The 192,780-nt window shown below is 70.2% G+C and carries 162 protein-coding genes, 2 tRNA genes, 1 other RNA gene and 1 riboswitch; of the genes, 102 read left to right on the forward strand and 63 right to left on the reverse strand.

Annotated elements, in window-relative coordinates; all coding sequences use genetic code 11:
• Window positions 1-81 precede the first annotated feature (81 nt).
• From SSP29_RS43780 to SSP29_RS43800, 5 genes are read right to left on the reverse strand one after another with little or no spacing between them, the layout of a single operon-like run.
• Window positions 82-1,392 (reverse strand): DUF58 domain-containing protein, encoded by a 1,311-nt coding sequence (locus SSP29_RS43780; RefSeq protein WP_089106555.1) that lies wholly within the window; start codon window positions 1,390-1,392, stop codon window positions 82-84.
• Window positions 1,392-2,381 carry an AAA family ATPase gene (locus tag SSP29_RS43785; protein WP_089106556.1) on the reverse strand — a complete coding sequence of 330 codons (990 nt, stop codon included), beginning with the start codon at window positions 2,379-2,381 and terminating at the stop codon, window positions 1,392-1,394. The genes SSP29_RS43780 and SSP29_RS43785 overlap by 1 nt, the downstream gene beginning before the upstream one ends.
• Complete coding sequence (locus SSP29_RS43790) at window positions 2,381-3,580, reverse strand: DUF4350 domain-containing protein (RefSeq protein WP_089106557.1); 1,200 nt, start codon at window positions 3,578-3,580, stop codon at window positions 2,381-2,383. Before SSP29_RS43790 ends, SSP29_RS43785 begins: the two co-directional genes overlap by 1 nt.
• On the reverse strand, window positions 3,577-4,332 hold the full coding sequence (locus SSP29_RS43795) for a DUF4129 domain-containing protein (RefSeq protein ID WP_089106558.1): 756 nt from the start codon (window positions 4,330-4,332) through the stop codon (window positions 3,577-3,579). Before SSP29_RS43795 ends, SSP29_RS43790 begins: the two co-directional genes overlap by 4 nt.
• A 31-nt stretch (window positions 4,333-4,363) precedes the next feature.
• Entirely contained in the window at window positions 4,364-5,752 is a 1,389-nt protein-coding gene (locus SSP29_RS43800; RefSeq protein WP_089106559.1) for a proline-rich domain-containing protein, read from the reverse strand.
• 140 nt (window positions 5,753-5,892) lie between these two features.
• On the opposite strand from SSP29_RS43800, the gene mtnA reads away from it, so the two are divergent.
• The 7 genes from mtnA (at window position 5,893) to SSP29_RS43835 (ending at window position 14,719) form a co-directional block, all read left to right on the forward strand.
• Window positions 5,893-7,035 carry an S-methyl-5-thioribose-1-phosphate isomerase gene (mtnA, locus tag SSP29_RS43805; protein ID WP_089106560.1) on the forward strand — a complete coding sequence of 381 codons (1,143 nt, stop codon included), beginning with the start codon at window positions 5,893-5,895 and terminating at the stop codon, window positions 7,033-7,035.
• A 4-nt stretch (window positions 7,036-7,039) separates the two neighbouring features.
• Entirely contained in the window at window positions 7,040-7,729 is a 690-nt protein-coding gene (gene mtrA, locus SSP29_RS43810; protein WP_150136091.1) for a two-component system response regulator MtrA, read from the forward strand.
• A gap of 1 nt (window position 7,730) precedes the next feature.
• The gene (gene mtrB / locus SSP29_RS43815; protein WP_089106561.1) at window positions 7,731-9,773 is read left to right on the forward strand and encodes an MtrAB system histidine kinase MtrB; all 2,043 of its coding nucleotides are present in this window, start codon (window positions 7,731-7,733) and stop codon (window positions 9,771-9,773) included.
• The gene (locus SSP29_RS43820) at window positions 9,763-11,601 is read left to right on the forward strand and encodes an LpqB family beta-propeller domain-containing protein (RefSeq protein WP_089106562.1); all 1,839 of its coding nucleotides are present in this window, start codon (window positions 9,763-9,765) and stop codon (window positions 11,599-11,601) included. The genes mtrB and SSP29_RS43820 overlap by 11 nt, the downstream gene beginning before the upstream one ends.
• A gap of 257 nt (window positions 11,602-11,858) precedes the next feature.
• Window positions 11,859-12,755, forward strand: coding sequence for a ComF family protein (locus tag SSP29_RS43825; RefSeq protein ID WP_089106563.1), 897 nt, complete (start codon window positions 11,859-11,861; stop codon window positions 12,753-12,755).
• A 314-nt stretch (window positions 12,756-13,069) separates the two neighbouring features.
• On the forward strand, window positions 13,070-13,762 hold the full coding sequence (gene hpf / locus SSP29_RS43830) for a ribosome hibernation-promoting factor, HPF/YfiA family (protein ID WP_438363843.1): 693 nt from the start codon (window positions 13,070-13,072) through the stop codon (window positions 13,760-13,762).
• Window positions 13,763-13,969: 207 nt separating this feature from the next.
• Complete coding sequence (locus SSP29_RS43835) at window positions 13,970-14,719, forward strand: response regulator (protein WP_089106565.1); 750 nt, start codon at window positions 13,970-13,972, stop codon at window positions 14,717-14,719.
• A gap of 21 nt (window positions 14,720-14,740) precedes the next feature.
• On the opposite strand, the gene SSP29_RS43840 is transcribed toward SSP29_RS43835, so the two are convergent.
• Entirely contained in the window at window positions 14,741-15,931 is a 1,191-nt protein-coding gene (locus tag SSP29_RS43840) for a winged helix-turn-helix domain-containing protein (RefSeq protein WP_089106566.1), read from the reverse strand.
• Between the two features lie 49 nt (window positions 15,932-15,980).
• Entirely contained in the window at window positions 15,981-16,556 is a 576-nt protein-coding gene (locus tag SSP29_RS43845; protein ID WP_089106567.1) for a GNAT family N-acetyltransferase, read from the reverse strand.
• A gap of 360 nt (window positions 16,557-16,916) precedes the next feature.
• On the opposite strand from SSP29_RS43845, the gene secA reads away from it, so the two are divergent.
• Window positions 16,917-19,760, forward strand: a complete 2,844-nt coding sequence (gene secA, locus SSP29_RS43850) for a preprotein translocase subunit SecA (protein ID WP_089106568.1) — start codon at window positions 16,917-16,919, stop codon at window positions 19,758-19,760.
• Between the two features lie 150 nt (window positions 19,761-19,910).
• On the opposite strand, the gene SSP29_RS43855 is transcribed toward secA, so the two are convergent.
• Window positions 19,911-20,372, reverse strand: a complete 462-nt coding sequence (locus tag SSP29_RS43855) for an Rv3235 family protein (protein ID WP_089106569.1) — start codon at window positions 20,370-20,372, stop codon at window positions 19,911-19,913.
• Between the two features lie 336 nt (window positions 20,373-20,708).
• On the opposite strand from SSP29_RS43855, the gene SSP29_RS43860 reads away from it, so the two are divergent.
• From SSP29_RS43860 to SSP29_RS43875, 4 genes are all read left to right on the forward strand, one after another.
• Window positions 20,709-21,224, forward strand: a complete 516-nt coding sequence (locus SSP29_RS43860; RefSeq protein WP_089106570.1) for a DUF6912 family protein — start codon at window positions 20,709-20,711, stop codon at window positions 21,222-21,224.
• 90 nt (window positions 21,225-21,314) lie between these two features.
• The gene (locus SSP29_RS43865) at window positions 21,315-21,980 is read left to right on the forward strand and encodes an HAD family hydrolase (RefSeq protein WP_089106693.1); all 666 of its coding nucleotides are present in this window, start codon (window positions 21,315-21,317) and stop codon (window positions 21,978-21,980) included.
• Between the two features lie 718 nt (window positions 21,981-22,698).
• Entirely contained in the window at window positions 22,699-27,639 is a 4,941-nt protein-coding gene (locus tag SSP29_RS43870; protein ID WP_089106571.1) for an NAD-glutamate dehydrogenase, read from the forward strand.
• 184 nt (window positions 27,640-27,823) lie between these two features.
• The gene (locus SSP29_RS43875; protein WP_245883530.1) at window positions 27,824-28,267 is read left to right on the forward strand and encodes a GtrA family protein; all 444 of its coding nucleotides are present in this window, start codon (window positions 27,824-27,826) and stop codon (window positions 28,265-28,267) included.
• 51 nt (window positions 28,268-28,318) lie between these two features.
• Here the strand turns inward: SSP29_RS43875 and SSP29_RS43880 are convergent, their stop codons facing one another.
• Together SSP29_RS43880 and SSP29_RS43885 are read right to left on the reverse strand one after the other, a co-directional pair.
• The gene (locus tag SSP29_RS43880; protein WP_089106694.1) at window positions 28,319-29,182 is read right to left on the reverse strand and encodes an ABC transporter ATP-binding protein; all 864 of its coding nucleotides are present in this window, start codon (window positions 29,180-29,182) and stop codon (window positions 28,319-28,321) included.
• A gap of 22 nt (window positions 29,183-29,204) precedes the next feature.
• Window positions 29,205-30,122 carry an ABC transporter permease gene (locus SSP29_RS43885; RefSeq protein WP_089106573.1) on the reverse strand — a complete coding sequence of 306 codons (918 nt, stop codon included), beginning with the start codon at window positions 30,120-30,122 and terminating at the stop codon, window positions 29,205-29,207.
• 370 nt (window positions 30,123-30,492) lie between these two features.
• Here SSP29_RS43885 and SSP29_RS57600 point away from each other — a divergent pair, with 370 nt between their 5' ends.
• From SSP29_RS57600 to SSP29_RS43900, 3 genes are all read left to right on the forward strand, one after another.
• Window positions 30,493-31,119 carry a TetR/AcrR family transcriptional regulator gene (locus tag SSP29_RS57600; protein ID WP_089106574.1) on the forward strand — a complete coding sequence of 209 codons (627 nt, stop codon included), beginning with the start codon at window positions 30,493-30,495 and terminating at the stop codon, window positions 31,117-31,119.
• 80 nt (window positions 31,120-31,199) lie between these two features.
• Window positions 31,200-31,577: a DoxX family protein gene (locus tag SSP29_RS43895; RefSeq protein ID WP_089106575.1), complete on the forward strand. Its 378-nt coding sequence runs from the start codon at window positions 31,200-31,202 to the stop codon at window positions 31,575-31,577.
• A gap of 31 nt (window positions 31,578-31,608) precedes the next feature.
• On the forward strand, window positions 31,609-32,538 hold the full coding sequence (locus SSP29_RS43900; protein WP_089106576.1) for an RNA polymerase sigma-70 factor: 930 nt from the start codon (window positions 31,609-31,611) through the stop codon (window positions 32,536-32,538).
• Window positions 32,539-32,573: 35 nt separating this feature from the next.
• On the opposite strand, the gene galE is transcribed toward SSP29_RS43900, so the two are convergent.
• Entirely contained in the window at window positions 32,574-33,554 is a 981-nt protein-coding gene (gene galE, locus SSP29_RS43905; protein WP_089106577.1) for a UDP-glucose 4-epimerase GalE, read from the reverse strand.
• Window positions 33,555-33,593: 39 nt separating this feature from the next.
• Entirely contained in the window at window positions 33,594-34,811 is a 1,218-nt protein-coding gene (locus tag SSP29_RS43910; RefSeq protein ID WP_245883531.1) for a glycosyltransferase 87 family protein, read from the reverse strand.
• A gap of 364 nt (window positions 34,812-35,175) precedes the next feature.
• On the opposite strand from SSP29_RS43910, the gene SSP29_RS43915 reads away from it, so the two are divergent.
• A complete protein-coding gene (locus tag SSP29_RS43915) occupies window positions 35,176-36,705 on the forward strand; it encodes a glycosyltransferase family 39 protein (protein ID WP_089106579.1) in 1,530 nt (509 codons plus the stop codon).
• A 75-nt stretch (window positions 36,706-36,780) separates the two neighbouring features.
• On the opposite strand, the gene SSP29_RS43920 is transcribed toward SSP29_RS43915, so the two are convergent.
• Window positions 36,781-37,269, reverse strand: coding sequence for a MarR family winged helix-turn-helix transcriptional regulator (locus tag SSP29_RS43920; RefSeq protein WP_089106580.1), 489 nt, complete (start codon window positions 37,267-37,269; stop codon window positions 36,781-36,783).
• Between the two features lie 136 nt (window positions 37,270-37,405).
• Here SSP29_RS43920 and SSP29_RS43925 point away from each other — a divergent pair, with 136 nt between their 5' ends.
• Window positions 37,406-37,822 (forward strand): organic hydroperoxide resistance protein, encoded by a 417-nt coding sequence (locus tag SSP29_RS43925; RefSeq protein WP_089106581.1) that lies wholly within the window; start codon window positions 37,406-37,408, stop codon window positions 37,820-37,822.
• Here SSP29_RS43925 and SSP29_RS43930 read toward each other — a convergent pair.
• The 9 genes from SSP29_RS43930 to SSP29_RS43970 all read right to left on the reverse strand — a co-directional run bounded on the left by SSP29_RS43930 (window position 37,812) and on the right by SSP29_RS43970 (window position 55,211).
• Window positions 37,812-39,323, reverse strand: a complete 1,512-nt coding sequence (locus tag SSP29_RS43930) for a hypothetical protein (protein WP_089106582.1) — start codon at window positions 39,321-39,323, stop codon at window positions 37,812-37,814. The genes SSP29_RS43925 and SSP29_RS43930 overlap by 11 nt on opposite strands.
• Before the next feature lie 72 nt (window positions 39,324-39,395).
• The gene (locus tag SSP29_RS43935) at window positions 39,396-40,673 is read right to left on the reverse strand and encodes a hypothetical protein (RefSeq protein ID WP_089106583.1); all 1,278 of its coding nucleotides are present in this window, start codon (window positions 40,671-40,673) and stop codon (window positions 39,396-39,398) included.
• Window positions 40,670-42,931 (reverse strand): bifunctional glycosyltransferase/CDP-glycerol:glycerophosphate glycerophosphotransferase, encoded by a 2,262-nt coding sequence (locus SSP29_RS43940; protein ID WP_089106584.1) that lies wholly within the window; start codon window positions 42,929-42,931, stop codon window positions 40,670-40,672. Before SSP29_RS43940 ends, SSP29_RS43935 begins: the two co-directional genes overlap by 4 nt.
• A 2-nt stretch (window positions 42,932-42,933) precedes the next feature.
• Window positions 42,934-45,126 (reverse strand): bifunctional glycosyltransferase family 2 protein/CDP-glycerol:glycerophosphate glycerophosphotransferase, encoded by a 2,193-nt coding sequence (locus SSP29_RS43945; RefSeq protein ID WP_089106585.1) that lies wholly within the window; start codon window positions 45,124-45,126, stop codon window positions 42,934-42,936.
• Window positions 45,127-45,250: 124 nt separating this feature from the next.
• Window positions 45,251-47,521, reverse strand: coding sequence for a bifunctional glycosyltransferase/CDP-glycerol:glycerophosphate glycerophosphotransferase (locus SSP29_RS43950; RefSeq protein ID WP_089106586.1), 2,271 nt, complete (start codon window positions 47,519-47,521; stop codon window positions 45,251-45,253).
• A 175-nt stretch (window positions 47,522-47,696) separates the two neighbouring features.
• Window positions 47,697-48,536: a carbohydrate ABC transporter permease gene (locus SSP29_RS43955; RefSeq protein ID WP_150136100.1), complete on the reverse strand. Its 840-nt coding sequence runs from the start codon at window positions 48,534-48,536 to the stop codon at window positions 47,697-47,699.
• Window positions 48,533-49,864: a carbohydrate ABC transporter permease gene (locus tag SSP29_RS43960; RefSeq protein WP_089106588.1), complete on the reverse strand. Its 1,332-nt coding sequence runs from the start codon at window positions 49,862-49,864 to the stop codon at window positions 48,533-48,535. Before SSP29_RS43960 ends, SSP29_RS43955 begins: the two co-directional genes overlap by 4 nt.
• A 7-nt stretch (window positions 49,865-49,871) precedes the next feature.
• A complete protein-coding gene (locus SSP29_RS43965) occupies window positions 49,872-51,248 on the reverse strand; it encodes an ABC transporter substrate-binding protein (RefSeq protein ID WP_089106589.1) in 1,377 nt (458 codons plus the stop codon).
• A gap of 204 nt (window positions 51,249-51,452) precedes the next feature.
• Window positions 51,453-55,211 carry an FHA domain-containing protein gene (locus SSP29_RS43970; protein WP_089106590.1) on the reverse strand — a complete coding sequence of 1,253 codons (3,759 nt, stop codon included), beginning with the start codon at window positions 55,209-55,211 and terminating at the stop codon, window positions 51,453-51,455.
• Window positions 55,212-55,631: 420 nt separating this feature from the next.
• On the opposite strand from SSP29_RS43970, the gene SSP29_RS43975 reads away from it, so the two are divergent.
• The 4 genes from SSP29_RS43975 to SSP29_RS43990 all read left to right on the forward strand — a co-directional run bounded on the left by SSP29_RS43975 (window position 55,632) and on the right by SSP29_RS43990 (window position 61,258).
• The gene (locus SSP29_RS43975) at window positions 55,632-57,395 is read left to right on the forward strand and encodes a serine/threonine-protein kinase (protein ID WP_089106591.1); all 1,764 of its coding nucleotides are present in this window, start codon (window positions 55,632-55,634) and stop codon (window positions 57,393-57,395) included.
• A gap of 111 nt (window positions 57,396-57,506) precedes the next feature.
• A complete protein-coding gene (locus SSP29_RS43980) occupies window positions 57,507-58,739 on the forward strand; it encodes a serine/threonine-protein kinase (protein ID WP_089106592.1) in 1,233 nt (410 codons plus the stop codon).
• Between the two features lie 490 nt (window positions 58,740-59,229).
• The gene (prfB, locus tag SSP29_RS43985; RefSeq protein ID WP_089106593.1) at window positions 59,230-60,336 is read left to right on the forward strand and encodes a peptide chain release factor 2; all 1,107 of its coding nucleotides are present in this window, start codon (window positions 59,230-59,232) and stop codon (window positions 60,334-60,336) included.
• Between the two features lie 301 nt (window positions 60,337-60,637).
• On the forward strand, window positions 60,638-61,258 hold the full coding sequence (locus tag SSP29_RS43990; protein ID WP_089106594.1) for a hypothetical protein: 621 nt from the start codon (window positions 60,638-60,640) through the stop codon (window positions 61,256-61,258).
• Between the two features lie 134 nt (window positions 61,259-61,392).
• On the opposite strand, the gene SSP29_RS57605 is transcribed toward SSP29_RS43990, so the two are convergent.
• Window positions 61,393-61,587 carry a hypothetical protein gene (locus SSP29_RS57605; protein ID WP_089106595.1) on the reverse strand — a complete coding sequence of 65 codons (195 nt, stop codon included), beginning with the start codon at window positions 61,585-61,587 and terminating at the stop codon, window positions 61,393-61,395.
• 257 nt (window positions 61,588-61,844) lie between these two features.
• Here SSP29_RS57605 and ftsE point away from each other — a divergent pair, with 257 nt between their 5' ends.
• From ftsE to SSP29_RS44030, 7 genes are all read left to right on the forward strand, one after another.
• Complete coding sequence (gene ftsE / locus SSP29_RS57610; RefSeq protein ID WP_059203505.1) at window positions 61,845-62,534, forward strand: cell division ATP-binding protein FtsE; 690 nt, start codon at window positions 61,845-61,847, stop codon at window positions 62,532-62,534.
• 35 nt (window positions 62,535-62,569) lie between these two features.
• The gene (ftsX, locus tag SSP29_RS44005; protein ID WP_089106596.1) at window positions 62,570-63,487 is read left to right on the forward strand and encodes a permease-like cell division protein FtsX; all 918 of its coding nucleotides are present in this window, start codon (window positions 62,570-62,572) and stop codon (window positions 63,485-63,487) included.
• Window positions 63,488-63,555: 68 nt separating this feature from the next.
• Entirely contained in the window at window positions 63,556-64,725 is a 1,170-nt protein-coding gene (locus tag SSP29_RS44010; protein ID WP_150136104.1) for a S41 family peptidase, read from the forward strand.
• Between the two features lie 69 nt (window positions 64,726-64,794).
• On the forward strand, window positions 64,795-65,337 hold the full coding sequence (gene smpB, locus SSP29_RS44015; protein WP_089106598.1) for an SsrA-binding protein SmpB: 543 nt from the start codon (window positions 64,795-64,797) through the stop codon (window positions 65,335-65,337).
• A 360-nt stretch (window positions 65,338-65,697) separates the two neighbouring features.
• Window positions 65,698-66,097, forward strand: a transfer-messenger RNA (tmRNA) gene (gene ssrA / locus SSP29_RS44020).
• 334 nt (window positions 66,098-66,431) lie between these two features.
• On the forward strand, window positions 66,432-70,880 hold the full coding sequence (locus SSP29_RS44025) for a ricin-type beta-trefoil lectin domain protein (protein WP_089106599.1): 4,449 nt from the start codon (window positions 66,432-66,434) through the stop codon (window positions 70,878-70,880).
• Window positions 70,877-71,620 (forward strand): immunity protein CdiI family protein, encoded by a 744-nt coding sequence (locus SSP29_RS44030; protein ID WP_089106600.1) that lies wholly within the window; start codon window positions 70,877-70,879, stop codon window positions 71,618-71,620. The genes SSP29_RS44025 and SSP29_RS44030 overlap by 4 nt, the downstream gene beginning before the upstream one ends.
• A 116-nt stretch (window positions 71,621-71,736) precedes the next feature.
• Here SSP29_RS44030 and SSP29_RS44035 read toward each other — a convergent pair whose 3' ends face one another.
• Entirely contained in the window at window positions 71,737-73,095 is a 1,359-nt protein-coding gene (locus SSP29_RS44035; protein ID WP_150136106.1) for an MFS transporter, read from the reverse strand.
• Between the two features lie 97 nt (window positions 73,096-73,192).
• Window positions 73,193-74,401, reverse strand: a complete 1,209-nt coding sequence (locus SSP29_RS44040) for a hypothetical protein (RefSeq protein WP_089106602.1) — start codon at window positions 74,399-74,401, stop codon at window positions 73,193-73,195.
• 266 nt (window positions 74,402-74,667) lie between these two features.
• Between SSP29_RS44040 and SSP29_RS44045 the strand changes: the two genes are divergently transcribed.
• The 4 genes from SSP29_RS44045 (at window position 74,668) to SSP29_RS44060 (ending at window position 80,222) form a co-directional block, all read left to right on the forward strand.
• Window positions 74,668-75,642 (forward strand): LysR family transcriptional regulator, encoded by a 975-nt coding sequence (locus SSP29_RS44045; RefSeq protein WP_089106603.1) that lies wholly within the window; start codon window positions 74,668-74,670, stop codon window positions 75,640-75,642.
• Between the two features lie 226 nt (window positions 75,643-75,868).
• A complete protein-coding gene (locus SSP29_RS52675) occupies window positions 75,869-76,861 on the forward strand; it encodes a hypothetical protein (RefSeq protein WP_089106604.1) in 993 nt (330 codons plus the stop codon).
• Complete coding sequence (locus tag SSP29_RS44055; protein WP_089106605.1) at window positions 76,861-79,023, forward strand: bifunctional polysaccharide deacetylase/glycosyltransferase family 2 protein; 2,163 nt, start codon at window positions 76,861-76,863, stop codon at window positions 79,021-79,023. Before SSP29_RS52675 ends, SSP29_RS44055 begins: the two co-directional genes overlap by 1 nt.
• Window positions 79,020-80,222: an acyltransferase family protein gene (locus SSP29_RS44060; RefSeq protein WP_089106606.1), complete on the forward strand. Its 1,203-nt coding sequence runs from the start codon at window positions 79,020-79,022 to the stop codon at window positions 80,220-80,222. Before SSP29_RS44055 ends, SSP29_RS44060 begins: the two co-directional genes overlap by 4 nt.
• Window positions 80,223-80,282: 60 nt before the next feature.
• Here SSP29_RS44060 and SSP29_RS60585 read toward each other — a convergent pair whose 3' ends face one another.
• From SSP29_RS60585 to SSP29_RS61045, 4 genes are all read right to left on the reverse strand, one after another.
• Window positions 80,283-81,095 carry a hypothetical protein gene (locus SSP29_RS60585; protein ID WP_150136107.1) on the reverse strand — a complete coding sequence of 271 codons (813 nt, stop codon included), beginning with the start codon at window positions 81,093-81,095 and terminating at the stop codon, window positions 80,283-80,285.
• Window positions 81,092-81,664, reverse strand: coding sequence for a HEAT repeat domain-containing protein (locus SSP29_RS44070; protein WP_145969027.1), 573 nt, complete (start codon window positions 81,662-81,664; stop codon window positions 81,092-81,094). Before SSP29_RS44070 ends, SSP29_RS60585 begins: the two co-directional genes overlap by 4 nt.
• A gap of 65 nt (window positions 81,665-81,729) precedes the next feature.
• Window positions 81,730-82,272 carry a barstar family protein gene (locus SSP29_RS44075; RefSeq protein WP_089106608.1) on the reverse strand — a complete coding sequence of 181 codons (543 nt, stop codon included), beginning with the start codon at window positions 82,270-82,272 and terminating at the stop codon, window positions 81,730-81,732.
• A 7-nt stretch (window positions 82,273-82,279) separates the two neighbouring features.
• Window positions 82,280-86,839 carry an RHS repeat-associated core domain-containing protein gene (locus SSP29_RS61045; RefSeq protein WP_089106609.1) on the reverse strand — a complete coding sequence of 1,520 codons (4,560 nt, stop codon included), beginning with the start codon at window positions 86,837-86,839 and terminating at the stop codon, window positions 82,280-82,282.
• Window positions 86,840-87,272: 433 nt separating this feature from the next.
• On the opposite strand from SSP29_RS61045, the gene SSP29_RS44085 reads away from it, so the two are divergent.
• Genes SSP29_RS44085 through SSP29_RS44110 form a run of 6 tightly spaced genes read left to right on the forward strand, consistent with a single transcriptional unit; the run spans window position 87,273 to window position 91,979 of the window.
• Window positions 87,273-87,938, forward strand: a complete 666-nt coding sequence (locus SSP29_RS44085) for a hypothetical protein (protein WP_150136108.1) — start codon at window positions 87,273-87,275, stop codon at window positions 87,936-87,938.
• Window positions 87,926-88,963 carry a hypothetical protein gene (locus SSP29_RS44090; RefSeq protein ID WP_438363844.1) on the forward strand — a complete coding sequence of 346 codons (1,038 nt, stop codon included), beginning with the start codon at window positions 87,926-87,928 and terminating at the stop codon, window positions 88,961-88,963. The genes SSP29_RS44085 and SSP29_RS44090 overlap by 13 nt, the downstream gene beginning before the upstream one ends.
• A gap of 40 nt (window positions 88,964-89,003) precedes the next feature.
• Entirely contained in the window at window positions 89,004-89,327 is a 324-nt protein-coding gene (locus SSP29_RS44095; RefSeq protein WP_089106610.1) for a hypothetical protein, read from the forward strand.
• The gene (locus SSP29_RS44100; RefSeq protein ID WP_089106611.1) at window positions 89,327-90,760 is read left to right on the forward strand and encodes a putative T7SS-secreted protein; all 1,434 of its coding nucleotides are present in this window, start codon (window positions 89,327-89,329) and stop codon (window positions 90,758-90,760) included. Before SSP29_RS44095 ends, SSP29_RS44100 begins: the two co-directional genes overlap by 1 nt.
• A 19-nt stretch (window positions 90,761-90,779) precedes the next feature.
• Window positions 90,780-91,382, forward strand: coding sequence for a hypothetical protein (locus SSP29_RS44105; RefSeq protein ID WP_145969028.1), 603 nt, complete (start codon window positions 90,780-90,782; stop codon window positions 91,380-91,382).
• A 3-nt stretch (window positions 91,383-91,385) separates the two neighbouring features.
• The gene (locus SSP29_RS44110) at window positions 91,386-91,979 is read left to right on the forward strand and encodes a hypothetical protein (protein WP_089106613.1); all 594 of its coding nucleotides are present in this window, start codon (window positions 91,386-91,388) and stop codon (window positions 91,977-91,979) included.
• 85 nt (window positions 91,980-92,064) lie between these two features.
• Here the strand turns inward: SSP29_RS44110 and SSP29_RS44115 are convergent, their stop codons facing one another.
• Genes SSP29_RS44115 through SSP29_RS44125 form a run of 3 tightly spaced genes read right to left on the reverse strand, consistent with a single transcriptional unit; the run spans window position 92,065 to window position 93,749 of the window.
• A complete protein-coding gene (locus SSP29_RS44115) occupies window positions 92,065-92,700 on the reverse strand; it encodes a hypothetical protein (RefSeq protein ID WP_089106614.1) in 636 nt (211 codons plus the stop codon).
• 4 nt (window positions 92,701-92,704) lie between these two features.
• The gene (locus tag SSP29_RS44120) at window positions 92,705-92,890 is read right to left on the reverse strand and encodes a DUF397 domain-containing protein (protein ID WP_089106615.1); all 186 of its coding nucleotides are present in this window, start codon (window positions 92,888-92,890) and stop codon (window positions 92,705-92,707) included.
• A gap of 7 nt (window positions 92,891-92,897) precedes the next feature.
• Window positions 92,898-93,749, reverse strand: a complete 852-nt coding sequence (locus tag SSP29_RS44125; RefSeq protein WP_089106616.1) for a helix-turn-helix domain-containing protein — start codon at window positions 93,747-93,749, stop codon at window positions 92,898-92,900.
• Between the two features lie 230 nt (window positions 93,750-93,979).
• Between SSP29_RS44125 and SSP29_RS44130 the strand changes: the two genes are divergently transcribed.
• The 3 genes from SSP29_RS44130 (at window position 93,980) to SSP29_RS44140 (ending at window position 95,150) form a co-directional block, all read left to right on the forward strand.
• Entirely contained in the window at window positions 93,980-94,459 is a 480-nt protein-coding gene (locus SSP29_RS44130; RefSeq protein WP_089106617.1) for an ATP-binding protein, read from the forward strand.
• A gap of 86 nt (window positions 94,460-94,545) precedes the next feature.
• Window positions 94,546-94,902: a hypothetical protein gene (locus tag SSP29_RS44135; protein WP_089106618.1), complete on the forward strand. Its 357-nt coding sequence runs from the start codon at window positions 94,546-94,548 to the stop codon at window positions 94,900-94,902.
• Window positions 94,899-95,150, forward strand: a complete 252-nt coding sequence (locus SSP29_RS44140; RefSeq protein WP_089106619.1) for a hypothetical protein — start codon at window positions 94,899-94,901, stop codon at window positions 95,148-95,150. The genes SSP29_RS44135 and SSP29_RS44140 overlap by 4 nt, the downstream gene beginning before the upstream one ends.
• Window positions 95,151-95,181: 31 nt before the next feature.
• Here SSP29_RS44140 and SSP29_RS44145 read toward each other — a convergent pair whose 3' ends face one another.
• The 3 genes from SSP29_RS44145 to SSP29_RS44155 all read right to left on the reverse strand — a co-directional run bounded on the left by SSP29_RS44145 (window position 95,182) and on the right by SSP29_RS44155 (window position 98,905).
• Window positions 95,182-96,345 (reverse strand): uroporphyrinogen-III synthase, encoded by a 1,164-nt coding sequence (locus tag SSP29_RS44145; RefSeq protein WP_089106620.1) that lies wholly within the window; start codon window positions 96,343-96,345, stop codon window positions 95,182-95,184.
• An 88-nt stretch (window positions 96,346-96,433) separates the two neighbouring features.
• On the reverse strand, window positions 96,434-97,801 hold the full coding sequence (locus SSP29_RS44150; protein ID WP_089106621.1) for a nitrate/nitrite transporter: 1,368 nt from the start codon (window positions 97,799-97,801) through the stop codon (window positions 96,434-96,436).
• Between the two features lie 159 nt (window positions 97,802-97,960).
• A complete protein-coding gene (locus tag SSP29_RS44155; RefSeq protein ID WP_089106622.1) occupies window positions 97,961-98,905 on the reverse strand; it encodes a hypothetical protein in 945 nt (314 codons plus the stop codon).
• 281 nt (window positions 98,906-99,186) lie between these two features.
• Here SSP29_RS44155 and SSP29_RS44160 point away from each other — a divergent pair, with 281 nt between their 5' ends.
• Both SSP29_RS44160 and SSP29_RS44165 read left to right on the forward strand, forming a co-directional pair.
• Window positions 99,187-99,423, forward strand: coding sequence for a hypothetical protein (locus SSP29_RS44160; RefSeq protein WP_150136111.1), 237 nt, complete (start codon window positions 99,187-99,189; stop codon window positions 99,421-99,423).
• Between the two features lie 230 nt (window positions 99,424-99,653).
• Entirely contained in the window at window positions 99,654-100,136 is a 483-nt protein-coding gene (locus SSP29_RS44165; protein WP_089106623.1) for a helix-turn-helix domain-containing protein, read from the forward strand.
• On the opposite strand, the gene SSP29_RS57620 is transcribed toward SSP29_RS44165, so the two are convergent.
• Window positions 100,118-100,648 (reverse strand): peptidoglycan-binding domain-containing protein, encoded by a 531-nt coding sequence (locus tag SSP29_RS57620; protein WP_089106624.1) that lies wholly within the window; start codon window positions 100,646-100,648, stop codon window positions 100,118-100,120. The two genes, SSP29_RS44165 and SSP29_RS57620, sit on opposite strands and share 19 nt — an antisense overlap.
• Before the next feature lie 295 nt (window positions 100,649-100,943).
• On the opposite strand from SSP29_RS57620, the gene SSP29_RS57625 reads away from it, so the two are divergent.
• The 6 genes from SSP29_RS57625 to SSP29_RS44200 all read left to right on the forward strand — a co-directional run bounded on the left by SSP29_RS57625 (window position 100,944) and on the right by SSP29_RS44200 (window position 107,940).
• Window positions 100,944-101,540 carry a CGNR zinc finger domain-containing protein gene (locus tag SSP29_RS57625; protein ID WP_089106625.1) on the forward strand — a complete coding sequence of 199 codons (597 nt, stop codon included), beginning with the start codon at window positions 100,944-100,946 and terminating at the stop codon, window positions 101,538-101,540.
• A gap of 394 nt (window positions 101,541-101,934) precedes the next feature.
• Window positions 101,935-102,456, forward strand: coding sequence for a sigma-70 family RNA polymerase sigma factor (locus SSP29_RS44180; protein WP_010039908.1), 522 nt, complete (start codon window positions 101,935-101,937; stop codon window positions 102,454-102,456).
• On the forward strand, window positions 102,456-103,280 hold the full coding sequence (locus SSP29_RS44185; RefSeq protein ID WP_150136115.1) for an anti-sigma factor family protein: 825 nt from the start codon (window positions 102,456-102,458) through the stop codon (window positions 103,278-103,280). The genes SSP29_RS44180 and SSP29_RS44185 overlap by 1 nt, the downstream gene beginning before the upstream one ends.
• Window positions 103,281-103,340: 60 nt before the next feature.
• Entirely contained in the window at window positions 103,341-105,656 is a 2,316-nt protein-coding gene (locus tag SSP29_RS44190) for a HelD family protein (protein WP_089106627.1), read from the forward strand.
• Between the two features lie 339 nt (window positions 105,657-105,995).
• Entirely contained in the window at window positions 105,996-107,399 is a 1,404-nt protein-coding gene (locus tag SSP29_RS44195) for an NAD-dependent malic enzyme (RefSeq protein ID WP_089106628.1), read from the forward strand.
• A gap of 259 nt (window positions 107,400-107,658) precedes the next feature.
• Entirely contained in the window at window positions 107,659-107,940 is a 282-nt protein-coding gene (locus SSP29_RS44200; protein WP_089106629.1) for an HU family DNA-binding protein, read from the forward strand.
• A gap of 341 nt (window positions 107,941-108,281) precedes the next feature.
• Here the strand turns inward: SSP29_RS44200 and murA are convergent, their stop codons facing one another.
• Window positions 108,282-109,622, reverse strand: a complete 1,341-nt coding sequence (gene murA / locus SSP29_RS44205; protein WP_089106630.1) for a UDP-N-acetylglucosamine 1-carboxyvinyltransferase — start codon at window positions 109,620-109,622, stop codon at window positions 108,282-108,284.
• Between the two features lie 307 nt (window positions 109,623-109,929).
• Between murA and SSP29_RS44210 the strand changes: the two genes are divergently transcribed.
• The 10 genes from SSP29_RS44210 to SSP29_RS44255 all read left to right on the forward strand — a co-directional run bounded on the left by SSP29_RS44210 (window position 109,930) and on the right by SSP29_RS44255 (window position 122,439).
• Window positions 109,930-110,502: a YqgE/AlgH family protein gene (locus tag SSP29_RS44210; RefSeq protein WP_089106631.1), complete on the forward strand. Its 573-nt coding sequence runs from the start codon at window positions 109,930-109,932 to the stop codon at window positions 110,500-110,502.
• A gap of 52 nt (window positions 110,503-110,554) precedes the next feature.
• Window positions 110,555-110,827, forward strand: coding sequence for a DUF3039 domain-containing protein (locus SSP29_RS44215; RefSeq protein ID WP_150136117.1), 273 nt, complete (start codon window positions 110,555-110,557; stop codon window positions 110,825-110,827).
• Window positions 110,828-111,060: 233 nt separating this feature from the next.
• The gene (locus SSP29_RS44220; RefSeq protein WP_089106633.1) at window positions 111,061-112,353 is read left to right on the forward strand and encodes an extracellular solute-binding protein; all 1,293 of its coding nucleotides are present in this window, start codon (window positions 111,061-111,063) and stop codon (window positions 112,351-112,353) included.
• Window positions 112,350-113,309, forward strand: coding sequence for a carbohydrate ABC transporter permease (locus SSP29_RS44225; protein WP_089106634.1), 960 nt, complete (start codon window positions 112,350-112,352; stop codon window positions 113,307-113,309). The genes SSP29_RS44220 and SSP29_RS44225 overlap by 4 nt, the downstream gene beginning before the upstream one ends.
• Before the next feature lie 5 nt (window positions 113,310-113,314).
• Window positions 113,315-114,160, forward strand: coding sequence for a carbohydrate ABC transporter permease (locus SSP29_RS44230; protein ID WP_089106698.1), 846 nt, complete (start codon window positions 113,315-113,317; stop codon window positions 114,158-114,160).
• Between the two features lie 13 nt (window positions 114,161-114,173).
• On the forward strand, window positions 114,174-115,796 hold the full coding sequence (locus tag SSP29_RS44235) for a beta-N-acetylhexosaminidase (RefSeq protein WP_089106699.1): 1,623 nt from the start codon (window positions 114,174-114,176) through the stop codon (window positions 115,794-115,796).
• A 287-nt stretch (window positions 115,797-116,083) separates the two neighbouring features.
• Window positions 116,084-116,977 carry an FAD binding domain-containing protein gene (locus SSP29_RS44240; protein ID WP_089106635.1) on the forward strand — a complete coding sequence of 298 codons (894 nt, stop codon included), beginning with the start codon at window positions 116,084-116,086 and terminating at the stop codon, window positions 116,975-116,977.
• Window positions 116,974-118,644, forward strand: a complete 1,671-nt coding sequence (locus SSP29_RS44245; protein WP_089106636.1) for a 2Fe-2S iron-sulfur cluster-binding protein — start codon at window positions 116,974-116,976, stop codon at window positions 118,642-118,644. The genes SSP29_RS44240 and SSP29_RS44245 overlap by 4 nt, the downstream gene beginning before the upstream one ends.
• Window positions 118,641-120,953: a xanthine dehydrogenase family protein molybdopterin-binding subunit gene (locus SSP29_RS44250; protein ID WP_089106637.1), complete on the forward strand. Its 2,313-nt coding sequence runs from the start codon at window positions 118,641-118,643 to the stop codon at window positions 120,951-120,953. Before SSP29_RS44245 ends, SSP29_RS44250 begins: the two co-directional genes overlap by 4 nt.
• A gap of 316 nt (window positions 120,954-121,269) precedes the next feature.
• Window positions 121,270-122,439, forward strand: a complete 1,170-nt coding sequence (locus tag SSP29_RS44255) for an SUKH-4 family immunity protein (protein WP_174856056.1) — start codon at window positions 121,270-121,272, stop codon at window positions 122,437-122,439.
• A gap of 31 nt (window positions 122,440-122,470) precedes the next feature.
• Here SSP29_RS44255 and SSP29_RS44260 read toward each other — a convergent pair whose 3' ends face one another.
• From SSP29_RS44260 to SSP29_RS44270, 3 genes are read right to left on the reverse strand one after another with little or no spacing between them, the layout of a single operon-like run.
• Window positions 122,471-123,148 (reverse strand): response regulator, encoded by a 678-nt coding sequence (locus SSP29_RS44260; protein ID WP_089106638.1) that lies wholly within the window; start codon window positions 123,146-123,148, stop codon window positions 122,471-122,473.
• The gene (locus tag SSP29_RS44265; protein WP_089106639.1) at window positions 123,145-124,344 is read right to left on the reverse strand and encodes a sensor histidine kinase; all 1,200 of its coding nucleotides are present in this window, start codon (window positions 124,342-124,344) and stop codon (window positions 123,145-123,147) included. Before SSP29_RS44265 ends, SSP29_RS44260 begins: the two co-directional genes overlap by 4 nt.
• Window positions 124,341-125,180, reverse strand: a complete 840-nt coding sequence (locus SSP29_RS44270; protein WP_089106640.1) for a CPBP family intramembrane glutamic endopeptidase — start codon at window positions 125,178-125,180, stop codon at window positions 124,341-124,343. Before SSP29_RS44270 ends, SSP29_RS44265 begins: the two co-directional genes overlap by 4 nt.
• A 238-nt stretch (window positions 125,181-125,418) precedes the next feature.
• Between SSP29_RS44270 and SSP29_RS52065 the strand changes: the two genes are divergently transcribed.
• The 6 genes from SSP29_RS52065 (at window position 125,419) to SSP29_RS44285 (ending at window position 131,649) form a co-directional block, all read left to right on the forward strand.
• On the forward strand, window positions 125,419-126,063 hold the full coding sequence (locus SSP29_RS52065; RefSeq protein ID WP_167450151.1) for a DUF3566 domain-containing protein: 645 nt from the start codon (window positions 125,419-125,421) through the stop codon (window positions 126,061-126,063).
• Between the two features lie 555 nt (window positions 126,064-126,618).
• The gene (locus SSP29_RS44280; RefSeq protein WP_089106642.1) at window positions 126,619-127,224 is read left to right on the forward strand and encodes a recombinase family protein; all 606 of its coding nucleotides are present in this window, start codon (window positions 126,619-126,621) and stop codon (window positions 127,222-127,224) included.
• Between the two features lie 1,170 nt (window positions 127,225-128,394).
• Complete coding sequence (locus tag SSP29_RS52680) at window positions 128,395-128,841, forward strand: hypothetical protein (protein ID WP_145969029.1); 447 nt, start codon at window positions 128,395-128,397, stop codon at window positions 128,839-128,841.
• A complete protein-coding gene (locus SSP29_RS52685; protein WP_145969030.1) occupies window positions 128,838-129,089 on the forward strand; it encodes a hypothetical protein in 252 nt (83 codons plus the stop codon). The genes SSP29_RS52680 and SSP29_RS52685 overlap by 4 nt, the downstream gene beginning before the upstream one ends.
• An 801-nt stretch (window positions 129,090-129,890) precedes the next feature.
• Window positions 129,891-131,156 (forward strand): helix-turn-helix domain-containing protein, encoded by a 1,266-nt coding sequence (locus tag SSP29_RS52690; protein WP_145969031.1) that lies wholly within the window; start codon window positions 129,891-129,893, stop codon window positions 131,154-131,156.
• A 139-nt stretch (window positions 131,157-131,295) separates the two neighbouring features.
• On the forward strand, window positions 131,296-131,649 hold the full coding sequence (locus SSP29_RS44285; protein ID WP_089106643.1) for a hypothetical protein: 354 nt from the start codon (window positions 131,296-131,298) through the stop codon (window positions 131,647-131,649).
• A 528-nt stretch (window positions 131,650-132,177) separates the two neighbouring features.
• On the opposite strand, the gene SSP29_RS44290 is transcribed toward SSP29_RS44285, so the two are convergent.
• Window positions 132,178-133,338, reverse strand: a complete 1,161-nt coding sequence (locus SSP29_RS44290; RefSeq protein ID WP_089106644.1) for a helix-turn-helix domain-containing protein — start codon at window positions 133,336-133,338, stop codon at window positions 132,178-132,180.
• A 145-nt stretch (window positions 133,339-133,483) separates the two neighbouring features.
• On the opposite strand from SSP29_RS44290, the gene SSP29_RS44295 reads away from it, so the two are divergent.
• Entirely contained in the window at window positions 133,484-133,867 is a 384-nt protein-coding gene (locus SSP29_RS44295) for a DUF6415 family natural product biosynthesis protein (protein ID WP_089106645.1), read from the forward strand.
• Window positions 133,868-134,234: 367 nt separating this feature from the next.
• Window positions 134,235-134,447, forward strand: a complete 213-nt coding sequence (locus SSP29_RS52695; RefSeq protein ID WP_145969032.1) for a hypothetical protein — start codon at window positions 134,235-134,237, stop codon at window positions 134,445-134,447.
• Window positions 134,448-134,509: 62 nt separating this feature from the next.
• Here the strand turns inward: SSP29_RS52695 and SSP29_RS44305 are convergent, their stop codons facing one another.
• Together SSP29_RS44305 and SSP29_RS44310 are read right to left on the reverse strand one after the other, a co-directional pair.
• A complete protein-coding gene (locus SSP29_RS44305) occupies window positions 134,510-135,475 on the reverse strand; it encodes a tyrosine-type recombinase/integrase (RefSeq protein ID WP_150136122.1) in 966 nt (321 codons plus the stop codon).
• A gap of 281 nt (window positions 135,476-135,756) precedes the next feature.
• Window positions 135,757-135,831 (reverse strand) — tRNA-Cys (locus tag SSP29_RS44310).
• A 197-nt stretch (window positions 135,832-136,028) separates the two neighbouring features.
• Between SSP29_RS44310 and SSP29_RS44315 the strand changes: the two genes are divergently transcribed.
• From SSP29_RS44315 to SSP29_RS44330, 4 genes are all read left to right on the forward strand, one after another.
• The gene (locus SSP29_RS44315; RefSeq protein WP_089106702.1) at window positions 136,029-137,459 is read left to right on the forward strand and encodes an MFS transporter; all 1,431 of its coding nucleotides are present in this window, start codon (window positions 136,029-136,031) and stop codon (window positions 137,457-137,459) included.
• A 203-nt stretch (window positions 137,460-137,662) separates the two neighbouring features.
• The gene (locus SSP29_RS44320; protein WP_089106647.1) at window positions 137,663-139,456 is read left to right on the forward strand and encodes a DEAD/DEAH box helicase; all 1,794 of its coding nucleotides are present in this window, start codon (window positions 137,663-137,665) and stop codon (window positions 139,454-139,456) included.
• A gap of 392 nt (window positions 139,457-139,848) precedes the next feature.
• Window positions 139,849-140,490 (forward strand): IclR family transcriptional regulator, encoded by a 642-nt coding sequence (locus SSP29_RS44325; protein ID WP_089106648.1) that lies wholly within the window; start codon window positions 139,849-139,851, stop codon window positions 140,488-140,490.
• 49 nt (window positions 140,491-140,539) lie between these two features.
• Window positions 140,540-141,328, forward strand: coding sequence for a S16 family serine protease (locus SSP29_RS44330; protein WP_089106649.1), 789 nt, complete (start codon window positions 140,540-140,542; stop codon window positions 141,326-141,328).
• 113 nt (window positions 141,329-141,441) lie between these two features.
• Here SSP29_RS44330 and SSP29_RS58915 read toward each other — a convergent pair whose 3' ends face one another.
• From SSP29_RS58915 to SSP29_RS44340, 3 genes are all read right to left on the reverse strand, one after another.
• Window positions 141,442-141,618 (reverse strand): hypothetical protein, encoded by a 177-nt coding sequence (locus tag SSP29_RS58915; RefSeq protein ID WP_167450152.1) that lies wholly within the window; start codon window positions 141,616-141,618, stop codon window positions 141,442-141,444.
• 10 nt (window positions 141,619-141,628) lie between these two features.
• Window positions 141,629-142,213 (reverse strand): ArsR/SmtB family transcription factor, encoded by a 585-nt coding sequence (locus SSP29_RS44335; protein WP_089106650.1) that lies wholly within the window; start codon window positions 142,211-142,213, stop codon window positions 141,629-141,631.
• 77 nt (window positions 142,214-142,290) lie between these two features.
• Entirely contained in the window at window positions 142,291-142,773 is a 483-nt protein-coding gene (locus tag SSP29_RS44340; RefSeq protein WP_089106651.1) for an Lrp/AsnC family transcriptional regulator, read from the reverse strand.
• Between the two features lie 121 nt (window positions 142,774-142,894).
• Between SSP29_RS44340 and hppD the strand changes: the two genes are divergently transcribed.
• Window positions 142,895-144,043, forward strand: a complete 1,149-nt coding sequence (gene hppD / locus SSP29_RS44345; RefSeq protein ID WP_089106652.1) for a 4-hydroxyphenylpyruvate dioxygenase — start codon at window positions 142,895-142,897, stop codon at window positions 144,041-144,043.
• Window positions 144,044-144,055: 12 nt separating this feature from the next.
• Here hppD and SSP29_RS44350 read toward each other — a convergent pair whose 3' ends face one another.
• Window positions 144,056-145,552 carry a tetratricopeptide repeat protein gene (locus tag SSP29_RS44350; RefSeq protein ID WP_089106653.1) on the reverse strand — a complete coding sequence of 499 codons (1,497 nt, stop codon included), beginning with the start codon at window positions 145,550-145,552 and terminating at the stop codon, window positions 144,056-144,058.
• Between the two features lie 92 nt (window positions 145,553-145,644).
• On the opposite strand from SSP29_RS44350, the gene SSP29_RS44355 reads away from it, so the two are divergent.
• Entirely contained in the window at window positions 145,645-147,051 is a 1,407-nt protein-coding gene (locus SSP29_RS44355) for an FAD-binding oxidoreductase (RefSeq protein ID WP_089106654.1), read from the forward strand.
• Between the two features lie 29 nt (window positions 147,052-147,080).
• Here the strand turns inward: SSP29_RS44355 and SSP29_RS44360 are convergent, their stop codons facing one another.
• Complete coding sequence (locus tag SSP29_RS44360; protein ID WP_089106655.1) at window positions 147,081-147,494, reverse strand: SsgA family sporulation/cell division regulator; 414 nt, start codon at window positions 147,492-147,494, stop codon at window positions 147,081-147,083.
• Between the two features lie 241 nt (window positions 147,495-147,735).
• Here SSP29_RS44360 and SSP29_RS44365 point away from each other — a divergent pair, with 241 nt between their 5' ends.
• Window positions 147,736-149,112 (forward strand): RDD family protein, encoded by a 1,377-nt coding sequence (locus SSP29_RS44365; RefSeq protein ID WP_089106703.1) that lies wholly within the window; start codon window positions 147,736-147,738, stop codon window positions 149,110-149,112.
• A 68-nt stretch (window positions 149,113-149,180) separates the two neighbouring features.
• The gene (locus SSP29_RS44370; RefSeq protein ID WP_089106656.1) at window positions 149,181-149,906 is read left to right on the forward strand and encodes an RDD family protein; all 726 of its coding nucleotides are present in this window, start codon (window positions 149,181-149,183) and stop codon (window positions 149,904-149,906) included.
• An 81-nt stretch (window positions 149,907-149,987) separates the two neighbouring features.
• On the opposite strand, the gene SSP29_RS44375 is transcribed toward SSP29_RS44370, so the two are convergent.
• A complete protein-coding gene (locus tag SSP29_RS44375) occupies window positions 149,988-150,281 on the reverse strand; it encodes a hypothetical protein (protein WP_089106657.1) in 294 nt (97 codons plus the stop codon).
• Between the two features lie 423 nt (window positions 150,282-150,704).
• Here SSP29_RS44375 and SSP29_RS44380 point away from each other — a divergent pair, with 423 nt between their 5' ends.
• Both SSP29_RS44380 and SSP29_RS44385 read left to right on the forward strand, forming a co-directional pair.
• Window positions 150,705-153,056: an immune inhibitor A domain-containing protein gene (locus tag SSP29_RS44380; protein WP_089106658.1), complete on the forward strand. Its 2,352-nt coding sequence runs from the start codon at window positions 150,705-150,707 to the stop codon at window positions 153,054-153,056.
• 121 nt (window positions 153,057-153,177) lie between these two features.
• Complete coding sequence (locus tag SSP29_RS44385; protein ID WP_089106659.1) at window positions 153,178-153,507, forward strand: hypothetical protein; 330 nt, start codon at window positions 153,178-153,180, stop codon at window positions 153,505-153,507.
• Window positions 153,508-153,959: 452 nt separating this feature from the next.
• Here SSP29_RS44385 and SSP29_RS44390 read toward each other — a convergent pair whose 3' ends face one another.
• Complete coding sequence (locus SSP29_RS44390; protein WP_089106660.1) at window positions 153,960-154,544, reverse strand: nicotinamidase; 585 nt, start codon at window positions 154,542-154,544, stop codon at window positions 153,960-153,962.
• Between the two features lie 148 nt (window positions 154,545-154,692).
• Window positions 154,693-156,039 (reverse strand): nicotinate phosphoribosyltransferase, encoded by a 1,347-nt coding sequence (locus tag SSP29_RS44395; RefSeq protein WP_089106661.1) that lies wholly within the window; start codon window positions 156,037-156,039, stop codon window positions 154,693-154,695.
• Window positions 156,040-156,178: 139 nt separating this feature from the next.
• On the opposite strand from SSP29_RS44395, the gene clpS reads away from it, so the two are divergent.
• The 9 genes from clpS (at window position 156,179) to SSP29_RS44435 (ending at window position 164,564) form a co-directional block, all read left to right on the forward strand.
• Window positions 156,179-156,496 carry an ATP-dependent Clp protease adapter ClpS gene (gene clpS, locus SSP29_RS44400; protein ID WP_089106662.1) on the forward strand — a complete coding sequence of 106 codons (318 nt, stop codon included), beginning with the start codon at window positions 156,179-156,181 and terminating at the stop codon, window positions 156,494-156,496.
• 65 nt (window positions 156,497-156,561) lie between these two features.
• A complete protein-coding gene (locus SSP29_RS44405) occupies window positions 156,562-157,167 on the forward strand; it encodes a DUF2017 domain-containing protein (RefSeq protein WP_089106663.1) in 606 nt (201 codons plus the stop codon).
• Between the two features lie 495 nt (window positions 157,168-157,662).
• Window positions 157,663-159,111, forward strand: a complete 1,449-nt coding sequence (locus tag SSP29_RS44410) for an amino acid permease (RefSeq protein ID WP_089106664.1) — start codon at window positions 157,663-157,665, stop codon at window positions 159,109-159,111.
• Window positions 159,112-159,246: 135 nt separating this feature from the next.
• A complete protein-coding gene (locus SSP29_RS44415; protein WP_089106665.1) occupies window positions 159,247-159,669 on the forward strand; it encodes a M67 family metallopeptidase in 423 nt (140 codons plus the stop codon).
• A 522-nt stretch (window positions 159,670-160,191) separates the two neighbouring features.
• On the forward strand, window positions 160,192-160,287 hold the full coding sequence (locus SSP29_RS61435) for a putative leader peptide (RefSeq protein WP_350784557.1): 96 nt from the start codon (window positions 160,192-160,194) through the stop codon (window positions 160,285-160,287).
• Window positions 160,288-160,374: 87 nt separating this feature from the next.
• Window positions 160,375-160,653 (forward strand): MoaD/ThiS family protein, encoded by a 279-nt coding sequence (locus SSP29_RS44420; RefSeq protein WP_089106666.1) that lies wholly within the window; start codon window positions 160,375-160,377, stop codon window positions 160,651-160,653.
• Between the two features lie 7 nt (window positions 160,654-160,660).
• Complete coding sequence (locus tag SSP29_RS44425) at window positions 160,661-161,611, forward strand: PLP-dependent cysteine synthase family protein (protein WP_089106667.1); 951 nt, start codon at window positions 160,661-160,663, stop codon at window positions 161,609-161,611.
• Between the two features lie 245 nt (window positions 161,612-161,856).
• Entirely contained in the window at window positions 161,857-163,935 is a 2,079-nt protein-coding gene (locus SSP29_RS44430; protein WP_089106668.1) for a putative Ig domain-containing protein, read from the forward strand.
• A 122-nt stretch (window positions 163,936-164,057) separates the two neighbouring features.
• Window positions 164,058-164,564, forward strand: coding sequence for a hypothetical protein (locus SSP29_RS44435; RefSeq protein WP_089106669.1), 507 nt, complete (start codon window positions 164,058-164,060; stop codon window positions 164,562-164,564).
• A 3-nt stretch (window positions 164,565-164,567) separates the two neighbouring features.
• On the opposite strand, the gene SSP29_RS44440 is transcribed toward SSP29_RS44435, so the two are convergent.
• Entirely contained in the window at window positions 164,568-165,026 is a 459-nt protein-coding gene (locus SSP29_RS44440) for a type II toxin-antitoxin system PemK/MazF family toxin (RefSeq protein ID WP_089106670.1), read from the reverse strand.
• 237 nt (window positions 165,027-165,263) lie between these two features.
• Between SSP29_RS44440 and SSP29_RS44445 the strand changes: the two genes are divergently transcribed.
• Entirely contained in the window at window positions 165,264-166,016 is a 753-nt protein-coding gene (locus SSP29_RS44445) for an MBL fold metallo-hydrolase (RefSeq protein ID WP_089106671.1), read from the forward strand.
• Between the two features lie 82 nt (window positions 166,017-166,098).
• Here SSP29_RS44445 and SSP29_RS44450 read toward each other — a convergent pair whose 3' ends face one another.
• Both SSP29_RS44450 and SSP29_RS44455 read right to left on the reverse strand, forming a co-directional pair.
• A complete protein-coding gene (locus SSP29_RS44450) occupies window positions 166,099-167,403 on the reverse strand; it encodes a PTS transporter subunit EIIC (RefSeq protein ID WP_089106672.1) in 1,305 nt (434 codons plus the stop codon).
• Window positions 167,404-167,535: 132 nt separating this feature from the next.
• Window positions 167,536-168,834 carry a PTS transporter subunit EIIC gene (locus SSP29_RS44455; protein ID WP_089106673.1) on the reverse strand — a complete coding sequence of 433 codons (1,299 nt, stop codon included), beginning with the start codon at window positions 168,832-168,834 and terminating at the stop codon, window positions 167,536-167,538.
• Between the two features lie 199 nt (window positions 168,835-169,033).
• On the opposite strand from SSP29_RS44455, the gene SSP29_RS44460 reads away from it, so the two are divergent.
• The 4 genes from SSP29_RS44460 (at window position 169,034) to rdgB (ending at window position 171,268) form a co-directional block, all read left to right on the forward strand.
• Entirely contained in the window at window positions 169,034-169,267 is a 234-nt protein-coding gene (locus SSP29_RS44460) for a PTS sugar transporter subunit IIB (RefSeq protein WP_089106674.1), read from the forward strand.
• A gap of 77 nt (window positions 169,268-169,344) precedes the next feature.
• Entirely contained in the window at window positions 169,345-170,082 is a 738-nt protein-coding gene (rph, locus tag SSP29_RS44465; protein ID WP_089106675.1) for a ribonuclease PH, read from the forward strand.
• Window positions 170,083-170,210: 128 nt separating this feature from the next.
• On the forward strand, window positions 170,211-170,618 hold the full coding sequence (locus SSP29_RS44470) for a hypothetical protein (protein WP_089106676.1): 408 nt from the start codon (window positions 170,211-170,213) through the stop codon (window positions 170,616-170,618).
• Between the two features lie 47 nt (window positions 170,619-170,665).
• On the forward strand, window positions 170,666-171,268 hold the full coding sequence (rdgB, locus tag SSP29_RS44475; protein ID WP_089106677.1) for an RdgB/HAM1 family non-canonical purine NTP pyrophosphatase: 603 nt from the start codon (window positions 170,666-170,668) through the stop codon (window positions 171,266-171,268).
• Window positions 171,269-171,312: 44 nt separating this feature from the next.
• Here rdgB and SSP29_RS44480 read toward each other — a convergent pair.
• The 3 genes from SSP29_RS44480 to bcp all read right to left on the reverse strand — a co-directional run bounded on the left by SSP29_RS44480 (window position 171,313) and on the right by bcp (window position 173,082).
• A tRNA-Leu gene (locus tag SSP29_RS44480) sits at window positions 171,313-171,397 on the reverse strand.
• Between the two features lie 32 nt (window positions 171,398-171,429).
• Complete coding sequence (locus SSP29_RS58920) at window positions 171,430-172,323, reverse strand: HNH endonuclease (RefSeq protein ID WP_150136129.1); 894 nt, start codon at window positions 172,321-172,323, stop codon at window positions 171,430-171,432.
• Window positions 172,324-172,614: 291 nt separating this feature from the next.
• Window positions 172,615-173,082, reverse strand: a complete 468-nt coding sequence (gene bcp / locus SSP29_RS44490; RefSeq protein WP_089106678.1) for a thioredoxin-dependent thiol peroxidase — start codon at window positions 173,080-173,082, stop codon at window positions 172,615-172,617.
• 96 nt (window positions 173,083-173,178) lie between these two features.
• Between bcp and SSP29_RS44495 the strand changes: the two genes are divergently transcribed.
• From SSP29_RS44495 to SSP29_RS44505, 3 genes are all read left to right on the forward strand, one after another.
• The gene (locus SSP29_RS44495; RefSeq protein ID WP_089106679.1) at window positions 173,179-173,511 is read left to right on the forward strand and encodes a DUF3618 domain-containing protein; all 333 of its coding nucleotides are present in this window, start codon (window positions 173,179-173,181) and stop codon (window positions 173,509-173,511) included.
• Window positions 173,512-173,535: 24 nt separating this feature from the next.
• Window positions 173,536-173,892: a GroES family chaperonin gene (locus SSP29_RS44500; RefSeq protein ID WP_046730549.1), complete on the forward strand. Its 357-nt coding sequence runs from the start codon at window positions 173,536-173,538 to the stop codon at window positions 173,890-173,892.
• Window positions 173,893-173,950: 58 nt separating this feature from the next.
• Window positions 173,951-174,019, forward strand: a riboswitch (guanidine-III (ykkC-III) riboswitch).
• Window positions 174,020-174,065: 46 nt separating this feature from the next.
• Window positions 174,066-174,416: a DMT family transporter gene (locus tag SSP29_RS44505; RefSeq protein ID WP_089106680.1), complete on the forward strand. Its 351-nt coding sequence runs from the start codon at window positions 174,066-174,068 to the stop codon at window positions 174,414-174,416.
• On the opposite strand, the gene SSP29_RS44510 is transcribed toward SSP29_RS44505, so the two are convergent.
• A complete protein-coding gene (locus SSP29_RS44510; protein WP_438363845.1) occupies window positions 174,410-177,256 on the reverse strand; it encodes a transglycosylase domain-containing protein in 2,847 nt (948 codons plus the stop codon). The genes SSP29_RS44505 and SSP29_RS44510 overlap by 7 nt on opposite strands.
• Window positions 177,257-177,477: 221 nt before the next feature.
• On the opposite strand from SSP29_RS44510, the gene SSP29_RS44515 reads away from it, so the two are divergent.
• The 6 genes from SSP29_RS44515 (at window position 177,478) to SSP29_RS44540 (ending at window position 184,321) form a co-directional block, all read left to right on the forward strand.
• On the forward strand, window positions 177,478-178,263 hold the full coding sequence (locus SSP29_RS44515) for an ABC transporter permease (RefSeq protein WP_089106706.1): 786 nt from the start codon (window positions 177,478-177,480) through the stop codon (window positions 178,261-178,263).
• Between the two features lie 43 nt (window positions 178,264-178,306).
• On the forward strand, window positions 178,307-179,071 hold the full coding sequence (locus SSP29_RS44520) for an ABC transporter permease (protein ID WP_174856059.1): 765 nt from the start codon (window positions 178,307-178,309) through the stop codon (window positions 179,069-179,071).
• Window positions 179,029-180,063, forward strand: coding sequence for an ABC transporter ATP-binding protein (locus SSP29_RS44525; RefSeq protein WP_089106682.1), 1,035 nt, complete (start codon window positions 179,029-179,031; stop codon window positions 180,061-180,063). The genes SSP29_RS44520 and SSP29_RS44525 overlap by 43 nt, the downstream gene beginning before the upstream one ends.
• Before the next feature lie 33 nt (window positions 180,064-180,096).
• Complete coding sequence (locus SSP29_RS44530) at window positions 180,097-180,870, forward strand: DUF1707 SHOCT-like domain-containing protein (RefSeq protein WP_089106683.1); 774 nt, start codon at window positions 180,097-180,099, stop codon at window positions 180,868-180,870.
• A 595-nt stretch (window positions 180,871-181,465) separates the two neighbouring features.
• Window positions 181,466-182,782 carry a DUF445 domain-containing protein gene (locus SSP29_RS44535; protein ID WP_089106684.1) on the forward strand — a complete coding sequence of 439 codons (1,317 nt, stop codon included), beginning with the start codon at window positions 181,466-181,468 and terminating at the stop codon, window positions 182,780-182,782.
• A gap of 60 nt (window positions 182,783-182,842) precedes the next feature.
• Complete coding sequence (locus SSP29_RS44540; protein ID WP_089106685.1) at window positions 182,843-184,321, forward strand: MFS transporter; 1,479 nt, start codon at window positions 182,843-182,845, stop codon at window positions 184,319-184,321.
• A gap of 171 nt (window positions 184,322-184,492) precedes the next feature.
• On the opposite strand, the gene SSP29_RS44550 is transcribed toward SSP29_RS44540, so the two are convergent.
• The 4 genes from SSP29_RS44550 to SSP29_RS44565 all read right to left on the reverse strand — a co-directional run bounded on the left by SSP29_RS44550 (window position 184,493) and on the right by SSP29_RS44565 (window position 189,227).
• Window positions 184,493-185,386: an MBL fold metallo-hydrolase gene (locus tag SSP29_RS44550; protein ID WP_089106686.1), complete on the reverse strand. Its 894-nt coding sequence runs from the start codon at window positions 185,384-185,386 to the stop codon at window positions 184,493-184,495.
• Between the two features lie 131 nt (window positions 185,387-185,517).
• On the reverse strand, window positions 185,518-187,023 hold the full coding sequence (locus SSP29_RS44555; RefSeq protein WP_174856057.1) for an alginate lyase family protein: 1,506 nt from the start codon (window positions 187,021-187,023) through the stop codon (window positions 185,518-185,520).
• Window positions 187,024-187,081: 58 nt separating this feature from the next.
• Complete coding sequence (locus SSP29_RS44560) at window positions 187,082-187,540, reverse strand: DUF2269 family protein (protein WP_089106688.1); 459 nt, start codon at window positions 187,538-187,540, stop codon at window positions 187,082-187,084.
• A gap of 166 nt (window positions 187,541-187,706) precedes the next feature.
• Window positions 187,707-189,227: a hypothetical protein gene (locus tag SSP29_RS44565; protein WP_089106689.1), complete on the reverse strand. Its 1,521-nt coding sequence runs from the start codon at window positions 189,225-189,227 to the stop codon at window positions 187,707-187,709.
• Window positions 189,228-189,564: 337 nt separating this feature from the next.
• On the opposite strand from SSP29_RS44565, the gene SSP29_RS44570 reads away from it, so the two are divergent.
• On the forward strand, window positions 189,565-190,521 hold the full coding sequence (locus tag SSP29_RS44570) for a GlxA family transcriptional regulator (protein WP_089106690.1): 957 nt from the start codon (window positions 189,565-189,567) through the stop codon (window positions 190,519-190,521).
• Window positions 190,522-190,535: 14 nt separating this feature from the next.
• Here the strand turns inward: SSP29_RS44570 and SSP29_RS44575 are convergent, their stop codons facing one another.
• Window positions 190,536-190,838 (reverse strand): hypothetical protein, encoded by a 303-nt coding sequence (locus SSP29_RS44575; protein ID WP_089106691.1) that lies wholly within the window; start codon window positions 190,836-190,838, stop codon window positions 190,536-190,538.
• Between the two features lie 494 nt (window positions 190,839-191,332).
• On the opposite strand from SSP29_RS44575, the gene SSP29_RS44580 reads away from it, so the two are divergent.
• The gene (locus SSP29_RS44580) at window positions 191,333-192,772 is read left to right on the forward strand and encodes a serine/threonine-protein kinase (RefSeq protein WP_089106692.1); all 1,440 of its coding nucleotides are present in this window, start codon (window positions 191,333-191,335) and stop codon (window positions 192,770-192,772) included.
• The last annotated feature ends 8 nt before the right edge of the window (window positions 192,773-192,780 follow it).

The following is a 192,780-nucleotide window of genomic DNA, read 5'->3' on the forward strand; positions in this document are numbered from 1 at the left end:
AAATATTAAGAAAAAGCCCCACACCTCACGGTGTGGGGCTTTTTCGCGTTTAAGGACCGGCCCCCGCCCGTCCTCCGAGAATCAGAGCCGGCCCGCCGCTTTCAAAGCCAGATACGCATCCGCCAATGCAGGAGCGAGATCATCAGGCGTCGCGTCCACGACAGTCACGCCGTGCCGGCGGAGTTGCTCCGCGGTCCGATGCCGTTCGCTCTGGGCCTGTGCGGCCGCCGCCGCCTCGTACACCGCGTCGGCGTTTCCACGAGCCGTCGCCATGCGGGCGACATGCGGGTCGGCCACTGAAGCAAGCAGAACCGTGTGGCGTTGAGTCAGTTGGGAGAGCACGGGAAGCAAGCCCTGCTCGACCGGGGCCGTGTCGAGTGTCGTGAGCAGGACGATCAGGGAACGGCGTGGAGCCGTACGCAGCGCGGTGGCGGTGAGCCCGCGGGCGTCTGTTTCGACGAGCTCGGGCTCCAGGGTGGCCATCGCGTTGACCAGGGACGGGAGGACGTCACCTGCGGCGCGGCCCTGGACGAGAGCGCGGACCCGGCGGTCGTAGGCGAGGAGATCCACCCGGTCGCCCGCGCGGGACGCGAGGGCCGCGAGGAGGAGCGCCGCGTCCATGGAGGCGTCCAGGCGAGGGGCGTCGCCGACTCGGCCGGCGGAAGTGCGGCCGGTGTCGAGGACGAGGAGGATGTGCCGGTCGCGTTCGGGACGCCAGGTGCGTACCGCGACCGCCGACTGCCGTGCCGTGGCACGCCAGTCGATGGAGCGGGTGTCGTCGCCGGGGACGTACTCGCGCAGACTGTCGAATTCCGTGCCCTCGCCTCGTGTCAGGACGCTGGTACGGCCGTCGAGTTCACGCAATCGGGCGAGTTTCGACGGCAGGTGCTTCCGGCTGGTGAAGGGGGGCAGAACCCGTACAGTCCAGGGCACTTTGTGGCCGCCCTGGCGGGAGAACAGGCCGAGGGGGCCGTAGGAGCGGATTGTGACGCGGTCCGCCTGGCGGTCGCCGCGGCGGGTGGGGCGCAGGCGGGTCGTGACGCGTCGGCGTTCGCCAGGTGGGACGTCAAGACGGTGTCGTGAGGACTCGACCTCCGTGCCCGGCTGCCAGCTGCTGGGCGGCCAGCCGTCCCTGAGGCGAGCGCGGAGCGGGCGCCGGGACGGGTTGGTCACCGTGAGAGTGACGTCGGCGGTCTCGCCCAGGCGGGCGGACGTGTCGCCGGAGCGGGTCAGCGCGAGGCGTCGTACCGGGGCCGCCAGGGCGAAGTCGCAGGCGCAGGCCAGCACCAGTGGGCCGTCGACGGCGAGGACGCCCGTCCAGCTCGGTCCCCAGATGCCGATGGGGATCGATCCGATTGCCGCGATGAGGGCGGCGCGTCCGGTGAGGGGCATCAGCGGGGAACCGGGACGTGGGCGAGGATCGCGTTGATGACGGAGTCGGCGGTCACGCCCTCCATCTCGGCCTCGGGGCGGAGCTGGACGCGATGGCGGAGAGTGGGCAGGGCGAGGGCCTTGACGTCGTCGGGGATGACGTAGTCGCGGCCGGTCAGCCAGGCCCAGGCACGCGAGGTGGCCAGGAGGGCGGTGGCGCCGCGCGGGGAGACGCCGAGGGTGAGGGACGGGGACTCGCGGGTGGCCCGGCAGATGTCGACGACGTAGGCGGTGATCTCGGGGGAGACGGTCGTCTTGGCGACCGCCGCTCGCGCGGCTTCGAGGTCGGCGGGGCTTGCGACGGGGCGTACGCCGGCGGCGCGCAGGTCGCGCGGGTTGAAGCCCTCGGCGTGCCGGGTGAGGACGGCGATCTCGTCCTGGCGGGAGGGGAGAGGGATCGTCAGTTTGAGGAGGAAGCGGTCGAGTTGGGCTTCGGGGAGGGGGTAGGTGCCCTCGTACTCGACGGGGTTCTGTGTTGCCGCGACCAGGAACGGATCGGGGAGAAGACGCGGGGTGCCGTCGACGGTGACCTGGCGTTCCTCCATGGCTTCGAGGAGGGACGACTGGGTCTTGGGCGGGGTGCGGTTGATCTCGTCCGCGAGAAGGAGGTTGGTGAAGACCGGGCCGGGCTGGAAGGAGAACTCGGCGGTGCGGGTGTCGTAGACGAGGGACCCCGTGACGTCGCTCGGCATGAGGTCGGGGGTGAACTGGACGCGCTTGGTGTCCAGTTCGAGTGCGGATGCGAGGGCGCGGACGAGCAACGTTTTGGCGACTCCGGGGACTCCTTCAAGGAGAACGTGTCCGCGGCAGAGGAGAGCGACGACGAGGCCGGTCACGGCGGGGTCCTGGCCGACCACGGCTTTGGCGATCTCCGCGCGCAGGGCTTCCAGGGAGGCCCGGGCGTCGGCCTGGTTCCCGGTGTTCCCGGCGTTGTCAGTGGTCGGGTCCATCATGGACGGCGTACCTCTCTTTCGAGGGCGTCGAGCTGGTCGGTGAGGGCGATGAGTGCCGCGTCGTCGCCGGGCGGCGGTCCGAAGAGCAGGGCCTGCAGGGCCTGTCCGTCGCCATGGAGGTGTGCGGACAGGGCGGGGAGCAGGGTCTCGGGCGCGTGTGCCTGGGAGACGGGGACGCCTACGAGGGGGGCGAGGCGGGTGCGAGCGGTGGAGCGAAGAGCGGCGGCCGCGCGGTCGCGGGCGTTCGCCTTGCGGTAGAGGCGGGCGCGGCCTTCGACGGTTTCGGAGGCGCGGATCGCCACGGGGAGTTTCTCGGGCACGAGGGGGCCGAGCCGGCGCGCCCGCCAGAAGGCGGCGAGGGCTGCGGCGATGAAGAGCTGCAGTGTGCCCCAGAGCCAGCCCGACGGAAGCAGGTCGAACAGGGATTTCTGGTCGCCGGTACCGGTGGCCGTGGCGTCGGAGAGCGAGGGGAGGTACCAGACCAGATGGGGGCGGGAGCCGAGGAGTTGGAGGGCGAGCGAGGCGTTGCCCTGCTTGTCGAGGCGGTCGTTGAGCAGGATGTCGGGCGCGCCGAGGACGACGGTGTCTCCGTTTCCGGAGGCCGCGGGGATGCGGAGCAGCGTGGCCAGGCGCTGGCTGGGGTAGCAGGTGTCGGCGTCGAGATGGGTGGTGGTGTAGCGGATGCCACCGGTGTCGGCGCTGCCCGCCCGCCGGGCCGCGGCCAGGGTGCAGTGAGGGTCGAGTGTGGACCTGATGCTGGTGGCGGGGTCGGCGGTGACGCCGGGGGCGAGCCGTTCGACGGACGAACTGCCGGCGGCGACCAGGACGGTGCGGCCGCCCGACCTGGCCGTCGACGCCCGCAGCTGGGACTGCTGATGCGGGGTCAGCAGGTCCGGGACGGCGACGAGAAGGGTGGCGTCGCGGCCGGCCGCGGCGCGTGCCTCGGCGAGGGTGGTGACCAGGCGGGTGTCCACGCCTCGGTCGGCGAGGAGTTCGGCGACGGCGCGGCTGCCGTAGGGGTCGGCGGAGCGCGGGTCCAGGTCGCCGTGCCTGCTGTCGGAGCGGATGACGGCGATGGCGACGGCCCCTGCGAGGACGAGCACCACGGCGAGGACGATGCCCCGGGTGCGGGTCCACACCTGGCGGGTGGTGGGCGCGGTGGAGGTGGTCGGGAGGGCGGCCACGCCGGTGGTCATTCGGCGGCTCCCTGGCGGGTGTTGTGGTCCGTGCTGTGGGCGCTGCTGGCGAGGACCGGCTTGGTGCGTTCGAGGTCGTGGTCGAGGCCGGCGATGCGCTCGTACGACGCCTGGGTCGCCCTGCGGCCGCCGTACGTCACGTCGTCGAACTCCCGGGCGGCGGCGCGCAGCCGGTCGGTGTGGGCGGGCAGGGCGCGGCCGGCCTCGTCTGCGGCCTCGTCGGCGGTGCGGCCGGGGCGGACGTCGAGCAGGGCGCGTTCCTCCAGGGCGCGGACGACGGCGCGCATGCGTTCCTGGAGGGCCTGGTTCCAGTGGCCCTGGGCGGCGTGTGCCTCGGCGGCTGCGCGGTGTTCGGCGGCGCTGCGGAGGCGGTCGTCGAACAGGGCGGCGGTGGAGGCGGGTTGGCGGCGGGGGGTGCCCAGGCGCCACCACAGGGCACCCAGGACGGCGATGACGGCCAGGACCACGACGACCAGGCCCAGTGCGCCTCCGGGCGTCGCGGACGCGGCGGCGGCGAGCAGGCGGTCCACCCAGTCCAGGACGGCGTTCAGGGCGCGCTGGAACAGCCCGGGGTCGTTCTCGTGGTACATCCGCTTGGACAGTTCACGCCGTGCCGCTTCCCGCGCGGGGTCGCGTGGGATGGTCACGGGCGGTTGGTCGCCCGAGCCGGTCAGCGTCAGCAGGGCGGTGTCCCGGGCCCGCAGCAGGCCTCGTACGGCCTCGTCGGCGGCGCGTGGCAGTGCTGCGGGCACCGCTGTGATTCCCCCCGTCGGACTCACCGCATCAGCTCCCCGGGACGGTGCCGGGGGTGCCGGCGCCGTAGTTCTCGACACCGGCGGCGCGGGCCAGTTCGAGATCGAGGGCCTCGCGGCGGATGCGCTGGTCGATGTAGAGGAGCACGGTGACGCCCGCGTTGATCGGGAAGGTGAGCATGGAGCCGATCACCGAGCCGATCCCGGTGATGATGAGGAACGTCCAGCCGTAGTCGGCGTTGGTGTTCTCGAGGAAGCCGGTCAGGCCGTGGCCGCTGGAGTAGGCCCCGAGCAGGGTGAAGGGGACCACGGCGAGCGACGAGACGATGTTGGCGATGATCGAGGCGAGGAACTGGATGCCGAAGACCCGCCACCAGGAGCCGCGGACGAGCTTGGTGGAGCGGCCCAGCGACTTGGTGATGCTCTGCTTCTCCAGCATCAGGGCGGGCGAGGCCAGGGAGAAGCGGACCATCAGCCACACGGTGACGATGGCACCGGCGAGGATGCCGAGGACGAGCAGGGCGGCGATGGCGCCCCCGGGGCCGCCGGCGATCGCGACGACGATGCCGGGCAGTGCGCCGACGAGCAGGATGCCGACCGCGATGAGCCCGGTCAGGATGATGAGGCCGAACAGCTTGAGGACCTGCGGGCGGGCGTCGCGCCAGGCCTCGCCGATGGTGACGGACTTGCCGAGCACGGCGCGGCTGGTGACGGTCGTCAGCAGGGCTGTCGCGATGATGGTGCCGACCAGGGTGATCAGCAGGACGGCGCCCGAGCTGAGCGCGACCTCGCCCGCGGCGCGGCTGATCTCGGTGAGGGAGGCGCTCGGGTCGTTGAGGGCGTCGGTGGTCTCGGTGTCGTTCAGGACGAGGCCCTGGAGGAGGATCACCGCGACCTCGGTGACGACGGCGACCGTCAGCGAGATGCCGAGGACCGTGCGCCAGTAGGTGCGCATGGTGGAGACGGCGCCGTCGAGGATCTCGCCGACGCCGAGCGGGCGGAGCGGGATCACGCCGGGTTTGGCGGCGGGCGGGGGGCCGCCCCAGCCGCCGCCCCAGGCTCCGTATCCGCCGGGCGGGCCGTATCCGCCGGGGCCTCCGTAGCCGCCACCAGGCCCGCCGGGGCCCCCGTAGCCTCCGTAACCGCCGCCGGGGGGCCGGCCGCCCCAGCCGGGGCCGGGGGGTGGGGGCGGCGGTGCCTGGCCTGGTGCCGGGGCGCCGGTGGGCGTGGACCACTGGCCGGGCGGCGGCTGCTCCCTGGACCACTGCGAGCCGGGGCCTTGCGGATCCGGGCCCGGCTGATCGGCGGGCTGTTCGGCAGGCCCTGCGGGGACGGGGCGGTCGGCAGGGGCGGACGCGCCGGGTTCCCGCCCGTCGGACGGGTCGGATCCGGGCGAGGCCCAGCCCGGAGTGTCGTTCATCGAAGCTCCTTCACGGTGCCCGTCCGCGGTCGCGGCGGCAGGTTGGCTGCCATCGTGCCATGGGGTGGGCGCCCAGTGACCGGCCGCGGTAGAGGCTGCGCACCTTCAATTGTCCGCCGGATACGGGGCAGACTGACCGCATGGCTGATCAGTACGCGCGAACCGGTGAGGACAAGCGGTCGACGGGAATGCCAGTGATCCGGTGGGAGGAGCCGCCCGAAGGTCCTGTCGTGGTCCTTCTCGACCAGACGAGACTGCCGACCGAGGAGGTCGAGCGGGTGTGCACGGACGCGTCGGCGCTGGTGGAGGCGATCCGTTCGCTCGCGGTGCGCGGTGCGCCGCTGCTCGGGATAGCGGGGGCGTACGGCGTCGCGCTCGCCGCCGCGCGGGGCTTCGATGTGGACGAGGCCGCGGTGGCGCTGTCGGGCGCCCGGCCGACGGCGGTGAATCTGTCCGTCGGGGTGCGCAGGGCGGCGTCGGCGTACCGCTCCGCTCTGGCCGAGGGCGGTGACACCGGGGCGGCGGCCGCGGCGGCGCTGGTTGCGGCGCGGGCGCTGCACCGGGAGGATGCCGAGGCCAGCGCCCGGATGGCCGAGCACGGCCTGGCGCTGCTGGACGAGTTGCTGCCCGGCGGAGGGCACCGGATCCTGACCCATTGCAACACCGGTTCGCTGGTGTCGGGAGGGGAGGGCACGGCGTTCGCGGTGGCGCTCCAGGCGCATCGGGCGGGACGCTTGCGACGGCTCTGGGTGGACGAAACGCGTCCGTTGCTGCAAGGTGCTCGCCTGACGGCATACGAGGCGGCTCGCAGCGGCATGGCGTACACCTTGCTCACCGACAACGCGGCCGGTTCGCTGTTCGCGGCGGGGGAGGTGGACGCCGTGCTGATCGGGGCGGACCGGATCGCGGCCGACGGATCGGTGGCGAACAAGGTGGGGAGCTATCCGCTCGCGGTGCTCGCGCGGTACCACCATGTTCCGTTCATCGTGGTGGCGCCGGTGACGACGGTTGATCCGGAGACACCGGACGGGGCATCCATCGAGGTCGAACAGCGCCCCGGATACGAGGTGACCGAGGTCACAGCACCACAGGTGCCAGTGGCGGGAGCGGGAGGCGGGATTCCGGTGGCACCCCTGGGGACCCAGGCGTACAACCCGGCGTTCGACGTGACGCCGCCCGAGTTGGTGACGGCGATCGTCACCGAGGAAGGCGCCGTTTCGCCCGTGACGGCTGAGGCACTTGCCGAGCTGTGTGCCAGGTCACGCCAGGTAACGATTAGCTAATGGGATGATGTCGTTTATGAAGGGACGAGTCCTTGTCGTCGACGACGACACCGCACTGGCCGAGATGCTCGGCATCGTGCTGCGTGGTGAAGGTTTTGAGCCGTCTTTCGTAGCCGACGGCGACAAGGCGCTGGCCGCTTTCCGTGAGACCAAGCCCGACCTGGTGCTCCTGGACCTGATGCTGCCCGGTCGGGACGGTATCGAGGTGTGCCGTCTGATCAGGGCGGAGTCCGGGGTGCCGATCGTGATGCTCACGGCGAAGAGCGACACCGTCGACGTGGTCGTGGGCCTGGAGTCGGGCGCGGACGACTACATCGTGAAGCCGTTCAAGCCGAAGGAGCTGGTGGCCCGGATCCGGGCCAGGCTGCGGAGGTCGGAAGAGCCGGCGCCGGAGCAGCTCGCCATAGGTGACCTGGTCATCGACGTGGCCGGGCACTCGGTGAAGCGGGAGGGGCAGTCGATCGCGCTGACCCCGCTGGAGTTCGACCTGCTGGTCGCGCTCGCCCGCAAGCCGTGGCAGGTGTTCACGCGCGAGGTGCTCCTGGAGCAGGTCTGGGGCTACCGGCACGCGGCGGACACCCGCCTCGTCAACGTTCACGTCCAGCGGCTGCGCTCCAAGGTCGAGAAGGACCCGGAGCGGCCGGAGATCGTGGTGACCGTCCGTGGTGTCGGATACAAGGCGGGACCGAGCTGACATGTCCGGGGACAGTGCCGCTTCGGCCCCCGGCCGGTCCGGGGACCGTCCGGAGCGGCCTGTCGGCGGGAAACGGCTTGCGAAGCGCTGGCGGCTGCTCTTCGAGGGCGGACTGCTCCAGGGCGGGGTCCAGGGCAGCCCGGTGCTGCGCCTGTTCATGCGCTGGGTGCGGCGGCCGCTGCTGCCGGTCATGCGGCTGTGGCGGCGCAACATCCAGCTCAAGGTCGTCGTCACGACCCTGCTGATGTCGCTGGGCGTCGTACTGCTGCTCGGCTTCGTCGTCATCGGGCAGGTGCGCAACGGCCTGCTCGACGCCAAGGTGAAGGCCTCGCAGAGCCAGGCCACCGGCGGTTTCGCGGTGGCCAAGCAGAAGGCCGACGAGGCCGCGACCGGCGCCGGTGACACCGCCGGGACGACGGGCGGACGGCAGTCGCAGAACCTCACCTCGTGGATGAGCGACCTCGTGGAGTCCCTGTCCAGCGGTGGCCAGGGCGCCTTCGACGTGGTGACGCTGCCCGCGGGCGACAACAACGGCGGCGGCGGTCGCGGGCCGCGGGCCTCCGGTCAGGTCGACCCGACGGCCAGCGTGCCCGACGACCTGCGCACGCGGATCAACGGCAGTGCCACTGCGGCGCAGAGCTACACGCGGATCATCTACACGGACGACAAGGAGTCGCAGCCTGCTCTGGTCATCGGCAAGCAGGTCAACGACCCGAACAACGACCCGTACGAGCTGTACTACCTCTTCCCGCTCACCCAGGAGGAGAAGTCCCTCAGCCTGGTGAAGGGCACGCTGGCGACCGCCGGACTGTTCGTCGTCGTACTCCTCGGGGCCATCGCCTGGCTCGTGGTGCGTCAGGTCGTCACGCCTGTGCGGATGGCGGCCGGGATCGCCGAGCGGCTGTCTGCGGGGCGCCTCCAGGAGCGGATGAAGGTCACCGGCGAGGACGACATCGCGCGGCTCGGCGAAGCCTTCAACAAGATGGCGCAGAACCTCCAGCTGAAGATCCAGCAGCTGGAGGACCTGTCGCGGATGCAGCGCCGGTTCGTGTCCGACGTCTCGCACGAGCTGCGGACGCCGTTGACGACCGTGCGGATGGCGGCCGACGTCATCCACGAGGCGCGTGAGGACTTCGACCCGGTGACCGCGCGGTCCGCGGAACTCCTCGCCGACCAGGTGGACCGGTTCGAGTCGCTGCTGTCCGACCTGCTGGAGATCAGCCGGTTCGACGCGGGCGCGGCGGCGCTGGAGGCCGAGCCGATAGACCTCAGGGAGGTCGTGCGGCGGGTGGTCAGCGGGGCCGAGCCGCTCGCGGAGCGCAAGGGCACGCACATACGCGTGGTCGGCGACCTGCAGCCCGTGGTGGCCGAGGCGGACGCCCGGCGGGTGGAGCGGGTGCTGCGCAACCTCGTCGTCAACGCCGTGGAGCACGGCGAGGGCAAGGACGTCGTCGTCAAGCTGGCGGCGGCCGGCGGCGCGGTCGCGGTCGCGGTGCGCGACTACGGCATCGGGCTCAAGCCGGGCGAGGCCACCCGGGTGTTCAGCCGCTTCTGGCGGGCGGACCCGGCACGCGCGCGTACCACCGGGGGTACCGGTCTGGGGCTTTCGATCGCCCTGGAGGACGCGCGACTGCACGGCGGCTGGCTGCAGGCGTGGGGGGAGCCGGGCGGCGGTTCGCAGTTCCGGCTGACGCTGCCGAGGACCGCGGACGAGCCACTGCGGGGTTCGCCGATACCCCTGGAGCCCAAGGACTCCCGGCGCAACCGGGGGCTCGACGGCGCCGGCCTGCCGGGCGGCGGCGAGGACAAGCGGGCGACGGTACCGGTGCAGCCCGGCGGCCAGGCGTCGCCGCTGGCGCCGATGCCGCAGCGGCTGGCCGGCGTGGCGCCCACGGCCGACCCGACCGCGCTGCCCGGCAACGGCGCGCGCGTGGTGCCCCGGCCGGCCCAGGGCGCACGGCGTCAGGAGGGCGCGCCCGAGACCGGCCAGGCCGGCGGGGCGGACGAGTCGAACAAGCCAGGGGAGGCATTTCGTGGGCGCTGACCGCGAGGGGAGCGCTCGGCGCAGACCGGCGCGCGCGGTGGCGTACGCCGCCTGTGGGGCCGTACTGCTGGCCGGCTGTGCCTCCATGCCGGACAACGGCGACCTGCGGGACGTCGAGTCAACGCCGCGGCAGGACACACAGGTGCGGGTGTTCGCCATACCGCCGCAGCAGGACGCCTCGGCCACGGAGATCGTGCAGGGTTTCCTGGAGGCCCTGACCAGTGACGATCCGAACTACGACACGGCGCGCAAGTATCTGACCAAAGCCGCCGCGAAGACCTGGCAGCCGGAGTCGCAGACCACGGTGCTGGCGAACGGGCCGAGCATCCAGACGGACCCGCGTCCGGCGAGCCGGGAGGGCACCAACGGCATCACCTACACGTTCCAGGGCAGCCAGGTGGCCACCATCGACGCGCAGCAGGCCTACACGCCCGCGGACGGGGCGTACCGCAGGAGCGTGCATCTGACCAGGGACGCCAAGAGCGGGCAGTGGCGGATCGACTCGCTGCCGCAGGGTGTCGTGATGGGCAAGTCCGACTTCCAGCGCAACTACACGTCCGTCGACAAGTACTACTTCGCTTCGGACACGTCGGCCGAGGAGACCGGGCAGCCGGTGGCGGTCGCCGATCCCGTCTTTGTGCGCAGCAGCGTGGACCCGACGACCCAGCTGGTGCGTTCGCTGCTCAAGGGTCCCACCACCTGGCTCGGCCCGGTGGTCAGGTCGAGTTTCCCGACAGGTACGACGCTGAAGAAGGGCGTGTCCGGGCTGGCCCCGGACGACCAGAACCAGGTCACGGTGCCGCTGAATGTCAAGGCGTCCCGGATCGGCTCGGCCATGTGCAACGAGATGGCGACCCAGCTGCTGTTCACGCTGCGGAACCTGACGCCCACCGTGGACTCGGTCGCGGTGCAGTCCGTCAGCGGCGCCCACATGTGCGACGCCGACGAGGAGCAGGCCGAGGCGATCGCCTGGCGCGCCTCCACCAAGCACCCCGACTACCTGTACTTCCTCGACGGAAAACACCGGCTGGTGCGGATGACGACCGGCGGTACCGGTACCAGCGCGGTCGCCGTACCGGGCCCGTTCGGCGCGGGTACCAAGCCGCTGCGGTCGGTGGCGGTCGCCCGCGACGAGCGGACTGCGGCCGGGGTCAGCAGCGACGACAGGTCGCTGTACGTCACCTCGCTCGCGTCGGCCGGTTCGCTGGGCAACGCGGTGCTGACCAGTCACGGTGCGACCGAGGACGACCGGCTGACGGCGCCGAGCTGGGACGCCCGCGGCGACCTGTGGGTGGCCGACCGGAACCCCGCGAAGCCGCAGCTGTACATGCTGGCGCAGGGCGTGGGCCAGCCGCTGGCCGTGCAGATCCCAGAACTGAACGGCCGTATCGAGGACGTGCGGGTCGCCGCGGACGGGGTGCGGATCGCGCTCGTCGTCGAGAAGGACGGCAAGCAGTCGCTGCTCATCGGGCGGATCGAGCGCACCAAGTCCGATGACCAGCAGGAGGTTTCGGTCCTCGAACTGCACTCCGCCACCCCCGGCTCCGAGGAGGTCACCGCGATGTCCTGGGCCGGGGACAGCCGGCTCGTGGTGGTCGGGCGCGAGCAGGGCGGTGTGCAGCAGACGCGGTACGTCCAGGTCGACGGCTCCACACCGGACGGGCCGGCGCCCGCGGCGCTCACGGGCGTCCGGGCGATCGCCGCGTCCGAGAACGACGGGGTGCCGCTGGTGGCCGACTCGCAGGACGACGGGATCGTCCGGCTGCCGTCCGGTGACCAGTGGCAGAAGGTGGTCAAGGACGGGTCGGCACCGGTCTATCCGGGCTGAGCCCCAAGCCGTGCGTGAGCGGCCGTCCCGGTCCGGTGTCGAGCCGACGGGACGGCCGTTTTCCGTGTCTGGGGCGGGGTGCGGGGGCTGCGGGAGCTGTTGTGCGCCTCGGGCGACTGTTCTCGGGTACAGCACCGGCTTACGACAAGGCCTAACTCACCCGTGTGGGTGACGTGCTGTGCGTGTCGCGTGGAGTTGTCCACAGGCGGTTGTCCACAGGGGTGGCCGGTCCGGCCGGTCATTGGCACAGTGGGCACATGCGGGGGTGGTGGCAGGACCTCACCGACCTGGTGCTACCGGCCGAGTGCGGAGGCTGTGGGACGCCTCGCACGGTGCTCTGTGCCGAGTGCCGTGCCGCCCTGAGCGGGGCCGTACCGCGCCGGGTGCGACCGGTGCCGGAGCCGCCCGGGCTGCCGGCGGTGTACGCGGCGGCGCCTTACGCGGGCGAGGTACGGGCGGCCCTTCTCGCCCACAAGGAGCGCGGTGCGCTGGCGCTCGCCGGGGCGCTGGGCGCGGCGCTGGCGGGCGCGGTGCGGGCCGGGCTCCGGGACGGCCGGACCGTGCGGATCGTCGCCTCGTGGAGCGGTACGGCGGGTGGCGCCGGCGCCACCGGACCCGTGCTGCTCGTCCCGGTGCCGTCCGCGCCGTGGGCCGTGCGGGCGCGAGGGCATGATCCGGTGCGGCGGATCGCTCTCGCGGCGGCCGCGGAGCTGCGGCGTGCCGGGGGCTCGGCCCGGGTGGCCCCGGTGCTGCGGCAACGACGGGCCGTGGCCGACCAGACGGGGCTCAACTCCCGGCAGCGGTTCGCGAATCTCGCGGGTGCGCTGGAGGTGACGGCGGGCGGTGCCCGGCTGCTCGCCGGGGGCCGTGTCGTCCTCGTCGACGACCTTGTCACCACGGGCGCCACCCTCGCGGAGGCGGCGCGTGCGGTACGGGAGGCCATGGGGGCCGGAGGGGCAGGAGAGGGAACAACAGCCGTGTATCGGCGCGCGGCTTGGGAAGGAAGGGAGGAACGGCAGACCGGATCACGGGAAGAGCGGGCGAAGTGGACACGGGACGCACCGGTAATGGCCGAGGTGAACGGCCTCGCAGAGCCGGTCCGTGCAGCTGTGGTCGCGGCCGCACCGGATTCTTTCGAAATGAACCGGAACTGACCGTGAACGTACATCGTTGCAGGTAGTGACTAGGTCAATTCACCTGAATGGAGGTACGCATCAGTAGAGGGTGACGACATCCGTCCGGGCGAGATATGTTCGGTTGTGAGGGAGAAAGCCGCAGGCCATGTCTCTCCTATCCGAATGCCGTGCCGCGGGTTTTCCGTAATCATCGCGGTGCTGGGGTGCAGATCTTGCCCATGGGGGAGGAGGAGGTGAAGTCGCCGAGTCCGAGGCTCCGGGGTTCACCGGAGCTGGGTGCAAAAGGGAGATGCTCCGCAGTGCAGCGGAGTGATCCGGGAACGGAGTTCTGCGTGGACATCGTCGTCAAGGGCCGCAAGACCGAGGTGCCCGAGCGGTTCCGCAAGCACGTGGCCGAGAAGCTGAAGCTGGAGAAGATCCAGAAGCTCGACGGCAAGGTGATCAGCCTCGACGTCGAGGTGTCCAAGGAGCCCAACCCCCGACAGGCCGACCGTTGCGACCGAGTGGAGATCACGCTCCGCTCCCGCGGTCCGGTGATCCGGGCGGAGGCAGCGGCCAGTGACCCGTACGCGGCACTCGACCTGGCGGCGGAGAAGCTGGACGCGCGGTTGCGCAAGCAGCACGACAAGCGGTTCTCGCGCCGTGGCGCACGGCGGATCTCGGCCGCCGAGGTCCCCGACCACGTCCCGGGCGCGGCGACGCTCAACGGGAACGGCTACCCCGTCCAGGAGGAAGAGCCCGACGGCGTGCCCACCAAGAAGATGGGCTCCCTGGAAGTGAAGGGCGAAGGCCCCCTCGTCGTCCGCGAGAAGACCCACGTCGCCTCCCCGATGAGCCTCGACCAGGCCCTCTACGAGATGGAACTGGTCGGCCACGACTTCTACCTGTTCGTCGACTCCGAGACCAAGGAGCCGAGTGTCGTCTACCGGCGGCACGCTTACGACTACGGCGTCATCCACCTCAGCACTGACCCGATGGTTACCCAGGCGCAACCTCCCGCGGCGGGAGGCACGTTGGGCGGCTGACCCGCTCGGCCGGCAGCTGAGCCGGTGCCCCTGGAAGCGCCGTGCGCCCCCAGGGGCACCGGTGTGCAACCACTTCGCGCCCCGCTCCGTCACCGCGTTGTCGCCTGGGCATGGAATCATGGCGGCAACGGCCCAACCGGTGGGCCGCTGCCTTGGGTTGGCGGGATGGCACAGCACCACAGGCCACAGCCTTCAGGGGGAGGAACGATGGCGGACAGCTTCGGACCGATGCGGGACGACGATGCCGACGGCGGCGTCGCCGGCGTGGGCCCGGACGCGGGCGGTACTCCACGCAAGGAACCGATCAGAGTCCTTGTCGTCGACGACCATGCCCTCTTCCGCCGCGGACTGGAGATCGTGCTCGCCGCCGAGGAGGACATCCAGGTGGTCGGGGAGGCGGGCGACGGCGCGGAGGCCGTCGACAAGGCCGCGGACCTGCTGCCCGACATCGTGCTGATGGACGTCCGGATGCCCAAGCGCGGCGGCATCGAGGCCTGTACCTCCATCAAGGAGGTCGCACCCAGCGCGAAGATCATCATGCTGACGATCAGCGACGAAGAGGCCGATCTCTACGACGCGATCAAGGCGGGCGCGACCGGATACCTCCTCAAGGAGATCTCCACCGACGAGGTGGCCACCGCCATTCGCGCGGTGGCCGACGGGCAGTCGCAGATCAGCCCGTCCATGGCGTCGAAACTCCTCACCGAGTTCAAGTCGATGATCCAGCGGACCGACGAGCGCAGGCTGGTGCCGGCGCCGCGGCTCACCGACCGTGAACTCGAAGTGCTCAAGCTGGTCGCCACGGGGATGAACAACCGCGATATCGCGAAGGAGTTGTTCATCTCCGAGAACACGGTGAAGAACCATGTGCGCAACATCCTGGAGAAGCTGCAGCTGCACTCCAGGATGGAGGCGGTGGTCTACGCGATGCGGGAGAAGATCCTCGAAATCCGCTGAGGCCGCGGGCGCGGGCGCCGGTCAGCGCAGCGCGGCGATCAGGGCTCGGGTCACTTCCTTGAGGAGCGGCTCGCGCAGCTCGGGGGCGTCCACGCGCTCCACGCGCACCGTCGTGCAGTCCACCCAGCTCGCCGCCTCGACCAACGCCTCCGCCACCGCCGGGACCGCCTTCGGGCCGTCCAGCGTGACCTGGCGGGCCACCAGGATGCCGCCCGCCTCGCGCGCCGGGTCCACCCGGCCCACGAGCCGGCCACCGGCCAGCACCGGCATCGCGTAGTAGCCGTACACCCGCTTCGGCTTCGGGACGTACGCCTCCAGGCGGTGGGTGAAGCCGAAGATCCGCTCCGTGCGCGCCCGGTCCCAGATCAGGGAGTCGAAGGGGGAGAGCAGGGTCGTACGGTGCCGGCCGCGCGGGGGCGTGGCCAGGACCGCCGGGTCCGCCCAGGCGGGCTTCCCCCAGCCCTCCACCTCCACCGGGACCAGACCCGAGTCGGCGATCACCACGTCGACCTGCTCGCCCTTGAGCCGGTGGTAGTCGGCGATGTCCGCGCGTGTGCCGACGCCCAGCGACTGCCCGGCCAGCCGGACCAGGCGGCGCAGGCACTCCGTGTCGTCCAGCTCGTCGTGGAGCAGCGCGCCCGGGACCGCACGCTCGGCGAGGTCGTACACCCGCTTCCAGCCGCGCCGCTGGACGCACACCACCTCGCCGTATATCAGCGCGCGCTCCACGGCGACCTTGGTGCCGGACCAGTCCCACCACTCGCTGGTCTTCTTCGCGCCGCCCAGCTCCGTCGCGGTCAGCGGGCCCTCGCCGCGCAGCTGCTTGATGACCTGGTCGTAGGCGCCGTCGGGAAGATCGTGGCTCCAGTGCGGGCGGTCGCGGTAGGCGCGGCGGCGGAAGGCGAAGTGCGGCCACTCCTCGATGGGGAGGATGCAGGCCGCGTGCGACCAGTACTCGAAGGCGTGCGCGTCTTGCCAGTAGGCGGCCTCGACCGTCCGGCGGCCGACGCGGCCGAGGCGGGCGTACGGAATGAGCTCGTGGGAGCGGGCGAGGACCGAGATGGTGTCGAGCTGGACCGCGCCGAGGTGGCGGAGCACGCCCCGGACGCCGGAGCGGCGGTCGGGGGCACCGAGGAAGCCCTGTGCCTTCAGCGCGATACGGCGGGCTTCGTCCGCCGAGAGGGCGGCGACGGGGCGCGGGAGGGTCGTCATGGGTCGGACGATAGAGGGTGGCACTGACAGTCCGGCACGAGCTGGGGTTTCAGCCCTGCGCAGGGGCCGGCAGGTAGGGCGCCGCCGACGGCAGGCCCAGGTCCGACGGGAGCAGCGAGCCCACCCAGCAGTCGCGTCGTACGCCCTTGTTGTTGAGGGAGGAGCGGAGGGTGCCCTCGACGGTGAAGCCGGCGCGTTCCGCGACCGCGCGGGAGGCGTGGTTGCCGACCTCGGCGCGCCATTCGACCCGGTCGATCGCCATCCGCGTGAACGCCCAGCGGGCGGCCGCGACGGTGGCCTCGGTGGTGTAGCCGTGGCCGCGGTGCTCCTTGGCGGTCCAGAATCCCACCTCGGCCGTCCCCAGGGAGCGCATGGTCAGGGCGAGCATCCCGGTCAGGTCCCCCGTCGGCAGGAAGACGCCGAAGGTGAACATCGAGCCCTCGGACCAGCCGTCGGGGACCATCTGTTCCGTGAAGCTCCGGGCATGCTCGGCGAGGTAGGGCGAGGGAATCGTCGTCCAGCGCTGGATGTCGGGGTCCTGGACGGCCGCGTACACCGCGTCGGAGTCCTGCGGGCCGACCGCGCGCAGCAGCAGACGAGGGGTGGTGAGCGTGACGGGTTCCATCGGCTGATTCTGCTCGCCAGGGCGCCCGGTACGCCATCGGTTTCGCTGCCCGCGTTCGCCTTCCGTGAGCACGTGATCACATTTCGCGCAATTCCTCGCCCCTGCGCGGCACCATCCGCGGGCCCCGGCCGTTGTCCTTTATGAAGCGGCAAAACCCGGCGACACCACCCGGCACCACCCGTCAGTCCCCTGGAACAGTGACACGAAGCGGGCTCACAGGGCCCTCAGGGAGGCGGCGGAGGGCCGTTGGGTCGCCCAGGCCTCCCGACGCGGCCGGGTCCTCGCATACGATGGCCGTTGCTCAGTACGTCAAATGGAAACCGACCCTCCCAGGCCCGACCGGCAAGGAGACAAACCCCCGTGTCCGTCCTCTCGAAGATCATGCGTGCAGGCGAAGGCAAGATCCTGCGCAAGCTGCACCGCATCGCGGACCAGGTCAACTCCATCGAAGAGGACTTCGTCGACCTCTCCGACGCCGAGCTGCGGGCCCTCACCGATGAGTACAAGCAGCGCTACGCCGACGGCGAGAGCCTCGACGACCTGCTTCCCGAGGCGTTCGCGACCGTCCGCGAGGCCGCCAAGCGCGCCCTCGGCCAGCGTCACTACGACGTGCAGATCATGGGTGGCGCGGCCCTCCACCTCGGCTACGTGGCCGAGATGAAGACCGGTGAGGGCAAGACCCTCGTCGGCACCCTGCCCGCGTACCTCAACGCACTGTCGGGCAAGGGCGTCCACCTCATCACGGTCAACGACTACCTGGCCGAGCGCGACTCCGAGATGATGGGCCGCGTCCACAAGTTCCTGGGCCTGAGCGTCGGCTGCATCCTCGCCAACATGACGCCGGCCCAGCGCCGCGAGCAGTACGCGTGCGACATCACATACGGCACGAACAACGAGTTCGGCTTCGACTACCTGCGCGACAACATGGCGTGGGCCCAGGACGAGCTCGTCCAGCGCGGCCACAACTTCGCCATCGTCGACGAGGTCGACTCCATCCTGGTCGACGAGGCCCGTACGCCGCTGATCATCTCCGGCCCGGCCGACCAGGCCACCAAGTGGTACGGCGACTTCGCCAAGCTGGTCCTGCGCCTGAAGAAGGGCGAGGCCGGCAACCCGCTCAAGGGCATCGAGGAGACCGGCGACTACGAGGTCGACGAGAAGAAGCGCACGGTCGCCATCCACGAGTCCGGCGTCAGCAAGGTCGAGGACTGGCTGGGCATCGACAACCTCTACGAGTCGGTGAACACCCCTCTGGTGGGCTACCTGAACAACGCCATCAAGGCGAAGGAGCTCTTCAAGAAGGACAAGGACTACGTCGTCATGGACGGCGAAGTCATGATCGTCGACGAGCACACCGGCCGTATCCTCGCCGGCCGCCGCTACAACGAGGGCATGCACCAGGCGATCGAGGCGAAGGAAGGGGTGGACATCAAGGACGAGAACCAGACCCTCGCCACGATCACCCTCCAGAACTTCTTCCGCCTCTACAAGCGTCATGACCACAACGAGAAGGAACAGCCCGGTCTGTCCGGCATGACCGGTACGGCCATGACCGAGGCCGCCGAGTTCCACCAGATCTACAAGCTCGGCGTGGTCCCGATCCCGACGAACAGGCCGATGGTCCGCAAGGACCAGTCGGACCTGATCTACCGCACCGAGGTCGCCAAGTTCGAGGCGGTCGTCGACGACATCGCGGAGAAGCACGAGAAGGGCCAGCCGATCCTGGTCGGCACGACCTCCGTCGAGAAGTCGGAGTACCTCTCGCAGCAGCTCTCCAAGCGCGGCATCCAGCACGAGGTGCTCAACGCCAAGCATCACGAGCGTGAGGCGTCGATCGTCGCCCAGGCCGGCCGCAAGGGTGCCGTGACGGTGGCCACCAACATGGCCGGCCGTGGTACCGACATCAAACTCGGCGGCAACCCCGAGGACCTCGCCGAGGCGGAGCTGCGCCAGCGCGGCCTCGACCCCGAGGAGCACATCGAGGAGTGGGCGGCCGCGCTGCCCGCCGCCCTGGAGAAGGCCGAGCGGGCCGTCAAGGCCGAGTTCGACGAGGTCAAGGAGCTCGGCGGCCTCTACGTCCTCGGTACCGAGCGGCACGAGTCGCGCCGGATCGACAACCAGCTGCGTGGCCGTTCCGGCCGTCAGGGCGACCCCGGCGAGTCCCGCTTCTACCTCTCCCTCGGCGACGACCTGATGCGCCTGTTCAAGGCCCAGATGGTCGAGCGCGTGATGTCCATGGCGAACGTGCCGGACGACGTGCCGATCGAGAACAAGATGGTCACCCGCGCGATCGCGTCCGCGCAGTCGCAGGTCGAGCAGCAGAACTTCGAGACCCGTAAGAACGTCCTGAAGTACGACGAGGTGCTCAACCGGCAGCGCGAGGTCATCTACGGCGAGCGCCGCCGCGTCCTGGAGGGCGAGGACCTGCAGGAGCAGATCCATCACTTCATGGACGACACCATCGACGCGTACGTCGGTGCGGAGACCGCCGAGGGCTTCCCGGAGGACTGGGACCTCGACCGCCTGTGGGGCGCCTTCAAGCAGCTCTACCCGGTGAAGGTCACCGTCGACGAGCTGGAGGAGGCGGCCGGCGACCGCGCGGGCCTGACCGCCGAGTACATCTCCGAGTCCATCAAGGACGACATCCACGAGCAGTACGAGTCGCGCGAGACGCAGCTCGGCTCCGAGATCATGCGTGAGCTGGAGCGCAGGGTCGTGCTGTCGGTCCTGGACCGCAAGTGGCGCGAGCACCTCTACGAGATGGACTACCTCCAGGAGGGCATCGGCCTGCGCGCGATGGCCCAGAAGGACCCGCTGGTCGAGTACCAGCGCGAGGGCTTCGACATGTTCACCGCGATGATGGACGGCATCAAGGAGGAGTCCGTCGGCTACCTGTTCAACCTGGAGGTCCAGGTCGAGCAGCAGGTCGAGGAGGTCCCGGTGGAGGACACCGAGGCCGCGGAGGGCGTCCAGGACGCGGTGCCGGCCCAGGCGGGTTCCCGTCCCGAGATCCGCGCCAAGGGCCTGGAGGCGCCGCAGCGGCGGGGTATGCACTTCTCGGCGGCCACCGTGGACGGCGAGGGCGGCATCGTCGAGGGCGACTTCGACTACGACGACGAGGAGCCGGCCCGTTCCGAGGCCGACGGCCTGACCCGCGCCGAGCGCCGCAAGCAGGCGAAGGGCATCCGCCGCCGCAAGAAGTAACCTCAGCACCAGCGCTGCGCGAGGGCCGGTCACCCGAGAGGGGGGCCGGCCCTTCGGCATGGGGCGGGCACCTGTGCGGCTCGGACCGCGGACCTCACACCGCGGACCTCGTACCGCCGCGGCCAGGGGCCCGTGCCCTCCGCCCGGCGGTCAGGTGCCGTGAGGCGCGCGCGGGCCGCCCATCTCCACGGCCGTGCAGCGCCAGCGCAGGTCCGCGCCCTGTTCCAGGCGGAAGGCCATCGCGCGCAGCCGGTCGCCCGCGGCGATGCGGGCGAAGACCTCCAGGGCGCCGGCGCGCGGTACGTAGTAGCCGATGTCGCGGACGACGGGGTCGGTGCCGCGGGTGCGCAGGGGGCCGCGTTCGGCGAGCCGGGCCAGGTCGTCGTAGGCATGGCCCGCGGTGTGCCGGAGCATCCAGTGGACGGGGCGGCGGCCGCTCAGGACGGCCAGCAGACGCTCCGCGAAGAGGTCGGTGGGGCGTGGGCTCGGCGGGGCCGCCGGAGGCGTGAGCGGGCGGCGGGAGGAGGGGGAGCCGGGGCGGCGGGAGTCGCGGCGGCCGGGCGGCCGGGTGCCCGGGCGGAGCTGGGCGGTCCTGGTCATGACCTTGTTCATGGGGATCCCCGTTCGGCGGGCCCGGCGGGTACCGGGCGGTAACTTTCGGTTACGGATCTTGTACGGGGGGTGGGTCGGCGGCAGCAAGGCGGCGATGGTCCGTGTCGGGGGACCGGAGATGTTCACCTATCCGAGTGGCCGACGGTGCGGGAAACCCCGTGAACGGGCGGCGGTACCGGGTGAATCACGGGGCGTCGGGTGGACGCCCCCGACGTCACGGCCCGGGACCCGAAAGGGGACGCCCCCACGTATCCTGTAGGCCCTCCGGGAGGCGCCAGAGCCTTCGGGAGACGCAGAGCCGAGTAGTCGAAGAGTCCCGGAAGAGAGCGGCCAGTCATGCGCGTCTACGTCCCCCTGACCCTCCCCGGGCTTGCCGAGGCGCACCGGACGGGCGAGCTGGGGACCGGTCCTTTCGTCGCCTACGCCGTCACGCCCGCGCTGCGTGAGTGGTACCTCTCCGACGACATAGAGGAACTGGAGTACGCCGCGCTCAACCGGGCCGCGCTGGCCTCCCTGCGGCTCCTCGCCGCCGACCCGGGTGCGATGCGGCGCCGGGTCGTGGTCGCCGTGGACGTCCCCGACGGCACGGCGGCGGCCGACCCGGACCGCGGGCTCGACCCGGCGGCGCTGGGCGAGGTCCGGGTCACCGGGACGGTGGCGCTGGCCAGGGCGGCCTCGGTGCACGTCGACTCCGACGACGCGGAGGAGGACGTGACGGCGGCGGCCGGGGCCCTGGCGGCGGCGGACGGCGGGGACGACGACGCGCAGTTCGTCGTGGACGGGGCCGAGGACCACGAACTGCTCTGGTACGCGACGCAGGAGATCCGGAACCTGGTGGGGTTCGGCGGTTGAGCGGGGCCGACGGGAACCGGCCGGGCCCTGTGACCTGCGGTGATGTACCGGCGGTCTTGATTGTCAGTGGCGGCGGGTAGCGTTTTTGACATGGGGAAGCAGGAAAACGCACACATTGTCTGGGACTGGAACGGGACGCTGTTCCACGACAACGACGCGATCATCGGGGCGACGAACGCGGCCTCGGCCGAGCTGGGCCTGGCGCCGATAACACTGGAGCAGTACCGGGCGCTGTACTGCGTGCCGGTGCCGAAGTTCTACAAGCGGCTGATGGGGCGGTTTCCGACGGAGGCCGAGTGGGAGCTCATGGACGAGATCTTCCACCGGTACTACACCGAGCACCGAGGCCGCTGCGGGCTGACCGAGGGGGCGGCCGAGCTGCTGGTCGGGTGGCGTTCGGCGGGGCGCAGCCAGTCGCTGCTGAGCATGTACGCGCATGACGAACTGGTCCCGCTGGTGCGGGGCTTCGGGATCGAGCCGCACTTCCTCCGGGTGGAGGGGCGGATCGGGCCGTCGGGGGGCAGCAAGGCCGAGCACATGGTGCGGCACCTGCGGCAGCTGGCGGATGTGGAGCCCGGGCGGACCGTGGTGATCGGGGACGCGGCGGATGACGCGGTGGCGGCGCGGGCGGTGGGGGCGAAGGCGGTGCTGTACACCGGGGGGTCGCACGGGAGGGCGAGCCTGGAGGAGGTCGGGGTGCCCGTCGTGGACTCGCTGGCGGAGGCGGTCGAGGAGGCGGAGCGGTTGGTGGCGTGAGCCGGTGCCGGTGCCGGTGCCGGCACCGATGGGCTGGGGCCGGGGGGTGGGGACGCTTACCGGCGCTGGCAGGGTGCCGCTGCGCCCACCCGTGCCGCCTGGGGGCACCTCCCAGGCCCTTAAGGCACTGGGGGAGGCACGCCTGCCCGCAGCTGAGTAGCTGACACGCCTGCCCGCGGCTGCGTGCGACGCGGCTGGGCAGCGCCCCGTAGGGGTGCGGGGAACTGCGCGACCAGCCCCCACGCACCCGCGTCATCACCACGCGCCCTCAGCCACCCCCAGCCCATATGTCGGCCAAGCCCGCGCAGCGCCCTGTGCAGAACGTCAAAGTTCCACCCCCTGTTTTGTACACATACGGCTCATGACGGCCCCCCGGTGGGGAGCGATAGCCTTGGTGGCGTGATCAGCGCGATAGTTCGCGGGGGCATCGATGCCCCCGCCCTGCGCCCGGTGAGCACGGAGCACCTCCGTGACCGGGCGGCGGTCGCTGGTCTTCCCGGGCGGAGGGCGCCGCAGGCGGCCCTGGCAGGGACGCTGCCGAGAGCAGCGTCACACCTGCCGAGCAGCTCAAATATGGCTCAATACCCTCCGCTCATCTTCCCTTGCGGCATAGCGTCTGAGCAGACCGGAGACCCCGGCCGTGGCGTCGAGCCGCAGGGGGAAGAGCCCGTACTTCCTTCTACGTCACGCAATGGCGCGCGACAGGAGCCAGAGGACAATGCAGACCAAGCTGGACGAAGCCAAGGCCGAGCTGCTCGATCGGGCCGCCCGGGTAGCTGAGAACAGCCCGGCCGGGGGGCACCTACCGACTGGGACGACGGGAGAGGCGGACCAGGAGTCCGTCTTCGCGTTCCTCCAGCGCTACTACCTGCACACCGCGCCGGAGGACCTCGCCGACCGCGACCCGGTCGACGTCTTCGGCGCCGCCGTCTCGCACTACCGTCTCGCCGAGACCCGCCCGCAGGGCACCGCGAACGTCCGGGTCCACACCCCGACCGTCGAGGAGAACGGGTGGACCTGCACCCACACGGTGGTGGAGGTCGTCACCGACGACATGCCCTTCCTCGTGGACTCGGTCACCAACGAGCTGACCCGGCAGGGGCGCGGGATCCACGTCGTCATCCACCCCCAGATCGCCGTCCGCCGCGACCTCACCGGCAAGCTGATCGAGGTGCTGCCCACCCCGCCGTCCGACGACGAGGAACTGCCGCACGACACGCACGTCGAGTCCTGGATCCACGTCGAGATCGACCGCGAGACCGACCGCTCCGACCTCAAGCAGATCACCGCCGACCTGCTGCGCGTCCTCTCCGACGTCCGCGAGGCCGTCGAGGACTGGGAGAAGATGCGGGAGGCGGCCGTCCGCGTCGCCGAGAACCTCGGCGAGGAGCCGGTCCCCGCCGACCTGCCGCGCCCCGAGGTCGAGGAGGCCCGCGAGCTGCTGCGCTGGCTGGCCGCCGACCACTTCACCTTCCTCGGCTTCCGCGAGTACCAGCTGCGCGAGGACGACTCGCTGGCCGCCGTGCCCGGCACCGGCCTCGGCATCCTGCGCTCCGATCCGCAGCACGCCGGCGAGGAGGGCCACCCGGTCAGCCCGTCCTTCGAGCGGCTCCCCGCCGACGCGCGCGCCAAGGCCCGTGAGCACAAGCTCCTCGTCCTGACCAAGGCGAACAGCCGGGCGACCGTGCACCGGCCGTCGTACCTGGACTACATCGGCGTCAAGAAGTTCGACGCGGCCGGCAACGTGGTGGGTGAGCGGCGCTTCCTGGGCCTGTTCTCGTCCGCCGCCTACACCGAGTCGGTGCGCCGGGTGCCGGTCATCCGCCGCAAGGTCGACGCGGTGCTGGAGCGCGCGGGCTTCTCGCCCAACAGCCACGACGGCCGTGACCTGATGCAGATCATGGAGACGTACCCGCGCGACGAGCTGTTCCAGACCCCGGTCCCGGAGCTGGAGTCGATCGTCACGAGCGTGCTCTACCTCCAGGAGCGCCGCCGGCTGCGGCTGTACCTGCGCCAGGACGAGTACGGCCGCTACTACTCGGCCCTCGTCTACCTCCCGCGCGACCGTTACACCACCGGTGTCCGGCTGCGGATCATCGACATCCTGAAGGAGGAGCTCGGCGGCACCAGCGTCGACTTCACGGCCTGGAACACCGAGTCGATCCTCTCCCGGCTGCACTTCGTGGTCCGCGTCCCGCAGGGCACCGAGCTGCCCGAGCTGTCCGACGCCGACAAGGACCGCATCGAGGCCCGCCTGGTCGAGGCGGCCCGCTCCTGGGCCGACGGCTTCGCCGAGGCGCTCAACGCCGAGTGCGGCGAGGAGCGCGCGGCCGAGCTGCTGCGCCGCTACACGAACTCCTTCCCCGAGGGCTACAAGGCCGACCACACCCCGCGCGCGGCGGTCGCCGACCTGGTCCACCTGGAGCGGCTCACCGAGGAGGCGGGCAACGACTTCGCGCTCAGCCTCTACGAGCCGGTCGGCGCCGCCCCGGGCGAGCGCCGGTTCAAGATCTACCGCAAGGGCGCGGCGATCTCCCTGTCGGCGGTGCTGCCGGTCCTGAACCGGCTGGGCGTCGAGGTGATCGACGAGCGGCCGTACGAACTGCGCTGCGCGGACCGGACGACCGCGTGGATCTACGACTTCGGGCTGCGGATGCCGAAGGTGTCCGGCGGCGGCAACGGCGACTACCTGGGCGACGACGGCCGTGAGCGGTTCCAGGACGCGTTCGCCGCGACCTGGACCGGCCTGGCGGAGAACGACGGCTTCAACGCGCTGGTGCTGAGCGCCGGGCTGAGCTGGCGGCAGGCGATGGTGCTGCGGGCGTACGCCAAGTACCTGCGGCAGGCCGCGTCCACGTTCTCCCAGGACTACATGGAGACGACGCTCCGCAACAACGTCCACACCACCCGGCTGCTCGTCTCCCTGTTCGAGGCGCGGATGTCGCCGGACCGGCAGAAGGCCGGCCTGGAGATCACCGACGCCCTGCTGGAGGAGCTGGACGCGGCGCTGGACCAGGTGGCGAGCCTCGACGAGGACCGCATCCTGCGCTCCTTCCTGACCGTCATCAAGGCGACGCTGCGCACCAACTTCTTCCAGGAGACGGTCGACGGCGCACCGCACGCGTACGTCTCCATGAAGTTCGACCCGCAGGCCATCCCGGACCTCCCGGCGCCCCGCCCGGCGTTCGAGATCTGGGTGTACTCGCCGCGCGTCGAGGGTGTGCACCTGCGCTTCGGCAAGGTCGCGCGCGGCGGTCTGCGCTGGTCCGACCGGCGTGAGGACTTCCGCACCGAGATCCTCGGCCTGGTCAAGGCGCAGATGGTGAAGAACACCGTCATCGTGCCGGTCGGCGCCAAGGGCGGCTTCGTCGCCAAGCAGCTGCCCGACCCGGGCGTGGACCGGGACGCGTGGCTGGCCGAGGGCATCGCCAGCTACAAGACGTTCATCTCGGCGCTGCTCGACATCACCGACAACATGGTGGCCGGCGAGGTCGTGCCCCCGCAGGACGTGGTCCGGCACGACGAGGACGACACCTACCTGGTGGTCGCGGCCGACAAGGGCACGGCGACGTTCTCCGACATCGCCAACGAGGTCGCCGGCAGCTACAACTTCTGGCTCGGCGACGCCTTCGCCTCCGGCGGCAGCGCGGGCTACGACCACAAGGGCATGGGCATCACCGCGCGCGGCGCCTGGGAGTCCGTGAAGCGGCACTTCCGGGAGCTGGGCACCGACACCCAGAGCGAGGAATTCACGGTCGTCGGCATCGGTGACATGTCCGGTGACGTGTTCGGCAACGGCATGCTGCTCAGCGAGCAGATCCGCCTGGTCGCCGCCTTCGACCACCGGCACATCTTCATCGACCCGAACCCGGACGCGGCCACCTCCTACGCCGAGCGCCGCCGCCTGTTCGACCTGCCCCGCTCCAGCTGGGGCGACTACGACACCGACCTGCTCTCGCAGGGCGGCGGGATCTTCCCGCGCAGCGCCAAGGCCATCCCGGTCAACGGCCACATCCGCGAGGCCCTCGGCATCGAGGAGAAGGTCGCCAAGCTGACCCCGGCCGAGTTGATGAAGGCGATCCTGGCGGCGCCGGTCGACCTGCTGTGGAACGGCGGCATCGGCACCTACGTCAAGGCGTCGACCGAGTCCAACGCGGACGTCGGCGACAAGGCCAACGACGCCATCCGCGTCGACGGCGCCGACCTGCGCGTCAAGGTCGTCGGCGAGGGCGGCAACCTGGGCCTGACCCAGCTCGGCCGGATCGAGTTCGCCCGCCAGGGCGGCAAGATCAACACCGATGCCATCGACAACAGCGCCGGCGTGGACACCTCCGACCACGAGGTGAACATCAAGATCCTGCTCAACGGCGTGGTCGCGGACGGCGACATGACGGTCAAGCAGCGCAACAAGCTGCTCGCCGAGATGACCGACGAGGTCGGCGCCCTGGTGCTGCGCAACAACTACGCGCAGAACGTGGCGATCGCCAACGCGCTCGCCCAGTCCGGGGACATGCTCCACGCCCAGCAGCGGTTCATCCGCCACCTGGTCAGGGAAGGCCACCTCGACCGGGCCCTTGAGTTCCTGCCCACCGACCGCCAGATCCGCGAGCGCATCGGCACCGGCCAGGGCCTGACCGGCCCGGAGACGGCCGTCCTGATGGCGTACACGAAGATCACGGTCGCCGACGAGCTGCTGGCGACCTCGCTGCCGGACGACCCGTATCTGAGCAGTCTGCTGCACGCGTACTTCCCGACGGCCCTGCGCGAGCGGTTCGCCGCCGCGCTCGCCACCCACCCGCTGCGCCGTGAGATCACCACCACGGTCCTGGTCAACGACACGGTCAACACCGGTGGTACGACCTACCTGCACCGGCTGCGCGAGGAGACCGGGGCCTCCCTGGAGGAGATCGTCCGGGCGCAGACCGCGGCCCGCGCGATCTTCCGCTCGGCCGCGGTGTGGGACGCGGTCGAGGAACTGGACAACAAGGTCGACGCGGCCGTCCAGACCCGGATCCGGCTGCACTCCCGCCGTCTGGTGGAGCGCGGCACCCGCTGGCTGCTCAACAACCGGCCGCAGCCGCTCCAGCTCCTGGAGACCGTCGACTTCTTCGCCGAGCGCGTCGAGCAGGTCTGGCAGCAGCTGCCGAAGCTGCTGCGCGGCGCGGACCTGGAGTGGTACCAGCACGTGCACGACGAGCTGTCCGGCGCCGGTGTGCCCGACGAGGTCGCCACCCGTGTGGCGGGCTTCTCCTCCGCCTTCCCGGCGCTGGACATCGTCTCGGTGGCCGACCGCACGGGCAAGGAGCCGCTGGACGTCGCCGAGGTCTACTACGACCTCGCCGACCGGCTCGGCGTCACCCAGCTGATGGACCGCATCATCGAGCTCCCGCGCGCCGACCGCTGGCAGTCGATGGCCCGCGCCTCCATCCGCGAGGACCTGTACGCGGCCCACGCGATGCTCACCGCCGACGTGCTCGCCGCGGGCAACGGCACCTCGACGCCCGAGCAGCGCTACCAGGCCTGGGAGCAGAAGAACACCGCGATCCTGGGCCGGGCCCGGACCACTCTGGAGGAGATCCGCAGCTCGGACTCCTTCGACCTGGCCAACCTCTCGGTGGCCATGCGGACGATGCGGACGCTGCTGCGCACGCACTCGTAGCCGAACGAGTGGCCGTACAAAGTAGTAGTACGACATGAAAGGCGCCCCGGGCCGGTGACGGTCCGGGGCGCCTTTCATTCCTGTTCTTTCCTGCCGGTGCTTGTTCTTGCCGATATCCAGGGAGAAACGGACGGGGAATTTACCGTTTCCTGCTAATCGAGAAGTCTCGGATATGGTCTGCCGCATGACAGTGCAACTTACGGTCGGGCGGCCGGTCCCGCGGGTCGTCCTCGAAGTCGTGAAATTCGGGGTCGTCGGCGGCAGCGGTGTCCTCGTCAATTTCCTGGTCTTCAACCTGCTGCTGCACGGCCTGCGTTGGCCGGCCATGACCGCGACGGTGGCGGCCAGCTGCATGGCGATGGCGACCAATTACGTGGGCTTCCGGTTTTTCGCCTATCGGGACCGGGCCTCGCGCACACGACAGCAGATCGCACTTTTCTTCGTGTTCAGCGGAGTGGGTGTCGTGCTGGAAAGCGGTCTGTTCTATGCCGGCTATCACGGCCTCGGTCTCGCCGGGCCGCTGGAATCCAACATCGTGAAGGCGCTGTCGATCGTGCTCGCCTCCGCCTTCCGCTTCCTCGTCTACCGGACATGGGTGTTCCAGACGGACACGAGCCGCGCCGTATAGCAACGGCGCGGCTCGTGGTCGCAGGTCTGCTTCAGGAAGGTTCGGGAAGCTTCAGGAAGGCTGGGCGACCTTCGGCTTCGGCTTCGGCTTGGCCTTCGTCTTGTCGGACTTGTCGCCGGTGAAGGCCTCGTACTCCGCGAGGACGTCCTCGGTCGGCCCGTCCATGCGCAGCACACCGCGCTCCAGCCACAGCACCCGCTCGCAGGTGTCGCGGATGGACTTGTTGTTGTGGCTGACCAGGAACACCGTGCCCGCGTGCTGGCGCAGCTCGCGGATGCGCTCCTCGGACCGCATGCGGAATGACGCGTCACCGGTGGCCAGGGCCTCGTCGATGAGCAGGACGTCGTGGTCCTTGGCGGCGGCGATGGAGAACCGCAGCCGGGCGCCCATGCCGGAGGAGTAGGTGCGCATCGGGAGGGTGATGAAGTCGCCCTTCTCGTTGATGCCGGAGAAGTCGACGATGTCCTGGTAGCGCTCCTTGATCTCCTCGCGGGACATGCCCATGGCGAGGCCACCGAGGTAGACGTTCTTCTCGCCGGTCAGGTCGCCCATCAGGGCCGCGTTGACGCCGAGGAGGGAGGGCTGGCCGTCGGTGTAGATGGCGCCGTTCTCCACGGGCAGCAGGCCGGCGACCGCCTTGAGGAGGGTGGACTTGCCGGAGCCGTTGGTGCCGATCAGGCCGATGGCCTCGCCCTTGTAGGCGACGAAGGAGACGTTCTTGACGGCGTGCACCGTGCGGGTGCCCGCCGCCTTCTCGGCGTTCTTGCGGCGCAGCATGCGGTTGAGGGCGGCGGTGGCGGAGCCGCGGCCGGCGCCGGTGCCGTTGACCCGGTAGACGATGTCGACGCGGTCGCAGACGACGGTGGGGATGTCGCTCACGGTGCGGGGCTCACGCTCGGTGGGTGTCTCGTTCATGCTGGGGGTGTCGCTCACGTTCTCAGCCACGGCCGTACGTCTCCTCAGCCTTCCAGAAGTAGATGAAGCCGCCGACGCCGACGACCAGGGCCCAGCCGGTCGCGACGATCCACACGTGCGGCGGCAGCTGGCTGCCGTGGAAGCTGTCGATCAGGGCGTAGCGCATCAGGTCGATGTAGACGGCGGCCGGGTTGTCCTTGAGTACCGGCGCCACCCAGTCCGGCAGCCCCTTGTGCTTACCGGTCAGCTTGTCGATGCTCCACATGACGCCGGAGATGTACATCCAGGTGCGCAGCACGAACGGCATCAGCTGGGAGATGTCCGGGGTCTTGGCGCCCCAGCGGGCCATGATCAGCGACATGCCGGTGTTGAACATGAACTGCAGGATCAGCACCGGGATCGCCAGCAGCCAGGAGGCGGCCACCGGCACGCCGAAGCAGAGCAGGATGACGGCCAGGGCGGCCATCGAGAAGAGCAGCTGCTGCAGCTGCTGGAGACAGAAGGAGATGGGCAGCGCGGCCCGCGGGAAGTGCAGGGCGCGGACGAGACCGAGGTTGCCGGCGATCGCGCGGGTGCCGGTCATGATCGAGCTCGACGTGAACGTCCAGATGAACACGCCCGTGACCAGGAACGGGATGTAGTCCGGCACGTTCCTCTTGGTGTCCAACAGAACACCGAAGATGAAGTAGTACACCGTGGCGTTCAGCAGCGGGGTCATGATCTGCCAGACCTGGCCGAGCTTCGCCTGGGCGTACTGGGCGGTGAGCTTGGCGGTGGCGAACGCGGTGATGAAGTGCCGCCGCGCCCACAGCTGGCCGACGTACGCCGGCAGGGAGGGGCGGGCGCCGCTGACCGAGAGACCGTGCCGGGCGGCGAGCGCCGCGAGGTCGTCCTCGGCCGTGACCGGGGCCGGGGGCGGTGTGTGGAGAACCTGGGTCACATCCGCTGCTTTCACTCGGGGGGTGGGGGTGCTGCGGCGTCCGGCTGGGGCCGGGCCCGTCACCCGAAGTTTGCTTACGCTTCTCTTCACGTTTTCTTACGTCGGGACGGGACCGTATCGTCGCAACGGGAGCGTAGGCCGAGTTGGCGTCGGAACGCAACCGTTTCGTCGTCACGGGCGAATGTGTGCCGTAACACTTTCGAGGTCGGGGCGCGACCGATTCGTTGCGGTGTGGTGCGGGCACGTGTTCGGTACGGCGATGACCTGGGACGCGTTCAGCGGGCCCGCGTTGGGGCGTTCGGGTGGCGGCTCGGTGTCGGTGCGTCGTCGGAACGCAACCGTTTCGTCGTTACGCCCCTATGCTGGGAGCATGACGACGAACGCCGAGGAGTCCCAGACGCGTCCGCGCCGACGAGCCCCCGCCGGGGCGGCCGTCCTCCGCGAGGACGTGACCGAGGCCATCCGGGCCGCCGTCTTCGAGGAGCTCGCGGCGGTCGGGTATGCCCGGATGTCCATCGAGGGCATCGCGCGCCGCGCGGGCGTCGGCAAGACCGCCGTCTACCGTCGCTGGCGCTCCAAGCTGCACCTGGTCCTCGACGTCGTCTCGGCCCTCGCGGTGATGGGCCTGCCGGTGCCCGACACCGGCTCCCTGGAGGGCGACCTGCGCCTGCTGTACGAGGTCACCTCACGCGCGCTGCGCCACCCGGTCGCCTCGCAGATCATCCCGGACCTCCAGGCCGAGGCCGCTCGCAACCCCGACATCGCCGAGGCCATGCAGAAGACGCTGCGCGAGGGCCAGGAGGGCGTCGCCAGCAAGATCATCGAGGCGGCGCAGCGGCGCGGCGAACTCGCCGAGGGCCTCGACGACGACCTGGCCATGGACCTGATCTCCGGCCCGCTGTACTGGCGCTCGGTGGTGATCCGCACCCCGAAGCTGCCGAAGGGGTATCTGGCGGCGCTGGCCCGCGGGACCACGGAGGCGCTCAAGGCGCTGTGAACCACCCGGCCGGGGATGTCACAGCCGGAGCGGCCGTCTCGTCGTAGAGGGCGCAGGCATCCCCGACCAAGGAGTGGACGATGAACCTCGCGCTGTGGATCGCCGCCGGACTGCTTGCCGCGGTGGCGCTGGCCGGCGGGATCAGCAAGACGTTCGTACCGAGGGAGAAGCTGGCCGCGGCCCATGGCGGCGGCTGGACCGGTGACGTCGGCGACGGTTTCGTGCGGACGCTCGGCATCCTCGAACTCCTGGCCGTGGCGGGCCTGGTACTGCCCGCCGTCACCGGCGTCGCACCGGTACTGGTGCCGGTGACCGCCACCGCCTGGATCCTGCTGATGATCGGCGCGATGATCACCCACGGACGGCGCGGCGAACGGGCGTTCGTGGCGCTGAACCTGGTCTATCTCGCGCTGGCGCTGGTCGTCGCGGCGGGCCGGTTCGGCTCGGGCGCCTTCTGACGGGCCGGGACGGGACGAGGGGGAGACGCACATGAAGGACAACAGGACCGAGGAGTTCCAGGAGCTGCGGCCGCTGCTGTTCTCGATCGCGTACCGGATCCTGGGCAGCGTCGCCGAGGCCGAGGACGCGGTCCAGGAGGCCTGGCTGCGCTTCGCCGGCTCACCGACGGAGGTCAGGTCGCCGAAGGCCTTCCTGTCGGCCGCGGTGACCCGGCTCTCGATCGACGTACTGCGCTCGGCCCGGGTCCGGCGGGAGGAGTACGTCGGCCCGTGGTTCCCCGAGCCGCTGCTCGCCGACCCCTACGAGGACCCGGTGCGGTCGGCGGAGCTGGCCGACTCGGTGTCGATGGCGGCCCTGCTGCTCCTGGAGCGGCTCAGCCCCCTGGAACGCGCGGTCTTCGTCCTGCGCGAGGTGTTCGACTTCGGCTTCCCCGAGGTCGCGTCGGCGGTGGGCCGCTCGGAGGCCGCCTGCCGCCAGCTGGCGGTCCGGGCCCGGCGCCACATGGCCGAGGGCCGCCCCCGTTTCGAGGCGGACCGCAGGGAACGCGACGCACTGGCCACACGCTTCTTCGAGGCCCTCCATGAAGGCGACCTGGCCGGCCTCCAGGAGCTGCTCGCCGCCGACGTGTCGCTGGTCAGCGACGCCGGCGGCAAGGCCCCGCAGCTGGCCCGCGCGGTCCTGGGCGCCCAGAACGTGGCCCGCCTCCTCGGCGCCGTCATCCCGTTGCTGTTCCGGATCGAGGTGACCTGCGAGCAGCACGAGGTCAACGGCCAGCCCGGCGCGATCTTCCGCGACCGCCACGGCAAGGTCCTGCAGACCTTCTCCCTCGACATCCTCGACGGCCGTGTCCAGGCCGTCCGCCTGGTCCTCAACCCCGACAAACTCGGCCACGTGGGCCCGGTGGCGGACGCCTGGTCCATCGCCGAGGAGGTCAAACAGGCCCGCAGGGCGGGGGAGTGACGGGAGCTCACGTATCCGGTGGCCGGGCCGGTGCGTCAGCCCCGGGCCGCCTCCGGATGCAGGCGTACCCAGCCGGCCCAGGCCGAGGTGATCATGTCGTGGACGTCGTGTTTGGTCTTCCAGTCGAGTTCGGTGGTGATGCGGTCGGCGGAGGCAACCACGCGGGCCGGGTCGCCGGGGCGGCGCGGGGCGACGGTCGGGGGGAGGTCGTAGCCGGTGACCGCGTTGATGCGGTCGATCATCTCGCGGACCGAGACGCCCTCGCCGCGCCCGATGTTGAGGGTCAGCTCGCGGCCCGGCTCCGCCTGGAGGGCGCGGGCCGCGGCCACGTGGGCCTCGGCGAGGTCCACCACGTGGATGTAGTCACGGACGCAGGTGCCGTCCGGTGTCGCGTAGTCGTCGCCGAAGATGCGCGGCGGTGCGTTCTCCGTGAGCTTCTCGAAGACCATCGGGATGAGGTTGTAGACGCCCACGTCGGCGAGTTCGGGGCGGGCCGCGCCTGCCACGTTGAAGTAGCGCAGCGAGGCCGTGGCCAGACCTGTGGCCCGGCCCGTCGCGCGGACCAGCCACTCACCCGCGAGCTTCGTCTCGCCGTACGGCGACATCGGCACGCACGGCGTCTCCTCCGTCACCAGGTCGACGTCCGGCATGCCGTAGACGGCGGCGGAGGAGGAGAACACGAAGGACGGGACCCGTGCCTCCGTCACGGCCTGCAGCAGGACGCGCAGGCCCTCGACGTTCTCGTGGTAGTAGTGCAGCGGGCGGCCCACCGACTCGCCGACCTGCTTCTTCGCCGCCAGGTGCACGACCCCGGTCACCTCGTGCTCGGCCAGGACGCGCGCGACCTTCTCACCGTCGAGCGTGGAGCCCGTCACCAGGGGTACGTCCTCCGGCACGCGGTCGGCGATGCCGGTGGACAGGTCGTCGTACACCACCGTCCGCTCGCCCGCCTCCGCCATCGCCCGTACGACATGCGCCCCGATGTAACCGGCGCCGCCGGTGATCAGCCAGGTCATGTGTGGCCGTTCCCTCCGTCAGTTGGCCCGTGGTGTTCGTCAGCCGCGGTCACCTCTCAGTGAAGCAGGTGCCGCCGACATCTGCGGACGGCTGAACTGGCCTGTTGTCGCCATGTGGACACGTGATGTGCTCTCCCGGCGGCGGGAGGCGCGCCACAGGCGGGTGAGGGAGAGCACGGCGGCGGTGGCCAGCAGGCCGTTGCGGGCGAGCATCAGCAGACAGCCGGTCCAGGTGCAGTGGATGACCTCGGCGTAGAACGCGGGGTAGGCGACGGCACTGAGCGCGGTCGCCGCGACGATCAGCGCGGCGACCGGACGCTGCGTGGTGTGCCGGGAGGTCAGGCACACGGCGGCCAGGCCGAGCAGCCAGATCATGTACTGCGGGCTGATCACCCGGCTGGTGACGGTGAAGAGGAGGACGGCGCTCAGGGCCGCGTCGTACGGGGTGGCCGGGGTCCAGCGCCGGGCCCGTACCCGCCACAGCAGGAGGAGGGCGAAGGCGGCCGCGGTGAGCGCGAGGGAGGCGGTCGCGACCGCGCGCACGTGCGGGCCGACGAGTTCCATGGCGCCGTACTGGTAGCGGGTCGTGCCCCGCCAGCCGGCCTGCCGCGCAAGGCTGAGCGCGGTCCCGCCGAGCGACTCGACCTGCACACCCCGGCCGCCCTGCTGACGGAGGAACGCGAGCGGGTTGCGGAACGACACCACGAAGGCGGCCAGGGCCACGGTCCCCGTCAGGGCCGCGGACAGCCACGCCGTGCGCGTCGGCCGCCCGCGCGCCAGGCCCAGCAGCACCAGCGCCGGCCACACCTTCACCAGCGCGCCCAGCGCCGCCAGCGCACCGCACGCGCGCGTGGAGCGCGACAGCGCCAGCAGGGAGAGCACGGCGAAGGCGGTGACCTCCACGTCGTAGCGGGCGAGCGGGAGGTGCAGCAGCAGGGGGAGGCCGCCGGTCCACAGGGCCGCGCCGAGCAGGGTGCGGCCGGGGCGCGTGCCCGCGCGGGCGAGCGCCGCCGTGATCAGCGCGTCGGTGGCCAGGGTGAGCGCCACGAACGCCTGGAAGTAGCTCAGTCCGGGCACCAGCCCCGGCGCGAGCAGCACCGCACCGGCGCCCGGCGGGTACTGCCACAACGTGTCGTGCGCCGGGAACGCGCCGTGCGACAGCACGCCGAACCAGTGGAAGTACAGCCGCCACACTTCGCGCGCGACCGCTCCGTGGCCCAGGGGTCGCTCGTTGTTGTGGGCGAGGAGCCACAGCATCGACGCGCGCGTGGCGGCCCAGGCGACGGCGAGACAGAGGAGACGCGAGAGGCCGGGCGGGCGGCGGAGCCGCGGGAGTCGAACAGGCGGGGCGAACGGGACGCACGGGAGCGGCAAGTACGGGCGGCGATTCATCAACCGCGAGCGTAAGCCGCGCGGATGGTGTATCCATGCCGATACGCCGTCAATACCCGGCAAAGGTTGGCTAATCGCAAAAGATCGGGCCGTGGTGAGTATCGGGCCTCTTGTGAAGGCGCATCCGCGAACGACGCGAACAGCTGAAGACTGCCGGCCGGCTCCACGGAGCCGGCCGCGCCCGTCGGGCGGTCCGCCCCGGTGGCCGGCGGCCGCCCGGGGCCTCGCCGTGGCCGCCCCGGCCGCGGTGATGCTCGCCATCGGGTTCTGGGGGCTGCACCGCGGCGGCATGTGGCGCGACGAGGCCGTCACCTACCAGGTCGCCCGGCGCACGGTGCCGCAGATCTGGCGGCTGCTGCACGGCGTGGACGCGGTGCACGGCCTGTACTACCTGCTGATGCACGTCGTCCTCGCCGCCGATCCCGGCCACCCCGGCGAGGTCGTGCTCCGGCTGCCCTCGGTGTGCGCGGCGGCCGTCACCGCGGGCCTGGTGGCCGCCCTGGGCAGCCGTCTGGCCCGGCCGCGCGTCGGCCTGTGGGCCGGGCTGCTGTACGCGGTCACCCCGCTGGTCGGCCACTACGCGCAGGAGGGCCGCTCGTACGCCCTGGTCGCCGCGGGTGCCACCGGCGCGACGCTGCTCTTCGTCCGGGCGGTGCGGGAGGAGGGACGGCGGGCCTGGTGCCGGTACGGCGCCGTGCTCGGAGTCACCTGCTGGCTGCACGAGTTCGCCGTCCTGCTGCTGCTCGCACACGCGGGAACTCTGGCGCTGGCCCGTTCGTCGGGAAGGGTGTGGCGGGGGTGGGGCTGCGCGGCCGGGGGCGTGGTGCTGTCGCTGCTGCCGATGGTCGTGGTCTCGCACGGACAGTCGGCCCAGGTCGCGTGGCTGCGGGAGCCGGACGTGGAGACCGCGCAGGAACTGCTGCGCCAGTACCTCGGACCGACCGACCGGGTGTACTGGGTGTGCCTGGCGCTCGGGCTGCTCGGGCTGACGCGGCTGGTGGGCCGGCGCGGCGAGGTGACCCTCGCGGCGGTCGCGCTGCCGCTCGCGGTGCTGCCACCGGTGGCGCTGATGCTGGCCTCGCAGCTCACCCCGCTGTACGTCGACCGGTATGTGCTGTACGCGCTGGCCGGGGGGCCGTTGCTGGTGGCGCTCGGCGCGGACCGGGTCGCCGGGATGCTCGGCCGGCTCTGGTCCCACGGCACGGCGACCGCGCCCCGGTCGACCGCGCCCCCGTCGCCCGCGCTCACCCTGGCAGGGGTCCTGGCGGTCGTCCTCGCCTTCACCCACCAGGTTCCGCTGCTGCGGGCGGACCGGGTGCCGGGCAACCGTGCCGACAACCTCGGCGCGGTCGCGGCGGCCGTGGCCCGGGTGCTGCGGCCCGGCGACCCCGTGCTGTTCCTGCCGGCCCACGCGCGCGGGGCAGAGCTTGCGTATCCCGCCGACTTCACGTCCACGAGGGACGTTGCGCTGGCCGAGCCGGGGCCGGTGTCGGGGACGTTGTACGGGCGTGAGGTGGGGGCGGGGACGCTGCGGCGGCGGTTGGCCGGGGTGGACGAGGTGTGGGCGGTGATGGAGAAGTACGCGCTGGTGAGCGGGTATCGGCCGCGGCTCGCTACGGAGCGGGCCAAGTGGGCTGTGCTCAACCAGCAGTTCGTGCTTCGGGAGGAGATGGTGATCGATCGGGTTGCGCTGAGGTTGTATGTGCGGCCGATTCGGGTGGGGGCGGAGGAGTCCGGGCTGCGGGGTGGTGGGGGCTGATCGCGCCCACGCGGCGACAGCCGCGCATCGACTACAGCCCCGCGCCCCTGACGGGGCGCTCCAAGAGGACCCCTCTCAGCAGGAACCGTCCTCCAGGGCCGCCGAGTCCAAAGTCCCCGTCAGCTGGTCCAGCCGCGCCTTCAGGGCCCGGATCTCGTCCACGTCGAAGCCTGTCGCCGACACGATCCGGCGCGGTACCTCCAGCGCCTGCTCGCGCAACGCGGCGCCCTGCTCCGTCAGCCGGACCTCCACCGAGCGTTCGTCGCGTGTGCTGCGCTCGCGGTGTACCAGGCCCGCCGCCTCCAGGCGCTTGAGCAGCGGCGACAGGGTGCCGGAGTCCAGGCGCAGGTGTTCGCCGAGCTTCTTGACCGGCAGGTCGCCCTGTTCCCACAGCACCAGCATCACCAGGTACTGCGGGTAGGTGAGTCCCAGGTCCTTGAGGATCACGCGGTAGACGCCGTTGAAGGCGCGGGACGCGGCGTGCAGGGAGAAGCAGATCTGGCGGTCCAGGTGGAGCCACTCCGCCTCGGCGGCGGGGCTGGGGGTCGGGGTCGTCGCGCTCATGGCTCAAGCGTAGCGCTTGCGGGTCATTTAGTTGTGTGCAATTGAATTGTGTGCTCTACTTGTGGTCGTGAGGGCGGCCGGAACGGGAGCCGCCGGAACACCGAGACTTCGAGTACTTCGAGAGGGATGGTCTTCCATGGACGCCATCTACACGGCAGCCGCCACCGCCACCGGCCGGGAAGGACGGGCGGTCAGCTCGGACGGGCAGCTGGACCTGACGCTGGCGTTCCCGCCCGCGCTGGGCGGCAACGGCCAGGGCACCAACCCCGAGCAGCTCTTCGCCGCCGGTTACGCCGCCTGTTTCGCCAGCGCCCTCGGCGCCATCGGCCGCCAGGCCAAGGTCGACACCGGCGAGATCTCCGTCACCGCCGAGGTCGGCATCGGCAAGGACGAGTCCGACGGCGGCTTCGCGCTCAAGGTCACCCTGCGCGTCGAGCTCCCCGAGGCGCTCGCCAACGAGACCGGCGAGAAGCTGGTCCACCAGGCCCACGAGTACTGCCCCTACTCCAAGGCCACCAAGGGCAACATCCCGGTCGACCTCGTCATCGAGTAGTCAGCGGCACCAGGGACGCATCCCCCGTCCGGGTGAGCCGCGCGAGCACCTCCCCGGTTCGCCGGCTCCAGTCCACGACCACCGCCTCCGCGGGCAGCCGCTCCCGCCGCGTCAGCAGCAGCCAGCGCACCCGGGGGCGGTGGTCGTGGCCGTCGGCCAGGTCGATGCCGTACCCGGGGAGCAGCCGGACGGCGTAGTACGCGTCCGTGATCACCGGTTCCCCCGGGCCGATGTGCCGGGCCGCCCAGTCGTACGACGGCCAGCGCGGCGGCTGGACGAAGCCGACCGGGTCCACCGAGCGCGGTACGACCGCCCCGGCCTGCGCGGCCAGAAAGCCCAGGCAGGCCCCGCCCGCCGCGGCCCAGCCGAGCGCCCGCCGCCACCCGGGCCAGGGCCGCTCCGCCGCCAGCTCCACGGCGAGCGCGCACTGCGGCGCCAGCAGCGCGAGCCCGAGCAGCCCGGCGAGCCGGCCGCCCGCCAGCACCAGGCACTCCAGAGCGAACAGCAGCACGAGCGGATCACGCCAGGCCGCAAGCCCCAGCGAACCCCGCGGACCGGGCCCGGCCGCCCGCCGGGCCCGCAGCCACAGTGCCGGGACCCCGAGCAGGGCCAGCCAGCACTGGCCGCCCAACCCGCTCAGCCCGTCCAGTCCGCCCAATGCGGCCGACCCGGTCGACCCCGTCCATCCGTCGTACGACGCGAACGGGTCGTACGGTGACGGCGGCAGTGCGTGCGCGTGCCTCCCGAAGGCGAGCGCTGTCGCGGCCACCGCGCACGTCAGCGCCCACCGCCCCCATACCGAGCCCCGCCACCCCCGCTGCCACCCCGCCGTGAACGCCACCGCCCCCGCCGCCGCGCCCAGCCCGGTCACCGGGTCGACCAGTGCCACCGTCCCGTACAGCAGTCCGAGTGCCGCGTATCCGGACAGGCTGCGCAGGCCGCTCGGGCCGACATAGCGCACCCGGCGCAGATCGCGGGCGCGGGCGCCGGTCAGGGACCAGGCCCAGAAGGTGAGGCCGAGGGCGAACGCGGACGGGTAGCCGAGGCTGCCGGTCAGCGGCAGCAGGGCCAGCGAGCCCCCGCCCCACGCCGGTCGCGTGCCCCACAGCACGGACAGGAAGGCCAGCGCCAGCACCGGCGCCCAACGGCGCGGGGTGAGGACCCGGACCAGCCGGCCGAGGCCCGTCAGCAGCACCGCCAGGTTCAGCGGGCCGCACACCCGCAGCAGCTGCCAGCCGCTCAGCCCGGTCAGCCGGGCCAGCGCACCCTGCGCCAGCACGTACGGGGACATGGCCGGGTCCGTCAGGCCCGCCCGCAGCCGTGCCACCGCCGCCGCGTGCTGCCCGGCCTCGCAGCACGGTGGCACCCGCCAGTACGCCAGGGTCATCAGCAGCCAGAACAGCAGGCCGAAGACCTGGTACGGGGTGAGTCTGCGGACGCGGCCGCCGCGCAGGGCGGTGGAGCCGCGCGTGGTGCGCCGGAGCAGGGCGCCGGTGCTCACCGGAGGAATCTGACAGGGCGGACCATTTGCCAAGTGTTCCCGTCCGCCCCGACGGCGTTGCCGTCCGTCACCTCATCGAGTGACGCCGGCCGCCCTGGGGGACCCCTGCGCCGGAACCGGAACCGGCCGGCGCAGCAGCGGTTCGAGGAGCAGCGGCACGCCCACCACCGGCAGCAGCCAGGCCAGCACGATCAGCCGGTCGCCGAAGATGGTGATGTCGGGGTGCCCGGCCTGGGTGAGGATCCCGGTTCCGGCGGCCGCCAGCAGGAAGACACCGAAGGCCGGCCGCCGCCGCGCTCCCCACGCCCCGGCCGCCAGCGCGGCCGGGAACAGCGGCGCCGTCAGCTGACGGCGCAGCCACTCCACCCAGAAGTCGAACTCCAGGTGGAGGAGCTCCCGCCCGGGATGGGCCCGGTCCGGGTGGGTGTAGTGGCCGGTCAGCAGGTCCTGCACGCTCTCCGCCTCGGAGGGGTAGCGCAGCAGCCGGGCGAGCAGCAGGGTGCCGGCCACCGCCCCGCAGCCCGCCACCGCGATCGCGGTCACCGCGCGCCCGGGCCCCCGCCCGTGCCGGCGCCGCCACAGCGCGACCACCGCCGCGGCCCCGGCCAGGCACGCACCGAGGAAGAGCGCCTGCGAGTGCTTCACGGTGAACAGCGCGACCAGCGCGCCCGCCACCAGCGCCGTCCCCGCCCGCACCCGTCCGGTCAGGGCCAGCGCGCAGCCCCACACCGCCGTCAGGGTCAGGGCCAGCATCAGGCCCTCCGCCATCGGCCGCATCGCGGTCGTGCCGACCGGCAGGACGTAGTACAGGGCCTGCCCGGTCAGCGCGAGCGGCACCGGCACCGACACCGTCCGCAGCACCAGGAACACCAGCACCCCGCCCGCGCCCGCGACCAGCACGCTCGCCAGCCACACCCCCCACGTCACCCCGAACACGGTGACGAACGGCACCAGGAACACCGGATAGCCCGGCCGCACCTCGAAGATCCGCCGCAGCCGCGGGGCCACGAACGGCACGACGTGCCCGTCCGTCTGCGCGCCCCCGGCCCGCAACCGCCGCTCCACCCGCCCCAGTTCACCGGCCCGGCACTCCGCGAACACCCGGCCTGCCGGACTCGGCCCGTGGAAGCGCAGCACGTTCACGCGCTGCGCGCGCTCCGCCGCCGACGCCTCGCCGGCGCACACCCAGTCCACCGTCTCGGCCGCCGCCTCCCGCTTGCCCGCCCCGGCCAGGGCCAGCGCGTACGACACGTAGTTCTTGGAGTCGGGGGTGTCCCGGCCGGTCACAGCGGCGAGTTGCAGCACCGCGAAGACGGCGGCCAGCACCAGCACCCAGCTGCGCGGTCTCACGTCGACGCCAGCAGGTCGGGCGCGCCGGCCGGCCCGGGTACCCGGGCCGGCTCGGGCATCGACTCGCCCAGCAGCAGCGTCCGTACGACCCGTTCGGCTGCCCTGCCGTCGTCGAACTCGCAGAAACGGGACCGGAAGTCGGCCCGCAGCCGCGCCGACTCCTCGTCCCGCCAGCCGCCCGAGGCGAACAGCCAGGCCAACTCGCGGTAGGAGTGCGAGACATGGCCCGGGGCCTCGGCGGTGATGTCGAGATAGGCGCCCCGGCTCGCCGTGTACGCGGCCCAGTCGTCGGCGTGCACGACGATCGGCCGGTCCAGGTTGGCGTAGTCGAACATGATCGACGAGTAGTCGGTGACCAGGGCGTCCGAGGCCAGCATCACCTCCTCGGCGTGCGGTTCGCCGGTCGCGTCGACCACGATGCCGCGCCGGTGCAGCTCGGCCAGGCCCATCCCGCGCGCCGGCCCGGTCGCCAGGGCCGGATGCAGGCGGACCACCAGTGTGTGCCCCGCGCCCAGGTCGGCGGCGAACCGGGCCAGGTCGATCCGGTCGACGTGACCGCCCCGGACGTAGTCGCGGCGGGTCGGCGCGTACAGCACCACGGTGTGGTCGGCCGGAATGCCGTGCCGGGCCCGGAAGCCGGTCCGGCCGCCGGTGACCAGGACGTCGTTGCGCGGGCTGCCCGTGCGGGCCGACGCGAAGTGGCAGGGGTAGGCCCGCTCCCACACCAGCTCCGAGTGGAGGTTGGCGACCAGGCTGTGGTCCCAGCGGTCGGCCCGGCGCAGCATCTGCGGCACGTCGAAACCGAGCCGGGCGCCGGGCTTGCCCAGCAGGTCGGCGCCCAGGTACTTGAGCGGGGTGCCCCGGTGGGTGTGGACGTGCACGCTGCCGGGCCGTTTCACCAGCGTCCCGGGCCAGTTGACGTCGTTGACGAAGAACTTCGCGCGGGCGGTCAGCCGCAGGTACTCCGGGGAGTCCAGCAGCACATGCGCCACGCCGGCCGGCAGCTCCGCCGCGACCTCCGCGTCCCGCACCACCCAGACGCCGCGCAGCCGCGGGGCGATCTCCCGGGCCTTGCGGTACACGGCCGCCGGGTCGCCCCGCAGCCCCTGGTGCGAGGCCGCCGAGTACAGGACCAGCTCCTCGTCCAGGGGACGCAGGCCGCGGAGCCCGGTCAGCGCGCGCCGGGCCCGCGCCCCCGCCGCCCGCCGCACCCGCAGCGCCTGCCGCCCGCTCTCCCGGCCGACCCGCCCGGCCTGCTGCCTCAGCAGGTACGAGGCGTAGGAGCCCTCCAGCACACCCAGGTCACCCAGGTCACCCAGGTCACCCAGGTCACCCAGATCAGCCAGATCACCCAGATCACCCAGGTCACCTGGGGCGGCGGCCCCCTCCGGCCGGAACGCCCGGTACAGCTCCGCCGTGCGCCGGAAGAACTCGCCCCTGGCGGCGGGCGGCAGCCGGTCCGGCTTGGCGAGGATGTCCAGGCAGTGCTCGCCCATCTTCCGGTGCAGATACGGCCGCCAGACCGTCAGTTCCGGCCGGGCGTCGACGAAGGCGAAGACCCGCTTGTACTGGTCGTGCACGTCGAAGTGCTTGCGGCTGCGGGTGGAGAGGATGTTGCCCTGCCGGCGCTGGCGGTAGTTGAGGCAGATCCGGTCGAGGGTGGCGATCCGGGCCGCGCTGAGCATGACCGGGAAGGTCCAGGGGGTGTCCTCGTAGTAGCCCGGCGGGAACTGGAAGCCGTTCTCCTCGACGAAGTCCCGGCGGTAGGCCTTGTTCCACACCACCATCAACAGGTCCAGGATCTCGGGATGTCCGGCCGCCGTGAACACGTCCGACGTGGTACCGAGCACCTCGGCGAGGGCGTTGCGCCGGGTCCCGCCCCACCAGTAGGTGCGGGCGTAGTCGAAGACCAGCACGTCCGGGTCGCCGGTCTCCGTCAGCCGGTCGGCGACCGCGCGCAGCGCGCCCGGGGTGAGGGTGTCGTCGCTGTCGAGGAAGAGCAGGAAGTCACCGGTGACGTGCGGGAGTCCGGCGTTGCGGGCGCGGCCGAGGCCGACGTTCTCCGGCAGGTGCAGGACCTTCACGCGCGGGTCGCGCGCCGCGTACTCGTCGAGGATCGCGCCGCAGCCGTCCGGGGAGCGGTCGTCGACGGCGATCACCTCGATGTCGTGGAAGGACTGCTCCAGGACCGAGTCGAGGCACTCCCGGAGGAAGCCCTGCACCTTGAAACAGGGGATGATCACACTGAGTCGGGGCACGGTCAGCTCCTGACGAGGGTCGCGGCCGGGGCGGGCAGGCGTTCGGCGAGCGGGATCACCGTCGGGATCTCCTCCGGCGGGCGGCCGAGGAACACCCGCCGTACGACCCGCTCGGCGGCCAGTCCGTCGTCGAACTGGCAGAAGCGGGAACGGAACCCGGCCCGCAGCTGCCTGGACTCCGGGCCCAGGTAGGAGCCGTCGCGGAAGATCCGGGCCAGTTCCTCCGGGGTGCGGGCGACCGGTCCCGGCGGCTCGGCCATCAGGTCGAAGCAGACGCCCCGGGTCTGCCGGTAGACCTCCCAGTCGTCGGCGTAGACGACGATCGGCCGGTCCAGGTTGGCGTAGTCGAACATGATGGAGGAGTAGTCGGTGACCAGCGCGTCCGCGGCCAGGCACACGTCCTCGGCGGAGCGGTGCGCGGTGACGTCGATGACCCGGCCGGTGCCCGCCGAGCGGCCCCGGTCGTAGAAGTAGTGCGCGCGCAGGAGCACGACGACGTCCTCGCCGGCCGCCTCGCAGAACGCCTCCAGGTCGAGGCCGGGCTCGAAGCCGGTGTGGTGGTCGCGGTGGGTGGGGGCGTACAGCACGGCCGTCCTGCCGTCCGGGACGCCCAGCCTGCGGCGGGCCCGGACCACGTCGTGGGCGGTCGCCGTGTAGTAGACGTCGTTGCGCGGATAGCCGTACTCCAGCGTCCGGTACGAGCCGGGGAAGGCGCGTTCCCACGTCTGGGTGGAGTGGCGGTTGGAGGAGAGGTTGAAGTCCCAGCGGTCGACGCGGCCGAGGAGCTTGGTGAAGCTGCCGGTCTGCGCGGCGACCACCGGGTACGTCGACTGGTCGACGCCCATCTTCTTCAGCGGGGTGCCGTGCTGCGTCTGGACGTGGACACTGCCGGGCCGCTTGACGACGCCCTCGGCGAAGTTGGCGTTGTTGACTAGGTACTTGGCGCGGGCCAGCACCTGCCAGTACCGGCGGCTGCCGATCACCGCGTACTCGACGTCCTGCGGCACGGTGTGCTCCTGGCCGGCCTCGACCAGGAACACCGAGCGGATGTGCGGGGCGAGTTCGCGGGCCACGGCGTGGATCGCGGCCGGGTTGCAGACGTAACCGCGCCCCCAGTACGCGCAGTACACGGCGAGGTTCGCGTCCAGCGGGCGGCGCAGGTCGAGGGCGTACCGCAGCCGGGTGAGCGGCATGTGCGGGCGGGGCAGCCGCCCGGCCGCCCCGGCCGTGACTCGGTTGGCACCGCGCAGCACGCGGAACGCCGTGTACGCGCCCGCCGCGAGCAGCCGGTGCTGGACCCCCACACTCCCGCCCGGCATCCGGAACCCGTCCGGGCGGTGCGTGCGGTGCAGCCAGGCCGCCCGCCGGAAGAACGCCCGGTGCCCGGACGGCATCCGGTCCGGCCGTGCGGCCATCTTCAGCACCACCCCGAAGACCTGCTCGAACAGTGCCCGCGCCCGCTCGCCGGGCAGCCCGGCGGCCCGTTCCAGCACCAGCTCCGCCTGGTCGAGGAGGTCCCGCTGGTGCGGCCCGGGCAGGTTCAGCCGGCTGCCCTGCCGGCGCAGCCGGTGCCGTACGACCACCGAGCGCAGCACCGCGATCCGCTCGGCGGCGGCGGTGGTCAGGCCGCCCCAGCCGAGGTCCGTGAAGTGCCCGTCCGGAAAGGCCAGCCTCCGTTCGGCCAGGAAGGAACGGCGGTAGACCGTGCTCCAGGCCGGCAGGGCCACGCCTGTCAGCCGGGGCGCCCGGTCCGGGGGGAACGCGCCGTTCGGGACGCCCGTCAGCAGGGGGGCCGCCGGGTTCGTCGGCTCGCCCTCCCACCAGGGCGTCCGCTCGTGCTCGGCGTACAGGACGTCCACGTCACCGGTCTCGGCGAGCCGGGCGTCGAGCAGCGCCAGCGCGCCCGGGACCAGTACGTCGTCGCCGTCGAGGAACAGCAGATACGTGCCGTGCGCCGCCCGCATCCCGGTGTTCCGGGCCCCGCTCAGCCCGGCCGACGGCGGCGAGTGCACCGGGGCCACCCGGGAGTCCCGCTCGGCGTAGGCGGCGGCGACCGAGGCGGCCGGGACGTCGGGCGCGTCGCAGACCGGGATCAGCTCCAGGTCGCCGAAGGACTGGGCGAGGACCGAGTCCAGCGCCTGGGACAGCCGGCCGGCGACCCCGTGGGACGGGACGATGATGCTGAAGCGGGGCATGCTGCTCTTTCTCAGGTGTGCATGCGGCCCGGCCTTCCCGTCGGTCGCCAGGTGGACGGCCGGGACGGAGTGGGCCGCGAGGTGTTGGGGGGCACGAGGGAACTCCCTGCAAGGCAAACGGCGTTCAGCGGCTCTCGGTGACGGGCAGATGGCCGGAAGGTTGCGGGACGGTGGCCAACGGGGGGTGGGCGAGCCCCGCGGCCGCCGAGGGCACGGGGTGCCGCTGCTCCAGCGGGATGAACTCCGGCAGCCCGGCCGGCTCGCCGAGCACCACGTGCCGGACCACCCGCTCGGCGGCGCGGCCGTCGTCGTACCGGCAGAACCGCTCGCGGAACGCGGCGCGCAGCTGGGCGGAGCGGGAGCCGCGCCAGTGGCCGGTGGCGAAGATGTCGATGAGCTCGTCCTCGGTGCGGGCGACCGCGCCGGGCGGGGTGGAGCGCAGGTCGAAGTAGGTGCCGCGGGCCGCGTGGTAGGCGTCCCAGTCCTCGGTGTGCACGACGATCGGCCGGTCCAGGTTGGCGTAGTCGAACATGATCGACGAGTAGTCGGTGACCAGCGCGTCCGCGGCCAGGCAGAGGGACTCCACACTGGGGTGGCCGCTGACGTCGATCACCCGGCCGCCGTGTTCGCTCGCCGCGAGCGGGCCGCCGTGCCAGTAGTGGGCGCGGGCCAGGATCACGAACCGCGGGCCGAGGCGGCGCACGATCCGGTCCAGGTCGAGGGCGGGGCGCTGGGTGCGCCGGTAGTCGCGGTGGGTGGGCGCGTACAGCAGGGCGACCGAGCCCTCGGGGACGCCGAGCGACTCCCGGATCCGGGTGACATCGGCCGAGGTGGCCTGCTGGAAGACGTCGTTGCGCGGATAGCCGTATTCGAGGGTCCGGTATCCGCCGGGGTAGACGCGCTCCCAGGTCAGGGTGGTGTGGCGGTTCGCGGACAGGACGTAGTCCCACTTGTCGACGCCCCGCAGGAGCTCCTCGAAGTCCATGCCGGCGGCGGCCGCCGGATGTTCCTGGAGGTCCAGGCCCATGTGCTTGAGGGGGGTGCCGTGCTGGGTCTGCACGAACACCTGGCCGGGGCGCTTCCTCAGCCGCCGGTCGAAGTTGACGTTGTTGACCAGGTACTTGGAGCGGGCCAGCGCCGTCCAGTAGCCGAAGGTGCCCGGCCGCAGCCGGCGCGGGCCCGGCGGGATCGTGTGGTGGTGTTCCGGGCGGGCGATCCAGGCGGTGCGGATGTGCGGGGCGTGGGTGCGGAACGCCTCCTCCAGCGCGCCCGGATTGCAGCCGTGGCCGCGGTTCCAGTAGGCGGCGAAGACCGCGCGGTCGGCGCGCAGCGGGAGGCGCAGCTGGACCCGGTAGTGCAGCTGGAGCAGCGCCGAGCGCAGGCCGCGGACGGACTTGACGCCGGCCTTGAGGGCGCGGCGGCGGGCGGACATCGCCAGCTGGAGCGCGCCGTAGGTGCGGTGCAGGCCGTAGTGGACGAGGGCATGGCGGAGCCGGGTGCGCAACGGCACCGGGGCGCCCTTGGCCCGGTAACGGCGGTAGTGGGCGCGGGCCGTGCGCAGGAACTCGGCGCGGCTGCCCTTCGGGAGCCGGTCCCGCCTGGTGAACACCGTGGTGAAGTGGTCGACCATCCTGCGGAACAACACCGGCCGCCAGCGCGCCAGTTCGGGCCGCTCCTCGATGAACGCGAAGACCCGGTCGTACTGGTCGAAGATGTCGAAGTGCCGGCGGCTCCTGGTGCCGAGGATGCTGCCCTGCCGCCGCTGCCGGTAGTGCACACAGACCCGGTCGAGGGTCGCGATCGACCCGGCGGTCATCAGGGCCGGGTAGGTCCAGGGGGTGTCCTCGTAGTAGCCGGGCGGGAAGGCGAAGCCGTTCTCCTCGACGAACTCCCGCCGGTACGCCTTGTTCCAGGCGACCATGAGCACGCGGAGCAGGCCGGGCCGGTCTTCGAGCCGGAACGGTGCCGGACCCTGCTCGGTCAGCTGCAACGCGACCTTGTTGCGCTCCGCCCGGCCCGTCCAGAACGTCCGCGCGTAGTCGTACACGAGGACGTCCGGATCGCCGGTCTCCTTGATCCGGTCGGCGATCGCCCGCAGCGCGTCCGGCGTGAGCGTGTCGTCGCTGTCCAGGAAGAGCAGGTAGTCGCCGCGCGCCTGCGCCATCCCCGCGTTGCGGGCGCCGCCCAGACCCTGGTTCTCCGGCAGGTGCAGGGCCTTCACGCGCGCGTCCCGGGCCGCGTACTCGTCGATGATCGTGCCGCAGGCGTCCGGTGAGCAGTCGTCGACGGCGATCAGTTCCAGATCGGGGTACGACTGCGAGAGCACCGAGTCCAGGCACTCGGGCAGATACGCCTGGACCTGGTACGCGGGGACAATGACACTGAACCTGGGCAAGGGACATCCATGGGTCGGTCGGCGCGGGCGTTCTGCCCGGGAACGGCCAATGGAGTGATTCGGTTACGGTTCGCTACGTCATGTGGGTTACGTTCCGTGAGCGGACAGGGGCGAGCCGATGGCCGACTCGCCCCTTTCGGGAGCCCCTTGTGCAGTCTTGTGTGGTCTTGTGCGGTTATTTGACCGCGCCCGCCATCACCCCCGACACGAACTGCCGCTGGAACGCGAAGAACACGGCCAGCGGGATCACCATCGAGATGAACGCGCCGGGCGCGAGGACGTCGACGTTGTTGCCGAACTGGCGTACCTGGGTCTGGAGCGCGACCGTGATCGGCTGGGTGCCCGACTTGGTGAACACCAGCGCGACCAGCATGTCGTTCCACACCCACAGGAACTGGAAGATGCCCAGGCTCGCGATCGCCGGCCCGCCGAGCGGCATCACCACCCGGGTGAACACGCGCAGTTCACCGGCGCCGTCGAGACGGGCCGCCTCCAGCAGCTCCCGCGGGATCTCCGCGAAGAAGTTCCGCAGCAGGAACACCGCGAACGGCAGACCGAAGCCGACGTGGAAGAGGACCACCCCGAAGATCGTCCCGAACAGGCCGATCCTGCCGAAGAGTTCGGCGATCGGGATCAGCGCCACCTGGACCGGCACGACCAGCAGACTGACCACGGTCAGGAACCACCAGTCCCGGCCCGGGAACTCCAGCCACGCGAACGCGTAACCGGCCAGCGCCCCGATGACCACGACCAGGACCGTCGCCGGGACGGTGATCAGGACCGTGTTCCAGAGGGAGTTGGTGATGTCGCTGTTCTCCAGGAGCTTCTGGTAACTGTCGAACGTCAGCTGGGACGGCTTGGCGAACACGTGCCACCAGCCGCTCGCGCTCATGTCCTCCGGCGACCGCAGCGAGGACGCGAGCAGCCCGATCGTCGGCACCAGCCAGAACAGGGCGACGACGATCAGGAAGACCCGCACCAGACCGCCGTTGATCTTCTCCAGCACCCAGCTCATCGCCGCTCCTCCCGCCGCAGCCGCCGCACGTTGAACCACATCACCGGGATCACGAGGAGCAGCAGGAACACCGCGATGGCGCTGGCGATGCCCGGCTGGCCCTCCGAGAAGCCCTTGCGGTACAGCTCCAGGGCGAGCACGTTCGCGTCGTCCTGCGAGGAGCCCGGCGCGATGATGTACACGAGGTCGAAGACCTTCAGCACATTGATCATCAGGGTGACGGTGACCACCGCCAGGACCGGCGCCAGCAGCGGCACGGTGACCTTGCGGAACACCTGCCACTCGGTGGCCCCGTCGACCCGCGCCGCTTCGAGGAGCTCCCGGGGCACACCCGCCAGTCCGGCCGCGATCAGCACCATCGCGAAGCCCGCCCACATCCAGACGTACGAGCCGATGACGGCCGGCGTGACGAGGGACGGGCCGAGCCAGTCGACGCCGTTGTACGGCTGCTTGAAGTTGCTCGCGGGCAGCCGGAGTCGGGCCCCGTCGGCGGAGGCGGGGAGGGTGAAGGTGCCGTTGGCGGCGGCCTTGGCGGAGGCCACCACCTTGCCGTTCCTGACCGCCTCGACACGCATCCCGTCGTAGCCGAGCTCGGACGGGTCGGGGGCGCCGAGGGTGCCGACGCCCTTGCCGCGGGTGAAGTCCTGCCAGGTGGTGCCGGTGATCTTCCCCGGGTCGGGCTTCGCCGCCACGGCCCTCTTCGCACCGCCGGGCATCTGGTCGGGGGCGACGCCGACGAGGGGGAGAGTGACGGTCTGACCGGTGTGGACCGTGGTGCTGGTGATGAAGCCGCCCTGGTCCGGCTTCAGCGGTGACTCGCGGCCCGGGTGGGCGTTGGGGAAGGCGGAGGACTGGGCGAAGGTGTCGTGGATGCCGACCCACACCGCGTTGGCGACGCCCTTGTCCGGGTCCTGGTCGTAGACGAGACGGAAGATGATCCCGGCGGCCAGCATCGAGATCGCCATCGGCATGAAGACGACCAGCTTGAACGCCGTGCCCCAGCGCACCCGTTCGGTCAGCACCGCGAAGATCAGGCCGAGGGCCGTGGAGACCGTCGGCGCGAACACCACCCAGATCACGTTGTTCTTCAGGGCGGTGCGGATGCCGTCGTCCGTGAAGATCGCCTTGTAGTTGTCGAAGCCGGCGAAACCGTCGCCGTTCGCGTTGTAGAAGCTGCGGATCAGCGAGTACCCGATCGGGTAGACCACGAGCGCGCCGAGCAGCACCAGGGCGGGGAGGAGAAAGAGAACCGCCACGGTCCTGCGGGTACCGGTCACGCTCCTGCGGTGGCCAGGAGGAGCGGGGGCCGAGGTCGCGGGTGCGGCCATCGCCGCGTCAGCTCCCGCTGCCGTAGGCGGCCGCCGCGTCCTTCTCCAGCTTGGCCTGGGTGCCCGCTACGTCCGTCGGGTTCTGCAGGAAGTCCTGGAGGTCCTTCCACTCGCCCTTGCCCGGGGTGCCGCCGAACGCCTGCGGGGCCTGGTCGGACATGTCGAAGCGGAAGTCGTCGCCGGACGCGATCAGTGACTTGGCGATCGTGCGCTGCACCTCGTTCGGGTACGCCGAGTTCGGCACGCTCTTGTTCGGCGAGAGGTAGCCGCCGAGCTTCGCCTGGATCGTCGCCGCGTCCGGCGAGGCCAGGAACTTCGCCAGCGCCTGGGCGCCCTTGGAGTCCTTGAAGACGACCGCCGCGTCACCGCCGGAGACCACGGGCGCGGTCGAGCCGACGGCCGGGAACGGGAACACCTTCGCGTCCGTGCCCACCTTCGCCTTGGTCTCGCCGATGTTGACCTGCACGAAGTCGCCCTCGTACACCATGGCCGCCTTCGGCTGGTCGCCGCCGGTGAAGGTCTGGGTGACCGAGGCCGGGAACTCCGTCTGCAACGCGCCGGACGCGTTGCCCGCGACGTACCCCTTCTTGCCCCAGATCTGGGCCAGCGTGGTGAGTGCCTGCTTGACGCTCGGGTCAGTCCACTTGATCTTGTGCTGGGCGAGCTGGTCGTACTTCTCCGGGCCCGCCTGGGAGAGGTAGACGTTCTCGAACCAGTCGGTCAGTGTCCAGCCGTCGGCGCCGCCGACCGAGAACGGGGTGACCCCCGAGTCGTACACCGCCTGCGCCGTCGTCAGCAGGTCCTGCCAGGTCTTGGGCTCCTTGGCGCCCGCGTTCTCGAAGACCTTGGCGTTGTACCAGACCAGCGACTTGTTGGCGGCCTTGTAGTAGACGCCGTACTGCTTGCCGTCGACCTTGCCGATGTCCTGCCAGCCCTGCGAGTAGTTCTTCTGTACTTCCGTGAGTGTGTCCGCGTCGAGCGGCTTCGCCCAGCCCTTCTGCACGGCCTGCTTGATCGCGCCGGGCTGCGGCAGCAGCGCGATGTCCGGCGGCTGGCCGCCCGCGATCTTCGACCCCAGGAAGTTGATGATCGGGTCCTGGGCGGGCACGAAGGTGACCTTCGCGCCGGTGCGCTTCTCGAACTCCGCGAGCACCTGCTTGAAGTTCTTCTGCTCCTGCCCGGTCCAGACGGCGGCCACTTCGAGAGTGGTGCCGTCGAGCTTCGGCAGGGTGAGGGTGCTGGTCGCGGTGGCGCCGGTGCTGTGGTCGCCGTCGGATTTCTTGTCGCTGCTTCCGCACGCGGTGAGTGCGAGGGATCCCGCGAGCAGTGCGGCGAGTGTGGCGAGGGCCCTGTGTGTCCGGATGGTGTTGCTCATGGCGCGCATCACTTCCCCGTTCGTCGTTCCTCGTTGAACGTCAGAACTCTGTCCCGTGCGCTCCGGTGTACGCGGGGGCCGCGTATGCGGCAAGTGGGCCGACAGGTCAGCGCGGGGGATCGTGATCGCGTCGTGATGGGTGACCGGCGGCCTCGTCCTCAAACTCCCCCAGAGGGGGGGTACCCCCAGACGGGCTGAGAGGGGTGCCCTCACTCACAGAAGTGAAGGGACCTCCACCGCGGAGACCTCCTTCGCCGCTCTCTCCACCGCGCTGGCCAGCAGGGCCAGGTCCGTCGGGCCGTTGCCCAGTTCGCGGATCGGGCGGCGGGCCGGGGGGTCGCCCATGCGGTGCCAGTCGAGGGGGACCACCGTGGGGCGCTGGGTCGCCGTGCGGGGGATACGGCCCGTGACGCGGCCCGTCTGGAACGCCGTGGTCCGGCCGTCCGGTGTGGTCAGGCGGCCACGGCCCGGCGCCGGTTCGTCGGGGCCGCCGGCCGGTGTGTCCAGGGTGATGCGCAGGGTGGCCTGCCGGGCCGGTTCCGTCTCCGCCGTACGGCCGCCCGTGCCGGCCGCCGCCACCAGGTGCACGCCGAGCCGGTCGCCCTCCTTCGCCACCGCCTCCAGCGCCCGCATCACGGAACCCGCGGCCGGCCGGCCCGGTGAACCGAGGGCGGGGGAGACCAGGGCGTCCAGGTCGTCGACCACGACCACGAGACGGGGGAGCGGGGGCGGCGCCTCGGTACGCCCGCGGGCCGCGGCGCCGGCCGACGGGCGCAGCCGGAGCGTCGAGCTCGGCGGGGCCTCTATGTCGGCCGCGCCCGAGACGGCGGGGCGGGCGCGCTGCGGGACGATACGGCCGGAGATCTCCCGCTGCGCGTGCCAGTCGGTGAAGTCGGAGCGGCCCAGCAGCTCGGCCCGCCGCTTCAGCTCGGCGCTCAGCGACTGCGCCAACTCCCGCATCCGCACCGGGTCGTTGGCGGTGAGGTGGGTCGTGACATGCGGTATGTCCGTACAGACCCGCAGGCCCTCGCCGTGCCCGGCACCCGTGCCGACGCCGTCGCGGCCGTCGATCAGGACGATCCCGAGCCGGTCGGGGCGCTCGGCGGCGGCCAGCGAGGCGACCGTCGCCCGCAGCAGCTCCGTACGGCCGCTGCCGGGCGGGCCCTCGATCAGCAGATGCGGTCCCTCGGCCACCAGGTCGGCGGTGAGCGGGCCGCGCGGTCCGGCGCCGAGCACCGCCCGGGCCCGGCCGCCCAGCGACTCGGTGTCGTCGGCCGCGTCCGCCCAACGGGCCATCAGGGACGCCGGGGTGGCCCTCGCCAGCCCCAACTCGTCCAGCAGGCGGGCGGACTGGGGGAGCGGGGCGGCCATGCGCGTGTGCCGGTCGCCGCCCGGGCCGTCGGGGCGCAGCGGGGCCAGCGCCCTCGCGAACCGCTCGGCCCAGGCGGGGGAGACCGCGTCCACCGCGGCCAGGGTGCCGGGGCCGACCGGGCCGGCGTGACCGCCGGGACCGGCGGAGACTCGCATGAGGTGCAGTGCCGTCGCCACGTCCCCGCTGAGCAGGGCAACCGCCCCGCACTCCCGGAACGTCGGCGTCACCGCGCACGCCTCCTCGTAGGTCCGGGCGACCGGGGAGGCGGACGAGGTGGGAGCCGTCTCCGCGAGGCATATCACGTGCACTCCGGCACGGGGGCCGGCCACGGTCAGCCGCGCCACCGCCTCGCGCAGCGCGGAGCCGCCGGGATCGCCGTCCACGACGACGACCGTGTACGACCCCGGGAAGCCGCCCCTGCCGTCGTCGGCGCCGAGGTCGTCACGCGCCCAGGAGGGGCGGTGGGCGGCTTCGGCGGGCGGGGCGTCCGCTGCCGTACGGGCGGGTGCGGTTGCCTGCGCCGGGACCGGTGCCGGGCGGTCGGACGGGGTGGCCGGCCTTCGGGGAGCGGACAGCTCCTCCGTCCGCCGCAGCAGCTCCTCCACGCGGGCCGCGGCCTGCTCGCGGTCATAGGCGAGCAGCAGGCGGCAGTCCTGGCCGTGCCCCGGGCGGACGTGCGGGAGCCAGCCGAGCCAGGACCACTCGGCCGTGCGCTCCTCCAGGGGGCGGGCCCGGTCCGCGCTGATCAGCACGATCTCCAGCAGGTCGGGCGAGTGCAGGGCGGCGAGCTGGGCCAGGACCGCGCGGGCGAGGCCGGCCAGGCGGGTGCGCGGGCCGGCCAGGCCGAGGGCGCCGGCCTCGCGCAGATCGGCGGTGACCGGGACGGCGGGGAGCAGGCCCGAGCCGTCGGGTGCCGAGCGGTCCGCCGTGCCCAGCCGGACGGTGAGCGTCTCCGGGTGGCCGGGGCCGCGCTCCCAGAGGCGGGGGCCGGGGCCGAGCGCGGTCAGCAGCAGGGCGGCCGGGTCGGGCCAGGTCTCGGGCTGGGCGGGAACACCGGCGGACGCGGCGGCGCCGTCCTGCGTCGCACCCTCGTCGTCGGCGGCCGACGCGGGCTCGCCGCGCCCACCGGCCAGCCGCCGCGCCCAGGCTCCGAGCCCGCCGCGCCTGCGGGCACCGGGCAGGGCGGGGGCGTCGGTACCGCGCAGGGGGGTGCCCTTGCGCCTGCCGGAGGGGGCGGAGACTTCGGGGGAGGTGTCGGCGAAGGTGCTGTCGTCGGAGGCGGAGAGGGAAGGGGCGGAGGCGGGGGCCGCGGGGCGGGTCTCGCCGGAACCCCTGGTGCTACCGGTGCCTCCGGAGGAGCTCGGGCCGCCGAGGACTCCGGATCGGCCGGCATGCGTGTCGCCCGAGCTGTGCCTGACGGCGGTGCCGTGTGCAGTGCTGTGCGCAGTGCTGTGCGCGGTGCCGGGGCCCTGCGCCGCGCCGGGGCCGTGGGAGGGGATGGGGCCGGGCGCGGTGCCCGGTCCGGGGGCGGCGGCGGAACCGCCGCGCGGGCCCGGCAGCGTGCCGTGACTGCCGGCCGACGGGTATCCGTGGCGGTCGCCGTCGTCCCCGTGCTCGGCCGACGGGAACCTGCCCGGGTGCCCGTCGTGCCCGGCCGACGGTTCGGTTTCCCGTCCGGTCCGCGCGGTCCGAGGCGTTCCGTCACCTCGGCCGGCCGCCGGCAGCCCGCCCCGGCTCTCGATCCCCGGCGCGTCCCCCTGTGCCGGTACGACCGGTGGCTCCGCCGGGCCGTGCTCCTGGCCCCCGGCCGCCCCGCCCGCGGCTCCCCAGCCCGCGGTGCCGTAGGCGTGATGGGTGCGGCCCGCCGGAGCGGCCGTACCGCTCCCGGGGTCGGCGGAACCGTCGGCGGCGGCCCCCTCGCCCCCCGTCAGCACCCGCACGCACCCCTCCCCGTCGGGTGCCGTGCCCACCCGGGCCCCCGGTCCCCCGGACGGCGTAAGCCGCAGGGCGGACTCCCCGATGCGCAGGAGCGAGCCCGGGGTGAGGCGGACCGGGTGGTCGGTGACGCGGGTGCCGTCCAGGGCGGTGCCGTTGGTGGAGTTCAGGTCGGCGACCGAGACCCGGCCGTCCGCGGCGACCGTGACCGCGCAGTGCAGCCGGGAGACGTCCGGGTCGTCGAGCGGGACGTCGGCGTCGGCGGAGCGGCCGATGGTGATCTGGCCGCCGTGCAGGAGGTGGACCCCGCCCGCGTCCGGGCCGGCGATCACGTGCAGCTGGGTCGGGGCGTCGTCCAGCTCGGGGTGCGGCTCGGGGGCCGCGGGCGCGCCCAGGGACAGCACCGCGCCGTCGACCAGCGGGGGCTCGCCCAGGATGCGGCGGCGGGCGTCCAGCCGCTCCACCCCGGCGTAGAGCACGACCGGGGCACCGCTCGGCTCACGGCCGCCCAGGCTGCCGTCCCCGGTGACCGCCGAGGCCAGCCCCGACGCCACCGCGGCCAGGTCCGTGCCCGCCGGCGCCGTCACCAGCACGTCGCGGCTCACGGCCCGGCCCCGCTGCGCGGCAGGGCCCAGCGGGTCTACGACGGTCAGCCGGATCTGCATCGCCGTCAGCGGTCCCTTCTGCGCGGGCGCGGAATTCCCCCCACCGCCACGAGCACGTCGGCCAGTTCTGCTGTCAAACGCATCCTCGCACCTGCCACTGACAACGCGCCCACGCCCCGATGGTAAGTGATCTTGATTGGTCAGCTCTGCCCCCAAAAGTGCCTGACCAATACCGTGCGGGCGATCACTTGAGATCGGTCACGTCCGAGCCCGGCAACCAGTGGACCGAAGCAAGCGTCTTTCCATCGAACGCAGGCCGGAACGCCAACGTATGGGGATACGTCGGGAACGCTTATCGGCTCCCTACGAGGGAGGGGAAAGCACAGCCGGACGACAGCCCGGTCCCAGGCACCACGGCACTACAGTGGTTCGGACACATGGGTCGGAGACATTCAGCAAGCAGAGCAGGGAGTGCATGACGTGCGGCCGGTAGGCAGCAAGTACCTCCTGGAGGAGCCGCTGGGACGCGGCGCCACCGGTACCGTCTGGCGTGCCCGCCAGCGGGAGACCGCGGGCGCCGAGGCAGCCGTGGCCGGACAGCCCGGCGAGACCGTCGCGATCAAGGTGCTCAAGGAAGAGCTCGCGAACGACCCCGACATCGTGATGCGTTTCCTGCGGGAGCGCTCCGTCCTGCTCCGCCTCACCCACCCGAACATCGTCCGGGTCCGCGACCTGGTCGTCGAAGGCGATCTCCTTGCCCTGGTCATGGACCTCGTCGAGGGCCCCGACCTGCACCGCTACCTGCGCGAGAACGGCCCCTTCACGCCCGTCGCCGCCGCCCTGCTGACGGCCCAGGTGGCCGACGCGCTCGCCGCCAGCCACGCCGACGGCGTCGTGCACCGCGACCTGAAGCCCGCCAACGTGCTGCTCCAGCAGTACAACGGCCAGATGCACCCGCTGCTGACCGACTTCGGCATCGCCCGGCTCGCCGACTCCCCGGGCCTGACCCGCACCCAGGAGTTCGTCGGCACGCCCGCGTACATCGCCCCGGAGTCCGCCGAGGGCCGCCCGCAGACCTCCGCCGTCGACATCTACGGCGCCGGCATCCTGCTGTACGAGCTGGTCACCGGCCGTCCGCCGTTCTCCGGCGGCAGCGCTCTGGAAGTCCTCCACCAGCACCTCAGCGCCGAGCCCCGCCGCCCCTCGACCGTCCCCGACCCGCTGTGGACGGTCATAGAACGCTGCCTGCGCAAGAACCCCGACGAACGCCCCAGCGCCGAGAACCTCGCGCGCGGCCTGCGGGTCGTCGCCGAGGGCGTCGGTGTGCACGCGAACTCCGCGCAGATCGCGGCGGCCGAGGGCGTCGGCGCGCTGCTCGCCCCCGACCCGGCACCGGCCGCCGTGACGGGCGCGGCCGACCCGACCCAGGTGCTGCCGAACACGGGCGCGCCGCTGGGGGCGTACGACCCGAACGCCGCGACCAGCGTCCTGCCGCACACCGGCGGGCCGGTGCCGTTCGGCGCCGCCGACCCGACCGCCGTGCTGCCCAGCACCGGCGCGGCCGACCCGACGGCCGTGCTGCCGCCGATGCCCCAGGGCCAGCCGGGCCAGCCCGGCCAGCAGCAGCCGGAACAGCCGCACCCCTGGCAGACCCAGCTCCGCGCGGCCCGCGACCGCAACGAGCAGACCCAGGTCCAGTACCTCGACCCGGGCGAGGACCCGCTGCGCCGCCGCCCGCAGCGGCAGGTGGCCCGGCCGCAGCAGCAGCCGCCGCGCCAGGCCCCGCAGCAGCAGCCGGTACGCCGGCCGCAGCCGCGAGGCCAGGGCGGGCAGGGCGGACAGGGCGGGTACGGGCAGCAGCCCGCCGGGTACGGCCAGCAGCCGCAGGGCGGCTACGGGCAGCAGCCCGCCGGGTACGGCGGCGGTAGGCCGCAGCAGTACGCCCCGCCGCCGCAGCCCCAGCAGCCCCAGCAGCGCTACGCGCCCCCCGCCGAGCCGCAGCAGCGGGCCCCGCGCGAGCCGCGGCAGCGCAGCGCCAACCCGATGAAGATCCCCGGGCTCGGCTGCCTCAAGGGCTGCCTGTTCCTGGTCGTCATCCTCTTCGTCGCGGGCTGGCTGATCTGGGACCTGACCCCGGTGCACACCTGGGTGGGGCAGGGCAGGGGCTACTGGAGCCAGCTGAAGGACTGGGTGAACTCGGTCAGTAATTTCATCGGCGACCTGGGCAACGGCTCCGGCAACTGACCGCGACTCTGGGGATTTGTCGACACCTGGCGGGTGATTTCCGCCTCCGTGGTGAAGGTTGGCTCGTCGGACGCGTACTTTTGTCGGCAACACGCGTCTGTAGGAGCAGTCTTGGCACGGAAGATCGGCAGCCGGTACACCGCCAACCAGATCCTGGGGCGGGGCAGCGCCGGCACGGTGTGGCTGGGCGAGGGGCCGGAGGGGCCCGTCGCCATCAAGCTGCTGCGCGAGGATCTCGCGTCCGACGAGGAGCTGGTGGGCCGCTTCGTGCAGGAGCGCACGGCGCTGCTGGGCCTTGAGCACCCCCATGTGGTGTCCGTCCGGGACCTCGTCGTCGACGGCAACGACCTCGCCCTCGTCATGGACCTGGTCCGGGGCACGGATCTGCGCACCCGCCTGGACCGGGAGCGGCGCCTCGCCCCCGAGGCGGCCGTCGCGATCGTCGCGGACGTCGCGGACGGGCTGGCGGCGGCGCACGCGGCCGGCGTCGTGCACCGGGACGTCAAGCCGGAGAACGTCCTCCTCGACATGCAGGGCCCGCTCGGGCCGGGCGGCTCCCACCCGGCGCTGCTGACCGACTTCGGCGTCGCGAAGCTCATCGACTCCCCGAAGCGGACCCGCGCCACGAAGATCATCGGTACGCCGGACTACCTGGCCCCGGAGATCGTCGAGGGCCTGCCGCCCCGCGCCTCGGTGGACATCTACGCGCTCGCGACGGTCCTGTACGAGCTGCTGGCGGGCTTCACCCCGTTCGGCGGCGGCCACCCCGGAGCGGTGCTGCGCCGCCACGTGACCGAGACCGTCGTCCCGCTCCCCGGCATCCCCGAGGAGCTCTGGCAGCTGCTCGTCCAGTGCCTGGCGAAGGCGCCGGCCTCGCGGCTGCGGGCGTCCGAGCTGGCCGCGCGGCTGCGGGAGCAGCTGCCGATGCTGGCGGGGATGCCGCCGCTGGACGTGGACGAGCCGGAGACGGACGCGCCGGAGGAGTCCGAGGAGCCGGCCGGTACCGCTCCGGCCGCGGAGGAGCAGCGGGTACGGCGCCGGGGGGCCGTCTCCCTGGTGCCGGGCGCGAAGCCGGACTCCAACCGGGACACGCACACGTCGATGCGGGTGCCGGGTCCCGACGAGCTGGCGGGCGGCGCCCGGGGCACGGCGCGGGTGCCGAGGGCGGCGGGGGCGCCGCGGCCGGGGTCGGCGCGGCATCGCGTGGCGGCTCGCCGACGCAGGGTGACGTTCGCGGTGGCGGGGGTGGTGGTGGCCGCGGCGGTGGGCGTCGGGGCGTGGCTGGCGTCGTCCGGCGACGACTCGGCTCCGCCGCAGGACACGCACAGCACGTCGACGCCGTGAGTCCGCCGACAGCTTTGCCCACCCACCCACCCGACTCGGCAGGCCACAGAGCCACCGCCACGGGGCTCCGCCCCGGACCCCGACAGGAGGCTTGGCGTCCGCCTGGCTCGGTAGGCCACAGAGTCACCGCCACAGGGCTCCGCCCCGGACCCCGACAGGAGGCTTGGCGTCCGCCCGGCTCGGTAGCCCACAGGGCCACCGCCACGGGGCTCCGCCCCGGACCCCGATGGGGGTTCGGGCCCCGTCGGAGGGCTGACGCTCACTCGGCTCGGTAGGCCACAGGGCCACCGCCACGGGGCTCCGCCCCGGACCCTGATAGGAGACTTGGCGTCCGCCCGGCTCGGTAGGGGGCAGGGCCACTGCCACAGGGCTCCGCCCCGGACCCCGGTGAGGGGCCTGGTGTCCTCCTGGCTCGGCCCCCTCGTGGAGCCGGGCGCGTGGGCGATGCCCGTCGGCCATCCTCGCTTGGCGGAGCCGTTACGCTGGAGGCGTGGCAGTCGTCGATGTATCCGAAGAGCTCAAGTCCCTCTCCTCGACCATGGAGTCGATCGAGGCCGTTCTGGACCTCGACAAGCTGAGGGCAGACGTCGCCGTGCTCGAGGAGCAGGCGGCCGCGCCGTCCCTGTGGGACAACCCGGACGAGGCGCAGAAGATCACCAGCAAGCTGAGCCACCTGCAGGCCGAGGTCAGGAAGGCCGAGGGGCTGCGCGGGCGGATCGACGATCTTTCCGTGCTCTTCGAGATGGCCGAGGAGGAGGACGACCCGGACACCCGCGCCGAGGCCGAGTCCGAGCTCGCCGCCGTCAAGAAGGCGCTGGACGAGATGGAGGTCCGCACGCTGCTCAGCGGTGAGTACGACGCCCGTGAGGCGCTCGTGAACATCCGCGCGGAGGCCGGTGGCGTCGACGCCGCCGACTTCGCCGAGAAGCTGCAGCGCATGTACCTGCGCTGGGCCGAGCAGCACGGATACAAGACCGAGCTCATCGAGACGTCGTACGCCGAAGAGGCCGGCATCAAGTCGACCACCTTCGCCGTGCAGGTGCCGTACGCCTACGGGACCCTCTCCGTGGAGCAGGGCACGCACCGGCTCGTCCGGATCTCGCCCTACGACAACCAGGGGCGTCGGCAGACCTCCTTCGCCGGGGTCGAGGTGCTCCCCGTGGTCGAGCAGACCGACCACATCGAGATCGACGAGTCCGAGCTGCGGGTCGACGTGTACCGGTCCTCCGGGCCCGGCGGCCAGGGCGTCAACACCACCGACTCCGCGGTGCGCCTCACCCACCTCCCCACCGGCATCGTCGTCTCCTGCCAGAACGAGCGCTCGCAGATCCAGAACAAGGCCACCGCCATGAACGTTCTGCAGGCCAAGCTGCTGGAGCGGCGCCGGCAGGAGGAGCAGGCCAGGATGGACGCCCTCAAGGGCGACGGCGGCAACTCCTGGGGCAACCAGATGCGGTCGTACGTCCTGCACCCGTACCAGATGGTCAAGGATCTGCGGACCGAGTACGAAGTGGGCAACCCCGAGGCCGTGTTCAACGGCGAGATCGACGGGTTCCTGGAGGCCGGAATTCGCTGGCGCAAGCAGCAGGAGAAGTAACTTTGTCGACTCGCCCACGGTGAGTCGGACTCCTTGGAACTGCCGCCCCAGTGGCGGCAGTTCTCGTTTGTCTGGGTTTTACGTCACACTCACATGCTTCAGGTCCCGGCATTGCGTGCGCAATTGGACATCACGCCCGCAACGGCCTTGACGTTGCTTTGAAAAATGGGAAAGGTGAAGCGTGGCATGCGTATCTCTGGGGCGCATGTGAACCGGGGGGCTTGCGCATCCGTAGCCTTCCCCGTCGATCACGGCCCCAGCGCCGCCATCCTGACGTTCAGCTACTGGGGGTAGCAACCAGATGACCAAGAAGACGCGGATCCGGGTCGCGCGGATAGCCGCCGGCGTCGTGATCGCCGCCGGTGCCTCGCTGACCGCGGCGGGCGCCGCCTCCGCCCTCTCCATCGGCGTCGAGGCCGACGGTACCGGCGTGCAGGTGAACGCCGACCTCGACGGCGATGACTCGCCCGCCCCGACCGACAGCTCCACCGAGATCCCGACCGGCCCGGCCTCGCCGACGGAGGAGCCGCCCTCCAGCACGCCGCCGAGCAGCGAGCCGCCCTCCGAGTCGAGCGCGCCCTCGGACGAGCCCACTCAGCCGACCGACGAGCCCACCGAGCCGACGGACGAGCCGACCACCGACAGCCCGACCGACGGCAGCGGCACGGGCAGCAGCGGCGGCGGCAACAACACCGGCACCGACGGCAACTCGGGCACCTCCGCGCAGGAGGAGGGCACCTCCGCCCTCACCGACACCGGCTCGTCGAACACCCAGGCCCAGGGCGGCGGCGACCAGCTTGCCGAGACCGGTGCCGCGCAGACGGCCTTCCTCATCGTCGGCGCCGCCACGATGATCGCCGGCGGTATCGGCTTCCGCATCCTGCCGCGCCTCATGAGCGGCCGCGGCGGCGCTGCCGCCTGACGGTAGCCGGCCGTTCACGGAGCGCATGCACATCGCACGGCGAAGGGCCCCGAGCAGCAGCTCGGGGCCCTTCGGTCGCTCTGCGCGAGGTTCGTGTCCGAGCCTCGCGACGGAGGCTTCGCGTGTGAGCTTCGTTACGCGGTCTGGTGTGCCGCGAGCAGCGCCACCGCGGCGATCAGCACCGCCAGCAGCCCGATCAGCGCCATCGGGTTCAGACCGCCGAGAAAACTCTCCTGCTGAAGACGCTCGCGGTTGGCACGGCACACGGGGCACCGGCCTTCGCTCACGGGCGCCGCGCAGTTCGCGCACACCAACCGGTCGTACGTCATGCGCTCGCCCTCCTTGCACCGGCCATCGCCTGGACAACGCTCTGCGGAACGAGAACGTTCCCCTCCCACTGTGCCAGGTTCCCCCGGAAAGAGCGCGGCCGTCCGTAGACCTCGCCCGGGTGCTCCGGGGCACTCGGAAGAGACTGCCCCGGAACAAAACCGCACAAGCCTCACCCAACCGTGACCGGCGCCTGCGCTTCCTCACCCGACTCGCGTATGGTCACGCTCATCTACCCCCGGCGACCCGTGGTGCATCCGTGATCCGATTCGACAATGTCTCCAAGGTCTACCCCAAGCAGACCCACCCCGCACTCAGGGATGTCTCCCTGGAAGTGGAGAAGGGTGAGTTCGTCTTCCTCGTGGGATCCTCCGGCTCCGGAAAGTCCACCTTTCTGCGGCTGATCCTCCGCGAGGAGCGGTGCAGCCACGGCCAGGTGCACGTCCTCGGCAAGGACCTCGCCCGTCTCTCCAACTGGAAGGTGCCGCAGATGCGCCGCCAGCTCGGGACGGTCTTCCAGGACTTCCGCCTGCTGCCCAACAAGACGGTCGCCGAGAACGTGGCCTTCGCCCAGGAGGTCATCGGCAAGTCGAAGGGCGAGATCCGCAAGTCCGTGCCCCAGGTGCTCGACCTCGTCGGGCTCGGCGGCAAGGAGGACCGCAGGCCCGGTGAGCTCTCCGGCGGTGAGCAGCAGCGCGTGGCCATCGCGCGTGCCTTCGTGAACCGGCCGAAGCTGCTGATCGCGGACGAGCCCACGGGCAACCTCGACCCGCAGACCTCGGTCGGCATCATGAAGCTCCTCGACCGCATCAACCGCACCGGCACCACCGTGGTGATGGCCACCCACGACCAGAACATCGTGGACCAGATGCGCAAGCGCGTCATCGAGCTGGAGAAGGGCCGCCTCGTCCGCGACCAGGCCCGCGGCGTCTACGGCTACCAGCACTGACCGCGACCGTCCACGGAAAGGCATAACCCGACGCCATGCGCGCCCAGTTCGTACTGTCGGAGATCGGAGTCGGTCTCCGCCGCAATCTGACGATGACCTTCGCGGTCGTCGTCTCGGTCGCCCTGTCCCTGGCGCTCTTCGGTGGCTCTCTTCTGATGAGCGACCAGGTCAACACCATGAAGGGCTACTGGTACGACAAGGTCAACGTCTCGATCTTCCTCTGCAACAAGAGCGACGCCGAGTCGGACCCCAACTGCGCCAAGGGCGCGGTCACCGAGGACCAGAAGAAGCAGATCCAGGCCGACCTCGGCAAGATGTCGGTGGTCGAGAAGGTCACGTACGAGTCCCAGGACCAGGCGTACAAGCACTACAAGGAGCAGTTCGGCGACTCGCCGCTCGCCGACTCCCTCACGCCGGACCAGATGCAGGAGTCGTACCGGATCAAGCTCAAGGACCCGGAGAAGTACCAGGTCGTCGCGACGGCCTTCGACGGCCGTGACGGGGTCCAGTCGGTCCAGGACCAGAAGGGCATCCTCGACAACCTCTTCGGCCTGCTCAACGGCATGAACTGGGCGGCCCGCATGGTCATGGCCCTGATGCTGGTGGTCGCCCTGATGCTGATCGTCAACACGGTGCGCGTCTCCGCGTTCAGCCGTCGGCGCGAGACCGGCATCATGCGCCTGGTCGGCGCCTCCGGCTTCTACATCCAGGCCCCGTTCATCGCGGAGGCCGCCGTCGCCGGCCTGATCGGCGGCACGGTCGCCTGCGGATTCCTGGTGATCGCCCGCTACTTCATCATCGATCACGGCCTGGACCTGTCCCACAAGCTGAACTTGATCAACTTCATCGGCTGGGACGCGGTGTTGACCAAGCTTCCGCTCATCCTCGCAACGAGCCTTCTGATGCCCGCGCTTGCCGCGTTCTTCGCGCTGCGCAAGTACCTGAAGGTGTGACGCATGCCAAGAGGGCCGTACGGGCAACCGCCCGTGCGGCCCTCTTGCCTTGTCCTAGACTCACCGGCATGTCAGGCCGAGAGCTGTTCTGTCAGCCCCGCCGGGTTCGCCGGGGGGCGGCTCTGACGTTGGTGTTCGCAGGGCTGTTGGTGACCGGGGCGGCCACCGGGGCGTTTCCCGATCCCGGGCAGTCCGACCGGAAGACGCCCGCCGGAACCGCCCGTCCGGCCGCCGGGCACGAGGACGTCGCGAAGGCCGCCGCCGAGGCCATGGCCGACGGCGAGTCCCCCATGGAGGCTGCGGAACGCGCCGTCAGCCGCAGCGGGGACCGGTGGGCGGCGGTCTACTCCGAGGGCGAGTACCAGGAGTTCGAGGAAGCGCTCGACGGCCAGTACACGGGCGTGGGGCTGTGGGCCCGGCGGGCGGCGAACGGGCGGATCGACGTGACCAAGGTGCAGGCCGGGTCGCCCGCGGCCGAGGCCGGGGTGAAGAAGGGCGACCGGCTGCGCAGCATCGACGGAGAGGACGTCGACGGGCGGCCCGTCACCGACGTCGTCTCATTACTGCGCGGTGACGCCACCGACGCCCGCGCCGGTACGACCGTCACCCTCGGCCTCCAGCGCGGCACGCGCGCGTGGAGCGAGACAGTGCGCAGGGCGCTGCTGTCCACCGACTCGGTGACCGTGCGCAAGCTGGCCGCGGGCATCACCGTCATCAGGATCTCCGCCTTCACCAAGGGCTCCGGGGAGCTCGTGCGCACCGCCGTACGGCAGGCCCCGGCCGACGCCGGGATCATCCTCGACCTGCGCGGCAACTCCGGCGGCCTGGTCAGCGAGGCCGTCACCGCCGCCTCCGCCTTCCTCGACGGCGGCCTGGTCGCCACCTACGACGTCGACGGCGCCCAGCGTGCCCTGCACGCCGACCCCGGCGGCGACACCGCGAGACCGCTGGTCGCGCTCGTCGACGGCGGCACGATGAGCGCGGCCGAGATGCTCACCGGCGCCCTCCAGGACCGCGGCCGCGCGGTCGTCCTCGGCTCCCGCACCTTCGGCAAGGGCTCCATCCAGATGCCGACCCGCCTCCCCGACGGCTCGGTCGCCGAGCTCACCGTCGGCCACTACCGCACACCCTCCGGTCACACCGTCGACGGCCGGGGCATCACCCCCGACCTGGAGGTGTCCGCCGGGGCGCTGGAGCGGGCGGAGACGGTCCTGAGCGGCCTCGGGGACCCGTCGTAAACAGCCCTTTAACCGCTTCCCCCACACCCCCTCCGTAGTGCGAAAATGGGCAGCACTATGGCCAAGGGAATGTACGTACCGAAAGAGTCCCAGCAGAAGCAGCAGGGGACGGCCGCCAAAGCCCGGGACGGCGAGAAGGGCGGCAAGCGCAAGATCGTCGCGCAGAACAAGAAGGCGCGGCACGACTACGCGATCATCGACACCTACGAGGCCGGCATCGTCCTGTCCGGCACCGAGGTGAAGTCGCTGCGTCAGGGCCGCACCTCGCTGACCGACGGCTTCGTGCAGATCGACGGGAACGAGGCGTGGCTGCACAACGCCCACATTCCCGAGTACAACCAGGGCACCTGGACCAACCACGCGGTGCGGCGCAAGCGCAAGCTGCTGCTGCACCGGGAGGAGATCGACAAGCTGGAGGTCAAGTCCCAGGAGACGGGTCACACGATCGTGCCCCTCGCCATCTACTTCAAGGACGGCCGCGCGAAGGCGGAGATCGCCCTGGCGCGAGGCAAGAAGGAGTACGACAAGCGGCAGACCCTGCGCGAGCAGCAGGATCGCCGGGAGGCGGGGCGCGCCATCGCGGCGGCGAAGCGGCGGCAGCGCGACGCTTAGGGCCTGTCGTTTGGATCATGCCGGCGTCGCGGGGCGTGGCACTCCCCCACTGCCCTAAAGGCGTGGGCGGACCCCCAGCGGCGTTGTCGTCGGTTGTCGACGTCCCCCAGCCTTCGGCCGGGAGGTGCCCCCACCGCGTCGCCCGCCGCGGCAGCGGCTGATCGTCTACGCCTCCTTCGCCTTGCAGCTGCACGCACCACACCCCGCTCGGGTCGGCCGACAGGCCACCGTGAGCCAGGCCGGCCTGATCCAAACGACAGGCCCTGGGGCCACGGGAATGTAGTGGCATCGGCGCGCGTTGGTCACGTACGATGGCACCAACACCGGGGGAAGCCGGTGTGAAGATTGAAAAATCAACATGGGGATGATCGGTTTCGACAGCGGATGTCGAGGCAGGGGAAGCGTGTCGAGAAAGCGGCCATGATCTCGTAAACCACAGGCCGAAAACAATAATCGCCACTTCCAAGCGCGATTCCTCCCAGCAGGCCTTCGCCCTCGCTGCCTGATCTCAGGTAGCGACAGCGAGCCTCCTATACGGGAGTGTCAGCCCGGGGCTGTTCCCGACCCGGATCCTGGCATCAGCTAGGGGACTAAACCTTGATCCCGGTCACGGGGTGAAGAGGGAAATCTAACAGTGACTGGGCCCGTCGGCGACTTGTTCGCGTGATTGCCGGGGCCGAGAAAAGCACAGCGAACTGCACACGGAGAAGCCCTGGTTCCGCACCGTTGGACGCGGGTTCGATTCCCGCCATCTCCACAGTCTCCATGTTGCGAGGGCCCGGTGGTCACAGACCACCGGGCCCTCGTCGTGTTCGCGGGGCCGCCGGGCGACCATGTGAAGATTGATCTCGGCCGGTCAAAAACTCTTCACAGACATCGCACAAGTTTACTAAAGTGCGGTGCGCGCGCTGGGCTGAGCCGACCACTCCGCCGCCGCGCACGACCATCAGCGGCCGGGGGAACAGCGTCGCCATGGGGAGGGGCGCGCAGGCCTGACCGCTGCCACGGCACACGTCACCTCTTCGAGCCGGGCCCCCGTCTGCCTTCCGCACGACGAACGGGGTGTCCCTTTGCGTTCCAGACCCGGGCTTGTCATGCCCCTTGCACGAAAAGCCGGCCGTCTCCAGCGGCTTGTCCCCTCCGTACTCGCGCTCGCCGTGCTCGCCACGGTCGCCAGCCGGCCGGACCTGCCCCACGACCGGGCCGCCGACCTCAGCCCGGTGGCCGACAGCTACGACGGCTTCGACGCCAAGGCCGCCGAGCAGCTCCGCCAGGACCAGTGCCTGATGGCCGAGGTGCTGCGCACGGGCGGCGCGGCCATGTTCAGCACCGCGCAGGACGGCCTCGACCAGACCCCGGACAAGCTGCACACCGCGGCGAACCGCGAGTACTGGAACACCACCGCGCTGTCGACGGCGTACGACAAGGACAAGGACACCGCCGACAAGGCGGGCGACGCCCTCGACGCGTACATCGACGTGTGGAAGAAGCCGCTCGACGGCCTGAGCACCCCGGACGGATTCACCGAGACCGGATTCCACTGGCCGCCCGGGACCACCGGCACGGGCCCGAGCTTCTTCGCGCAGACCGGGCTGAGCCAGTGGATCACGGCCCAGTTCTGGAAGGCGGAGGACGACTTCTACAAGGATCCGACCCCGAAGGCCGACGACGCCACGGTGAAGGCGGTCAAGGACCTCGGCACCCCGCTCTACGGCGGTGACCCGGACCCCTCGCTCCCCGGCCCGCAGTGGCAGCAGGCGTATGCCGAACACCAGGCGTGGGACGCCCTGGTGAACTGGTCCCCGCAGCCGACGGGTGCGGACGACGCCCGCGTCTTCCTGTCCTCCGGCGGTTTCCCGCGCACCGCGCCCGAGCCGGGCAGCGTCGAGTACCGCATCGCCGTGGAGGACCTGAAGACCCGGTTCGCCTCCTGCGACTGGCGTACGCCGGTCGACCCGGACAAGGTCCTCGGCAAGGAGGTCGCGGACGCGTCCGCCGAGTGGCAGCGGGAGATCGCCGCCCAGGCCGCCCGACGCGACCAGATCCTCAACGCGAACCGCGACGCCACCAAGGCCCTCGCCACCGGCTCCAAGGCGCTGGGCGAACTGCTGGGCCAGTCGTGGATCGCCGACCGCCTCGCCCGCTGGCAGGACTACTGGTCCGCGGGCGGCCCCGGCTGGATCGGCGACAGCCCGATGATCGTGCACGCGCACGGGGCCGCCGACAAGTGCCTCGAAGTGGGCGGCGGCAAGAAGGACAACGGCACGCCGGTGCAGATCTACACCTGCAACGGCTCGGTCGGGCAGAAGTGGGCGATCGGCGGCGACGGGGCGCTGGTCAACGTCAACTCCGGCAAGTGCCTGGAGGTGAAGGGCGGCGGCACGGCGAACGGGACCGCGGTCCAGATCTCGACCTGCAACGCCAAGAGCGCGGCCCAGAAGTGGGAGTACGACACCCACGCGACCGGCCGCCTGTACAACCAGGGCACCGGAAACTGCCTGGACCTCGCGACCTACGACAACGGCCGGGACGCCCGGATGTGGGACTGCAAGGGCACCGACCCGCAGAAGTTCGACATCGCACCGTCCGGTCACAACGGCACCGACGACCTGGACTATCCGACCAAGGCCCAGTTCGACAAGGCGAAGAAGGGCGTCACCGACGCCCAGACCGCGGCCAAGACCCAGCTGGACCTGCTCAAGGCGCAGGCGGCCGCGGCGAAGAAGTCCGCCACCGACACGGACACCGCCACGCAGGCCGCCTACGCCATCGCCGACCAGGCGGGCGCCCCACGCGGCCGAGGTCTCCTCGTCGGCCGGCAGAAGGCCCAGGTCACCAAGGCGTCGGCCGCCGCGCTCGACGCGCTCGCCAAGGCCGGTGACACCGCCTACGCGGCGACCAAGGCGTCCGCCGGGGACAGCGCGACCATCGCCGCCCGCGCGGTGACGCAGGCGGCGCAGTCGAAGGCCGCGTTCCGTACGGCCGCCGCCCAGGAGGCCGACGCGCAGGCGAAGGCCGCCGCCGACGCCGCCGCCGTACAGGCGCAGAACGCCAAGGCCGCGCGCGACACGGCGAAGGCGAAGCTCGGCGAGACCCGGCAGGCGGAGGCCGACGCGAAGGCGGCCGCCGCCACCGCGCACGCCAAGCGGCTCGACGCGGAGGCGGAGGAGGCGACGGCCAAGGCGGAGAAGGCGACCGCCGCACAGAAGCAGGCCGAGGCCGCGCAGCACAAGGCGAACGCCGAGGGGTACGCGAGGACCGCCGCCGACGCCAAGGGCCGGGCGGAGACCGCCGAGTCCACCGCCCGCACCAAGCGCCAGGACGCGGAGGCCGCGCGGGATCTGGCCAAGGGCAAGTCGGACGACGCGTGGGACGCGCAGAGCAAGGCGAACGCGGCCCGCGCGAAGGCCGACGCCAAGGACGCCTACGCCGACGCGCACGACTCGGACGACGCCGCGACCGACTCCCGGGCGGCGGCGAACGAGGCGGACCAGGCGGCCGACGACGCGGAGGCGGCGGCGGGTTCCGCCCGCACCGAGGCCGACGCGGCGAGCCAGGCCGCGGCCGACGCCGACGCCGCGGCGACGCGTGCCGAGGCGGCGGCGAAGCGGGCCCGTTCCGACGCGGACGACGCCCAGGCGGCCAAGCTGAAGGCGGACGCGGCGGTGCGCACGGCCACCAGCGCGGCGGCGGACGCCATCAAGGCCTCCCAGGACTCGGCCGCCGCGGCCCGTACCGCGGTCAAGCTGGCCGACGAGGCCGAGCAGCACGCGGCCGACTCGAAGAAGCAGGCCGACGCGGCCAAGGCCGAGGCCGCCAAGGCGGTCGCGGGCGCGGCCGACGCGGCCGGTCACGCGTACACGACCGCACAGGCGGCCGAGGACGCCGGAGCCTCCGCGCAGCAGGTCGCCGCGCCGGCCAACGACGCGATCCAGCTCGGTTCGCCGTACATGGACAGCGACTCCGCGGCCGGTCTCGCCGTCCTGACGGGCCAGTCGTCGAAGACGATCGCCGAGCAGCAGCAGGCCGTCGCCGAGGCGCACGCCGCCAACGCGCAGAAGAACGCCGAGCAGGCGCAGAGCCTCGCGAACGCGGCGACCGGCGACGCGAAGGCCGCGTACACGATCGCCGCCGAGGCGGCCGGTCACGCGGCGGACGCCCGCAAGTCGTCGAAGGAGGCGCTGGGTTACGCCTCCGAGGCGGCGCAGTACGCGGCGGACGCGCAGAAGTCACTGGCGCGCACCATCGAGTACGACCAGCAGGCCACCGCGGACGCGGCAGCCGCCGACCGGGCGGCCGGCAACGCCGAGGGCTATGCCAAGGACGCCCGGGACTCCGCCGACCAGGCGGCCCTGGACGCGGACGCGGCCCGTACGGCGGCCGCCGAGGCCGAGCAGTCGGCGAAGGACGCCCGCGCGGCGGCCGACCGCGCCGACGCCGAGGCCACCGCGGCCGAGGAGGCGGCGAAGGACGCCCAGCGGTACGCCGAGTCGGCGCAGCAGGCGGCCGACGAGGCCGAGCGGAAGGAGGCCAACCAGACGGTCTCGACCGGCTCCGGAACCGGAATCGACGGTGTCTTCTACGTCATCGAGAAGGTGACCGAGGCGGCACCGGGCAAGCAGCTCAACCAGTGCGACTACGTACCCCAGGGCTGCACGGTCACGTACGAGCTGCACCTCAACGTCACGGCCAGCTACTACTACTGCGCCGACCCCGACGTCCCCGCCACCGAGGCCGGCTGCCCGAAGGCGGACTGGATCTTCCTCAAGACGGTGACGCTCAAGGACCAGAAGAACGAGTGGACACACCACTTCAGCTTCGGTGACATCACCCGCATCGGCTGGCAGAACCTCTTCGGGGACAAGGCCGGCGCGGTCCTGTACGAGATCGTGCTGGGCGACGTCGCCAGGTGCTACCACGGCGACAAGTCCAGCTGCGCCTGGGCCGCCGCGATGGCCGTCCCGCCCTCGATGGCCGAGAAGCTCGCCGAGGGCGTCAAGCTCGCCGCCCGGGTCGAGGAGGCCATCAAGACCGGCGAGAAGGCCGCGGAGGTCCTCGCGGATCTCAAGAAGATCTACGGTGAGTCGGGTGCCGCCCAGGCGCTCGCCGACGCCTCCAGCGAGGCGGGACTCGCGCTGCGGATCGCGAAGGGCGTGGCGGAACGGGCCAAGATCGCCCGGGGCACCCTCGACCCCAAGCTGCTGGACCGGCTCGACAAGGCGGGTGTGAAGTACAAGAAGGCGGAAACGATCTGGGTGATCGAGTACGCCAAGCCCGGGGTGAACCTCGCCTGGCTGGAGAAGGGCAACGTCAACTCGGGCCTGACCCACATCATCTTCCGGCACGCCGGAGAGTTCGCCGCCGCAGGGGTCCGGATCGAGGACATCCCGGCGCTGGTCAGCAAGGCCCTGACCGAGGGCACGAGGGTCGGCACCCAGGGGGCCGGCCGGCCGATCTTCGAGGTCGTCTTCAACGGCAGGACCCAGCGGGTGGCCATTAGCGTGGGCGACAACGGATACGTGATCGGAGCGAACATCGCATGACGTCCGAAGAACCACGGAGCCTGCTCGTGCAGGCGCGGGGCGAGCCGTCTCCGCTGTACGAGCCGGAGGATCCGACGGCCCACGACGACCTCGGCGCCTTCACCCGCGCGGTCCCGCTGGACGACGACCGGCTGGCCCTCCCGGCGGACCTGGCGGACGAGCTGCGCTCCTGGTCGCTGTCCCGCCCGCCGGAGGGTTTCGGCTCCCGCCCCGCTCTGCGCAAGCACGTCGCGCGGGGGCTGGCGACCGCCCAGCGCCTGGCCAGGCGGCTCGGGCCGGCGTGGTCGGTGCGCTACTGGGACGAGCGGCACCGGACGGCGAAGTGGCTGTGCTGGGGCTGCGACCGCCTGCACTGGGAGCGCGACGAACACGGCACCCCGCCGCATCCGCTCGACCTCACGGTCGAGGGCGAGTACCAGTACGGTCCGCTGCGCTCCGACGGCTTCGGGGACTTCTTCCCCGACGACCCCGCCGCCGGACTGGCCCTGTCCGACGACCTCGTCGCCGATCTGTACACCTGGGCGAAGGCCATCGACACCACCCTGAACCTGTATCTGCGGGACCGGGACGAGGCCAAGTACGAGGACGAGTGGCAGCGGCTGTTCCACGAGGGCGCGGAACTGACGAAACGGGTCGCCCACGAGTCCGGCCCCGCCCGAAGAGTGACCTACAAGGGTGTGGCACACGGCGGCCTGAGCACACTGACGTCGATCACCTGGCAAGGGGACCGGCAGGTGTAGGCGCGAGCCGAACCCCGGCCGGCGGAGCGGAGGAAAGGTTCACGGACCTCCGCTCCACCGGCCCTTGTCGTCGGCGGGGAAGTGCTTGAGGCGACCGAGCCCCCCGTCGCACACGCTCACCCGGCACCCGGACGGTGCCCGGCACGCCGGCCGGGATGCCCTGCTCGCGCGTTGCGCAGCAACGTACCGACCGTGTTGACCAGCAGGGCCGCGCCGGCCGCGGCGACCGGGGCGGTGTAGGCGGCCGTCGGGGAGAGGTGCTCGGCCGCCCAGCCGCCGAGCGCGGAGCCGCAGGCGATGCCGGTCAGCAGGGCGGTGACGACCAGGCTCATCCCCTCGTTGAGACGGTCCGCGGGGGCGCGGTCCTGGACCAGGGTCATCGCGGTCACCATGGTCGGGGCGGTCGCCATGCCGGCCGCGAGCAGGGCGGGGGCGAGGGCCCACAGGGTGTCGAAGGCGCGGGCCGCGAACAGCGGGAGGGACATCAGCGCCGCCATCGACAACAGGCAGACGGGGAGCCTGCGTTCGGCCGGTCCGGTCGGTCTGAGCGCCCCGTACAGCAGGCCCGCGGCGCAGGAACCGGCGGCCTGGAGGGCGAGCACGGCTCCGGCCGCCGAGCGGTGGCCCTGGGCGTCGGCGTAGGCGATGGTGACGACCTCCATCGAGCCGAACACCGCGCCGGTCGCGACGAAGCAGGCCAGCAGGGGGCCGATGCGCAGCGGTGTACGTGCGCTGCCCGTCCCGGCCCGGGGCGGCGGCTCGGTGGTCCGCTGGGCGGCGAACAGCAGTGCGCCGGTGAGCAGCAGGACCGCGCCGGCCAGGGTGCCGGCCTCCGGGAAGAACGTGCCGGTCAGGAAGGAGGCGAGGACCGGGCCGAGCATGAAGCACAGCTCGTCGGCGGCCTGTTCGAAGGAGTTCGCGGTGTGCAGGGCGCCCGGGTCGTCGCGCAGCAGGTGTGCCCAGCGGGCCCGGGACATGCCGCCGAGGTTGGGGGTGGTGGCGGTGGCCGCGTAGGCGGCGAACAGGGTCCAGTCCGGGGCGCCGTACCGGACACAGAGCAGCAGCGCGAGGCTGCCGAGTACGGCGCTGACGGTCGCGGGTACGGCGACCCGGGCCTGCCCGTACCGGTCGACGAGCCGCGCGATCCAGGGCCCGGCAAGACCGGTGGCGGCGAGGCCGGTCGCGGTGACGGCACCGGCGAGTGCGTACGAGCCGCGCGACCCGGCGATCATCACGACCGCGCTGACGCTGAACATGCCCATGGGGAGGCGGGCCAGCAGGTTCCCGGCGGTGAAGGCCCGGGTGCCGGGGCGGGCGAAGAGGCGGCGGTAGGGGCCGGGCGGCCGACGGCGGGAGCGGGGGGTGTCTTCGTGGTCGGAGCGGCGGTGGAAGCGGGGGCCGAAGTCGACGGTGACGAGGGAGTCGGCGGTGACGGTGTGCATGCCCGGTGCAGCGGGTTCGGTCGGTTGTGGCATGGACACCACCGTCGCCCCGGGCCGATCAAGAGGTCCAACACCTGCTCGGCGCCGATTCACGCACTGTTGTTGTGAGTCGGACTGGTGGTGAGTCGGGCTACTTCGGGCTGAAGGCGATCACCGGGGTGTAGTCGGATCCGGCGTTGAATTCGACCCGCTGGGTGCCGGTCGGCGAGCCGATCCTGCTCAGCGGCAGCGTCCAGGTCCGGGTCGGGCCGTCGACCGTCCGCTTCGGGCGGGTCGCCGTCTGGGTCCAGCTCCAGTCGGTCGACCGGCTCCGGTAGAGGCCGCCGTTCTCGATCATGTAGTCGGCGCCGAGGGCCGAGGGCGACGGATAGGGGAGCTGGTAACCGGTCGCGGTGTTGCCGTCGGTGTCGAAGAAGACGTGGTAGTAGGACTGCGAGGTGTGGAAGGTGACCTGGAAGGTGACCGTCCCGGACGACACGCAGACGGAGTAGTCGGTGAGGGCGCCCGAGCCCGCGGCGGAGGTGCAGGAGGAAGAGCCGTCGTCGCTGCCGCCCGACTTCACCTGGGTCCGGCCGCCGTCCGCCGCCGCGGCGGCAGCGACGGACGGCGCGGACGTCGGCTGGGCGGCGGAGCCGCCCTTGGCGGCTTTCGTGGCCGGCGACCCCGACGACGCGTGGGTGGCGTCCGCCGACGGTGACGGTGCCGTGGACGGCGAGGCGGACCTCGACATGGACGGTGGGGGCGGGCCGAGCAGGCTCGGCGTGCCGTCGTACGAGCCGCCGTCCCCCGCAGTGCCCGGCATGGCGCCGGACGCCGAGTCCGGCGACCGCGTGTCGTCGTCACCGGCGCGGCTGATGAGGAAGGCGCCGCAGATCAGCGCGGCCACGACCACGGACACCCCGGTCAGGAGCACTGCCCGGGGCAACCGGCGCCGGGTGGCGCCACCGGCCGGAGGGCGCGGAGCGGTTTCGGTCCCCGGTCCGGCGGCGGCTTCGGCCGCGCGGTCGCCCGTACGGCCCGGCGGCGTGCCGGTGGCCCTCCGGCTCCGCCCGCTCCCGTTCTCCGTACGCTCGCCGCCGACGCGCGCCGGGCCGGCAGCGACGGCCGCGTCCTGAGGGGCGGCCATGTCCTGAGGGACGGCCGTGTCCTGAGGGGTGGCCGTGCTCTCCGCCGCGAACGCGGCCGCCGCCGCGGACATGGGCGGTTCGGTGGGGCCGGTCTGCTGCCGGGAGGCGGAGTCGTCCTCGGGGCCGGGGCCGGGGCCGGGCGTGGTGCGGGAGGCGGACGCCGCGGCGATGGCCGACGGCCCCTTCGGCCGCCGGGGCAGTGGAGACTGCACTGTTGTCGCGTCCTTCCAGGAGAGCGGTGGCGAACGCGTCCGGCGGCGCCAGGGCGCCGATCGTACTGGCGACGGACCCGGGGCCAGGCCGCGTCGCGCTGTCTCGTTGTTGTCAACTTGCTTGAGGATTGCTCTAGTTGCCGTTTCCTGCCGTGTCGCCGGAAACAGTGCCTGATGGGGCACCGGAGATGTCCCTGCCGGCGCGTCGGTGACTGCCCGCCGGGGCATCGGCCGGGTGTCCGGTGCGGTACGGGTAAATTCGCCCGATGGCCGCCTCTCCCGCCCACATCGACCCCCGGCTCCTGCGTGTCTTCGTCGTCGTCGCCGAGGAACTGCACTTCACCCGAGCCGCCGCCCGGCTGTACGTCGCCCAGCAGGCACTCAGCCGTGATGTACGGCGGCTGGAGCGGGAGTTGGGCGCCGAGCTGTTCCTCCGCAGCACCCGGCAGGTCAGCCTCACCTCCGACGGCGCCCGGCTGCTGCCGTACGCCCGCCGGGTGCTGGCGGCCCAGGACGCCCTGCTCGCCGCGTTCGGGCAGGCCCGGCCGCTGCTGGTGGACCTCAACTCCCCGGGCCTGGAGACCGCCCGCCGCGTCCTGTACCGCGCCCGCGAACTCGCCCCCGACTGCGAGCTGATGGCCCGTTACGAGAGCGGGCTCACCGGAGCGGCGGCCGAACTCCTCGCGGGGCGGCTCGACGCGTCCTTCGGGCGGTTCGCGGGACTGGATCCGGCGCTGCGCTCCGGCCTCGAACAACAGCCCGTACGGTTCGAACCCATGGCCGTAATTCTCCCCTCCGGCCATCGGCTCGCGGCCCTGGACGCGGTGCCGCTGGCCGCGCTGGCGGGCGAGACGGTGTACGCCGGTGCCGGGAACGAACGCACCCTGGAATGGACTGACCTGGCCTTTCAGCTCTTCGAGGGGCGAGGCATCACGGTCGCGCCGCCCCTGCCGCTGGCCGTCGGGGAGGAGGAGTTCCAGCGAGTCATGGCCAAGGATCGGTATCCCATCCTCGCGGTAGTGGGATTTCCGGCCATACCTGGAAGCGTGTTGCGGCCCCTGGTCGATCCGGTCCCGTTGTCGCCCGTGTCGCTCGTGTGGCGAAAGGGGCTGGTCCATCCGGGAGTCGACGCGCTGCGGCGGGCGGCCGTCGAGATCGGGCGGGCGGAGGGGTGGCTTCAGTGGCCGGCCGACGGATGGATTCCGGCCAGTGATCAAGCGGTGATGGACGACCACAAATGACACATCGGGAACACGGGTCTTCCCTGTGCGCTAGCTTCATGGGCCCGAGCGCGGAGAGCTGGAAGGGGGCGTTCGGAGCGGGTGGGGACCCGTTCCGGTGACGTGTGCTCGGGTTCGTCAGTGCGCCCGGAACAATCCCGTGGGGGGATGTACGCGCGTGAAAAATTGGCGAGAAGAAACCCAACCCGAATTGCCGCAGGCGGCCCTGGAAGCCCGGGATGTACCGGTGACGGGGGACGACGGGGCGGAACCGGCCGCGGCGGACGCCGACGGCGGCGGAGCGGCGGGGGCCGGCGGCGCTGCCGGAGTCGCCGGGGCTGCCGGAGCCGCCGGGGCGACCGGGGGGACCGAGGTGTTGCCGACCGGGTCGTTACGGGATCCGTGGAGCGTCGTCGAGCCGCCGATCCCGGTGTTCGTACGCAACCCGGCCCCGCTGTTCGTACGCGACACGGCCGCGGACCTCGTCCACGACCCCGACGAGGTGACCGTCCAGAACGACGTCGGTGCCGTGCGCATACGGCCGACAGGGCCGACAGGGCCGATACCGCCGCCAGGACGGACATGGCCGATACGGTCCGGTGCCGCCGAGGCTTCCGGCGCTGCCGACGCCCTCGGCGCCCCCGCTCCCGCCTCCGCCGCCGCCCCCGCCCCTGTCTTCGTCGACGCGTCGGGGCGCCGTAGCCGCCGGTTCCGCCGGATCGGGATGGCCGTCGGCCTCGTCTGCGCGGTCTACGCGGTCGTCATCGTCGTCACCCTGCTGTCCGGGAGCTCCGACGCGCCCTGGCTGCCGGTGCCCGGCCAGAACGCCGACAGGCCGGCCGGCAAGGTCGACGACTCGCCGAGCCCCGCGCACTCGCCGCGGTCCTCGGACAACGGCGCCTCGGTGGCCGGCCCCGGCGTGACCGGCGGCACGCCCCCGTCGGCAGGGGCCTCCTCCCGGGCGCCCGGTCCCGGAAAGGGGACCGCCCGGCCGAGCGCGTCGGCGTCCGCGCGGCCGACGTCGTCCGCAGGGGTGACGGGCTCCTCGCCGAAGCCGGGGTCGTCGTCCGCGTCCGCCTCGCCGTCCGCGGTGACGCCCTCCTCGGACGCGCCGGCCTCTCCCGCCTCGTCGCCGCCCCCGGCCTCGCCCAGCGAGTCGGCCGCCCCGACCGGCGGCCCGGTCGCGGAGGGCGCGGCCCCGCGCATCGGCGTCGCCGCTTCTCCCGCCCCCGTCCTCTGATGGCCTCCCGCACCCGGCGCCGCGGGACCGCCGCCGACGCTTCCCGGCGCCGCCGTCTGCCCATGCGCCTGACGCTGCCCGTGCTCGTCCTCGCCGCCCTGATGGCGATGCTGATGCTGCGCGGCTACGTCCACAGCGAGATCCTCGCCGACCACCGCATCCGCCCCGAGGCCGCCTCCGACCGGGTCCCGGAGAAGATCCTGGACGGCGGCCCGGTCATCGACACCCGGGGCAGCCGTACGACGTCACTGCGCATCCCCGACCGCCACCTGGTCCTCACCTTCGACGACGGTCCCGACCCGACCTGGACCCCGAAGGTCCTGGACGTCCTGAAGAAGCACCACGCGCACGCCGTCTTCTTCGTCACCGGCACCATGACCTCCCGCTATCCGCAGCTGGTCCGGCGCATGGTGGCCGAGGGCCACGAGGTGGGCGTGCACACCTTCAGCCACCCCGACCTGTCGTACCAGTCGAAGAAGCGCATCGACTGGGAGCTGTCCCAGACCCAGCTGGCGATCACCGGCGCGGCCGGCATCCGTACCTCCCTCTTCCGCCCGCCGTACTCCTCCTTCGCCGACGCGATGGACAACCTCTCCTGGCCGGTGACCGAGTACATCGGCAGCCGCGGCTACATCACCGTCGTCAACGACACCGACAGCGAGGACTGGCGCAAGCCGGGCGTCGACCGGATCATCCGCAACGCCACCCCGGACGCCGGCAAGGGCGCGATCGTCCTGATGCACGACTCGGGCGGCGACCGCCACCAGACCGTCCAGGCCCTGGACAGGTTCCTGCCCCTTCTGCAGAAGCAGGGCTACACCTTCGACAACCTCACCGAGGCCCTCAACGCACCGAGCGCCCACACCCCGGTCACCGGCCCCGACCTCTGGCAGGGCAGGGCCTGGATCCTCCTGGTCCAGGCGGCGGACGGCATCACGGACGTGCTGGTGGCCGGCCTGGCGGTGATCGGCGCGTCGGTGCTGGCCCGGTTCGCCCTGATGCTCTGGCTGTCGTTCCTGCACACCCGCAGGGTCCGCCGCAAGGGCTTCCGCTGGGGCCGCCGCCCGGTGACCGAACCGGTGTCGGTGCTCGTCCCCGCCTACAACGAGGCCAAGTGCATAGAGAACACGGTCCGTTCACTGACCGCGAGCGAACATCCCGTCGAGATCCTCGTCGTCGACGACGGTTCGACGGACGGCACGGCACGGATCGTCGAGAACCTGGACCTGCCGGGCGTCCGGGTGATCCGCCAGCAGAACGCGGGCAAGCCCGCCGCCCTCAACCGAGGACTGCGCAACGCCCGTCACGACATCATCGTGATGATGGACGGCGACACGGTCTTCGAACCGGCCACGGTACGGGAGCTGGTCCAGCCCTTCGGCGACCCGGCCGTCGGCGCGGTCGCCGGCAACGCCAAGGTCGGCAACCGGGACTCGCTGATCGGCGCCTGGCAGCACATCGAGTACGTGATGGGCTTCAACCTGGACCGCCGGATGTACGACGTGCTGCGCTGCATGCCGACCATCCCCGGCGCGGTCGGCGCCTTCCGCCGTACCGCCCTCGAACAGGTCGGCGGCATGAGCGACGACACCCTCGCCGAGGACACCGACATCACGATGGCGATCCACCGCGACGGCTGGCGGGTGGTCTACGCGGAACGGGCCCGGGCCTGGACGGAGGCCCCGGAGTCGGTCTCCCAGCTCTGGTCCCAGCGCTACCGCTGGTCGTACGGCACGATGCAGGCGATCTGGAAACACCGGGGGGCGCTGCTGGACCGCGGCCCGTCCGGCCGCTTCGGCCGCGTGGGCCTCCCCCTGGTGTCCTTGTTCATGGTCGTGGCCCCGCTCCTGGCTCCCCTGATCGACGCGTTCCTCCTCTACGGCATCGTCTTCGGCCCGACGCAGAAGACGATCGGTGCCTGGCTGGGGGTCCTGGCGGTCCAGGCGGCCTGCGCCGCCTACGCCTTCCGCCTCGACCGCGAACGCATGACGCACCTCGTCTCGCTGCCGCTCCAGCAGATCCTCTACCGCCAGCTCATGTACGTCGTACTCCTCCAGTCCTGGATCACGGCGCTGACCGGCGGCCGCCTGCGCTGGCAGAAGCTGCGGCGGACGGGAGTGGTGGGGGCACCCGGCACGGCAGGGGAGAGGCCGGCGGCATGACGCAGGCAGAGGCGACCCCGGTCGCCACGGGCAAGCCCGGCACCGGCGGCGGCCGGGACCGCTACCTCGACCTCCTCCGCTCCCTGGCCCTGCTCCGCGTGGTGGTCTACCACCTCTTCGGCTGGCCGTGGCTCACCGTCCTCTTCCCCTCCATGGGCGTGATGTTCGCGCTGGCGGGCTCCCTGATGGCCCGCAGCCTGAACCGCCCGGCACCGAGCGTGATCCGCGCCCGGCTCCGCCGTCTCCTGCCTCCCCTCTGGCTGTTCAGCGCGGTCCTGCTGACGATGATGCTGACGGCGGGCTGGCACCCGTTGAAGGACCCTGACGTAGGCGGTGGCTGGTCCGGCTGGGCGAAGCTGATCGACTACTTCGTACCGATCGGCGCCCCGCCGTACCCCGAACACCTCGGTTCGGCGTCGGGCCTGCTGGACGACACCTGGGCGGAACAGGCGGCGGGCCCGCTCTGGTACCTCCGCGCGTACCTGTGGTTCGTCCTGCTGTCGCCGTTCCTCCTCCGGGCGTTCCGCAAGGCCCCGCTGCCGACGGTCCTGGCCCCGCCGGCGCTGACGGCTTTGCTGGCCACGGGATTGGTGAGGATCCCCGGCGAAACGGGCAACGCGGTCACGGACTTCGCGGTGTACGGCGGCTGCTGGATCCTGGGCTTCGCCCACCACGAGGGCGTACTGGCGCGGGTCCCCCGCTACGCGGCGGTCTCCCTCTCCTGCCTGGTGATGGCGCTGGGCCCGTGGTGGGCGTCGGGCCACCAGGGCCCCGACGGCTGGGACCTGAACGACATCCCGTTGGCGCAGGCGTGCTGGTCGTTCGGGGCGGTCGTGCTGTTGCTCCAGTACTCCCCGTCCTGGCGGGAGTTGCCGAGCGGCCTGCGCCGCTGGGACAAACTGATCACCCTCTCCAACAACCGCGCGGTGACCATCTACCTCTGGCACAACATGCTGATCATGGCAACGGTCCCGATCATCGACCAGGCGTACAACCTGCCGTTCCTGGAGTCGGACCGGGCGGCGGGGCTCCTCGACTCCACCTACGGCTTCTGGATGTTCGTGGTGGTCTGGCCGCTGATCGCGGTGGCGGTGGTGGCGTTCGGGTGGGTGGAGGACGTGGCGGCGGGGAGGAGGGCGCGGGTGTGGCCGAACGGACCGGGGAGGCGACGGGGGGTGTCGCGCCGCCGGGCGCCCTAGCGGTCGATGACCGTACCGTCGGGGATGGCTCGGTCGAGCCGGCCTTCCCCCTCTGTGAGGTCAGGGCGTGGTGAGGCCGTCCGAGAAGGGGGCGGTGTCGTGTCCCCACTGGAATGTGTAGCCCCCCTCACCGGCGTCGAAGGCCACCCGCAGTCCGCGGTCCGGCAGACCGAACTGCTGCCTGAGCCAGCCGTCCATGGCCAGGGCCGCGACTTCCGGCCGGTAGCGGGCGAGCGGGTACGTGAACGACGTGACCCTGACGGTCAGGCCCCCGGGGCGCAGCGACAGCAGGGCGGCCGCGTGTGCGGCCAGGCCGTGGGCCAGCCAGTGGACGTCCCGCCAGTGCGCTCCCGCGGGCGGGATCAGGCGCACCTGCCGGCCGATCTGCAGGAAGAAGCCGTCCTCCGTGCCTGGGGACATGCACCCCGCCGTCAGATCGGCGGCGAGCCCGCCGAGCGGGCTGCGGAAGCGGTACGCGAAGGTGCTGGTCTCCGTCGCACGTCCGTCTCCGGGTACGGCAGCCGCGAGGAGTTGCCGTAGACGCTTCACCTCTTTCACGAGCCGAGGCACGGCCTCCCGCGCCATAGCGATGAAGGCCGCGTTCTCGTCCCAGCGTTCGTCTGCGCAGTCCACGTAGCGTGGTTCCTGCACCAGGGTCGCCGCGATCAGCTCCCCGTGGTCGAAGTCGGGCCACCGCTCATGGCGTCCGGTGTCCGCCACCGTGCTGACGGCGCGCAGGTTCATGGCATAGCTGTCGTCCAGGTCCCTGACGAACCAGGGCCCGGGCGTGGCCATGGCGCACATCTCCTCGATCTCGTCGAGACCGGGTTCCGGTTCGCCGCCCTCCCCAGCCGGCGGATGCTCTTCGCTCACGATCCGCCCAGCATCCGGTCCTCGTCGAAGCCCAGCTCGTCCTCGATACCCAGTTCCTCCGCGGCGTGCCAGCGCAGGGGGTCGGGCCAGGCTGCGGGATCTCCGGTGGCGATGCCGCGCAGGAAGCGGACGGCTTCGGGGGTGCCGATCTCACCCAGCGCCTGTAGGGCCTTGACGCAGAAGGCGAAGTAAGGGCCGTCCGTCGACTTCCGTTCCCGCACCAGCGTGGCGACCGGCTCGACTCCCTCCGGGGCCCGCAGCTCTCCGAGCAGGTCGACCAGATCCTCGGTGTTCACGCCCGCGGGCCGCGTGGCCAGCACCGTCGCCAGGATCGGCCCGAGCCCTTCGGGGTGGACGTGCAGCGCCAGCACCGCGAGCCGTTCGAAGCGCCGCCAGTCCCCCTCGGCGGACGTGATCCGCAGCCAGTCGAGGACACGCTGCCGCGCCGCAGGCACCGCGACGGCGGACTCCTCGGCCCGCTCGGCGCCCACGTATCCGCCGGTGACGAGGGAGTCCACGCGCTCCAGGAGAGCGCGGTCGGCCACCGGCCCAGCCGATTCAGCAGACATGTGTGTCGTTCCACCTTCCGCGGTTGTGGCCGAACAGGGCACGACGGAAGGCCGGCGGAGGGGTGTCAGTGCCACTCGTCGGGGTTGAGGGCGACTCCGACGAATCCGTCCTCGACGGTGACGGTCAGGTCGGGTTGCTCGATACGGGCTGAGATCCGTGCCCGGTCGAACTCGCCGAATTCAAGGACGAAATGTTCGGCGATGGCGGGGCGGTCCAGGGAGTCACCGTCGAGGTCCACAGCCGAGTTGGCGCGGTCGGCGCCCTGGCAGAGAACCGAGACGAACAACGGGAGGTGTTCCGCCTCCAGCAGGACGTCGGCGTTGCGGATGACCCCCACGATCCCCACTCCACCGGTGACCTCCCCGCACAAGTCGTCCAGACAGTCGACCAGTGCGTCCCAGTTCCGTCCGAAGTAGCCCGGGAAGCGCAGGACTTCCGCGAAGGTGCGGAAGACGCCCTGCGCGGTCATCAGATCGCCGGCGTCGAAGCGGTGGACGATGCCGCCGCTCGCCGTCAGTTCTGACAGCTGCCGCCGGACCTCCGTCGTACCTTCAGGGACAAGGACGACCCAGGGTTCCGAGGTGTGCGCGAGGTCGAAAGTGGTCATTCCTGGATCACCCTGTGAATTCGCCGACGTAGTAGAAAGTGCCGTAGTGGTCCGGCGTGTAATAAGCGGGTCCGGGGCCGTCCTTCGGGGTCAGCAGGCGTTCGGGGCCTCTGATCTCCTTGCCGCACCCTGGGGCGCTGCACTGGGGGAGGTCGACCTTCGCGTTGACGTCCCATTCCTTGTATTTGCCGCCCGGCAGAGCGGACAGGTTGTTACCCCAGTTCGCGTTGCCATGGTAGCCGTCGACCTTTCCGATTCCTCCGGGGCGGGCGTTGACCTTGTCCAGCATGTCCGCCGCCTTCTGCGGCGCGGGACCGGGAAGGATGCCGAGGCCACCAGGACTGCCGGTGTCGCCGCCGTGCAGATGGCACAGGGGTGCGAGGCCCAGCGGGTCGGACCAGGTGTGCGGGTTGTGGACGTAGGCGACGGGGTTCGGCGCGGGGAGAAGACCGAGCGGGTCGGGGCTGGTGTAACGGGCGGTCTCGGGGTCGTAGTGCCGGTGGTGGTTGTAGTGGAGACCGGTCTCCGGGTCGTGGTACTGGCCGGGGAAGCGCAGCGGGGTGTACGCGGTTGCGTCCTGGTTCCAGGCGGTGGTTCCCCACAGAGTGCTCCGGGTGTGCCAGTGGATCTCCCCGTCCGGTGAGATCAGCTCGGTCGGGGTGCCGACGACATCGGTGACGATGGCGAAGAAACGCTCGTCGATGGTGTCCTGGGGCGCGGTGGCCGCCCAGACTCGTTCGCTCTGGCTGAGCGGGGTGAGCCCGTCGTGGTTCCAGGTCAGGGTGGTGTGTACGTCCGTGTGGCGCTGCTCGGTGGTCTGTTCGCAGAGCGTGTTGCCGTCCCAGGTGAAGACGGTCCGCTCCAGGACGGTCTCCCCGTCGGCATCCAGGCGGAGTTTCGCGGTTCTTCTGCCCAGGGGGTCGTAGGTGTAGTGCCAACGGCTGCCGTCGGGTGTGGTGACGGCGGTGAGCAGGTCCTCGGCACTCCACTCGTACCGCCAGACGTCGGGCTTGCGGGAGAGCCGGGTCTTACGGCGCACGACCACCCGTCCCTGGGCGTCGTACTCGTAGTGGACACCGCCGGCCCGGGTCAGCCGGGTTCCCGCGTACTCCCGCGACCCGGTGGCCTCATGGCCCGGGTGGCTCGCGGGCCACTCGGCCTCCGTCTGGTTGCCGGCCGAGTCGTAGCCGTAGCGTTCGCTCCAGCCTGTCGCGTGGACCGCCGTGACGCGTCCCTGGGCGTCGAGGTCGAAGCGCCGACCGCCGGTGCGGGCATCGTGGACGCCCGTGAGGTAACCGTCCGCGCGGTAGGCGTAGGACCGCTCCGTGACCCGCCGGTCTCCAGCGGCGGTGCCGTGCTGATGCACCAGGCGGTCGAGACTGTCGTAGGCACGGGTGAGGATGAGCGCGCCGTCGAAGTGCCGGTCGGTCTCGCGGTCCGCCGCGTCGCGTACGAAGTCGACGGTGTGCCCGTGGGCCGCCAGCCGCACGGTGCGCCCGGCGACGTCATACGCCCAGTCGCTGTGCGCACCCGATGGAGTGGTGCGCAGGGTGCGGTTGCCCGCGGCGTCGTAGCCGAAGCCGATGGTCCGGCCGTCCACGGTCTCCCGGACCCGGCGGCCGGCCGCGTCGAGTTCTACGCGCAGTGTGCTGTCCGGCCCGATGGCCTCGGTCAGTGAGCCGTTCGCCGTGTACGCGAAGACGGTGGTCGCGCCGTCCACGTCCTTCGACGTGATCTGCCCGAGCGCGTCCCGCCGGTAACGGATGCTCTGACCCAACGCGTTGGTCCTGCTGGTCATGCGGCCGGCCGCGTCATAGGTGTAGCGCGTGGTGCGGCCGTCGAAATCGGACTCGGTGAGGAGCCGCCCGGCGGCGTCGTAGGTGTAGTGCCAGACCAGCCCCTGCGGGTTGGTCACCTGCGTGAGACGGAGGTCGGCGTCGTGCGCGAAGACAAGACGTTCACCTCCCGGGCCGGTACGGGCGCTGAGTCGGTCGAAGTGCGTGTACTCGAAGGTGCTCGCCTGGCCGGCGGCGTCGACATGGCGGACACAGTTGCCCTCGCCGTCGTACTCCCAGCTCTCGTGGGAGCCGTCGGGGCCGGTACGGCGGACGGGCAGGCCCTCGACATTCCGTGCCAGGCGGGTCTCGTGGCCGAGCGGGTCCGTCACCGCCACGGTCAGCCCGAAGGCGTCGTATGCGTACCGGGTCGTGTTGCCGAGACCGTCCGTCACCGTCAGCGGGAGGCCGGCCGCGTTGTTCGTGTACGTGGAGATCCGGCCGGCCGCGTCCAGGGCCTCGACCAGGCCGCCGTCCCGGGCGCGGCGGAAACGCGTGGTCGAGCCCGTGGGATCGGTGACGGCGGTGACGTTACCTCGCTCGTCGTTGCTGTACAGCCAGGTGGAGCCGTCGGGCATGGCCAGTGTCGTGGGGCGGTGCAACTCGTCGTAGGCGATCCGGACGACCGAACCGTCCGGCCGGGTCACCTCGATCGGCTGCCCCGCCTGGTTGTTCGCGAAGAACGTGCGGTGCCCGAGCGGATCCGTCGTCTCGATGACGTGCTGGTGGGCGTCATAGGCGGTGGTGACCGTGCCGCCCAGCGGATCCGTCTCGGCGACGACCAGGCAGCGGTCGTCGACGACGAAACGGGAGAAGGCGCCCGCCGCCGTGGTGACGGTGGTGACTCGGCAGTCGGGCCAGGCGGGGTCGACGCCGTCGTAGGAGAGGCGGATCGAGATGTGGCCGGCCTCGCCGCCCTCGCTGAGGCAGCGGTCGCGCTCGTCGTAGGTGTAGTGGTATCGGCTGTGGTTGGTGTCTTCCCAGGAGGCAACGCGCAGTCGGTCGTCGTAGGTGAAGCGCAGTGGCAGGCCGGAGGAGTTGATGGTCTCGGTGAGGTTGCCGTCGGTGTAGGCGTATCGCTTGACGACGACGTCGGCGCCGTCGACGGCGGCGCTGGCCAGGGCAAGGGCGGTGATCCGGCCTTCGTCCACGGTCAGTTTGAGGTGGTAGCCGCCGGAGTGGCGGATGGCCAGGGGGGTGCCGTGCTCGTCGTGATCGAAGTCGATGGTGTGCAGGTTGCGGTCGGTGATGCGGGTGAGCAGGGCGGTGCCGTCGGCGGCGGGGCGGGCGAAGTGGCGGGTGTGGCCGGTGAGGGGGTCGGTGATGCGGTAGCCGCCGTCGTCATGGCGGGTGAGGGGCCGGCGGGGGCCGGCCTCCGGCATAACCGGGGAGTGAGGTGCGGTGGGGTGCGGGTAGGCGAGCAGCAGGCCGTCCTCGGTGACATGGACGACGCCCTGATCGTCCACTTCCAGGCGCTCGTCGAGCGTCGAGGCCCAACTCGGGCCGAACCACCAGCCGCAGCGGTAGTCGGAGGCGACCCGGCGGGCGAAGGCCAGGGGGAGCAGGCCGGGCAGCTCGATGTCGGTCTGCGCGAGGTACATCGCGCCGGTGGCCATGTCGACGGGGTCGCTGCCTTTGGAACGCACGACGCTCTTGAGCCGGTTGAAGGCCCCTTCGGCGCCCTCGGCCAGCATGCCCCGTGCATTCTTCCCCAGCCCCCGCATGGCCAGGCTCATGGCCTTCATGCCGCCGCGGAGGTTCTTCATCTCCTTGAGGCCCTTGGCGAGTTTGCCGAGGCTGGTGATGCCCTTGCCGCCGGGTATGCAGTCCAGGGCCGCGAACGCCACATCCCACAGCGACGCCTGCCCCTTGGAGTACTTGTAGAGCGTGTCCGCGAGCACCACGAGGGCCGCCACCAGCACGATCGCGCCGAGGATCGGCCCGCCGATGATCATCGCGATGATCCCGACGACCGCGACGACGACCTTGCAGACGGTGACGATGGTGTCCCAGTTGTCCTCGAACCAGTGACCGACGTCCTGCCACCAGTGCCGGTTCGGAATCCCCGCGTCGGAGGCCTCGTCGATCTTCCGCTTCGCCTCACCCGCCGCGTCGTCCCGCATCTTGCGGGCGTCCTCGGCCATCTTCTTCGCCGCATCGAGGGCGCTCTGCGCGCTGGTGACGTCCGACTGCGCCTTGCTGTGCGCGGACTTGGCGCTCTGCACGTCCCGGGTGGCGGCCCGCACCTTGCCCTCGTCCGGCTTGTCGGCGCTGGACTTGCTGCCGGTGGGATCGTCCTTGTACTTGTCCGCTTCCTTCGTCGCCCGCGTCACCCACGAATCGGCCGAGGAGAGCCGGGACTTGGCGGAGGAGAGATCAGCCTGCGCCTCCTTCGCCTTGGCCAGGGCCTTGTCGGCCAGCGCCTGCGCCCGCTCCAGCTTCGGCCAGTAGTCGGCGAGGGCGTCGCCGCACATCTCGTACGACTTCTTCAGCTTCTTCAGGTTCTTCGGAACGTCCTTGAACTGCTCCTTGAACACCTCCGCCGACTTGCCCGCCCACTGCAGGAGCGTGTCCTCACCGGCCATGCCCTTGACCAGACGCAGGGCGTCGGAGACGTCGTCGGCGAAGTCGTGCAGCTGCGTGGCCAGGGTGCGGACGCGCTGCGGGTCGCCAGGGGTCGGGTCCCTGTCGAGGTCGAGTGGATGCCAGTCCGCCGGTCGGTACCCCGCCATGTCCCGCAACCCCCGTCGCGTACGCCCCGTCAACAAACCTGTGCACACGTGAAGCTACAGGTCCCGCGAGTTCGAAGTGAAGGCCGGTCCGTGACCGGTCGGCGGGAGCCATCGGTGTCTTCAGAGTGTGTGTTGGTACATCGAGGCAGATTTCGTTCGGGCTTGGGCAGGTGCCTCGGCCGAGCACGTGGATCATTCCGCCTCTGGGCGGTCTGACCCTGCCAACAGCCCTTTGCGGAGGCCAAGTGAGGGTCGCGGCGATGTCACGGGACGGCACCAAAGCCGAGGTAGGGGTGGCGAGTTGCCCGACTATAGTACGCCATGCATGTTTCGTGCGGCTGGGGCGCAGCAAATCGCTCTGGTGCATTCCGGATGGACCCCGATACCGTATTCGCTGCTTCGCAGACCCCAACCGCCCCACCAGGAGCCCACCGTGACCCGCCGTTCCCGCCTGCTCACGACAGCCACCGCCGGTGTGGCGGCCGCACTGCTGCTTGCCGGGTGTGGTGGAGGTGACGGAGGCAGCTCCAAGTCGAACGACAAGATCGCGGGTGCGGACACGGGGGCTTCGGCTTCGGCTTCGCCGAGTGCTTCGGCTACGTCGGCTGACACCGCGGGGCGTCCTAAGATCACCTTCCCTTCCGACGCCAAGAACGTTTTCGAGGACGCGAAGACGGGAGATGCCACCAAGGACGCGGTCCTGGCTGACAGCGCTCTCGGTGTCAATTCCGTGGATGAGGCGATTTTCAAGGGGAGCACGGGCACCAAGGCGCTGGGTTTTTATCACAGCGGAAAGGCTCTGGAGTCGTCGATCACCTATGTGCAGGGCTTCATCGATGACAGCGACACATGGATCGGGGAGATTCGGTTCTTCGACCGCAAGGTGACCCTTTCCGGAGCGAAACAGGCCTATGTCACCTATTGCTCCGATGAGAGCAAGGCCTTCGTCAAGAACAAGAAGACCAAGAAGGTCGACCGGAACTCGGCGACTTCGAACTCTTATGTGCTCTACCACACCGTGCTCACCAAGAATGCAGACGGTGTCTGGCAGACCACTGACATCGTTTCAAACAGGGGGGACAAGGCGTGCCAGCCATAAGGAAGTTGGCGAGGATCGTAACGGTCCTGGGGCTGGCCGGGGCTCCGGTCTTCCTGTCCCAGCTGGCCTTTGCGGATATCGGCGGCCACGGAAACAACGGCGGGGCGTCGAATGAACACGGCAACGCCTCTGACGACGGCACTCTCTCCTCGACCGTCGGCCTGATCGTCTACGACCGTTCCAAGAACGGCTCGGGCGATTCCGTTGGTCCCGTCACCTCCACCACGTCCTGGACCCCGCCGGCGTGCTGGTATGCCCCGAAGTACACGCCCGCCGAGTTGCAGGCGTACCTGGAGCCGATCTGGGCGGCCGGTTCGACCGGTGACGCGTGGGACCAGACCCAGCGCGACCGGTACGTCAACGGTCACCCCTACAAGGACTTCAACAAGGACGAGACCGGTAAGGGCTACTGGTGGGACTCGTACGTCAATGAGTCCTTCCCGCCCGGCTGGAACAAGTGCGATGAGCCCTACTTCTGGGTGGCCACGGGCGACGCGCCGCCGGCCAACATCGAGAACGCCGTCACGCCACAGATCCTCGCCGAACTTGCCTACAACGAGATCCGGGTGCCCTCCAAGGACGTGAGCCTGGCCCCGGCGGACAAGACGAAGGTCAACCTTCCCACGTGGGCGTGGCTGGACAAGACGACGTTCAAGCCGGTCTCGGTCACCGCGCGCATCGACGCCCTGGGCATGTGGGCCACGACCACCGCCAGACCCGTCTCTCTCAAGATCGAGCCGGGCACCTCCGACGCGGTCACCTATCCGGCCTCGGGGGTGTGCGCACTCAACAACGACGACAGCGTCGGGGAGAAGTACACCGCGGGCGACGCCCACAAGACGCCACCCTGTGGGGTGAAGTATCTCCGGTCGTCAGGCAACGGCTCGTACCAGCTCAAGGCCACGATCACCTGGCAGATCACCTGGTCCGGCAGCGACGGCACCAATGACCGCCGGCTGCCCGACGGCTCCTTCGGCCGGTCGCAGGATGTCATCGTGCAGGAGATTCAGTCCGTCAACAGGTGAGCGATGAGCCGGCCGAAGCCCTCCGGCCGTAGGAGGCGTCGTGGGTGACAGGACCAGGATCGACGATCTCGACGTACTCAAGAGCGTTTCCACGGGCATCGAGAAGATCGTCGAGGAGTTGCAAGGGCTCGACGACAAGGACAAGTACGGCTGGAGCCGTGAGGTCGTCGGCCATGAGGAACTCACGGACCGGCTCGACGACTTCGCTGACAACTGGGACTACAAGCGGGGGAAGCTCGAAGGAGAGTTGGCCAGGCTCGCGGCCATCACGAAGGCCGCGGCCCAGGCCTACGAGCAGATTGACACCGACCTCGCCAACGCGGTCCGCGAGCAGGGGAAGAAGCCCCAGAGGCAAGGGGGATGATGTCCCGACCGAAGGACTGGTCACCGGTCGAGCTGGACTCCGACCCGGTGTCCGGGGACCCCGAGGCCGTGGCGAAGCTGGGTCGGCGATTCCGCTCGGTGGCCGATGCGATCAGAAGACAGACGGGCAACATCGAAGCCCTCTGTGGCGTGGACGGCTGGCAGAGCGATGCCGCTGACGAGTTCCGCAAGACGGCCGAGGGGACCGTCGGACGGCTGAAGAAGGTCCTGGACCGCTTCGAGACGGCTGCCGACCTCCTGGGCGAGCAGACGGACCGGCCGGATGAGAAGTACGCGTCCGTCCTGTCGTCCTCCCAGCAGGCGGCGGACAAGGCCCGTAACGACGCCGAGCGCGACCGTGAAGAGCGCGACCGTCTCGACAAGTCACTCGACGCCCTGGACAGGTCAGCGGACGACTACGAGCAGAAGAAACGCGACCTGACCACGAAGCGGGACGAGGTCGACGGTCGCGTCGAGGACGCCATCAAGCGGGTGTACGCCGCCAAGGACGCCCGCAACCGGGCCGGTGAGAAGGCGGCCCGGGCCCTTGAGGCGCTCATCGACCACGACAAACTCAAGGACTCCACCTGGGAGAACATCAAGGGGGCGCTCAAGAGCATCGCCGACATCGCCGGCTGGGTGGCGACAGCCTGTGCTCTCGCCTCGCTGCTGGTGGGCTGGATCCCGGTGATCGGCTGGGCGCTGGCGGGTGTACTGGACGCGATTGCTCTGCTTGCGACGGTGGTGTCCCTCGCCTGTCACTTGGTGCTCGTGTTCTCGGGAGACGCGAGTATCGCCGACCTGGTTCTGGACGGCGTGGCCCTGCTCACGCTCGGTCTGGGCCGTGCCGCGCTGAGCGCGGGCAAGGCGGCTGCGGCGGGCGTGCGGGGAGTGCAGACGGCGAGCCGCTCCGCCAGGGCGGACTACCTCGCCGCCAACTCGCTGTCCGGTAGATCGGTGAAGGCGGCCAACACGCTGAAGGGCAAGGCCACCAAGGTCGCGAACCAAGCCGCCGAAGAGGCGTCACGGAGACTCGCGGGCGACCTGCCGGGAGCCTTCGGGAAGCTCGGGGAGTTCAAGCACGTTCTGAATCCCAAGGTGATCTATCAGGACACGGCGGACGCCGTGAAGGGACTCAAGGACTTCAAGGACGTGGGGAAGCTCTTCGGAAGGGATGCTTGGCGGGGAGCCCGGCCCTTCGGTAATCCGGAATGGGTCGAGTCCAGCAAGGCGCTCAAAGAGGTGCCGGTTCTCGGCAAGTTTGAAAGTATGGGCGGTGTGAAGTTCACCGACTATGTGCGATCCGCTGGGCAGAGGTGGCTCGGTTACACTGCCGCGGCGACCGCCATCGACGGGAACGACAAGCTCCACGGCCTCATGGAATGGGATAATCCGTACAACAAGTGGAAGGCCGCTTGGACGACGGGTTCGTGACGGCCAGGAGGAATTCCGAGTGAGTGACGAAGCGATGTGGCAGTGCCTGATCTCAGAACCCGAGGGCAGTATCAGACTTCCCGTTGGAGAGAGTGCGGAGTTCGGGGAGTGGGCCAAGCAGGCTGCCCGGCAATATCTGGGCGCGGATGCTCCGCGAAGCGAAGTGCGCGAACTGACCTCGGTACTGGCCCGGGTGGCAGCCACGGCTGACCTGGGGGACCCCACTTTCGCCTATGCCTATGTGATCGACGCGGCAAAGGCGTTGACCGCCGTCTACGAGGTCCACGACTACGACGGCGACGGATACCGGTCCACGAACCGTCTTCCTGATCTCCTGGAAGCCGTCCTTCCGACGTCGCCCGAGCGCCGGAGCGTGTCCGAGGTGAACCTTCCGGCCGGGCCCGGTGTCCGAGTCCAGGAACTCCTCGCGGTCGAGACCGGTTCGCTCTTCAAGAAGAAGACGATGATGGAGACGGTCACCTACGCGGTGATTCCGCCACAGGTCGACAACATCCTTGTCTTCCGGATGTCGTGGACCAACCTCGTCTTCAGCGAAGCGCTCCTGGAGTTGGCGCAGACGCTGGCCGAGTCGCTGGAGCTCGCCGAGACCAAGGAAGGGTGAGGAATGCCAGACGTCGCCGCCGATGGCCGTACCGACGGAGAAATCCTCCCCCCGAGCGACTACGGACTGCTCGTTCCGGACGGCTGGTTCAGGATTCCTCTCGAACCCGGCAGCTGGAAAGCGCCCGTTCGCGCACTGGCCGAGCGGGTCTTCGACGGCCAGGACGATGCCGTGCTCCTCAAACGGGAATTCATCAAGGCCGTGAGCGCGCGTGCGGAAGAAGGCCACGAGAACGGCGGCGTCGAACTCTACATCTCGACGACCTCCATCGGCCCGGTGCCTCTCTCCTCCTCGCTCCTGGTCACAGTGGTCCCGGCCGGGGAGGACGTACGCCTCGAAGCGAAGGGCCGGTCCCAGCAGATCACTGACGTCGTTCTCCCTTTCGCAGGTCCCGCGACGATGCGGCGCACCCGTAAGGTTCCGGACGACGAAGACCCGACCGGCAACCAACTGCCCGTGACCGTGGTGGACTACGCGGTCAGGGTGCCGAGCACTCGGGCGGTCCTGCTGCTCACGTTCTCGACGTCCTTGGACGTGTTCGCCGACGCCATGGTCGACTTGTTCGAGGCGGTCGCCAAGTCGCTGCACTGGAAGTGACCACCGCTTGCTCCGACAAGAGCAGGTGGTTCATCCAAGGGTGACAAGGCATGTCGGCCGTGACCCGGGGCGGGGCAGGCGGTTGTTACTCGTCGAACCACGCCACCAACCGCACGTTCTCCTCGCCGTGGACCCCCGCCAGGGCCTCCATCACCGTCCACACCGGGGCCCACGGGCCGTCCTCCGGAACCGCGTCCCGGCGGCGGGAGCGCTCGGCCCGGTAGACCGTGGTGCCGGTGGTCCATTCCGTGCCCTCGGGGCAGAGGCCGGCCAGGTCGGCCGGGGATGTCGTCAGCGTGTTGATGCCGCTCGCCCGGGCGAAGCCTCTGCTCCAGTCGTGGTGGTGGACCAGGCGGAGGGTGCCGTCCGGGGTGCGGTCGTAGCGGGCGATGTGGGTGGCGCGGGGGACCGCCGGTTCCGTCCAGTCGATCGCCCTCGCCTCCGGCCAGGTCAGCCAGGTCTCGGCGAAGGCCGCGGCCGCCCAGGTGGCGTGCTCCTGGCGGACCTGGGGGGACGTGTCCGGCGGCAGGCCTCGGTTCGCCGCCACCGGGCGCCACGTGGCATCGAAGTCACGTACGCCGAAGAGGCACGCGAAGCCGTCGTAGTCCCTCGGCATCCCCAGCATCGGTAAGCCGATGGCCGGAGACCATGCCGTCTCGTCGTGGTTCAGGCCCTCCCGCCAGGTGCGGCATTCGATCCAGCCGTGGATGTCCGTTCCCATGCGGTCACTGTGGCCGTGGCTGTGCCACGCGGGATACGAAGTGGGCCCAGGTGGAGGACCCGACCGTGAGGTGGAGGCCTGCCGGGTTCTTCGAGTCGCGGATGTGGACGGCTGCGGGGGTGGTGGCTATTTCGACGCAGTTCGAGGCGTCGGGGCTGTAGGTGGACTTCTGCCAACGGAGTTCGGACACGGTTCCCTCAGATGGTCTTTGCGATGCGGTGGATCAGGTCAAGGGATTCTGCGGGTTCGAGAGCGTTCTCTTCCATGCGGTCGAGAACGAGTCGGTACTTTTCCAACTGGGCCTCGGCGTCGAGGAAGTCACACCCGTGGTGGGTGTCCAACTGAACGGTGTCCAGTTGAGGCACCGACCCCACCAGATAGTCGACGGACTGTCCTGTGCCGGGGAAGGAGCCCTTGCCGAACGGGATGATCCGAACGGTCACATGTTCCAGCTCGCTCATTTCCAGAAGGTGCTTGAGCTGGGCACGCACAGTGGCGGGGCCCCCGTACCCCATGTGCAGTGCGCACTCGTGGATCACCGCCGTGTAGGGCGGGGGACTCGCGCGGTGCAGGATCTCCTGTCGCTTGATCCGGTGGCTGACCCGATGCTCGATCTCGTACTGCCGCAGAGCCGGCACGGCCTCCTTGAAGAGCGCCCGTGCGTGGTCGGTCGTCTGGAGCAGCGCGGGGATGTGGATCACTAGGGCAACGCGCAGTGATGCCGCGTGGTATTCCAGCTCGGCAAGGTCGATGAGGCCGACTGGAAGATGATCGCGGTAGCTGTCCCACCAGCCGCGAGTGCGCCGACCTGTCATCGAGGCCAGGGCGTCAACGAGTTGCCCGTCAGAGCAGGAGTAGGCGCGTGCCATGGACCGAAGCCGGTCGGCACTGACGGGGGTGCGGCCGGTCTCGATCATGCTGACGCGCGCCTGATTGACGCCTAGGAGGGTGCCGGCGCCGGTTGCCGTGAGCCCGGCCCGCTCCCGCAGTTTGCGCAGCTCAGCACCCAGCCGTCGCTGTCGGAGCGTAGGGCTGTCGGTGGGCGGCACGCTGTCTCCTTCCTGGCCGCGACGCGGCACTGCGCTCCCTCACAGGAGTGAAGTGTGGATGCTTTCAGTGGTTCTAGTTAGATGCATCTAACCATTTGCTCTACGGTGATTACACGCAGCCCAACTCCCCGCGCCCATAAGCCGGAAGCGCACCCCACGGCAGAGCCACCGCCCGGCGCGGTCGTTGAGCCCGATCCGCCTCCCCCTTCTTGTTCTCGCTGGAGGTCTCCATGGGAACCGTATCCCTGCCCGACACCTGGGTGTACGCCCTCCGTCTGCCGCACGACCCGCGCGCGGCACGCGTCGCACGCATGACCGTACGGGCGGCGCTGGGCGGCCACGGCAGACTTGAAGTCCTCGATGTCGTCGAGTTGTTGACATCGGAGTTGGTCACCAACGCCTACCGCCACACGAACGGCCCCGCCTCTCTCCGGCTGACCGCCCTGCCCGACGGCCGGCTTCGGGTCGGCGTCTGGGACAGCCACCCGCGCATCCCGGCCCCGTTCGGTGCACCGCCCTGGGACCGCGTCCGGCTCACCTCGGCGGACGCGGAAGAGGGGCGCGGGCTGCATCTCGTACAGGAGTGCGCCGACTCGTGGGGCGGTTGGTCCGTCGGGGACGGTGGTCCGCTGGACCGCGGTGTCGGGAAGTTGTTGTGGTTCGAGCTGGGTGCTCGGGAACCCGGGGGACCGCAGAAGGCCGTCGCATGATGTGGCAGGTGCGCCGTGAGACCACGCCGTTGTCTGTGGTGCCCAGTACGGTGGGGGCAGGAAGCGAAGGACAGAGGAGCCGCCGCATGACCACACACCCCAACCATGGTCATGAGCTGATTCCGCGCCCGGAACCGACGCCGGACGCGGTTCGTGTCGCGCTGGCCCGCATCGCCCCGTACAGGCTCGCCGAGATGGAACAGCAGAAGGAGCAGGCGCTGGCCGCGGCCCTCCAGGACGGCAGGATCGGCCACCTCCGGCACTGGCTGGCCTATTGGCAGGCACAGGTGGAGATCGAACGACGACCCGATCTCCATTCCCGTCACCAGGCCGCCCTCGCGGCCGTGCACGCCACCAGCAGCCGTGACGCCCCTGAGTTCCGGGCGGCGATGGCGGATCTGCGAGCTGTCGAGGCCGAGGCTCAACAGGCGGTGTCCGCGTGACCTGGCGGTGGGAGTACGACCCGGCCGAGGACCACGTCGTCGGCGGCTCGCCGCCCGCCCTGGTTCCCGAGGTCGAGAAGCAGGCCGACGAGTTGGTCCGTGCCGCGGCCGCCTTCTACCTCGATGGCGCTTCCTACCAGGAGGCCGGGCCCAAGGGGAACGTCGCACATGTCCCCAGCGGATTCTTCCTGTACCTGATCGTCCCGCGGCACGAGTGCCTCTACATCCACCAGGTGACCTACCTGTGAGGGGCGGCCGGGTTGACCGCCCCGGCCATCCTCAGACGTCCGCGTACTTCGTGTCCGCCGCCGGGTCCAGGGCGAGCCGGTACCCCCGCTTGACGACGGTCTGGATCAGCTTCGGCGCGCCCAGGGCCGTACGGAGGCGGGCCATCGCCGTCTCCACGGCGTGCTCGTCGCGGCCCGCGCCCGGCAGGGCCCGGAGCAGTTCGGCGCGGGCCACCACCCAGCCCGGACGCCGGGAGAGCGCCCGCAGCAGGGACATCCCGGCCGGCGGCACCGGCTTCAGCGCGCCGTCGACGAGGACGGCGTGCCCCCGGATCTCGACGCGATGACCGGCGATGGGCAACGCCCGTGCCCGCGAGGGCAGTTCCTGGCAGAGCAGCTGTACGAGGGGGCCGAGCCGGAAGCGTTCCGGCTGGATGGTGTCGACGCCGAGGGCCTGGAGCGGCAGGGCCGTCACCGGTCCGACGCAGGCGGGGACGACGCCGTGGCCGAGGGCGGCGAGCAGGTCGCCGAGCAGCCCGCGGTGCTCGGCGCGCGAGATCAGCGAGGCCGCGGCTGGCGCGCTGGTGAAGGTGATCGCGTCGACCGAGCGGGAGACGACGGTGTCGAGGAGCCGGTCCACCGGCCCCAGGTCCTCCGGCGGCATCCACCGGTACACCGGCACCGGCACCACCTCCGCGCCCGCCGCCCGCAGCGACTCCACGAACCCCGGCAGCGGCTCCCCGTGCAGCTGCACGGCGACCCGGCGGCCGTCGACGCCCTCCTCCAGGAGCCGGTCGAGCACCTCGGCCATGGACTCGGACGACGGCGACCACTCCTCGGTCAGCCCGGCGGCCCGGATGGCCCCCTTGACCTTGGGTCCCCGGGCCAGCAGCTCCACGTCCCGCAGCCGCCCGAGCAGCTCCTCGCCGAAGCCCCACCCGTCGGCGGCCTCGACCCACCCGCGGAACCCGATCGCGGTGGTCGCCACGACCACGTCCGGCGCCTGGTCGATGATCTCCTTCGTGGCGGCGAGCAGCTCACCGTCGTCGGCGAGCGGCACGATGCGCAGCGCGGGGGCGTGCAGCACGGCGGCACCGCGCCGCTGCAGCAGTGCCCCGAGCTCGTCGGCGCGGCGCGCGGCCGTGACCCCCACGGTGAACCCCGCGAGAGGGCCGTGCGGACCGGGCTCCGGTCGCTGCTGCTGTTCCTCGTCCATGGCTGCTCTCCTAGCTGACCCGCATGCCGAACGAGCCTGTCAACGGCGCGTGACAGGCTCGGTTCGGGTTGATGTCACCGGTGTTACGTCACACCTTGGCGTAGCTGAGCTGTGCCTTTGCCTCGGTGGCGGCCGTGGCCTGCTCCTGCGTGGCCGGCCGGCGAAGGTATACGGCCCAGGTGACGGCGAAGCACAGACCGTAGAAGACCAGGAAGGCGATGAAGGCGCCGGTGCCGCTGCCGTAGGAGAGGTACGACTGCCGGAAGGCGAGGTTGATGCCTACGCCGCCGAGCGCGCCGACCGCGCCGATGAGCCCCATGGAGGCCCCGGACAGCCGCCGCCCGTAAGCCGCCGCTTCCTCTCCCTGCAGCCCCTTGGCGAGGGCCTTGGCCTGGAAGATGCCGGGGATCATCTTGTAGGTCGAGCCGTTGCCGAGCCCGCTGAGCACGAACAGCACGACGAAGAACGTGACGAACAGCGGCAGCGACTTCTGGATGCTGGCGACGACGAGCAGGGCGGTGGCGGTGGCCATGCCGACGTAGTTCCAGAGGGTGATCCGCGCCCCGCCGTACCGGTCGGCGAGCCAGCCGCCGACGGGCCGGATGAGGGAGCCGAGCAGCGGGCCGATGAAGGTGAGGTAGGCGGCCTGCAGGGGCGTACGGCCGAACTGGACCTGGAGCACCTGCCCGAAGGCGAACGCGTACCCGATGAACGACCCGAACGTCCCGACGTAGAGGAAGGACATGATCCAGGTGTGACCGTCCTTGGCGGCGTCGATCGCGGCGCCGGTGTCGTTCTTCACGGTGGCGAGGTTGTCCATGAAGAGCGCGGCGAGCACGGCGGCGACGACGATCAGCGGGATGTAGATGCCGAGCAGCACCCGCGGCCCGCCGCTCGCCCCGATGATCGCGAGGGCGACCAGCTGGATGACCGGCACGCCGATGTTGCCGCCGCCGGCGTTGAGCCCGAGCGCCCACCCCTTCTTCTTCAACGGGAAGAAGGCGTTGATGTTGGTCATGCTGCTGGCGAAGTTACCGCCGCCGATACCGGCCAGCAGCCCGACGAGCAGGAACGTGTCGAAGGACGTCCCCGGCTTCATGACCGCGAACGCGGCGACGGTCGGGATGAGCAGCAGCCCGGCGCTGATGATCGTCCAGTTCCGGCCGCCGAAGATCGCGACGGCGAAGGTGTACGGCACCCGGACGACCGCGCCGACGAGCGTGACCATCGAGGTCAGCAGGAACTTGTCGGCGGGGGTGAGCCCGTACTCCGGGCCCATGAACAGCACCAGAACCGACCACATGGTCCAGATCGAGAACCCGATGTGCTCGGAGAGGACGGAAAAGATCAGGTTCCGCCGGGCGACCTTCTCGCCGGTCGCGTTCCAGAACGTCTCGTCCTCCGGATCCCACTCCTGGATCCAGCGACTACGGGAAGTAGGGGCTGGGGCTGTCATGACGCCTCCACGGTGCTCCGCGTGCTCGGTCTGCTACGAGTGACTAGGCCACGAAGGTAGGGAGGCGTCGTTTCCGCGCTGTGGCTGTGGGTGACCGGAAGGGAACGTTGCTCTCACCCTGCGGGGAGGCCCGGTGAGAGGTCGGAGGGCGGGGGCGGGTCAGCGGGAGGGGTACGGAGGCTGCTGGGGCTGCTGGTGGTAGGGGCCGGGGGCGTACGGACCCGGGGGCTGCTGAGGAGCGGCGTACGGCCCGGCGGGCTGCTGGGGCGGGGCGTAGGGGCCGGGGGCGTAGGGCGCGGGCGGCTGCTGACCGTAACCGGGGGCGGGGGCAGGAGCAGGGGTGGCGGGGGGTTGGCCGCCGTAGGGACCCTGGCCGCCGTACGGGCCGTAGGGACCGGCGGCCTGCTGCGAGGGCTGGTTCGGAGGCTGCGGGGGCTGGTACTGAGGCTGCTGTGGCTGGTACTGCGGCTGGTACTGGGGCTGCTGCACCGGGCTCGGCTGCATGGGTATGGGTGTGCCGGGCGGCAGATACCGCACCCGCCCGCTCTGGTCCGTCACCGGCACGAACCCGGCGGCCAGGAGCCGCTGCGCGAACTTGGCGTTGCGCCCGCGCGTGACGAAGAACCCGAGCCCCATGACCGCCATGAGGAGGACCCACACCACCCCGGCGACGACGAAGGCCCCCGCGCTCCCGCCGGCGCGCGCTGCGGCCAGCACCAGCCCGAGGGTGATGCCCCCGGCCCCGAGCAGCATACGCTTCTCGGCGTTCTTCCCGGTGAGGTCGAACTGGATGCGGGCCTTGAGGAGTTCGACGGCGTCGGGCACGAGGGGCGGCAGCGAGACACCGTCGGCGGCGTTCGGGTACTGCGCCCAGTTCTGCGCGGCCCTGGCCCGGCCCTGTGGGCTGTGGTCGGGCACGATCAGCAGCTTGAGGACGTTGTTGCGGGAGCCGGTGTGGCGGGCGTCGGCGTACTCGTACCCGAACTGCTGGGCGACGAAGGCGAGCCGGGCGAGCTTCTTCACGGAGGACCAGGCGTTGGTGAGCTCGACGGGCTCTCCACTGGCCATCAGCTGGAACATCTTCCGCATTTGCCGTGTGCTCACAGCATCCACTCCCCGTTGGCTGAGCCGCTCGTTTCACTTCCGCAACTTGGCAAGTTTTTCATGAGACATGTCATGAGAAGACGGCTGCCCAGCGGAGCTGCACGGAAGGACCGTCGAAAGGCGATGGGTCGGTCTCCCCGATGGGCTTGGGCGAAACAACGCAGGCCGACGGCTCTGTCACCGTCGAGCCGGAAGACACCGGGAGAGATGCGGACAGTTCGCCCTGGTACGGCGTGCGATGTGTCTACCGGCACCGTTCCCTCGGCGTGTACGAGGAACGCGTGACGCTGTGGACCGCCCGGTCCGCCGACGAGGCGATCGAGCGGGCGGAGGGCGAGGCGCGGGAGTACTGCGAGGGGCTGGACGGAGTCGAGTACGTGAGGTTCACCGAGGCGTTCCGTATCGACGGGACGCCGGGGGAAGGGGCCGAGGTGTTTTCCCTCATGCGGGAGAGCGGGCTGCCGTCGGGGGAGTACGTGCGGCGGTTCTTCGCCCCGGGCGATGAGCGGACCGGTTGACCGGCGTACGACGTTCTGGGGACCGCCTGGCGGCAGCGGGCCGTAGCGGGGGGCCCGTGGCCCGTCACTCCGGTCCGTTCCTGCCCGGGCGCGCCGGGCCGTCCCGTGCGGCCGCGCACGTGCGGCGGTCCGTGCCCCGGATCCGCGGCCGTGCGCTCTGCCGGATCTCTCCGGCCGGGCGGCACGCTGACGCCGGACCACGGCACACGGGGACGGGACGGGGACGGAACATGACACGCTGGCAGCCCTTGCCGGCCACGCTGCCGCGCGAGGCCCGGCATCTGGTCGAGCAACTGCGGCTCCTGAAGGGCCGTACCGGACTCAGCCTCGCCGGACTGGCCCGGCGCACCGCGTACAGCAAGTCGTCCTGGCAGCGCTATCTGAGCGGCGACAGACTGCCGCCGAGGGGCGCGGCACAGGTGCTCTGCCGGCTGGCCGGCGGGGACCAGGCGCGGCTGCTCGCGCTGTGGGAACTGGCCGAACAGGCCTGGCCGCAGGGCGCGTCGGAACCGCGGACGGAAGCGGTACCGCAGGCGCAGGCGGAAGCGGTACCGGAACCGCCCGCAGGACAGCGGCGGTGGCGGATCGCCGCCCTCGCCGCGTTCGCCCTCGTCGCGCTGCTGACGGCCGGGCTCCTGTGGGCGCTGCCCCGCCGGGGCGGGCGGCTCCGCGGCCGCCCGCCCCGGCGGCGTGCTCAGCCGAGCTTGTCGTAGTACGCGGTCTTCCAGGGGCCGGCGCCCTTGATCCGCACCCGGTACTTGATGCCGACCCGCTTGAAGGTGCCCTTCCGGACGCCGTTGTACGTGACGGTGCCGTTTCCGGGCGGGCCGGTGAGCCTGCTCTGGGCGAACGTCCAGCTGTCCTCGGTGACGACACCGTCCCTGTCCGTCAGGCCGAAGTGCCCCTGCCACCACTGGGTGGCCGATTCGGTCTCGTCGCCGAACGTGCCGTCGATCTGGGCCTTCTCGAAGGGGTGCGAGACGCCGTCGTCGTCCTGCCACTGGGCGCCGTCCGCCCACAGAACGGTCTGCCACAGGGCCGTGGCGTTGCTGTTGGTGTAGTCGTCGACGCCGATCTGCTCCTCGTCCTGCCAGTCGTCGAGGACGGAGCCGCCGCCGTTGATGCCGTGGTACGAGGCGGCACTCGCGTCGGGTGCCAGAGCGATGCCCGTGGCGCCCAGCAGTGCGGCCGCCGCCATCGCGACGACCCGGGTACGCATGCTCATGAACGTGTCCTTTCTGAACCGCCGTCCCCCGGCGAGGTCCCCCCTGGGGCGGCTCGCTGTGCGTTCGCAGGACACAGGGTCACGGTCGGGAGCGGGGGCGGCGAGGCCTGCCGGGACATCCGGACCGAACGGGGACGGCCCGCGTTCCGTGCACCGGCGTCCCCGCCCCGAGCGGGGTCGCACGGGAACCCCGCGGAACGGCGGAACACCGGTACGAGGGCTTCCGGCCGCCCGCCGCACCGGGCACTGTGAACAGAACGGTTCCCCTGTCCTAGGCGTAGGCGGTGACAGGCACATGGCACTGGGTACGGCCGCGGCCCCGTACGAGCTGCGCTTCGACGCCGGGCGGATCTGTCTCGATCTGCTCGCGACCACGCATCCCGGCGAACGGCTCGACGGGCTGGAACCGTTGCGGGCCTGGATCACCGGATCCGGACTCGTCCCGCCGGGCACCCCGCTGGCCCACGCCGACGCCGGCTGGCTCGTCGGCTTCCGTGAACTGCGGGTACATGTGGGCCAGTTGGTACGCGGCCGGCACGCGTCGAGGGCCCGGTCGTACGACCTCGCGCTCGGCCGCGTCAACGACCTCGCCCGCGCCGCGGCACCCCCGGCCCCGCGCGCCGTACCCGGCGAAGACGGACTTCTGGTGCGGGAGTTGGCCGGCCCGCCGGAGTGCGCCGCGCTGCTCGCCGCCGTCGCCCGGGACGCCGTGGAGCTGCTCACCGACCCCGTCGCCCGGGCGGCGATCCGGGAGTGCGAGGGCGACAACTGCCCCCTCGTGTACCTGGACACCTCGCGGGGGCGCAGGCGCCGCTGGTGCTCCAGCGAGGTCTGCGGGAACCGCGAGCGGGTGGCTAGGCACCGGCGCCGAGCCGCGCTCGCCCGTGCGTGAACGAGCGTGAACGGGCGTGAACGGGCATGAACACACGTGACCGCCGTCACTCCGACTCCCAACTCCCGTCCCATTCGCGGCTTCTGCCGGATCTTCATCGAAGCTCCGCGAAAGTGATTTCGACAACACTCCGTTTGGTGACGGGTGAGTACGGGCAGCCCGGCCGCCTTCGACGTTGTGTCGGAAATGTAAAGATCACGCGGTGGGAATGTGGGGTCATGTCCCGCTCGTCATGTCACCTCGCAGAAAAATGTGGGGTCTTGTTGAACACACCGCGAGTCACTTCCGTACCGGTGGGGGAGCGACCGACTGGGGGAACCCCCGGACACCGGAGGTGGGCGTGCGCAAGGATGCGGCCGTGGCCAATGAACGTGGATCGAGGGCCCGACATCGCATGTCCCAGCCCTCGGAGCCCGATGAGGAGCTGATGCGTGCCCTCTACCGAGAGCACGCCGGACCTCTCCTTGCGTATGTCCTTCGGCTGGTCGCCGGTGATCGGCAACGCGCCGAGGACGTCGTGCAAGAGACACTCATCCGTGCCTGGAAGAACGCCGGACAGCTCAATCGAGCGACCGGATCGGTACGCCCCTGGCTGGTGACGGTCGCTCGCCGCATCGTCATCGACGGTCACCGCAGCCGGCAGGCCCGGCCGCAGGAGGTCGATCCGTCGCCGCTGGAGGTCATCCCCGCGGAGGACGAGATCGACAAGGCGCTGTGGCTGATGACGCTGTCTGACGCGCTCGACGACCTGACCCCGGCCCACCGGGAGGTGCTCGTCGAGACGTACTTCAAGGGGCGTACCGTCAACGAGGCGGCCGAAACGCTGGGTATACCCAGCGGCACCGTCCGTAGCCGGGTGTTCTATGCCCTCAGGTCGATGAAGCTGGCACTGGAGGAGCGGGGGGTGACGGCGTGATGAGTGTGTACGGGGGGCACGGCGGATTCGGCACAGGTGGTTCGGGTATGTCTGGTGCCATGCAGGAATCTCCGGTGCCCAATGAGCACGAGACTGTCGGCGCGTATGCGCTCGGGATTCTCGACGACGCCGAGGCAACCGCTTTCGAGGCCCATCTGGCCGGGTGCGAATGGTGCGCCCAGCAGCTCGACGAGCTGGCCGGAATGGAGCCCATGCTCGCGGCCCTGGCGGATCTGCCGGGTTCCGGAAGTACCCCGTCCATCGGCGAGTCGCTGTCCGCCAAGCCCAGTCCGCGGATGGTCGAGAAGCTCGTCGTCGAGGTCTCCGAGAAGCGGAAGGTCCGCAGCCGGCGCAACATCTTCGCGCTGGCGGCCTCGATCGTACTGATCGCCGGCGGCTCGGCGGCCGGTGTGGCGCTGGGCGGCGGCTCGGACGGCAACAACGGCACGGACATGGCCATGGGCCCCGCCCAGGCGGCCTTCCAGACCATGACCGACAAGAAGTCGGCGACGGACCCGACGACCCACGTCTCCGCCACCGTCGCCGTCGAGAAGAAGGACTGGGGCACCCACGCGGTCCTCCAGCTCGAGAACGTCACCGGCCCGAAGAAGTGCTCGCTGATCGCCGTCGGCAAGAACGGCGAGCGCGAGACGGTGACCTCCTGGTCCGTTCCGACCTGGGGATACGGCATCACCGACGCCAAGACGGAGAAGGCCAAGGAGCCCCTCTACGTGCACGGCGGGGCTGCCTTCACCCCCAACCAGATCGACCACTTCGAGGTCATGACCTTCGACGGCAAGAAGCTCGTCTCGGTCAGCGCGTAGCTTCAGCGGGCCCCCTTCGCGTACGGTTGACGGCTGCCCAGCACGTCAGAAGGGGGCCCGGTGGCCGCTCAGGCTCAGCAATCCGTGGTCGGCTCGCACGGCTCCGAACAGGATTCCGCACAGGACTCCGTCCGAGACCGTGAGATCAGCGTCGAACAGGTACACCTCGACCGGGTGTACCGCCGCCTGGAGGAGAAGATCCACGAGGCGGAGTTCCTGATGAACGACGCGGCCAAGCGCGGTCAGGTAGGCACCCCCGGCGCACTCGCCGAGCGGGACGCGCAGGTCTTCCGGGCGGGCGTCCACCTGAACCGGCTCAACAACGAGTTCGAGGACTTCCTCTTCGGCCGGATCGACCTGCTCCTGGGGAAGGACGGCAAGAAGGGGCCCGACGGCGCCTACACCGCCGTGGAACCCGCCGAGGGCGCGGTCCGTGCCGACAACACCGCCGACATCGCCGAGACCCTGCACATCGGCCGCATCGGCGTCCTCGACCAGGACTACGCCCCGCTGGTCATCGACTGGCGGGCGCCGGCCGCCGCCCCCTTCTACAGGTCCACTCCGGTGGATCCCGGGCGTGTCGTACGACGCCGGGTCATCCGCTCCAAGGGCCGCCGGGTCCTCGGTGTCGAGGACGACCTGATGCGCCCCGAGCTGACCGCCTTCCTGGACGGCGACTCGCTGCCCGTCATCGGCGACGGCGCCCTGATGGCCGCCCTCGGCCAGGCCCGCAGCCACACCATGCGGGACATCGTCGCCTCCATCCAGGCCGAGCAGGACCTGGTCATCCGCGCCCCCGCCGCCTCCGTGACCTACGTCGAGGGCGGCCCGGGGACCGGCAAGACGGCCGTCGCCCTGCACCGCGCCGCCTACCTGCTCTACCAGGACCGGCGCCGCTACGCGGGCGGCATCCTGATCGTCTCCCCGACCCCGCTGCTGGTCGCGTACACCGAAGGGGTGCTGCCCTCCCTCGGCGAGGAGGGCCAGGTCGCCATCCGGGCCATCGGCTCCCTCGTCGACGGCACCGAGGCGACCCTGTACGACACCCCGGCCACCGCCCGCGCCAAGGGCTCCTCCCGGATGCTCCGGGTGCTGCGCAAGGCCGCCCGCGGGGCCCTGGAGCTGAACGACTCACCGACCCGGCTCAGGGTCGTCGCGTTCAACCGCCGCCTGGAGCTGGAGGCCGCGGACCTGGAGCGCGTCAGACAGAACGCGCTGGGCGGCACGGCCCCGGTCAACCTGCTGCGCCCCCGCGCCCGCAAGCTGCTCCTGGACGCCCTGTGGCACCGCTCGGGCGCGGCCGGCCGCCACACCGACCCGGAACTCGCCGCCGAGCTGCGCTCCTCCTTCGACGAGGACATCGTCACGGAGGACTCCTTCATCGAGTTCCTCGACGCCTGGTGGCCCGAGCTCACCCCGCAGACCGTCCTCAAGGCCATGACCGACGAGAGGCGCCTGGGCCGCTGGGCCCGCCGCATCCTCAACCCCGGCGAGATCCGCCGGGTGGCCCGCTCCCTGAAGCGGGACGGCCACACCGTCCACGACATCGCCATGCTGGACGAACTCCAGGCCATCCTCGGCACCCCCGCCCGCCCGAAGCGGAAGCGCGAGGCGGACCCGCTGGACCAGCTCACCGGCCTGGAGGAGCTGATGCCGATGCGAGAGGAGTCGCAGCGCGAGCGTGCCGAGCGGCTCGCCCAGGAGCGGGTCGAGTACGCCCACGTCATCGTCGACGAGGCGCAGGACCTCACCCCGATGCAGTGGCGGATGGTCGGCCGCCGCGGCCGGCACGCCACCTGGACGGTCGTCGGCGACCCGGCCCAGTCCTCCTGGTCCGACCCGGACGAGGCGGCCGAGGCCCGCGACGAGGCCCTGGGCAGCCGCCCGCGGCGCCGCTTCGAGCTCACGGTCAACTACCGCAACCCGTCCGAGATCGCCGAACTGGCGGCCAAGGTCCTGGCCCTCGCCATGCCCGGCTCCAAGTCCCCCTCGGCCGTCCGCTCCACCGGCGTCGAGCCGCGCTTCACGGTGGTGCGGGACTCGCTCGACAAGACCGTCCGCGCCGAGGCCGAGCGGTTGCTGGACCTGGTCGACGGCACGGTCGGCGTGGTCGTCGCCATGGACCGGCGCGCCGAGGCCGCCCGCTGGCTGGCCGGGCTCGGCGACCGGGTGGTGGCCCTGGGCAGCCTGGAGGCCAAGGGCCTGGAGTACGACGCCACGGTCGTCGTCTCGCCCGCGGAGATCGCCGACGAGTCCCCGGCCGGGCTGCGCGTGCTGTACGTGGCCCTCACCCGGGCGACGCAACAGCTGACGGTGGTTTCGGGCGAGCGGGACGAACCGGACGCGGCGGGGGTCCCGGACCTGCTCAGGGACTGACGGCAGGGCCGGAGTCAGGCCCGTTCGGCTGGAGGTTTCCTGTGAACTCCCCGGACGGGAATGGCTGCGCGGGATCCGTTTGTTAGCCTTGTCGTGACACCGGCTCGATCCAAGCCCCCGGGCCCAACCTTCGTCGCTGCGAGCGACCACTTGCCGCGAGGCGAGCATGGCGGGTCGGTGTCATGAACGTAGAGAGGCCCACGTCACTGTGTGACGTGGGCCTCTCTTCTGCGCGAACAATACGCACGTAATCAGGCCCGGCTAACGCCTACCCGGCGGTAGGTGCGACGATCGGACGGCAAAACCAGCGACACGGTGAAACAACGAAGGAAGTCGGCCATGGCAACGGCGCCCAGCGTCTCCTACTCGATGACCATCCGGTTGGAGGTGCCCGCGAGCGGAACCGCCGTCTCGCAGCTCACCACCGCCGTGGAGTCCTCCGGAGGCTCGGTCACCGGCCTCGACGTCACCGCGTCCGGCCATGAGAAGCTCCGTATCGACGTCACCATCGCGGCCAGTTCGACCGCCCACGCCGACCAGATCGTCGGGCAGCTCCGCGAGATCGAGGGCGTCACCCTCGGCAAGGTCTCGGACCGTACGTTCCTCATGCACCTCGGCGGCAAGATCGAGATGCAGTCCAAGCACCCCATCCGCAACCGTGACGACCTCTCCATGATCTACACCCCGGGCGTGGCCCGCGTGTGCATGGCGATCGCGGAGAACCCCGAGGACGCGCGCCGCCTCACCATCAAGCGCAACTCCGTTGCGGTCGTGACGGACGGTTCCGCGGTCCTGGGCCTCGGCAACATCGGCCCCATGGCCGCCCTCCCGGTCATGGAGGGCAAGGCGGCCCTCTTCAAGCGGTTCGCCGGCATCGACGCGTGGCCCCTCTGCCTCGACACCCAGGACACCGACGCGATCGTCGAGATCGTCAAGGCGATCGCCCCCGGCTTCGCCGGCATCAACCTGGAGGACATCTCCGCGCCGCGCTGCTTCGAGATCGAGGCCCGCCTGCGCGAGGCCCTCGACATCCCCGTCTTCCACGACGACCAGCACGGCACCGCGATCGTCGTCCTCGCCGCCCTGACGAACGCACTTCGCGTCGCGGGCAAGGCAATTGAGAACATCCGGGTCGTCATGTCCGGCGCCGGCGCGGCCGGTACGGCCATCCTCAAGCTGCTGCTCGCGGCCGGCGTGAAGAACGCCGTCGTCGCCGACATCCACGGTGTCGTGCACTCCGCCCGCGAGGACCTCGTCGACGCGTCGGCCGACTCGCCGCTGCGCTGGATCGCCGACAACACCAACCACGAGAACCTGACCGGCACCCTCAAGGAGGCCGTGCGCGGCGCCGACGTCTTCATCGGCGTCTCCGCCCCGAACGTCATCGACGGCGACGACGTGGCCGCCATGGCGGAGGGTGCGATCGTGTTCGCACTCGCGAACCCCGACCCCGAGGTGGACCCGGCGATCGCCCGCCAGACGGCCGCCGTGGTGGCCACCGGCCGCTCGGACTTCCCGAACCAGATCAACAACGTGCTGGTCTTCCCGGGTGTCTTCCGGGGCCTCCTGGACGCGCAGTCCCGTACGGTGAACACCGACATGATGCTCGCGGCCGCGAAGGCCCTCGCCGACGTGGTCACGGAGGACGAGCTGAACCCGAACTACATCATTCCGAGCGTCTTCAACGAGAAGGTCGCCGGAGCGGTGGCAGGCGCGGTACGGGAAGCGGCGAAGGGCGCCTGAAGGTTTTCAGGGGCGCGGGGAACTGCGCGATCAGCCCCCACCGGCCGGCGGCCGAAACACAACCCAGGCAAACGTTTGTGAAACTTGCCACGCCATCCGACCGGCGCGTCGTGAAACCCCCCCTTCGGCCCACCCGTAGGGTATTTGCGGCACCGGATTGGCGTTCCCGCCGCAGGTGGGGGCAGGATGCGTCCCGGCCCAACATGCGGCTCCGCCGCGTGGCACGCCTCAATGGCAAGAAGAACACGGGAGTAACAACATGAACCGCAGTGAGCTGGTGGCCGCGCTGGCCGACCGTGCCGAGGTGACTCGCAAGGACGCCGACGCCGTGCTGGCCGCTTTCGCCGATGTCGTCGGCGACATCGTCTCCAAGGGCGACGAGAAGGTCACCATCCCCGGCTTCCTGACCTTCGAGCGCACCCACCGTGCCGCTCGGACCGCGCGCAACCCGCAGACCGGCGAGCCGATCAACATCCCCGCCGGCTACAGCGTGAAGGTCTCCGCGGGCTCGAAGCTCAAGGAATCCGCGAAGGGCAAGTGAGCCGAGGCGCTTCGCGTGAGCGCCGTGGGTGACTGCGGGCCCGTCGTGGCTGGCCGCGCCCACGCGGCGGTAGCCGCACTTTCAGCTCAGCCCCGCGCCCCTGCGGGGCACTCTGAGCAATGACGATGGGGCGGCCCCTCCACCAGGGGCCGCCCCATCGTCGTACCAACACTTACAGGCGTCAGCCGAGGGCCTTGCCGGGCAACTCCACCTTGGCGCCGAGTTCCACCAGCTTCTCCATGCTGTGTCTACCCGGGGGCTGTGACATCAGCGGCTCCGCCGCGGGCCCCCGGACCCCCAGCCGGGGGGCGTTGCCCCGGGCCGGGGTCGGGAGACGCCGGTCAGCCGAGGGCCTTGCCCGGCAGCTCCACCTTGGCGCCGAGTTCCACCAGCTTCTCCATGAAGTTCTCGTAGCCGCGGTTGATGAGGTCGATGCCGTGGACGCGGGACGTGCCCTGGGCCGCGAGGGCCGCGATGAGGTACGAGAAGCCGCCGCGGAGGTCGGGGATGACCAGGTCGGCGCCCTGGAGCTTGGTGGGGCCGGAGACGACCGCCGAGTGCAGGAAGTTGCGCTGGCCGAAGCGGCAGGCCGAGCCGCCCAGGCACTCGCGGTAGAGCTGGATGTGAGCACCCATCTGGTTCAGCGCGGAGGTGAAGCCGAGGCGGGACTCGTAGACCGTCTCGTGGACGATCGAGAGGCCCGTGGCCTGGGTCAGGGCCACGACGAGCGGCTGCTGCCAGTCGGTCTGGAAGCCCGGGTGCACGTCCGTCTCCAGGGCGATGGACTTCAGCTGGCCGCCGGGGTGCCAGAAGCGGATGCCCTCGTCGTCGATCTCGAAGGCACCGCCCACCTTCCGGTAGGTGTTCAGGAACGTCATCATCGAGCGCTGCTGGGCGCCCCGGACGTAGATGTTGCCCTCGGTCGCCAGCGCCGCCGACGCCCAGGACGCGGCCTCCAGACGGTCCGACAGGGCCCGGTGGGTGTAGCCGCCGAGCTTGTCCACGCCGGTGATGCGGATCGTGCGGTCGGTGTCGATCGCGATGATCGCGCCCATCTTCTGCAGCACGCAGATGAGGTCCTCGATCTCCGGCTCGACGGCCGCGTTCGACAACTCCGTGACGCCCTCGGCGAGTACGGCCGTCAGCAGCACCTGCTCGGTCGCGCCGACGGACGGGTACGGCAGCTGGATCTTCGTGCCGCGCAGCCCCTTCGGCGCCTCCAGGTACTGGCCGTCCGCCCGCTTCTCGATGGTCGCGCCGAACTGCCGCAGCACGTCGAAGTGGAAGTCGATCGGCCGGCCGCCGATGTCGCAGCCGCCCAGGCCCGGGATGAAGGCGTGGCCGAGCCGGTGCAGCAGCGGGCCGCAGAAGAGGATGGGGATCCGGCTGGACCCCGCGTGGGCATCGATGTCAGCGACGTTCGCGCTCTCCACGTACGTCGGATCGAGCACCAGCTCACCGGGCTCCTCGCCCGGACGCACCGTCACCCCGTGCAGCTGCAGCAGGCCGCGCACCACCCGCACGTCACGGATGTCCGGAACGTTGCGCAGCCGACTGGGTGCGCTGCCCAGCAGGGCGGCGACCATGGCCTTCGGCACGAGGTTCTTCGCACCGCGGACCCGGATCTCGCCCTCCAGCGGGGTTCCGCCGTGGACAAGCAGGACATCGTCGTTGACGGTCATGAATCTCGCGTTCCATGGAGTTGGGCAGGGCAGGAAAGACAGAGTAATCGCCCATCGGCCTACTCCCGTATGCCCAAGGACCGCCCAGCTACGTCATAGCTGTGTCACAACACGAACGGTGCCTAATCGGGCACATGGGGTCACCGCCGGTGACCGTGCGCCGGGGGCGCTCCCTTCCGCCCTCCCGTCTCCCACCACCACCCTCAAGCGAGGCCTTACCAGGCCGCCCCTCCAAATCATGGCTGCATTCACTCCCACACCCTGATTGGCTCCCCATGGGAGAGGAAGATGCGGGATCATGTCTGGCATGACCGAGGTGTCCTCGCTCACAGGGCGGCTGCTCGTGGCCACGCCCGCCCTGGCGGACCCGAACTTCGACCGTGCGGTGGTGCTCCTTCTCGACCACGACGAGGAGGGCTCCCTCGGTGTCGTCCTCAACCGCCCCACCCCGGTGGACGTAAGCGACATCCTGGAGGGCTGGGCCTCCCTCGCCGGCGAGCCGGGGGTCGTCTTCCAGGGCGGCCCGGTGTCACTGGACTCCGCGCTCGGCGTGGCGGTCATCCCCGGCGGGGCGAACGGCGACCGCGCCCCGCTCGGCTGGCGCCGGGTGCACGGCGCGATCGGCCTGGTCGACCTGGAGGCCCCGCCGGAACTGCTCGCCTCGGCCCTCGGCTCCCTGCGGATCTTCGCCGGTTACGCCGGCTGGGGCCCCGGCCAGCTGGAGGACGAACTGGTCGAGGGCGCCTGGTACGTCGTCGAGTCCGAACCCGGCGACGTCTCCTCGCCGTCCCCCGAAAGACTCTGGCGCGAGGTGCTGCGCCGCCAGCGCAACGAACTCGCGATGGTCGCCACATATCCGGACGACCCCTCGCTCAACTGACCGCGGACCTTCTCGCGCCCGTTGTCCGGGCGCTTCAGTACCCTTGGCACTCATGAGCACTCTTGAGCCCGAGCGCGGGACTGGTACGGGGACCCTCGTAGAGCCGACGCCGCAGGTGTCCCACGGTGACGGCGACCACGAGCGCTTCGCCCACTACGTCCAGAAGGACAAGATCATGGCGAGCGCCCTCGACGGCACCCCCGTCGTGGCGCTGTGCGGCAAGGTGTGGGTGCCCGGCCGCGACCCGAAGAAGTACCCCGTGTGTCCCATGTGCAAGGAGATCTACGAGTCCATGGGCGGCGACGGCGAGGGCAAGGACAAGTAACCCGCCGGTCCGACCGCTCGGCTCTCCGAGGCCCCGGGCACGCTTTGGCGTGCTCCGGGGCCTTTGTCGTGCCCGCGCGTTGCACGGAGTGCGTCCCGCGGTCACAGAGTGGTTGAGACCTCTTGTCGGCGTGTTCATGTAGTCCCTAGCCTCCGTGGTGTTGTGCAGAGCGAAACACCCGTTGCATACCTTGCAACGCCCCGTGCTTGAGCGCGCTCCCGGAGGGTCACTCCATGAAGCTCCCCGTCCCCGCACTCCTCGTCGGCGCCCTGTTCCTGGCCGCCGCCTGCGCCCCGCAGACCTCCTCCAACTCCGCTTCCGACAAGGACGACAAGAGCGGCACCCTGCGGGTGTGGCTCTTCCAGGAGGTCGGCAACGACCCGAAGCAGAAGGTCGTCGACTCGGTCGTCGCCGCCTTCGAGAAGGCGCACACCGGCACCAAGGTCGACGTGGAGTACATCCCGGTCGACACGCGCGCGCAGCGCGTCAAGGCCGCCTTCAACGACCCGGCCTCGGCCCCCGACGTCATGGAGTACGGCAACACCGACACCGCCGGTTACGTCCACGACGGCGGACTCCTCGACGTCACCAAGGAGTTCGCGGCCTGGCCCGCGGCCAAGGACACCGACCCGACGGCCAGGCAGTCGGTCACCGTCGCCGGCAAGGTCTACGGCGCCCCCTTCTACGTCGGCGTCCGCGCCCTCTACTACCGCACGGACGTCTTCAGGGAGCTCGGCCTGAAGCCGCCGACGACCATGGCCGGGCTGGCCTCCACCGCTCGTAAGATCCGTGCCGCGAAGCCCGACCTGTACGGCCTGGTCGTCGGCGGCGCCTACACCTACGGCGCGATGCCCTTCATCTGGGCCGACGGCGGCGAACTGGCCACCGCCGAGGGCGGCTCGTACACCTCGGCGATCGACAGCGCGGCCGCCCAGAAGGGCATCAAGGCGTACACGTCCCTCTTCGGCGACGACAACTGCCCGGCCGCCAAGTGCGCGGGCTTCGGCGGCAACGACACGGTCACCGCGTTTGCCGCGGGCAAGGCGGGCATGGCGATCGGGGGCGACTTCAGCCACGCGGCCGTGGAGGCGGGGAGCGTCAAGGGCAAGTACGCGGTGGTGCCGCTGCCGGGGGCCACGGCCGGCTCGGTCGCACCGGCCTTCGCGGGCGGCAACAACATCGGGGTGCTGAAGAGCACGACGCACCGGACGCTGGCCGTCCAGCTGATGGAGGAGCTGACCGCCAAGAAGACGCAGGCGGCGATGTTCGACGCGATGGGATTTCTGCCGACGTTCAAGGACGTCCGTGACCAGGCGGCCGCCAAGGAGCCGTTCGTGAAGCCGTTCGTGCAGACGCTGGCCGCGGGGACGAAGTTCGTACCGGCGTCGGCGGGGTGGTCGCAGATCGACTCGTCGCTGGTGCTGCCGACGATGTTCCAGGAGGTCATCAGCGGCAAGAAGAGCGTGGGGGCGGCTTCGCAGGAGGCGGCGAAGAAGATGGATGACGCGTTTGGCTCCGCCGGATGACGCCGACCGGGGTGGGGGCGGCGGTGCGTGGGCGAGTGCGGGTGCGTGGGGGCTTGTCGCGCAGTTCCCCGCGCCCCTATGGGGGCGCTGGATGGGGCCCTTGGCTGTATCTCGCCCCTGCTCTCGTCGTCCTCGGGGGCCTGCTCGTCTACCCCATCTACCAGCTCGGGCTGATCTCCGTCTTCCGGTACACGCAGGCTCAGGTCAGTGGTGGTGAACCCACCGCCTTCGTGGGGCTGGGCAACTACTCGGACGTCTTCTCCGACGACCAGTTCTGGTCGGTGCTGCTGGCCACCGTCGGCTTCGCCGCCGCCTGTGTGGTGTCGACTCTCGCCGTCGGCTGTGCGCTCGCCGTGCTGCTGACGCGCGTGCGTGCGCTGCCGCGGCTGGCGCTGATGCTGGCCGCGCTGGGGGCGTGGGCGACTCCGGCCGTCACCGGGTCCACGGTCTGGCTGTTCCTCTTTGACCCGGACTTCGGGCCGGTGAACCGGCTGCTCGGCCTCGGCGACCACTCCTGGACGTACGGGCGCTACTCCGCCTTCTTCCTGGTCCTGCTCGAAGTGGTCTGGTGCTCCTTCCCGTTCGTCATGGTCACCGTGTACGCCGGGATCCGCGCCGTACCGGCCGAGGTGCTGGAGGCCGCCGCACTGGACGGGGCCTCGCAGTGGCGGATCTGGCGGTCGGTGCTGGCGCCGATGCTCCGGCCGATCCTGATGGTCGTCACCATCCAGTCGGTGATCTGGGACTTCAAGATCTTCACGCAGATCTACGTGATGACCGGCGGGGGCGGGATCGCCGGGCAGAACCTGGTGCTCAACGTGTACGCCTACCAGCAGGCCTTCGCCTCCTCGCAGTACGGGCTGGGCGCCGCCATCGGTGTCGTCACGCTGCTGGTCCTGCTCGCCGTCACCCTGGTCTACCTGCGGCTGCTGCGCCGGCAGGGGGAGGAGCTGTGACCGTCGTGAATCTTGTGCGCGGGTTCGGGCGCCGGCCGGGCCGGCTGGCCGCCGAGGGGGCGGCACTGGCGATCGCCGTACTCGTCGCCTTTCCGCTCTACTGGATGGTGCTGGGCGCCTTCAAACCGGCCGGGGAGATCGAGTCGGACCGGCCCCGGCCGTGGACCCTCGCGCCCTCTGTGGACTCCTTCCGGCGGGTGTTCGGGCAGCAGGAATTCGGTCGTTACTTCGTCAACAGCCTCGTCGTCGCGGGCAGTGTCGTGGTCGTCTCGGCGCTCGTCGCCTTTCTCGCCGCGACCGCCGTGACCCGATTCCGGTTCCGCTTCCGGACCACCCTGCTGATCATGTTTCTGGTGGCCCAGATGGTGCCCGTGGAGGCCCTCACCATCCCCCTCTTCTTCCAGATGCGCGACTTCGGTCTGCTGAACACGCTGGGCTCGCTGATCCTGCCCCACATCGCCTTCTCGCTGCCCTTCGCGATCTGGATGCTGCGGGGGTTCGTGAAAGGGGTGCCGGAGGCGCTGGAGGAGGCCGCGTACATCGACGGGGCGAGCCGGTCGCGCTTTCTCTGGCAGATCCTTTTCCCGCTCGTCCTGCCGGGCCTGGTGGCCACGAGCGTGTTTTCCTTCATCTCCGCCTGGAACGACTTCCTCTTCGCCAAGTCCTTCATCATCAGCGACACTTCGCAGTCGACCCTGCCGATGGCGCTGCTGGTGTTCTTCAAGCCGGACGACCCCGACTGGGGCGGGGTGATGGCGGCGTCCACGGTGATGACGATTCCGGTGCTGGTGTTCTTCGTACTCGTACAGCGACGCCTGGTCTCGGGACTGGGCGGAGCGGTCAAGGACTGAGGTGATTTCGGAGATGGATCTGATTCCCGCGCCGCGCAGTGTCGTCGCCGGTTCCGACGAGGTGCGGCTGACGGCGCACTCACAGCTCTACGCCGGTCCGGGGACGGAGGGCGTCGGCCGCTGGCTGCGCACCGTCCTGTGGGCGGCGGCCGGTCTGCCGTTGCGCGAGGGACGGGAGCTCGACGACACCGACGGCGACGGCATCGGGCTCTTGCTCGACCCTCGCCTCGGCCCCGAGGAGTACCGCCTCGTCAGCGATCCGGCCGGCGTCCTCATCGAGGGCGGCAGTGCGGCGGGTGTCTTCTGGGGTGCCCAGACGCTGCGACAACTCCTGGGCCCTGCCGCGTATCGCAAGGCCGCCGTCGAACTCGACCGCACTTGGGCCGTGCCGCATCTCACGATCGAGGACTCCCCCCGATTCGCCTGGCGCGGCCTCATGCTCGACGTGGCCCGGCACTTCATGCCGAAGGAAGGCGTCCTGCGCTACCTCGATCTCATGGCGGCGCACAAACTCAACGTCTTCCACTTCCACCTGACGGACGACCAGGGCTGGCGCATCCGGATCGAGCGCTACCCCCGGCTCACCGAGGTCGGCTCCTGGCGGACCCGCACGAAATTCGGTCACCGGGCCTCACCGCTGTGGGAGGAGAAGCCGCACGGCGGCTTCTACACCCAGGACGACATCCGGGAGATCGTCGCCTACGCGGCCGAGCGGCATATCACCGTCGTCCCCGAAATCGACGTACCGGGACACTCGCAGGCCGCCATCGCCGCGTATCCGGAACTCGGCAACACCGACGTCATCGACACCACCTCCCTGACCGTCTGGGACTCCTGGGGGATCTCTCCGAACGTACTCGCCCCCACTGACAACACCCTGCGCTTCTACGAGGGGGTGTTCGAGGAAGTGCTCGGTCTCTTCCCGTCGGAGTTCGTTCACATCGGCGGCGACGAATGCCGCAAGGACCAGTGGCGGGCCTCGCCGGCCGCGCAGGCGCGCATCAAGGAACTCGGGCTCGCCGACGAGGACGAGTTGCAGTCGTGGTTCATCGGACACTTCGCGAAGTGGCTTTCCGCGCGCGGGCGCCGGCTGATCGGCTGGGACGAGATCCTGGAGGGCGGGATCGCCGAGGGCGCGGCCGTCTCGTCGTGGCGCGGTTACGGCGGCGGGATCGCGGCCGCGCGGGCCGGACACGACGTCGTCATGTGCCCCGAGCAGCACGTGTACCTGGACCACCGGCAGGCCGCCGGCGCCGACGAGCCGGTGCCGATCGGATTCGTCCGCACCCTGGAGGACGTGTACCGGTTCGATCCCGTTCCGCCGGGGCTGGACGAGTCTCAGGCGCGGCGGATCCTCGGCACCCAGGCCAACGTCTGGACCGAGGTGATGGAGGACCACGCGCGCGTGGACTACCAGGCCTTCCCCCGGCTCGCCGCCTTCGCCGAGGTCGCCTGGAGCACCCTCCCGGCGCCGGGGGAGCGGGACTTCGCCGGCTTCGAGCGCCGTATGGCCGCGCACTACCGGCGGCTCGACGCCCTGGGGGTCGCCTACCGCCCGCCGGCCGGGCCCCTGCCGTGGCAGCAGCGCCCCGGCGTCCCCGGCCGCCCGATCGACGGCCCGCCCCCGAACCGCTGACCCCGCCCCGCCCCCTCGCCGGTCCCAGGCCCCGGCGCCTCTCCCCGCTCCGAACGCGTAATGGAAAAAAGACCGCAAGGATCACCGAAGAGTGTCAATCGGTACGCATTGGCAATGGTGGAAGAAAACGGACCAAGTCGCCGATGAGGTGGGCGAATGCCTCCTAGCGGACCCGTGCGTTCGAGGCTTGCGAAGATGTGCCAGAGTTGCCACGTCCGCCCTGTGAGCACGTACCGTACGGCCACACAGGTGGGACCAGGTGGGGCAGCGGGAAGGGGCAGCCGGTTTTGACCACGCACGCACCGCAGGCGGCGCAGTCCGTCACGCTGCCCACGACGCTGAACGAGGCTGTGGCGGCCCTCACCGCCATGCCCGCCGCCGTCCCCGTCGCGGGCGGCACCGACCTCATGGCCGCCGTCAACTCCGGACAGCTCAGGCCCGCCGCCCTGGTCGGCCTCGGCCGGATCAGCGAGATCCGCGGCTGGCAGTACCAGGACGGCAACGCACTGCTCGGCGCCGGCCTCACGCACGCGCGCATGGGCCGCCCCGACTTCGCGGCCCTGATCCCGGCGCTCGCCGCCGCCGCGCGGGCCGCCGGTCCGCCGCACATCCGCAACGCCGGCACCCTGGGCGGCAACATCGCCACCGCCGCGCCCACCGGCGACGCGCTGCCGGTGCTCGCCGCCCTGGAGGCGACGCTGATCATCGCGGGACCGGGCGGATCCCGCCGGGAGATCCCGGTGTCGCACCTGCTGGCCGGCGTGGAGATGCTCCGCGCGGGCGAGCTGATCGGCTTCGTGCGGGTGCCGCTGCTGCACGCCCCGCAGGTCTTCCTGAAGGCGACCGGCCGCACCGGACCGGGCCGCTCGGTGGCCTCCGTGGCGCTCGTCCTCGACCCCGCGCGGCGCGGCGTCAGATGCGCCGTCGGCGCCATAGCGCCGATGCCGCTCCGGCCCCTGGACGCCGAGCAGTGGGTGGCCCGGCTGATCGACTGGGACAACGACCGCGCGCTCGTCCCGGAGGCGCTGGCCGCCTTCGGCGAGTACGTCGCGGCCGCCTGCATTCCCGACCCGGCCCCCGAGCCGGACGGCTCGGTGCCGTCGCTTCCGCCCGCCGTACTGCACCTGCGGCGTACCGTCGCCGCGCTGGCCCGACGAGCACTGGGGAGGGCGCTGTCATGACCGACGACCAGCACGGAGAGGGCGCGCCCGCGAGCGGTGGCGGCCGCTGGAACCCGCTGCCCCAGGGCGACTACGACGACGGCGCGACCGCCTTCGTGAAACTCCCCGAGGGCGGCATCGAGGCCCTGCTGTCCGCTGACAGCCCCCTGGCCGCGCCCGGACACGGCTATGTGCCGCCGCAGATAACGGCCGCGCCCGGCACCGACACCTGGGGCGCGCCGGCCGACGACAACCGGTGGCCCGACCCCAACGCGGTCCCCCGGGAACAGCCGGCCGACGACCGGTTCACGTACAACCCGGCTTCGACCCAGCAGTGGACGTACGAAGAGCCGCCGCCCGCGCCCGGTCACGATGTGACCGGCCAGTGGTCGATCCCGGTCGCGACCGGCGACGCCCCGGACGAATCGGGCGAGTTCACCACTTCCGCGCTCATGGAGCAGTGGGGCGGCACGCCGCCGGCGACCCTGCCGGGCGGCGCGTCCGCACCATGGGCGGCGGAGACCCCGGCGTGGGAACACCCCGCGGGGGCCCCTGGATCGCCCGCTGAGCCCCTCGCGGGCCACGGCGACACTCCGGCCTTCGGCCTCGCCTCCGGAGCCGCCGGTGCGCCACCTGTGGCCGACGCGCCGACGGGGAGCGAAGGGGGCGAAGCGGGCGATACCGGCGAACTGCGGGCAATTCGTGAATCGCCTGATGCCGGCGGAGCCGACACGCCCCACGCCGTCGGCGGACACCCCGCCCACGATCCGCAGGCCGCCGACGGCGAGTCCGCCCCGCACGGGCCGGCCGCACCCGACGGCGAGGGCGTCACGGATGGTGCGGGCGGGAACCAACACGCCGAAGGCGAAGCCGAGGCGGTCGACGACCACCCCCTCGCCTCCTATGTGCTCCGCGTCAACGGCGCCGACCGCCCCGTCAGCGACGCCTGGATCGGCGAGTCCCTCCTGTACGTCCTGCGCGAACGCCTCGGCCTCGCCGGCGCCAAGGACGGCTGCTCGCAAGGCGAGTGCGGCGCCTGCAACGTCCAGGTCGACGGCCGCCTGGTCGCCTCCTGCCTGGTCCCCGCGGTCACCGCGGCCGGCAGCGAGGTCCGCACGGTCGAGGGCCTGGCCCAGGACGGCCGGCCCTCGGACGTCCAGCGCGCCCTGGCCCGCTGCGGAGCCGTCCAGTGCGGCTTCTGCGTCCCCGGCATGGCGATGACCGTCCACGACCTGCTGGAAGGCAACCCGGCCCCCACCGAGCTGGAGACCCGCCAGGCCCTGTGCGGCAACCTCTGCCGCTGCTCCGGCTACCGGGGCGTCCTGGACGCCGTCAACGAGGTCGTCGCCGAACGCGAGGCACACGCCGCCGCCGACGCTGAGACGGACGGCGACGAGGCCCGTATTCCGCATCAGGCGGGACCGGGCGCCGGCGGCGTCAACGCGTCGGCGTTCGACTCCCCGGGCACCTTCGGGGCCGGAATCCAGGTCCCGCACGAGCAGTCGTACGACCAGTCGTACGGTGGCAACCAGTCGTTCGGTGGCAACCAGTCGTTCGGCGGGAACCAGTCCTTCGGCGGCAACCAGACGTTCGGCGGCAACCGCACGTTCGGCGGCAACCAGTCGTTCGACGACCAGAGCCACAGCTACGACGATCAGTCCTACGGCCCGGACGGAGGCCAGGCGTGACCAACGAGACCGTCACCACGACCACGGCCGCGGAGACCCCCGTCGCCGCCCCCGAGCCGCTGCCGCACGGCCTCGGCGTGTCGCTGCCCGCCGCCGACGCGGGCGCGAAGACCGAGGGCACCTTCCCGTACGCGGCCGACCTGTGGGCCGAGGGCCTGCTGTGGGCGGCCGTACTGCGCTCCCCGCACCCGCACGCGCGCATCGTGTCGATCGACACCAGCCACGCGCGCGAGATGCCCGGCGTACGGGCCGTCGTCACCCACGAGGACGTCCCCGGCACCCCGCGCCACGGCCGGGGCACCCCGGACCGCCCGGTCTTCGCCTCCGAGGTCGTACGGCACCACGGCGAGCCCATCGCGGCCGTCGCCGCCGACCACCCGGACACGGCCCGGATGGCCGCCGCCGCCGTCATCGTCGAGTACGAGATGCTCGACCCGGTCATCGACCCCGAGCAGTCCTTCGAGGCCGAGCCGCTGCACCCCGACGGCAACCTGATCCGGCACATCCCGCTCCAGCACGGCGACCCGGACGCGACCGGCGAGATCGTGGTCGAGGGCCAGTACCGCATCGGCCGCGCCGACCCCGCCCCCATCGGCGCCGAGGCCGGACTCGCCGTGCCCCGCCCCGACGGCGGGGTCGAGCTGTACCTGGCTTCCACCGACCCGCACACCGACCGCAACACGGCCGCCGCCTGCTACGGCCTGTCGCTCGAACAGGTGAAGATCGTCGTCACCGGCGTGCCCGGCGCCACCGCCGACCGCGAGGACCAGGGCTTCCAGCTGCCGCTCGGCCTGCTCGCCCTCAAGACCGGCTGCCCGGTCAAACTCACCGCCACGCGCGAGGAGTCCTTCCTCGGCCACGCCCACCGCCACCCCACCCTGCTCCGCTACCGGCACCACGCCGACGCCGAGGGCAAGCTGATCAAGGTCGAGGCGCAGATCCTGCTCGACGCGGGCGCCTACGCCGACACCTCCGCCGAGTCCCTGGCCGCCGCCGTCTCCTTCGCCTGCGGCCCGTACGTCGTCCCGAATGCCTTCATCGAGGGCTGGGCCGTGCGCACCAACAACCCGCCCTCCGGCCACGTCCGCGGCGAGGGCGCCATGCAGGTCTGCGCCGCCTACGAGGCGCAGATGGACAAGCTGGCGAAGAAGCTCGGCCTCGACCCGGCCGAGATCCGCCTGCGCAACGCGCTCGCGACCGGTGACGTGCTCCCCATCGGCCAGACGGTGACCTGCCCGGCCCCGGTCGCCGAACTCCTCCAGGCGGTACAGGACTTCCCGCTCCCCGCGCTGCCCAAGGACACCCCCGAGGACGAGTGGCTGCTGCCCGGCGGCCCCGAGGGCGCGGGCGAGCCGGGCGCGGTGCGCCGGGGCGTCGGCTACGGCCTCGGCATGGTCCACATGCTCGGCGCGGAGGGCGCCGACGAGGTCTCGACGGCCACCGTCAAGGTCCACGACGGCATCGCCACCGTGCTCTGCGCGGCCGTGGAGACCGGCCAGGGCTTCACCACCCTGGCCCGCCAGATCGTCCAGGACACCCTCGGCATCGACGAGGTCCACGTGGCCCCCGTCGACACCGACCAGCCGCCGGCCGGCCCCGGCTGCCGCGGCCGCCACACCTGGGTCTCCGGCGGTGCCGTCGAACGCGCGGCCAAGATGGTCCGCACCCAGCTCCTCCAGCCCCTCGCCCACAAGTTCGGCATGTCGACCGAGCTGCTCCAGATCACCGACGGCAAGATCACGTCGTACGACGGCGTCCTGTCGACCACCGTCACCGAGGCGCTGGACGGCAAGGAGCTGTGGGCCACCGCCCAGTGCCGCCCCCATCCGACCGAGCCGCTGAACGCCGAAGGCCAGGGCGACGCCTTCGTCGGCCTCGCCTTCTGCGCGATCCGCGCGGTCGTCGACGTCGACATCGAGCTGGGCTCGGTGCGGGTCGTGGAGCTGGCCGTCGCCCAGGACGTGGGCCGGATCCTCAACCCCGCGCAGCTCAACGCCCGTATCGAGGCCGGTGTCACGCAGGGCGTGGGCATCGCCCTGACGGAGAACCTGCGCACCCCGCGCGGGCTGATCCGCCACCCCGACCTCACCGGATACGCCCTGCCGACCGCCCTCGACGCCCCCGACATCCGGATCGTCAAACTCGTCGAGGAACGGGACGTGGTCGCCCCCTTCGGCGCCAAGTCGGTCAGCGCGGTGCCGGTCGTGACGTCCCCGGCGGCCATCGCCTCCGCCGTCCGCGCGGCCACCGGCCGCCCGGTCAACCGCCTCCCGATCCGCCCGCAGGCGGCGGTGGTCACGGGCCAGTGAGCCCGTCCGGGGCCGGCCGCCGGACCCGACGCCGAACCACGCCCGCGCACCCGGCCGTCGGGACTGCGGCCGGGCACCTCTGAACCCACCGTGGAACAGGCGGTGGAGGAGATTCTCACCGGGACGGAACGGTCCAGGGTCGCCTGACGTCTCTTCAGCGGGGCGTTGTCAGTGCCGCGGCGTAGTGTTCTGGGCAGTGGGGACGGCCGTTCCGGAGGGGAAGCCCGGACGACCCGCCATGCCCTGCCGACTTCGACGCACGACGCACCACCAGACCCACTTGCACGTCCTGAACACTTTGATCGCGGGGGCAGCGATGAGCACGATCAGCACGACCGGCAGCGGTGCGGCGACGATCACGCTGACCGAGGCTGAAATGGACCGATACATCACGCACGAACCGACCCGCAGCCGGCTCGCCGGCCCCGGACTGCCCGACAGCGGCGGCCTGCTGACGTTCGAGCCGCTGCGCACGGCCGGTCTGCGCACGCTCGCGGACGTCACGGACGGCCCGTCCCGGCTCGCGGAGGAGCTCCGGGACCGCCTGGTGATAGGGGAGCTGCTGGCCCCGGCCGGCCTGGACCCGGAGTCGATCCTCCTCGACGGCGGCACCGGCGAGATCACCACGGCCTACCTGATCGACCCCACCGACCCCCGCCCGCTGGCGCCCTCGCTGGAGACGCTGCTGCGCTTCGCCGCGGTCACCGAGGAACTGACGGGCCTGCGCGGCCGTTTCGCCTCCCTCGCCGGGACGTACGGCACGAAGGCGGCCACCGAGGCCTCCCGCAAGCTCCTGGAGCTCTTCGAGGAGGGCACGGCCGGCCGCGTCCCGCCGTACTGGAAGGCGACGGCCCTGATCCGCCCCCTCAGCCTGGTCGCGGGCCCCGGCACGGACTCCGGGCTGGCCGTCGACCTGCCGGCCCGGCTCCTGGACCAGGAGTTCGGCCAGGGCCGGGTGGCCCGCTTCGAGGAGGTCGACTTCCCGCCCACGCTCACCCACGAGCCGACCCGCCGCTTCCTGCGCGAGACCGGCCTGCCCGAGGACGCGGTCCTCTTCCACCTCGACCCGGACGCCCCGCTCCCCACCCTGTGGGAGTACTTCACCGACATCCACCCGGGCGGCTTCCCCCTGGACGACCTCCCGTCCCACGCCGACCGGCTCATACGCCTCGGCTACCTGGTCGAGGACAACAGCCTCGTCGTGGACGGCACCACGGGCGCGATCCTCAACTTCTCCGAGCCCGAGGCGACGCTCTACCCCCTCAACACGGACATCTCCACGCTCGCCTACACCCTCTGGCTCCTGCACCACGAGCGCACCATCGACGAGCACCTGAACCACGAACTCACCACGGAGGCCTACGACCAGCTCGCCGCGACCATGCTCCACACCCTCGCGACCATCGACCCCACGCCCGTGACGACGGACGCCGACTGGCACTACTGGACGGAGCTGTTCCAGGACGAGGCGGGCGGGGTGCTGTAGCGGCGGGGCAGGTCAGGTCACCCGGGGCGGGTCAGGTCACCAGGCCCTGGCGATAGGCGTAGACGACGGCCTGGACACGGTCGCGCAGACCCAGCTTGGCGAGGATGCGGGACACGAAGGTCTTGACGGTCTCCGGGCTGAGCACGAGGGCCGCGGCGATCTCGCCGTTGGAGAGGCCGTCCGCGATCAGCCGCAGCACCTCCAGCTCGCGCGGGGTCAGCGGAACGCCGTGCGGGGTGCCGCCGTCGGCGGGGCGGATGCGGGCGGCGTAGCGGCCCACGAGCTGCCGGGTCACCTCGGGGTCCAGCAGGGCCGCGCCCGTGGCCACGGTCCGGATGCCGTGCAGCAGCCGGTCCGGCGGCGCGTCCTTGAGCAGGAAGCCGCTGGCGCCCGCGCGCAGGGCCTCGTAGACGTACTCGTCCAGGTTGAACGTCGTCACCACGAGCACCTTCACCGGATGCGGCACCCCGGCACCGGCGAGCAGCCGGGTGGCCTCGATGCCGTCGAGGACCGGCATCCGGACGTCCATCACCACGACGTCGGGGCGCAGCCGCCCGGCGAGGTCGACCGCGGCCTGCCCGTCCCCGCACTCGCCCGCCACCTCCAGGTCGGGCTGCGCGTCGATGATGGTCGCCAGGCCGGTGCGGATCAGCACCTGGTCGTCGCAGACCAGGACCCGGATCGGTGCCGCCTCGCCCGCGGCGGTCACGCCGGGTTCCCCACGGGTATCCGGGCCCGGACGACGAACCCGCCGTCCGCCTGCCGGCCGGCGCTGAACTCGCCGCCCAGCACGGCCACCCGCTCCCGCAGACCGGCGAGCCCGCGCCCGCTCCCGCCGGGGGACGCGGTCGGCCGCCCGGAACCGCCGGAAGCGCCGGGGCCGCCGAGCCCGTCCGTGTCGACCTCCACGGTGATCTCCTTCTCGCCGTGCCGGACCCGTACCGAAGTGCGGCTGCCGTGGGCGTACTTGAGGGCGTTCGTCAGGGACTCCTGTACCACCCGGTAGGCCACCAGGTCGGCGCTGCCGGCCGAGTCCGTCGGTGTGCCCTCCTCGGTGAACTCCACCGGCTGCCCGGCCCGGCGCGTCTGCTCCACGAGCGTGAGCAGCCGGCCGGCCGGCGGGGTCCTGACCCCCGTACCGCCGGTGCCGGTGCCGTGGTCGGGATTGAGCAGGTCGAGCAGATGGCGCAGGTCGGAGATGGCCCGCCGCCCGGTGTCGGTGACGGCGGTCAGCGTCTGGTCGAGGCGGTCCGGCGCGGCGGTCAGATACCGGGCCGCCTCCGCCTGCACGACCATCGCCGTCACATGGTGGGTCACCACGTCGTGCAGCTCGCGGGCGATACGGGTGCGCTCGGCGGTGCGGGTGTCCTCGGCGACACGCCGCCGGCGTTCGGCCTCCGCGGCCCGGGTGGAGCGCAGCCACGCCCCGACGCCCCACGCGAGGACCAGCGCCAGGTAGAACGTCACGAACCCGCTCGCCGTCTCGCCTCCCGACCCCAGCCGGTGCAGCGCGACCGCCAGCGGCACGTAGGCCGCGGAGAACACGAGCGCGCCGGCCCGCCGGTGCCGTTCCAGATGGGCGCCGGTGCTGATCAGGGCGAGCGGCAGCGCGGTACCCGCGACCGAGTGGTAGCCGCGCAGCTGGTCGACGGCGAAGCCGAGGGACACCAGGGCCAGCGAGACGGCCGGCCACCGCCGGCGCACGGCGAGCGGCAGGCACTCCAGGCCCAGCACCGCGATGGTCAGCGCGTCGAAGGGGCGGGTCGGCAGCTCTCCGACCTGGGTCCCCTTGCCGTGCAGGGCCGGCAGGAACGACCCGGCCAGGAGCAGCAGCCCGAGCGGCAGATCCCGGACCGTGACGTCGAGCCGGTGCCACCACCCGGGCGCCTGCCGAGGACTGATCACCGCGGCAGTGTAGCGACGGAGCCGGCCGGGACACCCCGTCGCGGACGCGGTACCAGGTGCCCCCGCCGCCTGGCGAGCCACAGGAACGCGACCGTCACCAGCACCCCGAGCAGCACCGAGTACACGCTCGCCTCCGGCCCGAACTGCCCGCCGGTGACCAGCCGCGACCCCGAGGTGGAGGCGTCCAGCAGCCCCTGCTGCGCTCCGCCGCTGCCGGAGACCTCGGTGCCGAAGATGCCGGACTCGGCGAAGTTCCAGCCGAAGTGGAGGCCGATCGGCAGCCAGAGGGTGCGGGTGGCGGCGTACGCGGCACCGAGCATGCCGCCGGCCTCGATCGCGATGGCGAGGGCGCCCCACACGGTCGCGTCCTTGTTGAGCAGGTGCATCATCCCGAACAGCGCCCCGGTCGACACCAGCGCGATCCAGGTCCCGGTGCGCTCCTCGACGATCCGGAACAGCACGCCCCGGAAGAGCAGTTCCTCCGTCACAGCGGCGGCGACCATGTACCCGACGACCCCCACCGCACCCCCCACCGAGCCCACCCCATGGACGGAGTAGTCCCCGAGGAAGGCGATGTTCCCGATGACGCACGCGAACGTCACCACACCTATGGCCGTCCCCCGCCCGAACGCCACCCGGGCACCCTCCCGCCCCACCTCCACGCTCGGCCGATGCTCGGTCCGCCGTACCACCCACCCGTAGACGAGCACCGCGACCACGGCGGTGAGCAGGCCGAGGACCAGGGTGAGGAACCAGTTCCCCTGCACCGCGGCGACGCCCTGCCCCCCGACGAAGGCGACCGCCGCGACCGCCAGGAGCTGCCAGACCAGCCTCATGATGACTCCCTCACAGGATCCGCAGCCCAACCGCTGCGACTGGCCCGAACGCTACGGATCGGCCGCCCCGCAATCGTCACCACGCAGTGGACACCTGCCTGTAGCTCGCACGGGGGACACCCCGAACGGCCGTCACCACTCAGGCGGGCGCGCTCCGGTCACTCACCGTCATCACAGCGGATGCGCGGCCGCACGCCTCCACCTAACGTCGCAGGTGAGGACCAGCCAGGGAGCGGACATGACCCGAACCAAGCGCAGCAGGACCCGTGGCACGGCCCGTAAGCCGGCGCCGAGGATCTCGTCCCGCGTGGTGACGTCACCGACGGCGCCCACTCCGACGGCACCCGAACGCGGGTCGCCGCAGCCGGCGCCGCCCCGTGATCACGCCTTCCCGCACGGCCCACCGCGCCGGCCGACCCGCATGCGGATATCCGGGACCAACCCGTGGTCGGTCACGGTGATGAGCTTCTTCTTCCTGACGGGACTGGGGGTGTGTGTCCTCGGCGCCGCTCTCGCCACGTCGGTGCTGCTGGACATCGTGGCCCCGGGCGAGTGGCCGACGCCGTGGGAGACGCTGGTCGTCGCCACCGGGGTCGTCGCGCTGGAGATCCTCCTGGGCACCGTTCTGGCCTGCCTGTGCGGCTTCATGTACAACTACACCGCCCGGTTCAGCGGCGGTGTCGAAGTGGCCCTGACCGGCGATCTCAGCGACCCGCCCCCGGCCGCCCAGGCCCTCCGGCTCCTGACACGGCTGCACGCGCGCGCCCGCCGGCGCCTGGACGCCTGGACACCGGCCAACCCCTTTGCCGGCGGGCGCCTTTCCCGCCGACCCCACGGCGACCCATCCCCACCCGACGCCGACCCCCGCCCCCGGCAGCCGTAGCCCCCCGGACAACCACGAGGGCGGCCCCTCGCCCGAGGTGCCGCCCTGTCGTTGTGCCTGGTCACGCGTTAAGAGGCCATGGCGGGAATCGAACCCGCGTAACTCGCTTTGCAGTCTGCTCACGCAGCCTGGGACTCGTACCGAGTCTGACCAGGCTCGTCCCCTTGGTCAAGCGGTTCTGACCAGTGCAGGCGACTGACTCAACATGGGGACGCGTGGCTCCCCTTGGGGCACACACGGCTACTGCCCTCCCCCTAGGGAGCCTCAGCCACGAAGAAGACCAGGCGGGGTAGTCCGGGATTCCGAACGGTGAAGGTAGGGGGGTCTTTGTACCAAGGGCTGCACTGTCACCTGACGACCTGTCAGAGAGCTGCGCCCTGGTGTAGGCGCCCTAGCGGAAGCGTTCATCAAACGGTCGTCTGCTGATCCTGAATGCCTGAGTGAGGTATGTCCGGTTAGCCCGATCCTGCTGTTTCATCAAACGGTTCATCTATCTGCTATCATCTATCTAGATAGAAGGACGTTTGATGAAGATGATCTAGAAGGAGACAGGGCATGGCACTGGTTGGACTGGTCCGAGTCAGCACGGACAAGCAGGAGACGGCACGGCAGCACGACGCACTGAACGGCGCAGGGTGCGTCAAGGTCTTTGAGGAGAAGATCAGCGGTAAGACGCACGTGGAGGAGCGCCCTGGTCTGCTTGCGGCTCTCGACTACATGCGCGAGGGGGACGTGTTGTGCGTCCAAGAGGTTGACCGACTCGGCCGTAACCTCCTGCAAGGGCTGATCATGCTGACTGAGCTGTTTGAACGGGGCGTAGCCGTAAGGGTGTTGGACGGCATTGCCAAGGGTGACCACACAGAGCGCTCCCTGATCCTTGACCTTGCATTCGCTCTGGCAGAGGACAGGCGCAGGGACATTGTGAAGAAGACCAAGAACGGCTTGGAGGCTGCGAAGAAGCGTGGCCGCGTAGGTGGACGTCGTGCGGTCATGTCGGAAGCCATGGTCATTCAGGCTGCTGCTCTCAGGGCTCAGGGCTACACCATCAAGCAGATTCAGCCGCACCTCACGTACAAGACTCAGAGCGGAGAGACCCGTAACCCGTCCGTGGGAGCCATCTCGCAGGCTCTGACTGCCTATGAGGAGCAGAAGGATTCGTAAGCCATCACAGAGCCGTACAGACCCTCTAGAGCCTCTGCCTAACCGGTAGGGGCTCTCTTGCTATCCCACTCCTACTACAAACCTTGAGACAATGGAGGGGAGCGCCGGAAAGGGCGCTGACACGTCCCTACGGGGAGCGCAGCAGACGACACAGAACGGAGTACAGCCATGGGAGATTACGGACCAGGATTGCCAGTCGACATGGACGCCATTGACCAGGTAGCCGAGACAGCCACACAGGGCAGTCAGGGGGCGGACGCTCCCCTATCGCCGGAAGACAGTGAGGTGCTGGAGAGATTCCAAGGTGCTCTTGGAAGCGGGCACCGAGTGGCCAACTTCGCTCAAGGCACCGGAGAGGGAAGAAAGAACGGCTTTGGCCTCAGAGCTATTGCGGAAGCGATTCCGGAAGTCTAGGAATTAATGGAAATTACCCGATGTGATATCGAGCACATTTAACCACAGCGCAATACGGAAAAACTACTCAGCGTTGCCATTGAATAAATCAAGGCCCCGATTATGACTTTAGGTCACGATTGGGGCCTTTTTCTGTCTCCTCATAAACCAACATTGTGTGCGGGCATGGGATAATGGATATGAAAGGCAAGGAATACCATTCGGAATACACAAGGAGTATCACCAGGGGCATAGGGAAAATAGCGAAAGACTAAGCCAATGAAACGCAAGAGACTACAAGACCTCCCTATCTGGCGTGGAGACTTTGAACCAGGAGAGACAGCGGTATGGATCTGGCACAACGAAGATCTATCGTGGAATCTAAGGTATTCCGCTCAAAAGCTACTGCTGAACTTCGCTCTTAACCACAGAGAGCGCTACATAGAACAACTGATCAGGGCCGGATGGATGATCCATGACGAGAAGGGTCTACGTTCTGTAATACCCGGAAAGAGCAGAGATGGAAGAAACGGAAGTAATTGAACTAAGGCATGAAGCCAGGATAGACGCGAGAGCCAACCTCTTGTGGACATACCTGAATCTTCACCAGGAAAAGACGAGATTCACGCAGTCTGAGCTATCGGAAGTCCTGGCATTGGGTTCGGACGGAAGAAGCCTCAGGGAAGCCGTGGCAAACCTAGAAGACCGTGGATTGCTGCGCGTGGACCGAGCGCACAAGCCACACCGATACGAACTACTAGAAATGGAAACAGCAGAATGACAGATACCAACGCATTCAACTTCGGAGCCAACGAGAACTGGTTTGCGCGCTACAGCAACCCTCAGGCTCAGGCCGAGAGAGCCGCTAGAAAGGCCGCAGCTATCGACGCAGAGCAGCGCAGAATGATTGAGGACCACAAGCAGCGACAGACAGCGGCTGTAATGGAGCAGGCCGGACCAGCGGTCCTCTCTCTTATCCGCCAGTACAACGACCAGAATCGCCCTGCACTGACCAGCGAAGTGAAGAAGCTGTTCAAGGAGCATCTACAGGGCGCAACGGATCAGGACTTTCAGACGACCCTAGCCGTCTTGACGGAGTCAGGAGCAGTTATGGAGAAGGTTACGACTAGCGGAATCAGTGGGTACGGAACGGAAGGATTCATGGGACAGAAGACGACCGCGCTTTGGTCTATGGAATGGCTAAACGAGCAGGGAGGGCAATGACAGAGCTAGAAGACCTCAGCTTCCCGGCTATCGCCCTCTACACCCTATTTGAAGACGGATACGAAGCAGACTCACTCCATACGCGAGAAGTCTTTTACCAGGGCTTCCCCGAAGACGATTACGAAGACGCAATGGATGAACTGATGAAAGCGGATATGTACCCCGAAGCCGGCGAGCCCCTTAGATATAGCGAACCAAGGGGAGTTCTTTTCAGTCAGAGAAGCGCAAGACCGATAGTGATTGACTAAACAGAAACAGAAATGCCCCCAATCCCACGGCCAGGAAAGGGGGCGTTTCTATAGATGCGTCGAATAGTGTTCCGGGACAAAAGCTATCTACAAGAAAAGGATACGCCATTCTTGTGGATAGCTGAGTTCTTAACCGAATGCCCTAGGTAGTTGCCCCAATGAAATCGGTATGTCCGAATTCAATTCGGCCGGAATGGCTAGCACGCTCCCCCAGGGGACTACATAGCCACGTACGGCGCTCTAGACGCTGCGCCGGACACAGGGAGCAGCGGGAGCCCCGTAGGGGACTTTGCGGAGCGTATACGGGCCTCTCAGAGCCGTACCGAGCGTCAGGGGCGACGCTACGCGCTACCGGACTAGCGGCTCCGAGTAGGTGCTAAGGAATCGAGAGCGCGGGATTATGGTCCGTGAGTCGATCATCCGTCAAGGGGTTGACACCAGATCATCATGGGCTACTCTGCTGCTCTTACTTCAACCCCAGCAGATACGTAGCCCCATGGGAATACAGCCCATGGGGATTTTTCTGCTCCCGTAAACGAGAAAAGCCCTACTCCTTGACTGTGTGAGGAGTAGGGCTATCCCGGAAAGGAGGAAGCAAGCAAACAATGAAACCATTACCGGGTACGAAATCATCCGCTTAAAGAATACCAGCAATAGCGCCAGTGATCGTTGGCGGGATTGCCATTGATGAGAAAATAGATATAGCCGCACGAAAGGAAGTCGTGCAAATGAACCGTAGAGCAGAAAGAATACCAACCAAACCAGCTATCCAAAGGATACCTAGTAGAAAGAATACCAAACATGACCGACAACAATGAACGAGTCCCGCAGACGCTAGCGCCAAACGCTCTGATCCTGGGAGAACTGAAGCCAACTGTATTTGTGCGCTGGATCATTCTCGCTATGGACTTTGGGCCGCTCGATTACAAGTCGTACGAGTGGCCAGAGCTAGAGAAGCTTCTGAATCTGACCAGGAAGCCGGTAGGACGACTGTTGAACTCCCTGGAAGCCGCAGGATGGCTGTCTCAGGAGAAGACCAGGGACGGAGTACGCATCTACCTGTTGCCGACTAATGAGGGCGCAGAGGAGCACCTAGCGGATATCAAGCAGGCAAACGAGTACGCGTCAGAGGTCAACCAGGGGCGTAGATACGTCGTAGGACGCGCTAAGCCGCAGTCGTACCGCAACCGGTACATGGCAAGGCACGGGAACTTCACCATGGTCCCTGAGACGATCCTTAACGACGGCCGATTCAGTCTCAATGAGCTAGCTACCTATGTGGTCATCCGATGCACGACCGACGATCACAGCTTCTGGGGAACCAGAGCACTGGCAAACGCAGCAGGAGTAAGCCAGCCGACGCTTACCAAGGCTCTCAAGACACTCAAGGAGTCTGGTTACCTGGTGTACGACGGAGTCCAGAGGGTGTCCAACAGGTACGGCTTCAACGAGAAGCCGGAACCTGTATTTAGTCAGATGGAACCTGGGTTTAGTCAGGGAGAACCTGTATTTAGTCAGACGGAACCTGCATTTAGTCCTATCAATACTGAACTCAATACTGAAGAGATCAATACTGAACTTGATACCGACCCGCAGGGCGAAGCCCAGGGTCTTGGGGAGAACAGAGGTAGACAGAGTTTCTCCGACTTGAACAGAGTTCCCTCACAGGGAAGAGATGGAACAGAGGTATTTCCTGGCACTGAGCTATCGCACTCCGTGCGACGTACTCTCGCTTCGCTCGGTACGAAGGAACAGAGTTCAACAGAGGTAATGACCGACTTGAACAGAAGTAACGCAAGTTACCAAGTAGTAACTAAGGAAGAAGAGGGAGAAGAAGAGATGAGGGTTCAAGTACCCGCATCTGACGATGTGTCATATGCGGGTTCACGTACCCGCCGCGTCAGCGGCTATCCGCAGAAGACCTATGCGGAAGTCAGGGAAGAGTTCAGCGCGCTGAAGCGCTCCAACCAGCAAGCCAAGGAAGCGAAGCGGGAAGCCGCTAGACTAGAGCGGCCCGTAGAGCCAAGCACAAGCCTGCACTTGCGAGAGAGGGAGTCTGATGGCTAGGAGAACTACCAAGATTTGTAAAGACTGTCAGGAGTCCAAGACTCGGAACAGATTCACCAGGGACGGCCGGACCGTAGATGGACTCCGCAAGGTCTGTGAGGACTGTAGGAGCGCCGTACAGCGCCCCGTAGCCGCTCCTATGGCCGAGGAGGCCAGGGAGCAGCAGAACGGCTCTCAGAGGGGCGTAGAGAGCTTTGACGAGATAGTGAAGGGGGTGGAGTCTCCGCCACTCCTGGACTTCCCATGGGTTGCTGACGATCACCCTTGGACCCCGGAAAAGAACGAAGCACTGTTCGGAATCGTAATGGCATTGCTGCGCGGTGATTCCTACGGCTCCAAATACTTGATGTCTCAGGCTTGCAAAACTTGGGAAGACGTTATCCACCTGTCCGCTTGCGTCATTGACTGCCTGATTGAATTCGGCGTGAAGGATAAAGAGGCATTCCTGGAGCTACTGCGGGATGCCGTTATCGAAAGGGCTGGAAAGGTATAACCGAATAGAGAATAGAGGGAATTCTGTAACTCGATCGCCGGCTGGACATTGCCGAGTATTACGGAATTCCTTCTATGGGTATTGATAATTGGGCTACTGTATTTGATTTAAAGGGAAATTCCAGCCGGGACACCCGGTTTCCGTAGGGATCTCCACCAGATAGAGTTACTCCTGTCGAACACCACCAACTAAAAGAGCCGATACCTCCGAGTTTGGAGATACCGGCTTTTTCTCTTGGTAGTTACTCGTCTTACTTCGGGTAGTGCATCGTCATGACTCGGTGAGTCTTCACTGCCATCTTTCCTGCCTTGTACAGCGTCAGAATCAAGCACTTGGTTCCTGACTGGTTCACTCCTGGTTCGATGGACAGTACTTCGGCTGTCTTACCGTTCCAGAGCCTCAGATGGTCACCTGCCTTCAACTTCTTCGCTGGCTTTCTCGCTGGTGAGCTGATGGTTACCTCCTCCTTTCCTCAAACTCCTTTCATCATCTCACCCACCACTGACAAACGAGAATGGTTCGTTCCGCTTACTGCTCTATGGCTTTGAGTCCCTGGTATGCCTCTCGTAGGTCTGCACTCTCCGGAAGCTGTCGAGCCTCTACAGCCTTCACTACTTCCAGAGCACGCCACTGATTCGAGGGGACTACTCGGCCGGACAGGATGGCTTTCTGCGCCGAGTCACAGGCTTCGTCCAGCCGGTCATCCTTGAGGAGAACTAGGGCAAGGTCGATATTCGCTGAAGCCACACGCCTAGGCCACTGGCTTACGTCGTCTCCGGGACTCAGCCTCTTAATGACTTCCCGCGCGTAAGGCTCTGCGGCTACGTCCCCTAGCCATGCGAGCGTCGTAGCCATGTAGGAAATTGCTTTGGCAGGGTCGTAGCGGTAATGGTGCTCTGGGGTGTCAGGGGTGCCTTTGGAGGCCGAGAGAGCCTGTACCCGCTCGATAGCCGAGTAGGTCTCTTTTCCCTCTCCGAGCCGTGCGTGTGCTCTGCCCTCTTGAGCGGTCGCCTGAATGATGGCTGAACCGTTGGCAGGAGCTATCTCCTGTGCGGCTCGGGAGAGGTCAACAGCCTGGACGTAATCACCATCGGTAAGAACCCTCCAAGCCTCAGTCTCGAAACACCATGCCTCAATCTCTGTGTGCCCGGATTCTCTGGCTAGCGTTGCTGCTGTCTCCAGTCGAGCCGTAGCCGCATCGTCTTGCATGAGATCGATATGGACTGTCGCACCGAGTAGTGAGAACCACCCTCCCAAGACCAACAAGCGCCGGTGCTCAGACAGGGTCTTCTTTCCGTCGAGCAACTTCCCCACGTAGCCGGAGTGCTTGCGTACCTGCCTCAGCAAGTCTTCCGGCTTGGCTTTCGGGTAGGCCATGGCCAGACCATCAAAGGCACGCTCTAGACGCTCAAGGGTGGCGTTACCTACATCGCTTGCCTGTACGCGTCGGACAAGTTCCCATGCGTCCATCTCGTCGTCATGGTCGCTATGAGAGCCGCTGTCTTCCACCGTCAGGGAGAGGCCGAGGTATTCGTTAATGGCTTGGGTCAACTCAGCAGAGGGAGCCTGTTTCCCATTGAGTACGCGACTCAGATAGGCAACGTCGTAATGGAGTTCCTTGGCTGCACCTCTGAGGCTCTTGCCCTGCGCCTTAAGTGCCGTCCGTACCTCTGACCCGAAGTCGACCATGGTGCAGCTCCCGTTGACTGTTGACGTCCATCGTAGTCAACGCTGGTCAACTGCCCTATGGCATCGGCGCATCGGTTGTGTGGACAGACGCAAAACCACCCGACCACATGCAGGGTGATCGGGTGGGCCGACTACAGGAGCCGACATGGCGAACCGTACCGCCGACCATGGCACCGACAGCAAGCCGGATCACGTGCCCATTGATGTCCAGACGATGCGCGAGACAGCCGCATCTCTGCTGGCTGAGGATGCTGAGCTTCCAAGCGCTGAGGAACTGGAGACCCTGACTCTCCTGTTGCGGGGAATGATCATGTTGGCTATCCCCGAGGTGGAGCAGAAGACCGTAGGTCTCCCCGAGGACGACGTTCCCCGCGCGTGCGCTCTGGCGTGCGTAGGAGAGGCCCGTATGAGGCTGAGGCTGGAACCCTCCAACGCAACGCTTCCGGCAGGCGTAGCGCACGCTCAGAGGCTCGCACGGTCCGTCAGAGCCCTGTCTGATCACTACGTGAATCTCGGGGGCCAGTCGTGAGCGTGCCGACTGTGCATGTCTGTAGGGCGTGCGACGAACCGATTGCCAATCCGGCAGACGCTGTAGCCGTTGCTCATGAAGTCGGCAACTCCGGTCCTGGTTGGACTGTTTGGGCTCACCGTTGGCATGCAGACCAGGTAGACATCATCAATCCAGACCTACTCAGGATCATGATTCGCATCTGGGCTGCAAAGCTGACACAGCCATGAGGAGCAGGCAGAGAACAAACGCACTCATAGCGGGAATGGCTCTGGCGGCTGCAACGGCGGTAGTCGGTTGTGGAAGCTCTGGAGCCAAGAGCAGAAGTGACGCTCAATCGGTTGATCCGGTAAAGGTCGCTCACTGTGGGACTGGCCAGGGAGAGTCCATGGAACTCAAGGCAACCAACGACTTCCCGAACCCCACGGCCTACATGATTCAGCTCTATTGGTTCGACAAATCAGGGAGACAGGTGGACGGGTTGAGAATGACCAGTCCCGCTATCCAACCTGGAAAGTCCGTCACGTTCACTGCTGAGGGGCGCGTACCCGGAGACACCGAGGGTTGGACCTGCGGTGTCAAGGTGCTTGGAGCGCAGTGAGTGCACATGAAAGCCCCGGCAACCCAATCAACGGGAAACCGGGGCTCTCGTGTGTCTTGGGGCTAGTACCTATCTCCCAAGCCCTGTACGGCGTTCACAGCCCTTGTGCTGGCCATGTCTGCGCCGTATCTGCGGAGCATGGCAGGAGACTTCCAACCCCGGATAGCCATGATGTGCTCTCCCGATACTCCTGCTGCCTTCAAGTCGTCTGCCCACGTGTGGCAGAACGAGTGAGGGGCTACCTGTGCAGGGTCGTAACCGGCATCCTTTGCCCGCTTCTTCACCATGACGTACAGACCCCTGTACTGGAGTGCTCCGCGTCCCCGCATTCCGAGCCAGAGGAACGGAGTTGCGTCCGCCATGGGGTGAGTGGAGCGCACCCGGAGATACCGAACCAGAGCCTTTACCGTCTTGGGCTGGAGAGGGATCACACGGCCGTCAACGCTGTTCCGGTCCATCTTGAGCGGGATCACCACCATGGTTCTCTGCGAGAGATCCAAGTCTTCTACCCGCAGGTTCAACAGCTCTTCCGCCCTCAGTCCCTCGGTGAGAACACGGATGATTGCGTGATCCCTCACTGTCTGGAAGTCGCGCACTTTGGGAGAGCCGTTCCCAGTGACCTTGAGTACGTCAGTCACGAACTCCTCAGAGAGCGTCTTGGGCTTACCGATAGGGGGAGCCGTGTACCGGTGGAGCTTGGGGGAGTCGTAGGGGCTTGGGTGGTCGTACTCCTCTGCCAAGTAGATGAACAGAGGGCGCAGGTTCCTTTGAAGGGTGTTGGTCCCTCCCGTGTAACCGCCCTTGCCATCCTGGGACTTGGGCACGTCGTGCACCTGGTAGTACCAGCGAAAGAAGCGGTTCAGGGTGGCTACGTCACACGTGGTGAAGTCACCTTCCATGCCACTCTCGGTCATCCAGTTGTGCAGAGCGACACCAGCGAACTTGTACGCGTTGATGGTCTTCCGCTGGAACGGACGGCCGTACCTGTTGGTGATCGTGCTCAGGTGAAGGTCGAGTTCTTCCAGCATGGCCGTACGCGCATCCGTGGCTGAGCGTCCGTCGACTACGCGGAGAGGTGCGGTCGGCTGTGTCGGCTCAGCGCTGCTCTGAGGCTTCCTGAGCGCGCTCCGGAGAGGTGTACGTGAAGGCACGCGGTTGGTCACTTGGGCTCCCTGTGCGCCGTACGGCGCTCTGTGGAGCTAGGTCAGTCGGTAGCGGACCAAGCAACTGACCTAGCCCCGTCTCGGACGGGAGTCCCAGACCTTGAGAGCTGTGTCTGACCTACGAACATGCAGGTCAGAGACTGTTTTGGAGGCCGTGGCGGGAATCGAACCCGCGTAACTCGCTTTGCAGGCGAGTCCCTAAACCACTCGGGCACACGGCCGTGTCGGTGGTTCGAAGGTACGGGGGTGCGGGGGAGGGGCTCAAGGGGACGGGCGGGGCTGCAACGGGACTGCCATACGGCGTTCATGAACCGGGGGACCGGGGGACCGGCGGACCGGGGGTGTACGACCAAGGGTGGAGGCGGGGTGGGGCTTGCGACAGGGGTCAGAGTGAGGGTTGGGCCTTACCGTGGTCAGCATGACCGCCCTTGAGCCGAGCGACGCCGTCGTCGCAGACGAGACCGCCGACAGAGTTGATGAGAGTGGTGTGCTGGGGCGGTCGTACCGGGCGCTGAGTGTCGGGATCGTCTCCGTCGTGCTGCTGATCGCGTTCGAGGCGACGGCCGTCGGGACCGCGATGCCCGTGGCGGCCCGGGAGCTGGACGGGGTGTCGCTGTACGCGTTCGCCTTCTCCGGGTACTTCACGACCAGCCTCTTCGGGATGGTGCTGGCCGGGCAGTGGGCGGACCGGAAGGGGCCGCTCGGGGCGCTGACGACCGGGATCGGGGCCTTCGCCGCCGGGCTTGTCGTCGCCGGGACCGCGCAGGCCATGTGGGTGTTCATTGCGGGGCGGGCCGTGCAGGGGTTCGGTGGCGGGCTGGTCATCGTCGCGTTGTACGTCGTCGTGGGACGGGCCTACCCGGAGCGGTTGCGGCCCGCGATCATCGCCGCGTTCGCCGCGGGCTGGGTGGTGCCGTCCGTCGTCGGGCCGCTGGCCGCCGGGGCCGTGACCGAGCAACTCGGGTGGCGGTGGGTGTTCCTCGGGATCCCGGTGCTCGTGGTCTTCCCGGTGGCGCTCGCCCTGCCGCAGATACGGCGCCGGGCCGGCGGGCCCGTGACGGAAGGGGGGCAGGGAGCCTTCGACCGGCGGCGGATCCGGCTCGCCTTCGGTATTTCGCTCGGTGCGGGGCTGTTGGAGTACGCGGCCCAGGACCTGCGGTGGGTGGCGGTGATACCGGGGCTGCTCGGTGGTGCGCTGCTGGTGCCCGCCGTGCTCGGCCTGCTCCCGCGCGGCACCTGGCGGGCGGCCCGGGGCCTGCCGTCGGTCGTCCTGCTGCGCGGTGTCGCGGCCGGCACCTTCATCTCCGCCGAGTCCTTCGTGCCGTTGATGCTCGTGACCCAGCGGGGGCTGTCCCCCACCCTCGCCGGATTCTCGCTGGCCGCGGGCGGGGTGACCTGGGCGGTGGGCTCGTGGGTGCAGGCGCGGCCGCGCATGGAGCCGTACCGGGAGCGGCTGATGACCCTGGGGATGGTGCTGGTCGCCGCGGCGATCGCCACCGCGCCGGCCGTGCTCGTGGCCGGCGTGCCGGTGTGGATCGTCGCCGTCGCCTGGGCCTTCGGCTGCTTCGGGATGGGCCTGGTGATCGCCTCGGCCAGCGTGCTGATGCTCCGGCTCTCCGCCCCGGAGGAGGCCGGCGCCAACTCCGCCGCCCTCCAGATCTCCGACGCCCTCTCGGACGTCGTCCTGCTCGCCGCGACCGGCGCGGCCTTCGCGTCCCTCGGCGGCGGCAGCATGACGGGGACGGCCGGCTCCGGTTCCCATCCGGCGGCCTTCGTCGCCGTGTTCCTGCCGATGGCGGGCGTGGCCCTCGCCGGGGTCTGGGTGACGACCAGGCTTCGTGATCTGTGACGTGAGTCCCACCCGGGGGTGACCCGGCCTTGTCCGCACCTTGACGGTCACGGGGCGCCGGTAGGGTGGCCCGGTTGTCATACGTAGCCCCCAGCCCCCGAACCCCCTTACTGCCGCCCGACCCCCTTACTACGGAGACCGTGACTACCGCCCGCCCGTCGCCCGCCACCACCCTCAACGGAGGGCCCTCCGGGCCCACGCCTATGTCTGCCTCTGCTTCCCAGTCCTCCCACCACCTTTCGCCGGCCTTCCCGGGCCGGGCGCCCTGGGGTACCGCGAGCAAGCTGCGTGCCTGGCAGCAGGGGGCCATGGAGAAGTACGTCCAGGAGCAGCCGCGCGACTTCCTGGCCGTGGCCACGCCCGGCGCCGGGAAGACGACGTTCGCGCTGACGCTCGCCTCCTGGCTGCTGCACCACCATGTCGTGCAGCAGGTCACCGTCGTCGCCCCCACCGAGCATCTGAAGAAGCAGTGGGCGGAGGCCGCGGCAAGGATAGGGATCAAGCTCGATCCCGAGTACAGCGCCGGACCGCTCAGCCGGGAGTACGACGGGGTCGCCGTGACGTACGCCGGTGTCGGCGTGCGGCCGATGCTGCACCGCAACCGGTCCGAGCAGCGCAAGACGCTCGTCATCCTCGACGAGATCCACCACGCCGGCGACTCCAAGTCCTGGGGCGAGGCCTGCCTGGAGGCGTTCGAGCCGGCCACCCGGCGGCTGGCCCTGACCGGTACGCCGTTCCGGTCCGACACCAACCCCATCCCCTTCGTGACGTACGAGGAGGGGCAGGACGGGATCCGGCGCTCCGCCGCCGACTACACCTACGGGTACGGCAACGCGCTCGCCGACCACGTCGTGCGCCCCGTCATCTTCCTCTCCTACAGCGGCAACATGCGCTGGCGGACGAAGGCCGGTGACGAGATCGCGGCCCGGCTCGGCGAGCCGATGACCAAGGACGCCGTCAGCCAGGCCTGGCGTACGGCGCTCGATCCGCGCGGCGAGTGGATGCCGGCCGTGCTGCGCGCCGCCGACCAGCGGCTGACCGAGGTGCGCAAGGGCATCCCCGACGCGGGCGCCCTCGTCATCGCCTCCGACCAGGACTCGGCCCGCGCCTACGCCAAGCTCATCCGCGAGATCACGGGGACGAAGGCGACCCTGGTCCTCTCCGACGACACCGGTGCGTCCAAGCGGATCGACGACTTCAGCGGCAGCGACGACCGGTGGATGGTCGCGGTCCGGATGGTGTCCGAGGGCGTCGACGTGCCCCGGCTGGCGGTGGGGGTCTACGCCACGACCATCTCGACGCCCCTCTTCTTCGCCCAGGCCGTCGGGCGGTTCGTGCGGTCCCGGCGGCGCGGCGAGACCGCGTCCGTGTTCCTGCCGACCGTGCCCGATCTGCTGACCTTCGCCAACGAGATGGAGGTCGAGCGCGACCACGCCCTCGACAAGCCCAAGAAGGACGGCGAGGAGGACCCGTACGCCGAGTCCGAGAAGGAGATGGAGGAGGCGAACAAGGAGCAGGACGAGGACACCGGCGAGCAGGAGCAGTTCGCCTTCGAGGCGCTGGAGTCCGAGGCCGTCTTCGACCGGGTGCTCTACGACGGCGCCGAGTTCGGCATGCAGGCCCACCCGGGGAGCGAGGAGGAGCAGGACTACCTCGGCATCCCTGGGCTCCTCGAACCCGACCAGGTGCAGCTGCTGTTGCAGAAGCGGCAGGCCCGGCAGATCGCGCACAGCCGCAAGAAGCCGGACGACGAGGCCGACCTGCTGGAACTGCCCGCGGAGCGGCGGCCCGTGGTCTCCCACAAGGAGATGATGGAGCTGCGCAAGCAGCTGAACACGATGGTCAGCGCGTATGTGCATCAGAGCGGGAAGCCGCACGGGGTGATTCACACGGAGCTGCGGAGGGTGTGCGGCGGGCCGCCGAGCGCGGAGGCGACGGCGGGGCAGTTGCGGCAGCGGATCGCCAAGGTGCAGGAGTGGGCCACCCGGATGCGGTGACGCTGGGCGCTGTGCCTGGGCGGGGTGGTCGTATTTCGGGTGCGGGTCGTCTGTGGTTGCTCGCGCAGTTCCCCGCGCCCCTTACGGGGCGCTGTTGCGAGGGCGCTGCGTACATCGCTGTGTACATACCGGCCTAATCCGCAGTAGTCCATACCGCTGCGTGACCGGATTCTGGACGGAGGCTTCCGCTCAGCGAACCCCCTTCGCTACTGTCCGGCTACGCACACGCCCCGTGGCAGCGCCGCCGCGGAGCGCAGCCGTGAAGCGACTGGGCCCGGAGCCGCCGGGCCGTCCTGCCGATCGGCGGCCTCTGAAGCGCGTCGCTGACGGGACTCGGCGACGCATCCGCCGCGTCGGGGGTTGCCGACCTCACCACTTAAGGAGTGGGCGTCGTGACCGCGGAGACCTCTCAGACGCTCGACCGGGGCCTCAGGGTCCTCAAACTGCTGGCCGACACGGACCACGGGCTGACCGTCACCGAGCTTTCCAACAAACTGGGCGTGAACCGGACCGTGGTGTACCGGTTGCTCGCCACGCTTGAGCAGCATGCGCTGGTACGGCGTGACCTGGGCGGGCGAGCCCGGGTCGGGCTGGGCGTGCTGCGTCTGGGTCGGCAGGTGCATCCGCTCGTACGGGAAGCCGCCCTGCCCGCGCTGCGTTCGCTCGCCGAGGACATAGGGGCGACGGCTCATCTGACCCTGGTCGACGGGACCGAGGCGCTCGCCGTCGCGGTCGTCGAGCCGACCTGGACCGACTATCACGTGGCCTACCGGGCCGGTTTCCGGCATCCGTTGGACCGCGGGGCCGCCGGCAAGGCGATCCTGGCCGCACGGCACAAGGCGCGGGACGACCCCGGCTACACGCTGACCCACGGCGAGCTGGAGGCCGGGGCGAGCGGGGCCGCGGCACCGCTGCTCGGGGTCACCGGTGTCGAGGGCAGCGTCGGGGTCGTGATGCTGGCCGACGCGGTGCCGGAACGGGTGGGGGCACGGGTCATGGACGCGGCCCGGGAGGTCGCGGAAGCGCTGCGCTGAGCGGGGTCGGGGCGGTGGCCCGAACAGGTCACCGCGTTAGATTGACTCCGTGCTCTCACGTCTCACGCGTCTCCAGGTCATCGCCGTCTGCGCGGTTCCCGTCGTGGCTCTGATCGGTACGGCCGTCTTCGCGCCGTTGCCGTTCTCGGTGGCCCAGCCCGGGATGACGGCCAACGTGCTCGGCGACAACAAGGGCACCCCGGTGATCACCATCTCCGGGGCGCCCGTACGCACGACCAGCGGGCAGCTGCGGATGACGACGATCGAGGCGACCGGGCCGGACGCGCGGGTCTCGCTCGGCGACGTGATCGGCAACTGGTTCCGGACGGACCGGGCCGTGATGCCGCGCGACGCGGTCTATCCGAGCGGCAACGACGTCAAGGAGATCGAGCAGCACAACACCGAGCAGATGGAGCAGTCGCAGGACGCGGCGGCCCAGGCCGCGCTGAAGTACCTCGACCTGAGCGCGAGCAAGGTCAAGGTGACCCTGAAGCTGGCGGATGTGGGCGGGCCGAGCGCGGGGTTGCTGTTCTCGCTCGGCGTCATCGACAAGCTGGACGGGAACGGCAGCGGGGGAGACCTCACCGGGGGGAAGAACATCGCCGGTACGGGGACCATCGCGGCGGACGGCACGGTGGGGGCCGTGGGCGGGGTCGGGCTGAAGACGCAGGCCGCTCGCAGGGACGGGGCGACTGTCTTTCTGGTGCCGAAGGACGAGTGCGCCGATGCCAAGGGGGAGCTGCCGAAGGGGTTGAGGTTGGTGCCGGTGACGACGCTGAAGGGGGCCGTGTCCGATCTGGTGGCGTTGGAGAAGGGGGAGAAGGTCCCTAGCTGTTGAGTTGCGGGTGCGGGTGCGTGGGGGTTGCTCGCGCCCGCGCGGCGGAGCCGCATATCGACACAGCCCCGCGCCCCTAAAGGGGCGCTGAGCTTCGGGGCGCTGAGTGGTGTCCCTTACCGGGCGATTGCCGGGGCCGGAGATGCCAGGCGCAGGCCTACCTCCACCAGGGTCCAGCCGATGCGCTCGCGGAGTTCCCGCTCGGGCTTGGTCTTCTTCGCCAGTCGGTGGTTCTCCGCCTGGGTGTGCAGTTCCGCCATGTGGTGCCGGGCGAGCTGGGTCTGCGTGTACATGGTGTGCCTCTCAGTCCGTCTCGATGGGGAAGAGGTGCGTGTGGACGCGTACTTGCTGTGACTCCGGCGTGTCCTTGTCGGGGACCCGGTCCCGGTAGTCGTCGACCAGGGCGTGCATCTTCTCGATCAGTTCGAGGGCGAGGTCGGGGGTGAGTCGCAGACCCATGTCGCTCATGTCGGAGGAGCGGGTCCAGGCCTGGGACCACCGGTCACGGGTGCCGAGCCAGGCGGCCAGCTCGCGGGCGTGACGTGCGGCGGCCTCCTGCAGGAAGACCTCCGTCAGTCCCCGTATCTCGGGACTCGCGTCCTCGAAGTCCGCGCTGTCGTAGGCGATGCCCTGGTCCGCCGCCTGCCACCACCGCTCCCGGCCCTTGCCGCGCTCCGGGGCGTCCTCGACGAAGCCGTGTTCGGCGAGCTGGCGCAGGTGGTAGCTGGTCGCGCCGCTGGACTCGCCCAGCCGTTCGGCCAGTTGGGACGCGGTGGCGGGACCGTGCTGCCGCAGGGCGTCCAGCAGCTGCATCCGCAGCGGATGTGCCAGCCCCCGCAGGGAGCGGGCGTCCAGCCGGCGCGGTTTGCGTTCCTCGTGCTCCGTCATGTGTACAAAGATAGCTATGCAAAGGCTCCTTTGCAACACCTCTTTTGCATCGACTTCTTTGGAACTCCCGCGCCCGGTCAGGTCGTCCCTTCGCTGTCCGCCGCGGCCTGTTCCACCAGCGGGATGATCCGCAGCGGAACGGGGTTCTCCATCACGATCGCCGTGGAGGCCCGGACGATGCCCTCGAATCCGACGACCCGGTCGATCACCCGCTGGAGGTCGGCGTTGGAGCGGGCCACCAGACGGCACTGCATGTCGCCGGTGCCGGTGGTGGTGTGCAGCTCCAGCACCTCCGGCACGGTCGCCAGGTGCGCCCGCACGTCCGGGCCCTGGCCCTGCCGGATCTGCAGGGTGGCGAACGCGGTGACCGGGTAGCCGAGGGCCGCCGGATCCACCTGGGGGCCGAATCCCTGGATCACTCCGTTCGACTGAAGCCGGTCGAGACGCGCCTGCACGGTCCCCCGGGCCACGCCCAGCCGCCGGGACATCTCCAGGACCCCGATGCGCGGCTCCCGGGCCAGCAGCACCAGGATCCGCCCGTCCAGATGATCGATCGCCATGCCCGCCTCCGGATGGTCATCCTGTACAGAAAGTCCGCCATTACGGCCGTAGTGCTGAGCATACTGCCCAGTAGAAACGGTATCTATTGCGCACCTTGTGTGCCGGGTTCACCCTTCGGACATGACGCAGACCACACACCACACTCCCGTTGCGACCGCCCGGCAGGACGACCCCTTCCCGGTCAGGGGAATGGACGCGGTCGTCTTCGCCGTGGGCAACGCCAAACAGGCGGCGCACTACTACTCCACCGCCTTCGGCATGCGGCTGGTCGCGTACTCCGGACCGGAGAACGGCAGCCGCGAGACCGCGAGCTACGTCCTGGAGAACGGCTCGGCCAGGTTCGTCCTCACCTCCGTCATCAGGCCGGACACCGAGTGGGGCCACTTCCTGTCCCGCCATGTGGCCGAGCACGGCGACGGGGTCGTCGACCTCGCCATCGAGGTCCCGGACGCCCGCGCCGCGTACGCATACGCGGTCGAGCACGGCGCGCGGTCGGTGGCCGAGCCGTACGAGCTGAAGGACGAGCACGGCACGGTGGTGCTGGCGGCGATCGCCACGTACGGCGAGACCCGGCACACCCTCGTGGAGCGGACCGGCTACGACGGCCCGTACCTCCCGGGGTTCGTCGCCGCGTCCCCGATCGTCGCACCGCCTGCCCGGCGCACCTTCCAGGCCGTCGACCACTGCGTCGGCAACGTCGAACTCGGCCGGATGAACGAGTGGGTCGGCTTCTACAACAGGGTCATGGGCTTCACGAACATGAAGGAGTTCGTGGGCGACGACATCGCCACCGAGTACAGCGCGCTGATGTCGAAGGTGGTCGCCGACGGCACCCTCAAGGTCAAGTTCCCGATCAACGAGCCCGCCGTCGCCAAGAAGAAGTCCCAGATCGACGAGTACCTGGAGTTCTACGGCGGGGCGGGCGTCCAGCACATCGCGCTCAACACGAACGACATCGTCGAGACGGTACGGACCATGCGCGCGGCCGGCGTCGAGTTCCTGAGCACCCCGGACACCTATTACGACACCCTCGGCGAGTGGGTCGGCGACACCCGGGTGCCGCTGGACACCCTGCGCGAGCTGAGGATCCTCGCCGACCGGGACGAGGACGGCTACCTGCTCCAGATCTTCACCAAGCCGGTCCAGGACCGCCCGACGGTCTTCTTCGAGATCATCGAACGCCACGGCTCGATGGGCTTCGGCAAGGGCAACTTCAAGGCCCTCTTCGAAGCGATCGAACGGGAACAGGACCGTCGCGGCAACCTGTGACCCGGCCCCGCCCTACTGGGGCAGCTCCTCGTTCGGCGGCTGGTTGCCGAGGGCGGTGAGGGTGGCGCGGGCCGCCGGGGCCTGGAGAGGCGAGAAGTAGGGGTTGGTCCGCAGGGCGTCCTGGAGGTGGCGGCGGGCCGGTGCTTCGAGGTCCAGGTCGCGTTCGACCATGCCCCGGTGGAAGGCGTACAGCGCGCTGCGGACCCCGCCGCCCTTCGTCGAGTCCGTCGCGACCTCGGCGTACCGCAGCGCCTCCTTGTCGTCGCCGGCCCGGTGCAGCGCCCACCCCAGGGCGTCCGCGACCTCGATGCCGGGCTGGCGCTCCCACTCGGCCGTCAGCCGCCGCACCGCCTCCTGGGCGTCCCCGTGGTCCGCCTCGTACTGCCCGATCACCAGATCGTCGTCGACCCCGGCCTCCAGCTCCTGGCGCACCTGTGTCCGCAGCAGCCCGTACTGCGACTCCGCCTGCCGGCCCATCCCCAGCGACTCGTACAACTCGGCCAGTTCCAGGGCCACCTGGGGAGTCGGCCGGTGCGCGAGCGACCCCTGGTAGGCGGTCAGCGCCTCCTGCGTCCGGCCCAGCGCGGCCAGCGCCCGCCCCTGCCCGGCCCGCGCGGCCGACTGCTCGGGGTCGAGGCGTACGGCCGCCGTGAAGTGCTGCAGCGCGTCCTCACGGTCACCCCGCTCCCAGGCCAGCTGTCCGGCCTGGCAGAGATACGCGGCCTGCTCGGCGGGGGTCCGGGCGGCCGCCGCCGCGTCGGTCACCTGGGCCACCGCGTCCTCGCGCCAGCCCCGGTCCCGGTACACCGCCGAGGCCCGCGCCATCACCGCCGGCTTCACGTCCGCCCCGACCTTCAGCGCCGTCATCTTGTCCAGCGCGGACCGGGCCGCCTTGTAGTCGCCGAGCCCGTCGTACGCGTCGATCAGCACCGGATACGCCGACCACCGCTTCGGCGCCGTCTTCAGCGCCTCCTCGCCGAACTGCTTGGCCGCCGGGAAGTCCCGGCGCGCCACGGCCAGGCGCGCCAGTCCGCTCAGCGCCTCGGTGTTGTTCCTGCCGGCCACCTTGAGGGAGGTCTGCAGCGCGCGCTCGGCCCGGGGGTAGTCGCCCGTGTCGGCGCTCCGGCGCGCCCGCTCGACGTACGCGGCCCCGAGCACCGCCCAGGCCCCCGCGTCCCTCGGCTGCGCCCGTACCCGCGCCTCGCGGGCGCCGATGAGCGTCGTGAGGTCGGGCAGCGCGGCGGGCAGGCCGTTGACGACGGCCGTCTGCGCCGCGGCGAGGGCCGCCGCCTGCGCGGCCGCCTGGGCCCGTGGCCCGGCGGCCGGGTCCGGCGCGGCCCGGTGCGGCTCGCGCGGCCGCAGCATCAGCGTGCCGCCCGCCGCCACCCCGCCCGCCAGCGCCACGACCAGCAGCCGCCGCAGCACCCGGCCACGGCGGCGGCGCGGCGGCGCCGGTTCGGGGAGCAGCGAGGTGGCCGGTGGGGACGGTCGGTTATCCAGCGCGCACATGATGCTTACTGTGCGTCAATATGACGACCGCATCCGTGCGGCCCAAGGACGGCACCTGTGGGGTTCACACCGATGGCCCCGGGTGCGACGCTGTGATCATGAGCCGTATCGAAGCGCCTCGGGACGAGGCCACCAGCAACCTCACCGACCGGCTCCTCGCGGGTCTGCCGGCCGACGCGGTCCTCGTCGACCCCGACGTGACCGCCTCCTACGCCAACGACATGGCGAGCTTCTGCCCGGCCGGTGTCCCGGCCGTCGTAGTGCTGCCCCGCACCGTCGAGCATGTCCAGCACGTCATGCGCGTCGCCACCGAGCTGCGTGTCCCGGTCGTCCCGCAGGGCGCCCGCACCGGCCTGTCCGGCGCGGCCAACGCCACCGACGGCTGCATCGTGCTGTCCCTGACGAAGATGGACCGCGTCCTGGAGATCTCCCCGGTGGACCGCATCGCGGTCGTCGAGCCCGGGGTCGTCAACGCGACGTTCTCCCGCGCGGTCGAGGAGCACGGCCTCTACTACCCGCCGGACCCCTCCAGCTGGGAGATGTGCACGATCGGCGGCAACATCGGGACGGCCTCGGGCGGCCTGTGCTGCGTGAAGTACGGGGTGACCGCCGAGTACGTGCTGGGTCTGGACGTCGTCCTCGCGGACGGGCGGCTGATGTCCACCGGCCGCCGTACGGCGAAGGGCGTCGCCGGCTACGACCTCACCCGGCTGTTCGTCGGCTCCGAGGGCTCGCTCGGCATCGTCGTACGGGCCGTGCTCGCTCTGAAGCCCAAGCCGCCGCAGCAGCTGGTGCTGGCCGCCGAGTTCGCCTCCGCGGCCGCCGCCTGCGACGCGGTGTGCCGGATCATGGCGGGCGGTCACGTGCCGTCCCTGCTCGAACTGATGGACCGTACGACCGTGAAGGCGGTCAACGAACTCACCCGGATGGGCCTGCCGGAGTCCACCGAGGCGCTGCTCCTCGCCGCCTTCGACACCCCGGACCCGGCCGCCGACCTGGCCGCCGTCGGCGAGCTCTGCGAGGCCGCGGGCGCCACCCAGGTGGTCCCCGCCGACGACGCCGCCGAGTCCGAACTCCTGCTCCAGGCCCGCCGGTCCTCGCTCGTCGCCCTGGAGGCCGTCAAGGGCACCACGATGATCGACGACGTGTGCGTGCCCCGCTCCCGGCTCGGCGACATGATCGAGGGCGTCGAGCGGATCGCGGAGAAGCACGGCCTGACCATCGGGGTCGTCGCCCACGCGGGCGACGGCAACACCCACCCCACGGTCTGCTTCGACGCACAGGACCCCGACGAGTGCCGCCGGGCCCGCGAGTCCTTCGACGAGATCATGGGCCTCGGCCTGGAACTCGGCGGCACCATCACCGGCGAACACGGTGTCGGCGTCCTGAAGAAGGAGTGGCTGGCCCGCGAGATCGGGCCGGTGGGAGTGGAGATGCAGCGGGCCGTGAAGAACGTCTTCGACCCGCTGGGCATCCTCAATCCGGGCAAGCTGTTCTGATCTCCCCCGGCCCCCATGCGGCGGGGCCCTCACTGGGCGAGCAGCTGGTCGAGCGCCTCGTCGATCCCCAGCTGCCTGCCCTCGGTCCCCGGGGGCACCACCCGCAGCGTCCGCTCCAGCCAGGCGGACACCTGGGGGACCGGTGCTTCGAGCAGGGCGTCACCGTCGGGTGAACTCAGCGCCATCAGCACGACGCTGCGGCCCTCCGACTTCGTCGGCCACACCCGCACGTCCCCGTGCCCGCACGTCCGGAACACCCCCTCCACGAGCAGATCGCGGGCGAAGGTCCAGTGGACCGGGAACTCGGAGTTGATGTGGAAGCCGACGTGGACGGCGTACGGGTCGTCGGAGCGGTAGGTCAGCCGGGCCGGGACCGGGATGCTCCGCTCGGGGGACAGGATGAGCCGCAGCTCCAGTTCGCGCTCCACCACGGTGTGATGCATGACGTCCGTTTCCTCTCTCGGTCAGTCGCACGGGCGCCTGCGGTGGGCCCGTACGAGTGGAGAGAGGCTGGGGCCGCGAGCATTACGCGGGTTCCGGGAAGTTTTTTTCCGATGCGGTGAAAGGGGTGCACAGGGCTGCCCGGAAAGGGGCGGGTCCTGCGGGACTGGCACTGGCGGGCACCCGGGTCTGATAGATGTGGAGGCTCCCACATGACCCCCGAGCAGATACGGGATGACGGACATGACCGCCCCAACCCCGGCACCCGGTGACGAACGGCCCCGCGAGGGCTACTACCCGGACCCGTCCATCCCCGGCTACGTCCGTTACTGGAACGGCGCCGCGTGGGTGCCGGGCACCAGCCGCCCGGCCCCGTCCGGCGGCGAACCCCTCGTCGCGCCGCCCGGCTCCCGCACCGCGGCCCCGGCTTCCCCTGCGGCCCCGGCGGCCTCGGCGGTCGAGGAGACCGGCCCGCACTTCTTCGACGAGGACCCGCAGCCGGGCGGCGCCTCCGGCTGGGGGGACGGCGGGGGCGCCTGGGGCACCGACCCCCGGGCGGCGGGCTCCCCGGCCCAGCCGGACGGCCGGTCCGCCCGCACCGACGGCACGGCGACGATCCCGCCGGCGGACCAGGGGGACGTCGACTCCGGCGGCACGTTCGTCTTCCGCAGGCCGACGGTCGGCCCGGCGGGGACCCCGCCGGCCGCCCAGCCGCCCATGGACGACGGCACGATGACGTTCCGGCCGATCCGGGGCGAGGGCACGCCCGGCCCCGGGTCCGGTGCGGCCGGTTTCGGTGCCCAGGGGCCGGTCGGTGCCCCCGGCGCCGGCGGCAGCACGCGCCCCGGTTTCGGCGCCGGAAAGGCGGCCGCCGCCCGCGCCGCCGCGGCCCAGGGCCAGCCCGCCCAGGCCCAGCCCGCCCCTCAGGCCGTCGCCCCCGCCGTCCCCCCGCAGCAGTCCGCCGCGCCCCAGTCCCCGATGGCTCCCGCGACCCCGGCCACCCCCATGGCCTCCGGGGCCGGCGGCGGGCAGTCCTCCTGGGCGCAGCAGGTGCACCAGCTCGCCGGTGACCCGCAGGCCGCCCCCTGGAAGCCGCCGGTGGAGGACGTCTTCCAGGCGGCCGCCCGGCGACAGGCGGCGGCCCGGCCCGCCGGGCTCGGCAAGCGGTTCGCGGCCCGGCTCGTCGACAGCCTGGTCGTCGGCGCGGTGACCGCGGCCGCCGCCGTACCGTTCGGGACCAAGGCCGCCGCCCACGTGCAGGACAAGATCGACGCGGCCAAGCTCTCCGGCCGTACCGAGACCGTCTGGCTGCTGGACGGCACCACCGGCCTGTACCTCGGGATCGTGCTCGCCGTCCTGCTCCTCGTCGGCGTCCTCTACGAGGTGCTGCCCACCGCCAAGTGGGGGCGCACGCTCGGCAAGAAGCTGTTCGGCCTGGAGGTACGGGACATCGAGGGCCACGAGCCGCCCGCCTTCGGCGCCGCGCTGCGCCGCTGGCTGGTGTACACCGTGCCCGGACTGCTCGGCATCGGGATCGTCGGCGTCGCCTGGTGTCTGTTCGACCGGCCCTGGCACCAGTGCTGGCACGACAAGGCGGCGCACACCTTCGTCGCCGGCTGACGGGCCGTCGTACTCCGTACGGCCGCTCGCCGGATGCGGGCCAGGCGGGTTCGCGGTCCACTCGGGCCATGAGCAGCGAACCGCCCCCGCCCCCCGGCTCCGGAGAGCAGCCGGAGGACGATCCGTTCCGGAAGCAGCCCCCGCCGGGCCAGAGCGAGGGCCAGGGGCCGGGCTCGCCGTACGACACCCCGTACGGCGGCTCGCAGCCCCCGCCGCCCTCCTACGGCGGCGGCCCCTACGGTGCGGGCGGCGGCCCCCACGGGGGCGGTGGCCCTTACGGAGGCGGTGGCCCTTACGGAGGCGGTGGCGGAACCGGCGGCTACCCCGACGATCCGCTCGCCGGGATGCCGCCGCTCGCCGACAGCGCCAAGCGCACCCTCGCGCGGATCATCGACATGATCCTGGTGGGAATCGTGGTCGCGTTGGTCACCTGGGCGTTCGGGGTGAGCGAGTACCAGATGAACGGCGACAAGATCTCGGCCGGCCGGTCCTTCGCCCAGTCGCTCGTCGCCGCCGTCCTGTTCGTCGGCTACGACACCCTGCTGATCGCCAAGTCCGGGCAGACCCTCGGCATGAAGTGGCTCGGCATGCGGGTCGCCAACCTGGCCGACGGCGCCACGCCCACCGCCCAGACCTCGCTGTTGCGCGCCCTGGTGCTGTGGGTGCCGTTCGCCTTCTGCTGCGCCTGCATCTGGACGGTGATCTGCGGCGGCTGGAGCTTCTTCGACAAGCCGTACAAACAGGGGCTGCACGACAAGGCCGCGAAGACGGTCGTGGTCAGTACGAACCCATAGCGGGGCCGGCACAGGGGGCGCACAAGCAGTCGGCGGGTCCGTCAGTCTCACGGACCCGCCGACTTCACTGGTGTGCGTACGTCAGGGCGCGGTGGGCTCCCGGACGGGCTCGGCCGTGGCGGCGGCCACGGTCTCCCGGCGTACGGGGACCCGCACCTCGGGCAGTGCGACAGGGACGGGCTCGGACTGTGCGACCGTGTGCGGCCGGGGGAGCGGGATCGTCATGGCGACCAGCAGTCCCAGACCGAGCGCGGCGAGCGCGATGACCGCGATCCCGATGCCCGAACTCGTCTGTGACAGCAGCAGCATGGCGAGCGTCGAGCAGATCACGGTGCACGAACCGTAGACGAGCTGTGCCGGGGTCGGACGAGGCATGGCAATCGTGTCCTCGGGAGATATGGGGGTGAGACGGGGAACCGGCCTTGGTTTCCACCGGCTTCCGGGCGTTCCACCGTTCGACTCTATTCGCGTGCATGCCCGACTGGAACGGCCGGTAAGCGTGACCTAACCCACGGTACCGGTGCACAGGGGGCGCACGGTCGCATGGCATACGGCAACCGGAGGCATATGCGCGCCGGTTGGGCGAGGCCCTTCGGGGGTACCGTCGCGTCCGGCGTCCGTAAAGCGAACTACCGCTCCGCATAGTGCAGTTGAACTGTCCGAGTCAAGATCTGTCTTTTCTCGTAAACCAGTAGTCAAATATCGTCACTTGAATCGACGCGTTGAACGTGCGCGCACGGACCCCCAACCACCACCCGGTCCCCCTTGCCGTGCGCGCGGCGCAGGGGAGGAACTCAAGTGACCAGCAGACCCTGGACGTTCAGAGCGCTCGCCGTCGGCGTGACGCTCGCGACCGCCTCCGTGGGCTTCGCCACCTTCGCGGTCGCGGAGGCCGCGACTCCGGTGGCGACCACCAGCACCGTCGACCGGCACGACCCGTCGACGAAGCAGGAGGAGCACGACCTCGACGGCCCCCTGAGCAAGACCCAGGAGGCCCAGCGCCAGGAGGCCCTCGACCAGGTCATATCCGGCAAGGCCCAGGTCAAGGAGCGCGACGGTTCGAAGGTCGTCCAGCTCAAGGGCAAGAAGGGCGACAGCAAATACGTCGAGCTCGGCCGCGAGAAGACCGACAAGATCTTCACGATCCTGGTGGAGTTCGGCGACCAGACCGACCCCCGGTACAACGGCACGGCGGGCCCGCTGCACAACCAGATAGCCCAGCCGGACCGCACCAAGGACAACTCCACGGCGTGGCAGGCGGACTACAACCAGGCCCACTTCCAGGACCTCTACTTCGGCACCGGCAAGAACACCGAGTCGCTGAAGAAGTACTACGAGAAGCAGTCCTCGGGCCGCTACTCGGTCGACGGTGAGGTCACCGACTGGGTCAAGGTCCCCTACAACGAGGCCCGTTACGGCAACAACGCCTGCGGCTCGACCACCTGCTCCAGCGTCTGGAACCTGGTGCGCGACGGCCTGAACGCCTGGGTCGCCGACCAGAAGGCAGCCGGCGAGTCCGACGCCGCCATCAAGGCGGACCTCGCCCAGTACGACCAGTGGGACCGCTACGACTACGACGGCGACGGCAACTTCAACGAGCCCGACGGCTACGTCGACCACTTCCAGATCGTGCACGCCGGCGAGGACGAGTCCGCGGGCGGCGGTGCCCAGGGCACCGACGCGATCTGGGCGCACCGCTGGTACGCCTTCGGCACCGACGCCGGCGCCACCGGCCCCGCCGACAACAAGCTCGGCGGCACCCAGGTCGGCGACACCGGCATCTGGGTCGGCGACTACACCATGCAGCCGGAGAACGGCGGACTCGGCGTCTACGCCCACGAGTACGGCCACGACCTCGGCCTGCCGGACGAGTACGACACCAACGGCGGCGAGAACTCCACCGGTTTCTGGACCCTGATGTCCTCCGGCTCCTGGCTGGGCACCGGCAAGGAGGCCATCGGCGACCTGCCGGGCGACATGAACGCCTGGGACAAGCTCCAGCTCGGCTGGCTCAACTACGGCGTGGCCAAGGCGGGCACGAAGTCCAGCACCAAGCTGGGCGTCGCCGAGTACAACACCAAGAACAAGCAGGCCCTGGTGGTCTCCCTCCCCGACAAGGCGGTCACCACCACCGTCGTCACTCCCGCCCAGGGCTCGACCCAGTGGTGGAGCGGCAGCGGCGACAACCTCAAGAACACGCTGACCCGCGACGTCGACCTGACCGGCAAGTCGTCCGCGACGCTGAACCTGGACGGCTGGTACGACATCGAGTCGGGCTACGACTACCTCTACACCGAGGTCTCCACCGACGGTGGCGCCAACTGGACCGCCCTGGACGGCACGGTGAACGGCGCGGCCCTCCCGCGCGACGGCAGCGACAAGCCGGCGCTCACCGGTTCGGCCGACGCGTACACCAAGCTGTCGTACCCGCTGGACGCCTACGCGGGCCAGGAGATCCAGCTCCGCTTCCGCTACCAGACCGACGGCGGGGTCGCCCTCAAGGGCTTCGCGGCCGACGAGATCACGCTGACCGCGGACGGGTCGACGGTCTTCTCCGACAACGCCGAGTCGGCGGACGCCGCTTGGACCGCCTCCGGCTTCTCCCGCATCGGCGCGTCCTTCACCAAGGACTACGCGCAGTACTACATCGCGGAGAACCGCCAGTACGTGTCGTACGACAAGACCCTCAAGGTCGGCCCGTACAACTACGGCTTCTCCACGACCCGTCCGGACTGGGTGGAGCACTACCCGTACCAGAACGGCCTGTTGATCTGGAAGTGGGACACCTCCGAGGCGGACGACAACACCAGCGTCCACCCCGGCACGGGTCTCATCCTCCCGATCGACTCGCACCCCACACCGCTGAAGTGGTCCGACGGCACGCTGATGCGCAACCGCATCCAGGCCTACGACTCGCCGTTCAGCCTCTACGCGAGCGACGGCATCACCCTCCACAAGGCGGACGTGGCGACCAAGATCAAGCAGTCGTCCGGGGTGTCGGTCTTCAACGACCACAAGAGCGACTACTACGACGCCTCGAACCCGGCCGGCGGCGTCAAGATCACTGACACCAACACGAAGATCAACATCGTCACGGAGGCCCGGGACGGCTCGACGATCTCCCTCCAGGTCGGCCCTGCGGTGAAGTAATACGCATTTCCGCAGGTCAGACACGTATCGGCGGCGACCCCTTGGCGGGTCGCCGCCGCTCGTGCTTAGGTGCGTCCTGTGGCTTTCTTATTGACACCGACACGCACGGGGGTGTGACCGCATGGCCGCAGGAGGGTTCTGCAAGCTGCCGAACGGCAGAGTGGTGGTGGCGCTGAACCTGCCCAGCCCCGCTACGGCGGACGGCTCGTCCGCCGTCCGGGTACTGGTCCACGCCCACAACCGCGCCAGGGCCCTGACCAGGCTCCGCAACCTGGGCATGCGAGCGGTCTACCTGCGGGGCAACGCCGCCCCACCGACCCCGGACGAGATCACGGCCGTCCTCCACCACCCCGACGGCCTGATATGGCGAACGACCCCTGACAACGGTGTCACACCACTGGAACTCTGGAGACCGATCAGATCCCTCCTCCGCAGACCGACGGCGGCCTAGCCCAGCTGGGGAGCGCGGGGCTCGACTGCGAGCGCCGGGCGGAGCAGCCAACGCAGGGGCGCGGGGCTGTGTCGATATGCGGCTCCGCCGCGTGGGCGCGACCAGCGAGGCGCTGGATCGTTGCCGGGCCGGGCAGCCAACCAAGGGGCGCGGGCTTTCAGCGCCGGGCGGAGCAGCCGGCCCAGGGGCGCGGGGCTGTGTCGATATGCGGCTCCGCCGCGTGGGCGCGACCAGCGAGGCGCTGGATCGTTGCCGGGCCGGGCAGCCAACCAAGGGGCGCGGGCTTTCAGCGCCGGGCGGAGCAGCCGACCCAGGTGCGCGGGGCTGTGTCGATATGCGGCTCCGCCGCGTGGGCGCGACCAGCCCCCACCGGCCCGCAGGTGCCCACCGGCCGGTCCGGCACCGCCGGAATCCGCCGTCGTGGCTGGGCGCCGTTGCGGCGGAAATGAGGGTCAGACCACCGGCTTGCCCGTCAGTTCCACGCCCGCCTCTCGCAGCTCCTCCAGGGCGCGTTCCGTCGTCGCCTCCGCCACGCCGGCCGTGAGGTCGAGGAGGACCTGGGTGCGGAAGCCCTCCCGCGCGGCGTCCAGAGCGGTGGCCCGCACGCAGTGGTCCGTGGCGATGCCCACCACGTCCACCTCGTCGATCTTGCGGGCGCGCAGCCACTCCGCCAGCTTGACGCCGTTCTCGTCGACGCCCTCGAAGCCGCTGTAGGCCGCGGCGTACGCCCCCTTGCTGAACACCGCGTCCACCGCCCCGGAGGCGACCGCCGGGGCGAAGTTCGGATGGAAGCCCACCCCCTCGGTGCCGGCGACACAGTGCGCCGGCCAGCTGCGGACGTAGTCGGGGTTGTCGGCGAAGTGGCCGCCCGGCGCGATGTGGTGGTCGCGGGTCGCCACCACGTGGCGGTAGCCGGCGGGCGCCTGCCCGATCAGCTCCGTGATCGCGGCGGCCACGTCGGAGCCCCCGGCCACCGCGAGGCTGCCTCCCTCGCAGAAGTCGTTCTGCACATCGACGACGATCAAGGCGCGGCGCATGGTCGGTGTCCTTCGCATTCGATATCGGGTCCGTCGACGGGAGAGACGCGGAAAGAAGGGGTGCGGGCCCGGCCTGAACCTATGAGCGTAGAGACTTACGGGGGCGTAGGGGAGGGGGCTTTGCGGGGCGCGTACGCGGGCACTCGCTCTAGCTACCCGAGCGCCCCTGCACGTACTCCGTCGGAATGACCGGTTCCCCGCGCGAGAGCTGCGTCGCGGAGAGCGGCAGATTCGCGCGGGCCGCCGCGTGCCGGGTGCGGGCCGCGTCCAGGGGTTCGCGGGCGACGACCTCGCCGGACTTCACCAGTTCGATCAGGAGCTGCCGGTCGACCAGGCCGGCCGGGACCTCGCCGGTGCCGACGACCTCGGCCTCCGCCACCCCGTCGGCGTCCAGCCGCCGCGCCGCCCACTTGCGGCCGCCGACGGAGGTCTTGCCGCCCGTCGACTTCTTCGCCACCGGCACCAGCGGTGCCTTCGGGTCGGCGGACTCGGCGCGGGCGACCAGCTTGTAGACCATGGAGCAGGTGGGGTGCCCGGAGCCGGTGACCAGCTGGGTGCCGACGCCGTACGCGTCCACGGGGGCGGCGGCCAGGGAGGCGATGGCGTACTCGTCGAGGTCGGAGGTGACGATGATCCTCGTGTCCCGGGCGCCGAGCTCGTCCAGCTGCTGGCGCACCCGGTGGGCGACCAGCAGCAGGTCGCCGGAGTCGATGCGGACCGCGCCCAGCTCGGGCCCGGCCACCTCCACGGCCGTACGGACCGCCTCGGCGACGTCGTAGGTGTCGACCAGCAGGGTCGTGCCCCGGCCGAGCGAGTCGACCTGGGCGCGGAAGGCGTCGCGCTCGTGGTCGTGGAGCAGGGTGAAGGCGTGGGCGGAGGTGCCGACGGTGGGGATGCCGTAGCGGAAGCCGGCGGCGAGGTCGGAGGTGGTGGCGAAGCCGCCGACGTAGGCGGCGCGGGAGGCGGCGACCGCGGCCAGTTCGTGGGTGCGGCGGGCGCCCATCTCGATCAGCGGGCGGTCCCCGGCGGCCGAGGACATGCGGGAGGCGGCGGCCGCGATCGCGGAGTCGTGGTTGAGGATGGAGAGGATCACGGTCTCCAGGAGCACGCACTCGGCGAAGGAGCCCTCCACCCGCATGATCGGCGAGCCCGGGAAGTAGGCCTCGCCCTCGGGGTAGCCCCAGATGTCGCCGCTGAAGCGGTAGCCGGCGAGCCACTCCAGGGTCGGCCCGTCGACGATCTTCCGCTCCGCCAGGAAGCCGAGGACGCCGTTGTCGAAGCGGAAGTTCTCCACCGCGTCCAGGACGCGTCCGGTGCCCCCCACGACGCCGTAGCGACGCCCGTCGGGCAGCCGTCGGGTGAAGACCTCGAAGACGCTCCGCCGCTCGGCCGTACCCGCCTTCAGGGCGGCCTGCAACATCGTCAGCTCGTACTGGTCCGTGAAGAGCGCCGTCGACGGGACGTCCACCGGCAGCCCAAGGTCCGCTACATCCACGACAGCTCTCCTAGCTATGTCTCTCCGGGGGTCCCCAGGCCGGCCGGGGGTTCGGGGGGTGTCCCCCGACGTATGCAGCACGGCAACAGATGCTACACCCCTTTGTGTCAGTGTGACGATTTAAGGGGCCCGTGGCAGCATGGGCCTTGTGACGTCACCCGCTCCCGTAGAGATCGAACGCACCGAGTCGGCGGAGGAGGTCTTCGCCGTCCCCGAGCCCGACGTCCCGTGGGTCACGATCGTGCACAACGACCCCGTCAACCTCATGAGCTATGTGACGTACGTCTTCCAGACGTACTTCGGCTATCCCAAGGACAAGGCCACCAAGCTCATGCTGGACGTCCACCACAAGGGCCGGGCGGTCGTCTCCAGCGGCAGTCGCGAGGAGATGGAACGCGACGTGCAGGCGATGCACGGCTACGGCCTGTGGGCGACCCTCCAGCAGGACCGGAAGTAGCCACACGCGCCGCTCGGCCCACCGACCGGCCCCTCGATCAGCTCCGGAAGCAGCGAATCCCCTCCATGCCAGGAATCTTCGAACCGCTCCCCGGCGGCGGCGCGGCCGTCGCGCTCGACGATGTCGAGATCTCCATCATCCGGTCGCTGGCCGTCCAGCTCCTGGAACTCATCGGCCCCGGTCCCGCCGAGGACGCCCCCGACGACCCGCTCGCCGAACTGTTCGCCGAAGGTCCCAGCGAGGCGCCGACCGACCCGGTGCTGCGCCGGCTCTTCCCGGACGCCTACAGCGACCCGGAGCTGCTCCCGCAGACCCCGGAGGAGGCCGAGGAGCGGCAGGCCCACTCCGCCGAGTTCCGCCGCTACACCGAGAACGACCTCAGGGCCGGCAAGCGGGGGACCGCCCTCGCGGTGATCCGCTCCCTGGACGCCCTCGTCCCGGAGGAGAAGGGCGACGCGGTCCTCAAGCTGACGCCCGAGGAGTCCCGGCAGTGGCTCGGCGCCCTCACCGACCTGCGCCTCGCGATCGGCTCCCGCCTCGACATCACCGACGAGGACGACACCGACCTGCTCTACCGGCTCCCGGACGAGGACCCGCGCAAGCCGATGGTGATGGCGTACCTGTGGCTCGGCGGCCTCCAGGAGACCCTGGTCGCGACCCTTATGCCGTAATCCGTCCTTATTTTGCGTTCGCTCAGAGGACGCTCAAATCCGGATAACGATCCCGTCACCGTTGCGGCCTGGTATGACCTTTTCGGCCGCACTTTGTCCGGTTCTTCCAGTGGTGTGCGCCACAATCCCTCTCGGCGGAACCCGGTGATCAGTGTTGCGGCCGTGATAAATCTTCACGACCGCCCGGCGAACACCACCCACGTGTACGTCCGGGTGCGCCACCGAACCGGCCACCACCGGTCAGGCTTAGCGGACCCGGGGAAGCCCGAGCACGCCCCCACGCCGCCCGGCACGCACTCTCGCCGCACCGGCCAAAGGCCCACGTGGCTCCGCCACGAGGACCTTCGTCCGGCACGCCGACAGCACGCACCGACCGACGCGGGAGCGCACCCGGACTTCCCCGAGCCCGCTCGCTCCAGCAATCCGGGGGGATCGAAACCCGATCCGAGGCCGACGAGAGGCCCGGGTCGGCATGGAGAAAGGCGCACACCACACATGACCTCCGCTCAGGTCGACACGTCGGAGAAGTCCTCCGGGACCTCCGAAGCCTCCGAAGAGGGGTACGAGCGCGGGCTCGGCAGCCGCCAGGTCCAGATGATCGCCATCGGCGGCGCCATCGGCGTCGGGCTCTTCCTGGGCGCCGGGGCGAACATCGCCAAGGCGGGACCCAGCCTCATCCTGATGTACGCCCTCGCCGGCGCCATCGTCTTCTTCATCATGCGGGCCCTCGGCGAGCTCCTGCTCTACCGTCCGGTCTCCGGCTCCTTCGCCGAGTACTCCCGCGAGTTCCTCGGCCCGTTCTTCGGCTACTTCACCGGCTGGACGTACTGGCTGATGTGGGTCGTCACCGGCATGGCCGAACTGACGGCCGCTGCGATCTACGTGAACTACTGGTTCCCGTCGGTCCCGCAGTGGGTGACCGCGCTGGTCTTCCTGGTGATCCTCTTCGGGGTCAACCTGATCTCGGTGAAGGTCTTCGGAGAGCTGGAGTTCTGGTTCTCCATGGTCAAGGTCACCGCCCTGATCGGCATGATCGTGATCGGTCTCGGCGTCCTCACCTTCGGCTTCAGCGCCGCCGGCGACACCGCCTCGGTCGCGAACCTCTACCAGTTCGACGGCTTCTTCCCCAAGGGCGTCGGCTCCTCCCTGATGACCCTTCAGGGCGTCATGTTCGCCTACCTCGCGGTCGAGCTGGTCGGCGTCACCGCCGGCGAGTCGGAGAACCCGGAGAAGACCCTCCCCAAGGCGATCAACACCCTCCCCTGGCGCATCGCCCTCTTCTACGTCGGCGCGCTCACGGTGATCCTCTGCGTCGTGAAGTGGACGGAGTTCGCCCCGGGCGTCTCCCCGTTCGTCGCGGCCTTCGCGAAGATCGGCATCCCGGCGGGCGCCGGCATCGTCAACTTCGTCGTCCTCACCGCCGCCCTGTCCTCCTGCAACTCCGGCATGTACTCCACGGGCCGCATGCTGCGGAACCTGGCCGACAGCGGCGAGGCCCCGGCCGTGTTCCGCAAGCTGTCCGCGTCGAAGACGCCGGCGCTCGGCATCACCGTCTCGGTCCTCTTCATGGGCATCGGCGTGATCCTCAACTACGTCGTCCCGGAGAAGGCGTTCGGCTACGTCACCTCCGTCGCCACCGCGGCCGGCATCTGGACCTGGCTGATGATCCTGATCAGCCACGTCCTCTACCGACGCGCGGTCGACGCCGGCCGCCTCCCCGCCTCCGCCTTCCCGGCCCCCGGCGGCGCGAAGTGCAGCTGGATCGCGATCGCCTTCCTCCTCTTCGTCACCTGCCTGATCGCGTACGACGCCGACTCCCGCGTCTGCCTGTACGTGATGGCCGGCTGGGCCGCCGCGCTCGGCGTCGGCTGGCTGGTCCTGAAGAACCGCAACCCCGAGGTCGCCGAGCGCCGCGCGCCGGCACCGCTGGAGAAGGTGAACTGACCACCCCCTCCAGGACGTCCCGCCGCAGGGAGCACTCGTGGCGCCCCCTGCGGCAGCCGCTCAGGACGTCCGGCATCTGGGCCGTCCCGTACCAGCCCTCGGTACGGGACGGCCCTTCTGCTTATCCTGGCGACCATGCTGACCATCACCCAGGCCCTCGTCGACCAGATCGTCGCCCACGCGCGCAAGGACCACCCCGACGAGGCGTGCGGCGTCGTCGCGGGCCCGGCGGGCTCGGACCGCCCCGAGCGGTTCATCCCGATGCTGAACGCGGCGATGTCCCCGACGTTCTACGAGTTCGACTCCGGCGACCTTCTCAAGCTGTACCGGGAGATGGACGACCGTGACGAGGAGCCGGTGGTCGTCTACCACTCCCACACGGCGACGGAGGCGTACCCGTCCCGGACCGACATCAGCTATGCCAACGAGCCCGGCGCCCACTACGTCCTCGTCTCCACCGCCGACACCGACGGCCTCGGCGACTTCCAGTTCCGCTCGTACCGCATCGTGGACGGCGAGGTCACGGAGGAGGAGATCAGCATCGTCGAGACGTACTGACCTTTCCGCCGCCGACCTTCCTCTCCGCCGCCGACCTTCCGCCGGTGCCGTGTCTCCGCCGCCGACCTTCCTCCGGTGCCTTTTTCCGCCGCTACCCCTGCTCCGCCGCTCCCCCCTGCTCCGCCGCTACCCCTGCTCCGCCGCGACGGCGCTCAGCCGCGACGGCGGATTTCGGCGGTGCCGGACCGGCCGGTGGTCACCTGCGGGCCGGTGGGGGCTGATCGCGCAGTTCCCCGCGCCCCTTGGTTGGCTACCCGGCCCGGCAACGATCCATCGCCTCGCTGGTCGCGCCCACGCGGCGGAGCCGCATATCGATACAGCCCCGCGCCCCTTGGTTGGCTACCCGGCCCGGCAACGATCCATCGCCTCGCTGGTCGCGCCCACGCGGCGGAGCCGCATATTGGTACAGCCTCGCGCCCCTGGGTCGGCTGTCCTGGGCCTCGTCTCGAAGTTCGGTCAGAATTCGTCCATCATGCGGAATCACACTCCGGAACACCGGCCGGGAATCGATACGATGACCCCATGGTTCTGAACGACGTGGGCGACAAGGCGCGGGGCACCCTGCTCGTGGCGCGGCTGCACGTCGATCTGTGCAGGCTGAACAGCGCCATCTGTTGACGTTTCCCTGCCGCCGTACGGCCATGAGCCGCGGCGTGCTGCTGTGCGCGCCCAACCACCCAGACTTCCCGACAGGAGCCCGCAACCATGGCCATCGAGGTCCGCATCCCGACCATCCTCCGCCAGTACACCGACGGTCAGAAGGCGGTGGAGGGCAGCGGTGACACCATCGCCGACCTCTTCAACGACCTCGAGACCCGGCACGCCGGCATCCACGCCCGCATCGTGGACGACGGCAAGCTGCGCCGCTTCGTCAACGTGTACCTGAACGACGAGGACGTCCGTTTCGTCGACGGCATCAACACCAAGCTCACCGACGGCGACACCGTGACGATCCTGCCGGCCGTCGCCGGCGGCATGGCCTGAGATCGGCATGCGCTACGACTCCCCGTTGGCCGCGGTCGGCAACACCCCCCTGGTGCGCCTGCCGCGGCTCTCGCCGTCCGCCGACGTCCGGATCTGGGCCAAGCTGGAGGACCGCAACCCGACCGGCTCGGTCAAGGACCGTCCCGCCCTGCACATGATCGAGCAGGCCGAGAAGGACGGCCGGCTGACCCCGGGCTGCACCATCCTGGAGCCGACGTCGGGGAACACCGGCATCTCCCTCGCCATGGCCGCCAAGCTCAAGGGCTACCGCATGGTCTGCGTGATGCCCGAGAACACCTCGCAGGAGCGGCGGGACCTGCTGGGGATGTGGGGCGCGGAGATCATCTCCAGCCCGGCCGCGGGCGGCTCCAACACCGCCGTGCGGGTGGCGAAGGAGCTGTCCGCCGAGCATCCCGACTGGGTGATGCTCTACCAGTACGGGAACCCGGACAACGCCGGTGCGCACTACGCGACCACCGGTCCGGAGATCCTCGCCGACCTGCCGTCCGTGACGCACTTCGTCGCGGGGCTCGGGACGACCGGCACGCTGATGGGCGTCGGCCGGTATCTGCGCGAGCACAAGCCGGACGTGAAGATCGTCGCCGCCGAACCCCGGTACGACGACCTCGTGTACGGGCTCAGGAACCTCGACGAGGGCTTCGTGCCCGAGCTGTACGACGCCTCCGTGCTCACCACCCGCTACTCGGTCGGCTCCGCGGACGCGGTGACCCGGACCCGGGACCTGCTCCAGCAGGAGGGCATCTTCGCGGGCATCTCCACCGGCGCCGCGCTGCACGCCGCGATCGGCGTCGGGAAGAAGGCCGTCCAGGCCGGCGAGAGCGCGGACATCGTGTTCGTCGTCGCCGACGGCGGCTGGAAGTACCTGTCGACCGGCGTGTACACCGCCGCCACGACCGAGGAAGCCATCGAGACCCTCCAGGGTCAGCTCTGGGCATAGTGCTCATCATGTACGCGCCAACCCCCTCCTATGAGGGGGCTAAGCGCTTCCTATGGCGGAGCAAAGATCTTCGTCCGGGGGAACCGGTCCCCGGTGAACCCCGCTAGGTTCCTCACCGTCCTGTCATGCCACGCACATCGGCATCCCAGGGTGTTCGAAGTGTCATGCTCATGACGCCGCACTCTGCCGCCGCTACGCGCGTCACGGGCCTGCCTTGTAACCCCACCGATGGAGGCAGTACCCCCATGCGTGAATCACGACGGAGCCTGCGAAGACTCCTGGCCTTCGCTTTCCCCGCCCTCGCCCTCGCCGTCTCCGGTTTCGTCGCGGCACCGACCGCACAGGCACAGGCGCCGGCGCACGCCATCGCCCCCCAGGCCACCGCCCAGACCACCCGGGCCGCCCAGAACTCCAAGGCCCTCACCGACCCCGCCCGCCAGGCCGTGCACAGCACCGGCAAGGCCGGGCAGAAGGTGCCCACCAAGCACCTGTGCGCCACCGTCAGCAGGCCCGGTGAGGTCAACTGCTTCGCGCAGCGCCGCACCGACATCAAGCAGCAGCTGGCCGCCGCGCTCGCCGCCGCCCCCTCCGGCCTGAGCCCGACCAACCTGCACAGCGCCTACAACCTGCCCTCGACGGGCGGCTCCGGCCTGACCGTCGCCGTGGTCGACGCCTACAACGACCCCAACGCCGCCTCCGACCTGGCCACTTACCGCTCCACGTACGGCCTGTCGGCGTGCACCGTCGCCAACGGCTGCTTCAAGCAGGTCAGCCAGACCGGTTCGACGACCTCGCTGCCGACGAACGACTCCGGCTGGGCCGGCGAGGAAGCGCTCGACATCGACATGGTCAGCGCCGTCTGCCCGAACTGCAACATCATCCTCGTCGAGGCCAGCTCCGCCACCGACTCCGACCTCGGCACCGCCGAGAACGAGGCCGTCGCGCTCGGCGCCAAGTTCGTCTCCAACAGCTGGGGCGGCTCCGAGTCCTCCTCCCAGACCAGCGAGGACACCTCGTACTTCAAGCACCCGGGTGTCGCGATCACCGTCTCCGCGGGCGACTCCGACTACGGCGCCGAGTACCCGGCGACCTCCCAGTACGTGACCGCCGTCGGCGGCACCGCGCTGTCCACCTCCTCCAGCACCCGCGGCTGGACCGAGTCCGTGTGGAAGACCAGCTCCTCCGAGGGCACCGGCTCCGGCTGCTCCGCCTACGACTCGAAGCCGAGCTGGCAGACCGACACCGGCTGCACCAAGCGCATGGAGTCCGACGTCTCCGCGGTCGCCGACCCGGCCACCGGCGTGGCGGTCTACGACACCTACGGCGGCTCCGGCTGGGCGGTCTACGGCGGCACCAGCGCCTCCTCGCCGATCATCGCCGGCGTCTACGCCCTCGCCGGCACCCCGGGCTCCAGCGACTACCCGGCGAAGTACCCGTACTCGCACACCAGCAACCTGTACGACGTCACCAGCGGCAACAACGGCTCCTGCACCACCTCGTACTTCTGCACCGCCGGCACCGGCTACGACGGCCCGACCGGCTGGGGCACCCCGAACGGCACCGCCGCCTTCACCTCCGGCACCACCACCGGCAACACGGTGACCGTCACCAACCCGGGCAGCCAGTCCACCGCGACCGGCAGCTCGGTCAGCCTCCAGATCTCCGCCTCCGACAGCGCGGGCGCGACCCTCACCTACAGCGCCTCCGGCCTGCCCACCGGCCTGTCCATCTCCAGCTCGACCGGCCTGATCTCCGGTACGGCGTCCACCGCGGGCACCTACAGCGCCACCGTCACCGCGACCGACTCCACCGGCGCCTCCGGCTCGGCCTCCTTCACCTGGACCGTCAGCACCAGCGGCGGCGGCACCTGCTCCTCGTCCCAGCTGCTCGGCAACGCCGGCTTCGAGTCGGGCAACACGACCTGGACGGCGAGCAGCGGAGTCATCACCAACTCCAGCAGCGAGTCGGCGCACGCCGGTTCCTACTACGCCTGGCTCGACGGCTACGGCTCCTCGCACACCGACACGCTCTCCCAGTCGGTGACGATCCCGTCCGGCTGCACCGCCACCACGTTCACCTTCTACCTGCACGTCGACACGGCCGAGACCTCCACCAGCACCCAGTACGACAAGCTGACGGTCACCGCCGGTTCGACCACCCTGGCCACGTACTCCAACCTCAACGCGGCCACCGGATACGTGCAGAAGTCCTTCAGCCTCGGGTCCTACGCGGGCTCGACCGTCACCCTGAAGTTCAGCGGTGTCGAGGACTCCTCGCTCCAGACCAGCTTCGTCGTCGACGACACCGCCGTCACGACCGGCTGACCCCGCCCGTGAACTGACCGGATCCCGCGCCCGGAAGCCGTCCGGGTGCGGGATCCGTATGAGCGGCGGATACGTCATATCGGCACCAAGGGTCCGTACCCCGACGGAAAGGCGGACACCTCATGCGCCGTACGACGTTCCACCGCGCGTCTCTCGCCGCGGCGAGCCTGCTCCTGCTGGCGGGCTGCGGCTCCCAGGGCGGGGGCGGCGACAAGGGCAGCGGCACGGTGTCCGCGAAACCGACCCCGACCCCGAGCGCGACCTCGACACCCACCCCTTCCGCCAGTGGGTCTTCCGCCGGCTGCACGCCCCTGACCTCGGATCTCACCGCCGCCGACAGCGGCCGTACCTTCTGCCTGGCCCAGGACGGGGCCTTCCGGGTCACCCTGACCGGCTCCGAGCAGCGCCCCTGGAAGAAGATCACCGCGGCCGGGGACACGGCCGCCCTGAAGGAGATCAACTACGGGATCATGCTCCGCGGCAGCGACGCCGGAGCCGCCTACCAAGCGGTAGCCTCCGGCACCGTGACCCTCTCCTCCACCCGCCCGCTGTGCGCCGAGCCCACCGCGCCCGGCCGGGTCTCCTGCAAGGGCATCCAGGAGTGGCAGGTCACCGTAAGGGTGGAGTGAGCCTCAGCCGGCCAGGTGCCGTACCTGGTCCCAGAGCACCGGGTCGACCACGCCCACCCGGCGCCGGAACTCCCACACCGCGATCTCGCGCAGCTCGTCCGTCTCCAGGAAGCTCGGCCGGCCCTGGGCGTCCCCGACCGAGCCGGGCGGCAGCGGGATCACCCCGGCGCGCTCGTCGTGGTACTTGCTGGTGATCTTCGCGATCGTGGCCCGGTTGCCGCGCACGGCCAGCACCAGGCAGGGCCGGTCCTTGGCGCCGGGACCGTCTTCGTAGGGGACGTTGGCCCACCAGATGTCCCCCGGGTGGGGCCGTCCGAGCTGCCCGCGCGTGCCGCGCGGATACCCCGGCGGGCGGGTGCGGTGCCCGCGCGGACGGTGGCCCCTGCCCCAGCCGTCGACGAGCGTGGCGACCAGCGCCAGCAGGACGACTGCCGCGAGCGCGAGCCACCATGACGTGTCCATACGACGACGTTACCGGCGCGAGATAATCGACGCGCGCCCTTACGCGATCCTCATACGCCCCTGGTCCAGCCGAACCGGTGACACCACAGGTGAGTTCGCCCACAACGGCCCCTGGCGGAGGAGCGACCGGCTCTTTTGCGCCTTACGCTCGACAAACCGCACGACCCCCGTCATGCCCTTTTTCCCGACTCCAGTTCCCAGCGCATCTGGGTTTCCGCCAACGGAGGTTTCTGCTTCATGAAGCTCACCGTCGTCGGCTGCTCGGGGTCGTTCCCGTCCGCGGAATCGGCCTGTTCGAGCTACCTCGTAGAGGCCGACGGCTTCCGGCTGCTCCTCGACATGGGCAACGGCGCCCTGGGCGAGCTGCAGCGCCACTGCGGTCTCTACGACCTCGACGCGATCTTCCTGAGCCATCTGCACGCCGACCACTGCATCGACATGTGCGCCTACTTCGTGGCGCGCTACTACCGCCACGACGGCGGCCCGTGCCCCCCTATTCCGGTCTACGGCCCCGAGGGCACCGAGCACCGCCTGACCACGGCCTACGCCGACACCCCCACCGCCTCCTCGATGAGCGAGGTCTTCGACTTCCACACGGTGAAGCCGTCCACGTTCGACATCGGCCCCTTCACGGTCCACACCGAGCGGGTCCGCCACCCCGTGGAGGCGTACGGCATCCGCGTCGAACACGCCGGGAAGTCCCTGACGTACTCGGGCGACACCGGCGTCACCGAGGCGCTGGAGGGCCTGGCCCGGGACACCGACCTGTTCCTGTGCGAGGCCGCCTTCACGCACGGCAAGGAGAACATCCCGGACCTGCACCTCAACGGCCGCGAGGCCGGCGAGACCGCGGCCCGGGCCGGCGCCCGCCGCCTGGTCCTCACCCACATCCCGCCGTGGACCGACCCCGCCGTGAACCTCGCCGACGCCCGCGAGGTCTTCGACGGCCCGGTGGATCTCGCGGTGCCGAGGGCGACGTACGAGATCTGACACGCGTACGGCGTTCAGGGCCGTACGACGCGAAGAAGGCCCCCGCCGCCGCGGGGGCCTTCGTCATGTGTACTGCCGGGACTCACGCCTTCGTGAGGTCCTCGATCTCCTCCTCGGGCTCACGGCCCGGGGTGGGGAGGTTGAAGCGGACGATGGCGAAGCGGAAGACGAAGTAGTAGATCGCCGCGAAGGCCAGGCCGACCGGGAGCAGCAGCCAGGGCTTGGTGGAGATGCCCCAGTTGATGAACACGTCCGTGAAGCCGGCCGAGAAGCTGAAGCCCATGTGCATGCCCAGCGACCACGTCACGGCCATCGACAGGGCGGTGAGCACCGCGTGGATCGCGTAGAGGACCGGGGCGATGAACATGAACGAGAACTCGATCGGCTCGGTGACACCGGTGAGGAACGAGGTCAGAGCCAGTGACACCATCATGCCGGTCACGGCCTTGCGGCGTTCGGGACGGGCCGTGTGCGCGATGGCCATGGCGGCGGCCGGCAGACCGAACATCATGATCGGGAAGAATCCGGTCATGAACATACCCGCGGTGGGGTCGCCCGCGAAGAAGCGCGGCAGGTCGCCGTGGAAGACGGTGCCGGCGGAGTTGGTGTAGTCACCGATCTGGAACCAGGCCACGGAGTTCACGAACTGGTGCATGCCGATGGGGATCAGCGCGCGGTTGATGAGACCGAAGAGCGCCGCGCCGAAGGAGCCGAGCCCGGTCATCCACTCGCCGAAGTTGGTGATGACGTCACCGATGGGCTGCCAGCCGAGGACGACCAGGACACCGAGGAGGGCGCCGACGACGGCCGTGATGATCGGCACCAGCCGGCGGCCGTTGAAGAAGCCCAGCCAGTCCACGAGCCTCTTGCGGTGGTAGCGCTGCCACAGCACGGCGGTCAGCAGGCCGATGATGATGCCGCCGAGCACGCCCGGGTTCTGGAAGGTCGCGGCCGTCGCGGCCTCGTGCCCCTTCTGCCAGAAACCCCCGAAGGGGGCGACCGACGTGTAGGTGGCCCCGTCGTGCCCGTCCTTGATCGGGAACTGGTGGATCACCGCGTAGTAGGTGAGGAAGCTGACCAGGGCCGCGAGGGCCGTCGAGCCGTCGGCCTTCTTCGCGAAGCCGATGGCAACGCCTATGCAGAACAGCAGCGGCAGGCCGAACGAGCCGTCGAAGAGGATGCCGCCCGCCCCGGCGAAGACCTTCGCGACGTTCGTCGGGAGATGAAGCTTCGCCTGGACGTCAGGTTGGCCGAGGCGCATCAGCAGACCAGCCGCCGGCAGTACGGCGATCGGGAGCTGGAGGCTGCGGCCGACCTTCTGCAGGCCCTGGAACAGACCGGATCCCCACTTCTTTGTGGGGGCCGCCGTCGCGGTGGCGGTTGTCATACTTCCTCCATCGGTGGTGGTCTACACCACTCAGTGGTGTAGACCTGTTGTACACGATGGGGGCGTTATAAGGAACCCGTCAATTCCGCAACCGGAGCGCTACGCGCTGTACGCCATAGGGCGACAGGCTGCTTAAGCCTTGGTGACGTCCTCCACTTCGTCCTCCGGTTCTCTGCCCGGGGTCTTCAGATCGAACCGCGTGATGGCGAACCGGAAGATCACGTAGTAGACCGCCGCGAAGCACAGGCCGATCGGGATGATCGCCCAAGGCCGGGTCGCCAGCTTCCAGTTGATGACGTAGTCGATGAGCCCCGCCGAGAAACTGAACCCGTCGTGCACCCCCAGCCCCCACGTCACCGCCATCGACACCCCGGTCAGCACCGCGTGCACCGCGTACAGCAGGGGCGCGATGAACAGGAACGAGTACTCGATCGGCTCGGTGATGCCGGTCACGAACGACGTCAGCGCCACCGACAGCATCAGACCGCCGATCTCCTTGCGCCGGTGCGGCTTCGCACAGTGCGTCATGGCGAGCGCGGCGGCCGGCAGCGCGAACATCATGATCGGGAAGAACCCCGACGTGAACTGACCCGCGTGCGGATCACCCGCCAGGAACATGTTGATGTCACCGTGCACCGTCTGGCCGTCGGGCGTGGTGTAACTGCCGAACTGGAACCAGATGGGCACGTTCAGGAACTGGTGCAGCCCGACCACCAGCAACGCCCGGTTCGCGAGCCCGAACACCCCCGCACCCCACGCCCCCGCCTCCCGCAGCCAGTGACTGAAACTCTCCAGACCGCTGCCGACCGGCGGCCAGACCCACAGGCACAGCACGGCGAACGCGATGGCCACGAACGACATGATGATCGGGACCAGCCGCCGCCCGTTGAAGAACCCGAGCCAGTCCACCAGCCGCGTCCGGTGGTACCGGGCCCAGAAGAAGGCGGTCAGCAGCCCCAGCGCGATCCCGCCGAAGACCCCCGGATTCTGGAACGTGAACGTCGACACCGTCCCCTCGCTCACCTGGCACCCGATCCCCGGCAGCGTCCTCGAACCGCCGGGACAGTCCTCCGGGAACTGGTGCAGCACCCCGTAATAGACGAGAAAGCCCGCCACCGCCGCCAGCGCCGTCGAACCGTCCGCCTTCTTCGCCATCCCGATCGCGACCCCGACACAGAACAGCAGCGGCAGCCCGACCGAACCGTCGAGCAGCGCCCCGCCGGCCCCCTTCATCACCTTGGAGACCGCCGTCCAGCCCAGCCCCTGCTCGCCGAACACGTCGGGCTGGCCCAGCCGGTTGAGGATCCCCGCGGCCGGCAGCACCGCGATCGGCAGCTGAAGACTGCGGCCCATCTTCTGCAGCCCCTGGAACAGCACATTCCACCGCTGCCGCGCGGGACTTGCCGTACTCTCGGCGCTCTCGGCACTCATGGGCGCGTCCTCCGGGCCGCTCGGCTGCACCGCGGGTTGCCACGGGGGTTTGTCGACCGCCCACCAGCTGGTGTAGACCAGTTGACGACGGTTCCGCCGCGGTGCTCGCCATCATTCGGCACCCGCGGTACGGCCGCTCGCAAAGTTGGGCCAACTGTGGGTTACTGCGACAAAGCGGTTCGGATCAGGGAGAAGGAACATGGCCAGCAAGGCTGAGAAGATCGTCGCCGGCCTCGGCGGAATCGAGAACATCGACGAGATCGAAGGCTGCATCACCCGGCTGCGCACCGAGGTCCACGACGCCTCGCTGGTCGACGACGCCGCGCTGAAGGCCGCCGGCGCCCACGGCGTCGTCAAGATGGGCACCGCCATCCAGGTCGTCATCGGCACCGACGCCGACCCGATCGCCGCGGAGATCGAAGACATGATGTGAGCCTCCGGCTCACCGGAAAAGGGGCTCTTCCCACCTTGGGAAGAGCCCCTTCGCACGCTCCGGATAGGCTCGTCGCCATGTCTCGAATCGACGGCCGCACGCCCGAACAGCTCCGCCCGGTCACCATCGAACGCGGCTGGAGCAAGCACGCCGAGGGCTCCGTCCTCGTCTCCTTCGGCGACACCAAGGTCTTCTGCACCGCCTCCGTCACCGAAGGCGTCCCCCGCTGGCGCAAGGGCAGCGGCGAGGGCTGGGTCACCGCGGAGTACGCCATGCTCCCCCGCGCCACCAACACCCGCGGCGACCGCGAGTCCGTCAAGGGCAAGATCGGCGGCCGCACCCACGAGATCTCCCGCCTCATCGGCCGCTCCCTGCGCGCCGTCATCGACTACAAGGCCCTCGGCGAGAACACGATCGTCCTCGACTGCGACGTCCTCCAGGCCGACGGCGGCACCCGCACCGCCGCCATCACCGGCGCATACGTGGCCCTGGCCGACGCCGTCGCCTGGGCCAAGGAACGCAAGCTCGTCAAGGCCGGCCGCCAGCCCCTCACCGGCACCGTCTCGGCCGTCTCGGTGGGCATCGTCGGCGGAGTCCCCCTCCTCGACCTCCGCTACGAGGAGGACGTCAAGGCCGAGACCGACATGAACGTCGTCTGCACCGGCGACGGCCGCTTCGTCGAGGTCCAGGGCACCGCCGAGGCCGAACCCTTCGCCCGCGACGAACTCAACGCCCTCCTCGACCTCGCGGTCGCCGGCTGCACCGACCTCGCCACGATCCAGCGGGCGGCGCTCGAAGAGACCCTCAAGAAGTAAAGGGAAAGGAAAAAGCCGAGGTACGGCAGGGCAACCCGGGCGGCCCACCCCGCGTCTCTGTCAATACGGGCGCACGGCACGTACAACCGTGCGCCCGGCCAGTCTTGCAACGGGGAGGGGAACCCACCATGGCCGCCAGCCGACGCCGAGGACGCCGTCGCGTCACCGCCATCGCCGCCGTAGCCGCGACCACCGCACTCACCGCCGTCCTGCTCACCGGCTGCGACAGCGTGAACAAGGCCCTGGACTGCGTCCAGACCGCCGACTCCATCGCCGACAGCGTCACCAGCCTCCAGCAGGCCGTGGAGAACGCGTCGAACGACCCGACCAGGATCGACTCGGCCATCACAGCCATCGGGGACAACCTCGACAAGATCGACAGCAAGACGGACAACGCCGACCTGGACAAGGCGACCCAGGACATGCGCGAGGCCCTGGTCAAGGTCCAGACGGCCGTCCAGAACGGCGACGACACGCCCGACATCAGCGGGGTCACCGACGCGGCCGGCGAACTGACCAAGGTCTGCCAGCCGTAGTCCGGGGCCCGGACGGCGGCCGGGGTACTGCCGGGATACTGGTCCCCATGACGCGCCTGATTCTCGCCACCCGCAACGCCGGAAAGATCACCGAACTCCGCGCCATCCTCGCCGAGGCGGGCCTGCCCCACGACCTGGTCGGCGCCGAGGAGTACCCCGACATCCCCGACGTCAAGGAAACCGGCGTCACCTTCGCCGAGAACGCCCTCCTCAAGGCCCACACCCTCGCCCGGGCGACGGGCCTCCCGGCGGTCGCCGACGACTCCGGCCTCTGCGTGGACGTCTTGAACGGCGCCCCCGGCATCTTCTCCGCCCGCTGGGCCGGCAGCCACGGCGACGACAAGGCCAACCTGGACCTGTTGCTCGCCCAGCTCGCGGACATCGCCGAGGAACACCGGGGCGCCCACTTCGCCTGCGCGGCGGCCCTGGCGTTGCCGGACGGCACGGAACGGGTGGTCGAGGGCCGGCTGCGTGGCGTACTCCGCCACGCCCCGTCCGGCATGAACGGCTTCGGCTACGACCCGATCCTCCAGCCGGAGGGCGAGACGCGGACCTGCGCGGAGCTGACCCCCGAGGAGAAGAACGCGATCAGCCACCGGGGGGAGGCGTTCCGGGCGCTGGTGCCGGTGGTGCGGGAGCTGTTGGGCTGAGCCGCGGCTGAGGGGCGCCCATGTTGGGCGCCCCTCGGTGTACGTACGGCCGGTGGGACTCGAACCCACACGGGCTTTCACCCACTGCGCCCTAAACGCAGCATGTCTGACCAATTCCATCACGGCCGCTCAAAACGGTCATCGTGCTCGACCGGCGGCACTCAGTGTACGGGGCCGTCGGGACACTCGGCGAGTGGGACTCTGCTCTTCTGGCGACACCACGTCTCCGTCAACGCATGGCAATTGGGGCACAGATATCGAAGGTTCTCCTGGCGGTTGTCCCGCCAGTTGCCGTTGACATGGTCGATCTGCAAGGTGATCGGACGCCCGCGCCACTCACCAACGTTGCCGCACTCCACACACGCATACGGCACCCCGATCTCGGTCAGAGCTTGGTGAAGTCGGGATCTGTTTGTCCGTCCGGCCTGTTGGGGCAGGATCACCAGCACTCGATGCGATGTCGACGGAGGCGCCGGCCGCTCGGGCCGTCCCCAGGGCCGGCGTGTGAAGTGGCCGGTGTCGAGACCGAGGCGGGAGGCGGCGCGCCGTACGCGTCGGTGGTTGGTGTCGTTGACGTCCATCCCGAGTCCGCGCATGACCTCGGCGTAGCTGGTGCAGGTCCGTACCAGGCTGCGTAGTTCATCCTCGGGAATCACCGCACGTCGATGTGAGAAGTGGCTGGTGTCGATGAGCTGGGCCGCCAACATGCGACACAGGGTCGCCCGGGACCGGCTGTCATCGGGGACGCCCAACACGCGAGCCACGCCGCGCACGCTGGTGGCTGTGGCCGTGGCCGCCCGGAGTTCCTCCGAAGTGAAAGGCAGATCCAGTTCGGGGCGGTCCATGCCGGGGAAGTGGCTGATGTCGATGCCTGCGGCGTCAAGGCGGCGTCGGATGTGCGAGAGAGTCCCCGTGGCTGGTGTGGCGCCCAGCTTGAGCGCCACTTCCCGCAGGGAGGACGAGGACGTGGCGGCTTCCGCGATGGCGGCGTCTGGGTACTTGCGCCATGGGCTGCGCTTGGCGAAGTGGCTCGTATCGAGTTCGTGACGCGTCACGTGCTCCTGCAACACCCGCCTTTGACCGCCACTCGGATTGAGGCCCAGTCGCCGCATCAGATCTGTCCAGTTGCGCGCTTGAGCGACTTCCGGCGCCAGTCGCTCCCTGGTGTATGCACTCGCTCCCACAGCGCCCCCTCCGTCTCCGGCCGCGCGTTCGCAGCCCGTACGGAGTAACGAACCGGTTATCGGACAGTCACGCACGGAAACCGGAATCCGGAGGCCGGGAAGGAGAAACGGCTCGCGCCAGGTCACCCCGGTGCGAGCCGTCAGTGGCGGGTCAGGTGGGCGTCAGATGCCCAGATCCTTGATGATCTTGGCCACGTGGCCGGTGGCGCGGACGTTGTAGAGGGCGCGTTCGACCTTGCCCTCCTCGTCGACGATGACCGTGGAGCGGATGACGCCCAGGTAGGTCTTGCCGTAGTTCATTTTCTCGCCGTAGGCGCCGTAGGCGTCGAGGACCTTCTTGTCGGGGTCGGCGAGGAGGGTGACCTTGAGGTGCTCCTTCTCGCGGAACTTGCCGAGTTTCTCCGGGGCGTCGGGGGAGATGCCGAGGACGTCGTAGCCGGCGTCGGCCAGGAGGGAGAGGTTGTCCGTGAAGTCGCAGGCCTGCTTCGTGCAGCCCGGGGTGAGGGCGGCCGGGTAGAAGTAGACGATGACCTTGCGGCCCTTGTGGGCGGAGAGGGACACCTCGTTGCCGTCGGCGTCGGAGAGGGTGAAGTCGGGGGCTACGTCCCCGGGCTGGAGTCGCTCGCTCATCGGTCTAGCGTAACGGGGGGTCCTGGCATGGCAGCGGTGGCGAGAACTGACAGACTGTCCAGAACAGGCAGTACGGCAGACTTCGGAGGGCCTACGGTGGCGGAGACGTCGGACACCAGAACCCCGGCGCAGATCGAGGCGGACATCAAGCGCCGCCGCGAGGTGCTGGCCGAGACGCTGGACGAGATCGGGGTGCGGGTGCATCCGAAGACCATCGTCGGCGACGCGAAGGCCAAGGTCGCGGCCAACGTCGATCACACGCTCGGGAGGGCCTACGTCCAGGTCAACCGGGTCGTGAGTGAGGTGCGGGCCCAGTTCGTGGACGAAGAGGGTGCGCCGCGCCTGGAGCGGGTGGTGCCGGTCGCCCTCGTCGCCGTGGGCGTGGTCGGGCTGCTGGTCTTCAGCGGGACCCGGCGGCGCAAGAGCTGATCAGAGGCAGGTAGGTTCAAAGGCGTGAGCGCCAAGAGAGACGAGCAGAGCAGCCAGCACGACAAGCTGCCGATCCGGATGCTGCACGACCGGGTCCTGGTCAAGCAGGACACCGGGGAGGGCGAGCGGCGGTCGGGCGGGGGCATCCTGATTCCCGCCACGGCGGCGGTCGGGCGCCGGCTGGCCTGGGCCGAGGTGGTCGCGGTCGGGCAGAACGTGCGGACGGTGGAGCCCGGCGACCGGGTGCTGTACGACCCGGAGGACCGTGCCGAGGTCGAGGTGCGGGGGGTCGCGTACGTGCTGATGCGGGAGCGCGATCTGCACGCGGTGGCCGCCGACCGCTTCGAGGGCTCGGAGGACTCGACCGGCCTGTATCTGTGATTCAGAGGGCAGAAGGGGCCTGGTGGCTGTGGTCACCAGGCCCCTTTGTCTTTTCTTTGCTGTGTTCGAAGGAGTCAGCCCGACGAGACGCGCCGTACCGGGACCGTGAAGGCAAAGACGACGCACCCCCGTTGTCAGCGATACGTCAGCGAGACGTCTCGGAGGTGTCTGTCATGGCCTGGGTTCTGCTTGCCGTCGCCGGTCTTCTTGAGGTCGGCTGGTCGGTCGGCATGCTGTGCTTATTGGGGGACACCCCCAAACCCCCGTACACCGACGGGTTCACCCGGCCCGTGCCCAGTCTGCTCACCGGCGGCGGGATCGTCGCCAGCATGCTGTTGCTGTCGTACGCCGCGAGGACGCTCCCCATCGGTACCGCCTACGGCGTGTGGGTGGGGATCGGGGCGGCCGAGGCGGCGGTGTTCGGGATGGTGGTGCTCGGGGAGCCGGCCACCGCCGCCCGGATCTTCTTCGTGTGCCTGCTGCTGGTCGCCGTGGTCGGGCTCAAGGCGACCAGCGGTCACTGAACGAACCCGAACCCGCCTCCGTCGCCCGCTGTGGTGCCGGTAGTGGTGCCGGTATCGGTGCCCGCGGTCGTCGTACCGGTACTGGTGCCGTCGGTCGTGGTCCCGGTCGAGGTGCCGGAGTCGGTGCCCGAGGTCGTCGTACCGGACGTGGTCGTTCCCGAGGTTGTCGTACCGGAGTCGGTGCCCGCGGTCGTCGTACCGGACGTGGTGGTGCCGGCGGTGGTGGAGCCGTCCGTCGTGCCGCCGTCGGTGGTGCCGGCGGTGGTGGTGCCGTCCGTGCCGCCGTTGTTCTGGCCCTGGTCGGTGGTGCCGCCGTTGTCCTGGCCGCCGGTGCCCGGGGTGGCCGGGGCCTGGGTGCCCGGGGCCACGGTCTCGGCGCCGGCCTGGAGGTCCAGGTCGAAGTCGGAGGCCGTGGTGCCCTTCAGGGCGTCCTTGGTGTACTGCGCCCAGATCTCGGTCGGGGCCCCGCCGCCGTTGATGCGGGCGAGGCCGAGTGCGCCGTACAGCGACTTGTGCGCGGCGGTGACCGGGTCCTGGCCCATCACGGAGACGACGGTGGCGAGGTCGGGGGTGTAGCCCGCGAACCAGGCCGCGGTGTCCTCTTCCGCGGTACCGGTCTTGCCGGCCGCCGGACGGCCCGCGGCCTGGGCGGCGGTGGCGGTGCCGTTGTCGACCACGCTCTGCAGGATGGAGGTGGTGGTGTCGGCGGCCTGCCGGCTGACGGCCTGCTTGGTCGCCGACTTCGGCAGCCTGATCTCCTGCGTGCCGTCCCGGGTGATCTTGTCGACCATCGTGTACGTGCCGTGCTTGCCGTGGTTGGCGAGCGTGGCGTACGCCTCCGCCATGTCCAGGACGCTGGCGGTCGCGGTGCCGAGGGCGATGGACGGGTACGGCTGGAGGTCCTTGGTGTCGGCGGGGATGCCCAGGTCGACGGCGGTCTGCTTGACCTTGGACGGGCCGACGTCGACGGCCATCTGCGCGTACACCGAGTTCACGGAGAGGTCGGTGGCCTTGCGGACGGTGATCTGGCCGTACGACTTCTCGTCCTCGTTCTCCGGTGCGTAGGCGCCGCCGGACCAGCCCTGGACGGTGCGCTTGTTGGTGCCGTCGTAGTAGGTGTTCGGGGTGATGGTCTGGCCGGACTGGGTGGTGGAGCCGTTGTCGACGGCGGAGGCGAAGACGAAGGGCTTGAAGGTGGAGCCCACCTGGAAGTCGCCGCGGGTCGCGCCGTTGGTGTACTGCTTCACGTAGTCGATGCCGCCGTACATGGCGACGACCTTGCCGGTCTTCGGGTCGACGGAGGCACCGCCGGCCCGCACGTAGTTGTCGACCTTGTTGTTCTTCTTGTCCAGCTGGGAGATCAGCTTGTCGTCGACCGCCTTCACGAAGGCGTTCTGCCTGGACTTCTGCAGGGTCGTCGTGATGCGGTAGCCGCCGGCCTCCAGGGCGTCCGAGTCGACGATCTTGTTCTTGATCAGGTAGTCGTTGACCGCGTTGACGATGTAGCCGCGCTGTCCGGACATGCCGGTGGAGACGGTCTGCTCCTTGGGCATCGGGAACTTCATGCCGGCCCGCTTCGACTCGGTGAGCCAGCCCTTCTTGACCATGCCGTCGAGGACGTAGTTCCAGCGGGCGACGGCCGCGGCCTTGTTCTCGGGGTGGGCGACGACGTCGTACTCGCTCGGTGCGTTGACGAGCGCGGCGAGGTAGGCGGCGCGGGCCGGGTCGAGGTCGGTGGCGTCCATGCCGTAGTAGGCCTGGGCGGCTGCCTGGATGCCGTAGGCGTTGCGGCCGAAGTAGCTGGTGTTGAGGTAGCCCTCCAGGATCTGGGCCTTGGACTCGCTGCGGTCCAGCTTGATCGCGACGAACACCTCCTTCACCTTGCGGGTGACGGTCTGCTCCTGCGCGAGGTAGTAGTTCTTCACGTACTGCTGGGTGATCGTCGAGCCGGACTGCGTGCCCTTGCCGGTCGCGGTGTTCCAGGCGGCGCGCAGCATCGCCTTGGGGTCGACGGCGGACTCGGTGTAGAAGTCGCGGTCCTCGGCGGCGAGCACGGCGTGCTGGGCGTCCACGGAGACCTGGGCGAGGGTCACGTTCTCCCGGTTGACCTCGCCGTCGCGGGCGAGCTGGGAGCCGTCGGCGAACAGGTAGACGTTGGACTGTTTGGTGGCGAACGCGTTGGCCGCCGGGATCTTCACCATCGAGTAGCCGAGGAAGAACAGGCCGATCAGCAGCAGTACCCCGATCACGAAGGTGCCGAGCACCATCCGCCAGGTCGGGATGATCCGCCGCCATCCGGTCCGCTTGGGCCGCTTCATCTTCTTCTCGCCCCCGTTCGTCGGCACGTCGACCGCGGGCGGTTCCGCCCCGGGCGCCGGGACCGCCGGGACCGCGGTCACCGCGGTGGGTGCCGCGGGCGCTGCCGCCTTCGGCACCCTGACCGCCGCGAGCTGCCGCGTCTGCGTGTCCTGCCCGTCCTGCCGGTCCTGTCCGTCCCGCCTGGCCTGTGCGTCCTGCCTGTCCCGGGCCGCCGCCGGCGGTCGCGCCTTCGGCGCCGTGACCGCGGCGAGCTGCCGCGTCTCGGTGTCCTCGGCCGCCGCCCGCGGCGGTGCGACCGTCTTGTCGCCCGGTCTGGCGCCCGCCGGTGGCTGCTCCGTCCTCGCCTGCTCGGCCGCCGCCGGCGGCTCCGTCGTCCTCTCCTCGGCCGCCGCGGGCGGCTCCGGCTGCTTCGCCTCGGCCACCGGCTGCGGTGGGGTCGGCTTCTCCTCGGCCGCAGCCGGCGGCTCCGTCGGGCCTCCGCCGCCCTGGTTCGGCTGTTGCGGCTGCGGCTCGTCGCTCATGTCGTGCACGGACTCCTGTTTCGCGTCGTACATTCGTTCCCGTACGACCTCGTACGCTTCTGCGCCCCCTGATGAAGACTCTCGCACCGTGCGTTCCGTTCCCGGATTCCGGCACGCTTCGGTCACGGAAATTGCGTGGCCTGCGATGTCGTCGGCGCAGTAGGCTCCTGCGCTTCGGTGTCGGGCGGTCCGGGAGGTCGGTTGGCGTGGGCGCGGGACGGTTGTACACGGCCGTCGCGGCGGGGGGTTTCCGACGGTACGCGACGTATCGGGCGGCCACCGCCGCCGGGGTGTTCACCAACACGGCCTTCGGAATCATCCTCGTCTACACGTACTTGGCGCTGTGGGACGAGAAACCGCACCTCGGAGGCTATGACCAGGCACAGGCGGTGACCTATGTGTGGCTCGGACAGTGCCTGTACGCGACCCTCGCGATCCAGGGCGGGGGCGTGGAAAAAGACCTGATGGAGCGTATCCGCACGGGCGCGATCGCGATTGACCTGTACCGTCCGGCCGATCTCCAACTGTGGTGGTTGGCGACCGATTTGGGTCGCTCGCTGTTCCAGATGCTGGGGCGGGGCGTGATTCCCTTCCTCGTCGGCGCGGTGTTCTTCCCGATGGCGCTGCCCGCGGACGCCGGTACCTGGGCCGCCTTCCTGGTCGCGCTGTTCCTCGCGATGCTCGTCAGCTTCGGCATCCGCTACCTGGTCGCGCTGAGCGTGTTCTGGCTGCTGGACGGCATGGGCGTCAACCAGGTGCTGATGGTCACGGGGATCTTCTTCTCGGGCATGACCCTGCCGCTGAACGTCTTCCCGGGCGCCTTCGGCGAGGTCGTCCGCGTCCTGCCGTGGGCGGCGCAGCTCCAGATGCCGGCGGACGTGCTGATGGGGGAGACCGGTGTGGCGGGGGCGTTCGCCTTCCAGGCCGCGTGGGCGGTGGCGCTGCTGGCGGCGGGGCGGCTGCTGCAGTCGGCGGCGACGCGACGGGTGGTGGTGCAGGGTGGGTGAGCGTGTCCGGGACGCCCTTCGCGCGTACCTGCTGATCGCCGGGATGTGGATCCGTTCCACGATGATCTACCGGACCTCCTTCGCCGTCACGATGGCCGGGAACCTGCTGGTGACCGGGCTGGACTTCGCCACGATCCTGCTGATGTTCTCGCGGGTCGACTCGCTCGGCGGCTGGTCGCTGCCCGAGGTCGCCTTCCTGTACGGCCTGTCGGCGACCTCGTTCGGCGTCGCCGACCTGGTGCTGGGCTCGATGGACGTGCTGGGCACCCGGATCCGCGACGGCTCCTTCGACACGCTGCTGGTCCGGCCGGCCTCGGTGCTCGCCCAGATCGGCGCGGACCACTTCGCGCTGCGCCGCCTGGGCCGGATCACCCAGGGCGCGGTGGTGCTGGGCTGGGCGCTGGCCTTCGCCGGCATCGACTGGACGCCGGCGAAGGTGCTGCTGGTCCCGCTGATGCTGGCCGCCGGCGCGGCGATCTTCTGCGCGCTGTTCGTGGCGGGCGCGGCCTTCCAGTTCCTGGCGCAGGACGCGGCGGAGGTGCAGAACGCGTTCACGTACGGCGGTACGACGCTGCTCCAGTACCCGCCGACGGTGTTCGGGAAGGACTTCGTGCGCGGGGTCACGTTCCTGCTGCCGCTGGGCTTCGTCAACTGGGTGCCGGCGGCGTACGTGCTGGGGCGGCCGTATCCGCTGCGGCTGCCGGTGTGGACGGTGTGGGCGCCGCCGCTGGTGGCGGCGGTGTGCTGCGCGCTGGCGGGGCTGGCATGGCGGGCGGGCCTCAGGGCGTATCGAAGTACAGGGAGTTGAGCATGTTCATCGAGGTCGACGGGGTGGAGAAGGTCTTCGAGGTCCGGAAGAAGACCGGGTTCCTGAAACGGGAACGACGGCAGGTACGGGCGGTCGACTCGCTCTCCTTCACGGTGGCGCGCGGCGAGATGGTCGGCTACATCGGCCCGAACGGCGCCGGGAAGTCGACCACGATCAAGATGCTCACGGGCATCCTGACCCCGAGCGGCGGCCGGCTCCGGGTGGCCGGCATCGACCCGTCCCGCGAGCGCATGCGGCTGGCCCACCGCATCGGCGTGGTCTTCGGCCAGCGCACGACGCTGTGGTGGGACCTTCCCCTGATCGACTCCTACCGTCTGATGCACCGCATGTACCGCATCCCGGACGCCCGTTACGCCGAGAACCTGGACCGCCTGGTCGAACTGCTCTCCCTGGAAAGCCTCCTGGACGTCCCGGTACGACAGCTCTCCCTCGGCCAGCGGATGCGCGGCGACATCGTGGCGGCGCTCCTGCACGACCCGGACGTCCTCTATCTCGACGAGCCGACGATCGGCCTGGACGTCATCTCCAAGGCCAAGGTCCGCGACTTCCTCCGCGAACTGAACACCGAACGCGGCACCACGGTCCTGCTGACCACCCATGACCTCCAGGACATCGAGCAGTTGTGCTCGCGGGTGATGGTCATCGACCACGGGCGGCTGATGTACGACGGTCCGCTCGCGGGCCTGCACGAGGCGGGGGAGAGCGAGCGGACCCTCGTGGTCGACCTGGAGCGGGAGCTCCCGCCGATCGACGCGGGTCCGGCGGCGCGGGTGGTGAAGGTGGAGGGGCCGAGGCAGTGGCTGGCGTTCCCGGCGTCGGAGTCGGCGGCGCCGCTGGTGGCGCGGATCGCGGCGGAGTACCCGCTGGCCGACCTGTCGGTCCGTGAGCCGGACATCGAGGCGGTGATCGCGAAGATGCTGCGTTCCCTGGGGGACACCCCCAAACCCCCGCCGGACCGGGCCACCGCATAGTCCCCGGCGCCGCAAACTCGTAGTCTGCTCCGTATGACCGACGATGCCCCGGAGTTGCGCGCCTCCGACGCCGATCGTGAACGAGTCACCGAGATCCTCCGGGACGCCCTCGCGGAGGGGCGCCTCGACATGGAGGAGTTCGAGGAGCGGCTGGAGGCGACGTACAAGGCCCGTACGTACGGCGAGCTGACGCCGATCACCAGAGACCTGCCCGCGGCGGGCGCGTCGCCGGTGGTGTCGCTCAGCAAACCCCCTGCGCCGAGCGGGAGTTGGGGAGGCCGGATCGTCGGCGGCGAGGGCTCGTCCTCCTGGGCGGTGGCCGTGATGTCCGGATTCCAGCGCAAGGGCCGCTGGACGGTGCCCAGGCGCTTCGACTCCTTCGCGTTCTGGGGCGGCGGCGAGATCGACCTGCGCGAGGCGAACTTCGCGGACGGCGAGGTCGTGATCAACTGCATCGCGATCATGGGCGGGATCAGCGTCATCGTGCCGCCGGGCGTCGAGGTGGTGATGCGGGGCATCGGCATCATGGGCGGCTTCGACGAACGCGAGCACGACATGTCGCCGGACCCGGGTGCGCCGAGGGTGGTCGTGACGGGGTTCGCGTTCTGGGGCGGGGTCGAGGTGGCCCACAAGGTGACGAAGGCGGAACGCCAGCGGCTCAAGGAGGAACGCCGCCAGCAGAGCCTGGACCGCAGGTCGGCCCGCCACGAACTCCACGAGGCCCGCCACGAGTGGCACCAGCAGCGCCGCGAACACCGCGAGGAACGCCGCGAGGACCGAGACCGCCGGAGGCCCGGCGACCACTGAGGGCGCGCGGCCGGAGGTACGGCCACTGCTCAGGGGCGGCGGAGCAGCCAACCAAGGGGCGCGGGGCTCTAGCGATGTGCGGCTCCGCCGCGTGGGCGCGACCAGCCCCCACCGGCCCGCAGGTGCCCACTGCCCGGTTCGGCACCGCCGAAATCCGCCGCGGTGGCTGATCGCCGTGGCGGCGGAGTGGGGAGAGCCGGTGGAGTGGGGAAGAGCGGCGGAGTGGGGAGAGCGGCGGGGCGTCTTGAGCACCGGCGGCGCAGCCGACCCAGGGGCGCGGGGAACTGCGCGACCAGCCCCCATCGGCCCGCAGGTGCCCACCGGCCGGTTCGGCACCGCCGAAATCCACCGTCGTGGCTGATCGCCGTCGCGGCGGGGTGGGGAGGAGCGGCGGGGTGGGGGAGCGGCGGAGTCCGGGGAGCCGAGGGTGTGGGGTCGGCAGGTGGGGTGGGGGAGCGGCGGAGTTTGGGGTGTCGAGGGTGTGGGGTCGGCAGGTGGGGTGGGAACTCTTCGTTCGTTCCGGGAGTAGGTCAGGTAGGGACAATGGGTGCGGGATCATCGTGAGGGTGGTGCCGGCTGCGAACGGGTGGAGCAGATGGAGGAACGTACGGAAGCGGTGGTGGCTGCGGCCACCCCGTCCTACAAGTCCATGAACGCCTTCACGCCCGCCGACGAGGAGCGCCAGCGCGGCGTCCGGCGCATGAAGCGCACGGCGACCGGCCTGCTGCTGCTCGTCGCGGTGGTGTACGTCCTGGCCAAGTGGGCGTCCGGAGCGGGCGCCGGCACCTGGGCCGACTACGTGGCCGCGGCCGCCGAGGCCGGCATGGTCGGCGCGCTAGCCGACTGGTTCGCGGTGACCGCCCTGTTCCGCCACCCCCTCGGCCTGCCCATTCCGCACACCGCGATCATCCCGACGAAGAAGGACCAGCTGGGCGTCTCGCTCGGCGAGTTCGTCGGCGAGAACTTCCTCTCCCAGGACGTCGTACGGCAGCGCCTGCGCGCCGTGGGTATCGGCAGCCGCCTCGGCGCCTGGCTCGCGGAGCCGAAGAACGCCGACCGCGTGACGGCCGAGCTCGCGACAGCGCTCCGCGGCGCGCTCACCGTGCTGCGGGACTCCGACGTCCAGGCGGTCGTCGGCGAAGCCATCACGCGGCGGGCCGACGCCCAGGAGATCGCCCCCGGCATCGGCAAGATGCTGGAGCGGATCGTCGCCGACGGCGGCCACAAGCGGGTCGTGGACCTCGTCGTCACCCGCGCGCACGACTGGCTGGTGCTGCACGCGGACTCCGTGATGGACGCCGTGCAGGGCGGCGCGCCCGGCTGGACCCCCCGGTTCGTGGACCGCAAGGTCGGCGAGCGCGTCTACAAGGAGCTGCTGCGCTTCTGCGCCGAGATGCGGGACATGCCCTCCCACCCGGCCCGCGGCGCCCTCGACCGCTTCCTCTCGGACTTCGCGAACGACCTCCAGTCCGACACCGACACCCGGGCCCGCGTCGAACGGCTCAAGGGCGAGGTGCTGGGCCGCGGCGAGGTGCAGGACCTGATCGCGTCCGCCTGGACGGCCGTACGGTCCATGATCGTCTCGGCGGCCGATGACGAACGCAGCGAGCTGCGGCTGCGCGTCCGCGCCTCCCTGATCTCCCTGGGCGCCCGGATGGCCACCGAACCCAAGGTCCAGGACAAGGTCGACAGCTGGGTCGAGGGCGCGGCCGTGCACGTCGTGACGACGTACCGCAAGGAGATCACGTCCCTGATCACCGACACGGTGGCCGGCTGGGACGCGGAGCACACCACCCGGAAGATCGAGGCGCACATCGGCCGCGACCTGCAGTTCATCCGGATCAATGGCACGGTGGTGGGGTCGCTGGCCGGAGTGCTGATCTTCACGGTGTCCCGCGCACTGGGGGCGTAGCGCGCCCGGAGCGGGGCACCCGGCCGGGGTTTCGGTTTCCTTCCCGGCCGAGGAGGCGCGATGGGTGCAGGTACGGGCGCGGACACGACAGCGGACGGCCGGACGATCACCACCCGCATCCCGGCCCGCCTGGACCGGCTGCCCTGGTCCCACTGGCACTGGACGATCGTCATCGGCCTCGGCACGGTCTGGATCCTGGACGGCCTGGAGGTCACGGTCGTCGGCAACATCGCGAGCCGTCTCTCCGAACCGGGCAGCGGCCTCGCGATCTCCTCCTCCCAGGTCACCGGCACGGCCGCGGCGCTCTACGTGGCCGGCGCCTGCACCGGCGCCCTCTTCTGGGGCCGCCTGACCGACCGCCACGGCCGCAAGAAACTCTTCATGATCACCCTGGCGGTCTACCTGGCCGCCACCGCCCTGACCTCGGTCTCCTTCGCCCCCTGGTGGTTCTTCACCTTCCGCTTCCTGACCGGCTTCGGCATCGGCGGCGAGTACGCGGCGATCAACTCGGCGATCGACGAGCTGATCCCGGCGTACTACCGGGGCCGGGTCGACCTGATCATCAACGGCAGCTTCTGGGTGGGCGCGGTGGGCGGCTCGCTGCTGTCGATCGTCGCGCTGGACACCGACTTCCTGGCGAAGGACGTGGGCTGGCGCCTGACCTTCGCGCTGGGCGTCGTCCTCGGCCTGGTCATCCTGCTGGTACGGCGCAACGTCCCGGAGAGCCCGCGCTGGCTGCTGATCCACGGCAGGGAGCGGGAGGCGGAGGAGATCGTCACCTCGATCGAGCGGCAGGTGGCGGCCGAGAGGGGCGTCCCGCTGCCCGAACCGGCCGGTGAGCTGGTGATCCACCAGCGCGCGAGCGTCACGTTCGCCGAGATCGCCCGCACGGTCTTCCACGACTACCGGCGCCGTGCCGTCCTCGGCTTCTCCCTCTTCGTCGGCCAGGCGTTCCTCTACAACGCGATCACCTTCGGCTTCGGCGCGATCCTCACGAAGTTCTTCGACGTGCCGACGGGGGACACGGGCTACTACTTCGTGGTCATCGCGGTGGGCAACTTCCTCGGCCCCCTGCTGCTGGGCAAGCTGTTCGACACGGTGGGGAGAAAGGTGATGATCTCGTCGACGTACATCCTGTCGGGCCTGTTCCTGTTCCTCACGGCATGGCTGTTCGGCCGGGGTGTGCTGACCGCGGGAACGCTGACCGCATGCTGGTGCGTGGTCCTCTTCTTCGCCTCGGCGGGCGCGTCCAGCGCCTACCTGACCGTCTCCGAGATCTTCCCGATGGAGACGCGGGCGATGTGCATCGCCTTCTTCTACGCCCTGGGCACGGCGGCCGGCGGCATCAGCGGACCGCTCCTCTTCGCCGACCTGACGGGGACGGGCAAGCCGGCCGACACGGTACTGGCGTTCCAGATCGGCGCCGGCCTGATGTGCGCGGCGGGGCTGGTGGCGGCGGCGCTGGCGGTGAAGGCGGAGCGCCGCCCGCTGGAGGACATCGCCCGCCCGCTGACGGCCGCCGCCCCGGACACCCCCTAGGGCCTGTCTGACAATTCCCGTCTGCCTCGCGACGCCATGCACGCACTCTCGCCGCACCGGGCGCAGACCCAAGTACGTCCAGTACGAGGGCCTACGCCCGGCACGCCGAGAGCACGCACCTGACGCCGCGAGGCCGCCCTCCGGGCGACGACGGGAATTTTCAGACAGGCCCTAGAGCCAGCCCCCGGCGATGAACTGGACGGGGTCCTCGCCGGGGTGCTCGCGCATGCCGAACACGGCCTGGGACATCGACCACAGGACCGTTCGCCCGATCCGGTCCGGGTAGCGGGCGACCATCGCCTTGAAGAAGTCCACGGCGCTCTTCTCGGTGCCCATCAGCTCCTCGGCGACGTCGAGGTACTCCCGGGTCTCGGTGATCGTCCGTGCCGCGTCGTCGTCGAGCTCGGATACCTTGTGGCCGGCGACGACGGAGCGCGGGTTCAGCGACTCGACCTGGTCGATCGCCCGGCGCCAGGAGTCGAGGCCCGCGAGCACGGCCTCGCCGATGTACTGGTGGGCGCCGTTGTAGATGACGTCACCGGCCACGACGAGGGCGAGCTCGGGCACGTGCAGGACGCTGGTCGCCTCGGTGTCGGTGTACCCGACCTCGACGATGACGAGTTCCCTGCCTTCGAGGGTGAAGCGGTTGCCGGGCACCGTCACCGCGGTCACCGGGGAGGCCGGAATGTCCGAGTAGACCTTGTCCCAGACGTACGGGCGGCCGGCGTTGTTGGCGTGCATCTGCGCGATCGTGCCCTCGGTCGCCACGACGCGTGCGCCGAACCGCTCCGCCAGCAGGCCGGCGGCGAACCAGTGGTCGCCGTGCCCGTGGGTGATGAAGATGTCCGTCACGTTCCGGTTCTTGGCGGCCACCCAGTCGCCCAGCGCGTGCGCATGCTCGGCCGTGAACCCAGGGTCGACCAGCACGGCGTCCTCGGCACCGGAGACCAGGGTGCTGGTGACAGGGGAGAAGAGCTTCGGTTCTCCGTTCGGAAGCAGGCCGTTGTCCTGTGGCGGAGGGTTGTTGATGAACAGGTCGTAGGTGAGTGCGTCGGTCGGGCTCATGGTTGTCGTCCCCTCGCGTTTCCCGCTGCGGTTGCAGGCGGCATCATGCGCAGGGGCTGCCGTACGGGGGCATCACCTGAATGCGTGAGGCCCGGGTCCGGCCGGGGAGGGCGCCGCTATTGCCGGCGCCGCTATTGCCCGCCCCGCGCCCGCCTGCGCAGCAACAGCAACCCACCGGCCAGCGCGGTGATCCCCGCCCCCGCGCTCCACGCGACGATGTCACCGGTCCCGGTGGCGGCAAGGTCGTCGCCCTTGCCCGTGGCCGACGGCGAGGAGGAAGCCGAGGCAGCGGTCGAGCCCGGCGCGGAAGCGGATGCCGATCCCGATGTCGACGCCTTTGCCGAGGCGGACGCGGACGCTGACGCTCCCGGGCTCGGCGAGGACGACGTCGTACCCCCCGTCGCCTCCCCCTCGCTCACCCGGTCCCGCGTGAACGTCAGAGTCCCGAAGCCCAGTTGGTCGTACCCCCCGCTGTTCGGCCCGTAGTCGCCGCCCCCGCCCTCCGGCGCCGCCTTGGCCGCGATCTGCGTGACGTACGTCGCCGACAGGCCCCGCCGCTTCGTGTAGTGGTTGGCGATCATCGCCCAGATGGGACGGGTCATCGACGGATCGACACCCGCCGCGGCTGTCACCGTCTCGCTCCCCGACCATCCGCCGATCGCCCCCTTCCGCCGCGTGCTCGCGGTGAACGGCACCTGCCCGCCCAGGCTCCACTTGGCGACGTACTGCGCCCCCTTGAGGAACCGGCTGTCGTCGTACCCGTACAGGTCGATCCCCTGGTTCCAGGCCATCTCGCAGAACGTGCCCATCAGGCCCACCCCGAGCAGCGCGTGCCCCTGGTCGCGCCCCGCCTCCAGCCACTCGGCCAGCCCGTCCCCGTACACGACGGGAATCGCGTTCCCGATCGACCCGAGCCCGGCGCCGTGCTTGAAGTAGTCGACGGCACGGGTGACTTGGGCGCGGTCGTCGCAGAAGATGCCGGTGGCGAGGACGCAGGCCATGTTGGCCAGGTCCCAGTTGGTCCAGTAGTTGGAGACGACGGCGTTGTTGTGCCGGACGAGGAAGTCGTCGCTGACCGCGCCGAACAGCTTGCTGAGCATCTCCTGGAAGCGGGCGAGCTCGAAGTCCCCGTGGTCCCGGACGAGTTCGGCCGCGTTGGCGAACTGGTAGCCGTACAGCCCGGCGGCCAGGAACCGGTCGGCGGAGCCGTTGACCGCGGTGAGGGTCGAGGACCACGCGTTGAGGATGGCTACGGCGGTGTCGGCGTACGCGCTCTCGCCGGTCACGTGGTAGCGCAGGGCGTTCTGGTAGGCGGCGTGGATGTCGTTGTAGAGGAGCGAGTAGTTCTCCGGGGTGCCCGAGCCCCGGTACACCACGGCCTGCGGCCGCGCCTGCCAGCCGCTCTGTGCGTGCCGGTTGGCGGTGAGCCTGGCGAACCCGGCCGCGTAGGGCGCGGCGCCCGCCTTCACCTTGGCGGCCATGCGGTCGAGGTCGGTACGGGTGTGCAGCAGGCCGGGATGGGCGAAGGCGGCCCCGGCGGCGGCCGCGGTACCGCCTGCCGCGCCGATCCCGGCGGCGGCCCCCACCGCCACTCCCGAGGCCTTCAGCATGCTCCGGCGGCTGATCTGTCGAGTCATGTGCATGCCCTGGGAGACGAACCGGCACGGTCCCGATAACAGAAACCCGGGGATCCGGTCAGGCGCCCGTCGTCGACCCCGGCCGCACGATCATCAGGACCGTCACGGCGGCCCAGAGGAGATTGAACACCCCGGTGAACATGGCCAACTGGACGGTGGCCTGCCGGGTACGGGCGTCCTTGCCGCCCTCCACCAGCGCACTCTGCCGGGGCAGCACCAGCGCGGCGAGCACGACCGCCGCGAGCGCGGTGAGCGCGATCGACGTGATCAGCCAGGCGCTGCCCAGCACATGCATGGTGCTCGCCGTGGCGAACCCGAACACGGGGACGACGACGCCGACGACGGCGTACAACCGGCAGATCCGGTACAGCAGCCGAAGGGTCTCGGCGGCCCGGACGTCGTCCGGCGCTTCCAGGACGCGCCGGGCGGCCGGCGGGAACATGCTGGCGGCGACGGTGACGGGACCGACCGCGACGATCGCCGCGAGCACATGGACGGCGAGGAGGAACTTGGTCACGGCCTCGACCGTAGGCGGGCGGCGGATCTTGCAGAAGCGGCGATAATGCCACCACTCGACGGATTCTCGCCACCGATGGGCTGCCGGCGACATGCGGTTCGCGAGGTGACGGAATGCCTCATCGGCCGCCGGCGCCCTGACGCTCTGCCACGCCGGGGCGGCGGCGTCAGCGGCCGCCCCGCGGCCGCGACCTCCGCGCCGCCAGGAACACCAGCGCGCCGCCCGCCACCACCAGGACGGCGGTGCCCGCCCGCAGCAGGACTCCGTCCGCGCCCGTGGCGGCGAGCCCGCCGCCGGTCGTCGTCCCGCTGCCGGTTCCCGCCCCGGAGCCGGACGGGCTCGCGGTGGCCGTGGCCGACGGGGACGCGGAGGCGCTGGGCGACGGGCTGGACGTCGCCGAGCCGGTGGCCTTCACCGCGATCGCCGCGGTGTCGTTCGCCGTCTCGTCGTCACGATCGGGGTACTCGGGGTTCTCCACCGCCCGCACGCTGCCCCGCGCGCCGGGCACGACCCGGTCGATCCGCACCGTGAACTCCTGGGTCACGGAGTCGCCCGGCCGGAAGTCCGTGCTGCCGATGGCGCAGGTGTAGCTCTTCGCGCCGGCCTTGCCCGGTGTGCAGTTCCACAGCGGCCCGGGGTCGCCCTGCTCGCCGGGGCCGGGGGCGCCGGTGATGGTGGTGCCGGCGGGCGGGGTCACCACGAACGTGCCGGAGTTGTCGGCGTCCACCCACCGGAAGTCCATCCGGCCCGGCCCGTTGTTCCGCACGCCCACGGTGATGCTCACCGTCTCGCCGGCCTTGCCCTCGACCGTGTCACCGAGCGCCTGGTAGTCGGCGTGCTGGGTGGTGGCGAAGGTGCCGTACCCGGAGCCGGTGAATCCGGAGCCGGCGGCGACGGACTTCAGGCCGAGCGGCGCGCCGGTGCCGGTCCCGGGGAAGTCGGACGGGTCGAAGGAGTCGGGCGCGCTGCCGCCGACCGGCCACACGACGTAGGTGTTGTAGCCGTACATCGTGTCCTTGGAGGCGGTGTAGCGCAGCGGCGCGTCCGTCTCGTAGGCCGCGCCGGGCGCGACCGGGGTGTCGAACCGGCACCAGGCGCCGACGTCGGGCAGGTCCGAGTAGTGGCAGTTGGAGTGGTCACGGGCGAGAGAGACGCCTTCTGAGTCCTGCACCAGCAGCATGACGCCCTTGTCGGCGGGGGCTGTGCCGGTGTCGGCGAAGGCCGGGGTGCGCTCGAAGACGGCGCCGGGCGCGATGCCCTTCAGCGCCGGGTAGGGCCGGCGGACGAGCTTCGGCCCGCCGACCAGGACGTCCGTCCTCCCCGTCACGGCGGCCGCGTCGGAGGCGGTGGCGGTGTAGGTGACGGCACCGGTGTCGCCCGCCTTGGCGGCCGCGGTGGGCTTCAGGAAGAACGGGTCGATCGACTCCCTGCCCGACAGCGGGCCCACGTCGCACCTCACCTTCAGGGTGCCGGTGCTCACGCAGTCCCCCGTGACCACCATCGTCGCCTTCCCGGCGAGGGACGACGCGTCGACCGCGACCGAGACGTCATGGGCGTCCCCGCCCGAGGCGGCGATGCCGAGGTCCAGGTTCGGGCCCTCGCCCTCGGTGGGGAGGTAGTAGTTCTCCTGGGCGTCCAGGACGAGCGTCGTTCCGGCGGCGTGCGCGGCCGGGGTCGCGACCGCCATAGCGGCGGCCGCGAAAGCCGCGGCCGCCGCTGTCCGCCATGTTCTGCGTATCGTCAGCACACTACGTGGACACGTCAGGACACCGGAAGGTTGCGCCCGAGTGTCCGCCGGCTGACGGACGGGTATCGCTCCGGGAACCTCTCCGGAGCACCCGAACCAGCGACAGCCGACAGTCGGAAGTTCATCGGGAGCTGCACAGGCCACCGCGGGATCCCCACACGCCAGACGTCGCGTTTTTGCAGGTCACCGAATTCCGTCGGTAGCCCCCGCTGCCGGCATCCGCCCGGAACCGGGACCCCCGATTGGCGACAACCCGTCGAACGACTACTTTCCTGCCATGCACACCGTCGCCGTACTCGTCCTGGACCAGGTCATCCCGTCCGACTTCACCGTGCCGATCGACACCTTCGGCTGGGCCCGGCTGCCCGACGGCCGGGACGCCTACCGGGTGCGGGTGTGCGGGCCGGCCCAGGAGGTGACCGCGGCGGGCGGCGCGTTCACGATCAAGGCGCCGTACGGGCTGGACGCGCTCGCCGAGGCGGACACGATCATCGTGCCGGGCGTAGCGGACCCCGCCCTCGCCCTACCGCCCGAGGTGGCCGACGCCCTGCACGCGGCGGCGGCGAACGGCACGCGGATCGCGTCGGTCTGCGTCGGGGCGTTCGTCCTCGCGGCCACCGGCCTCCTCGACGGCCTGCGCGCCACCACCCACTGGGCCGCGGCCGGCACCCTGGCCGAGCTGCACCCGGACATCGAGGTGGACCCGAACGTCCTGTACGTCGACAACGGCCAGTTCCTGACCTCGGCGGGCGCGGCCGCGGCCATGGACATGTGCCTGCACATGGTCCGCAAGGACTACGGCTCGGCGGTCGCCGCGCACACCGCCCGGATGTCGGTGATGCCGCTGGAACGGGAGGGCGGCCAGGCCCAGTTCATCGTCCACGACCAGCCGCCGGCCCCCGCGGGCGCCACCCTGGAGCCACTCCTGGCCTGGCTGGAGGACAACTGCGACCGGGACCTGACCCTGGACGAGGTCGCGGCACAGGCCGGCATGAGCACCCGTACCCTCAACCGCCGCTTCCGCGACCAGACCGGCACGACCCCGCTGCAGTGGCTGCACCGGGCGCGGGTACGCAGGGCCCAGCACCTGCTGGAGACCACCGCCCACCCCGTCGAACGCATCGCCACCCAGTCGGGCTTCGGCTCCCCGACGGCCTTCCGCGAACGCTTCCGCAGAGTGGTCGGCACCAGCCCCCAGGCCTACCGGCGTGCCTTTCGCACCTCGGCGGGCTGAGCCCGGTCCGGTGATCAGGCCCGGCGGTCCGCGACGGCCCAGGACGCCAGTGCCACCGCGCCCGCCACCCCGAGGACGGACGGCCAGGCGCCGACCTTCTTGGCCAGCGGATGCGACCCGGCGAACGCGGCGACATACGCGACGGACAGCGCCCCGGCGGCCTTCCCGCCCGCCCGCTGCCGCCACTGCTGCGCGGCGGCGGCCCCGGCGACCGCCAGCACGGCTCCGCCCAGCGGCCGCTTCTTCGTCCACCGCGCCACGCCGTACCCTCCGACGAGCCCGCCCGCGGCGATCACCGAACTGGGAACCCTGGCCATGCGTGTCTCCTTCTGCTGCTGCCGCCCTCTGGCTGGATTTCCCGAGGCTAGCCCGCCGACGACCGCACCGGGCGAACCTGAGCCGACCCTTGTCAACTCAGGTCCGCCCATGTCAACCCGGCGACGCTTATGGACCTCAGGGCGCGTATCAAGGCGCGCAGGTGCAGACCAGCCGTGGGGGCGAGGCGGTTGTCGTTGCGCGTCTGTCCGAGCGGCGTCGCCGCGGTTGGTCAGTCACGCGGCTCGTACAGTCATGTCTTCTCTCCTTGAGTGGTCTCGAACTCGGTGGGAGAGCAGTCGGTTCGCGTTGTCGACTGCCCCGGGATGCCGACGTGCAGGGGCAGCCGTGAAGAAGGTGTGTACATCTATCCGGGCCTCGAACCTTGCGCCCGCGCGGCCGGAACCTGGTGCAGGGGACTCCGCGTCTCCCGTGGATGCCAACCTGAAATGGGACACGTGATGGGGCGCACCGACCCGCGCCGAACGGGGGAATCATGACGAGTGGGGTGCATCCGGGAGCGCTGATCGGCGGCCGGTACAGGCTGGACCACCGGCTGGGTGCCGGCGGGTTCGGCCAGGTCTGGCGGGCTCACGACACAGCTCTGGGCGTGGACGTGGCGGTGAAACAGGTCCATCTGGGCAGCACGCTGCCGGACGAGGAGCGCGCAGAACTACTGGCCCGCGCGGAAAGAGAGGCTCGCAACGCGGCCCGGCTGCGCGACCACCCCCATATCGTCACCGTGCATGACGTGGTCGAGGTGGACGAAGTCCCCTGGATCGTCATGCAGTTGGTGGAGGGACACTCGCTCGCGGAGGAGCTGGAGGAACGCGGCCCGCTGGGCGTCGAGCGAGCCGCTGCCATCGCCCAGGCACTGCTCGGCGCGCTGGAGACGGCACACAAGGCAGGTGTGGTTCACCGGGACGTGAAGCCGGCCAACGTGATGCTCGCCGACAGTGGAGAGGTGCTCCTCGCGGACTTCGGGATCGCAGTCGGGCAGACCGATCCACGCCTGACGGCGACCGCACTCGTCATCGGGTCGCCCGGCTTCATAGCCCCCGAGCGGCTTCACGGTGCGCAAAGCGACGGCCGGGCGGACCTGTTCTCACTGGGCGTGACGCTGTACGCGACAGTGGAGGGCGTGATGCCGTTCCCGATGGGAAATCCCACCGCCGCCCTGACCGAGCCCCCTCGCCCACCGGTGAAGGCAGGTCGGCTGGCCGCTCTCATCACCGGCCTCCTGGAAAAGGACCCCTCCCAACGCCCCACCGTCCCCGATGCGTTGGTGATGCTCACTACGCCTCCCAAGCCCCCTGTCGAAGAGCCGCCCAAAGCCGAGAAATTCACCAACACACGAGCCGAGCTGAAGAAGGCATACGACGAAGATCCCTTCGACGGCTTCGCGCCCTACGGCCTGGGCTGTACGGGAATCCTCGTCGGCGGACCTGTCGTCAGCCTCATCTGGGACGAACACATTCCCTCGGATTCGGCAGGCACCTTTGTCGGACATATGTTCCTGGGCTGGCTCGCATTGGGCGTGGTGTTCGGATGTGCCTCATGGCTGGTGGGTCGATGGCGGGGAATCTTTGATCATTCGGATGTAGTCACCATCCACGGCGACGGCATCACCTTCAGCCGCTGGGTGAGGGAGAACCGGAAGCTCAAGAGCTTCACGGTCCGATGGGACACGTTGGAAGCCATCACCGTCGAAAGGAACGCCTCCCGCAAGCACGAGGTCGTCGCGTGGTTCAGCAAGACGAACGAGCCAACGTCCAAGTGGCTTGCCGTAAACGGTGTCACCACCCGACAGGGCGGTGGTTTCATGCTCTACGGACAGGACACCGCCAGCAGAGTCGATCCCAACCGGTTCCGCAGCAGGCTGAAGAAGTCCGCCGGACCGCGCTACGGCACCCCACCAAGCTCCCCCCAACCCTGAGAGCTCTC

Source organism: Streptomyces hyaluromycini, assembly GCF_002217755.1.
Lineage (GTDB): Bacteria > Actinomycetota > Actinomycetes > Streptomycetales > Streptomycetaceae > Streptomyces > Streptomyces hyaluromycini.

Coding starts and splice junctions, on each gene's coding strand:
- SSP29_RS43790 (WP_089106557.1), bottom strand. CDS start 3,580: ATGACCACCGGCGTGGCCGCCCTCCCGACCACCTCCACCGCGCCCACC.
- SSP29_RS44220 (WP_089106633.1), top strand. CDS start 111,061: ATGAAGCTCCCCGTCCCCGCACTCCTCGTCGGCGCCCTGTTCCTGGCC.
- SSP29_RS44385 (WP_089106659.1), top strand. CDS start 153,178: ATGGCCGCAGGAGGGTTCTGCAAGCTGCCGAACGGCAGAGTGGTGGTG.
- SSP29_RS44375 (WP_089106657.1), bottom strand. CDS start 150,281: ATGCCTCGTCCGACCCCGGCACAGCTCGTCTACGGTTCGTGCACCGTG.
- SSP29_RS44340 (WP_089106651.1), bottom strand. CDS start 142,773: ATGGCGATCGATCATCTGGACGGGCGGATCCTGGTGCTGCTGGCCCGG.
- SSP29_RS43855 (WP_089106569.1), bottom strand. CDS start 20,372: ATGAACAAGGTCATGACCAGGACCGCCCAGCTCCGCCCGGGCACCCGG.
- SSP29_RS43800 (WP_089106559.1), bottom strand. CDS start 5,752: ATGAACGACACTCCGGGCTGGGCCTCGCCCGGATCCGACCCGTCCGAC.
- SSP29_RS43945 (WP_089106585.1), bottom strand. CDS start 45,126: ATGCCCCGCTTCAGCATCATCGTCCCGTCCCACGGGGTCGCCGGCCGG.
- murA (WP_089106630.1), bottom strand. CDS start 109,622: ATGACCGTCAACGACGATGTCCTGCTTGTCCACGGCGGAACCCCGCTG.
- SSP29_RS44290 (WP_089106644.1), bottom strand. CDS start 133,338: ATGGTCGACTTCGGGTCAGAGGTACGGACGGCACTTAAGGCGCAGGGC.
- SSP29_RS52680 (WP_145969029.1), top strand. CDS start 128,395: ATGACAGATACCAACGCATTCAACTTCGGAGCCAACGAGAACTGGTTT.
- SSP29_RS44535 (WP_089106684.1), top strand. CDS start 181,466: ATGGAGGAACGTACGGAAGCGGTGGTGGCTGCGGCCACCCCGTCCTAC.
- SSP29_RS44420 (WP_089106666.1), top strand. CDS start 160,375: ATGGCCATCGAGGTCCGCATCCCGACCATCCTCCGCCAGTACACCGAC.
- SSP29_RS52695 (WP_145969032.1), top strand. CDS start 134,235: ATGGAACTCAAGGCAACCAACGACTTCCCGAACCCCACGGCCTACATG.
- SSP29_RS44280 (WP_089106642.1), top strand. CDS start 126,619: ATGGCACTGGTTGGACTGGTCCGAGTCAGCACGGACAAGCAGGAGACG.
- SSP29_RS44045 (WP_089106603.1), top strand. CDS start 74,668: ATGGCCGCCTCTCCCGCCCACATCGACCCCCGGCTCCTGCGTGTCTTC.
- SSP29_RS44510 (WP_438363845.1), bottom strand. CDS start 177,256: ATGAGCGACGAGCCGCAGCCGCAACAGCCGAACCAGGGCGGCGGAGGC.
- SSP29_RS44225 (WP_089106634.1), top strand. CDS start 112,350: ATGACGCCGACCGGGGTGGGGGCGGCGGTGCGTGGGCGAGTGCGGGTG.
- SSP29_RS44285 (WP_089106643.1), top strand. CDS start 131,296: ATGGCCGAGGAGGCCAGGGAGCAGCAGAACGGCTCTCAGAGGGGCGTA.
- galE (WP_089106577.1), bottom strand. CDS start 33,554: ATGACCTGGCTGATCACCGGCGGCGCCGGTTACATCGGGGCGCATGTC.
- smpB (WP_089106598.1), top strand. CDS start 64,795: ATGTACGTACCGAAAGAGTCCCAGCAGAAGCAGCAGGGGACGGCCGCC.
- SSP29_RS44195 (WP_089106628.1), top strand. CDS start 105,996: ATGGCAACGGCGCCCAGCGTCTCCTACTCGATGACCATCCGGTTGGAG.
- SSP29_RS44115 (WP_089106614.1), bottom strand. CDS start 92,700: ATGGGAACGGACATCCACGGCTGGATCGAATGCCGCACCTGGCGGGAG.
- SSP29_RS57620 (WP_089106624.1), bottom strand. CDS start 100,648: ATGAGCATGCGTACCCGGGTCGTCGCGATGGCGGCGGCCGCACTGCTG.
- SSP29_RS61435 (WP_350784557.1), top strand. CDS start 160,192: ATGGTTCTGAACGACGTGGGCGACAAGGCGCGGGGCACCCTGCTCGTG.
- SSP29_RS43990 (WP_089106594.1), top strand. CDS start 60,638: ATGACCAAGAAGACGCGGATCCGGGTCGCGCGGATAGCCGCCGGCGTC.
- SSP29_RS43895 (WP_089106575.1), top strand. CDS start 31,200: ATGAACCTCGCGCTGTGGATCGCCGCCGGACTGCTTGCCGCGGTGGCG.
- SSP29_RS44335 (WP_089106650.1), bottom strand. CDS start 142,213: ATGACGGAGCACGAGGAACGCAAACCGCGCCGGCTGGACGCCCGCTCC.
- SSP29_RS44320 (WP_089106647.1), top strand. CDS start 137,663: ATGTCTGCCTCTGCTTCCCAGTCCTCCCACCACCTTTCGCCGGCCTTC.
- SSP29_RS44365 (WP_089106703.1), top strand. CDS start 147,736: ATGACCGCCCCAACCCCGGCACCCGGTGACGAACGGCCCCGCGAGGGC.
- SSP29_RS44315 (WP_089106702.1), top strand. CDS start 136,029: ATGACCGCCCTTGAGCCGAGCGACGCCGTCGTCGCAGACGAGACCGCC.
- SSP29_RS43880 (WP_089106694.1), bottom strand. CDS start 29,182: ATGAACGAGACACCCACCGAGCGTGAGCCCCGCACCGTGAGCGACATC.
- SSP29_RS43845 (WP_089106567.1), bottom strand. CDS start 16,556: ATGGAACCCGTCACGCTCACCACCCCTCGTCTGCTGCTGCGCGCGGTC.
- mtrB (WP_089106561.1), top strand. CDS start 7,731: ATGTCCGGGGACAGTGCCGCTTCGGCCCCCGGCCGGTCCGGGGACCGT.
- SSP29_RS44030 (WP_089106600.1), top strand. CDS start 70,877: ATGACGTCCGAAGAACCACGGAGCCTGCTCGTGCAGGCGCGGGGCGAG.
- SSP29_RS44070 (WP_145969027.1), bottom strand. CDS start 81,664: ATGTCTGCTGAATCGGCTGGGCCGGTGGCCGACCGCGCTCTCCTGGAG.
- SSP29_RS43900 (WP_089106576.1), top strand. CDS start 31,609: ATGAAGGACAACAGGACCGAGGAGTTCCAGGAGCTGCGGCCGCTGCTG.
- SSP29_RS44255 (WP_174856056.1), top strand. CDS start 121,270: ATGAGCACGATCAGCACGACCGGCAGCGGTGCGGCGACGATCACGCTG.
- SSP29_RS43865 (WP_089106693.1), top strand. CDS start 21,315: ATGGGGAAGCAGGAAAACGCACACATTGTCTGGGACTGGAACGGGACG.
- SSP29_RS43875 (WP_245883530.1), top strand. CDS start 27,824: ATGACAGTGCAACTTACGGTCGGGCGGCCGGTCCCGCGGGTCGTCCTC.
- SSP29_RS44360 (WP_089106655.1), bottom strand. CDS start 147,494: ATGCATCACACCGTGGTGGAGCGCGAACTGGAGCTGCGGCTCATCCTG.
- SSP29_RS44525 (WP_089106682.1), top strand. CDS start 179,029: ATGGCGGGCGGGCCTCAGGGCGTATCGAAGTACAGGGAGTTGAGCATG.
- SSP29_RS52685 (WP_145969030.1), top strand. CDS start 128,838: ATGACAGAGCTAGAAGACCTCAGCTTCCCGGCTATCGCCCTCTACACC.
- SSP29_RS44435 (WP_089106669.1), top strand. CDS start 164,058: ATGCGCCGTACGACGTTCCACCGCGCGTCTCTCGCCGCGGCGAGCCTG.
- SSP29_RS44505 (WP_089106680.1), top strand. CDS start 174,066: ATGGCCTGGGTTCTGCTTGCCGTCGCCGGTCTTCTTGAGGTCGGCTGG.
- SSP29_RS44575 (WP_089106691.1), bottom strand. CDS start 190,838: ATGGCCAGGGTTCCCAGTTCGGTGATCGCCGCGGGCGGGCTCGTCGGA.
- SSP29_RS44410 (WP_089106664.1), top strand. CDS start 157,663: ATGACCTCCGCTCAGGTCGACACGTCGGAGAAGTCCTCCGGGACCTCC.
- SSP29_RS44150 (WP_089106621.1), bottom strand. CDS start 97,801: ATGACAGCCCCAGCCCCTACTTCCCGTAGTCGCTGGATCCAGGAGTGG.
- hppD (WP_089106652.1), top strand. CDS start 142,895: ATGACGCAGACCACACACCACACTCCCGTTGCGACCGCCCGGCAGGAC.
- SSP29_RS44130 (WP_089106617.1), top strand. CDS start 93,980: ATGGGAACCGTATCCCTGCCCGACACCTGGGTGTACGCCCTCCGTCTG.
- mtnA (WP_089106560.1), top strand. CDS start 5,893: ATGGCTGATCAGTACGCGCGAACCGGTGAGGACAAGCGGTCGACGGGA.
- SSP29_RS44555 (WP_174856057.1), bottom strand. CDS start 187,023: ATGACTCGACAGATCAGCCGCCGGAGCATGCTGAAGGCCTCGGGAGTG.
- SSP29_RS44430 (WP_089106668.1), top strand. CDS start 161,857: ATGCGTGAATCACGACGGAGCCTGCGAAGACTCCTGGCCTTCGCTTTC.
- SSP29_RS44450 (WP_089106672.1), bottom strand. CDS start 167,403: ATGACAACCGCCACCGCGACGGCGGCCCCCACAAAGAAGTGGGGATCC.
- SSP29_RS44210 (WP_089106631.1), top strand. CDS start 109,930: ATGACCGAGGTGTCCTCGCTCACAGGGCGGCTGCTCGTGGCCACGCCC.
- SSP29_RS44570 (WP_089106690.1), top strand. CDS start 189,565: ATGCACACCGTCGCCGTACTCGTCCTGGACCAGGTCATCCCGTCCGAC.
- SSP29_RS44145 (WP_089106620.1), bottom strand. CDS start 96,345: ATGGACGAGGAACAGCAGCAGCGACCGGAGCCCGGTCCGCACGGCCCT.
- SSP29_RS52065 (WP_167450151.1), top strand. CDS start 125,419: ATGACCCGAACCAAGCGCAGCAGGACCCGTGGCACGGCCCGTAAGCCG.
- SSP29_RS43970 (WP_089106590.1), bottom strand. CDS start 55,211: ATGCAGATCCGGCTGACCGTCGTAGACCCGCTGGGCCCTGCCGCGCAG.
- SSP29_RS44445 (WP_089106671.1), top strand. CDS start 165,264: ATGAAGCTCACCGTCGTCGGCTGCTCGGGGTCGTTCCCGTCCGCGGAA.
- SSP29_RS44370 (WP_089106656.1), top strand. CDS start 149,181: ATGAGCAGCGAACCGCCCCCGCCCCCCGGCTCCGGAGAGCAGCCGGAG.
- SSP29_RS44185 (WP_150136115.1), top strand. CDS start 102,456: ATGAGTGTGTACGGGGGGCACGGCGGATTCGGCACAGGTGGTTCGGGT.
- SSP29_RS44540 (WP_089106685.1), top strand. CDS start 182,843: ATGGGTGCAGGTACGGGCGCGGACACGACAGCGGACGGCCGGACGATC.
- SSP29_RS44235 (WP_089106699.1), top strand. CDS start 114,174: ATGGATCTGATTCCCGCGCCGCGCAGTGTCGTCGCCGGTTCCGACGAG.
- SSP29_RS44295 (WP_089106645.1), top strand. CDS start 133,484: ATGGCGAACCGTACCGCCGACCATGGCACCGACAGCAAGCCGGATCAC.
- SSP29_RS43825 (WP_089106563.1), top strand. CDS start 11,859: ATGCGGGGGTGGTGGCAGGACCTCACCGACCTGGTGCTACCGGCCGAG.
- SSP29_RS43920 (WP_089106580.1), bottom strand. CDS start 37,269: ATGAGCGCGACGACCCCGACCCCCAGCCCCGCCGCCGAGGCGGAGTGG.
- SSP29_RS44305 (WP_150136122.1), bottom strand. CDS start 135,475: ATGCTGGAAGAACTCGACCTTCACCTGAGCACGATCACCAACAGGTAC.
- SSP29_RS44110 (WP_089106613.1), top strand. CDS start 91,386: ATGCCAGACGTCGCCGCCGATGGCCGTACCGACGGAGAAATCCTCCCC.
- mtrA (WP_150136091.1), top strand. CDS start 7,040: ATGATGTCGTTTATGAAGGGACGAGTCCTTGTCGTCGACGACGACACC.
- SSP29_RS44550 (WP_089106686.1), bottom strand. CDS start 185,386: ATGAGCCCGACCGACGCACTCACCTACGACCTGTTCATCAACAACCCT.
- SSP29_RS44470 (WP_089106676.1), top strand. CDS start 170,211: ATGGCCGCCAGCCGACGCCGAGGACGCCGTCGCGTCACCGCCATCGCC.
- ftsX (WP_089106596.1), top strand. CDS start 62,570: ATGCGCGCCCAGTTCGTACTGTCGGAGATCGGAGTCGGTCTCCGCCGC.
- SSP29_RS44200 (WP_089106629.1), top strand. CDS start 107,659: ATGAACCGCAGTGAGCTGGTGGCCGCGCTGGCCGACCGTGCCGAGGTG.
- SSP29_RS44025 (WP_089106599.1), top strand. CDS start 66,432: ATGCCCCTTGCACGAAAAGCCGGCCGTCTCCAGCGGCTTGTCCCCTCC.
- SSP29_RS44520 (WP_174856059.1), top strand. CDS start 178,307: ATGTGGATCCGTTCCACGATGATCTACCGGACCTCCTTCGCCGTCACG.
- SSP29_RS44060 (WP_089106606.1), top strand. CDS start 79,020: ATGACGCAGGCAGAGGCGACCCCGGTCGCCACGGGCAAGCCCGGCACC.
- SSP29_RS52690 (WP_145969031.1), top strand. CDS start 129,891: ATGACCGACAACAATGAACGAGTCCCGCAGACGCTAGCGCCAAACGCT.
- SSP29_RS44180 (WP_010039908.1), top strand. CDS start 101,935: ATGTCCCAGCCCTCGGAGCCCGATGAGGAGCTGATGCGTGCCCTCTAC.
- SSP29_RS43785 (WP_089106556.1), bottom strand. CDS start 2,381: ATGGACCCGACCACTGACAACGCCGGGAACACCGGGAACCAGGCCGAC.
- SSP29_RS44580 (WP_089106692.1), top strand. CDS start 191,333: ATGACGAGTGGGGTGCATCCGGGAGCGCTGATCGGCGGCCGGTACAGG.
- SSP29_RS43835 (WP_089106565.1), top strand. CDS start 13,970: ATGGCGGACAGCTTCGGACCGATGCGGGACGACGATGCCGACGGCGGC.
- SSP29_RS58915 (WP_167450152.1), bottom strand. CDS start 141,618: ATGTACACGCAGACCCAGCTCGCCCGGCACCACATGGCGGAACTGCAC.
- SSP29_RS43780 (WP_089106555.1), bottom strand. CDS start 1,392: ATGCCCCTCACCGGACGCGCCGCCCTCATCGCGGCAATCGGATCGATC.
- SSP29_RS43870 (WP_089106571.1), top strand. CDS start 22,699: ATGCAGACCAAGCTGGACGAAGCCAAGGCCGAGCTGCTCGATCGGGCC.
- SSP29_RS43960 (WP_089106588.1), bottom strand. CDS start 49,864: ATGGCCGCACCCGCGACCTCGGCCCCCGCTCCTCCTGGCCACCGCAGG.
- SSP29_RS44165 (WP_089106623.1), top strand. CDS start 99,654: ATGACACGCTGGCAGCCCTTGCCGGCCACGCTGCCGCGCGAGGCCCGG.
- SSP29_RS44455 (WP_089106673.1), bottom strand. CDS start 168,834: ATGAGTGCCGAGAGCGCCGAGAGTACGGCAAGTCCCGCGCGGCAGCGG.
- SSP29_RS44055 (WP_089106605.1), top strand. CDS start 76,861: ATGGCCTCCCGCACCCGGCGCCGCGGGACCGCCGCCGACGCTTCCCGG.
- SSP29_RS44075 (WP_089106608.1), bottom strand. CDS start 82,272: ATGACCACTTTCGACCTCGCGCACACCTCGGAACCCTGGGTCGTCCTT.
- SSP29_RS43925 (WP_089106581.1), top strand. CDS start 37,406: ATGGACGCCATCTACACGGCAGCCGCCACCGCCACCGGCCGGGAAGGA.
- rdgB (WP_089106677.1), top strand. CDS start 170,666: ATGACGCGCCTGATTCTCGCCACCCGCAACGCCGGAAAGATCACCGAA.
- SSP29_RS44415 (WP_089106665.1), top strand. CDS start 159,247: ATGCTGACCATCACCCAGGCCCTCGTCGACCAGATCGTCGCCCACGCG.
- SSP29_RS44390 (WP_089106660.1), bottom strand. CDS start 154,544: ATGCGCCGCGCCTTGATCGTCGTCGATGTGCAGAACGACTTCTGCGAG.
- SSP29_RS43910 (WP_245883531.1), bottom strand. CDS start 34,811: ATGCTGTGGCTCCTCGCCCACAACAACGAGCGACCCCTGGGCCACGGA.
- SSP29_RS57625 (WP_089106625.1), top strand. CDS start 100,944: ATGGCACTGGGTACGGCCGCGGCCCCGTACGAGCTGCGCTTCGACGCC.
- SSP29_RS44440 (WP_089106670.1), bottom strand. CDS start 165,026: ATGGACACGTCATGGTGGCTCGCGCTCGCGGCAGTCGTCCTGCTGGCG.
- SSP29_RS44270 (WP_089106640.1), bottom strand. CDS start 125,180: ATGAGGCTGGTCTGGCAGCTCCTGGCGGTCGCGGCGGTCGCCTTCGTC.
- SSP29_RS57605 (WP_089106595.1), bottom strand. CDS start 61,587: ATGACGTACGACCGGTTGGTGTGCGCGAACTGCGCGGCGCCCGTGAGC.
- SSP29_RS43965 (WP_089106589.1), bottom strand. CDS start 51,248: ATGCGCGCCATGAGCAACACCATCCGGACACACAGGGCCCTCGCCACA.
- SSP29_RS43955 (WP_150136100.1), bottom strand. CDS start 48,536: ATGAGCTGGGTGCTGGAGAAGATCAACGGCGGTCTGGTGCGGGTCTTC.
- SSP29_RS44035 (WP_150136106.1), bottom strand. CDS start 73,095: ATGCCACAACCGACCGAACCCGCTGCACCGGGCATGCACACCGTCACC.
- SSP29_RS44135 (WP_089106618.1), top strand. CDS start 94,546: ATGACCACACACCCCAACCATGGTCATGAGCTGATTCCGCGCCCGGAA.
- SSP29_RS44405 (WP_089106663.1), top strand. CDS start 156,562: ATGCCAGGAATCTTCGAACCGCTCCCCGGCGGCGGCGCGGCCGTCGCG.
- SSP29_RS44215 (WP_150136117.1), top strand. CDS start 110,555: ATGAGCACTCTTGAGCCCGAGCGCGGGACTGGTACGGGGACCCTCGTA.
- SSP29_RS44350 (WP_089106653.1), bottom strand. CDS start 145,552: ATGTGCGCGCTGGATAACCGACCGTCCCCACCGGCCACCTCGCTGCTC.
- SSP29_RS43840 (WP_089106566.1), bottom strand. CDS start 15,931: ATGACGACCCTCCCGCGCCCCGTCGCCGCCCTCTCGGCGGACGAAGCC.
- clpS (WP_089106662.1), top strand. CDS start 156,179: ATGGGCCTTGTGACGTCACCCGCTCCCGTAGAGATCGAACGCACCGAG.
- SSP29_RS44245 (WP_089106636.1), top strand. CDS start 116,974: ATGACCGACGACCAGCACGGAGAGGGCGCGCCCGCGAGCGGTGGCGGC.
- SSP29_RS44100 (WP_089106611.1), top strand. CDS start 89,327: ATGTCCCGACCGAAGGACTGGTCACCGGTCGAGCTGGACTCCGACCCG.
- SSP29_RS44530 (WP_089106683.1), top strand. CDS start 180,097: ATGACCGACGATGCCCCGGAGTTGCGCGCCTCCGACGCCGATCGTGAA.
- bcp (WP_089106678.1), bottom strand. CDS start 173,082: ATGAGCGAGCGACTCCAGCCCGGGGACGTAGCCCCCGACTTCACCCTC.
- SSP29_RS44010 (WP_150136104.1), top strand. CDS start 63,556: ATGTCAGGCCGAGAGCTGTTCTGTCAGCCCCGCCGGGTTCGCCGGGGG.
- SSP29_RS44460 (WP_089106674.1), top strand. CDS start 169,034: ATGGCCAGCAAGGCTGAGAAGATCGTCGCCGGCCTCGGCGGAATCGAG.
- SSP29_RS44565 (WP_089106689.1), bottom strand. CDS start 189,227: ATGGCGGTCGCGACCCCGGCCGCGCACGCCGCCGGAACGACGCTCGTC.
- SSP29_RS57600 (WP_089106574.1), top strand. CDS start 30,493: ATGACGACGAACGCCGAGGAGTCCCAGACGCGTCCGCGCCGACGAGCC.
- SSP29_RS61045 (WP_089106609.1), bottom strand. CDS start 86,839: ATGGCGGGGTACCGACCGGCGGACTGGCATCCACTCGACCTCGACAGG.
- rph (WP_089106675.1), top strand. CDS start 169,345: ATGTCTCGAATCGACGGCCGCACGCCCGAACAGCTCCGCCCGGTCACC.
- SSP29_RS44425 (WP_089106667.1), top strand. CDS start 160,661: ATGCGCTACGACTCCCCGTTGGCCGCGGTCGGCAACACCCCCCTGGTG.
- SSP29_RS43860 (WP_089106570.1), top strand. CDS start 20,709: ATGCGCGTCTACGTCCCCCTGACCCTCCCCGGGCTTGCCGAGGCGCAC.